The sequence below is a fragment of the Streptomyces sp. NPDC048436 genome (assembly GCF_043200355.1).
In the GTDB taxonomy this organism is placed as follows: domain Bacteria; phylum Actinomycetota; class Actinomycetes; order Streptomycetales; family Streptomycetaceae; genus Streptomyces.
Genome location: NZ_JBICXP010000001.1, coordinates 1,274,693 through 1,451,735, shown reverse-complemented (window position 1 = coordinate 1,451,735; position 177,043 = coordinate 1,274,693). Strand labels below are relative to the sequence as shown.

Here is a 177,043-nt window from a genome sequence, read left to right as displayed (position 1 = left end):
GTTGATAGGCCAGATCTGGAAGCCCGGTAACGGGTGGAGGTGACTGGTACTAATAGGCCGAGGGCTTGTCCTCAGTTGCTCGCGTCCACTGTGTTGGTTCTGAAACCACGAACAACCCCATCCTTGTTTGGTCACGGGATGGTGCGGTTGACAGTTTCATAGTGTTTCGGTGGTCATAGCGTGAGGGAAACGCCCGGTTACATTCCGAACCCGGAAGCTAAGCCTCACAGCGCCGATGGTACTGCAGGGGGGACCCTGTGGGAGAGTAGGACGCCGCCGAACTATTATTAACGGGAAACCCCCGCACCTTTGGTGCGGGGGTTTTCTGCGTTCAGGGGGCATTTCCGTAGTGGCCTTTCCGTAATCGCTTTTCCTCGTCAGAGGCGGCCGGCCGTCTTTAGGGACAGGTATGCGTCTGCAAGAGCGGGCGCCAGGTCAGTGGGTGTCGCGTCGACGACCGTGACTCCGTGGCGGATGAGTTTCTCTGCCGTGCGGTGCCGTTCCGCGTGGGCCTGGGCTGCGGCCGCTGCCTCGTAGACCGCTTCTGTTGTTCCTCGGGCTGTGGCCATTTGCTCGATGTGGGGGTCCGCCACCGACGCGAGCAGGACTGTGTGGCGCTGAGTGAGGCGGGAGAGCACGGGGAGCAGGCCCTCCTCGATGGGGGCAGCGTCGAGGCTGGTCAGCAGCACTATCAGCGAACTTCGGCCGGCCGTGCGGAGGGCTGTTGAGGTCAGGCCCCTGGCGTCCGTTTCGACTAGTTCCGGTTCCAGCGTGGCCAGGGCGTTGACGACGGAAGGGAGGACCTCGCCTGCTGCTTTGCCCCGCACCAGGGCGCGTACTCGGCGGTCGTATGCGAGGAGGTCCACTCGGTCGCCTGCTCGGGAGGCCAGGGCCGCGAGGAGCAGGGCCGCGTCCATCAAGGCGTCGAGGCGACGGGCGTCGCCGACCCGCCCCGCCGAGGTGCGGCCAGTGTCGAGGACCAGCAGGATGTGGCGGTCGCGTTCCGGGCGCCAGGTGCGGACGGCGACGGTGGACTGGCGGGCGGTGGCGCGCCAGTCGATGGAGCGGGTGTCGTCGCCGGGGACGTAGTCGCGGAGGCTGTCGAATTCTGTGCCCTGGCCGCGGGTGAGGACGCTGGTGCGGCCGTCGAGTTCGCGGAGGCGGGCCAGTTTGGAGGGCAGGTGCTTCCGGCTGGTGAAGGGCGGCAGGACCCGGAGTGTCCACGGGACCTTGTGGCTGCCCTGGCGGGCGAGGAGGCCCAGGGGGCCGTACGAGCGGATGGTGACGCGGTCCGCCTGATGGTCGCCGCGGCGGGTGGGGCGCAGGCGTGTGGTCAGGCGGCGGCGTTCGCCGGCGGGGATCGTCAACCGGTTGCGGGACGCGGTGATCTCGGTGCCGGGCTGCCAGCTGCTGGGGGGCCATGCGTCGCGGAGGTGGGCGCGCAAGGGGCGACCTGAGGGGTTGGTGACGGTCAGCTCGACCTCTGCGGGTTCTCCGAGGCGTACGGAGGTGTCGCCTGACCGGGTCAGGCCGAGGCGGCGTACGGGAGCGGCCAGGGCGAAGTCGCAGGCGCAGGCGAGGGCCAGCGGGGTGTTCACGGCGAGGATGCCTGTCCAGCTGGGGTCCCAGATGCCTACGGGGAGGCTGCCGAGGGCCGCCAGGAGGGCGGTGCGGCCGGTGAGGGCCATCAGCGGGGGACCGGGACGTGGGCGAGGAGCGCGTTGATGACGGAGTCGGCTGTCACGCCCTCCATCTCGGCCTCCGGGCGGAGTTGGACGCGGTGGCGGAGGGTGGGGAGGGCGAGGGCCTTCACGTCGTCGGGGATGACGTAGTCGCGGCCCGTCAGCCAGGCCCAGGCGCGGGCCGTCGAGAGGAGCGCTGTCGCGCCTCGGGGGGAGACGCCGAGGGTGAGGGAGGGGGATTCGCGGGTGGCGCGGCAGATGTCCACCACGTAGGCGGTGATCTCGGGGGAGATGGATGTTTTGGCGACAGCCGTGCGGGCCGCTTCCAGGTCGGCGGGGCCCGCTACGGGGCGGAGGCCGGCGGCGGCGAGGTCGCGGGGATTGAAGCCCTCCGCGTGGCGGGTGAGGACGTTGATCTCGTCCTGGCGGGAGGGGAGGGGGACGGTGAGCTTGAGGAGGAAACGGTCAAGCTGCGCTTCGGGGAGGGGGTACGTGCCCTCGTACTCGACCGGGTTCTGGGTGGCCGCCACCAGGAAGGGCTCGGGGAGCGGGCGTGGTGTGCCGTCGACCGTGACCTGGCGTTCCTCCATCGCTTCGAGGAGGGAGGACTGGGTCTTGGGAGGCGTGCGGTTGATCTCGTCGGCGAGGAGGAGGTTGGTGAAGACCGGGCCCGGCTGGAACGAGAACTCGGTGGTGCGGGCGTCGTAGATGAGGGAGCCGGTGATGTCGCTCGGCATCAGGTCCGGGGTGAACTGGACGCGCTTGGTGTCGAGTTCGAGGGATGCGGCGAGGGCGCGTACGAGGAGGGTCTTCGCCACTCCGGGGACGCCTTCGAGGAGGACGTGGCCGCGGCAGAGGAGGGCCACGACGAGGCCCGTGACCGCGGGGTCCTGGCCGACCACGGCCTTGGAGATCTCGGTGCGCAGGGACTCCAGGGAGGAGCGGGCGCCGTGGGAGCTCCCGGCGTTGTCAGTGGTCGGGTCCATCATGAAGTACGTACCTCTCTTTCGAGGGTGTCGAGTTGGTCGGCGAGGGTGATGAGGGCCGCGTCGTCGGCGGGGGGCGGGCCGAAGAGGAGGGGGTGCAGGTCCTGGCCGGGGGCGCGGAGCCTGGCGGACAGGGCGGGGAGCAGGGTCTCGGGCGCGTGCGCCTGGGCGGGGGATACGCCGAGGAGGGGGGCGATGCGGATGCGGGTGGCCGAGCGGAGGGCGTCGGATGCGCGGTCGCGGGCGTTCGCCTTGCGGTAGAGGCGGGCGCGGCCTTCGACGGTTTCGGAGGCGCGGATGGCCACGGGGAGGCGTTCGGGGACCAGCGGGCCTAGGCGGCGGGCGCGCCACAGGGCGGTGAGTGCGGCGGCGACGGTGAGTTGGAGGGTGCCCCAGAGCCAGCCGTCGGGGATCAGGTCGAAGAAGTCGCGGTCGGCGGTGTCGGTCGCGGCGTCGTCGGAGAGGGAGGGGAGGTACCAGACCACGTGCGGGCGGGAGCCGAGGAGTTGCAGGGCGAGTGAGGCGTTGCCCTGCTCGTCGAGGCGGTCGTTGTAGAGGATGTCGGGGGCGCCGAGTACGACGGTGTCGCCGGGGCCTTCGGCGGCCGGGAGTTGCAGCAGGCCGGGCAGGCCGTCGCTGAGGTAGCAGGCTTCGGCGTCCGGGGCGAGGGTGTCGTAGCGGAGGCCGCCCACGTCGGCGGAGCCCGCGCGTTCGGCGGCGGGCAGGGAGCAGCGGGGGGAGAGCGTCGAGTCGAGGCTGGGGGTGGCGTCCGCGGTGACCCCCGGGGCGAGGGTGCTGACGGAGGGGGTTCCGGGGGCGAGGAGGACGGTGCGGCCCCGGGAGTCCTCGGTGGCCTCGCGGAGGCGCGACTGCTGGTGCTCGGTGAGCCGGTCGGGGGTGGTCACCAGGAGCGTGGTGTCCGGTCCTGCCGCGGCCGTGGCCTCTTCGGTGGTGGTCACGACGCGGGTGGACACACCGCGGTCGGCGAGGAGTTCGGCGACGGCGCGGCTGCCGTGGCGGTCGGCGGAGCGCGGGTCGAGGCGGCCGTGCTGAGCGCCGGAGCGGACGGCTGCCATGACGATGGCGGCTGCCAGGAGTACGACCAGGGCGAGGAGGACGCCGCGGGAGCGGGTCCAGAGTTGGCGGGGGGTGGGGGCTGAGGAGGTGGTTGCTTCGGGGGGAGCGGGTGCGGGTGCGGGTGTGGTGGCCGTGGCTCCGGGGTGGGTCGGCGCGGTCGCGGTCGCAGCCTTGCCTGGGGTGTGGGAGTGGGAGTGGCCAGCGTTGGTGGGGTCCTGTGGGGTGCTCAGTTGGGGGCTCCCTGGGGGGTGTTGTCCAGGGTTGGCCTTGATCGGGTCAGGGCGGTGTCCAGGGTGGTCAGGCGGTCGTACATCGGCTCTGTGGCGGTGCGGCCGCCGTAGGTGATGGCGTCGAACGCCTGGGCCGCGGCGTGGAGTTCGGTGGCGTGGGCCGGGAGGGGGCGAGAGGCCTCCGCGGCTGCTTCGTCCGCGGTGCGGCCGGGGCGGGGGTCAAGGAGTGCGCGTTCCTCAAGGGCGCGGACCATGGCCCGCATGCGTTCCTGGACGGCTTGGTTCCAGTGGCCCTGGGCCGCGTGCGCCTCGGCTGCGGCGCGGTGTTCCGCGGCGGTGCGGGGGCGGTCGTCGAAGAGGGCGGGGGAGGAGGCGGGCGCGCGGTGCGGGGTGCCCAGGCGCCACCACAGGGCCGCTATCAGGGCCAGTACGGCGAGGACGATGACCAAGAGGCCAAGGGCGCCGCCCGGGGTTGCTCCCGAGGCGGCGGTGAACAGGTTGTCGACCCAGTCCCAGAAGCGGTTCAGGGCACGTTGCAGAAGGCCGGGGTCGTTCTCGTGGTACGTCGGCTTGGACAGTTCGCGCTCGGCTGCCTCCCGTGCGGGGTCGCGCGGGATCGTCACCGGTGGGTCGTCGTCGCCGGTGCGTGGCAGGAAGGGTGTTCTTCGTCCGAGGTCCCGCAGAGCTGTCCCCGTCACCGCATCAGCTCCCGGGGGTTCCGGGGGCGTTGGAGCCGCCTGCGCCCTGGAGGCCTGCCGCGCGGGCGAGTTCGAGGTCGAGGGCCTCGCGGCGGATCCGCTGGTCGATGTAGAGGAGGACGGTGACGCCTGCGGTGATCGGGAACGTCAGCATGGAGCCGATGACCGAGCCGACGCCGCTGACGATCAGGAACGTCCAGCCGAGGTCGCCGGTGCCGCTGTCGAGGAAGCCCGTGACGCCGTTGCCGCTCAGCGCGCCCGCGATGAGGGTGAAGGGGATCACGATGATCGACGCGACGACGTTGGCGATGATCGCGGCGAGCAGTTGGATGCCGAAGACGCGCCACCAGGAGCCGCGGACCAGCTTCACCGAGCGGGCCATCGACTTCTTCACGCCCTGCTTCTCCAGCATCAGCGCGGGTGAGGCGAGCGAGAAGCGGATCATCAGCCAGACGGCGACGATCAGGGCACCGAACCCGCCGAGCACGGCGAGGCTGACGCCCGCGTCGGACGATCCGGCCGCCGCGATCAGTACGCCGGGCACGGCGCCGGCGGTGACGACCGCGACGCCGATGAGCGGGAGCAGCAGCGTCAGGCCGACCAGCCTCGGCAGCTGCGGCTTGGCGTCCTGCCAGGCCTCCGCCGTGGTGACCGACTTACCGAGCACCGCGCGGCTGGTGACCATCGTGAGCAGGGCGGTCGCGATGATCGTGCCGAGCAGGGTGATCACCAGGACCACGCCGGAGCTCAGCAGGGTGTCGCCAAGGGCGCGGGTCAGTTCGCCGACGGTGGCGCTCGGGTCATCCAGGGCGTCGGTGTTCGCGCTGTCGTTGAGGACGAGCCCCTGCAGCAGGATGACGACGACCTCGGTGATCACGGCCACGGTCAGGGAGATGCCGAGCACCGTGCGCCAGTACGTACGCATCGTGGAGACCGCGCCGTCCAGGATCTCGCCGACGCCGAGCGGCCGCAGTGGGATGACGCCGGGCTTGGCGGCGGGCGGCGGGCCCTGCCACGCGCCCCAGCCGGGGTAGCCGCCCGGGCCGCCGGGACCGGGACCACCAGAGCCGGGGCCGCCGGGGCGTCCGCCGCCCCAGCCGCCGCCCGGAGGGGGCGGCGGAGGAGGCGGGGTCTGGCCGGCTGGCGGCGGGCTCGGAGCGGACCACTGGGCGGGCGGCGGCTGCTCCTTGGACCACTTCGAGGCCGGACCGTTCGGCTGGGCGGCGGGCTCGGTGGGCTCGGCGGGCTCCGGCTTACCGGAGTCAGGTCCGTCGGAGGGGGCAGATCCGGGCGAGGCCCAGCCCGGAGTGTCGTTCATCGTCGCTCCTTCACGGTGCCCGTCCGCGGTCGCGGCGGCAGCTTGGCTGCCATCGTGCCACGGCATGCCCTTGCGGTGACCGGGCAGCGTATGGGCTGCACACCTTCAATTGTCCTTCGGGTACGGGGCAGACTGGGCGGATGGCTGATCAGTACGCGCAATCCGGCGAGGACACACGGCCGACCGAGACCCCACCGAGCCCAGCGGCCCCCGCCGCACCGGTGGCCCCAGCAGCACCGGCGAACGCGGCGATGCCCGTGATCCGCTGGGCCGAGCCGCCGGAGGGCCCTGTACTGGTCCTCCTCGACCAGACCAGGCTGCCCGGCGAGGAGACCGAGCTGGTGTGCACGGACGCGCCCGCCCTGGTGCAGGCGATCCGCACGCTCGCCGTGCGCGGGGCGCCGCTGCTCGGCATCGCCGGTGCCTATGGCGTCGCGCTCGCAGCCGTACGCGGCTTCGACGTGGACGAGGCGGCGGACGCGATCGCGGGGGCCAGGCCCACCGCGGTCAATCTCGGCTACGGCGTGCGCAGGGCCCTGGCGGCGTACCGCTCGGCGGTCCTGGGCGGAGCCGACCAGGAGCGGGCGGGCGCGGCGGCGCTGGAAGCCGCGCGGGCCCTGCACCGGGAGGACGCCGAGGCCAGCGCGAGGATGGCGGTGCACGGTCTGGCGCTGCTCGACGAGATGCTGCCCGGCGGCGGCCACCGGATCCTGACCCACTGCAATACGGGCGCGCTGGTCTCGGGCGGCGAGGGCACGGCGTTCGCTGTAGCCCTTGCGGCGCACCGGAAGGGACGTCTTCGCAGGCTGTGGGTGGACGAGACGCGACCCTTGCTGCAGGGTTCGAGGCTGACCGCGTATGAGGCGGCGCGGAGCGGAATGGCGTACACCTTGCTTACGGACAACGCGGCGGGGTCGTTGTTCGCGGCGGGTGAGGTGGATGCCGTACTGATCGGTGCCGACCGCATCGCGGCCGACGGTTCGGTGGCCAACAAGGTGGGGAGCTATCCGCTCGCGGTGCTTGCCCGCTACCACCACGTGCCGTTCATCGTGGTGGCGCCGGTGACGACCGTGGACCCGGACACCCCGGACGGAGCGTCCATCGAGGTGGAGCAGCGGGCAAGTCAGGAAGTGACAGAGGTCACGGCACCCTATGTGCCGATGGCCGGGGCTGAAGCGGGAGGCGGGATCGTGGTGGCACCTCTGGGAACCCAGGCGTACAACCCCGCCTTCGATGTGACGCCGCCGGAATTGGTGACGGCGATCGTCACCGAGGAAGGCGTCGTGTCGCCCGTGACAGCAGGGGGCCTTGGCGAGCTGTGTGCCAGGTCACGCCAGGTAACGATGAGCTAATGGGATGATGTCAGGCATGAAGGGACGAGTCCTTGTCGTCGACGACGACACCGCACTGGCCGAGATGCTCGGGATTGTGCTGCGTGGTGAAGGGTTTGAGCCGTCGTTCGTAGCTGATGGCGACAAGGCGCTGGCCGCTTTCAGGGAGGCAAAGCCGGATCTTGTACTGCTGGATTTGATGTTGCCGGGCCGTGATGGCATCGAGGTGTGCCGCCTGATCAGGGCGGAGTCCGGGGTGCCGATCGTCATGCTCACGGCCAAGAGCGACACCGTAGACGTGGTGGTCGGCCTCGAGTCGGGCGCCGACGACTACATCGTGAAGCCCTTCAAGCCGAAGGAGCTCGTGGCCCGCATCAGGGCGCGGCTGCGGAGGTCGGAGGAGCCCGCGCCGGAGCAGCTGACCATCGGTGACCTGGTCATCGACGTGGCGGGGCACTCCGTGAAGCGGGAGGGGCAGTCGATCGCGCTCACCCCGCTGGAGTTCGACCTGCTGGTCGCGCTGGCCCGCAAGCCGTGGCAGGTGTTCACGCGTGAGGTGCTCCTCGAGCAGGTCTGGGGCTACCGCCACGCGGCGGACACCCGCCTGGTCAACGTGCACGTGCAGCGGCTGCGCTCGAAGGTCGAGAAGGACCCGGAGCGGCCGGAGATCGTGGTGACCGTCCGTGGTGTCGGTTACAAGGCCGGACCGAGCTGACATGTCCCGTGACAGTTCCCCCGCACCGCCCGGGGCTCCGGCTCCTGGCGGCCGCTCGGGGCGGACTGGGGGACGGCGCGGAACCACGTTCGGGCGGCTGCTCGACGGGGGTCTGCTGCTGCAGGACGGGGTGCAGGGCAGCCCCGTCCTGAGGCTTTTCGTGCGCTGGGTGCGGCGTCCGCTGCTGCCCGCGCTGCGGCTGTGGCGGCGCAACATCCAGCTCAAGGTCGTCGTCACGACGCTGCTCATGTCGCTCGGCGTGGTCCTGATGCTGGGTTTCGCCGTGATGAGCTCGGTGAACAACGGCCTGCTCAAGGCCAAGGTGAAGGCCTCGCAGAGCCAGGCCGACGGTGGATTCAGGGCCGCTCAGGACGAGGCCAACTCCGCGAGGCCGCGCGCCGGGCAGGACGGCGGCACGACCGACGGCCAGGCCATGCCGCCGGCCGCCGTGTGGATGTCCGACCTGGTGGAGCAGCTCTCCAGCGGCGGCCAGAGCGCGTTCAACGTGGTGACGCTGAGCCCGACGTCCACCGCCGACGGCGCCAGCGTGCGCGGGCCGCGTGCCTCCGGGGGCGTGGATCCGATCGTGAGTGTGCCCGAGGAACTGCGCAGCAGCGTCGACAAGGGCACCAGGGCCTACCAGAGCAATACGCGGATCGTCTTCAACGACGGCCGTGAGGCGCAGCCCGGCCTGGTCATCGGCAAGCGCCTGAACGACCTCAACGGCGAGCCCTACCAGCTTTACTACCTCTTCCCGCTGACGCAGGAGGAGGAGTCGCTCGGCGTCGTCAGAACGACCCTCGCGACCGCGGGTCTCTTCGTCGTGGTGCTGCTCGGCGCCATCGCCTGGCTGGTGGTGCGCCAGGTCGTCACGCCGGTACGGATGGCCGCGGGCATCGCCGAGCGGCTCTCCGCCGGGCGCCTTCAGGAACGTATGAAGGTCACCGGAGAGGACGACATCGCGCGCCTCGGTGAGGCCTTCAACAAGATGGCGCAGAACCTTCAGCTGAAGATCCAGCAGCTGGAGGAGCTTTCGCGGATGCAGCGGCGGTTCGTGTCGGACGTCTCGCACGAGCTGCGTACGCCGCTGACGACCGTGCGGATGGCCGCTGATGTCATCCATGACGCGCGCGTGGACTTCGATCCGGTCACCGCGCGGTCGGCCGAGCTGCTCGCCGATCAGCTTGACCGGTTCGAGACGCTGCTGGCCGATCTCCTGGAGATCAGCCGCTTCGACGCGGGCGCGGCGGCCCTTGAGGCCGAGCCGATAGACCTGCGTGAGGTCGTACGACGGGTCGTGGGCGGCGCGGAGCCGCTGGCCGAGCGCAAGGGGACGCACGTTCGGATAGTCGGGGACCAGCAGCCCGTGGTGGCCGAGGCCGACGCGCGGCGCGTGGAGCGGGTGCTGCGCAATCTCGTCGTCAACGCCGTGGAGCACGGTGAGGGCCGGGACGTCGTGGTGCGGCTCGCGGTGGCGGGCGGCGCGGTCGCGGTCGCGGTGCGGGACTACGGAGTGGGGCTCAAGCCCGGCGAGGCGACCCGGGTGTTCAGCCGCTTCTGGCGGGCCGACCCGGCACGCGCGCGTACCACCGGTGGTACGGGGCTCGGGCTCTCCATCGCGCTGGAGGACGCGCGGCTGCACGGCGGCTGGCTCCAGGCGTGGGGTGAGCCGGGCGGCGGTTCGCAGTTCCGGCTGACGCTGCCGCGTACGGCGGATGAGCCTCTACGGGGATCGCCGATACCGCTGGAGCCCGATGACTCGCGGCGCCACCGCGGCCTGAACGACGCCGGTCTCCCGCTCGGCGGCGCCAACAAGCTCGCCACGGTGCCGGCACAGCCGTCCGCGGAGAGGGTGGCGCCGCCCGTCCCGGCGAGGGCGCCCGTGGCGCCGAGGCACGCGCAGGGGGCCACTGGGGCGGACCCGACGGCGCTTCCGGGTAACGGCTCGCGGGTCGTCCCGCGGCGGCCGCTGGACGACGAGGTGGCGCGGGGCGAGGGGCCCGGCGACACCGAAGGCTCCGAGGGTGTCGTGTCCGATGCCTCGGAAGGCGCCGGTGCACCGGCGAACGAAGCGGATCCCGCCAGGGAAGGGGAGGCCTCACGTGGGCGCTGACCACGATCACCGCGGTCACCGGCGCCTCGTACGGGCCGGGCTGCTGTTCGGCTGCTGCGGGGTGCTGCTCGCGGGCTGCGCCTCGATGCCCGACAGCGGGAACCTGAAGGCGGTCGACGCGTCCCAGCGGCCCGACTCGCAGTCGCAGGTACGGGTCTACGCGATGCCGCCGGGCGATGACGCGGGCCCCGTGGAGATCGTCCAGGGTTTTCTTGAGGCGCTGACCAGCGATGATCCGCAGTTCGCGATGGCGCGCAAGTATCTGACCAAGGAAGCGTCCAAGGGCTGGCGGCCCGATGTGCAGACCACGGTGCTCGCGGACGGCCCCAACGCGGGCTCGGGCAGTGTCGGTGACCATGGGGAGAACGGCCGTTCGTTCCCGCTGACCGGGCGCAAGGTCGCGACGGTGGACAAGCAGCACGCCTACCAGCTCGACGACGACGCGTACAGCGAGACCGTCCATCTCGTCCAGCGGGACGGTCCTGGCGGCAAGGAGTGGCGGATCGACCGTGTGCCGCCGGGAGTGGTGCTCGGGCAGTCCGACTTCCAGCGGATCTACTGGTCCGTCAATAAGTACTACTTCGCGACGCGTTCGTCCGGTGCCGGTGGGGGCGCGGACGGTGGAGCGGGCGGCCAGGAAGGGCTCGTCGCCGACCCCGTCTACATACGTCAGCGCATCGACCCGGTGACGGAGACGGTCAAGGCGCTGCTCGACGGGCCCACCAACTGGCTCAACCCGGTCGTCGACACGCGTTTCCTGACCGGCATCCGGCTCAAGGCGGGCACCAAGACGCTGGCGCCCGACGACCAGGGCAAACTCACGGTCCCGCTGAACGAGAAGGCCGACCCCGTCGGCCAGGAGCGGTGCACCGAGATGGCCGCGCAACTGCTCTTCACGCTCCAGGACTTGACGTCGTCCGGCGTCAAGGAGGTCGAGTTGCAGCGCCGCAACGGATCGCAGCTGTGCGTCCTGAGCGAGGACCGCGCCGAGTCCGTCGCGCCGGCCCGCACCGCGGACCACCCCGGCTACCAGTACCTCATCGACGACAAGCAGCGCCTGGTACGGATGCCGGCGGGCGTCGGGAGCAAGGCCGATCCGGAGCCGGTGGAGGGCAAGTTGGGCAGTGGCGAGCAGCCGCTGCGGGCTGCCGCCGTGTCGCGTGACGAGGAGCGCGCCGCGGGCGTCTCGCTCGACGGGCGCTCGCTGTACATGGGGTCGCTGGTCTCCGCGGGCGCCCTCGGCAAACCCGAGGTGCGCAGCAAAGCCAAGTCGGAGGAGGACGGCCTCTCCACGCCCAGCTGGGACGGCCGCGGCGACCTCTGGGTGGCCGACCGGGACCCGAAGCGGCCGCGGCTGCTCTGGCTCGAGCAGGGCGCGGGTGAGCCGCTGCCGGTCAAGATCTCGGGTCTGGACGGGCGGATCGAGGCGGTGCGGGTTTCCGCCGACGGCGTGCGGATCGCGCTCCTCGTAAAGAAGGACGGCAAGACGACCCTGCGCATCGGCCGCGTCGAGCGGACGGGCGCCAAGGGCGAGCAGCCGGAGATCTCCGTGGTCGAACTGCGCCAGGCCGCACCGCAGATGGAGGAGGTCACCGCCATGTCGTGGGCGGGCGGCAGCCGTCTCGTGGTCGTCGGGCGCGAGTCCGGTGGTGTGCAGCAGATGCGGTACGTCCAGTGCGACGGCTCGGCGCTCGCGGGCGCGACGCTGCCCGGGCTCACCGGCGTGAAGGAGATCGCGGCGTCCGAGGACGAGCGGCAGCCGCTGGTGGCGCACTCGGACGACGGGATCGTGCGGCTGCCGACGGGGGCGCAGTGGCAGACCGTGGTCAAGGAAGGGTCGTCGCCGGTCTATCCGGGGTGACGGCCTTTCCCTGCCCTGGAGTTGCCGCGCGGAGTTGCCTCCGCGGAGTTATCCACAGGCGGTTGTCCACAGGGGTGGCCGGGCCGCTCGCGTCTTGGCACAGTGGTGGACATGCGGGGGTGGTGGCAGGACCTCACGGATCTGGTGCTGCCGGCCGAGTGCGGAGGCTGCGGGAGGCTTCGTACGGCGCTCTGCGGGGAGTGCCGCGACGCCCTGTGCGGTGCCGCGCCCTGCCGGGTGCGACCGGATCCCAGGCCGCCGGGGCTGCCGGTGGTCCATGCGGCGGCTCCGTACGGGGACGCGGTGCGTGCGGTGCTGCTCGCGCACAAGGAGCGGGGCGCTCTGGGGCTCGCGGGCCCGCTGGGCGTGGCGCTCGCCGGGGCGGTGCGGGCCGGACTGCCGGGTGGTGACGCTCCGGTACTGCTGGTGCCCGTGCCCTCGGCTCGCGGGGCGGTGCGGGCGCGTGGCCATGATCCTGTGCGGCGGCTGGCGCTCGCGGCCGCGGGCGAACTGCGCAGGGGCGGGACGCGGGCCCGGGTGCTCTGTGTGCTGCGCCAGCGGCGGGCGGTGGCCGACCAGGCGGGGCTCAACTCCCGTCAGCGGCAGGCCAATCTGCGAGGTGCTCTGGAGGTGACCGCGGGTGGTGGGCGGCTTCTCGGCGGCGGTGGCCGGGTAGTGGTCGTGGACGACCTGATGACCACGGGTGCTTCGCTGGCCGAAGCGGCCCGTGCAATACGTGACGTACACACGGAAAGTGAAAAGCGGCCGCCGGTGGTAACAGCCCGTGAAATAGCACGGCGGAACACGGTCGGCGCTGCTGTTGTCGCGTCGTCGCCGGATTCTTTCGGAATAAACCGGAACTGACAGGGAACTTGCATCGTTGCAGGTAGTGAGAGTGTCAATACACCTGAATGGAGGTATGCGGCGGTAGAGGGTGACGACATCCGTCCGAGCGAGATATGTTCGGTTGTGAGGAATGGCGGACGCCGTCCCTCGCATATCGGAATGCCGGCCGCAGGGTTTTCTGCAATCACCCGGGCCGGTCGGGGTGGAGATCTTGTTCGCGGGGGAGGAGGAGGTGGAAGTCACCGAGTCCGAGGCTCCGGGAGTCACCGGGGCCTGGTGCAAAAGGGAGATGCTCCGCCGCCGAAGCGGGGCGATCCGGGAACGGAGTTCTGCGTGGACATCGTCGTCAAGGGCCGCAAGACCGAGGTGCCCGAGCGGTTCCGCAAGCACGTGGCCGAGAAGCTGAAGCTGGAGAAGATCCAGAAGCTCGACGGCAAGGTGATCAGCCTCGACGTCGAGGTGTCCAAGGAAGCCAACCCGCGTCAGGCCGACCGTTCCGACCGAGTGGAGATCACCCTCCGCACGCGCGGGCCCGTGATCCGCGCGGAGGCCTCGGCGACCGATCCGTACGCGGCGCTCGACCTGGCCACGGCCAAGCTGGACGCACGACTGCGCAAGGAGCACGAGAAGCGCCACAACCGGCGCGGCACCGGCAGGCTCTCCGCCGCCGAAGTCGCCGAGCGGGTCCCGGACGCGGCGTACCTCCACGGGGACGGCAGCATCGCGCGTGAGGAAGAGCCGGACGGCGTACCCGTCAAGAGGATCGGCTCACTGGAGATTCAGGGCGAAGGCCCCCTCGTGGTCCGCGAGAAGAGCCACGTGGCGGCCCCGATGACGCTCGACCAGGCGCTCTACGAGATGGAGCTGGTCGGGCACGACTTCTACTTGTTCGTCGACTCGGAGTCGAAGGAACCGAGCGTCGTCTACCGGCGGCACGCCTACGACTACGGCGTCATCCGCCTCAACACCGACCCGATGGTCGCGCGGGCCGAGTCGGCCGGCGGCGGCGGTGCGCTCGGCGGCTGACCTCGGTCGGTCGGCGGGCTGAGCCGGTGCCCCTGGAGCGCGTGTGCGCCCCCAGGGGCACCATCATGCGACCCCTGCGCGCACCGCGCGGCCGTCCGGGCATGGAATCATGGGCGGAGTCGGCCAACCACTGTGCTGCTGCCTCCGGTTGGCGGCAGTCAACGCACAACAGGCCATGGCCTTCAGGGGGAGGGAACGATGGCGGACAGCTTCGGACCGATGCGGGATGAGGGTGCCCACGACGGCATCGGCATCGGCACGGACGCGGGTGCCCCGCGCAAGGAACCCATCAGGGTGCTCGTGGTGGACGATCACGCGCTCTTCCGCCGGGGCCTGGAGATCGTCCTCGCCGCCGAGGAGGACATCCAGGTGGTCGGGGAGGCGGGCGACGGCGCCGAGGCGGTGGACAAGGCAGCCGACCTGCTGCCGGACATCGTGCTGATGGACGTACGCATGCCCAAGCGCGGGGGCATCGAGGCGTGCACCTCCATCAAGGAGGTGGCCCCGAGCGCGAAGATCATCATGCTGACGATCAGTGACGAGGAGGCCGACCTCTACGACGCGATCAAAGCGGGCGCCACGGGCTATCTCCTCAAGGAGATCTCCACGGACGAGGTGGCCACGGCGATCCGCGCGGTGGCCGACGGGCAGTCGCAGATCAGTCCGTCCATGGCGTCGAAACTGCTCACCGAGTTCAAGTCGATGATCCAGCGCACCGACGAGCGCAGGTTGGTGCCCGCGCCGCGGCTGACCGAGCGTGAACTGGAAGTGCTGAAGCTGGTGGCCACGGGGATGAACAACCGCGATATCGCGAAGGAGTTGTTCATCTCCGAGAACACCGTGAAGAACCACGTGCGCAACATCCTGGAGAAGCTTCAGCTGCACTCCAGGATGGAGGCGGTGGTGTACGCGATGCGGGAGAAGATCCTCGAGATCAGATGAGTCGGACGGCTCCTCCGGCTCAGGTGGGTCAGAGGAGGGCGCGGACCAGTTCCGCGGTCAGCTCCGGCTTGTTCACCCGCTCCACCCGGACGGAATCGCAGTTGACCCAGGACGCCGCCTCACGGAGCGCCTGAGCGATGGCGGGCACGGACTTGGGGCTGTCCAGTGACACCTGCTTGGCGACCAGCGTGCTGCCCTCGCGGGCGGGATCCACGCGGCCGACCAGGCGGCCCCCGGCCAGGACCGGCATCGCGAAGTAGCCGTGGATCCGCTTGGGCTTGGGGACGTACGCCTCCAGGCGGTGGGTGAAGCCGAAGATCCGCTCCGTGCGCGCCCGCTCCCAGATCAGGGAGTCGAAGGGGGACAGGAGCGTCGTGCGGTGGCGGCCGCGCGGGGGCGTTCGAAGGGCCGCCGGGTCGGCCCAGGCGGGCTTGTCCCAGCCCTCCACCGTCACCGGGACAAGGCCGGAGTCCGCGACCACCGCGTCGAACTGCTCGCCCTTGAGCCGGTGATAATCCGCGATGTCCGCGCGCGTGCCGACGCCCAGCGACTGTCCGGCCAGGCGGACCAGACGGCGCAGGCACTCCGCGTCGTCCAGGTCGTCATGGAGCAGCGCGTCCGGGATCGCGCGCTCCGCGAGGTCGTACACCCGCTTCCAGCCGCGGCGCTCGGTGCAGACCACCTCGCCGTACATCAGCGCGCGCTCGACGGCGACCTTCGCGTCCGACCAGTCCCACCACTCGCCCTTGTTCTTCGCGCCGCCCAACTCCGTCGCCGTGAGGGGGCCTTCGGCGGTGAGCTGCTTGATGACCGTGTCGTACGCGCCGTCCGGCAGGTCGTGGTGCCAGTGCGGGCGGGTGCGGTACGCGCGGCGGCGGAAGGCGAAGTGCGGCCACTCCTCGATGGGCAGGATGCACGCGGCGTGCGACCAGTACTCGAAGGCGTGCGGCCGGGCGGGGCCGGTGCCCGATGCCCCGTCCCAGTACGCCGCCTCGACGCGGTCGCGGCCGACGGCGCCGAGACGGGCGTACGGAATGAGCTCGTGGGAACGGGCGAGGACCGAGATCGTGTCGAGCTGGACCGCGCCGAGGTGCCGCAGCACGCCCCGCACACCGGACCTGCGGTCCGGAGCGCCCAGGAACCCCTGGGCGCGCAGCGCGATACGGCGGGCCTCGTCGGCGGAGAGGCTGATGGCGGGGCGCGGCAGGCTCGTCATGTCCGAAACGATAGGGGGCGGCACTGACAACGCCTCCTGGCCTGCGGAAACCGGCCCGAACGCCTCCGTCGGCCCCGGGCGTCGGCCCCGGGCGCCCTCAGTCCTGGGCGTCCTGGGCGGGCAGATACGGCTGGGCGGGCGACAGGCCCAGATCGCTCGGGAGCAGGGCGCCCACCCAGCAGTCCCGGAGCGTGGCCTTGTTCAGGAGGGCGCCCCGCAGGGTGCCCTCGAAGACGAAGCCGGCCCTCTCCACCACCGCGCGGGAGCCCGTGTTGCCGACCTCGGCGCGCCACTCCAGGCGGGTGCAGCCCAGGTCGGTGAAGGCCCACCTGGCGAGGGCGAGGACGACCTCCGTCATGTAGCCGCGGCCCCGGTGCTCCTTGGCCGTCCAGAAGCCGACCTCCCAGGCGCCCGAGCGCGGGTGGTGCAGGCTGGCGGCGGCGACCAGCGGGCCGCCCTCCCGGGGACGTACGGCGAAGGTGTACTCCGTGTCGTGGCGCCAGCCGTCCGGGACCATGCGCGCCACGAATCCCTCGGCGTCCGCGCGGGCGTAGGGCGAGGGGATCGTGGTCCAGCGCTGGATGTCGGCGTCCTGGCAGGCTTCGTACGTCTCGTCGATCTCGGTGGGCGTGAAGGTGCGCAGGATCAGGCGTTCGGTGGTGAGGGTGACGGGCTCCATCCGGTGATTCTGCGGGGGCGGGTGACCTGAGGCCAGTGCTTTTCGCCGACCTTTCACCCGCATTTCGCCGAGCGCTGATCGTCACAACCCGGCACCTTCCAGGCCCCCCGCCCGTTGACGTATCGGCAGACCTCCCGGCGCGGCCCGCTCCTCGCTTACGATGGCCGTTGCCCTATGAGTAAACCGACCATGCCAGGCCCGACCGGCAAGGAGACCAACCCTCGTGTCCGTCCTCTCGAAGATCATGCGTGCAGGCGAAGGCAAGATCCTGCGCAAGCTGCACCGCATCGCGGACCAGGTCAAGTCCATCGAAGAGGACTTCGTCAGCCTCTCCGACGCCGAGCTGCGCGCGCTGACCGAGGAGTACAAGGAGCGTCACGCCGACGGCGAGACCCTTGACGACCTCCTCCCCGAAGCCTTTGCCACGGTGCGTGAGGCCGCCAAGCGCGTCCTCGGCCAGCGGCACTACGACGTCCAGATGATGGGCGGCGCCGCGCTGCACCTCGGCTATGTCGCCGAGATGAAGACGGGTGAGGGCAAGACCCTCGTCGGCACCCTCCCCGCGTACCTCAACGCCCTGTCGGGCAAGGGCGTGCACCTGATCACGGTCAACGACTACCTGGCCGAGCGCGACTCCGAGATGATGGGCCGCGTCCACAAGTTCCTGGGCCTGTCCGTCGGCTGCATCATCGCCAACATGACCCCGGCGCAGCGCCGCGAGCAGTACGCCTGCGACATCACGTACGGCACGAACAACGAATTCGGATTCGACTACCTGCGCGACAACATGGCGTGGTCGAAGGACGAACTGGTGCAGCGCGGCCACAACTTCGCGATCGTCGACGAGGTCGACTCGATCCTGGTGGACGAGGCCCGTACACCGCTGATCATCTCCGGCCCCGCCGACCAGGCCACCAAGTGGTACGGCGACTTCGCCAAGTTGGTCACCCGCCTCACCAAGGGCGAGGCGGGCAACACGCTCAAGGGCATCGAGGAGACCGGGGACTACGAGGTCGACGAGAAGAAGCGCACCGTCGCCATCCACGAGTCCGGTGTCTCCAAGGTCGAGGACTGGCTGGGTATCGACAACCTGTACGAGTCGGTGAACACGCCGCTCGTGGGTTACCTCAACAACGCCATCAAGGCCAAGGAACTCTTCAAGAACGACAAGGACTACGTCGTCATCGACGGCGAAGTCATGATCGTCGACGAGCACACCGGCCGTATCCTCGCCGGCCGCCGCTACAACGAGGGCATGCACCAGGCGATCGAGGCGAAGGAAGGGGTGGACATCAAGGACGAGAACCAGACCCTTGCCACCATCACCCTCCAGAACTTCTTCCGCCTCTACAAGCGTCACGATCACGAGGGCAAGGAAGTCTCCGGCCTCTGCGGCATGACCGGTACGGCCATGACCGAGGCCGCCGAGTTCCACCAGATCTACAAGCTGGGCGTCGTGCCGATCCCGACGAACCGGCCCATGGTCCGCGCCGACCAGTCGGACCTGATCTACCGCACCGAGGTCGCGAAGTTCGCCGCCGTCGTCGACGACATCGCCGAGAAGCACGAGCAGGGCCAGCCGATCCTGGTCGGCACGACCTCCGTGGAGAAGTCGGAGTACCTCTCCCAGCAGCTCTCCAAGCGCGGTGTGCAGCACGAGGTGCTGAACGCCAAGCAGCACGACCGTGAGGCGCCGATCATCGCCCAGGCCGGCCGCAAGGGCGCCGTCACCGTCGCCACGAACATGGCCGGACGAGGCACGGACATCAAGCTCGGCGGCAACCCCGACGACCTCGCCGAGGCGGAGCTGCGCCAGCGCGGCCTCGACCCCGTCGAGCACGTCGAGGAGTGGGCGGCCGCGCTGCCCGCCGCCATGGAGAAGGCCGAGCGGGCAGTGAAGGCGGAGTTCGAGGAGGTCGTGGACCTCGGCGGTCTGTACGTCCTTGGCACCGAGCGGCACGAGTCGCGCCGTATCGACAACCAGTTGCGCGGTCGTTCCGGCCGTCAGGGCGACCCGGGCGAGTCCCGCTTCTACCTCTCGCTCGGCGACGACCTGATGCGCCTCTTCAAGGCGCAGATGGTCGAGCGCGTGATGGCCATGGCCAACGTCCCTGACGACGTGCCGATCGAGAACAAGATGGTGACGCGCGCGATCGCGTCCGCCCAGTCGCAGGTCGAGCAGCAGAACTTCGAGACGCGTAAGAACGTCCTGAAGTACGACGAGGTCCTCAACCGGCAGCGCGAGGTCATCTACGGCGAGCGCCGCCGCGTCCTGGAGGGCGAGAACCTCCAGGAGCAGGTCACGCACTTCATGGACGACACGATCGACGCGTACATCGCGGCGGAGACCGCCGAGGGCTTCGCCGAGGAGTGGGACCTGGACCGGCTGTGGGGCGCCTTCAAGCAGCTCTACCCGGTGAAGGTCACCGTCGAGGAGCTGGAGGAGGACGCGGGCGACCGCGCCGGCCTGACCGCCGAGTTCATCTCCGAGTCCATCAAGGACGACATCCACCAGCAGTACGAGGCACGTGAGGAGCAGCTCGGCTCCGAGATCATGCGGGAGCTGGAGCGGCGGGTCGTCCTCTCGGTCCTCGACCGCAAGTGGCGCGAGCACCTCTACGAGATGGACTACCTCCAGGAGGGCATCGGCCTCCGTGCCATGGCGCAGAAGGACCCGCTGGTCGAGTACCAGCGCGAGGGCTTCGACATGTTCAACGCCATGATGGACGGCATCAAGGAAGAGTCCGTCGGCTACCTGTTCAACCTGGAGGTCCAGGTCGAGCAGCAGGTCGAGGAGGTTCCTGTGTCGGACTCGGCCGAGGCCGGGGCTCTGCTGGACAAGAAGGACGCTGTTCCCGCCGGTGGCGGCCGTCCCGAGATCCGCGCCAAGGGGCTCGACGCCCCGCAGCGCCCCGACCGTCTCCACTTCCAGGCGCCGAACGCCGAGGGCGGGGTCGACGAAGGAGACTTCGAGACCGAGGACGCGGGTGTGCGGTCGGAGTCGGACGGGATGACGCGTGCGGAGCGGCGTAAGGCCCAGAAGGGCGGGCGGCGGCGCAAGAAGTGACGTTGCGCTTGGCTTGGGCGGCGTTGCTTTTGCTTGGGCGGCGTTGCCTCGGCTCGGGTGGGGCTGCTTTGACGTGACGTTGCTTTGACGTGACCGCGGTGCTTTGTGAGGGGCCGGGTGCCTGTTGGCGCTCGGCCCCTCGCGTTGTCATGGGGCCGGGGCGCCGACCTCCACCGCCGTGCAGCGCCATTTCTGGTCCTCGCCCAGATGCAGGCGGAACGCCAGAGCCCTGAGGGCCGGGCCCGCGCCGATCCTCGCGAATACCTCGTACACGCCCGGGCGGGGTTCGTAGTGGCCGATCCGGTGGACCGTGGGGCGTAGGCCGTTCACGGTCAGGGGCGCGAGTTCGGCCAGGCGTGCGAGGTCGTCGAAGGTCGTGTGGGTGATGTGGGGGGCCGCCCAGTGGACCGGCTTCTGGCCGCTCAGGACCAGGAGCAGGCGCTCGGTGAAGAGTTCCGTGGGGTGCGGTGGGGGTTGGGGCGGGCGCGTCGTTGTGGAGGGGCGGGTTGCCATCGGGCGGCGGGGGTCCCTGCGGCCCGGGGGGCGGGTGGTCGCGGGGCGTGAGCGGGGCCTGGTCATTACCTTGTGCATCCGTGTCGCCTCCGGCTCTTCGGTGCCCCGGCGCCGGGTGGTACCTGGGGGTACCGGCGTATCGGCGTACCGGGGAGTAACTTCTGTCGGAGATCTTGTACGGGGACGGGGGCGGGGGACGCAAGGATGTGGGCGCCTCGTGGGCCGGGCCCGAAGAGTCACCTATCAGGGTGGTCGGGGGTGGCTGGAGCCGTGGGGTTGCTGGGGTGTGGAGGGTGAGGGGCGGGAGGTGGGGTGACGCGGGGGGTGGGGGTGGGGCGCAGCTCGAAGGGGGACTCCCGGACGTATTCTGGAGGCCTTCCTGTCCTGTCCCTCCGATCCCGTTGCCAGCTGGGGATCCGACCGTGAAAGCGGGCCGTCATGCGCGTCTACGTTCCCCTGACCCTGAGCCGTCTCGCTGAGGCGTACAAGGCGGGCGAGCTGGGGCCGGGGCCGCTGACCGCCTATGCCGTGACGCCCGCGCTGCGTGAGTGGTACGTCTCGGACGACATCGAGGAGCTGGAGTACGCCGCCCTGAACCGTGCCGCGCTCGCTTCGCTGCGGTTGGTCGCGGGGGACCCGGGGGCGGCTCGGCGGCGGGTGGTGCTGGCCGCGGATGTGCCCGACGGGGCTGCGGTCTCCGATCCTGACCGGGGGCTGGATGCGGGGGCGCTCGGTGAGGTGCGGGTCGCTGCGGCCTTGGGGCTGGGGAAGGTCGCGGCCGTGCATGTGGACTCGGAGGACGCCGAGGGGGATGTCGCTGCGGCGGCGGAGGTGTTGGGGGCCGCGGATCAGGGGGATGACGATGCGCGGTTCACTGTGGACGGGGTCGAGGATCATGAGCTGCTGTGGTTTGCGACGCAGGAGATTGCTGGGTTGATCGACTGAGGGTCGGGTGCCTCTGGGGCTGCCGCAGCGGGGTGGGGTGCTGTTCCGTCTTGGGGGCGGGGCGGTGGTGTTCTGGGCCGGGGGTGCGGTGCCTGTCCGTTTTGGCGGCGGGGCCTGTGGTGCGGGTGGCCGGGGTGCGGGGTCTGTTCGTCTGTGGGGCGGGGCCGCGCCGGTATGTCCGTCCTCGCTATCGTCCGGTGGCCGCGTGGGCTACTGCGGCACCGGAGCGCCGCGAACCGTGCTCCGGGCGGAAATACCGACACGTCCCCTCGCGAGCGTCGCCGACTGCGGGTGCGTGGGGGTGCGGCCCGCTGGCTCTGTCCAGGGGCGTCGCGCCGGCGGTTGTGAGTGGGTGGGGGTGCGGGCTGGCGTTCTGTCCAGGGGTGTCTCGCTGGCGGTTGTGGGGAAACTCGCGGTGGGGTGTCGGTGGGGGCGGGTACCTTTTTTGTATGGGGAAGCTGCAGCGCGGGGCGCACATCGTCTGGGACTGGAACGGGACTCTGCTGCATGACATTCATGCGGTGATCGAGTCCACCAACGCCTCGTTCGCGGAAATTGGGCTTGAGCCCATCACGTTTGAGCGGTATCGCGATCTCTACTGCGTGCCCATCCCCCTGTTCTACGAGCGGCTGATGGGGCGGTTGCCCACGGACGCCGAGTGGCAGGTCATGGATGCCGTGTTCCACAAGCACTACTGGACCCGGGCCGAGGCATGCGGGTTGGCCGACGGGGCGGCCGAGCTGCTCGCGGGGCGGCGGGCTGCCGGGCGTACGCAGTCGTTGCTCTCGCTCGCGCCGCACGAGCACCTGGTGCCGATCGTGCGGCGGCACGGGATCGAGGCGCACTTCGTGCGGATCGACGGGCGCACGGACACCTCGCACGCGGGCAAGGCCGAGCGGATGGTGCGGCACATGGCCGCGCTCGGCGGGGTCGACGCCGACCGGGTCGTCGTCATCGGCGATGCCCTTGACGATGCCGTCGCGGCGGCGCACGTCGGGGCGCGGGCCGTGCTGTACACCGGGGGGTCGCACAGCAGGACCAGTCTGGAGGCGGCCGGGATGGAGGTTCCGGTCGTCGACAGTCTCGCGGAGGCCGTCGAGGTGGCCGAGCGGCTGGCCGCCTAGTACACCGGCGCCTTCGCCCGCAGCACCGTGAGGAACTCCCTCATCCAGGCCGAGTGGTCCGGCCACGCGCGGGCCGAGACCAGGGTGCCGTCGACCACCACCTCCGCGTCCTGGAACGTCGCGCCCGCCGTCTGCATGTCCAGCTCAAGGGCCGGGTACGCCGTGACCCTGCGGCCGCTCAGGCCGCCGATCGCCGCCGTCAGGAGCGGGCCGTGGCAGATCTGCGCCACCGGCTTGTCCGCGTCGAAGAACGACTTGAGGATCTTGCGCAGCTCCGGGTCGTTGCGAAGATACTCCGGGGCCCGCCCGCCCGGGACCACCAGAGCCGCGTACTGGCCAGGGTCCACCTCGGAGAAGGCCAGGTCGGCGGGCCAGGTGTAGCCCGGCTTCTCCGTGTACGTGTCGAAGCCCGGTTCGAAGTCGTGCACCACGAACCGCAGCGTCTTGCGGGCCGGGGCGGCGATGTGGACCTCGTACCCCTCCTCGCGCAGCCGTTGGTAGGGGTACAGGACCTCCAGGGACTCCGCCGCGTCGCCGGTCACTATCAGGATCTTGGCTGCCATCGGTTGGTCGCCCTCCCAGTCGTGCGCTGTCCGTCCGCTCAACGTGCATCCGTCCGTCCGGTTTGCCAAGGGGGCGGGCTGCTGACAGGTGGCGCGAAAGTCTCTGTGCAGAGTGTCAAAGTTCCACCCCCGCTTTTGTACACATACGGCTCATGACGGCTCCCGGGTGGAGGGCGATAGCCTTGTCCCGTGATCAGCGCGATATCCCGCGGGGGCGTGTACGCCCCCGCCCTGCGCCCGGGGAACACGGAGGACATCCGTGCCCGGGGCGTCGCTGACGCTTCTTCGCGGTGCGGCCAGCTCATTCATCCCGGCCATCGGTCAGCGAAACCGCTGAAAATGGCGGATAACCGCCCGCTCATCTCTCACCGCGGCATAACGTCGACTTCGACCGGAGACCCCGCGTCGCGGCGTTACGTCGGATCACTTCCTTCAACGTCACGCAACGGCGCGCGACAGGAGTCAGAGGACAATGCAGACCAAGCTGGACGAAGCCAAAGCCGAGCTGCTCACACGGGCGGCCCGGGTAGCTGAGAACAGCCCGGTCGGTGGCCGCCTACCGAATGGGGCACCGACCGGGACGAAGGACGAGAAGGCCACGACCGACCAGGACACGGCTCTCGCGTTCCTCCAGCGCTACTACCTGCACACCGCCCCGGAGGACCTCGCGGACCGCGACCCGGTCGATGTCTTCGGAGCGGCCTTCTCCCACTACCGGCTTGCCGAGAACCGCCCGCAGGGCACGGCCAACGTCCGGGTGCACACCCCGACCGTCGAGGAGAACGGCTGGACGTGCAGCCACTCCGTCGTCGAGGTGGTCACCGACGACATGCCTTTCCTGGTCGATTCGGTCACCAATGAACTTTCCCGGCAGGGGCGCGGCATCCATGTCGTCATCCACCCCCAGGTCGTCGTACGACGTGATCTGACCGGCAAGCTCCTGGAGGTCCTCACCGACCCCGGGACCGACCGCCCGCACGACGCGGTCACCGAGTCCTGGATCCACGTCGAGATGGACCGCGAGACCGACCGAGCGGACCTGAAGCAGATCAGCGCCGATCTGCTCCGGATCCTCTCCGACGTACGCGAGACCGTCGAGGACTGGGAGAAGATGCGCGATGCCGCGCTGCGCATCGCCGATGAGCTGCCCACCGAGCCGACCGCCGACGACCTGCGCGACCAGGAGGTCGACGAGGCGCGCGAGCTGCTCCGCTGGCTCTCCGAGAACCACTTCACGTTCCTGGGATTTCGTGAGTACGACCTGACGGACGACGACTCGCTCGCCGCTGTCCCCGGCACCGGCCTCGGCATCCTGCGCGCCGACCCGAAGCACGACGGCGAGGAGGACCACCCGGTCAGCCCGTCCTTCAGCCGGCTTCCCGCGGACGCGCGCGCCAAGGCCCGTGAGCACAAGCTCCTTGTGCTCACCAAGGCGAACAGCCGTGCCACCGTGCACCGGCCCAGCTACCTCGACTACGTCGGCGTGAAGAAGTTCGACGCCGAGGGCAACGTCATCGGTGAGCGGCGCTTCCTCGGGCTCTTCTCGTCCGCTGCGTACACCGAGTCCGTGCGCCGCGTGCCGGTCATCCGGCGCAAGGTCCAGGAGGTCCTCAAGGGCGCGGGCTTCTCGCCCAACAGCCATGACGGCCGCGACCTGCTGCAGATCCTCGAGACGTACCCGCGTGACGAGCTCTTCCAGACGCCCGCCGACGAGCTGCGCTCGATCGTCACCTCCGTCCTGTACCTCCAGGAGCGCCGCAGGCTCCGGCTCTACCTGCGCAAGGACGAGTACGGCCGCTACTACTCGGCCCTCGTCTACCTGCCCCGCGACCGCTACACCACCGGCGTCCGGCTGCGGATCATCGACATCCTCAAGGAGGAGCTCGGCGGCGACAGCGTCGACTTCACCGCCTGGAACACCGAGTCGATCCTCTCCCGGCTGCACTTCGTGGTCCGCGTCGCGCCCGGCGGCGGCCTTCCGCAGCTCACCGACGCCGACACCGACCGCATCGAGGCGCGGCTCGTCGACGCCGCCCGCTCCTGGTCCGACGGCTTCGCCGAGGCGCTGACCGCCGAGTGCGGCGAGGAGCGCGCCGCCGAGCTGCTCCGCCGCTACTCCGGTTCCTTCCCCGAGGGCTACAAGGCGGACCACACGCCGCGGGCCGCCGTCGCCGACCTGGTGCACCTGGAGCAGCTGAAGCAGGGGGGCAAGGACTTCGCGCTCAGCCTGTACGAGCCGGTGGGCGCCGCTCCCGGCGAGCGCCGCTTCAAGATCTACCGAGCCGGTGAGCAGGTGTCGCTCTCCGCGGTCCTGCCGGTGCTCCAGCGCCTGGGCGTCGAAGTCACCGACGAGCGGCCCTACGAGCTGCGCTGCACGGACCGTACGAACGCCTGGATCTACGACTTCGGCCTGCGCCTGCCCAAGTCACAGAACGGCAACGGCGACTACTTGGGCGACGACGGCCGCGAGCGTTTCCAGGAGGCCTTCGCCGCCGCCTGGACGGGCGAGACCGAGGTCGACGGCTTCAACTCGCTCGTCCTGCGGGCCGGGCTCAACTGGCGCCAGGCGATGGTGCTCCGCGCCTACGCCAAGTACCTGCGCCAGGCGGGCTCCACCTTCAGCCAGGACTACATGGAGGACACCCTCCTCAACAACGTCCACACCACCCGGCTGCTCGTCTCGCTCTTCGAGGCGCGGATGTCCCCGGACCGCCAGCGCGCCGGCACCGAGCTGACCGACGGGCTCCTGGAGGAGCTGGACGGCGCGCTCGACCAGGTCGCGTCCCTCGACGAGGACCGGATCCTGCGGTCCTTCCTCACCGTCATCAAGGCGACGCTGCGGACCAACTTCTTCCAGGAGGCGGGCGGCGGCAGTCCGCACAACTACGTCTCCATGAAGTTCGACCCGCAGGCCATCCCCGACCTCCCCGCGCCCCGCCCGGCGTACGAGATCTGGGTGTACTCGCCGCGCGTCGAGGGCGTGCACCTGCGCTTCGGCAAGGTCGCACGCGGTGGCCTTCGCTGGTCCGACCGGCGTGAGGACTTCCGTACCGAGATCCTCGGCCTGGTCAAGGCGCAGATGGTGAAGAACACTGTCATCGTGCCCGTCGGCGCCAAGGGCGGCTTCGTCGCCAAGCAGCTGCCCGACCCGGCCGTGGACCGCGACGCGTGGCTCGCCGAGGGCGTCCGCTGCTACAAGACCTTCATCTCGGCGCTGCTCGACATCACCGACAACCTCGTCGCCGGTGAGGTCGTGCCGCCCGCCGACGTCGTGCGTCACGACGAGGACGACACCTACCTCGTCGTCGCCGCCGACAAGGGCACCGCGACGTTCTCGGACATCGCGAACGAGGTTGCCGAGTCGTACAACTTCTGGCTCGGTGACGCCTTCGCCTCCGGCGGCTCCGCCGGTTACGACCACAAGGGCATGGGCATCACCGCCCGCGGCGCCTGGGAGTCCGTCAAGCGGCACTTCCGGGAGCTCGGCACCGACACCCAGTCCGAGGACTTCACCGTCGTCGGCGTCGGCGACATGTCCGGTGACGTGTTCGGCAACGGCATGCTGCTCTCCGAGCACATCCGCCTGGTCGCCGCCTTCGACCACCGGCACATCGTCATCGACCCCCGGCCGAACGCCGAGACGTCGTACGCCGAGCGCCGCCGCCTCTTCGAGCTGCCGCGCAGCTCCTGGGCCGACTACAACAAGGAGCTGCTCTCCGCGGGCGGCGGGATCTTCCCGCGCAGCGCCAAGGCGATCCAGCTCAACGCGCACATCCGCGAGGCCCTCGGCATCGAGACGAACGTCGCCAAGATGACCCCGGCCGACCTGATGAAGGCCATCCTCCAGGCGCCGGTCGACCTGCTGTGGAACGGCGGCATCGGTACGTACGTGAAGTCGTCGGCCGAGTCGAACGCGGACGTCGGCGACAAGGCGAACGACGCGATCCGCGTCGACGGCTCCGAGCTGCGCGTCAAGGTCGTCGGCGAGGGCGGCAACCTCGGTCTGACCCAGCTGGGGCGCATCGAGTTCGCGCGTGCCGGTGGGCGCATCAACACCGACGCCATCGACAACAGCGCCGGCGTGGACACCTCCGACCACGAGGTGAACATCAAGATCCTGCTCAACGCGGTCGTCGCCAACGGCGACATGACCGTCAAGCAGCGCAACACGTTCCTCGCCGCGATGACCGACGAGGTCGGGCATCTGGTCCTGCGCAACAACTACGCGCAGAACACCGCCCTGTCGAACGCGGTCGCCCAGTCCCCGTCCCTCCTCCACGCCCACCAGCGCTTCATGCGCCGCCTGGGCCGCGACGGGCACCTGAACCGGGCCCTGGAGTTCCTGCCCACCGACCGGCAGATCCGTGAACTCCTCGGCTCCGGCCGCGGGCTCAGCCAGCCCGAGCTCGCCGTGCTCCTCGCGTACACGAAGATCACGGCCGCCGACGAGCTGATCCAGACGACGCTCCCGGACGACGACTACCTGCGCGGGCTGCTGCACGCGTACTTCCCGAAGGCCCTGCGGGAGAAGTTCCCCGAGCAGGTCGACGGCCACGCGCTGCGCCGCGAGATCATCACCACGGTCCTGGTCAACGACACGGTGAACACGGGCGGTTCGACGTTCCTGCACCGGCTGCGCGAGGAGACCGGTGCCTCCCTCGAGGAGATCGTGCGGGCGCAGCTCGCGGCGCGCGAGATCTTCGGCCTGAGCAAGGTCTGGGACGCCGTCGAGGCGCTCGACAACGTGGTGGCGGCCGACGTCCAGACCCGCGTACGGCTGCACTCGCGCCGCCTCGTCGAGCGCGGCACCCGGTGGCTGCTCAACAACCGGCCGCAGCCGCTCCAGCTCGCCGAGACCATCGACTTCTTCCGTACGGGTGTCGCCGAGGTCTGGACCGAGCTGCCGAAGCTGCTGCGCGGCTCCGACCAGGAGTGGTACCAGAGCATCCGCGACGAGCTGGTGGGCGCGGGCGTCCCCGACGAGCTCGCCCAGCGCGTCGCCGGGTTCTCCTCGGCGTTCCCCTCGCTCGACATCGTGGCGATCGCCGACCGCACGGGCAAGGAGCCGATGGCCGTCGCCGAGGTCTACTACGACCTCGCCGACCGGCTGCGGATCACCCAGCTCATGGACCGCATCATCGAGCTGCCGCGGGCCGACCGCTGGCAGTCGATGGCGCGGGCGTCGATCCGCGAGGACCTGTACGCGGCGCACGCCGCCCTGACGGCCGACGTGCTGGCCGCCGGGAACGGCGAGGACACTCCTGAGCAGCGCTTCAAGGCCTGGGAGGAGAAGAACGCGGCGATCCTGAGCCGGTCGCGCTCGACGCTCGACGAGATCCAGAGCTCGGACGCGTTCGACCTGGCGAACCTGTCCGTCGCGATGCGGACGATGCGGACGCTGCTGCGGACCCACTCGTAATCCGTCGTACGCCGATGGGGGCGCCCCGGGCCTGATGGCTCGGGGCGCCCCCTTTCGCGTATCAGGACTAGGCCGTTCACACCCCCCTGAAGAGCGCCAATCGGGCATTAGCGATAATTAGTGGGATGAGCCGGCATCTGACTGGAGGGACACATGGGAGCGATAGGTGAGCGGGGGACCCCGGGGGAGCGACCCGAGCGGCCCGATGTGTCCGTCGTGGTGATCGTCTACAACGACGCCCTACGGCTGCCGACCGCCGTCCGGTCCGTCCTCGACCAGACACTGCACGGCGTCGAGGTCGTCATCGTCGACGACTGCAGCACGGACGGCTCGTACGCGACGGCGCAGGAGCTGGCCGCCGAGCACCCCCAGCGCGTGCGGGCCTATCAGCTGCCGGAGAACAGCGGCGCGGGCGGCGAGCCCCGCAACGTAGGCATCGGCCACACCGTCGGCAGCCATGTCATGTTCCTCGACAGCGACGACGTCCTGGAGCGCAACGCCTGCCGCAACCTCCTGGAGGCCGCCGAGCGCGACGGCTCCGACATCGTCTCCGGGCTCTGCGTACGGCTGTCCATGGACACCCGCAACAAGAAGCGCGACCAGTGGTACCCCTGGCTCTACGCCACGACCCGCACCCTTGAGTCCGTCACCGAGCTGCCCGACCTGTTCGTCTGGGACACGCTCTCCACGAACAAGCTCTACCGCCGCGACTTCCTCGTCGAGAACAGTCTCCGCTTCCCCAAGGGCATGTTCTACGAGGACCTGATGTTCATCGCCGAGGCCTACCTCGCGGCCGAGCGCATCACCCTCATCCCCAATCAGGTCTACTTCTGGCACGTCCACGAGCGCGCCGCCGCGAAGTCCGTGACCAACCGGCGCCACGAGATGACCAACTTCGAGCACCGGCTTGAGATCCACCGCAGGATCGACGCGCTGCTCGCCGAGCGCGGACTCGACGAGCTGCGGCTCGCCAAGGACGTCAAGTTCCTCAAGCACGACCTGGTGCTCCACCTGCGCGACCTGCCGTTCCGCGACGCCGCCTACCGCCAGGAGTTCGCCGGACTCGCCCGCGACTACCTCACCGGGCTCGACCGCGCCGCGTACGACGAGGTGCAGCCCATTCAGGCCATCTGCGCCTACCTCCTGGAGAAGGGCGACTGGGAGAACCTGCTGCCCGCCGTCGACACCCTCACCAACCGCGACAAGATCTCCTCGCCGCTGGCCGAGCGGGACGGGCGCGTGTACTGGTGCGCCCAGCACCTCGACGACCCGGACGGGCGCCGGGCCCTTGACGTCACCGAGCTCGGCTACCACAGCAAGCGCCTCGACCAGATGTTCCTGCGCAATGTGCTTACCGGCTACGAGGAGTCCGGCGGCGTCGTGCGCATGACAGGCCGCATCACCAACCCGCTCGGCATCGTGCACCCCGACGCCGCGCTCACCGCCGAGCTGGAGTTCAGCGCGCGCCGCCGCAGCCTGCGGTCCTTCCGCTTCCCCGTCGCCGCCGTCCGCCGCGAGGGCGACGTCATCGCCTGGGAGGCATCGGCGGACCTCGCGCGGCGGCTGCGCCCGCTCGGGGTCGTCGACGCGGTGTGGGACGTACGGCTGCACCTCACCGCCGACGGCGTGCCCACCAGGACGCGGCTCACCGCGAGCACTCCGGGGCTCGCCGAAGGTCTGCTTCCGGTGCGGCCGTGGCTGACCCGCCTTGTCGCCGATCACCTGGAGCCGGAGGTCTCACAGCGCGGGCACCTCGCGTTCCGGCTCGTCACGCGGGACGCGGCGGGCGGCCGGATCCCGGAGCTCGTGGCGCGCGGCACGCACGGGATGCCGGGCAGGCTCGCCAAGTCCGGCTTCCGCAGGGCGAAGAAGCTGCGCAAGGACCTCACGTCGGGGCCGAGCAGGCTGCGCGTGTACGACGAGGTGTTCAGCCGCCTGCCGGTGAAGAAGGGCACGGTCGTCTTCGAGAGCCATCTCGGCAAGCAGTACAGCGACAGCCCCCGCGCCATCTACGAGGAGATGCGCCGCCAGGGGCTCGACTTCGAGGCCGTGTGGTCCTACTCCGGGCGGCCCGATGGCTTCCCGGAGGATGCCACGCTGGTGCGGCGCTGGTCGCTGCCCTATCTGCGGGCCCTGGCGCAGGCCGAGTTCTGGGTCGACAACCAGAGCTACCCGCTCAAGCTCACCAAGCGTCCCGAGACGACGTACATCCAGACCTGGCACGGCTCGGCGCTCAAGCGCATGGGCTTCGACGAGCCCTCCTGGAAGCTGCGCAGCAAGCCGCAGCAGGACGAACAGCAGCGGGTCCTGGACCGCTTCGACCGCTTCCTGGTCCGCTCCGAGCACGATGTGCGGACGCTGGCGAAGGCCCTGCGGCTCAAGGAGAAGGTGCTGCTGCGCGTCGGCTACCCCCGCAACGACGCACTCGTACGGACGAAGCGGCGCGAGGACGCGAGCGGGGTGCGCGAACGCGGGCCGCTGGCAGCGGAGTTCGGCATCCCCGAGGGCAAGCGGGTGCTGCTGTACGCGCCGACGTTCCGGCGCCACGGCGGCCGGCACGGACGCTTTGAACTGCCCTTCGACGTCGAGCGGTTCGCGGAGGAGTTCGGCGACCGCTACGTGCTGCTCGTGCGCTCGCACTACCTCAACCACGTGGTGCTTCCGCCGTCCGTGCGGGGCCGCGTCATCGACGTATCGGCGCATCACGACGTCACGCCGCTCTATGAGCTGGCCGACGCGATGATCACCGACTACTCCTCCGTGATGTTCGACTACGCGCTCCTCGACCGGCCGATGCTGTTCTTCACGTACGACTACGAGGAGTACGTCCACGAGGGGCGCGGCACCTACTTCGACCTGCGGGAACGGGCTCCCGGCCCGGTGGTCGACACCGAGGAGGAGCTGTTCGGGGCGCTGAAGGTCCTGGACGAGCAGGCCCTTGAGTACGGCCTCGCGCGGGCGCGGTTCGTGGCCGATTTCGGTGAGTACGACAGGGGCGATGCCGCCAAGAGCGTCGTCGAGCAGTTCTTCTCGCACTGGAGCGGCAAGTGAACCGGGACATCTTCTTCGTCTCCAACAGCGTCAACGAGCTTGGTGGGATCACCAGTTGGTCCCACCAGATGGCCCGCCTCTTCGCGGAGCGAGGCCACCGCGTGCACGTCATAGGCATCACCGAGCCGGGCGTCCCGCAGGACATCGGCTCGGACCTCCCCTACCCGACCACGACGCTGTACGACGAGCATCCGCCGCGTGTGGGCCCGGCGCGCGGCATCAAGGGGCGCCTCAACATCGCCGAGCGCCGGCTGCGCGCGCGACGCCAGGAGGGCATGCACGAGCAGGCCGCCAAGCTGACCGCGCTCTTCGCGAAGGCCGGGCCCGGCGCCGTCGTCATCGTCACGCAGGTGTGGGCGATGGAGTGGGTCGAACTCGCCGACACGCGTGGCCTGTTGGTCATCGGGATGAGCCATGAGTCGTTCGCCTACTCGCGGGCGTCCTCGCGCGGCCCGCGCGTGCGCAAGCACTACAAGGACGTCGACCGGATGCTCGCGCTGACCCGCGAGGACGCCGACCTGTGGATCAGGCAGGGCCTGGACAACGCGTCCTTCATGCCGAACCCGCTGCCCTTCATGCCCGAAGTGCCCTCGCGGCGCACGGAGAAGGTCGTCACCAGCATCGGCCGGCTGCACGACCAGAAGGGCATCGACATGCTCCTCGACACCTGGGCGGAGGTCGCGCCGCTGCACCCGGACTGGACGCTGCGGATCTACGGCTCCGGCGAGGACGAGGAGATGCTCAAGAAGCAGTGCACGGCCCTCGGTCTCGACGACTCCGTCCAGTGGATGGGGCGGACGAGCGATGTGCCGGGCGCGCTGCGGGGCGGATCGGTGTTCGTGCAGTCGTCGCGGGGCGAGGGGTTCCCGCTCGCGCTGATGGAGGCGATGGCGACAGCCGTCCCGTGCGCCGCCTTCGACTGCGCGCCGGGCGTGCACGAGATCGTCCAGGACGGCGTGGACGGGCTGCTCGCGCGGCTCGGCAACACGGCCGAACTCGCGCGCAGACTGGACACGTTGATGTCCGACAAGGAGCTGCGGGACCGGATGGGGGAGCTGGCCAGAGTGAACATCCAGCGCTACACGACGGGTGAGGTCGTGCGGCGCTGGGAGGAGTTGTTCCTCTTCCTTGAGCGCTGAGCCCCGGACGGCTGTGGGTTACTTCTTGCCGCCGGTGAACTGCTCGTACTCCTTGAGCACGTCCGCCGTCGGGCCGTCCATGCGCAGCTCGCCGTGTTCCAGCCAGAGCACGCGCTCGCAGGTGTCGCGGATCGACTTGTTGTTGTGGCTGACCAGGAAGACCGTGCCCGCGCGCTTGCGCAGCTCGCGGATGCGCGCCTCCGAGCGCTTCTGGAAGGAGCGGTCGCCGGTCGCAAGGGCCTCGTCGATGAGGAGTACGTCGTGGTCCTTGGCCGAGCCGATGGAGAAGCGGAGCCTGGCCGCCATGCCGGAGGAGTACGTACGCATGGGGAGCGTGATGAAGTCGCCCTTCTCGTTGATCCCCGAGAAGTCGACGATGTCCTGGTAGCGCTCCTGGACCTGCTCGCGGGACATGCCCATCGCCAGACCGCCGAGGCGGACGTTGCGCTCGCCGGTCAGGTCGTTCATCAGGGCCGCGTTCACGCCGAGGAGGGAGGGCTGGCCGTCGGTGAAGATGCGGCCGTTCTCCACGGGCAGCAGCCCGGCGACCGCCTTCAGGAGGGTCGACTTGCCCGAGCCGTTCGTGCCGATCAGGCCGATGGCCTCGCCCTTGTGGGCGGTGAAGGAGACCTGCCGGACGGCGTGCACCTTGCGTACGCCGGATTCCTCGCCGTCTCTCCTGCCACGCTTGAGGATGCGGCCGAGCGCGGCGGTCGCGCTGCCGCGCCCGGTGGCGGAGCCCGCGCCGTGGACGCGGTAGACGATGTCCACCTGGTCGACGATGACTGTGGGGGCGGGCCCCGGGTTCTGGGGTGCGGGCTCTGTCTTGGTGAGGGGTGCTGTCGTCGTCTCAGCCACGGCCGTACGTCTCCTCTGCCTTCCAGAAGTAGATGAAACCGCCTGCCCCGGCGAGCAGCGCCCAGCCGATGGCCCAGGCCCACACATGGTGCGGGAGTTGGCTCGCGTCGAAGGTGTCGATCAGCGCGAAGCGCATCAGGTCGATGTAGATCGCTGCCGGGTTGCACTCGAGGAGGGCCTTCAGGACGCCGGGCAGGTGCTGGTCCTTCAGGACCGCGTCGATGCTCCACATCACCCCGGACACATACATCCACGTACGCAGCACGAACGGCATGAGCTGCGCGATGTCCGGCGTCTTGCTGCCCAGGCGGGCCATCACCAGGGCGAGGCCGGTGTTGAACGTGAACTGCAGGGTCAGGGCCGGGATCACCAGGAGCCAGGACGGGCTCGGCGGCACGCCGAAGCAGAGCAGGATCACGACCAGCGCGCACATGGAGAACAGGAGCTGCTGGAGCTGTTGCAGGCAGTACGAGATCGGCAGCGCCGCGCGTGGGAAGTGCAGGGCGCGGACGAGCCCGAGGCTGCCCGCGATGGCGCGGGTGCCGGCCATCACCGAGCTCTGCGTGAACGTGAAGATGAAGACGCCGGTGACCAGGAACGGGACGTAGTCCGGTACGGCGTGCTTGGTGTTCATCAGCACGCCGAAGATGAAGTAGTACACCGCGGCGTTCAGGAGCGGCGTCATCACCTGCCAGACCTGGCCGAGCTTCGCCTGGCTGTACTGGGCGGTGAGCTTGGCGGTCGCGAAGGCGGTGATGAAGTGGCGGCGCTGCCAGAGCTGCCCGACGTACGCGGGGAGCGTGGGGCGGGCGCCGCTGACCGTCAGGCCGTACCGGGCGGCGAGCTCGGCGGGGTCGGGTGCGGCGACCGCGGGGCGGGATGGAGCGTCGAGGACCTGACTCACGTCCGCTGCTTTCACTCGGGAGTCATGGGAGGCGTACGTCGGGACGGTCCCGTATCGTCGCAACGTCGAGAGTAGGTCGTCGCTACGTCGGAACGCAACCGTATCGTCGTCACGATCTATGCTGTCCGCATGACGACGAGCAGGCCAGGAGATGAACAACCGCGCCGCAGGGCGCCCGCGGGGGCCGCGGTGCTCCGGGAGGACGTGACCGAGGCGATCAGGGCCGCCGTCTTCGAGGAGCTCGCGGCGGTCGGGTACGCGCGCATGTCCATCGAGGGCATCGCGCGCCGCGCGGGCGTCGGCAAGACCGCGGTCTACCGGCGCTGGCGCTCCAAACTGCACCTCGTGCTCGACCTGATGTCGGCCATAGCGGTCCAGGGCCTTCCGATGCCGGACAGCGGCTCACTTGAGGGAGATCTGCGGCTGCTGTACGAGGTGACGTCGCGCGCCCTGCGGCATCCCGTGGCCTCGCAGGTGATCCCGGATCTGCAGGCGGAGGCGGCTCGCAATCCGGAGATCGCCGAAGCCCTGCAGAAGGCGTTGCGGGAGGGGCAGCACGGCGTGGCGAGCGGCATCGTGCGGGCCGCCGTCGCGCGGGGGGAGGTGCGGGAGGGGGTCGACGAGGACCTCGCCCTCGACCTGGTGTCGGGGCCGCTCTACTGGCGGTCCGTGGTGGTGCGGGCCGAGCTGCCCAAGGGGTACCTGGGCAGCCTCGCGACGGCTACGGCGGGGGCGCTTCGGGCGTTGTGAGCCGCTCCGGGACGCCGGGCGGCAGGTCGCCCCAGGAGGTGCCTACCCCCGCCCCGCCCCCGGATGCGACCGCAGCCACCCCGCCCACGCCGACGTCACCATCTCGCGTACGTCCCTCTTGGCCACCCAGCCGAGCTCATCCGCGGCGCGGTCCGCCGAAGCCACCACCCGGGCCGGGTCGCCGGGGCGGCGGGGTGCCACTACGGGCGCGCGGTCGTACCCCGTGGTCTCGTTGATCAGGGTGGCCATCTCCAGGACCGAAACACCCTCCCCGCGGCCGATGTTGAGCGTCAGATCGGTCCCGCGCGCAGCCGCCGCCAGCTTGCGGGCCGTCGCCACGTGGGCCTCAGCGAGGTCGGAGACATGGATGTAGTCGCGTACGCAGGTGCCGTCCGGGGTGGGATAGTCCGCGCCGAAGACGCGCGGGGCCTCGCCGTCCGTGAGCTTCTCGAAGACCATCGGGACCAGGTTGTAGACGCCCGTGTCGGCCAGCTCGGGGCCCGCCGCGCCCGCCACGTTGAAGTAGCGCAGCGAAGCCGTCGCCAGGCCGTGCGCCCGGCCCGTCGCGCGGACCAGCCACTCGCCCGCCAGCTTCGTCTCGCCGTACGGGCTCATCGGGAGGCAGGGGGTCTCCTCCGTCACCAGGTTCACATCGGGCATGCCGTACACCGCCGCCGATGAGGAGAAGACGAACGACGTGACCTGAGCCTCCGTCACCGCCGACAGCAGGACCCGCAGGCCCTCCACGTTCTCGCGGTAGTAGCGCAGCGGCTGCTCCACCGACTCGCCCACCTGCTTCTTCCCCGCCAGGTGCACGACGCCGGTGACGGAGTGCTCGGCCAGCGTCCGCGCCAGCAGATCCGCGTCCAGCGTCGACCCTGTCACCAGCGGTACGCCCTCGGGGACGCGCTCGGCGATGCCCGTGGACAGGTCGTCGTAGACCACGGAGCGCTCGCCCGCATCCGCCATCGCGCGGACCACGTGGGCCCCGATGTATCCGGCACCGCCGGTGATCAGCCAGGTCATGGGATGTATGTCCCGTCTTGTCGCGAGTGTGCAGTGACGTGCAGTGACGTGCAGTGTCGCAGAGGCGGTGTACGAGACCCGTCAGCGGCCTCCGGAGGCGCCGGTGCCTCCAGAGGCTCGGGAGCCTCCGACGCCGACCAGCCGGGCAAGCCGCCGCTTGGCCACCCCCGCCACGCCCCGTATCCCCGGCGCGAGCCGCACCGCCAGGTTCCCCGCCTGCGTCGCGTACGGCTGGGCCAGCAGGATCCCGCGGCGGGACGGCAGCACCGTACGCCGCAGCAGGCCAGGACCCGCCACCGCACGCCCCGTCGTGTCCCGCGCCGTCCCGTCCGCGAAGTGCAGCCGCAGCCGCAGGTCCCACACGCCGCCGCCGAGCGCGCCCAGGTCCAGGACGGCCTCGGTCAGCCAGGTGCCCTCCCGGCCCCCCTCGGGCCCTTCAGGCTGGAATGCCGCCGTCCGGCGCAGCACCGGCCCATCGCCGCCGCGCGGTACCAGCTCCACGTCCGCCGTCGTCGGCCCCGCGTCCGCGACCCGCCCGTACAGCTCGTGCAGCCGCAGGGTGAGGCGGCTGCCGCCTGCCTGGGGCCGCAGTTCCGCGTCCACCGCGAGGGGCAGGAGGCGGATGGGACGGACCAGGAGGTGTTCGAGCTGCGCCTGGGGGAGGTCCTTGGACCAGACCGGGGTGCCGTCGGCCAGGCACGCGTAGGGCGGCGAAAGGCGTGCCGGGCGGGCCGCGACCTCCTGGAGGCGGCGCAGGTCGCGCGGCTCGGGGGAGGCGAGGAGTACGCGGGCGATGATCCTGCCCGGGGCGGGCGCCGCGTCCAGGTCGGCCGTGTCGAAGGTCGCCAGGTACGCGCGCGTGGCCGTCCACCACTCCCGCCGGTACGCGTCGCTGCGCGTGGTGAGCTCACGCGCGTACATCCGCAGGCTGTGGTCGATGAACTTGGCGCGGGCCGCCCGCACGAGCCGCTTGCCCGCCGTCCCCGCCGGGCTCCGCGCCTCCGCCAGGATCTCCACCGACTGGCGGTGCGCCTCAAGGCGGGCCCGCCAGTTGGCGATGCCCGAGCGGTCCAGGGAGATCGAAAGCCTGGTCGCGGAGCGGCGCACGTTCCATACGTAGACGGTGTCGGGGATCAGCGCGATCCGCGGGCCCGCGGCCAGGACACGGGCCGTGAAGACGAAGTCCTCGTACGTGAAGGGGCCCTCGGGGAAGCGGATCGCGTGCCGGCGCAGGAAGTCGGTGCGGTAGAGCTTGTTGACGCAGAGCGTGTCGTGGACCAGGCGGGTGCGCAGCTCGGGGCGGGCGATCAGGCGGCCCTTCTGGTAGAGCACGGGCTGCCAGGGGCTCTCGCGTCCGGAGGGCAGCTCGCGGCGTACGCAGAGCCCGGTGGCCACCTCGGCGTCGTGCCGCGCGGCGGCCGCCATGAGGGCGTCCACGGCGTTCGGCGGCAGGACGTCGTCGCTGTCGAGGAACATCACGTACGCGGAGGTCGTGGCCTCGATGCCGTCGTTGCGGGGAGTGCCGCAGCCGCCGCTGTTGGCGGCACGGCGGATGGGCTTGACGCGGGGGTCCTCGTCCGCGAGCGCCGCGAGCAGCTCGCCGCTGCCGTCCGTCGAGCAGTCGTCGACGGCGATCACCTCGCGGACGACGGGGCCCTGGGCGAGCGCCGAGCGCACCGCGTCCGTGATGTGCGCGGCATCGTTGTAGCCGATCACTACGACGCAGACCTGGGGCGACGGGGGCGAGAGTGACAGTGAGGCATCCACGGTAGAAATTTTAGAGGTTGCTCGCAATTATCCGATTAGGGGGTCTTCGGTCGGTTCGTAGTCGACTGCTTCGTATCCGGCCGGTTCGTGCTCCCGTCGCCGCTCCCGGCGCTCACTCGCGCCAGCACCTCCCCGGTCCGTGGCCCCCACGCCACCACGACCGCTTCGTCCGGCACCTTCTGGTCCGGCGAGAGCAGCAGCCAGCGCACCCCGTAGCGCCGGACGATCTCCGTGCGTTCGGCGCGGGTCGACTCGGGGGAGAGGTAGTCGCGTACCTCCTGGAGCCGGTGGTTGCGCGTGGCCTCGGCGAGCGAGGCGTCCGGCCAGGCGGGGGCGACGAGGTTGGCGCCGTACGCCGGGACGGAGCGGGTGGGGTAGTAGCCGTTGGTCAGGACGACGTCACCCTTGTGCATCCGGTTCACCGCCCAGCCGTAGCCCGGCCAGCGCGGCGGCTGGTCGAAGCCCACCGGGTCAAGGGCGCGCGGCACGACCGCTCCCGCCTGGAGCGTGAAGAAGCCGACGGCCGCCCCGGTGACCGCGACACCCCCGAGCGCCGTGCGCCACCGGCGCCAGGGCCGGGGCGCGGCCAGCTCGACGGCCAGGGCGAACTGGAGCGGGACGAGGGTCAGGCCCAGGATGCGCCCGTAGGTGTAGTGGCCGCTGAACCAGCCGTACGCGACGACCGCGCAGTCGAGCGCGAACATCAGGACCAGCGGATCGCGGCGATTCTTGCGGAACCTCAGGGCGAGCGCGGGCAGCCCGATCAGCGCGAGCCAGAACCGCTGCGGCATCTCCGTGTAGAGCTGCCGGTGGATCCAGTCGACGCTCTCGTCGCCGACGAGCGAGAAGACGGAGTAGTACGGCCAGCTCGCCGCGACCACCGCCGCCACCGCCGCGGTCACCGCCCACTTCCACAGCCCCGCGAAGGGGCGACGGGCCGAGGCCGCGAAGGCCACCACTCCGATCACCGCCGCCACGGACGAGATGGGGTGGACGAGCAGGATCACCCCGCACAGCGCGCCGAGACCCACGTACGCCCACGCGCTCCGGGGCGTCCGCGCGAGTGAGCCGGCCCATGCCCACGCCCAGAACGCCAGGCCGATCGCGAACGTCGACGGGTAGGCGAGGTTCCCCGTCATCGACATCAGCCCGAGGTAGCCGCTCCACCACGCCATCCGCGTGCCCCACAGCACGACCATCGCGAACAGGGCGAGCACAGGCGCCCATTGACGCGAGGTCAGGACTTTCACGAACCGGCCGAGACCCGTGAGAAGCACCAGCAGGTTCAGCGGCCCCGCCAGCTTCACGACCTCCCAGCCCGCGAGCCCCGTCACCCGCGCGAAGACGCCCTGCGCCACCGCGTACGGCGAGTAGTACGGGCTGCCCGCGCCCGGCAGGTCCGCCATCGGGTGCCGCGGGTGCAGCAGATCGGCCTTCAGCCGCTCGATCACCGCCGCGTGCTGCCCGAAGTCGCAGCACATCGGCACCCGCCAGAACGCGAGGGACATGACGATCCAGAACAGCCCGCCGAACACGACGTACGGGCTCGGCCGCCACCGTCCGCGCCTGTTGAGGGCCGTCGCGCCGTGGGCCTCGCGGCGGGTCCGCAGTGCGGCCGTGGTCATCGCATGAGCCTCTCCGCGACCCGGGCCGACGCCTGCCCGTCGTCCAGGTCGCAGTAGGCCTCGCGGAACGCCGCGTACGCCTCCGCGTGCCGCGTCGTGAGGGAGTCCAGGTCGCGCAGCGCCTCGACGACCTCGCCGGTGGAGGCGAGCAGCGGCCCCGGGGCGCTGGTCTCGAAGTCGAGGTAGAAGCCGCGGACCGTGTCGCGGTAGTGCTCAAGGTCGTAGGCGTGGAAGAGCATCGGACGGCCGGTGTGCGCGAAGTCGAACATCAGCGAGGAGTAGTCCGTCACCAACACGTCCGAGATCAGCAGGAGTTCGGCCGTCCGCGGGTGGGAGGACACATCGCGTACGAAGGGGGCGCGGGCGCCGGACAGCCGGCCCGCCGTGAGCGGATGCTTGCGTACGAGGAGGACATGGTCCTCGCCGAGCACGTCCTCGGCCGCGCGGAAGTCGAGCGCGGGTTCGTAGCGGAAGCGTCCGGGGGAGTACGCGAGGTGATCCCGGTAGGTCGGCGCGTACAGGACGATCCGTTTGTCCGGGTCGATGTCCAGCTCGCGGCGTACGCGTTCGGCGACCTTGCCGCGGTCCTCGTGGAAGAGGACGTCGTTGCGGGGGGAGCCCGCCTCCATGACCTCGCCCTCATAGGCGAGTGCCCGCCCCAGGTGGGGGGTCGAGAAGCGGTTGGGCGACACGAGCACGTCCCACTGGCGGGAGAGCTTCGGCAAGGCGTCGAGATGGCCGTGGTCGGCGTAGAGGGTGTCGATGAGGTCGGTGCCGATGCGCTTGAGGGGCGCGCCGTTCCAGGTCTGTACGACGGTCTGCCCCTCCCGCCGCTCGAAGAAGTCGGGCAGATGGCCCGCCGTGACGATGCGGCGGCAGCGGGCCAGCGCCTCGTACCAGGCGGCGCTGTGTTCCTCCACGCCCTTCGCCCCGGCAGGGACCCGCGTCTGCTGGTCCCGCGTCACCCACAGGTGCTCGACGCCCGCGCCGCGGCGCACCAGTTCCTCGTGGATGGCGCGCGGCGAGTCCCCGTCGAAGTAGAGGACCGCGTCACGCAGGGACCGGTCACGCTGGCGCGGATAGTGCGCCGTACGCAGCCGGTGGCGCCGGAAGGCTCCCCGCTCGCCGCGCGCGAGTACCGAGCCCGCTTCGAGCAGGAGCCGGTCACCGAACCGCCTGTCGACGGTGAACTCCCGCCCCTCGACGGCCTGGTGGAGGGGGAAGGCCGCGGAGACGGAGGCGAGCAGCCGTACGGGCATGCCGTCCTCGGCGGAGGCGACCGAAGCCCCCGTCTCGCGCAGGAACGCGTACCACCGCCCCTCCCGCAGCACCCCGCCGCCCGGTGCCACCACCGCCGAGAAGCGCCCGGCGGTCCGCTCCAGCGGGACCGTCAGCTCCTCGTCCCGGCCGCTGTGGCGCAGCACCAGCTCCGCCTCGCCCCAGCTCGCGTCGGCCACCGTGCCCTCGACCGTCAGCGTGCCGTCCGCGGACCACGCCACCCGGTCGGCGATCGGCTGCCGGGTGAGCTCGACGACCAGCTGGCCCTGGTCGTTGGCCGAAGCGCACAGCTCCCGGCCGCCCGTGCGCGACGCGTACCGCCCCGGCGGCAGGTCGAGCACCGCCGCCAGGGACTTCAGCTTGCCGTCCGGCAGGACCAGGTTGGCCTGCCAGCGGTCGCCGTGCGGGGGCTCGACCTCCTTGGGCGCGAGGTGCGGGGTCGGGGCGACGTCCTCCAGGTCCGCGAGGCGCACGCGGACGTCGAAGCGGTCGTCGCCCGAAAGCGCCACCGGGTAGTCGAACTCCGCCGATGAGTGCTTGTGCGTCAGGCGCAGGGCTGTCGGGCGCAGATGACTCGGCAGATGCCCGCTCAGGACCATCTCGTCGCCGTCCCTGCGGTGGGCGTCGACCCGCGCCACGTAGTCCTGGATCCGCAGCACCAGACGGTTCTTGCTGAAGCCGAGGACCAGCCGAAGCCCGTCGCCCAGTTCGCGTACGACGGACTGGGTCGACGACCCGTCCAGGGGGCGGACCGCGGCCCGCCGCACCGAGCCGTGGCCGGCGACGACCACGCCGAGCAGCCAGTTGCCCGGCCGCCACCGGCCGCCGGTCTTGAGCTGCTCGGGGTCGACGGTCAGCTCGAACCCGGAGAGGTCGTAACAGTGCAGCTGCTGCCGGGAGTTCTCGGTGGCCTGCGGGGCGGTGACCGTGCGGGTCGGGATCCGCCTCAACTGGGCTCTGCTGTGGGCGGACTTGAGGATGGCCGCCTTGAAGGAGTGGCCGGGGCGCGTCGCCTCCAGGTTGCGCACGTACGCGTAGCCGCTGATCCGCAGCAGCCCGTCGTCGCCCCAACTCGACTCCGTCACACGGGAGATGACGGGCAGCTCACCACGCGCGAGCCGCGCGAGCTCCTGCGGCACCCGGATCTGCCCGCCGGAGCCGCGGGGGTACACGGCGCTGCGCCGCACCTTGCCCCGGACCTTGAAGGCGTTGCGGTTGCGCTGCTCGAAGGTGAGCAGGTCGATCAGATCGGCGGTGCGCCCCTCACGTACGAGATGCCATTTGACGCGCAGCGACACCGGCAGCCCCGCGATGACCCCCGGGTCCGCGCGCCGCAGGAAGGCGGCGGCGCCCTTCACGAAGGTGGCGCGGTACTCGGGTCCGCCCATCGGCAGGCCCTCCAGGAAGTACACGAAGTCATCGCGCAGGCAGGAGGCGTCGTACGTCTTGCGCAGTTCGGGGGCGTGCTCGGCGAGAAACGCGCTGACGTGCGCGCATGCCGCGATCCGGTCGCGCACGCCCTTGACGTCGGTGCGCCGCCGGGTGATCGAACCCTCGCGCACCCGCCAGTAGTAGACGTGGTCGCTGAGCACGTCCACGGAGCCCGCGAGGAAGTGCGCGGGGATCATGACGGGCGTGTCCTCGTACAACTTCCCCTCGGGGAAGGTGAAGCCGTGCCGGTCCCAGAAGGCGCGGCGGAAGACCTTGTTCCACGCGACCCGGTCGGCGAGCAGCTCCAGGTCACGGCTGATGTGGGTGCGCGAGCGCGGCTCGGTGAGCCATTTGTACTGCCAGGCCTGCTGGCGCCCCCGTTCGTTCAGGCGCCAGACGTTGCCGCTCGCGAAATCGGAGCCGGTCGAATCCAGGCTCGTGGTCATCCGCGCGTACGCGTCGTGCGGCACGACGTCGTCGCTGTCGACGAAGGTCAGATACTCGGCGGTCGGGGTCGCGTGCCGCACCCCGGTGTTGCGGGCGGCGCTGAGGCCCGCGTTCGGCTGGCGCACATAGACGAACCGTGGATCTTTCGCCGCGAACTCACGTGCGATCCGCGGGCTGCCGTCCGTCGAGCCGTCGTCGACGAGCACGGCCTCCAGGTCGGCCATGGTCTGCCCGGCGATCGACTCCAGGCATTCCTCCAGAAACTCCTCGACGTTGTAGATGGGTACGACGACGCTGAGACGGGGCTGCACGGCGACCGGCCTTTCGTACGCTCCCACTCATGGGAGTACGAGTAATCGTGGGAGTGCGGGCGTATTCATCCCTTTTGCCCGCTCCGGTCAATTTCTTTGCCTTCCTTCACTCCAATGAGTGAGGAACGGTCTTCGACAGGCCGTGTCCGGCTGGCTACCGTCGGTTCCCATGACGCGTTTCTCGGTTGTCGTCCCCGCCCACCGCGTCCAGGGCTATCTGCGGGAGTGCCTGGACTCCGTGCTGGACCAGAGCCGCGGTGACCTGGAGCTGATCGTCGTGGACGACGCGTCGCCGGACGCGTCCGCCGCGATCGCCGCGGAGTGTGCGGAGCGCGACCCGCGCGTGCAACTCGTCCGCGTGCCCGCGCACTCGGGCCCAGGCCCTGCCCGCAACATCGGCGCCGACCGTGCCACCGGCGACTACCTGCTCTTCCTCGACGGTGACGATCTGCTGCTGCCCGGCGCCCTTGACGCGATCGACGAAGCCCTCGACACGGCGGACGACCCGGACGTGCTCGTCTTCGGCCACGACCGCGTCGACTGGTGGGAGAGCGTCCGCGCGGGCGGCGACGACCTGGCGGGCGACCCCCTGGCCGTCACCGTCGCCGCCTGGAACCGCGTCTTCCGGCGCGGGTTCTGGCAGGAGCGTCGCCTCGCGTTCAGCGACGGGCCGTACGAGGACGTGGTGCCGGTACGGCGCGCGACCCTGGCGCCCGGCGCCCGCACCGCCGTCCTCGACACGATCTGCGTCCGCTGGCGCGAGCGGCGCGGCGGCAGCTTCGCCACCTCGCCGGGCCGCGAGCACTTCGCGGTCATCGGCCGCTACGAGGAACTGCTCGCCGCCGCGGACCCGGCCGACCGAGCCCGCCTGACCCCGCACGCGGCCGCGCATCTGCTCGCCGTGCTCGACGACTCCGGGCGCGTCAAGCCGGGCGACCGGCGGGAGTTCTTCCGCGGGGCGGCACGCCTCTACCGGACGTACGCGGTGGCCGACGCGGCCCCCGGCGAACGGGGCGCCGACGTACGAGGCGTCGGCGAACAGGCCCTCGCCACCGCCTCGTACGCCGCCTACGAAGCGCAACGCAAGCGCGCGTCCCGCAGGAAGGGCGTGGCCCGCAGGCTCAAGGAGCAGAAGAAGAGACTCCGCGCCCGCGCCATGCGCGTCACCTACCGCACCGACCTGCGCCGCCCCCTCGACCCCACGCTCGCGGTCTACGGCGCCTACTGGAACCGCGGGATCTCCTGCAACCCGGCCGCCATCCACGCCAAGGCGCGCGAACTGGCCCCGCACATCAGGGGCGTATGGGTGGTCTCGTCGCGGAACAAGCACCGGGTGCCGGCCGGGGTCGAGTACGTCATCGAGGGCTCGCGGAGCTACTGGCAGACGATGGCCAGGGCGACGTACCTGATCAACAACTCCAGCTTCCCCGGCGGCTTCACCAAACGCCCCGGCCAGCTCTACCTCCAGACCCACCACGGCACACCGCTCAAGAAAATGGGCCTGGACCAGCGCCGCTACCCGGCGGGCACACACGGGATCAGCTTCGCCAAGGTCCTGGCCCACACGGACCAGTGGGACTTCAGCCTCTCCGCGAACCCGCACTCCACGGAGGTGTGGGAGAGGGTCTACCCGTCGACGGCGTACGAGGCTCTGGAGGCGGGCTACCCACGAAATGACGTGTACTTCACGGCGGGGGAGGCGGAGATCGCCGCTGTCCGGGAGGAGCTGGGGGTAGGTGAGGGCCGGAAGGTCCTGCTGTACGCCCCCACGCACCGCGACTACCAGAAGGGTTTCCTGCCGCGCCTGGACCTGGAGCGCTTCGTGCGCTCACTGGGCGAGGAGTACGTGGTCCTGGTGCGGGCCCACTACTTCTACGGCGCGGACGCGGGGCTGCGGGCCCACCCCCAGCTCATCGACGTCACGGCCCACGCGAGCGTGGAGAACCTCTGCCTGGCGGCCGACGCCCTCGTCACGGACTACTCGTCCCTGATGTTCGACTACGCGTGCCTGAACCGCCCGATCGTGACGTACGCCCCCGACTGGCAGGCGTACCGCCTGGCCCGGGGCACGTACTTCGACCTGCTGTCGGGCCGGCCGGGGGAGACACCGGGGGCGGTGGCGACGAGCGAGGAGGGGCTGGCGGAGGTTTTCCGGAGCGGGGCCTGGAAGTCGGGCGAGGCGACGAAGCTGCGGGCGGCTTTCCGGGCACGGTTCTGCCCGTACGACGACGGGGGCGCGGCGGAGAGAGTGGTGCGGCGGTTGTTCGCTCACACCTCGTAAGGCGACCGCACCGGGAAGTACGCCGCGAGGAATGACCGCATCGCCAGTGCCATTTCCTCGTCCATCAGCTCGCTCGCCGGGGATTCTCCGATGCAGAAAGCCGTCTTGCCGCGGCCCTGGAGCAGCTGGCCCAGGCGGGAGTGGTCGGAGCGGGTGCCGATGTCCACGAAGTCGTACGTGATCGTTCCCGGCACGGCGCGGCCCGTGAGGTACGCGTAGTGGTGGTGCAGGGACGACACCACGGCGTAGTCCCCGTTCGAGCGGAAGCGGCTGCGTGCCGTCGCTTCGAGTTCCTCCGGGAAGCGTTGGGCGAGCTCCGCGAGGACGCTTCGGTGCAGGGCGTAGGGGGCGTGGAAGAACGTGTGCGTCGCCGTCCGGCCGAACTCCCTGTGCAGTAGCCCCCGGTTGTTCTTCGCCGCCGCCAAGTAGCCCTCGTCGTCGGGCGAGACGGGCAGCGCCGGCACCGACGCCGATGACCAGAAGAAGCGGGACGTGCCCGAGCTGAGGAAGAAGGTCTCCGGGGTCGTGGGGCGGCCGAGGAACATGTCGTCGTTGAGGTAGAGGAAGTGCTCCGACAGGCCCTCGATGCGGTGCAGTTGGCTTTCGATCGCGTGGGAGTTGAACGTGGGGAGCGATCCGTCCGGGTCGGCGAAGAGGTCGCGGTGGTCGACGACCGTGATGCCGGGGTGCTCCTCGTTCAGCCACGGCGGCGTCTGGCCCGCCGTGACGAGGTAGATGTGCCGGATCCAGGGCGCGTACATCGCCAGGGAGCGCAGCGAGTAACGGAGTTCGTCGCGGTTGCGGAAGCGGACTGCGCCGTGGTCGGGCGACTCGTCGTCGGGTGAGGCGCCGGTATCGGAGGCGCCGAGAGCCTCCGCTCGGCGGGCGCGCCACTCGGCGTCGGAGTCGTCGACCCAGGTGTATACCGCGTCGATGGGGAAGTCGACGTCGCCGACGAGGAGTTCGGTGAAGACGTCGAGCGTGGGGTAGGTGCGGTCGGCCACCCGGAGGGTCGCCGTGGGGGAGAGGGAAGGGAGCTCCGAGCCGGCCAGAGTCGTGCCGAACGGCGCGTGGCGCGCTTCGCCCATCGCCCCCGCCCGCACTGCCGGCACTCCCTCACCCTCCTGCGCGACCCGCGGCCAGAACCCCACCGTGCACGCCTGCCCCACCCCATGCCGCAGGGAGAGAGTCGTCGTCGTCACCGGCTTGAAGATCTTGACGCCCGCCACCTCGCCGATCCCGTCGAGGCGTTCCGCGAGTACGACTCCGGGAGCCGCGTCCCGCGGTCTGACCAGTTCGGCGTAGACGGGCTGACCGTGCAGCGACTCGGCGAGGGCCTTGAGCGCGCCGTCCCGTTCGTCGTCGGGCACGGCGAGGGTGTGCGTGACCCCGGGCGTGCGGACCAGGACGTAGGGAATGTCCTCCGACTCCAGCGCGGTGGCGGCGAGTTCGAGGTTCCAGTTCGCCATGTCCGGCGCGAGGACATCGTCGCGCCGCTCGGCGAGCCGCCCCACCGAGCGGATGATGAGGCCGCTGGAGTCGGCCGCGGCGATCTCGTCCTCGCGGGCGCGCTCGTCGTCCTCGGCGGCGGCGTCCAGGGTGTACGGCGTGGTCGGACGGAAGGAGCTGCCCCCGGAAGCGACCCCCAGCGCCACCCGGTCCGCCCGGTCGCCGAGGCGTTCGGGAGCGTCGCGCCGGGCCACGAGCCGGGAGTACAGCTCCTGCCAGCGCGCGGTGACGTCGGCGGAGGAGAAGCGGGCGTAGACACCCTCGCGGGCGGCGTGCGCGTAGGTGCGGCGGGTCTCCGCGTCGCCCATCAACTCACTCATGGCGGCGGCCAGTTCGTGGACCTCGCCGGGAGGTACGAGGAGTCCGTCGACGCGGTGCCTGACGATCTCGGCGGGCCCGGTCAGGACGTCGTACGCGACGACGGGCACCCCGGCGGCCAGCGCTTCGAGCAGCACGAGCGGGAACGCCTCGTTGTGCCCCGCCGTCATGAGAGTGAGCCCCGCCTTCGCCCACTCGGCGGCCATGTCCTGGCAGGGGCCGAGGAGTTCGACGCGGTCCTGGAGCCCGAAACCGTCGACCAGGCGCCGCAGGCTCTGCTCGCGGTGGCCGCCGCCGAAGATCCGCAGCGTCCAGTCCGGGTAGGCGTCGGCGAGCTCGGCGAAGGCCCGCACCGCGTGGTCGACGCGCTTCTCGCCGGTCAGGCGCGCCGCCATGACGATGACCTTGCTCTCGCCGTCGGCGCGCGGCCGGAAGCCGTCGGGCACGGCGTTCGGGATGACCGCGAGCTCCGGCGCGGTGGCGCCGAGGGACTCCGCGATCCACTCGCGGGTGCGGTCGGTGAGGGTGACCAGGGCGTCCAGGCGCGGGGCGTGCAGGAGCAGGGGCTCGCCGGAGGGGCCTCGGCGCTGGGTAGGGCGATGCTCCTGGTGCACGGTGACGACCCTGGCCGGCGCGAGCTCCACGGCGGCGGCCATCAGGGCGGGCGTGGTGGTGACCAGGACGTCGGTGTCCAGGGTGGTCAGGGCGGCGGCCATCTCGATGTCGGAGAGCCGGTCGAAGGCGGACTCCCAGGAGGGCTTGATCAGTTCGCTGGGCAGCGCGGCGAGGGTGCGGCAGGCGGCCTCGTCAAGGCTTGAGCCGCGTACGGGGCGCTCGGGGGACACCGTGCGGTCGACGAGATAGCGGACGGGGAGGCTGCGGGCCTCGGGGAAGAAGGGCTCGGGCCGGGTCCGGAAGACGGAGATGACCTCGACGTCGTACCGGTCGGCGAGATGTTGTGCCTGGGTGTACGTGGCGAGCTCCGTGCCGCCCATCTCGTCGCCCCAGCCGAGGAGGTACGTGATCTTCATGAGGTCTCCTTCATGAGGTTTCGTTCATGAGGTCTGATCCGTGATGTCCCAGCAAGTGACCGCGAAATCGCCGGACTTGGTGAAGTGGGCGTGGGCGCGGACGAGCCCGCCGCCGGGCAGGGCGAAGACGCGGAAGGGGGTGGGGCAGGCGGCCGACGGGTCGCGTACGTCGGAGAGCCGGCGGCCCAGGGGGAGCGCGGGCTCGTCGGCCCCTGCCGTGACGTGGAAGTCCCACACCCACTGGCCGGGGCTCGCCCCCGCCATCTCCCGGAGGGGCAGCGGGAAGCTGAACTCGGCGCCCTCCCACACCGCGCCCACGGGCACGGTGACCCCGTCCCGCCGCCGCACGGCCTTCGCCTGCCAGCGCCGCCGGGTGCCTGCCATGACGAGCCGCCCGTGCACGGTGATGCCGTCGCCGCCGGGCACGAACCGCACGAGCTCGGCGCGTGGCCGGGACCGGGTCACCTGCAGCACCGCGCGCCCGCTGCGGCACCGGACGACGCGGATGAGCGTGCCGGTGCGGGGGTCGGGGGCGTGACGCAGGGTCGGCGTGGGCGGCAGCTCGGTCTCCCCGGCGAGGCGGAGCCCGCGCCGCCGGACGCGTCCGCGGGCGTCGGCGGTGACGAGCGTGAGCCGCCAGACGCCTTCACCGAGGCGAGGACGGACCCCCGCGCCCTTCCCCTCGATGCGTACGTCGCGTACATCACGCAACGTCGCAGTCCCGGCCAGCAGCAGCCCCCCGTGGGCGTGCTGCTCGAAGGCGAGGGGGATCCGGAACCGGCGGTGTCCGCGCGAGACGACCAGATGGGCGCGGTCGACCTGGTCCCCGGGGGCAGCGGCGACGGCGAGGTTGAGCGTGCGGCTGTCCCGGAGCGACAAGTGAACGGGCGCCACGAGCGCCTCCGCCCGCCTGCTCACCCGCCCCGCGGCAGCGCGTTCCGCGCGGAAGCGGGTGGCCCGTGCGGTGGTGAGGAGCCGTCGTGCGGCGGGCGGCAGTGGCGGGGTCATGGCGTGAACCCAATGTGGTGCATTGGGCCACTTTGCCCCGTGTTAGCTCCGATGCGTGGTGTGGCCGCGTACGGGTCACCCGCCTGGCCGAGGGGAGCGTGACCGGGCGCGGGGCGCCGGGGTTAGCACCTTAATGATCATTTCCCCAGCGCGGTTCCGGCGCCGCACGGAACCCCCCGTAACGCCACCCCTGCCCCCACCCGAAGCCCCCACTTCGACGCGCCCGCCCCGCCTCCTGTCCCCGCCCCGCCTCCTGTCCCCGCCCCGCCTTCTGTCCCCACTCCGCCGCTGGGCCGACCCCGCGGCCGTGGCCCTCGCGACGCTCCTCATCGCCTTGCGTGCGAGCGCGCTCGGCCAGTGGATCGTCGACGATGCCGCCATCACCTTCGCCTACGCCCGCAGCGTCGACGAGGGCCTCGGCCCCGTCCAGCAGCCGGGGGCCGACCCGGTGGAGGGGTACTCCAACCCCTCCTGGCTCGCCCTGCTCCTGGTCGGGCGCAGGCTCGGCCTCTTCGACCACGGCTCGCTCCTCGGCGTCAGCGACTTGGTGCTCTACCCCAAGGCCCTCGCGCTGCTCTGCACGGCGGGCGTGCTCGCCTGCGTGGCCGTGGCGGCGCGGGCCGTGCTGCCGGGGCGGGCCTGGGCGGTGACGCTGCTGACCGGCGGCGTACTCGCCCTGAACCTGTCGTACGTCGCGTGGTCCTTCTCGGGGCTCGAAAACCCCCTGTACGCGCTGACCGCCGCCGCGACCGGAGCCCTGCTCGTCCGGGCAGCCGTGCGCGGCACCTTGCTGCGGCCCGCCGTCGCCGCGTCCGCGGGGGCCCTGGCGCTGCTCGCCGCGCTGACCCGGCCGGACGGCGCGGTGTTCGCGGCGGCCTACCCGCTGACCGTCCTGTTGTTTCTGCGCGCGGACGGCATCGCGCGCGCCGCGCGCGCGGTGGCGCTGAGCTCCGCCACCTTCGCGCTGCCCTACGCCGCGTTCCTGCTGTGGCGCCGGGCGACCTTCGGCCTCTGGGTCCCGAACACGGCGGTGGCCAAGGCACAGCAGGCGCCGGGCCTGGCCCAACTGGCGGACGCGGGCGAGCTGTTGACCTACGGCGGCTGGGCGCTCGCCCTGATCGGCGCGGCCTGCGCAGGCCGCGCGCTGGCCCGCCCCGGAGCACCCCGCAGGGGCTTGGTGGCGCTGCTCGTCCCGCTGGCTCTGACCCTCCTCGCGTACGGCGTGCTCGGCCGCGACTGGATAGCGCTGTACCGCTTCGCGACCCCGGTGTGGGTGCTCGCCGCGACGGCCCTTGCCCTGGCCACCTGCACCGTCTGGCACGCGGAACACCCCCGCGCCCGTGCCCTCATCGGCTGCTCCCTCGCGGGCGCCCTGCTCCTCTCGGCCGCCGGACAGGCCGCGCAGAACCACAGGTTCGTGCACCGCCCGACCCTGTCCATGTGCTTCGTGGCCGAGCGCTACGGCCACACCTTCAACGCGTACGCCGCGTACCTCGGCCTGCGTGACGCCACCGTCGCCCTGCCCGACCTGGGAGGCACCTTGCTCACCTCGCGACTGCGTGTCGTGGACGTCGCGGGCCTGACCGACCGCCGCGTCGCCGACGCCTACGCGGCCGGGGACACGGCCGCCCTGCGCCACTACGTCCTGAACGAGGTACGCCCCGAACTCCTCCACGTCCACGCCGCCTGGACCAGGAAATCCGGCCTGACCATGCCCCGCCTGACGGCAGCCGGATACGTCCCCCTCTACCGCGAAGACACGGGCGGCGACTTCGTCCGGGCAGGCGCGGTACGGGATCCGGCCAGGATCACCGCACTCCGCGAGCGCGTGCGCCCCGCCCTGGACGACATGATCGCCCAGATGCGGCCCAGCGGCTGCGGCCCGACCCTGCGCGCGGGTCAGGGGGTGCCCCGATGACGACGGCTCTCCCGAGGCAGACCCACCCCCGGCCCGGACACCGCACCGCCGCCGAACCCGCGCCCCGGGTCGACTCCCTCACCGGGATGCGTTTCCTCGCCGCCCTCGCGGTGTTCGTGCACCACTTCACCGGTCTCAGCGCGCACGGCGGTGTCGCCCACGCGCCGCTGCTCTTCCCGTACTCGACGATGGGCGCGAACGGCGTCGGGTTCTTCTTCGTGCTCTCCGGCTTCCTGCTCACCTGGGGACACCGCCCCGGCACGTCCGCCCGCCTCTTCTACTGGCGGCGGTTCGGCCGCATCGGGCCCGCCCATCTGGTCGCGACCGTGCCCTGCGTCTGGGTCTTCTACCTCTGGGGCGGCGTACCGACGGACGTCTTCAGCTTCGTCGCCTCGCTCTTCCTCGTACAGACCTGGTTCCCCGGTGTCGTACCGACGCTCCCCGGCAACGGCGTCGCCTGGACCCTCAGCGTCGAGGTCTTCTTCTACCTCCTCTTCCCCTACGCCATCCGCGGCGCCCTGCGCCTGCGCACCCGCACCCTGGCCCTGCTCGCCGCCGGCGGACTCACCGGCATGTGGGCGCTCAACTGGTGGGCCGCCGCCCACTTCTCGCCCTTCGCCACCGAGTGGATCATGCGGCATCCGGTGGCCAGGCTGCCCGAGTTCGGCGTCGGGATGGCCTGCGCGCTCGCCCTGCGCCGCGGGCACAGGATCCGCCTCAGCCCACCGGCGCTGCTCGTCTGCTTCGCCGCGTACGCCTTCCTCTACTGCCACCGCGCCTGGTTCGGCCCGCACGTGGCCGCCCAACTCATCTGGAGCCTGCGGCCGTTGGCCGCCGTCTTCGCCGCTCTCTTCATCGTCGCCTACGTCCAGCGCGAGCTGGCCGGACGCCGCGGCTGGCTCTGCGCGCGCCCGATGGTGCTGCTCGGGCTCTGGTCGTACGCCTTCTATCTGCTGCACCAGACCGTCAACCGCCTGATCATCGACACCTGGGGCCGCCCGCAGCCGGAGAACTCGGCCGTGTTCACGCTCATCGGCGTCGCGGTCACCGTGGTCGGTCTTTCCTGGGCGATGTTCACGTACGTCGAGGAACCGGCGAGGAAGTGGTGCGCCACACACACTCCGCGTGGGTGGAGGGGTAAAAAGACCTATGTTGATGCTGTTTGACGGCATTGTGACCCGACGGCATCGTGGCCCCTTGGTATCGGAGGAGACGTGCATCAGTCCGCGTACGAACAGATGGAACTCTGTGTGGAGCAGTACATGCCCGCGGGGAAGCGCCATCGCGTCGTCGACCTCGGCGCCCGGGTCTCCGACGGGCAGACCCGCACCCACAAGGCGCTGCTCGAAGGGCGTGACACGGAGTACGTGGGCGTCGACGTGCTCGACGGGCGCAATGTCGACGCGGTGATGACGAAGCCGTACCGCATCCCGGTGAAGTCCCGCAGCGCCGACTTCGTCATCTCCGGGCAGGCGTTCGAGCACATCCCCTTCTTCTGGGCGACGATGCTGGAGATCGCCCGGGTCCTGAAGCCGGAGGGCATCGCCTTCGTGACCGCGCCCTCGCGCGGCCATGTGCACGACGCCCAGGACTGCTGGCGCTACTACCCGGACGGATATCGCGCCCTGGCCGCGTACACGCGCCTCGAACTCCGCGAGGCCTACACGGACTTCCCGCCCATGAAGGGCATCCGCCACGCCTACGGAAGCATCGACGCCAAGCACGCCTACTGGGGCGACTCCGTCGGCGTCTTCCAGCGGCCCAAGCGCTATCCGCGCCTCACCATGGCCTTCGTACGCGGCACGACCACATGGTGGGCGAACAAGGTCGGCGGGGTCGAAAGTGTCCCGCTGCCCGAGCCCGTCGAGGGGCGCGCGCTCTGCGGCAGGCCGAAGGTGGTCGCTCCGCGCGAGGTGGACGAGCAGTCCGTTTCCGCCTCAAGTGACGCCAGATGACCTCATGTTGACGAAATGTGACATCATGCGTGGCTTGCGCGTACTGTCCGATCCCATGGCATGGCGACGCGCTGTGAATGGCGCACTGAAGCAACTGACCGGATACCAGCTGACGCGCACCCCGGTGCCGGGCCAGCGCGCGGCGGCGGCCCCGGCGCCGAAGCCCGCCCCGGCCTCGAAGCCCGCCCCGAAGCCCAAGCCGAAGCCGCTGAATCTCCCGGCCGACTACGACGACGAGGCGAAGGACATCATCCGTGCGGTGAAGCCGTACACGATGACCTCTCCCGAACGGCTGAACGCCTTCATCCTGGCGACCCGGCACGTCGTCAAGCACGACATCCCCGGTGACATCGTCGAGTGCGGCGTGTGGCGCGGCGGTTCGATGCAGGCCTGCGCCAAGGCGCTGCTCGCCGCCGGTGACACCGAGCGCGACCTGTACCTCTTCGACACCTACGAGGGCATGACCCCGCCCACCGATGAGGACCTGCGCCTCGACGGCAAGTCCGCCGAGGAGCTGCTCAAGCTGCAGGGCAAGGACCGTCCGATCTGGGCCGTCGCCTCCCTCGACGACGTCAAGTCGGGCTTCGAGAAGGTGCCCTACCCCAAGGAGCGCGTGCACTTCGTCCAGGGACGGGTCGAGGACACCGTCCCGCGCCAGGCACCCGAGAAGATCTCCATCCTGCGCCTGGACACCGACTGGTACGCCTCGACCAAGCACGAACTGGACGAGCTGTACGGGCGCCTGGTCAGCGGCGGCGTTCTGCTGATCGACGACTACGGCTACTGGCAGGGCTCGCGTCAGGCGGTCGACGAGTTCCTGGAGAAGACCGGCGAGCGGCTGCTGCTCCTGCGCATGGACGAGGGGCGGATCGCCGTCAAGCCGTGAGGCGTCCCGTGTCCCGTGAGCGGGCCCCGCGCCCGGCAGCCCCCGCTGCCGGACACGGGGCCCGCCCCCGTGATCACCCGAATGGCTCTGTGCAAGTGACCCGGAAGGGCGGCCGTTGTTAACCGAGTGGCCCCCAGCAGGACGCGCAGCCGTGCCCGTCAGTACTCCGGAAGGAATGTGCGCAGCGCATGACACCCCGACTCTCCGTCGTCGTCCCCGTCTACAACGTCGAGGAGTTTCTCGGCCCCTGCCTACGGTCACTGGCCGAGCAGACCACGCAGGATCTTGAGGTCGTCATGGTCGACGACGGCTCCACCGACGAAAGCCCGCGCATCGCCCGGGAGTTCGCCGATGAGGACGGCAGATTCCGCCTGATCGAACAGGCGAACGCGGGACTCGGGGCGGCCCGCAACGCGGGGGTCCGCGCGGCGCGGGGCACGCATCTGGCATTCGCCGACAGCGATGACGTCGTCCCGACGCGTGCGTACGAGCGGATGCTGGCGGCCCTTGGGAAGTCGGGCTCCGACTTCGTCACCGGCAACGTCCACCGGCTGCGGACCGGCGGCCGAACGGAGCAGTCGCCGATGTTCCGCAAAGTGATGGGGTCCAACCGCAGCGCCACGCATGTCACCCGGGACTGGGACCTGCTCGGCGACCGCATCGCCTGCAACAAGGTCTTCCGCAGGGACTTCTGGGACCGGCACGCCCTCGCCTTCCCGGAGGGCGTGCTGTTCGAGGACACCCCCGTCATGGTCCCGGCCCACTTCCTGGCCCGTTCGGTCGACGTCCTGAAGGAGCCCGTCTACCTCTGGCGCGACCGCGACGGTTCCATCACCAAGCGCCGCGCCAAGCCGCGCGCCGTCCGCGACCGCACGGCCGCCGTCCTCGCCGCCGGTGCCTTCCTCACCGGGAAGGCAGCGGAGGCGGCCGGGACACCGCAGGCCGCGGTCTACGCCGATGCCAAGCGGCGCTATGACGCGACGGTGCTCTCCGGGGACCTGTGGCTGTTCATGGAGGCCCTGCCGCACGGCGACTCCGCCTATCACGACGTCTTCATCGAGCAGGCCAACCTCTTCGCCGACACCGTCGACCCCGCGGTCATCGCCGGACTGCCGCTTCCCCTGCGCGTGCGGTGGCAGCTCATCCGCCGGCGCCGCGTCACCGACCTGCTCGCCTTCATGGCGTACGAGAAGGCCAACCCCGGAGCCTTCCGGGTCCGCGGGCTCCGGGAGCGCCGGGCCGACTACCCCGGGATCGGCGGCCTGCCGCGCGAGACCGTCGCCCTGGAGCGCTCCGACCTGCCGCTCACCGCGCAGCTCACGCAGGTCGCGTGGGACGAACAGGGCAGGCTGCGGCTCAAGGGCTACGCCTACATCCCCAATCTGCCCGCCGGGCGGATCGGCGCGCGCGCCCGGGTCGCGTGGCTGCGGGCCGGGCGGCGGCGCGTGCTGCCGCTGAAGCTGCGCACCGTGCGGGCGCGCGAGGCGACGTACCGCTCCCAGCAGGGTCTGCACAGCTACGACCGGTCGGGGTTCGAGACGGTCGTCGACCCCCGCAGGACCGTCACAAGGCGGCGCACCACCACCTGGAAGCTGGAGATGGGCGTGGTCAGCGGGCTGCTTCCGCGCACCGGGCCGGTCAGGATGAGCGCCCCGCCGCGGCTTCCCGTGCGGTATCTGGAGGAGTTCCTCCGGGTGGCCGTCACGCTCAGCAAGGGGCGGCTGAGGCTGCGTACGGAGCGGGTGGCGGCGCGGCTCGTCGCGCACGAGGGATGCGGCGGCGTCGTGCGGCTGCACGGGCGGCTCGCGCCGGGGGAGTCCCAGGCCGTCGACGCCCTGTGCGTCGAGAACTGGAAGTCCAAGGAGGCGCACTACTTCCCTGCCGTGGTCAACGGCCGTGACTTCAGCGCGGACGTGCCGCTCGCCCTCTTCCACGCCGGTGAGGACAAGCGCACCGGCAAGCCCCGCAAGGCCGACCCGTGGGGTGTCGCGCTCGTCCGTGAGGGCGGCGACCGCACCCCGCTCGCCGCCTGCCCCGAGGTACCGCCGGGGCGGTACGGACTGCTCCCCGGGCGTGAACTCCTCGTCCTGGCCAACGTGTCGGGGAACCTGGAGCTGCGCGACCAGACCCTGCGGCCGCTCGTGGACAACGTGACCTGGGAGGACGAGCTGCTCATCGAAGGCAGCCACCCTGACGCGGCGGACCGTGCCGGGGAGCTGGTGCTCGTGCACGGCGGCCACGGCGACGAGGCCGCGCTGCCGGTGCGGATCGAGGGCGGACGGTTCTCCGTGTCCCTGCGGCCGGAAGCCCTGCCCGGCCCTGCCGGTACCCTGCCGCTCGCCGAAGGGCGCTGGAACCTCTTCCTGCGCGAGCCCGGCGAGAGCGACCCCGAGCAGTACACCCCCGTGTGCCTGGCACCCGGCAACGACCGCGCGCTCCCGCTCGCCCGCACCCGAGCCGGCCGCGAGATCAGCCTGAAACGCCACGCCCACGACGGCCTCCACCTGCGCTCAGGCTCCGCGCTGCCCGTCACCGACCGGGGCCGCCCGCGCCAGCGCGAGCTGCGCGAGACCTACGCGGCCCAGCGCGGCGGGCCGCTGCGCGACGCGGTCCTGTACTGCAGCTTCGACGGACGGCAGTACTCGGACTCGCCGCGCGCCGTGCACGAGGAACTGGTCGGCAGGGGCGCGGAGTTGGAGCACCTGTGGGTGGTCCGCGACCAGCAGGTGGCGCTGCCCGAGAGCGCCACGCCCGTCGCCCTGTGGAGCGCCGAGTGGCACGAGGCTCTCGCCCGCTGCCGCTACATCGTGACCAACACCCAGCTGCCCGACTGGTTCGAGCGCGCCGAAGGCCAGTACGTCGTGCAGACCTGGCACGGAACTCCGCTCAAGCGCATCGGCCGCGACCTCGCGGGCCACGCGTCCGGAGACCGCGCCTACATGGATACCCTGCCGCGCCGCGCCGACCAGTGGAGCGTGCTCGTCTCCCCGAACCGCTTCTCGACGCCCGTCCTGCGCGGCGCCTTCGGCTACACCGGCGAGGTCCTTGAGCGCGGCTATCCGCGCAACGACCTGCTGCACGCCACCGACCGCGCGAAGGTCGCCGCCTCCGTACGCGAACGGCTCGGCATCCCCGAGGGCAAGCGCGTCGTCCTCTACGCACCGACCTGGCGCGAGAACCAGCCCAAGCAGGGCGGCCGCTACGGCCTCGACCTCCAGCTGGACCTCGACGCCGCCGAGCGCGCCATCGGCGACGACCAGGTGCTCCTGATCCGCAGGCACTACCTCGTCGGCGGCACCATCCCCTGCTCGGACTTCGTACGCGATGTCAGCCGCTACCCCGACGTCCGCGAACTGCTCCTGATCAGCGACGTGCTGGTGACGGACTACTCGTCCCTGATGTTCGACTTCGCGCAGACCGGGCGCCCGATGCTCTTCCACACCTACGACCTCGACCACTACCGCGACACCCTGCGCGGCTTCTACTTCGACTTCGCGGCCCAGGCACCGGGACCGCTGCTCGCCACCGGCGACGACGTGATCGCCGCGCTGCGCGACCCGACGGCCGCCACCGCCGCGTACGCCGACGCGTACGACAGATTCCGCGAGGTCTTCTGCGACCTGGACGACGGGAACGCCGCCGCCGGTGTCGCCGACGCCATGCTTGAGGGAGGCCGCGCATGAGGGGGCCCGAGCTGCACGACGTCAGCTGTGTCGTGGTCGGCGGCACGGACGCGGAGGCCCTTGAGCGGTCCGTGCGGTCCGTGCTCGACCAGTCGATGGGCAATGTCGAGGCGGTCGTCGTCGCTCCCGGCGCGGCAGGCGAGGTCAGTGCGGCGGCGGACGCGCTCGCCGCCGACCGGCCGCTCCGGGTGCGCCGGGTCATGGCGGAGAAGGGGGCGCCCCTGGGGGCCTCGCGGAACCTCGGGCTCGACGCGGCACGCGGCCGGTACGTCATCGTGCTGGGCGAGGGTGAACTCCTGGAGCGCCACGCCTGCCGGAACCTCTTCGAAGCCGCGCGCTCCACCGGGGCCGACCTGGTGGCGGGGCGCTGGACGCGGCTCACGGGGAGTGGGACGAAGGAGCGTGGCCCCGGCTGGCAGGCCCAACTGCACGCAAGAACCAGGGACGTTCAGAACCTCGCCGACGCTCCCGAACTCGTCGTCAGGGACTCCCTGCTCACCGGGTTCTGCGTCCGCAGGGACTTCATCGACCGCGCACGACTGCGGTACGCCGACGACCTCGCCCACAGCGAGGTCCTCTTCGGCGTCGAGGCCGCCCTCGGCGTCCGGCGCATCACCCTCGTGCCGAACCTGATCACCACCCACCGCGCGGCCCCCGACCCCGCCCGCGAGACCCCCGCCATCGCCGAGGCCAACGCCCGCGTCGCCGCGCTCCTCGTGAGCCTCGGCCGACTCGACCTGTGCGACCGGCGCGAGCGCGCCTTCCTCGCCGACCATGTGCTGCCCTGCGCCCGTACGTTCCCGGGCCTCACCGCCGAGCAGCGCCGCCGGGCCACGGCCGCACTCGCCCCGCACCTCGCCGGCCGCGTTGACCTGCGCGCCCTGGACGCGCTCGGCCCCGTGGAGCGGGTGTGCGTACGGCTGCTCGCGGAGGGCGACACGGACGGCGTGCTCGGCGCGGCGTACGCGCTGGGGCAGCCGGAGACCGTCGTATCGGAGCTGACGGAGCGCGAGGGCAGGGTCTACTGGCGCGCGGAGGGGCTCGAAGACCCGCGCGTACGCGAAGTCCTCGACGTCACTGAACTCGGCCACCAGCACCGGGAGTTGAGTTCCGTGCGGCTCCTCAACCGCCTCACCCGGTGCCGCGTCGACGGCGGCAAGGCGGTCATCGAAGGACGGGTCGTACTGCCCGGCGGCCTGGTCCCCGAACGGCCGCCGCTCACCGCCCGGCTCGACGTACGGGCCCGCGGCACACGGCGACGCGGCTTCCGCGTACCCGTGGAGGAAGTGCGCTACGACGGCGGCGCGATCCACTGGCGGGCCACAGTGGACCTCACCGCGGGCCTGCGGGACCTCGGCATCCGTGACCGCGCCTGGGAGCCCAGGCTGGAAATTCGCGCCGGGGACAGCGACTTGGTGACGGTGCTCGTCGCCGAGGCGGAGACCGTCGGGGCGAGCCAGGGGTTCACCGTCACCGGCGCGAACAAGCTGGAGCTGCGCCTGGCACCGCGCCACCGCGCCGCCCGCCTGCTGCGGGGCGCGCTGCACTACGCCACCCACTTCCGCCCCGCGCGCAGGCTGAGACTGCGGCTTCGCGCCCTGCGCAAGAGGCTGGAGCGGCTCGGCGCCCAGCCGGTCAAGGTGCGCGCCTATCGGCGGGTGCTGCGGCGGCTGCCCGTCAGCAAGGGCTCGGTGATCTTCGAGAGCCACATGGGCAGGCACTACGGCGACAGCCCCCGCGCGGTCCACCAGGAAATCCTCGACCGGGGTCTCAGGCTGCGCTGCACCTGGTCGTACGCCACCACCGCCGACGGATTCCCCGACACCGCCCGTCTGGTGCGCCGCTGGTCCTGGCGCTACCTGTGGGCCCTCGGCCGCGCCGAGTTCTGGATCGACAACCAGGGCTTCCCGCACAGCCTGGACAAGCCCCGCCACACCACGTACCTCCAGACCTGGCACGGCTCCGCCTACAAGCGCATGGGGTTCGACGAGGCGCGCCTGAAGACGCAGAACGCCCCGCAGCGGACCCGGCTGCGACAGGCAGTCGACCGCTTCGACCACTTCCTGGTGCGCTCCGAGCACGACGTGAAGACCCTGGCCCGCGCCTACGGAATCACCGATGAGCGCCTGCTGCGCTGCGGCTACCCGCGCAACGACCGCCTGGTCGCCGCGCGGGCGAAGGACGAGGCATCGGGCCGCTTCCCGCGCCCGGCCGCCGCGGCCGTCCTCGGCATCCCCGACCACAAGACGGTGGTCCTCTACGCGCCCACCTTCCGCGGCCTGCCCAAGAACAACGCTCCCGCGCGGCTCCCCCTCGACGTGGTCAAGTTCGCGGACCGCTTCGGCGACACCCACGTACTCCTGGTGCGCGCCCACTACATGGAGGTGGCGAGCATTCCGCCGTGCCCGCCCGGCACCGTCGTGGACGTCTCCGCCCACCACGACGTGAGCGAGCTGCTCTGCCTCGCCGACATCCTGGTGACCGACTACTCGTCGATCATGTTCGACTTCGCCCTCCTGGACCGGCCGCTGGTGCACTTCACGCCCGACCTCGACGCGTACGCGGCCGAGCGGGGCAGCTACTTCTCGCTGCGGGACGACGCGGGCGGGCCGGTCGTGGAGACGGAGGCGGAGCTGCTGCGCGTCCTCGCCACGGTGAAGCAGACCGACGGCGCCTGGGCCGAGGCCCGGCGCGTCTTCGCCGAGCGCTTCGGGGCGTACGACAAGGGGCGGGCCTCGGCCGACGTGGTGGACGCGCTCTTCGGCGAGCGGTTCGGGAACAGGGAGAAGAGGGGCGGGGCATGACCAGCACGACCGTGAGGACCGGGGCCTCCAAGACGAAGAGCCGGGACCTCTTCCTCATCGCCAACACCGTCGACGAACTCGGCGGAGTCACCGCCTGGGCCCACCAGATGGCCCGGCTCTTCCAGGGCAGCGGCCACCGGGTGCACGTCATCGGCGTCCACGAGGCCGAGCTGAAGCTGGCGCTCCCCGACGACCGCGGCTACCCCGTGACCAGCCTCTACCGCGAGCATCCCGCGTCCCCGCGCCCGGTGCGTGGCATCGGCCGCCTCAACGTCGTCGCGTGGCGCCGCGAGTCGGCGCGGATCGCCGCCAAGCGCCGCACCGTCGAGCGTCTCTCGGAGCTCTTCCGCGCCGCACGCCCCGGCGCGGTCGCCATCGTCACGCAGGTCTGGCCGATGGAGTGGATCCGGGAAGCGGACACGGCGGGCCTGCGCATCATCGGCATGAGCCACGAGTCGTACGCCTACACCCGTGCCTGCCACCGCTACCGCGCGGTCAAGCGCAGCTACCCGTCCCTGGACCGCTGGCTCGCGCTCACCCAGGAGGACGCCGACGACTGGATCACCGACGGCATGCACAACGTCGGCGCGATGCCGAACGCCCTCGCCCACCTCCCCGCGGTGCCCTCGCCGCGCGAGGGGAAGGTGGTCTGCAGCATCGGCAGGCTCGCCGACCAGAAGGGCGTCGACATGCTCGTCGACACCTGGGCGCTCGTGGCCCCGCGGCGCCCGGACTGGACGCTGCGGATCTACGGCGCGGGCGCTGACGAGGCCGACCTCAAGCGGCAGTGCACGCGCCTCGGCCTCGACGGCTCGGTCCAGTGGCGTGGCCGCACCAGTGACGTGCCGGGGGTCCTCGCCCAGAGCTCCGTGTTCGTGCAGTCGTCGCGGGGCGAGGGCTTTCCGCTGGCCCTGATGGAGGCGATGGCCAGCGCGGTGCCGTGTGCCGCCTTCGACTGCGCACCCGGCGTACGCGAGATCGTGCGCCACGGCGAGGACGGCCTCCTCGCCCCCGTCGGCGACATCGAGGCCCTCGCCGACCGCCTCCTGCGCCTCACCGGCAACCCACGGCTGCGGGACGCCATGGGGGAGCGGGCCCGGCTGAACGTGCAGCGGTTCTCCGAGGCGCGGGTGTTGGAGCGCTGGGAGGAGCTGTTCGAGCTGCTTGAGCGGTAGCGGCGTACGAGCCTTACAAGGCGTACGTCAGGAACGTCCCGAGCGGCCGAACAGCGACGAAAGCAGGCCCTTGGCCGCCCGGCCCTGCTGCTCCGGGACTGCGGCGGCCTCGCCCGCGTGCCGCGACACCGGATGCCGCGGCGGCTTCGCCTTCTTGCCGCTGATGCGGATCATCGGGAAGCCCGCGACCTCCTCGGCGCCGTGCCACATGTCGTCGCGCCCCTTGAGGAACGCCGCGAGGTCGGTGTGGACCGCGTCGTAATCGCCCCACGTCCCGTAGAACTTCGTGGCCGTGATGCACAGCGGCTTGAGCCCCGTGTTCGCCACGGCGCCCCAGGTCGCCGCGGCCACGCCGGGGCAGTGCTCGGCCCGGAAGTCGTCGAGGACGACGATCCCGTCCCGGCCGAGGACCTTCTTGGCCGCGCTGATGTCCGCGTGGACGTGCTCGTACAGATGCGAGGCGTCGATGTGCGCGAAGCGGCAGCTGTCCGCCTCCACATGCGCGGTGATCCCGGCGGAGGGCTCCTGGACGATCCGCGGCAGACCGTCGTGGAAGGAGCGGTAGTTGGCCTCGAAGGCGCGGCGCGTCAGGGTGGCGTACGAGCGGCCCATCTCCGCGGAGTTGGCCTCGTCGGGGGCGGGCGAGTCGAAGAGGTCGCAGACGGTGAAGGCCTCGTCGGCGCGCAGGTAGGCGCCCATGAAGATGGCGCTCTTGCCGAGGTACGCGCCGAGCTCCAGCAGGTCACCGCGCTCTCCCCGGTCGCGCTGGCGGCCCAGGATCCAGTCGAAGAGCACCTGGTCGACCGGATGGAACCATCCCTTCACATCGGAGAGCCGGTGCGGCCGCGGCAGCTGACCGGTGTCCTGACCGATGGCCTTCGGGGTCGCGGAAGTGGTGGCCGAAGCGTTGTGCATATCTGGTCCCAAGAACGGGGCGGTCACGGGCGCGGAGTGGGCTCGGTGACGCCGGCCCGCGGCAGCGGCTCGTCGGCCGCCCCCATGGCCGGCGCGGGGCGCCGCTCCGCCAGTGGCGCCACCGACGGTAGACCGCCCGCCTCACCGAGCACCACATGCCTCACAACTCGTTCAGCGGCCCGCCCGTCGTCGTACACGCAGAAGCGGTCTCGGAACGCGCGGCGCAGCTGCGCCGCGCGCGAGCCCCGCCAGTGTCCGGTGGCGAAGATGTCGGTGAGCTCGTCCTGGCTGCGCGCGATCGCGCCCGGCGGGAACTCGCGCACGTCGAAATAGGTGCCGCGGGATGCCTCGTACGCCTCCCAGTCCTCGGCGTGCAGGACGACGGGGCGGTCGAGGTTGACGTAGTCGAACATCAGCGACGAGTAGTCCGTGACGAGGGCGTCCGACGCCAGGCAGAGGGACTCGGTGCTGGGGTGGTGCGACACGTCGATCAGGCGCCCCGAGGTGGCCGTCATGGGCGCCCCGTACGAGTGGTGGGCGCGGGTCAGGACGACGAAGCGGGGCCCGAGGTTGTGCAGCAGCCGCTCCAGGTCGAGGGTGTGCAGCTGCGTGTGGCGGTAGTCGCGGTGGGTGGGTGCGTAGAGGACGGCGACGGCGCCCGGGGGGATGCCGAGGGATTCGCGCAGGCGGGCCACGTCGGCGGAGGTCGCCCGCTGGTAGATGTCGTTGCGCGGGTAGCCGTACTCCAGCGTCCTGAAGGAGGCGGGGAACACGCGTTCCCAGACGAGTGTCGAGTGGCGGTTCGCCGAGAGGACGTAGTCCCATTTGTCGGCGTTGCGCAGGAGGGCGCCGAAGTCCATGCCCCGGGCGGCGGCAGGACGGTCCTGGAGGTCGAGGCCCATCAGCTTCAGGGGCGTGCCGTGCTGGGTCTGGATCATGACCTGGCCGGGGCGCTTGACGAGCCTGCGGTCGAAGTTGACGTTGTTGATGAGGTACTTGGAGCGCGCGAGGGCCGTCCAGTACGCCGCCGTACCGGGGCGGATCCTGCGGGTCGCCGTCGGCACCGAGTGGTGGTGGGCCGGGTCCGCGATCCACGCGGTGCGGATGTGCGGGGCGTGCTCGCGCAGCGCGGCCTCCAGGGCGCCCGGGTTGCAGCCATAGCCGCGCCCCCAGAACGAGGAGAAGACCGCGCGGTCGGCGCGCACCGGCAGCCGCAGCTGGATCCGGTAGTGCAGCTGCAGCGCGGCCCCCTTGACCCGGCGCCGCGCGGTGGCCGCGTACCGCCTGGCCCTGGCCCTCATCCGCAGGGCCGCCCACACGGTCCGGTAGGTGCGGTGCGTGCCGAGGCGCACCAGGGCGTGCCGGATCCGGGTGCTGGTCCGCGGGCAGGCGCCGGGGACGCGGTAGCGGCGGTAGTGGGAGCGGGCCTTGCGCAGGAAGTCGGCGCGGCTGCCGCGCGGGAGGCGGTCCCGCTTGGTGAAGACCGTCGAGAGGTGGTCGACCATCCGCCGGAAGATGATGGGCCGCCAGGCCGCGGAGAGCTCCGGGTGCTCGTCGAGGAACGCGAACACCCGGTCGTACTGGTCGAAGATGTCGAAGTGCCGCCGGGTCGTGGTGCGCAGGATGCTGCCCCTGCGCCGCTGCCGGTAGTGCACGCAGACCCGGTCGAGGGTGGCGATCGTGCGCGCCCTCATCATGATCGGGTACGTCCAGGGCGTGTCCTCGTAGAGGCCGGGCGGGAAGGTGAAGCCCTCGCGCTCGATGAAGTCGCGGCGGCAGGCCTTGTTCCAGGCGACCATCAGGAGCCTCAACAGCTGGGGACGGTCGAGCAGTTGGAAGGGCGCCTCGCCCTCCTGGCTGAGCACGGAGGCGAACTGGTTGCGGACCTCCTCGCCCGACCAGAACGTACGCGCGTAGTCATAGACCAGCACGTCCGGCTCGTCCGTCTCCTTGATGCGGTCGGACATCGCGTGCAGGGCGTCCTCTGCGAGGGTGTCGTCGCTGTCGACGAAGACGAGGTAGTCGCCCTCCGCGTGCTCCACACCGGCGTTGCGGGCCCGGCCGAGACCGACGTTCTCCTTGAGGTGGATGGCCCGTACGCGGGTGTCGCGGGCCGCGAACTCGTCGATGAGGGCGCCGCAGGCGTCCGGTGAGCAGTCGTCGACCACGATCAGTTCGAGATCCGTGAACGACTGACCCAGAACGGATTCAAGGCATGCCTGCAGATAGGCCTGCACCTTGTACACGGGCACGATGACACTGAACCGGGGCAAGGCACATCCATGGGTCGACGCGGGCATACTGCCCGAAAACGCCCAGGAGTCCGGTCGGGTCACGCCAGATGTGGCATACGAGGGATGGACGCGAGGGAGGCGGCCCGGACGCGGACCGCCTCACTCGTCGGGCTATTTGACCGCGCCCGCCATCACTCCGGAAACGAACTGGCGTTGGAACGCGAAGAACACGGCCAGCGGAATCACCATCGAGATGAACGCACCGGGCGCCAGGATCTGCACGTTGTCGCCGAACGACCGCACCTGCTGCTGGAGCGCGACCGTGATCGGCGGACTCTTGGAATCGGCGAAGATCAGCGCGATCAGCATGTCGTTCCAGACCCAGAGGAACTGGAAGATGCCGAGCGAGGCGATCGCGGGTGCGCCGAGCGGCATCACGACCCGGAAGAAGAGCCGCAGCTCACCGGCTCCGTCCAGGCGCGCCGCCTCCAGTAGTTCGCGGGGGATCTCCGCGAAGAAGTTGCGAAGCAGGAAGATCGCGAACGGCAGACCGAAGGCCACGTGGAAGGTGACCACACCGACCGTCGTCTCGAAGATCCCGATCGCGCCGAAGATCTTCGACACCGGAAGCAGCGCCACCTGCACCGGCACCACGAGCAGCCCCACGACCCCGAGGAACCACCAGTCGCGGCCCGGGAACTCCATCCACGCGAACGCGTATCCGGCGAGCGAGCCGATGATCACGACGAGCAGCGTCGCGGGGACGGTGATCATGATGCTGGACAGGATCGAGTCGGTGATCGTCTCGTCCTTGAGCAGGTTCGTGTAGTTGTCAAGCGTCATCTGCGACGGCGCGGTGAAGACCTTCCACCAGCCGCTCTCGGCCATGTCGGCGGAGGTGCGCAGCGAACCGAGCAGCAGACCGATCGTCGGCACCAGCCAGAACAGCCCGACGACGGCAAGGAAGACGCGTACGGCGCTGCCGCTCAGGACGGAGGCGATCCGCCCGCCGAGCGACTGCTTCGCCTTCACCGTTTCCACTTGGGCGGTCATCGCCGAGCCTCCCGCCGAAGTCGCCGTACATTGAACAGCATCACCGGGATCACGAGGAGGAAGAGGAGTACGGCGATGGCGCTCGCCACTCCCGAATCCTTGTCGAGGAACGCGGAGTTGTAGAGCTGGAGCGCCAGGACGTTCGCGTCGTCCTTCGAGGAGTTCGGCGGGATGATGAAGATCAGGTCGAAGATCTTCAGTACGTTGATCATGAGCGTGACGGCCACCACCGCGAGCACCGGCGCGAGGATCGGCACGGTGATCCGGCGGAACACCTGCCACTCGTTGGCGCCGTCCACGCGGGCGGCCTCCAGGAGTTCACGCGGCACGCTGGCGAGACCGGCCGCGATCAGGACCATCGCGAAGCCCACCCAGATCCACAGGTAGGAGCCGATGACCGCGGGCGTGATGAGGGAGGGGCCGAGCCAGTCCACTCCGTTGTACGGCTCCCGGAAGTTCGATGCGGGGAACCGGAGTTGGGCCCCGTCGGCCTCCTTGGGCAGTGCGAAGGTGCCGTCGGACGCGGCCTTGGCCGAAGCCACCACCTTGCCGTCCTTCACGGCCTCGACCTTGATCCCCGCGTAGCCGAACTCGGCCTTGTCCGGGGCGTTGACCTCGCCGCGGCCCTTGCCACGGGTGAAGTCCTGCCAGGCCGTGCCGGTGACCTGGTCCGGGTCGGACTTCGCGGCCGCGGCGGACTTGGCGTCGCCCGGCATGTTGTCCGGGGCGACACCGGTCAGCGGCAGGGCCACCGGGGTGCCCGCGCTGACCGGCTTACGCGTGATGAAGGCGCCCCCGTCAGCGGCCTTCAGCGGCGACCGCGTACTGGGATGCGCCTGCGGGAATGCGGACGACTCGGCGAAGGTGTCGTGCACGCCCACGAAGACGGCGTTGGCGACACCCCGGTCGGGATCCGACTCGTACACGAGCCGGAAGATGATGCCCGCCGCGAGCATCGAGATCGCCATCGGCATGAAGATGACCAGCTTGAACGCCGTGCCCCAGCGGATCCGTTCGGTGAGCACGGCGAAGATCAGGCCGAGCCCGGTCGCGAGCGTCGGGGCGACCACCACCCAGATCGCGTTGTTCTTGACCGCGGTCAGGATGGTGTCGTCCGTGAACAGGGTCTTGTAGTTGCCGAACGCCGTGAAGTCGCCCGACTTGTCGAAGAAGCTGCGGAAGACGGAGTACCCGATGGGGTACAGGACGAGCGCGCCGAGCAGCAGCAAGGCTGGCAGCAGGAAGAGCGCTGCCACGGACTTGCGGGTGCCGGTCACGCTCTTGCGCGGTTTCGGAGCCGGGGGCAGCGCCACGTTCGGCGTGCCCCCGGCGTTCGCGGATGACACCGCGTCAGTCCTTGTAGGCCTTGGCGGCGGCCGTCTCCAGCGCCTTCTGCGTGCCCGCGACGTCCTTCGGGCTCTTCAGGAAGTCCTGCAGCGCCTTCCACTCACCCTTGCCCGGCGTGCCGCCGAAGGCCTGCGGGGCCTGGTCGGACATGTCGAAGCGGATGTCGTCGCCCGCCGCGATGAGGGCCTTGGCGATTGCCCGCTGCACGTCGTTCGGGTACGCCGACAGATCCAGGCTCTTGTTCGGCGAGACGAAGCCGCCGGACTCCGCCCAGATCTTCGCCGCGTCCGGCGAGGCCAGGAACGTGAGCAGCGCCTGGGCGCCCTTGCTGTCCTTCAGCGCCACGGCCGCGTCACCGCCGACGACCGCCGGTGACTCGTCCCCGACCGCCGGGAACGGGAACACCTTGGCGTCCGAGCCGATCTTGGCCTTCGTCTCCGAGATCGGCAGCGAGACCATGTCGCCCTCGAAGACCATGCCCGCCTTGGGCTGGTCGCCGCCGGTGAACGTCTGCTTCACCGATGCCGGGAACTCCGTCTGCAGCGCGCCGTCGGCGCCGCCCGCGACGAAGCCCTTCTTGCCGAACAGCTCACCGAGTGTGGTCAGCGCGTCCTTGACGGTCGGGTCCGTCCACTTGATCTCGTGCTTGGCGAGCTGGTCGTACTTCTCGGGGCCCGCCTGCGAGAGGTAGATGTTCTCGAACCAGTCGGTGAGGGTCCACCCGTCGGCGCCGGCGATCGATATCGGCGGCACTCCGGAGTCGTACACGGTCTGGGCCGTCTTCATGAAGTCGTCCCAGGTCTTGGGCGCCTTGGCGCCCGCGTTGTCGTAGACCTTGGTGTTGTACCAGACCAGCGACTTGTTCGCGGCCTTGAAGTACACGCCGTACTGCTTGCCGTCGACGGCCCCGAGGTCCTTCCAGCCCTTGGCGTAGTTCTTGTCGAGCTGCTTCTGCGCCTCGGGGCCGACCGGCTTGGCCCACTTGTTCGCCACGGCCTGGTCGATCGCGCCGACCTGCGGAAGCATCGCGACGTCCGGCGGCTGGCCGCCCGCGACCTTCGACTCCAGGAAGCTGATGATGGGGTCCTGGGCGGGTACGAAGGTGACCTTGGCGCCCGTCCGCTTCTCGAACTCATCGAGAACCTTCAGGAAGACCTTGCGCTCCGAACCGCCCCAGACGGCGGCCACGGAGACGTTCTGGCCGTCCAGCTTGGGGAGTTGGACCGCGGAGCCGTTCTCCTTGCCGCCGCCCTTGCCGCCGTTCCCGTCGTCGTCCTTGTCACCGCCGCCGCACGCGGTGACGGTGAGCGCGAGTGTGCCCGCGACGACGGCCGCGGCGAATTTGGCTGTGGTACGCCGGTGGTGCGTTGCCCTGCGTGTACGAAGAGTGCTGCGCATCACTGCCCCGTTCTCTTCCCTGACGAGCGAGTCCCGTGCGGTCTGTCTACGCCTGGGCGGGGAGGGGCGGCAAGAGCGCCAACCATGTCAACCAGGTGATCGTGATGGCGTTGTGACGTGCCGTCACAGGGTGCGGGGGCTCCGCGCGGTGTCACAGCAAGGAGGGCACCTCATCCGCCGCGACGGAACGGGCGGCCCGCTCAAGGGCGCTGGCGAGCAACGCCAAGTCCGTCGGCCCGTTGCCCAGTTCGCGGACGGGGCGCCGCGTGGGCGGATCCCCCATCCGCTCCCACTCCAGCGGGACGACCGTGGGCCGCAGTGTCGACGTACGCGGAATACGCCCCGTAACGCGCCCCGCCTGAAAGGGACTTACCCGCTCATCGGCCGTACGCAGCTCGCCCCTGCCGGGGGCGGGCTCCTCAGGCCCCGGGGTGACCGCGTCGAGCACGACCCGCAGGGTCGCCCGCCGGCCGAGCTCCGTCTCAAGGGTGCGCTCGCTGCGGGCCGTGGTGGCGACCACGTGCACCCCAAGGCGCTCCCCGTCCCTGGCGACCGCCTCAAGGGCCCGCACGACCGACCCCGCGGCGGGCCGCCCCGGGGACCCGAGGGCGGGCGAGAGCAGTGCGTCGAAGTCGTCCACGAGCACGACGAGCCGGGGCAGCGGCGGCCCGGGATCGGCCGCCTTGCGTGCGGAGGCGGGCCGCAGCCGCAGCGTGGAACTGGTCGGCGGATCGAGGTCGCCGCCCCCGGCGGCCGGCGGCGAAGGCTGCGAGGCGGCAGAGCGCTGGGCCACCATCCGGCCCGAGATCTCCCGCTGCGTGTGCCAGTCGGCGAAGCCGAGCCGTCCGAGCAGCTCGGCCCGCCGCTTCAGCTCGGCGGTCAGTGACTGGGCGAACTCCCGCATCCTCACCGGGTCGTTGGCGGCCAGATGCGTGGTGACGTGCGGCAGGTCCATGCAGACCGCGAGGCCCTCGACGAGCTTCACGTTCCCGCCGTTCGTCCCGCTGCCCGCGCTGCCCGTGGTGTCCCGTCCGTCGATCAGGACCATGCCGAGCCGGTCGGGCCGCTCGGCCGCGGCCAGCGATGCGGCGATGGATCGCAGCAGCTCCGTGCGCCCGCTGCCCGCGGGGCCCTCGGCGAGCAGATGCGGGCCCTCGGCGGCGAGATCCACCACCACAGGGCCGCGGGGTCCAGCCCCGAGCACCGTCCAGGCCCGGCCGCCCAGCGCCTCCGGGTCGTCGGCCGCAGCGGCCCACCGGGCCATCAGGGACGCCGGGGTGGCCCTGGCGAGACCCAACTCGTCAAGCAGCCGCGCCATTTGGGGCAGCGGGGCGGACACGCGCGCGTGCCCGTCGCCGGTCGCGCCGTCCGTACGGAAGGGGGCGAGTGCCCGGGCGAACCGCTCGGCCCAGGCCTGTGACACCGCGTCCACCGCGGCGACCGTGCCGTGCCCCACGGGCTGCCCGTCCACGGTCCGCAGCAGCCGCAGCGCGGTCGCCACATCGCCGCTGAGCAGGGCGACCGCGCCGCAGGACCGGAAGGCGGGCGACACGGAACAGGCGGCTTCGTACGTGGCCGACACCGGGGAAGCGGGCGAGGCGGCGGGCGTCTCGGCCAGGCAGACGACATGGATCCCGGCCGCGCCGCCCTCCCGCGCGAGCCGAGCCACGGCCTCGCGCAGTCCGGCGGACCCGGGGTCGCCGTCCACCACGACGACGGCGCGGGGGCCCGGCTCCAGGGGCTCGTCCGCGGCGGACGCCGACGCGCGGTCCGCCAGGAAGTCCTCGAGGCGCCGCAGCAGTTCGCCCGTACGCGCGGCCGCTTGCTCGCGGTCGTAGGCGAGGAGGAGGCGGCAGTCCTGTCCGTGCGTGGGCCGCAGATGCGGGAGCCAGCCCAGCCACGACCACTCGGCGGCCCGCTCCGGCGTGGGCCGGGCGCGGTCCGTGCTGAGCAGCACGATCTCCAGGGCGTCGGGGGAGTGCAGCGCCGCGAGCTGGGCGACGACCGCGCGGGCGAGCCCCGTGAGCCGCTCGCGCGGACCCGCGAGGCCGAGCGCGCCCGCCTCCCGCAGGCTGACCGTGACGGGGACGGCGGGCAGCAGCCCCCGGTCGTCCGGGGTCGCGCGGTCGACCGTGCCGAGCCTGACCGCGAGCGCCTCGGGGTGGGCGGGCCCGCGCTCCCAGAGCCGGGGGCCCGGGCCGAGCGCGGTGAGCAGCAGGGCCGCGGGATCGGGCCAGGACTCCGGGGTCCGTGCGGCGGCGGCCACCGCGAGGTCCTCGGGGGTGGGGCTCGGCGCCGGGGGCGGGGCGTCGCCGTCCGTGTCGTACCCCTCGTCCTCGTGGTCGTCGCCGAACTCGTCGTCACGGGTGCCCGTGAGCCGCCGGGCCCAGGCCGAGAGGCCGCCGCGCTTGCGGAGGTTGCGCGGCACGGTGGTCCCGCGCGCGGGGGTGCCGGTGCGGGTGCTCTCCGCGTCCGGGGCGCCGCCCTGCTGGGGGACGAGCGGCGTGTCGGTGCCTGCGGGGCCGAACTGCTGGCCGTGGGCCTCGTGCGTTCCGTACCCCCCGGCCTGGCTGTTCTCGCCCGAGGCGCCCCAGCCCGCCGATCCGTACGCGTGGTGGGTGCCGCCGGAAGGAGTGGGTCCCGGCTCGGCATGAGTGCCCGGCGGCTGCTCGGCGCCCGGCGCGACCCGCACACGTACATGCCCCTCGCCATCCGGGGCCGTCGGCAGCGTCCCGCCCGTCCCGCCGGCCCCGTCGCCGGAGGTGAGCCGCAGCGCGGACTCGCCGAGCCGCAGCAGGGAGCCGGGGGCCAGGCGCACCGGCCGGTCGGTGATCTCGCGGCCGTCCACCGTCGTGCCGTTCGTGGAGCCCAGGTCCGTGACGGTCACCTGGCCGTCCGGTGTGAGCGTCACCGCGCAGTGCAGCCGCGAGACGTCCGGGTCGTCCAGCGGGACGTCCGCGTCCGCCGAGCGGCCGACGCGGATCTGGCCGCCGTGCAGGAGGTGCACACCACCCGCGTCGGGGCCCGCCACCACGTGCAACTGGGCGGTCGCGCCCGCGAGTTCGGGTCCCGGCTCGGCGGGGGAGCCGAGGGAGAGCACCGCCCCGTCGATCAGGGGCGGCTCCCCGAGGGTGCAGCGGTGGGCGTCGAGGCGCTCCGATTCCGCGTACAGGACGAGGGGGCCTTCGGCGCCCGCGACAGCCGCTGCCAGGCCCGAGGCGACCGTGGCGAGCGCGGTCCCTGCGGGGGCGGTGACCAGCACATCACAGGCGCCGCGCGCCGCGGCGGGGCGGCCATGGGGCTCGGCGGTCTGGCCGCTGCGCGGCCCGAGGACGGTCAGCCGGATCTGCATCGCCGTCAGCGGTCCCTTCTGCCCTTGCCGCCGGGCACGGGGACTCGCGCTGTGATTCCCCCCACCGCACACGGCCACGTCGGCCAGTATCAAGAAGGCATCCTCGCACCTGCCACTGACAACACGCCCGGCGGCCACCGGTAAGTGATCTTGATTGGTCGGCTCTGCTCGGAAAAGTGCCTGCTTGGACTGTTGCGATCAGCGGTGTCCGGGCAGTGTCCGGGGGTGACGAAGGTCGAATCGCCGCACTCCGGCAACCAACGACCTCCGTCGGGCGTCTTTCCACCGAACAACGATCCGGACTTCCACCGAACCACGATCCGGGCACTTGGAGGCCGGTACGGAATGTGACCGGCCGGTGCCCCGTTCGGCGGCATTACAGTGGGTCGGAACACCCTCCGGCGGGCAGCCGGGTCCGGACAGACCAGCCAGATCAGCAGGGAGCGCATGACGTGCGGCCGGTAGGCAGCAAGTACCTGCTCGAGGAGCCGCTCGGACGCGGCGCCACGGGCACCGTCTGGCGGGCCCGCCAGCGCGAGACCGCGGGTGCCGAGGCGGCCGTTCCCGGCCAGCCCGGCGAGACGGTCGCGATCAAGGTCCTCAAGGAAGAGCTCGCCAACGACGCGGACATCGTGATGCGGTTCCTCCGCGAGCGCTCCGTCCTGCTCAGGCTCACGCACCCGAACATCGTGCGGACCCGTGACCTGGTCGTCGAGGGGGAGCTCCTCGCCCTCGTCATGGACCTGGTGGAGGGCCCTGACCTGCACCACTACCTCCGTGACAACGGCCCGTTCACACCGGTCGGTGCGGCCCTTCTGACCGCCCAGATCGCCGACGCCCTCGCGGCGAGCCACGCGGACGGGGTCGTGCACCGCGACCTGAAGCCGGCGAACGTCCTGCTCAAGCAGGAGCCCGACGGTTCGATGCACCCGATGCTCACCGACTTCGGCATCGCGCGCCTGGCCGACTCCCCGGGTCTGACCCGCACCCACGAGTTCGTCGGTACGCCGGCGTACGTGGCGCCCGAGTCCGCCGAGGGCCGCCCGCAGACCAGCGCGGTCGACATCTACGGAGCGGGCATCCTTCTGTACGAGCTGGTGACCGGGCGTCCGCCGTTCGGCGGCGGCTCGGCCCTCGAAGTCCTGCACCAGCATCTGAGCGCCGAACCGCGCCGCCCCTCCACGGTCCCGGACCCGCTGTGGACGGTCATAGAGCGCTGCCTCAGCAAGAACCCCGACCACCGCCCCAGCGCCGAGAACCTCGCGCGGGGCCTGCGGGCCGTCGCGGACGGCGTGGGCGTGCACGCGTCCAGCGCGCAGATCGCCGCCGCGGAGGGCGTGGGCGCCCTCCTGATGCCCGATCCGTCGCCCGCCGCCGTGCCGGGCACGGCCGGCGCCGCCGACCCCACGCAGGCGCTCCCGCACAACGCCGGGTCGTACGACCCGAACGCGGCTACGAGCGTCATGCAGAACACCGGCGGCTCCGGGGACGCCGACCCGACGTCGGTCCTTCCGCACGGCAACCGTGGCGCGGCGGACCCGACGGCCGTCATGCCGCCCGTGCCGCCGAACCAGCCCGGTGCGGACCCCGACGACCCGCACCCCTGGCAGAACCAGATGCGGGCGGCACGCGACCGCAACGAACAGACGCAGGTCCAGTCCTACCTGGACCCCAACGAGGACCCGCTGCGCCGCCGCCCCCAGCGTCAGGTGGCCCGCCCGCAGCAGCAGCCGCAGCGTCCGCAGCAGTACGCGCCGCAGCAGCAGCGCCAGCAGCAGCCTCAGCGCCAGCAGTACGCACCGCAGCAGCAGCCGCAGCGTCAGCAGTACGCGCCGCCGCAGCAGCAGCCGCCCCAGCAGCCCCCGGCGGGACGGCCGCCGCGTGAGCCGCGCCAGCGCAGTGCGAACCGGATGAAGATCCCGGGTCTCGGCTGCCTCAAGGGATGCCTCTTCACGATCATCATCCTCTTCGTGGCGAGCTGGCTCGTCTGGGAGCTGAGCCCGCTCCAGGAGTGGATCGGCACCACGAAGGGCTACTGGGCCCAGCTCGGCGACTGGTACGACACGGTCTCCGGCTGGATAGGGAAAGTCAGCGGCAACTGAAGCCAGTACCGAGCGGGGCCACCGGGATCGAGCAGTCCCCGGTGGCCCCGCTCAATGCTGTGCGCGTGACTGTGCGCGTGCTGGACAAGTACGGGGTGGATTACCGCCCGAATTCGGCGAATCCCTCGCCGACTCTGGGGATTTGTCGACACCTGTGGGGTGATTTCTGCTCCTGGAGTGAAGGTTGGCGTCGAGGCCGCGTAGTTTTGTCGCCAACACGCATCCGTAGGAGCAGTCTTGGCACGCAAGATCGGCAGCCGGTACACCGCCCACCAGATCCTTGGTCGGGGCAGCGCCGGCACGGTGTGGCTCGGCGAGGGACCCGAGGGGCCCGTCGCCATCAAGCTGCTGCGCGAGGACCTGGCGTCCGACCAGGAGCTCGTCGGCCGCTTCGTCCAGGAGCGCACGGCCCTGCTCAGCCTCGACCACGCGCGCGTGGTCGGCGTCCACGACCTGGTGGTCGACGGCAACGACCTCGCCCTTGTCATGGACCTCGTCCGCGGCACGGACCTGCGCACCCGCCTGGACCGCGAGCGCCGCCTCGCTCCGGAGGCGGCGGTGGCGATCGTGGCGGACGTGGCGGACGGCCTCGCGGCGGCGCACGCGGCGGGGATCGTGCACCGTGACGTGAAGCCGGAGAACGTCCTGCTCGACATGCAGGGACCGCTGGGCCCCGGCGGCTCGCACCCGGCCCTGCTCACGGACTTCGGCGTCGCGAAACTGATCGACTCCCCGCGCAGAACCCGCGCGACGAAGATCATCGGTACGCCGGACTACCTCGCCCCGGAGCTCATCGAGGGCCTGCCGCCGCGCGCGGCGGTCGACATCTACGCGCTCGCCACGGTCCTGTACGAACTCCTCGCGGGGTTCACGCCGTTCGGTGGAGGTCACCCCGGAGCGGTCCTGCGCCGCCACGTGACGGAGACCGTCGTCCCCCTCCCCGGCATCCCGGACGAGCTCTGGCAGCTGATGGTCCAGTGCCTGGCGAAGGCCCCGGCGTCCCGCCTGCGTGCGTCGGAGCTCGCGGCACGGCTGCGGGAGCTGCAGCCGCTGGTGGCGGGGATGCCGCCGCTGGACGTGGACGAGCCGGATACGGAGCCGCAGGCAGAGGAGGCGGAGGAGGAGCCCGCGCCGGAGCCGTCCGCCGGTCGACCCCGGCGCGGGGCGGTCCCGCTCGTCCCGGGGTCGTCCCCCGACTCGAACCGCGATACGCACACGTCGATGCGGGTGCCGGGCCCCGACGAGCTGGCCGGCGGCGCCCGGGGCACGGCCCGCGCCCCCCGCGCTTCCGGCGCGGCCCGCCCCGGCTCGGCCCGCCACCGCGCGTCGGCCCGCCGCCGCAGGATCACGCTGGGCGTGGCCGGGGTGGTGCTGGTCGCTGCCGCGGGGTTCGGTACGTGGGCGGCGACGAGTGGCGACGACGCGGACGCGACGCCGCAGGACACGAAGAACTCGGCTCCATCGTCGCCGTAACTGGCCCCGGGGCCTCGTGCGGGCCTGCACCTACCCTCCCGGCGGGCGCCCCTCCCCGGCACCGCGGGACCTCTCCCACCCACCCGCCCGATCACCCCGCACCGGCCAGGAACCGCAGACCCATCTGCTGACCGTGGCACGCCCCGCCGGCCCGCATCGGCGGCACCGCGGGACCTCTCCCACCCACCCGCCCGATCACCCGGCACCGTCCAGGAACCGTAGGCCCATCTGCTGACCGTGGCATGCCCCGCTCCTCTCCCACCCACCCGCCCGATCACCCCGCATCGACCAGGGACCGACGGAGTGCGGGCGACCCTGCACCGCGGGGTAATCGGGTGGGTGGGCGGGAAAGATCCGGCGCGGAGCGCCGGGGCGAAGGCCGCACCGGCCCGTAGCCGGGTCGCGCCCCCTGGCCAGGGAAGGCCGACCCGCCCCGCGCCCTGGGAGCTGGGGCCTCCGGGGTAATCGGGTGGGTGGGCGGGAAACATCCGGCGCGGAGCGCCGGGGCGAACGCCCCACCCGCCCGCAGCCAGGTCACGCACCCTGCCCCGCACCCCGGGGAAGCCGAAGCCACGCCCCCCGGCCCCCAGGGTGCCCACGCACCCCTCCCCAAGGCCGCGAGGCCAGACCCCTTGCCCCCAGCCGTTAGGCTGGACCCGTGGCAGTCGTCGATGTATCCGAAGAGCTCAAGTCCCTCTCCTCGACCATGGAGTCGATCGAGGCCGTCCTGGACCTCGACAAGCTGAGGGCAGACATCGCCGTGCTCGAGGAGCAGGCGGCCGCGCCGTCCCTGTGGGACGACCCGGATGCGGCACAGAAGATCACCAGCAAGCTGAGCCACCTCCAGGCGGAGGTGCGGAAGGCCGAGGCCCTGCGCGGGCGCATCGACGACCTCAGCGTGCTCTTCCAGATGGCCGAGGAGGAGGACGACTCGGACACCCGCGCCGAGGCCGAGACCGAGCTCACGGCCGTCAAGAAGGCGCTGGACGAGCTCGAGGTCCGCACCCTCCTCTCCGGCGAGTACGACGCCCGTGAGGCGCTCGTCACCATCCGCGCGGAGGCCGGCGGCGTGGACGCCTCCGACTTCGCCGAGAAGCTCCAGCGCATGTACCTGCGCTGGGCCGAGCGGCACGGCTACAAGACGGAGCTCTACGAAACCTCGTACGCGGAAGAGGCCGGCATCAAGTCGACCACCTTCGCCGTCCAGGTCCCGTACGCGTACGGCACGCTCTCGGTCGAGCAGGGCACGCACCGTCTCGTCCGCATCTCGCCCTTCGACAATCAGGGGCGCCGCCAGACCTCCTTCGCGGGCGTCGAGATCCTCCCCGTGGTCGAGAAGACCGACCACATCGAGATCGACGAGTCCGAGCTGCGCATCGACGTCTACCGCTCGTCGGGCCCCGGCGGCCAGGGCGTGAACACGACCGACTCCGCGGTCCGCCTGACGCACCTCCCCACCGGCATCGTCGTCTCCTGCCAGAACGAGCGCTCGCAGATCCAGAACAAGGCGAGCGCGATGAACGTCCTCCAGGCAAAGCTCCTCGAGCGCCGCCGCCAGGAGGAGCAGGCGAAGATGAACGCCCTCAAGGGAGACGGCGGCAACTCCTGGGGCAACCAGATGCGTTCGTACGTCCTGCACCCGTACCAAATGGTCAAGGACCTGCGTACGGAGTGCGAGGTGGGCAACCCCGAGGCTGTTTTCAACGGCGAGATCGACGGTTTCCTCGAAGCCGGAATTCGCTGGCGCAAGCAGCAGGAGAAGTAAGCGCCGCTTTATCGACAAGGCAACTGCCGCCTTCCGGGCGGCAGTTGCCTTTTGTTGTGCCGCTCAGTGCCTCTTACGTCACAGTCACATCTCCGTACGCCGGTCAACTGATGTTATTTCAGACATCGCGCCCGCAACGACCTTGACGTTGCTGTGGAAACTGGAAAGGCTAGCGAGCGGCATGCGTATCTCTGGGGCGCGTGTGATCTGTGGGGGCCGATCCAGCGCTCCCGACGAACGCAGTCCCGGGCGCTGCCTCACTGACGATTCAGCTACTGGGGGTAGCAGCCAGATGACCAAGAAGACGCGGATCCGCGTAGCACGTATAGCCGCGGGCGCGGTGATCGCCGCAGGTGCTTCGCTGACCGCCGCCGGTGCCGCCTCGGCCCTCGACGTCGGCGTCGACCTCGGTGGTGCCAGCGTCAACGCCAGCGCCGACGACAACGGCATCGGTGTCGACGTCGGCATCGGCGATGACGCGACCGAGGAGCCCACCGAGGACCCCACGGTGATCCCGACGGAGCCCACCGCGGACCCGACGGAGCCCACCGAGGAGCCGACCGAGCCCACCGAGGAGCCCACGGAGCCCACCGAGGACCCGACCGAGCCCACCGCGGACCCGACGGACCCGACCCAGCCCACCGATGACCCGAGCGAGCCCGGCAACGGCAACGGCACGGGCGGCGGCAACGGAAACGGCAACGGCACCGGCGGCAACGACAACGACCCCGACGGTGGCGCCAACCCCGTCGAGCAGGGCAAGGGCAAGGACAGCCTGACCGACACGGGCAGCACCCCGGTCGAGCAGGGTGACAAGGCCGACAAGGGCGAGCTCGCCGAGACGGGCGCCGCCGAGACCACGTTCCTGCTGATCGGCGCCGCGACGATGATCGCCGGCGGCATCGGCTTCCGCGTTCTGCCGCGCTTCGTCGGCAACCGCGGCGCTGCCGCCTGATCCAGGGCGCCGCAGCGAACGTATAGAACGTATGTACGTGACGTGACCGACAGACAGAAGGGCCCGGAGCCTTATGCTCCGGGCCCTTCCGGTGTCCTGGCGAGCGCGCTCTCCGGCGCGCTAAGCGGTCTGGTGCGCCAGCAGTGCCACCGCGGCGATCAGCACGACGAGAAGCCCTATCAGGGCCGCAGGGCTGAGGCCGCCGAAGGGGCCCTCCTGCTCCATGCGCGCGCGATTGGCACGGCACACGGGGCAGCGGCCTTCGTTCACGGGCGCCGCGCAGTTCGCGCACACCAACCTGTCGTAGGTCATGCGCTCCTCCTCCCGCACAGTTACAGCCTGCCCAACGCTGTGGGGAACTCAACCGTTCCCCCTACCACTGTGCCAGCTTCCACGAGTTTCGGCGCGGCCCGCCCGTCCTCGTCGGTTTCCGACTGTTACGTTCCGTGGTATATCCGCGACAATTCGCGCAACTCAGGACGCTGACTGCGCTCGCGTACCGGGTTCGCGTATGGTCACGCTCACCTACCCCCGGCGACCCGTGGTGCATCCGTGATCCGATTCGACAACGTCTCCAAGGCCTACCCCAAGCAGACCCGGCCCGCCCTCCGGGATGTCTCCCTGGAGATCGAGAAGGGCGAGTTCGTCTTCCTGGTGGGCTCCTCAGGCTCCGGAAAGTCCACCTTCCTGCGGCTGGTCCTGCGCGAAGAGCGCACCAGCCACGGCCAGGTGCACGTCCTCGGCAAGGACCTCGCGCGCCTCTCCAACTTCAAGGTGCCGCACATGCGGCGCCAGTTGGGCACCGTCTTCCAGGACTTCCGCCTCCTCCCGAACAAGACCGTCGGCGAGAACGTCGCCTTCGCGCAGGAGGTCATCGGCAAGTCCCGCGGCGAGATCCGCAAGTCCGTGCCCCAGGTCCTCGACCTCGTCGGCCTCGGCGGCAAGGAGGACCGGATGCCCGGCGAACTCTCCGGTGGTGAGCAGCAGCGGGTGGCGATCGCACGCGCCTTCGTCAACCGCCCCAAGCTCCTGATCGCCGACGAGCCGACCGGCAACCTCGACCCGCAGACGTCGGTCGGCATCATGAAGCTGCTCGACCGGATCAACCGGACCGGCACGACCGTCGTCATGGCGACCCACGACCAGCAGATCGTGGACCAGATGCGCAAGCGGGTCATCGAGCTGGAGAAGGGCCGTCTCGTCCGCGACCAGTCGCGCGGCGTCTACGGCTACCAGCACTGACGACCCGTACTGATCCACTGCACTGATCCACTGAAAGGGAGCCATGCGCGCCCAGTTCGTCCTGTCGGAGATCGGCGTCGGTCTCCGCCGGAATCTCACGATGACCTTCGCGGTCATCGTCTCCGTCGCCCTCTCGCTCGCCCTGTTCGGCGGCTCGCTGCTCATGCGCGACCAGGTGAGCACGATGAAGGGCTACTGGTACGACAAGGTCAACGTCTCGATCTACCTGTGCAACAAGGGCGATGCCGAGCAGGACCCCAAGTGCGCCAAGGGCGCCGTCACGAACGAGCAGAAGCACGAGATCGTCGGCGATCTGAAGAAGATGCCCGTCGTGGACACGGTCCAGCACGAGTCGGCGGACGAGGCGTACAAGCACTACAAGGAGCAGTTCGGCGACTCCCCGCTGTCCAACTCCCTGACGCCGGACCAGATGCAGGAGTCGTACCGCGTCAAGCTGAAGGACCCGGAGAAGTACCAGGTCGTCGCGTCCGCCTTGTCCGGACGTGACGGCGTGCAGTCCGTGGAGGACCAGAAGGGCTATCTGGACAACCTCTTCGAGCTCCTGAACGGCCTGAACTGGGCGGCGCTCGCGGTGATGGCGCTGATGCTCGTCGTCGCGCTGATGCTGATCGTCAACACGGTGCGCGTTTCAGCGTTCAGCCGGAGACGTGAAACCGGCATCATGCGGCTCGTCGGCGCGTCCAGCTTCTACATCCAGATGCCGTTCATCATGGAGGCCGCCGTCGCCGGCCTCATCGGTGGCGGTTTCGCCTGCGCGATGCTGCTGCTGGGCCGGTACTTCCTCATCGACCACGGCCTCGCGCTCTCCGAGAAGATGAACCTCATCGACTTCATCGGATGGGACGCGGTGCTGACCAAGCTGCCCCTGGTGCTCGCCATCGGTCTGCTGATGCCCGCGCTCGCGGCGTTCTTCGCGTTGCGCAAGTACCTCAAGGTGTGACAAGTCCCGCGTGTTCCGAAGGGCGCTGTACGGTTCAACCGACCGTACGGCGCCCTTCGTTGTCCTAGACTCACCGGCATGTCAGGCCCCGACCGGTTCTGCGACCGGCTCTCCCGGACCCGCCGTATCCGCCGCGGGGCGACCCTGACATTGGTCTTCGCGAGTGTGCTCGCCACCGGAGCGGCCACCGGGTCCTGGAGCGAGGTCGCCGGACAAGACCGGAAGTCGCCCCCTCCGTCCACGCGTTCCGTCGTCTCGTCCAGTGACGCGGCGAGCGACACCGCCGACGAGGCCGCCGACGCCGCGGCCGAGGCCATGGCCGACGGCAAGTCCGGCAAGAAGGCCGCACAGGACGCCGTCAGCCGCAGCGGTGACCGCTGGGGGTCGGTGTACTCCCCGGGGGAGTACCAGGAGTTCGAGCAGGCCCTCGACGGCGCGTACACCGGCGTCGGCCTCTGGGCCAGGCGCGCCGCCGACGGCCGCATCGAGGTGTCCAGGGTGCAGCGCGGCGGCCCCGCCGACCGGGCCGGCATCCGCGAGGGCGATCAGCTCGTCAGCATCGACGGCAAGCGCGTCGCGGGGCTTCCCGTCACCGAGGTCGTGTCGCTGCTGCGGGGCGACCGCGCGGGCACGCCGGTCGAGCTCGGTCTGCGGCGGGCCACGCGCGCGTGGAGCGAGACGCTGCACCGGGCCCGCCTCTCCACGGACTCCGTCACGGTCACGCAGCTCGCGGGCGGCGCCGTCCTGATCAAGGTCGAGGCCTTCACCAAGGGCACGGGCGAGCGCGTACGGGCCGCGGTGCGCGAGGCCCCCAAGGGCGCAGGGATCCTGCTCGACCTGCGCGGGAACTCCGGTGGCCTGGTGTCCGAGGCGGTCACCGCGGCCTCAGGGCTCGTCGACGGCGGCCTGGTGGCGACGTATGACGTACGCGGCCAGCAGAAGGCCCTGCACGCCGAGCGGGGCGGCGACACCAGCAGACCCGTGGTCGCCCTTGTCGACGGCGGCACGATGAGCGCGGCCGAGCTGCTAACGGGCGCCTTGCAGGACCGCGGGCGCGCGGTAGTGGTGGGCTCGCGGACCTTCGGCAAGGGCGCGGTCCAGATGCCGAGCCGGCTGCCGGACGGTTCGGTCGCCGAGACGACGGTCGGGCACTACCGCACTCCTTCGGGGCGCGCGGTCGACGGCCGGGGCATCACTCCGGACCTGGAGGTCCAGGACGGGGCCGAGACCAGGGCCGAGACAGTATTGACTGGCCTCGGACCCCCCTCGTAGTGCGAAAATGGCGGGACTATGGCGAAGGAAAAAGTAAAACGCAAGGCCGCGAAGGCCGCTGAGAAGGCCCCGAGCAAGAAGATGGTCGCGCAGAACAAGAAGGCGCGGCACGACTACCACATCATCGACACGTACGAGTGTGGCCTCGTCCTGATGGGCACCGAGGTCAAGTCGCTGCGGATGGGCAGGGCCTCCCTGGTGGACGGCTTCGTGCAGATCGACGGCGGCGAGGCGTGGCTGCACAACATCCACGTCCCGGAGTACGTGCAGGGCACGTGGACCAACCACTCCGCCACGCGGAAGCGCAAGCTCCTGCTGCACCGGACGGAGATCGACAAGCTGGAGTCCAAGTCGCAGGAGACGGGTCACACGATCGTGCCCCTGGCCCTGTACTTCAAGGACAGCCGGGTCAAGGTCGAGATCGCGCTGGCCAAGGGCAAGAAGGAGTACGACAAGCGCCAGACGCTCAAGGAGAAGCAGGACCTGCGCGAGACGAACCGCGCGGTCGCGGACGTCAAGCGGCGCCAGCGCAGCGCGTAGCCGCGGGCCCGGACGGGTCCGCGGGAATTGGCTGGCCCCGTCGGGCGTTGGTCACGTACGATGGGCACTGCACCCCACAGTGGGTGCGCGCATCACGCAGTATCTAATTCAATAGTGGTCAACATGGGGATGATCGGTTTCGACAGCGGAAGTCGAAGCAGGGGAAGCGAGCCGAGGAAGCGACAATGATCTCGTAAACCACATGTCGCAACCAATAATCGCCAATTCCAAGAGCGATTCCCAGTCCTTCGCCCTCGCTGCCTAATAAGCAGTGAGTGAAGGACCCTTAATGGGTGTCAGCCCGGGAGTGTTCCCGACCCGGACCCTGGCATAATCTAGGGGACTAAACCATCGAGCCCGGTCACGGGGTTCGATGGGAAATCAAACAGTGACTGGGCCCGTCGAAGACTTGTTCGCGAGATCTTCGGGGCCGAGAAAATCGCAGCGAACTGCGCTCGGAGAAGCCCTCCTTTTGCTCCGTTGGACGCGGGTTCGATTCCCGCCATCTCCACAATTCCCATGTGAGGTTAAAGCCCTCTGGCCACTGGCCAGGGGGCTTTTTCCGTTGCCCGGAGTCCGCCCCGGAGTTCGCACGGAGCGTGACCGTCGGAGTGGGGTCTGTCGCCTGGCGCCCGAGTCGGGGATGCTCCTGGGTCATGAGTAGACCCGTGAGACGCGTCAACACCCGTATGCGCCACTGGATCTGGCCCGCCGTGCTCGGCATCGCGGCGGCCACCCTCTCCGCAGGATCGCCCGCCGGGGCGGACTCCGACCGCAGCGGCCTGCCCGAAGCCATCGACACCATCCTCGGAGACCCCCGGATGGAGGGTGGGGCGGCCAGTGTGGTCGTCGCCGACGCCGCGTCGGGGGACGTGCTCTACCAGCACCTGCCCAGCGGACGCCTGATGCCCGCGTCCAACACCAAGCTGCTGACCTCCACGGCGGCCATGGAGAAGCTGGGCCCCGACCACCGCTTCACCACCGATGTGCTCACCGACGGCAAGCAACACGGCCCCGTGCTTTCGGGCGATCTGTATCTGCGCGGCACCGGCGACCCGACGACGCTCGCCAAGGACTACGACCAACTCGCCGCGAAGATCGCCGATTCGGGCGTCCGGCGGGTCTCGGGGCGCCTGGTCGCGGACGACACCCGGTTCGACGACAAGCGCATCGGCGACACCTGGGCGGGCGACGACGAATTCGCGTACTACGCCGCCCAGATCTCCGCACTGAGCGTCGCCCCCGACACCGACTACGACACCGGGACCGTCATCGTCGAGGCCACCCCCGGCGCGAAGGCCGGGGACCGGCCGAAGGTGACGGTGAGCCCGAAGACGGACTACGTAGACGTCGACATCAGCGCGAAGACCGTCGCGGCGGGCGGCGAGGACACGCTCACCATCGAGCGGGAGCACGGCACCAACACCATCACGGTCACCGGCACCGTCCCCGTGGGGGGCTCCGCCACCAAGGAGTGGATCACGGTCTGGGAGCCGACCGGCTACGCCGCCGCGATCTTCCGTGACGCACTCAAGGCACACGGGGTGCGGGTGAGCGGGCCGACCAAGGCCGGGCTCGCCACTCCCAAGGGCGCGCGGCAGCTCGCCTCGCACGACTCCATGCCGCTCAAGGAGCTGATGATCCCCTTCATGAAGCTCTCCAACAACATGCACGCGGAGAACCTCACGAAGACCATGGGGTACGAGGCGACCGGGCGGGCCGGAAGCTGGCCGGACGGACTCGCCGCGATCAGCGCCTACTTGAAGACCGCCGGCGTCGACCCCGGCAAGCTGCGCCAGGTCGACGGCTCCGGTCTCTCGCGCAAGGACAACGTCCCCGCCGACCAGCTGATCAAGCTGCTCCTGGCGGCCAAGGGCGAGCCCTGGTACGCCGACTGGTACAAGTCCCTGCCGGTGGCCTGCGCCCCGGACAAGTTCGTCGGCGGCACGCTGCGCTCGCGGATGTGCGGGACGCCGGCGGCCCTCAACGTACGGGCGAAGACAGGGTCGTTGACCGGGGCGTCCGCCCTGTCCGGGTACGTGAAGGACGCGGGCGGGCGTGAGCTGGTGTTCAGCATCATCCTGAACAACTACCTGCCCTCTTCGGTGAAGGCCCTGGAGGACGCGATCGTGGTGACGCTCGCCAAGTCGACCGAGGACAAGGCCGTGCTCGTCAGGCCGCGTTCGGAGCGTGGGGCAGAGCCGAGCGGGGACCTGGAGTGTTCGTGGCGCAAGCCTGCGCGATGCTGAGCAGCAGGGCGCAGCACGCGGCGGTGACCGGGACCGCGTAGCCCCGGGTGGCGCTCAGGTGCTCCACCACCCAGCCACCGCCCGCGGCACCGCACGCGATGCCCCCGAGGAGACCGGTGACGGCGAGGGTCATGCCCTCGTTCAACCGGCCCTCGGGGGTGCGCTCCTGGACCAGGGTCAGGCCGGTGACCATCGTGGGGGCGGTCGCCATACCGGCGACAAGGAGAGCCCCGGCGAGCACAAGGAGTGAGCCGGTGAGCGTCGCGGCCAGGAGCGGCAGGGTCATCAGGGCGGCCATCGCGGTGACGCACAGGAGGTGGCGGCGGCGCAGGGGGCCGCTCGGCTTGAGCGCTCCGTAGAGGAGGCCCGCCGCACAGGAACCCGCTGCCTGGAGGGCGAGGATGGCGCCCGCTGCCGCCTTGTGCCCCTGGGCGTCGGCGTAGGCGATCGTCACGACCTCCATCGAGCCGAAGACGGCGCCGGTGGCGAGGAAGGCGGCGAGCAGCGTGGGCATCCCGCGCGCGTGGAGGGGCGATTCCTCCTTCGCGGCCGTACGTTTCCGGGGCGGCGGTTCCGTGGATCGCTGGGCGGCGAAGAGCAGGACGCCGGTCAGGAGCAGCACGACCCCGATGAGGGTGCCCGCCTCCGGGAAGAGCGATCCGCACAGGAAGGCCGCGAGTACGGGGCCGAGCATGAAGCACAGCTCGTCCGCGGCCTGCTCGAAGGAGTTGGCGGTGTGCACGGCCCGCTCGTCGCCCTTGAGGAGGTGGGCCCAGCGGGCGCGGGACATGCCGCCGGTGTTGGGGGTCGTGGCCGTCGCGGCGTAGGAGGCGAACAGGGTCCAGTCGGGCGCTCCGTAGCGCACGCAGAGCAGCAGCGAGAGCGAGCCGAGCGCGGCGGTCGCGGTGGCGGGGACGGCGATGCGGGCCTGGCCGTGCCGGTCCACGAGGCGCGCCGTCCAGGGCGCGACGACGGCGGTCGCCGCGAGGCCTGTCGCGGTGACGGCGCCGGCAAGGGCGTACGAACCGCGCGACCCGGCGATCATGATGACGGCGCTCACGCTGAACATGCCCATGGGGAGGCGGGCGATGAGGTTGCCGAGGGTGAAGGCGGTGGCGCCCGGTATCTCGAAGAGGCGGGCGTAGGGGTTGCGGCGGCGCGGCGTACGGGGGTCGGCAGGCGGCATGTGATCACCCTCACCGCGGCCGTGGTGAGCGGTCCAACACCTTTCGGGGGCCAATTCACGCACTGGCGTTGTAGGTTCCCGGGATGACCGGAGAGCCCCGCGCAGGAGTGCCCCGCGCACGAGAGTCCCGCGACCCGGCCCGTGCACGCGAGCCCCGCGTGCCGACCCGTGACGTGGAGCCCCGCCTCCTGCGCGCCTTCGTGGCCGTCTCCGAAGAGCTGCACTTCACGCGGGCCGCCGCCCGGATCTACGTCTCCCAGCAGGTCCTGAGCCGTGATGTGCGGCGCCTGGAACGGGAGTTGGGGGCCGAGCTGTTCGTGCGGACCACACGGCAGGTCACGCTGACGGCGGAGGGGGAGCGGCTGCTGCCGTACGCGCGGCGTGTCCTTGAGGCGCAGGACGACCTGACGGCGGCCTTCGCGCGAGGCGGCGGGGGCGGCGCGGCCCGGCCGCTGCTGGTGGACCTGAACAGTCCGGGGCTCGTCTGCGGGCGCATCCTTGAGCGGGCCCGCGAACTCGCCCCGGAGTGCGAGCTGATGGCCCGCTTCGAGAGCGGCCTGACCGGGGCGGCCGCCGAGATGCTCGCCGGCCGGCTCGACGTCTCCTTCGGGCGGTACGCCGGGCTCGAACCGGCGCTGCGGGCCCGGCTCGCGCAGCAGCCCGTGCGGTACGAGCCGATGGCGGTCCTGCTGCCGCTCGGTCACCACCTGGCCGAGCTCGAAGCGGTGCCGCTGGGCGCGCTCGCGGGGGAGAGCGTGTACGCGGGGGCGGGCAATCCGCGGACGCTGGAGTGGACGGACCTGGCGCACCGGCTCTTCGAGGGGCGGGGGATCGAGGTGGCACCGCCGGCGCCGCTCGCGGTGGGAACCGACGAGTTCGGAAGGATCATGGCCAAGAACCGGACCCCCGTACTCGTCGCTGTCGGCTTTCCGGCCATGCCGGAAGCGGTCCTGCGGCCCCTGATCGATCCCGTACCGCTGTCACCTGTGTCAATGGTGTGGAGAAAGGGGCTCGTGCATCCGGGTGTGGACGCGCTGCGCACCGCCGCTGCCGAACTCGCGGCCGACGAAGGATGGCTGCGTAGGCCCCGAAACGGGTGGGTTCCGGCCACAGATGCACTCATCATGATGAGACGCGACTGACGAATTAGTACGACTGTCACTGCCGTGCGCTACATTCATGGTCCGGGCGCGGTGTGATAGGGGGGCGCTCGGATCGGGTGGGGGCCCGGTCCGACGGCAAGTTGCCCGGAGTCGTGCGCGCCCGAATCAGGTTATGTGGGGGGTTGTGCGTACGCATGGAGAATTGGCGAGAAGATGCCCTACCGGAACATACCCATGATCCGAACGAGGTCACCGTTCAGATCGACGGGCTGGGGCGACAGCTGGCGGATCATCTGGCCGCCGGCAGTGACCAGGACGCGCCGGACGGGCCGGTATTCGTCGATGAGACGGGCCGCCGCAGCCGGAGGTACCGCCGAATCGGCGTGCTCGTCGGCATAGCCTGCGCCGTCTACGCGGTGATCATCGTGGGCACCCTGCTCTCGGGCAACTCCAGCGCTCCGTGGCTGCCGATAGGGCCCAAGGACGAGAAGCCGGCGAGCAAGGTGGACACACCGGACCGCCCGGCCGACTCCGCCGACCCCTCCGCATCGCCCGGCGCGACACCGTCGCCCGGCGCTTCGGAGAGCGGCTCGACCGCGCCCGCGACCGGCGGCAGCGACGCGTCGGACCGCTCCAAGCCGGACAAGGGCAAGGACAAGCCGGGCAGGACGACCGACCCCGACCCCACGAGCGGCGGCGACAAGCCCGACCCGGACCCGACCGGCGGCAGCGACCCCGACCCGACGGACGACCCCATCAAGCCGGACCCCGATCCGGACCCGACCGACAACCCCACGACGCCGGACCCGGACCCGTCCACCGAGACCCCGGGCGGCGCGAACGGCGGTGGCGGCGAAGTCCCCGTGGTGCAGCCCGCCGCCGACCAGCAGTCCCCGCAGAGCGCCCAGGCGGCCGGCTATCAGGCCCCGCGCAGCGCTGACAAGCAGCCCTCGGAGGGCGCACAGCGATGAACTCCCGCACCAACAGGGGCCGGTCCGCCGGCCCCCGCAACAGTCACGCCCAGCCCCGGAACCACCACGCCCAGTCCAAGGGCGGCCGCCGTCGCGCGCCGGCCCGAGGCGGCAAGAAGCGCAGACTTCCCCTGCGCTATCTCCTGCCCTCGCTCATCCTGGTCGCCCTGATGGCGATGCTCATGCTGCGCGGCTACACGCACAGCGAGATCCTCGCCGACCACCGCGTGCGCCCGCCCGCGGCCACCGACAAGGTCCCGCAGAAGATCCTCGAAGGCGGCGGCCCGGTCATCGACACCCGCGGCGACCACGAGGAGACACTGAGCGTCCCCCGCCACCGGCTCGTGCTGACCTTCGACGACGGCCCGGACCCGGAATGGACCCCCAAGGTCCTCGACGTACTGAAGAAGCACCACGCGCACGGCGTCTTCTTCGTCACCGGCACGATGGCCTCCCGCTACCCCGACCTCGTCGAGCGCATGGTGGACGAGGGCCACGAGGTCGGCCTGCACACGTTCAACCACCCCGACCTCTCGTACCAGTCCACGAGCCGCATCGACTGGGAGCTCTCACAGAACCAGCTGGCCCTCGCGGGCGCGGCCGGCATCCGCACGTCCCTCTTCCGTCCCCCGTACTCATCCTTCTCCGACGCCATGGACAACAAGTCCTGGCCGGTGACGCAGTACATAGGCAGCCGCGGCTACCTCACCGTCGTCAACAACACCGACAGCGAGGACTGGAAGCGCCCCGGCGTCGCCGAGATCATCCGCCGCGCCACCCCCAAGAACGGCAACGGAGCCGTCGTCCTGATGCACGACTCCGGAGGCGACCGCTCGCAGACGGTCGCCGCGCTCGACACCTTCCTGCCCGGTCTGCAGGACAAGGGCTACCGCTTCACCAACCTCACCGAAGCCCTTGACGCGCCCAGCGCGCACGCCCCGGTCAGCGGCATAGGGCTGTGGAAGGGCAAGGCCTGGGTCTTCCTGGTCGGAGCGTCGGAGAACATCACCGGCGTACTGGTGGTCGCCCTCGCGATCATCGGCTTCCTGGTCCTGACCCGCTTCGGCCTGATGCTGCTGCTCTCCGCGGTGCACGCGCGCAAGGTGCGCAAGCGCGGCTTCCGCTGGGGCCCGGACATCACCGAACCGGTATCGGTCCTCGTGCCCGCCTACAACGAGGCCAAGTGCATCGAGGCGACGGTCCGTTCGCTCATGTCGAGCGACCACCCCATCGAGATCATCGTCATCGACGACGGCTCATCGGACGGCACGGCGCTCATCGTCGAGGGTCTTCGCCTGCCGAACGTACGCGTGGTACGCCAGCAGAACGCGGGCAAACCGGCCGCTCTCAACAGGGGCATAGCCAACGCCCGGTTCGACCTCATCGTGATGATGGACGGCGACACGGTCTTCGAGCAGTCCACCGTGCGCGAGCTGGTGCAGCCGTTCGGCGACCCGCGCGTGGGCGCCGTGGCGGGCAACGCGAAGGTCGGCAACCGGGACTCGCTGATCGGCGCCTGGCAGCACATCGAGTACGTGATGGGCTTCAACCTCGACCGCCGGATGTACGACATGCTCGGCTGCATGCCGACCATCCCCGGCGCCGTGGGAGCCTTCCGGCGTTCGGCACTTGAGCGGGTCGGCGGCATGAGCGACGACACGCTCGCCGAGGACACCGACATCACGATGGCGATGCACCGGGACGGCTGGCGCGTCGTGTACGCGGAGAAGGCGCGCGCGTGGACCGAGGCGCCGGAGACGGTGCAGCAGCTGTGGTCGCAGCGCTACCGCTGGTCGTACGGCACGATGCAGGCGATCTGGAAGCACCGCCGCTCGGTGATCGAGTCGGGCCCCTCGGGCCGCTTCGGCCGGGTGGGGATGCCGCTGGTGTCGCTGTTCATGGTCCTGGCACCCCTGCTGGCCCCCCTGATCGACGTATTCCTGCTCTACGGCCTGGTCTTCGGTCCCACGCAGAAGACGATCATCGCGTGGCTCGGCGTGCTCGCCGTCCAGGCGGTGTGCGCGGCGTACGCCTTCCGGCTCGACCGCGAACGCATGACCCATCTGATCTCGCTGCCCCTGCAGCAGATCCTCTACCGGCAGCTGATGTACGTCGTGCTGCTGCAGTCCTGGATCACCGCCCTGACCGGAGGCCGCCTTCGGTGGCAGAAGCTCCGGCGTACGGGAGTGCTCGGGACACCGCCCTCGATTCCGCAGCAGCGGACGGGCAGCCCTGATCGGAGGCCCGTCGCATGAGTTACCCCACCCAGCCGCTGCCGCAGGTGCCGCCCCCTCCGGGGCTGAGGAATCATGGCCCGGCGGCTCCCGGCCTGGCGGTGACGCCGGTCGCCCCGGGGGCCCCGGCGGCTCCAGCAACTCCAGCAGCCCCTTCGGCGCCCAAGAAGCCGGGCCGGGACCGCTACTTCGACGTCCTGCGCTCGCTCGCCCTGGTCCGCGTCGTCATCTACCACCTGTTCGGCTGGGCCTGGCTGACGATCCTCTTCCCCTCCATGGGCGTGATGTTCGCCCTGGCGGGCGCGCTGATGGCACGCTCGCTGAAGCGCCCGGCATGGGGCGTCATCAGAGGCCGGATACGCCGCCTCCTGCCGCCCATGTGGGCATTCAGCGCGGTCGCGCTCTTCCTCCTCTTCTACGGCGGATGGAACGTGACCAAGGACCCGGACCACGGGGACACGTGGGGCCTGGTCAGCATGCTCAACTACGTCTTCCCGCTCGGCGCCCCGCCGTTCCCCTGGCACATCGGGGACAAGGCGGGCCTCCTGGAGGACACCTGGCCCGCGCAGGCGGCGGGCCCGCTCTGGTACATCCGCGCGTACTTGTGGTTCGTGATCGCGTCGCCGCTGCTGCTGTGGGCGTTCCGCAGGGTCCCGTGGGCGACGCTGTTCGCCCCCCTCGCCCTGACGGCGGTGCTCGCCACGGGTGTCGTGACGATCCCGGGCGAGACGGGCAACGCGGTGTCGGACTTCGCCGTGTACGGCAGCTGCTGGGTCCTGGGCATCGCCCACCAGGAGGGCGTACTGGCGCGCGTCCCGCGCTACTTGGCGGTCTCCGTCTCGGCCTTGATCATGGCCTTCGGCCTGTGGTGGGCCTCGGGCCATCTGGGCCCGGACGGCTGGGACCTGAACGACATTCCGCTGGCCCAGGCGGCGTGGTCCTTCGGCTTCGTCGTCATCCTGTTCCAGTACTCGCCGTCGTGGCAGGAGCTGCCGCGCCGCCTTGCGCGCTGGGACAAGCTGATCACGCTCTCCAACAACCGCGCGGTCACGATCTACCTGTGGCACAACCTCCTGATCATGGCGACGGTGCCGATCATCGACCTGGCGTACGACCTGCCGTTCATGGAGAACGAGCGCTGGAGCTCCGCGCTGGACTCGACGTACATGCTGTGGATGACGGTCCTGGTCTGGCCGCTGATCGGCCTGATGGTGGTGGCGGTGGGCTGGCTGGAGGACCTCGCGGCCAAGCGGAGGCCCCGGCTCTGGCCCAATGGGGCCAAGGCGGGGAAGGGGCGGAGGGCTCGGGCGGTTTGATTGTCCGCGAGCCTGGCGCTCGGCCGGGATGGCCCCGAGGGCGTGTCGAACTCCGGCCCCTACGTCCCCGCCCCATCCGACGAGCCGCCCAGTGGGTTCGAGGTCCCGGCGCCGCGTGTCGTGGCGGAGGACTCCGATGCGAGGGCTGCTGTGGTCAGGTGGGTCAGGGTTGCCCTCAGTACCGGGTCGTTCTCCGCGCCCGTGCGGACCGCCGCGAAGACGTGCCGTGTGGGGGGTTGGCCCTCGACCGGGCGTAGGGCCAGGCCCGGGCGGTGGAAGGGCTGGACCAGGCGGGGGATCAGGGCCACGCCCGCGCCCGCTTCGACCAGGGAAGCGAGTGACTGCCAGTCGTTCACCGCGTGGCGGATCTCCGGGGTGAAGCCACCCGCCGCGCAGACCGAGCGGGTCACCGCGCCGCAGCAGCTTCGGGGGTCTCCGACGATCCAGGGGTCGGCAGCCAGTTCGCGCAGGGGGACTTGGGGGCGGTGCGCCAGGCGGTGCGTGGCCGGTAGCGCGATGTCGAGGATGTCGGTGAGCAGGTCCGTCCGTACGTAGCGGCGGTCGGTGAATGGGGGCGCTTCCGCGAAGTCCACGGCCACCGCCACGTCGATCTCGCCCGCGTCGAGGCGGGTGAAGAGGTCCGGTGGCTCGGCCTCGATTACGGCGATGTCTATCGCGGGGTGCGTTTTGGCCAGCTCCGTCAACGCGGCCGGCAGCAAGCCGGAGATCGCGCTGGAGAAGGCGCCGATGGTGAGGGTGCCGCGGCGGCCCTGGCCCCAGGCCGCCAGCTCGGCACGTGCCCGTTCCAGCTGTGCGGCGATCACATCCGCGTGCTGGAGCACCACCCTTGCCTGGCCGGTCAGGCGGACGCCCCTTCCCTTGCGCTCCAGCAGGGGTACCCCCAACTCGCGGGACAGCGCCGCCAGTTGCTGAGAGACAGCTGACGGCGTCAGGTGCATGGCCTCCGCGGTCTTCGCCAGGCTGCCGCGGCGGTCCAGTTCGCGCAGTGCGGCCAGGCGGCGCAGATCTATCGTGAAGGTTCCGCTTACCTGTTCCATCCAGAGACATTAACTGGACCTGATGGGTCGGGGGGCCGACGATCGGTGGGTGACCTCGACCTCGGACGCAGACATCAGCTCCTCCTCCTTTCTGATCCTTCACGGGTGGGAGAACCATCGGCCCGAAGGCCACTGGCAGCGGTGGCTCGCGGGTGAACTCGCCGACCGTGGCGCCCGCGTCACCTATCCGCAGCTTCCGGAGCCCGACGACCCCGATCTGGAGACATGGCTCGGACAGTTGCATGCCCTTCTTGATCCCGGTGGTGGCGATGTCGTCGTCTGCCACAGCCTCGGTGTCCTGCTGTGGCTGCACGCCGTGGGACGCGGTGGAGTCCGGGCCGAGAGGGTTCTCCTCGTCGCGCCGCCGTCCGACGAAGTGCTCGCCGGGTACGAGGAGGTCGCCGGCTTCTGCGGTCCCGGCGCCACCGCCGCGCAGGTGGCCTCCGCCGCCGGTGCGACGCGGCTTGTGGCCGGTGACGACGATCCGTACTGCCCGGGCGGCGCCGCCGAGCAGTACGGGGTGCCACTGGGACTCGACACCGATGTCGTGCCCGGCGGTGGGCACCTTGACCTGGACGCGGGGTACGGGGCGTGGGAGTCGGTGCTCGCGTGGTGTCTTGATTCGTCGGTGCGGATCTCGGGGCGGATCTCCGGGCGGAATCGGGAGCCGTAGACCCCGTAGCCGGTGTGGCGGGCGGGGCTTGTGCGGGGGTGGCTCGTAGTGGATGTTGGGGAGTGGGCGGGGGCAGGGGGTCTCCGTCGGGCTCTGTGAAGAGCGGACAGCGAGGGGACCCGAACCGATATGACCCAGCCTCCCGGTCAGCCGCCGCAGGACGGATTCGGCCCTCCGCAGCAGCCCCAGCCGCCCGTGCCGGGGGTGCCGGCCGGCCCCTATGGGGCTCCGCCGCCTCCTCCCCCTCAGGCCGAGGGGCAGAACCCATACGCGGGGCAGGGGCCCGACGCCGGTCAGAATCCGTACGGCGGACCACCGGCCCAGCAGCCGCCCGCGTACGGCCAGCCGCCGGCCTATGGCCAACAGCCCGCGTACGGCCAACAGCCCGCCTACGGCCAGCCGCCCCAGCAGCCGCCCGCCTACGGACAGCCCCAACCCCCGTACGGCGGCGGTGCCCAACCGCCACCGCCCCCCGCGCCCGGAGAGCCCGGCAAGCGACGCCTAGCCCTGATCATCGGGTCCGTGGTCGTTGTCGCCGCCCTCGTCGGCGGTGGGATCTTCCTCGCCACCAGCGGTGACGGCGACGACGACAAGAAGCCGAAGGCCGACAAGAGCGTCTCTGCCGGGCCATCGGCCGACCACTCCGAGTCCGAGTCCCCGTCCGCGTCCGCGTCCGAGACCGAGGAACTGCCCTCGGACGATCCCGCCACCGAAGACCCCCTGGAAGAGGGCGAGAAGAGTCGGCCCGCCGGTGAGACCGGCTACCAAGGGCAGTGGCAGAACGACGAGAGCAAGACCCTCACCATCGGCGACAAGCTGTCATCGGGGCAGGGCAAGGGCAAGCACTCCGTGTCGTACATCGACGCGGGCGGCGACGGCCTCTGCATGGGGCTCGGCCAGGAGCAGAACGGCACCGGCTTCCGGATCGCCCTCAAGTGCGGCACCGGCGACGACGCCAAGTACATCTCGGCGAACCTCACCCAGGCCAACGACGAGGTCACCCTCAAGTGGGACAAGGGCGGCGGCAGCGATGTCCTGCCCTGGGTCGACTCGGTGTAGGGGCCGCCGCCTCAGTAACCGGCGGTGAAGCGGCCGCGCCTGTGCCTCGGGGTTTCCGCCTCGTCCACGAGCGCGATCGCCAAGTCCTCCATGGAGAGGGACGAGTTGCCTTCCGCGTCCACGAGCAGCTCGTCCGTACCCAGGCGGAATGTGCCGGTGCGGGTGCCCGGCTCCAGGACGGCGGACGGGCTCACGTAGGTCCAGTCGACGTCCGTGGCCGCCGTGCGGACCACCTCGTACTGGTCGTTGGACGCCTGGGCGATGTGCCGCCACGCCATGGGGACGTACCTCGGGTCGTCGATGGCGGCCACGGCCCCCTGAGTGCCGGGGACCGTCAGGCTGCCCGCGCCGCCGACTATCAGCAGCCGCACGCCGGTGCCCGCCAGGCCCTCCAGGAGTGACTTGGCGGTGGCGGCATGCTCGTGCTCGCGGCCCGGCGCCGGTCTCGTGGCGTTGATCACGAGGTCCTGGCCCGCGCTCAACTCCGTTACGTCGTACGGGATTCCGGCGTCGCCCGTGCGGTGGGTGGCGGCGGGGTGCAGTTCGCCGTAGCGGGCCGGGTCGCGGACCACCGCGGTCACCTCGTGGCCGCGGGTCAGGGCCTCCGCCACGACTCGGCTTCCTACGTTTCCTGCTGCTCCGAAGACGGTGATGCGCATGGGATTCAGCTCCTTGGGAACCGGGGGGGTGGGGATTGAGGCGTGGATCGTGGGGGGGCGTGGGGGAGGCGCGCTACCTCTGCTTCCGCACCCTTCCGCCCCCGCTCTGCCCCAGCAGCACGCTCCCCAGTACCAGCACCAGGCCGCCCACCTGCCACACGGTCAGCGTCTGGCCCAGGAGCAGAAGACCGGCCAGCGTGGCGACGACCGGGTTGGTCAGGCCGAGGAAGGAGACGGATGAGGCGGGGAGGCGTTCGATGCCGCGGAACCACAGGGCGTACGCGATCGCCGTGCCGATCAGGCCGAGGTAGACGTACCCGGCGATGTTGGCGCCGGTGAGGTGGCTCGGCAGGCCCTCCGCGGTGAGGGCGATGGGGGCCAGGACCAGGCCGCCCGCCGTCAGTTGCCACCCCGTCAGGGTGAGCAGCGAGACTCCCTCGGGGCGGCCCCAGCGCTTGCTGAGCACCACCGCGAGGGCCATCAGCGTCGTCGCCGCCAGCATCGCCGCGATCCCCAAGGGGTCCACCGCCGCGCTGCCGCGCAGGACCAGCAGCGCGACTCCCGCGACACCGACAAGCCCCGCAAGGAGCGTACGACCGGAAGGCCGCACCTTCAGTACGCCGATCCCGAACCCCGCCACCAGCAGCGGCATGACCGCGCTGACCGTCGAGGCGACACCTCCGGGCAGGTGGTACGCGCCGAAGAAGAGCAGCGGGAAGAACGCCCCGAAGTTCAGCAGCCCCAGCACGGCCGCCTTCCACCACCAGTCACCCCTCGGCAGCCGCCGGGTGAGCGCGAGGAGGATCAGCCCGGCGGGCAGCGCACGCAGCGCCGCGGCGAGCAACGGGCGGTCGGCGGGCAGGAGTTCCGTGGTCGTGACGTAGGTGGTGCCCCAGGTCGCCGGGCCGATGGCGGCTAGCGCGGCGATGCCTGCGGCGGCTTTGGCGGTGGTCGTGGTCGTGGTCGTGCGGGCGCCGACAGCGCCCGCTGCCCTGCGTGTGGTGACGGTGCTTGTGCTGGTGCTGGTGCTGGTGCTGGTGCTGGTGACCGACATGGCAGTTCCCCCTCGGAGTAGCTTCACTCAACGTTGTTATTCTCAACGTTGAGATAAATATGGACCCGAGGATCCGCGAACGTCAAGTATCTGAACGTTGAGATAACGGGATACCCTGACCCTGCTCACCCCGGGCCGGCAACAAGGAGTCACGCATGGCCGACAAGGCGAACACGCCGGCGGAACCCACCACCGACGCCATAGACCAGCTCCGCGCCCAGTGGCGCAGCGAGCGGCCCGACCTGGATCTCACCGCCCTGGACGCGATGGCCCTGGTGGGCCGCATCAAGCGCGCCGACCATCTGCTGAGCAAGGGCATGAAGCGGGTCTTCGTCGAGTACGACCTGGAGTTCGCGGAGTTCGACGTCCTCGCCACGCTGCGGCGGGTCGGCGCCCCGCACGAACTGACGGCGGGCGGACTCCTGAAGACCGCGATGGTGACGTCAGGCGCGATCACCAACCGCCTCGACAAACTGGAACGCAAGGGCTTGATCGAACGCCACCCCGACCCGTCCGACCGCCGGGCGATCCGCGTCCGCCTCACCGATGCGGGCCGAGAGCTGGTCGACCGCGCGGTGGTCGACCACGTCACGAACGAGGAACGGATGCTGGCGGCTCTGTCCGCTGATGACCGCAGGGCGCTGGATGGGGCGTTGCGGCGGTTGTTGGTTTCGCTGGGGGACACGCATCTGGGCTGAGCGCGGGGCCACATCGGAGCCGCCGGTACTCCGGGGCGCGAAGCTCGACGTGACGTCGCCCTTCCCTCATGGATAGCTTGGTTCGCTCCAGGGAACCCTCGTCTCATCAGGAGCTGACCGTGAATCGCCGACCCACCCTGCTCGCAGCGGCCACCCTCACTGCTGCCGCAGTCCTTTCGCTTGCCGCGTGCGGAGGGGGCGATGGCGGCTCCAAGGAGAACGACAAGATCGCCGGTGCCGACTCCGGTGCGAAGAGAGAGTCGCCGTCTCCGACAGCATCCGACGACGGGATCGACCGCCCGGAGATCAAGCTGCCGAAGGACGTGAAGTATGCGTTCGAGGGCGGGAGTACTGGGGACAAGACCAAGGACGCGGTGCTGGCGGACAACGAGCAGAACCTCAGGGCGATCGATTCCGCGATCACGGTGGGCGAAGACTCCGCGCAGGCGGCGCTGAAGTTCTACAACAAGGACAAAGCGCTTGTTTCTGCTGCCGGCTACATCAAGTCCTTCTACGACGATGGCAGGAGCTTCGTCGGAACCACCCGCTACTACCAGCGTGAGGTCAGTCTCCGTGCCGACGACACGGCAGCGTTGACGTATTGCGCCGACGCGACGAAGACGTACCCCATGGATCGCAAGACCAAGAAGGTAGACCGGTCGGCCCCGGCATCGGCTGACGACTACACCTTCTTCAGCGAGCAATTGAAGAAGAATCCCGAGGGTGTCTGGCAGTCGGTCAACGTCACTTCTGGTCCTGGAGCGAAGAAGTGCATGTGACCGGTGTGGCCGGGCTGAGGAAATTCATCAACTCGGCCGCTGCAGCTCTGGCTTTCGCCCTGGTCATCTTGCCCACCACTGCTCATGCAGGTGGCGGCAGGGGGAGCAGCAGTAATCAGCGAGGCAGTGCTCAGGGAGGCGCTGGGGAGGGGAAGATCAATGTCCGGACGAAGGTTCAGACGACCGTAAGCGGCGGGTCCGCGGTGGCCAAGACAGGGAATCTTTCGTCCGCTGACAGCAATTGGACACCCCCGGCCTGCTGGTACGAGCCTGCGTTCTCGCCCAAGGAAATTGAGTCCACCGTCAAGGCTTGGCGCAAGGTCAGCCTCATGGGGATCGGTGAACTGGTCGGCGGCGTTTACGACTCGTACTACAAGGAGGGGCATCCGTACAAGGACTACAACCTCGACAAGCAAGGCGAGGGGCAGTTCTGGGCGGCAGCCGTCAACCCCAACCGGAAGGACGATCCGGAGGCCGGCGCATGTGACCGACTGCCGTTCTGGGTTCCTGACGGTGATACTCCCAAGGAACCGCTCGCGGTGTCCCCCAAGGTCCTCGCCGAGTACGCCTATGACGAACTGCCCGTCCCCGGTACCGAGATCAAGATGACTCCCGAGGGAACGACGAAGGTCAATCTCCCGACCTGGGCCTGGCTGGACAAGGCGAAGTTCAAGAAGGTCTCCGTCACCGCGAGCATCCCGGGCTCGGGGCTTTCCGCGACCACGACAGCTGAACCCGTGTCCCTCTCGATTGATCCGGGGACGAAGGACGCCGAGACCTACCCGGCTTCAGGCACGTGCCCCATCGAGGACGGCAAGATCGGCGCGCCCCGCGCCAAGGGCACTCCCGCGGACACGTTGCCGCCGTGCGGTGTGAAGTACCTGCGCTCCTCCGGCGACGGCCCGTACAACCTCCAGGCGACCCTTACCTGGAAGATCAGCTGGACCAGCACCACCGGCGAGGGCGGTGAACTCCCCGAGGGCGAGTTCGGCGGGGATCAGCAAGTCGTGGTGGAGGAGATCCAGTCCGTCAACCGGTGAATTCGCCCTTCGCAGGGCAGTAGCGGTTGCAGAGAAATTCCGGTGGCGCACCGTATTGGTGGCGTGTCGCCGGAATTTTTCTGCAACCGGCTAGCGCGGAGTGGCTTTTAGGGTGCGTATCAGGGCGTGCAGGCGGTCAGGGGTTGTAGTGAGGCTGATGTCCGGGTCGTCGCTCTCACGGAGGTGGACCGTGCCGTCCGGGGAGGCGGCTATGTAGACGCAGTTGGACCCGTCGGGGCTGTAGGTCGACTTCTGCCAGTCGTGGGTGTGCAATGCGGTCCCTTCTCAGATGCTTCGCATGATGCGTTGTACGAAGTCGCGTGATTCCTGCGGCTTGAGTGCGCAGGCCTCCATGCGGTCCAGCACCGTGCGGTACTTGTCCAACTGAGCCTCCGCGTCCAGGAATTCGCAACCGTGGTGGGTGTCCAGCTGAACGGTGTCGAGCTGCGGGACGGGGCCGCGCACGTAGTCGAAGGACTGGCCGTTGCCAGGGAAGCTTGGCGTGGTGAAGGGGATCACGCGGACGGTGACGTTGTCCCGTTCGCTCAGTTCGAGGATGTGGGCGAGCTGGCTGCGTGCCGTGTCCGAGCCGCCGTACTGCATGCGCAGGGCTGCTTCGTGCACGAGCGCCGAGTATGCAATGGGGTCGGAGCGGTGCAGCACCGCCTGCCGCTTGATCCTGAACGACAGCCAGTGTTCGAGCTCGTACGGCCTGAAGGCCGGAACGGCCTCGCCGAGCATGGCGCGAGCGTGCTCTGGCGTCTGCAGGAGCGCCGGAATGTGCAGGGTCAGCGCCACTTGAAGCTGGCTGGCATGGTGCTCAAGTTCGGCCAGGTCGACGAGGTCGGGGCGTAGGTACTCGCGGTACTCCTCCCACCAGCCGCGAGTGCGCCGTCCTGTCATGGCGGCGAGGGCGTCCACCAGGGAGTCGTCGGTGCACGTGTAGGCACGTGCCGTTGCGCGGACGCGGTCGGCACCGACCGGGCTGCGGCCTGTCTCGATCATGCTGACGCGAGCTTGGTTGACGCCGAGTTGTGCGGCCGCCTGGGTGGCGGTTAGCCCTGCTCGTTCACGGAGCTTGCGCAGTTCGGCGCCCAGTCTCCGCTGGCGCAGTGTCGGCGTATTGGTGGGTGGCAAAGCGCCTCCTTTCGGGCCGTGTTGTGGCTTCCGCATCCCTCACACGAGTGAAGGGGTGATGCATCTCTAGCTATAGGTGAGAAGTATCTAACTATCTGCTCTACGGTAGTTCACGAACCGCTCAACTCGCGGCGCCACCGAAGCGGAAGAGCACCACGGCCTGTGGCACTGCCACCACTGAGTCGCGGCCGTCGAGTGAGTCAAGTCCCGCCCCTCCAGGAGGTACGCATGGTCACCGTAGCCCCACCCCAAGGCTGGTCCTACGCCCTTCATCTGCCCCATGACCCCCGAGCGCCCCGCGTCGCCCGTATGACCTTGCGGGCCGCTCTCGCCGGGCACGGCATGGGTGAACTTCTCGACGTGGCCGAGTTGTTGACGTCCGAGATGGTCACCAATTCCTACCGGCACACGAAAGGCCCCGCCTCGCTGCGGCTGCGCTCCGTGCGGGCCGGGCGGCTTCGGGTCGGGGTGTGGGACACCAGCCCCCACATCCCCGCCCCCTTCGACAAGCCCCCCGGGGCGTTCGGTGCGCCGCCCGTGCCGGCCGACTCCGACAGTGGGCGTGGGCTCTTCCTCGTACGGCATTGCGCGGACGCGTGGGGCGGGTGGCCGCTCGGGGATCAGCTCTTCGGCAGTGGGGGGAAGCTGTTGTGGTTCGAGGTGGGGGTGCCTGCGGGGTGCGCCGACCGAGTCGACCGAGCCGACCGAGGCGACCCGGGCCGCCGGTGACACCGGCTACCAGGGGCAGGGGCAGGGGCAGAGCCCGTCCTGCTCCTACGCCTCCCCCGCGAGGCCCCTCACCGCCCGCCCCACCGCCAGGTGAGAGCAAAGTTCCCCGCCGGTCACCGCGTGCCACGTGGCGGAAACCCGGTCTCCCTACCTTCGGAATCCATCAGCCGCCAGCTGTGGAGATGCGGAGGACTGTCATGTGGATCCAGCGGTGGGACCCGGAGGACGAGAAGTTCTGGAAGGAGGAGGGAGGCGAGCGGGTCGCCCGGCGGAACCTGGTGTTCTCGATTCTGTCCGAGCACATCGGGTTCTCCATCTGGACCCTGTGGTCCGTGATGGTGCTCTTCATGGGCCCCGAATACGGCATCGACCCCGCCGGAAAATTCTTCCTGGTGTCGATGGCCACCCTGGTGGGGGCCATCGTCCGCGTCCCCTACACCTTCGCCGTCGCCCGCTTCGGCGGACGTAACTGGACGATCATCTCGGCGAGCATGCTGCTCGTGCCGACCGTCGCGGCCTTCGCCGTGATGGAGCCCGGCACCTCGTACACCACCTTCATGCTGTGCGCCCTGCTCACCGGCGTCGGCGGCGGAAACTTCGCCTCCAGCATGACCAACATCAATTCGTTCTTCCCGCTGCGGAAGAAGGGCTGGGCGCTCGGGCTCAACGCCGGCGGCGGCAACATCGGCGTACCCGTCGTGCAGCTGGTCGGGCTCGGTGTCATCGGGGCGGGCGGCGGGCCCCGTGTGCTGCTCGGGGTCTACATTCCGTTGATCCTCGTCTCCGCCGTCTGCGCCTCGCTCTTCATGGACAACCTCGCGACCGTGAAGAACGACGCCGGCGCCGCCAAGGAGGCCGTCCGGGACCCGCACACCTGGATCATGGCGTGCCTCTACATCGGCACCTTCGGATCGTTCATCGGCTACAGCTTCGCCTTCGGGCTCGTGCTCCAGACCCAGTTCGGTCGTACGCCGCTGCAGGCCGCCTCCATCACCTTCATCGGGCCGCTGCTCGGCTCCCTGATCCGGCCCGTCGGCGGGCGGATGGCCGACCGGTTCGGCGGGGCCCGCATCACGCTGTGGAACTTCGTCGGGATGGGCGCGGCGACCGCCGTCGTCGTCATCGCCTCCATGCGGGAGTCGCTGCCGCTGTTCACCGCCGCGTTCATCGCCCTCTTCGTGCTCACCGGCTTCGGCAACGGGTCCACGTACAAGATGATCCCCGGCATCTTCCAGGCCAAGGCCCTGCAGCAGGGGCTGGAAGGGGAGGCCGCCGCTGCTTATGGGCGACGGCTGTCGGGGGCCTCGATGGGGCTCATCGGGGCCGTCGGCGCGCTCGGCGGGCTCGGGATCAACCTCGCCTTCCGGCAGTCCTTCCAGACCGTCGGATCGGGCACCGGAGCCTTCGTCGCCTTCCTCGTCTTCTATGCCGCGTGCTTCGTGCTCACCTGGGCCGTATACCTTCGCCGGCCCGCCGCCGCCGCGGCCTCCGAGCCGCACGCGGAGGAGAAGCCCCAGCTCACGTACGCGGAAGTCTGACGGATGGGTGGTCGTAGCCTGGTGTAACACGTACGACATCGAGATGATCCGGGGTTGTCACGGGCCGTTGACAGGCTCGTGCAACCCCGGATCACCCATCGCGCAATTAGCGGGACGAGAGCAGCTGCCATGCACGCGACCACTCAGAACGGCCACCAGAACGGTCCCCTCGCCGGATTCACCGTCGGCGTCACCGCCGCCCGGCGCGCCGACGAGCTCGGTGCGCTGCTTCAGCGGCGCGGCGCCACGGTCCTGCACGCACCCGCGCTCCGCATCGTTCCGCTCGCCGACGACAGTGAGCTCCTCTCCGCCACCAAGGAGCTGATCGACCACGCGCCCGACATCGTGGTCGCCACCACCGCCATCGGGTTCCGCGGCTGGGTCGAGGCCGCCGACGGGTGGGGGTTCGGGGACGCGCTGCTCCAGTGTCTGCGGGGCACCGAACTGCTCGCCCGCGGGCCGAAGGTGAAGGGCGCCATCCGTGCCGCCGGGCTCACCGAGAAGTGGTCGCCCTCATCCGAGTCCATGGCGGAGGTGCTCGACCGGCTGCTCGCCGAAGGGGTGGAGGGGCGGCGCGTCGCGCTCCAGCTGCACGGCGAACCGCTGCCCGGCTTCGTCGAGTCGCTGCGCGCCGCGGGGGCCGACGTCGTGGGCGTGCCCGTCTACCGGTGGATGCCGCCGGAGGACCTCGCGCCCGTCGACCGGCTCCTCGACGCCACCGTCTCGCGCGGCGTCGACGCCCTGACCTTCACCAGCGCGCCCGCCGCCGCGTCCTTCCTGGCCCGCGCCGAGGACCGCGGGATGGCGATCGAACTCTTCGCCGCCCTCCAGCACGACGTCCTGTCCGCCTGCGTGGGCCCCGTCACCGCGCTGCCGCTGCAGGCCCGCGGCATCGACACCGTCCAGCCCGAACGCTTCCGGCTCGGCCCTCTCGTACAGATCCTGTGCCAGGAACTGCCCTCCCGTGCCCGTACGTTGCCCATCGCGGGGCGCCGCGTGGAGATCCGTGGCCATGCCGTCCTGGTCGACGGCGAGCTGCGGCCCGTGCCGCCCGCGGGGATGTCGCTGCTGCGGGCCCTTTCGCGGCGCCCTGGATGGGTGGTCTCCCGCGCCGAACTGCTCCGGGCGCTGCCCGGCGCGGGGCGTGACGAGCACGCTGTGGAGACCGCGATGGCTCGGCTGCGTACGGCACTTGGGGCGCCGAAGCTCGTCCAGACCGTCGTCAAGCGCGGCTACCGGCTCGCGCTCGACCCGGCCGCCGAGTCCAAGTACGCGGACTGAGGCGCACCCTTGCCAAGGAGCACCAACGCCCGGGCGAGCAGAGCGAACGCCAGGGTGCACAGCACGGCGCGTACGACATTCCAGGCCACCCACGCGTCCTCGAACTTCTCGCGTACGGCGGCCGGATCGGCGATCTTCGCCGGGTCGCCCGCGTTCATGAGGTCGTCGTTCAACGGCACGTTCACGAACGACGTGAGCGCGAAGGCGACGACGTAGACGATCAGCGCCGCGACGACCCACCGGTGCGGGGCCGTCCCGCGCAGCTGCCACGCGGAGACGGCCGTGAAGAGCAGCGCCCCCATGAAACTCGCGAAGAACACCGGGTTCTGGATCACGTCGTTGATGTTCTGCATGACCTCGATGTAGACGCGGTCGCCGCTCCTCGCGAGGCCCGGCATGACCGCGCAGGCAAAGACGTAGAAGGCCCCGGCGATCAAACCCATGGCGACGGTGGCCACCCCCAGAACTGCCCCGGCGGTGTTCCGCCCCCGACTTTCCGTCCCACGTATGTCTGTCATGGGGATGAGTCAAGCGTGCGGGCGGGCTTTGGACCATGGTTCAGCGGCGCTTCGCCATAAGCGGGCGTCTCACCCGCTCCCGGTGGCAGGGGTTCCGCGTCCGCCCAAGGAGAGGCACTGTAGGGAGAGCACCACCGGTAACCCCACAAGGCGGTGACAGGCACATGGTGTTGGGCATGGACCCGGCCACGTACGAGCTGCGTTTCGACTCCGGGCGCAGCTGTCTCGACCTCGTGGCGACGACCCACCCCGTGGATCGGCTCGACTCCGTGGACCGGCTGCGTGCCTGGCTCGCGGGCGCCGGCCTCATCCCGGACCGCACGGCCCTGCCGGGAGCGACCCCGGCCTGGCTCGTCGCCTTCCGTGAACTGCGGGGAAGTGTCCGGCAGTTGGTCCTCGCCGAGCTCGAAGGGCGGCCCGCCGACACCGCCCTCGCCCAGGTCAACGCCCTCGCCGCACCCGCCCCGCCCGCCCCGCACGCCGTCCGCACCCCCGAGGGCAGACTCGTCCGCACCCTGCGCGGCGACCCCGGCTGCGCGGCCCTCCTGGCAGCCGTGGCCCGCGACGCCGTGGAGCTGCTCACCGACCCCGCGGCGCGCGCCCTGCTGCGCCAGTGCGAGGGCGACAACTGCCCCATCGTGTACCTCGACACGTCCCGCGGCCGGCGCCGCCGCTGGTGCTCCAGCGAGGTGTGCGGCAACCGCGAGCGGGTGGCGAGGCACCGGCGGCGGGCGGCGCTCGCGCGGGCCTGATCGACATTGTTCCGCGCGGGGCTGAACACAACTGTTCCGGCGTACGTACATCCCCGGTGAGCCAGCCAAGACGAAGAGCGGACACCGGAGGCAGACGTGCGCAAGGATTCCGCCGTGGCCGATGAGCGCCCGCAGGAACGCCCGCACCGACATCGCCTTGTCCCCCACCGGGGCGGACCCGACGAGGAGTTGATGCGCGCCCTCTACCGCGAGCACGCGGGTCCACTTCTCGCCTATGTGCTCCGCCTGGTGGCGGGAGACCGGCAGCGCGCCGAAGATGTCGTACAGGAAACGCTCATCCGTGCCTGGAAGAACGCCGGTCAGCTCAATCGTGCGACCGGTTCGGTACGCCCCTGGCTGGTGACGGTCGCCCGGCGCATCGTCATCGACGGTCACCGCAGCCGGCAGGCCCGGCCGCAGGAGGTCGATCCGTCGCCGCTGGAGGTCATCCCCGCGGAGGACGAGATCGATAAGGCGCTGTGGCTGATGACTCTCTCGGATGCGCTCGACGACCTGACTCCCGCCCACCGGGAGGTACTTGTCGAGACCTATTTCAAGGGGCGTACGGTCAATGAGGCGGCCGAGACACTGGGTATACCGAGTGGGACGGTGCGCTCGCGGGTCTTCTACGCGCTGCGTTCGATGAAGCTGGCGCTCGAGGAGCGGGGGGTGACGGCATGAACGAGTCCGACTACACAGGCCATGGCGCGCAGGGCGACGTACACGAGACCGTCGGCGCCTACGCCCTCGGCGTCCTGGACGACGCGGAGGCCACGGCCTTCGAGGCCCATCTCGCGGGCTGCGAGTACTGCGCGCACCAGCTGGAGGAGTTCTCCGGCATGGAGCCGATGCTGGCCGCGCTCGCGGACTTCCCCGGGGCGCGCGGCGTACCGGAGATCGGTGAACAGCTCGCCGCCCGTCCGAGCCCGCGCCTCGCGGACCGGCTCGTGGACGAGGTATCCGTCAGGCGGGCGCAGAAGCGCAGGCGCGGCATGTATCTGGTCGCGGCGGCGGCAGCGCTGATCGTCGGCGGCCCGCTCACGGTCCTCGCGGTGAGCGACGGCGACGGCACGAAGGACATGGCGGGCGAACCGCACCCCACAAGCCCCGCCGAGGACGCCTTCTTCAACCACATGGACGACAAGATCAAGGCCACCGACCCGACGACCAAGGTCAGCGCCACGGTCGGCACGGAGGAGAAGGCCTGGGGCACGCACACGGTCCTTGAGCTGAAGAACGTGAAGGGTCCGCTCAAGTGCTCCCTGGTCGCGGTCGGCAAGGACGGCGAGAAGGAGACGGTGACCACCTGGTCCGTCCCGGAGTGGGGTTACGGCATCAAGGACAGCCCGAACAAATGGGCGCGTAGCCCGCTGTACGTCCACGGGGGCGCCGCGATGGACCGCAACGACATCGACCACTTCGAGGTCACCACCCTGGACGGCAAGCGTCTGGTGGAGGTCGAGGCATAGTCGAGGCATAGGAGAAGTGCACATAGGGGCCCCCTTTCGCGTACGGTGGACGGCTGCTCGATTGGGCAGCTGCACGTCCGGAAAGGGGCCTCGGTGGCCGACGTACGCGACCGTGAGATCAGCGTCGAACAGGAACATCTCGACCGGGTCTACCGGCGTCTCGAGGAGAAGATCCACGAGGCCGAGTTCCTCATGACCGACGCGGCCAAACGCTCGCAGGTGGGCACGCCCGGCGCGCTCGCCGAGCGGGACGCCCAGGTGTTTCGCGCGGGAGTGCATCTCAACCGGCTCAACAGTGAGTTCGAGGACTTTCTCTTCGGACGGATCGACCTGCTGCTCGGCAAGGACGGCAAGAAGGGCCCGGACGGCGCCTACACGTCGGTGGAGCCCGCCGAGGACGCCGTGAGCCCGAACAACACCGCCGAGATCGCCGAGACCCTGCACATCGGCCGTATCGGCGTCCTGGACGCGGACTACTCCCCGCTCGTCATCGACTGGCGGGCCCCGGCCGCGGCGCCGTTCTACCGCTCGACGCCGGTCGACCCCGGCCGAGTCGTGCGCCGCCGGGTGATCCGCTCCAAGGGCCGCAAGGTCCTCGGCGTCGAGGACGACCTGATGCGCCCGGAGCTGACGGCCACCCTGGACGGCGAGGGCCTGCCCGTCATCGGTGACGGCGCCCTGATGGCGGCGCTCGGCCAGGCCCGCAGCCACACGATGCGCGACATCGTGGCGTCGATCCAGGCCGAGCAGGACATGGTGATCCGCGCCCCCGCCGCCTCGGTGACGTACGTGGAGGGCGGCCCCGGCACCGGCAAGACCGCCGTGGCCCTGCACCGCGCGGCCTACCTCCTCTACCAGGACCGCCGCCGGTACGCGGGCGGCATCCTCATCGTCTCGCCGACCCCGCTGCTCGTGGCCTACACCGAGGGCGTGCTGCCCTCGCTCGGCGAGGAGGGCCAAGTCGCGATCCGCGCGGTGGGCGCACTGGCGGATGACGCCTCGGGCACGGTGGAGGCGACCGTGTACGACTCCCCGGCGGTGGCCCGGGTCAAGGGCTCGTCGCGGATGCTGCACGTCCTGCGGAAGGCGGCTCGGGGCGCTCTGGAGGGCGGCACGGGCGCGGCGGTGAAGACCGCGGCGCAGGACGGCCAGCTGTCCTTCGGCGACGACGACGCTTTCGAGGATGCGCCCAAGGCCCCCGCCCAGAGCCCCACCCGCCTCCGTGTGGTCGCCTTCGGCCGCCGCCTGGAGCTGGAGGCCGACGCCCTCGACCGCATCCGGCGCAACGCGCTCAGCGGCACCGCTCCCGTCAACCTGCTGCGCCCGCGCGCCCGCAAGCTCCTCCTGGACGCCCTGTGGTCCCAGTCGGGCTCCGCGGGCCGGCACAGCGACCCGGAACTGGCCGCCGAGCTGCGCTCGTCCTTCGACGAGGACATCACGTCCGAGGACGACTTCATCCGCTTCCTCGACGCCTGGTGGCCCGAACTGACACCGCGCGCCGTGCTCGCCGCGATGGGCGACGAGCGGCGCCTGGGCCGCTGGGCACGCCGCGACCTGAACCCGGGCGAGGTCCGCAAGGTCGCCCGCTCCCTCAAGCGCGACGCCCTGTCCGTGCACGACGTGGCGCTCGTCGACGAGCTCCAGTCGATTCTCGGTACGCCGCCCAGGCCCCGCAAGAAGAAGGAACTCGACCCCCTGGACCTGCTGACAGGCCTCGAAGAACTGATGCCGCAGCGTGAGGAGTCCCAGCGTGAGCGCGCCGAGCGGCTCGCCGCGGAACGCACGGAGTACGCGCACGTCATCGTCGACGAGGCGCAGGACCTGACCCCCATGCAGTGGCGCATGGTGGGCCGCAGGGGCCGCCACGCCACGTGGACGATCGTCGGCGACCCCGCCCAGTCCTCCTGGTCCGACCCGGACGAGGCCGCAGCCGCCCGCGACGAGGCCCTCGGCAGCCGCCCGCGCCGCCGCTTCACGCTCACCGTCAACTACCGCAACCCCGCCGAGATCGCCGATCTCGCCGCCAAGGTGCTGGCGCTCGCGATGCCGGGTTCCGAGTCGCCGTCAGCCGTTCGGTCCACCGGGGTGAAGCCGCGCTTCGCGGTCGTACAGAGCAAGGATCTCGGCGCGTCGGTGCGTGAGGAGGCGGCGCTGCTGCTCGGCCAGGTGGACGGCACCGTGGGCGTCGTCGTGGCGATGAACCGCCGCGAGCAGGCGGCCCGCTGGCTCGCGGGGCTCGGCGAACGGGTGGTGGCGCTGGGCAGTCTGGAGGCCAAGGGCCTTGAGTACGACGCGACGGTCGTCGTCTCTCCTGCGGAGATCGCGGACGAGTCCCCGGCGGGCCTGCGCGTCCTGTACGTGGCGCTGACCAGGGCCACACAGCAGCTGACGGTGCTGTCCGGCGAGCGTGACGACCCCGACGCGGAGGGCGTGCCGGACCTGCTCCGCGAATGACTTTCCGGGACGGGAATTGCCTTGCGGGGATCCTTTGTTACCGTTGATGTGGCACCGGCCCGATCCAAGCCCCCGGGCCCAACCTTCGTCGCTACGAGCGACCACTTGCCGCGAGGCGAGCATGGCGGGTCGGTGTCACTAAGCGTCAGGGAGAGGCCCTCGTCACCACGTGACGGGGGCCTCTTCCGGTTTTCAACCACCGGTTTCCGTTCACCCCTACCGGCTTCCTTCAACTTCTCGTATGGTGGAAACTAGTTTCCGAAAAGCTGGTGAACGAAAAGTTCGCAATCCGAGGCGGCTACCACGTACTCAGTGGTAGGTGCGACGATCGGACGGCAAGAGCTACACGGTGAAAGCAGAGGAAGTCGGCCATGGCAACGGCGCCCAGCGTCTCCTACTCGAACACGGTCCGGTTGGAGGTGCCCGCGAGCGGCACCGCGGTCTCCCAGATCACCACGGCCGTCGAGTCCCACGGAGGCTCGGTGACCGGCCTCGACGTCACGGCCTCCGGTCATGAGGCGCTCCGGATCGACGTCACGATCGCGGCGACCTCCACCACGCACGGGGACGAGATCGTCGCGCAGCTGCGCACGATCGAGGGCGTCACTGTCGGCAAGGTCTCCGACCGTACGTTCCTGATGCACCTCGGCGGCAAGATCGAGATGCAGTCGAAGCACCCCATCCGTAACCGCGACGACCTCTCCATGATCTACACCCCGGGCGTGGCCCGCGTGTGCATGGCGATCGCCGAGAACCCCGAGGACGCGCGCCGCCTCACCATCAAGCGGAACTCCGTTGCGGTCGTAACGGATGGTTCGGCCGTTCTCGGGCTCGGGAACATCGGCCCGAAGGCCGCGCTGCCCGTCATGGAGGGCAAGGCGGCCCTCTTCAAGCGTTTCGCCGGCATCGACGCCTGGCCGCTCTGCCTCGACACCCAGGACACCGACGAAATCGTCTCGATCGTCAAAGCTATCGCCCCGGGCTTCGCGGGCATCAACCTGGAGGACATCTCGGCGCCCCGCTGCTTCGAGATCGAGGCCCGCCTCCGCGAGGCCCTTGACATCCCCGTCTTCCACGACGACCAGCACGGCACCGCGATCGTCGTACTCGCCGCGCTGACCAACGCACTTCGTGTGGTCGGCAAGGGCGTCGGTGATGTACGGGTCGTCATGTCCGGTGCGGGCGCGGCCGGTACGGCCATCCTCAAGCTGCTCATCGCCGCCGGCGTCAAGCACGCCGTCGTCGCCGACATCCACGGCGTCGTGCACGCGGACCGCGAGGACCTCGTGGACGCCGCGCCGGACTCGCCGCTGCGCTGGATCGCCGACAACACCAACCCCGAGGGCGCCCGCGGCACCCTGAAGGAAGCGGTCGTCGGCGCGGACGTCTTCATCGGCGTGTCGGCCCCGAACGTCCTGAACGCCGAGGACGTCGCGGCCATGGCCGAAGGCGCCATCGTATTCGCGCTCGCGAACCCGGACCCCGAGGTCGACCCGGCAATCGCCCGCCAGACGGCGGCAGTTGTGGCCACGGGCCGCTCGGACTTCCCGAACCAGATCAACAACGTCCTGGTCTTCCCCGGTGTCTTCCGCGGTCTGCTCGACGCCCAGTCGCGCACCGTCAACACGGAGATGATGCTGGCGGCGGCGGGCGCCCTCGCGGACGTCGTCGCCGAGGACGAGCTCAACCCGAACTACATCATCCCCAGCGTCTTCAACGACAAGGTCGCGGGCGCCGTCGCCGATGCCGTGCGCACCGCGGCGAAGGCGGCCGGGGTGGCTGTGACAGGCGCCACGGCCCAGTAGTACGGCGCGTCGCGGAACGCGGGGCCCTCAACGGCCCTCTAGTGTGGCGGAGAAGCACGCACGCAACTGCCCTTCTCCAAGGGTGGTGACGCTTTTCGTGTGACCTCCAAGGGCGCCGGATTGGCTTTCCCGCCGCAGGTGGGGGCAGGATGCCTTTCTGGGCGCGAGGGTCTGAGACGGACCCGGGTCCGGGGCCTGACCGAGGACCCTGGCAGCATCGGCTTCGCTGTGCCCATCATGCGGCTCCGCCGCGTGGCACGCCTCAACGGCAAGAAGAACACGGGAGTACAAACATGAACCGCAGTGAGCTGGTGGCCGCGCTGGCCGACCGCGCCGAGGTGACTCGCAAGGACGCCGACGCCGTGCTGGCCGCGTTCGCCGAGACCGTCGGCGAGATCGTTGCCAAGGGCGACGAGAAGGTCACCATCCCCGGCTTCCTGACTTTCGAGCGCACCCACCGTGCCGCTCGCACCGCCCGGAACCCGCAGACCGGCGAGCCGATCAACATCCCGGCCGGCTACAGCGTCAAGGTTTCCGCGGGCTCCAAGCTCAAGGAAGCCGCGAAGGGCAAGTAGCCTCAAGCAGCGAAAGGGGCGGCCACCCGGTTGGGTGGCCGCCCCTTTGGCGTGCCGTCTAGAAGATGGCCTCAAACGCCGGCCGGGCTGGATTTAGCCGGGCTGGATTTAGCCGAGCTGGGCCCTGCCCGGGAGCTCGACCTTCGCGCCGAGTTCCACGAGTTTGTCCATGAAGTTCTCGTAGCCGCGGTTGATCAGGTCGATGCCGTGGACGCGGGACGTGCCCTGCGCCGCCAGGGCGGCGATGAGGTACGAGAAGCCGCCGCGGAGGTCGGGAATGACCAGATCGGCGCCCTGGAGCTTCGTGGGGCCGCTCACGACCGCCGAGTGGAGGAAGTTGCGCTGCCCGAAGCGGCAGTGGGAGCCGCCGAGGCACTCGCGGTAGAGCTGGATGTGCGCGCCCATCTGGTTGAGCGCGGAGGTGAAGCCGAGCCGGGACTCGTAGACCGTCTCGTGGACGATGGAGAGGCCCGCGGCCTGGGTCAGCGCCACGACGAGCGGCTGCTGCCAGTCCGTCTGGAAGCCGGGGTGCACGTCCGTCTCCAGGGCGATCGCGTTGAGCGAGCCGCCGGGGTGCCAGAAGCGGATGCCCTCGTCGTCGATCTCGAAGGCACCGCCCACCTTCCGGTAGGTGTTCAGGAACGTCATCATCGAGCGCTGCTGGGCGCCGCGGACGTAGATGTTGCCTTCGGTCGCCAGGGCCGCGGAAGCCCAGGAGGCGGCCTCCAGGCGGTCCGAGAGGGCGTGGTGGTTGTAGCCGCCCAGGCTGTCGACACCGGTGACCCTTATGGTCCGGTCGGTGTCCATCGCGATGATCGCGCCCATCTTCTGCAGTACGCAGATGAGGTCTTCGATCTCGGGTTCGACGGCGGCGTTCGAGAGCTCGGTGACGCCCTCGGCGAGCACGGCCGTGAGCAGCACCTGCTCGGTGGCGCCGACGGAGGGGTACGGCAGCTTGATCTTCGTGCCGCGAAGCCGCTGCGGGGCCTCCAGGTACTGGCCGCCCTCGCGCTTCTCGATGGTCGCGCCGAACTGGCGGAGCACCTCGAAGTGGAAGTCGATCGGCCGGCCGCCGATGTCACATCCGCCGAGGCCGGGGATGAAGGCGTGGCCGAGCCGGTGCAGGAGAGGTCCGCAGAACAGGATCGGGATCCGCGAGGAGCCCGCGTGCGCGTCGATGTCGGCGACGTTGGCGCTCTCCACGTGCGAGGGGTCCATGACCAGCTCGCCCGGCTCCTCACCGGGGCGGACCGTAACGCCATGCAACTGCAGGAGACCGCGTACGACGCGGACGTCGCGGATGTCGGGGACATTGCGCAGCCTGCTCGGAGCGCTGCCGAGCAGCGCGGCGACCATGGCCTTGGGCACGAGGTTCTTCGCGCCGCGGACACGGATCTCGCCCTCCAGCGGGGTTCCGCCGTGGACAAGCAGTACATCGTCGGTGACGGTCATGAATCTCGCGTTCCGATTGGATGGACGGGTGGACCAAAGGGCAAGCGTAATGGGCGCGTACCCCCCTTCCGTAAGGCTAAGGACGCGTAAACCGCGTCAGGGGTTCGCGACAACACGAAACGTTCGGAACCGGACACTCCGGGTCACCGCCGAAAGTGTGCGCTCCGGCCGCTTCGGTGCGCCCTGAGCTGCATTCACTCCCGTACGGGCATTGACTCCCCCCGCGGGGCAAAGATGCGGGATCATGTCGTTCATGACCGAGGTGTCCTCGCTCACAGGGCGGCTGCTCGTGGCCACGCCTGCCCTGGCGGACCCGAACTTCGACCGCGCGGTGGTGCTGCTCCTCGACCACGACGAGGAGGGCTCGCTCGGCGTGGTCCTCAACCGGCCCACGCCGGTGGAGGTCGCGGACATCCTGGAGGGCTGGGGCGACCTGGCCGGCGCGCCCGGGGTCGTCTTCCAGGGCGGCCCGGTCTCGCTCGACTCGGCGCTCGGCGTGGCGGTGATCCCCGGCGAGGAGGTCCCCGCTCCCGGCGCCAGGACCCGCAGGCCGGAGCCCATCGGCTGGCGGCGCGTGCACGGCGCGATCGGCCTGATCGACCTGGACACACCCCCCGAACTCCTGGCCCCCGCGCTCGGCTCGCTGCGGATCTTCGCCGGGTACGCGGGGTGGGGCCCGGGCCAGCTGGAGGACGAGCTCGTCGAGGGGGCCTGGTACGTGGTCGAGTCCGAGCCCGGCGACGTCTCGTCCCCGGATCCGGAGCGGCTGTGGCGAGCGGTGCTGCGGCGCCAGCGCAGTGAGCTGGCGATGGTGGCGACGTATCCGGACGATCCGTCGCTCAACTGACAGGTCAGCGCCGCGAGGTGGTCGTCAGTGGCGCAACCACGAGTGACACGGATAGCGTCCTGAGGCGTACTTGACGTCTTTGCTACGGGAGTTGACCGTGAAGCGCCGCAATCCGCCCAAGTCGCCTGCCCTCGTGGCGGTTTCGTACGCGCGGGGGGTCTGATCCCGTGTCGGACAGAACCAGGTACGACCTCGACATGATCAAGGAATGCTCGGAGTCGCTCTACCGCATCCACCGTGAGTTCAAGGAGAACGGCGACCCCTCCGACGGCTACGAGAAGGACCTCGGCAGCGACAAACTGCGCGAGATCTTCGACGACTTCTCCAGCACCTGGAAGAAGACGCGCAAGAAGCTGAACAAGGACATCGAGAACCTCGCCAAGATCACCGCCGACGCGGCCAAGGCGTACGAGGACATCGACCACGAGCTCGCCAACGCGCTCCGGGACGCGAAGAAGAGCGACAAGAAGGGCAAGAAGTGAGCGGGCGGCCGACCGACTGGACTCCTCTCTACGACTCCGACCCCGTGCCCGGCGACCCGTACGAGGTCGCGCGCCTGGGCAAGAAGCTGCGCGGCATGGCGGAGGAGATCGACAAGCAGGCGCGGAACATCAAGGCGCTGGCGTCCGTCGAGAGCTGGGACAGCGACGCGGGGCGCGCCTTCCACGAGGTCGCGGGCGACACCGCGGGGCGCCTGAAGAAGGCGTACGACCGCTACGACGAGGCCTCCATCGCCCTGGGCACCAAGGTCAGGGAGGGCGAGTCGAAGGAGTACGCCAGCGAGTTGCACCGTGCGCAGCGGATGGCGGACAAGGCTCTGGAGGAGTTCCGCAAGGCGGAGGCGGAGCAGAAGTCCGCCCTCAAGGAGCTCGACAAGACCGAGGGGACGGTGCCCTCCTCCAAGGAGGACTCGGTCGACCGGACGAAGCAGCAGAAGAAGCGCGACGACGCCACCACGATCATGGCGCAGCACCGCGGCAAGATCATGGACGCGATCGAGATCCGGGACGACGCGGCGAGCGCGGCGGCCAAGAAGATCAAGAACGTCATCCACCACGACGGGGTGCGCGACCCCGGCGGCTTCATGAACTGGATCGCGGACCACGCGGACTGGTTCACGGCCGCGGCCACGGTCCTCGCGGTGGCGGCCCTGGTGGCGGCGATCGTCCTGTCGGGCGGCACCCTGGCGATCGTCCTGGTCGGCGTCGGGGCCGCGATGAGCGCGACAGCCCTGTCCGGGCGGTTGTACGACGTCTTCGCGCGAGGCGGGAAACTCGACCTGCTCGCGATCGGCGTCGACGTACTCGGCATCATCCCCGGACTGGGCGCCCTGAAGGGTCTCACCGCGGCCGCCAAGGGCGCGCGCCTCGCCGGGGCCGGCAAGGGCGTCTGGGGCGCCTTCACCAACGGCTTCGCCGTGAAGAACATCAACAAGGGCGTCGGCTTCGCCTCCAAGATGCTCGCCAAGCGGGGCATCACCACGCCCAAGCTGCCCGCCGGCGGCTGGAATCCCGAGGTCGTCACCCGCTACATCAAGGGCGCGGCCCTGGGGAACCTGTACGTGAAGTCGATCATGAGGCTGAAGGAAGCCGCGGGCGATCCCTCCAACGAGCCGCACACCGTCACCCCGCAGCCGGGGCCCGGCCCGAGGCCGCACCCCAGCTCGCCGCCGCCGAGCACGCCGTCGACCCCCGGCACGCCGACTCCGTCCCCGCGGCCGGGGCCGAGTCCCTCCTCGTCCTCGTTCCACTCCTCGCTGGCCCCGGCCGGGTAAGGAGCGGGACAGGTGAGCGACTACCACGCCCTGGGGCGCGGCACGTTCGTCGACGACAGCGGGACCGAGCACGACCTTGTCCCCTCGGCGGTCATCGCCGCCGTGCCCGCGGCGCGGGAGGCCGCCGAGTCCTACGGGCGGGAGGTGCGGTTCGACTTCCTCGACGACCGGGCCGTGCATTGGATGCTGTTCCAGCGGCGCAAGGACACGGAGAAGGGGAGCCTTGTCGGTTGCCTGCTCGCCGTCCCGCTCTTCATCTTCGGAGTGGGCGCCTGGCCGTTCTGGGATCTCGTCGCGTCGCAGAAAGGCAGACCCTTCCAGGCCGCCTTCATCTGCGTGGACGCGGCGATCGTCATCGCCTCGCTCGTGGTCGCCTATCGCCTGCGCCACCCGGATGTAGCTGATCCGGCCATGCGGAACATGCGCTGCAGGGCGCGGCTCTACCGGAAGATCGTCGGCATCGCCCGCGACGGCGGCGCAGACATCCCCCGCCTCTATCCGTACTACGGCATGTACGCGACCTCGCGAAAGTTCTTCCCCGAGGCGCCCGAACTCCCCATCCCTCCGCTCCCGGAAAGCAACGGCACCAAGTGATCACGGAGTCCCACACCGCCACGACGTCCCAAGTGGCACCTCCCTACGAGCCGTTGCGGTTCGAGGCGCAGAACGCCGGGCCCGGTTCCGGCACCCGCATCGACCGCGACGGCATCCACGTCCGCTGGGTGATGCCGGAGATATTCCACGACCTCCCCATCCATGAGGAGGACGAGGACGAAGGGGCCCGGCTCCTGGAGGAGCTCGCGGCGAAGGCGCTGCCCGGCGCCGAGGACGAGGACTTGCTCAAGCTCGCCGTCATCTGCGCGCTCGGCATCGACGATCTGCTGGAGGCCGGCGCCGAGTACGCGGCCATCGCCGTGGGCGCGATCGGCGAGGACCCGTGCAGCGCCACGGTCTACGCCTCCCTGGTCGACAGCCCCGAGGACGAGGACGCGGACCCCCTCGCGGCGATCGCGTCCAGCCTGCGCCGTGACGACGCGGGCGAGGTCACGGAGATCCTGCTGCCCTGCGGCCCCGCGGTGTCCCTCGTGGGCACGCGCGTCGACAAGGTCACCGGGGAGCTGACCGAGTCCCCTGACGGCATCAGGATCCCGACGTGGTTCATACGCGTCTACGTCCCGCTGCCCAACGGGACGACGCTGGTGATGGAGCTCGGCACGCCCACGCAGGTCGGCTGGGACGAGTTCTCCACCATGTTCGGCAACATCGTGAGCAGCATCCGCCTGTTCGAGCCGGACGGCGAACCGCTGATCGTCCCGGACCGGGACGCGGACGCGTGAGCGACATGATGGCGCCGCCATCGGACTACCGGATACTCGTCCCCCGCGACTGGTTCCGCGTCGACCTGACGCAGGAGCGGTGGCGCGGGCAGCTGAAGACGTTCGTGGACCGCGAGGCCGCGGGCGGCAGTGCTTCCGCGGAGACCCGGCGCTCCATCTGGACGACCCTGCGCAACACCGCCGAGGTCGGGGTGGCGCAAGGCGCCCTGGAGTTCTTCCTCAAGACCGAGTCGCCCCAGGACTCGGCCTACCCCGCCTCACTGCTGGTCTCTCTGCTGCCCACGCCGCCGGGGCTCGCGCCGGACGTCACCGAGCTGGCCGGGACGCTGGCCCGGCGCAGGGGCCCGGAGTCGCAGATCACGACCGGCGAGCTCCCGGCGGGGGACATGGTCCGCGCCGTCACGGACACGACGGCGGATTTCCACGTGCGGATGCCGGGCGGCGTGGGCTATTTGGTACTCGCGTTCTCCGTGCCGCTGAGTGGTACGGAGGGCCCCATGGGTGACCTGTGTGACGCGATCGCGTACTCGTTGAGATGGGTGTGAGGCATGGCTGAGGAAGAGAACGGGATGACCGGCGAGGGCAAGACCCCTGAGGCCGCGGAATCCGCGAAGTCCGCGAAGTCCGCGGGATCCGAGGGGTTCACCTTCACCGACTGGCTGGAGGGCGCGGTGATCCTCGTGATGGTCGGGGCGCTGGTGTACAAGTTCGTGGGCTGACTTCTTGTGGTCTTTCGCGTACGCCGGGCAGATGCCGCTCGGCGGGCGATGCCCGCAGGCGTCGCGCGTAGGTACCCTTGGATGCCATGAGCACTCTTGAGCCCGAGCCCGAGCGCGGGGCAGGTACGGGGACCCTCGTAGAGCCGACGCCGCAGGTGTCGCACGGTGACGGCGACCACGAGCGCTACGCGCACTATGTCCAGAAGGACAAGATCATGGCGAGCGCGCTCGACGGTACGCCCGTCGTCGCGCTCTGCGGCAAGGTGTGGGTGCCGGGTCGTGACCCGAAGAAGTACCCCGTATGCCCCATGTGCAAGGAGATCTACGAGTCCATGAGCGCCGGTGGCGACAAGGACAACGGAGGCAAGGACGGCAAGGGCGGCGGCAAGAAGTAGCCCCCGGGCACGGTCCAGGACCCCTCGCGAAGGGGCGTTGCGTGTACCGCAACGCCCCTTTTGTGTTGTGCAATCGCGTGGCAGCCTCAGCCGCATGACCTTTGAGCAACTCATCCCCGCGCCCGCACGCGCCGAGGGACCGCATTCCGAAGGCTTCATCCTCGACTCGTCGACCGCCCTCAGGGCCGGTCCGGGTACCGAATCCACCGAGCGCTGGCTGCGTGCCTCCCTCGGCGGCGCTCTGGGCCTGCCCCTGGCGCCGGGCGAAGGCCGCGGCATCTCGCTCGGCGTCGACGACTCCCTCGCGCCCGAGGCGTACCGCCTCACCGTGGGGGAGAGCGGCGTCGAGATCCTCGGCGGCTCGGCCCCCGGCGTCTTCTGGGGGGCGCAGAGCCTGCGTCAGCTCATCGGTCCTGAGGCCTTCCGGCGTGCCCCGCTGCGGGCGGCGGGGCGGTACGCAGTGCCGGGATGCCTCATCGAGGACGCCCCGCGCTTCGGCTGGCGCGGCATGATGCTCGACGTGGCCCGGCACTTCATGCCCAAGGACGGCGTCCTGCGCTACCTCGACCTCCTCGCCGCCCACAAGCTGAACGTCTTCCACTTCCACCTCACCGACGACCAGGGCTGGCGCATCGAGATCAAGCGCTACCCCAAGCTCACCGAGGTCGGATCGTGGCGACCGCGCACGAAGTGGGGGCACCGCGCCTCCGAACTGTGGAACGTAACCCCTCATGGGGGTTACTACACGCAGGACGACATCCGCGAGATCGTCGCGTACGCCGACGCCCTGCACATCGCCGTCGTGCCCGAGATCGACATCCCCGGGCACTCGCAGGCCGCCATCTCCGCCTATCCGGAACTCGGCAACACCGACGTCGTCGACACCGCCGCGCTCGGCGTCTGGGACACCTGGGGCGTCAATCCCAACGTCCTCGCCCCGACCGAGAACACCCTCCGCTTCTACGAGGGGGTGTTCGAAGAAGTCCTTGAGCTGTTTCCCTCCACCTTCATCCATGTCGGTGGCGACGAGTGCCCCAAGGACCAGTGGAAGGAGTCGCCCACCGCGCAGGCCCGCATCAAGGAGCTCGGTGTCGGCGACGAGGACGGGCTGCAGAGCTGGTTCATCCGCCACTTCGACCGGTGGCTGACCGAGCGCGGGCGCCGGCTCATCGGCTGGGACGAGATCCTGGAGGGCGGCCTCGCGGAGGGCGCCACGGTTTCGTCCTGGCGTGGGTACGGGGGTGGCATCGCGGCGGCCAAGGCAGGCCACGACGTCGTCATGTGTCCCGAGCAGCAGGTGTACCTCGACCACCGGCAGCACGGCGGCCCCGACGAGCCCGCGCCCATCGGCTTCGTCCGCACCCTGGAGGACGTCTACCGCTTTGAACCGCTGCCGCCGCAGCTCACCGCGGACGAGGCCCGGCACGTGCTCGGCACCCAGGCCAACGTCTGGACCGAGGTGATGGAGTACCACGCACGCGTGGACTACCAGGTGTTCCCGCGTCTCGCCGCCTTCGCCGAGGTCGCCTGGAGCGCGCTCCCGCCATCCGCCGAGCGTGACTTCGCCGACTTCGAGCGGCGAATGACCCCGCATTACGCGAGACTTGACGCCCTCGGCGTCGACTACCGCCCGCCCGGCGGCCCGTTGCCGTGGCAGAAGCGCCCGGGTGTACTCGGACGCCCGATCGACAAGGCGCCCCCGAACGTGTGAGGCACACCCGATAGTCCGCGTGTCGGGCCGCTCGCACTGGAAGCGTGTGCGGCCCGGCGAAAGTCGTACAAGGGTTACCGAAAGTGGCAATTCCCGCTGACCGACGAGGGCGTGTGAAACCGGCACATCCCCCTGGTCTGCGGACGAATTGCTCCTAGCGGACCCCCGCGCCGGGGGCCGGGGAAGATGTGCCAGAGTTGCCACGTCCGGGCTGTGAGCACGTACCGTACGGCGGAACAGGCGTAACGGTGAGAACGGCGAGAAAGCCGCCGGGCATCGGGAAGGGGCAGCCGGTTTTGACCACGCACGCACCGCAGGCGGCGCAGACCGCGCAGACGGCGAAGCTGCCTGGGACGCTAGACGAGGCCGTCGAGGCACTCGCCGCGATGCCTGCCGCCGTGCCCGTGGCCGGCGGCACCGACCTCATGGCCTCGGTCAACGCGGGCCTCCTGCGCCCCTCCGCGCTCGTCGGCCTCGGCCGCATCAGCGAGATCCGCGGCTGGCAGTACCAGGACGGCCACGCGCTGCTCGGCGCCGGACTCACCCACGCACGCATCGGGCGGCCCGACTTCGCCGCCCTGATCCCGGCGCTCGCCGCCGCCGCGCGCGCGGCCGGCCCCCCGCAGATCCGCAACGCGGGCACCCTCGGCGGCAACATCGCCACGGCGGGACCGACCGGCGACACCCTGCCCGTCCTCGCCGCCCTCGAAGCCGTCCTCGTCATCGCGGGACCCGGCGGCGCACGCCGCGAGGTCCCCGTCTCGCACCTGCTCGCGGGGATGGACATGCTCCGCCCCGGCGAGCTCATCGGCTTCGTACGGCTGCCGCTCCTGCACGCCCCGCAGGTCTTCCTCAAGGCCACCGGACGCACAGGGCCCGGCCGCGCCACCGCCTCCGTCGCGCTCGTCCTGGACCCCGCGCGGCGCGGAGTGCGCTGTGCGGTCGGCGCCGTCGCGCCGATGCCGCTGCGGCCCCTGGAGGCCGAGCAGTGGGTCGCCTCGCTGATCGACTGGGACGGTGCGCGGACGATCGTGCCGGAGGCGCTCACCGCCTTCGGTGAGTACGTCGCCACCGCCTGCATCCCCGACCAGCCTCCGGCCGAGGACGGCACGGCACAGCCGCTGCCGCCCGCCGTACTGCACCTGCGGCGCACCGTCGCCGCGCTGGCCCGACGAGCACTGGGGAGGGCGCTGTCGTGAGTGACGACCAGAACAACAATGGCGGCTGGCAGCCGCATCCGCAGGGCGAGTACGACTCGGACGCCACCGCCTTCGTGCAGCTGCCCGAAGGTGCGCTCGACTCCTTCGACCACTCTCCGCTGGCCGCGCCCGGCCACGGTTACGTGCCGCCGCAGATAACGGTCAACCCGACCACCGCAGAGGCCATGGACCCCGCCGCCACGGGCGTCTGGGTCATGCCGCCCGAAGTGACCGGGGCTGCTCCCGGCGCGCAGGACGTGCAGGACGTGCAGTGGCCCGCCGCGGCCACCGGGCAGTGGAACTTCCATGAGGGGCACGAGGCTCAGGGGCACGACGCTCGGGGGCACGAGGCTCATGGGTATGAGGCGCAGGGGCATGTCCCTGCTCCCGCGCCCGCCTCGGCCGATGTCACGGGGGAGTGGTCGATCCCGGTCGCCAATGGTGATCTTCCGGACGAATCGGGTGAGTTCACGGCCTCTTCGCTCGCCACTCAGTGGGGCGGTACGCCACCCGCGACCCTGCCGGGCGGCGCCGCAGCGCCGTGGGCGACGGGTGGCGCGGGGGCCGGTGCGCCGTGGTCGGAGCAGGTGCAGCCGCAGCAACAGCAGCAGCCGCCGTATGCCGAGCCGCAGCCTCACGAGTACCAGGTCCAGCACGAGGCCGTCCCGGCCCCGGAGGCGCATGTGGCGCCTGAGGTGCACGAGCCGCACGTGGCGCCCGAGGAGCCCGCTGAGGCCCACCCCGAACCCGAACCCGCGGTCGAGCCCGAGCCGGAACCCGAGCCCGCCTTCGAAGCCGAGCCCGCCGTCGAAGCCGAGCTCGAAACCGAGCCCGAAGCGGACGCCGAAGCCGAGCCTGAGCCGGACGCCGAAGTCGAGCCCGAAGCCGACCCCGAGCCCGAGGTCGTCACCACCTCGGCCCTCTCCGACGAACACCCCCTCTGCTCGTACGTCCTGCGCGTCAACGGCGCCGACCGCCCCGTCACCGACGCCTGGATCGGCGAGTCCCTCCTCTACGTCCTGCGCGAGCGCCTCGGCCTCGCGGGCGCCAAGGACGGCTGCTCCCAGGGCGAGTGCGGCGCCTGCAACGTCCAGGTGGACGGCAGGCTCGTCGCCTCCTGCCTGGTGCCCGCCGCCACCGCCGCCGGAAGCGAGGTGCGCACCGTCGAGGGTCTCGCCACCGACGGCAGACCCTCCGACGTGCAGCGGGCGCTCGCCAACTGCGGCGCCGTCCAGTGCGGTTTCTGCGTACCCGGCATGGCGATGACCGTCCACGACCTCCTTGAGGGCAACCCCGCCCCGACCGACCTGGAGGCCCGCCGCGCCCTGTGCGGCAACCTCTGCCGCTGCTCCGGCTACCGAGGTGTGCTCGACGCCGTGCAAGAAGTGGTCGCCGAGCGCGAGGCGTCCGCGGCAGCCGCCGAGCCGTCGGGCCACAGCGACGGCGAGGCGCGTATCCCGCACCAGGCAGGGCCCGGCGCCGGAGGGGTCAACCCGGCGGCGCAGGACGGAAGTTACGAAGGACCGTACGGCCAGGACGGAGGTCAGGCGTGAGCAACGAAGCCGCGGGGACGGCGAACACCGCGACCGCAGTGGAGCCGCGGCCCGGCCCCGAGCCGCTGCCGCACGGCATCGGCTCTTCGCTGCCGTCCGCGGAGTCCCGCGCCAAGACGGAGGGCACGTTCCCCTACGCGTCGGACCTGTGGGCGGAGGGCCTGCTGTGGGCCGCCGTCCTGCGCTCCCCGCACGCGCACGCGCGCATCGTCTCCATCGACACCTCCCAGGCGCGTGAGATGCCGGGCGTGCGTTCCGTCGTCACGCACGAGGACGTGCCGGGTGAGGCGCTGCACGGCCGCAAGACCCCGGACCGCCCGGTCTTCGCCTCCGATGTCGTACGCCACCACGGCGAGCCCATCGCGGCCGTGGCCGCCGATCACCCGGACACCGCGCGGATGGCCGCCGCGGCCATCTACGTCGAGTACGAGGTGATGGAGCCGGTCACCGACCCGGAGAAGGCCTTCGCGGCCGAACCCCTGCACCCCGACGGCAACTTGATCCGGCACATCCCGCTGCGGCACGGCGACCCGGAGGCGGCGGGCGAGCTCGTCGTCGAGGGTCTCTACCGCATCGGCCGCCAGGACCCGGCGCCGATCGGCGCGGAGGCGGGGCTCGCGGTGCCGCGTCCGGACGGGGGCGTGGAGCTGTACATCGCCTCCACCGACCCGCACACCGACCGCGACATGGCCGCGTCCTGTTTCGGCATCGACCCGGACATCGTGAAGGTCGTCGTGACCGGCGTGCCCGGCGCGACCGCCGACCGCGAGGACGCCAGCTTCCATCTCCCGCTCGGTCTCCTGGCGTTGACCACCGGCTGCCCGGTGAAGCTGACGGCGACCCGCGAGGAGTCCTTCCTGGGCCACGCGCACCGCCACCCGACGCTGCTCCGCTACCGCCATCACGCGGACGCCGAGGGCAAGTTGGTGAAGGTGGAGGCGCAGGTCCTGCTCGACGCGGGCGCCTACGCGGACACGTCCAGCGACGCGCTCGCGGCGGCCGTGTCCTTCGCCTGCGGTCCGTACGTCGTCCCGAACGCCTTCATCGAGGGCTGGGCGGTCCGCACGAACAACCCGCCGTCCGGGCATGTCCGGGGCGAGGGCGCCATGCAGGTGTGCGCGGCGTACGAAGCCCAGATGGACAAGATCGCGAAGAAGCTGTCCATCGACCCGGCGGAGCTGCGGCTGCGCAACGCGATGGCCACCGGCGACATCCTGCCCACAGGACAGACGGTGACCTGCCCGGCCCCGGTGGCCGAACTCCTCGCCGCCGTACGGGACTTCCCCCTCCCCGAGCTGCCCAAGGACACCCCCGAGGACGAGTGGCTGCTGCCCGGAGGACCCGAGGGCGCGGGCGAACCGGCCGCGGTGCGCCGCGGCGTCGGCTACGGCCTCGGCATGGTCCAGCTCCTGGGCGCCGAAGGCACGGACGAGGTCTCCACGGCCACGGTGAAGGTCCACGACGGCATCGCGACGGTGATCTGCGCGGCCGTCGAGACGGGCCAGGGCTTCTCGACGCTCGCCCGGCAGATCGTCCAGGAGACGCTGGGCATCGACGACGTCCGCGTGGCCCCCGTCGACACGGACCAGCCCCCGGCGGGACCGAGCTGCCACGGGCGTCATACGTGGGTGTCGGGCGGGGCGGTGGAGCGCGCGGCGAAGATGGTCCGCACGCAGCTGCTCCAGCCGCTCGCCCACAAGTTCGGGATGTCCACGGAGCTGCTCCAGATCACCGACGGCAAGATCACCTCGTACGACGGAGTGCTGAGCACGACCGTCACCGAGGCGATGGACGGCAAGGAGCTCTGGGCGACGGCACAGTGCCGCCCGCACCCCACCGAGCCCCTCGACGAGGCGGGCCAGGGCGATGCCTTCGTGGGGATGGCGTTCTGCGCGGTCCGCGCGGTGGTGGACGTGGACATCGAGATCGGTTCGGTGCGGGTCGTGGAGCTCGCGGTCGCCCAGGACGTGGGCCGCATCCTGAACCCGACCCAGCTGAGGGTGCGTATCGAGGCGGGTGTGACCCAGGGAGTCGGCGCGGCGCTGACGGAGAACCTCCGTACGCCACGCGGCCTGGTCCGCCACCCCGACCTGACGGGTTACGCCCTCCCCACCGCCCTGGACACCCCGGACATCCGCATCGTGAAGCTGGTCGAGGAGCGCGACGTGGTCGCCCCCTTCGGCGCGAAGGCGGCGAGCGCGGTACCGGTCGTGACGACTCCGGCGGCGGTGGCTTCGGCGGTCCGCGCGGCGACGGGCCGCCCGGTGAACCGGCTGCCGATCCGCCCGCAGGCGGCGGTCGCGACATGACGGAGCCCCTGACCGGGGTCGTCGTCATCACCGGCATCATGGCCGCGGGCAAGTCCACGGTGGCGCAGGCCCTCGCCGAGCGGCTGCCGCGCGCGGCACATGTGCGGGGTGACGTGTTCCGCCGGATGATCGTCTCGGGCGGCCAGGAGTACGAGCCCGGTGCGTCGGACGAGGCCGAGGCCCAGCTCCGGCTGCGCTACGGCCTGTCGGCGGCGACGGCCGACGCGTACGCGGCTGCGGGCTTCGTCGCGGTGGTCCAGGACGTCATCCTGGGCGAGGAGTTGAAGTCGTACGTGGATCTGCTGCGTACGCGACCCGTGTACGTCGTCGTGCTCGCCCCGAGGCCGGACGCGGTCGCGGCGCGGGAGGCGGGCCGCGGGAAGACGGGGTACGGGGCATGGACCGTGGAGGACCTGGACACGGGCATGCGGTCCACCACCCCGAGGATCGGGCTCTGGCTCGACAGCTCGGACCTGACGGTCGACGAGACGGTGGACGCGGTTCTCGCGGGGCTCGACGAGGCGCGGGTCTGAACCCCTCGGGCTTTTCCCGACCCCTCGGGCTGTTCTCTGGAGGCCGTGGCGGGAATCGAACCCGCGTAACTGGATTTGCAGTCCAGCCCCTAAGCCACTCGGGCACACGGCCGAGCTTGAACTCGACCCCTTGAAGCTAGCCGTGGCCGGCGGGATCGTTCAAGGAATCTTGGGCTGCTGCAACGGGACTGCCATACGGCGTTCATGATTCAGGGTGCCGGGCTCTCACACTGTTTTGCAGGGGGGCGAGCCCGGTCCCGTGCCCCAGCGGTCGGACAGGGCGGCGACCAGGAGCAGACCTCGGCCCGACTCGGCGTAGACGGGCGGCAGTTGGACCCCGCCTCGGTGAGTGTGAGCGCCAGACGGAAGCTTCTGCCGGGTACGTGGCCGTGCAGCGCGGCGTTGCTCGCCAGCTCGGTGGCGAGGACGGCGTAGAGATCGCCACCACCCCCGTCACCATTCACCTCCGCGACTCCAAGAACCCCCAGGGCCCCTGGCTTGCCGTCACCCCCGCCGCATGGGGCGACTTCGTGACGTACGCGTCCGGGAGCTGACCGACCTGGGGCGAGCCGGAGACGTACGACCAAGGGACCAGAGGGCCACCGACCCCGGACAGGGGTCAAAGCCCGCCACGCCCCTTACGCTGGCCAGCATGAGCGCCCTGGAACCACGCGACGCCGAAGTCGCCGCCGCCCCAATAGTCCCGCCGTCCGAGCTCCAGGGCGGAATTCTGCGCGCCCCCTACCGCGCGCTCAGCCTCGGCATCGTCTCCGTGGTTCTGCTCATCGCCTTCGAGGCGACGGCCGTAGGGACCGCGATGCCGGTCGCGGCCCGTGAGCTGGACGGCGTCTCGCTCTACGCCTTCGCCTTCTCCGCGTACTTCACCACCAGCCTCTTCGGCATGGTGCTCTCCGGGCAGTGGGCCGACCGGCGCGGGCCGCTGGGGCCGCTCGCCACCGGGATCGGGCTGTTCGCGGCGGGGCTGCTGCTCTCCGGGACCGCCCAGGCCATGTGGATGTTCATCCTCGGCCGTGCCGTGCAGGGGCTCGGCGGCGGGCTCGTCATCGTCGCGCTGTACGTCGTCGTCAGCCGCGCCTACCCGGAGCACCTGCGGCCGTCCATCCTGGCGGCGTTCGCGGCGAGCTGGGTGGTGCCGTCCGTGGTCGGGCCGCTGGTCTCCGGGACGGTCACCGAGCAGCTCGGCTGGCGTTGGGTCTTCCTCGGGATCCCGGTGCTCGTCGCGGCGCCGCTCGCGCTCGCCCTGCCGCAGATCCGGCGCAGGGCCGCCGGGCCCGTCGACTCCGATGCGGCGCCCGGACCCTTCGACCGCCGCCGCATCCGGCTCGCGCTCGGCATCTCGCTGGGGGCGGCCCTCCTCCAGTACGCGGGTCAGGAACTGCGCTGGCTCTCGCTGCTGCCCGCCGTGCTCGGCGCGGCCGTGCTCGTGCCCGCCGTCCTCGGGCTGCTGCCGCGCGGCACGTACCGGGCCGCCCGTGGCCTGCCCTCCGTCGTCCTGCTTCGCGGCATAGCCGCCGGGTCGTTCATCGCGGCCGAGTCCTTCGTGCCGCTGATGCTCGTCACCCAGCGCGGGCTCTCGCCGACCCTGGCAGGACTCTCGCTCGCCGTGGGCGGTGCGACCTGGGCGTTCGGGTCGTTCGTACAGTCGCGGCCTGCCATGGAGCCACACCGGACCCGGCTCATGGTCGTCGGGATGCTCCTGGTCGCCGCCGCCATCGCCGCCGCGCCCACGGTCCTGATCGACGCCGTGCCCGTCTGGATCGTGGCGGTGGCCTGGGCCTTCGGCTGCCTCGGCATGGGCACGGTGATCGGCTCGACGAGCGTGCTGCTCCTCCGCCTCTCGGCGCCGCAGGACGCGGGCGCGAACTCCGCCGCCCTCCAGATCTCCGACGGCCTCTCCAACGCTCTGCTGCTGGCCGCCGGAGGCGCCGCCTTCGCCGCGCTGGGCGGCGGCATGGTGGACGCGCACGGCTCCACCGGGGTGGGCGGCTCGCACCCCGGGGCCTTCGTCGCCGTGTTCCTGCCGATGGCGGCGGTCGCGCTGGTGGGGGCTTGGGTGGGGACGCGGTTGAGGGAGCGGTCGGCCTAAGTGGTACCACTTTGACCCCATCAGTAGTACCATCGCGGTATGGCTATGAACCTTCGTATGCGTGACGACCAGCAGGAGGCGCTCAAGCTGCGTGCCGAGGAGGAGGGGCGCAGTATGCACGCCATAGTGCTTCAGGCGATTGACCGGTATCTGGAGCAGGAGGCGGACCGGGCGACTGTCCGCCGATTGGGGGCCAAGTACGCGGCGGGCCACGCCGACCTGCTGCGGAGGCTGGGGGAGTAGATGAAGTACCTCACGGCCCAGGAAGTCCTGGACCTGGCGGAACTTGCCTGCGGGGAGCAGGAAGTCGCCGTACGTGACTTCGGGCTGCTCAGCTCGGCCGTCCACCGTCCCCAGTCACAGATGTTCGGCATCGAGGCGTACACGGACCTGTTCGAGAAGGCCGCCGCGCTGCTCCAGTCGCTTGCCGTGAACCACCCCTTGGTCGACGGCAACAAGCGCATGGCGTGGATGAGTACCGTCGTGTTCCTGGACTTCAACGGCACTGACATGATCGACGTCGACCAGGACGAGGCGTACAAGCTGGTCATCGAGGTGGCCAGCGGTGACCTGGACGACGTGGGGCTGATCTCCCGGCGGCTGCGAGGTCTGCACGAAGCCATGTGACCCCTGTCGCACCCGGGGTTGAAGCGATGACGTCACCCCCGGGAAGCGGCGGGGTCACCGGTAGGGTGGCCCGGTTGTCGTACGTACCCGAGCTGCCAAAATCCGGAGACCGTGACTACCACCGCCGCCAACTCCGCCTCCCACCACCTCTCTCCAGCCTTCCCCGGCCGCGCCCCCTGGGGCACCGCCAACAAGCTGCGCGCCTGGCAGCAGGGGGCGATGGAGCGGTACCTCCAGGAGCAGCCGCGTGACTTCCTGGCCGTCGCGACGCCCGGCGCCGGCAAGACGACGTTCGCGCTGACGCTCGCGTCCTGGCTACTGCACCACCATGTCGTGCAGCAGGTGACGGTGGTCGCGCCGACCGAGCACCTGAAGAAGCAGTGGGCGGAGGCCGCGGCCAAGATAGGGATCAAGCTGGACCCGGAGTACAGCGCGGGACCGCTCAGCAAGGAGTACCAGGGCATCGCCATCACGTACGCCGGTGTCGGCGTGCGGCCCATGCTCCACCGCAACCGCGTCGAGCAGCGCAAGACCCTCGTGATCCTGGACGAGATCCACCACGCCGGTGACTCGAAGTCGTGGGGCGAGGCCTGCCTGGAGGCCTTCGAGCCCGCCACCCGGCGGCTCGCCCTCACCGGCACGCCCTTCAGGTCCGACACCAACCCGATCCCCTTCGTCGCGTACGAGGAAGGCAACGACGGCATCCGGCGGTCGGCCGCCGACTACACGTACGGATACGGGAGCGCGCTCGGCGACGGCGTCGTCCGGCCCGTCATCTTCCTCTCCTACTCCGGCAACATGCGGTGGCGGACCAAGGCCGGCGACGAGATCGCCGCGCGGCTCGGCGAGCCCATGACCAAGGACGCGATCTCGCAGGCCTGGCGCACCGCCCTCGACGCGCGCGGCGAGTGGATGCCGAACGTGCTGAAGGCCGCCGACCAGCGCCTTACGGAGGTCAGGAAGGCCATCCCGGACGCCGGTGGGCTCGTCATCGCCTCCGACCAGGACTCCGCCCGCTCCTACGCCAAGCTGATCCGCGAGCTCACCGGGGAGAAGGCCACCGTCGTCCTCTCCGACGACACGGGCGCGTCCAAGCGGATCGACGACTTCACTGCGAGCAACGACCGGTGGATGGTCGCGGTCCGGATGGTGTCCGAGGGCGTCGACGTCCCGCGGCTCGCTGTGGGCGTGTACGCGACCACGATCTCGACGCCGCTCTTCTTCGCCCAGGCAGTGGGCCGTTTCGTGCGTTCACGGCGTCGCGGCGAGACCGCGTCCGTCTTCCTGCCCACCGTCCCCGACCTCCTCGGCCACGCCAACGAGATGGAGGTCGAGCGCGACCACGTACTCGACAAGCCGAAGAAGGAAGGCGAAGAGGACCCCTACGCCGAGTCCGAGAAGGAGATGGACGAGGCGAACAAGGAGGAGGACGAGGACACCGGCGAGCAGGAACAGTTCTCCTTCGAGGCCCTGGAATCCGATGCCGTCTTCGACCGCGTCCTCTTCGACGGCGCCGAATTCGGCATGCAGGCCCACCCGGGGAGCGAGGAGGAGCAGGACTATCTGGGCATCCCCGGTCTGCTCGAACCCGACCAGGTGCAGATGCTGCTCCAGAAGCGGCAGGCCCGGCAGATCGCGCACAGCAAGAAGCGGCCCGACGACGAGGCGGATCTTCTCGAACTGCCTGCCGAGCGGCGGCCCGTGGTCTCCCACAAGGAGATGCTCGAACTGAGGAAGCAGCTCAACACGATGGTCGGTGCGTACGTCCATCAGAGCGGGAAGCCGCACGGCGTGATCCACACCGAGCTGCGCCGCACCTGCGGCGGGCCGCCCAGCGCGGAGGCCACCGCCGGGCAGCTGCGGCAGCGCATCGCGAAGGTGGGGGAGTGGGCCACCCGCATGAAGTAGGCGCCTTCAGGTGAAGCGCTTCCCCTTCAGGTGAAGCGCTTCCCGGCGGCGGGGAGGAGGGGTGCGTTCCGTGTGCGGGAGTGGTGCACGCTGCCGCCGGAGCGCCCCGCGTATGGGGCATTGCGCCCCTAATCTCTTCTCCTGTGCCCGGATTCTGGACGGAGTCTTCCGCTGAGCGGGACGGCCTCGCTACTGTCCCCGCAACGTACACGCCCCGTGGCAGCGCCGCCGCGGAGCGCAGCCGGAGTTCCGACCGGCGGCCTCTGACGCGCGTCGCCCACGGGACCGGCGACGCAACCGCCGCGTAAAGGGGCCGTCGACCCTCACCTAAGGAGTGGGCGTCGTGACCGCGGAGACTTCCCAGACGCTCGACCGAGGACTGCGTGTCCTCAAGCTGTTGGCCGACACCGATCACGGGCTCACCGTCACCGAGCTGTCGAACAAGCTCGGTGTGAACCGCACCGTTGTGTACCGCCTCCTCGCCACCCTTGAGCAGCACGCGCTGGTCCGCCGTGACCTGGGCGGTCGCGCCCGGGTCGGCCTCGGGGTGCTGAGGCTCGGCCGCCAGGTGCATCCGCTGGTGCGGGAGGCCGCGCTGCCGGCGCTGCGTTCCCTCGCCGAGGACATAGGGGCCACGGCGCATCTGACGCTGGTCGACGGCTCCGAGGCCCTCGCCGTAGCCGTCGTGGAGCCGACCTGGACGGATTACCACGTGGCGTACCGCACGGGCTTCCGCCATCCCCTGGACCGGGGCGCCGCGGGGCGCGCCATCCTCGCCGCCCGACAGGGCCTGGCCACCGACCCCGGCTACGCGCTGACGCACGGCGAGCTGGAGGCGGGCGCGAGCGGGGCCGCCGCCGCGCTGGTGGGCGTCACCGGCATTGAGGGGAGCGTGGGGGTCGTCATGCTGGCGGACGCCGTGCCGGAGCGGGTGGGGGCGCGGGTGGTGGATGCGGCTCGGGAGGTTGCCGATGCGTTGCGCTGAGACCGCGGGGGCGGGCGGTGTTCTCTTGGGCGCCGCCCCTGTCACCGGCTGCGCCGAGCTCGTCCTCAAACGCCGGACGGGCTGAGAACTGCATCACCGGCTTCGCCGTGTTCGTCCTCAAGCGCCGGACGGGCTGAAATGTCATCCGACGCCGGACAGAAGGCTCGGCGCTTCTTTCGCACGTTAGATTGATCCCGTGTTCTCCCTCTCTCGTCTCACGCGCCCCAAGGCCCTCGCCGTCTGTGCCGTCCCCGTGATCGCGCTGCTCGCCGTCGCGGGGTTCGTGCCGTTGCCCTTTTCTGTGGCTCAGCCGGGGTCTACGGCGAACGTGCTCGGGGAGTACAAGGGCAAGCCGGTCATCACGGTCACCGGTGCGCCCACCCGGGAGACGAGCGGGCAGCTGCGGATGACGACGATCGTCGCGACAGGGCCGGACATGGACGTGAGCCTGGGCGATGTCGTGGACGGGTGGTTCCGTACGGACCGTTCCGTGATGCCAAGGGACTCGGTGTACCCCACCGGCAACGACGTCAAGGAAGTCGAGAAGCACAACCTCGGCGACATGAAGAAGTCCCAGGACACGGCCACGCAGTCCGCGCTCGCCTACCTCAAGGCGGAGGGTGTGGACGGCACGGACAAGGCGAAGGTCGAGGTCGATCTCGGCAACATCGGGGGGCCCAGCGCGGGCCTCTTCCTCTCCCTCGGCATCATCGACCTCCTCGACGGCAACGGCAGCGGCAAGGACCTGACGGGCGGCCGGAACATCGCCGGCACCGGCACGATCTCCGCCGACGGCAAGGTCGGCCCGGTCGGCGGTGTCTCGATGAAGACGCAGGCGGCGAAGCGGGACGGGGCGAGTGTCTTCCTCGTCCCGGAGGCCGAGTGCGAGGACGCTCAGGCGGAGAAGCCGAAGGGGCTGCGGCTGATCCCGGTCACGACACTGAAGGACACGGTTGACGCGCTGCGTTCCCTGGACCGGGGCGGGAAGGTTCCGAGCTGCTGACGAGGCGAAGCCCTAACTCGACCAGGGTCCAGCCGAGTTGAGTACGAAGGTGGGGGCGGTTCGGGCGCGGGGGCGCCGCCGCGTGCAGGTCGGCGGCCCGGGCGTGGTGCAGCGTCAGGTATATGTCGGGGTGCATGGCTGAGGCCTTTCACTCGGTGGGGCGCGTCGGGAAGACGTGGGTGTGCAGGCGCACCCTGGCGGAGCCGGGAGCGTCCTCGTCGACCGCCAACGGGCGGTAGCTCTCGATGAGTTCGTTGATCTTGCCGCCGAGTTCGGCGGTGAGCTCGGGCGTCAGACGCAGGGTGTAGTCGCTGATGTCGGAGCTCTCCGTCCACGCCGTGGACCAGTCGTGCTGTGTGCCGATCCAGGTGGAGACTTCCGTGGCGTGGAACGTCGCGACCTCGTGGAGGTAGACGGCGACCGCGCCGCGCACCGTCGGGTCGGGGTCGGTCATGAGCGACTCGTCGAGGCGCGTCCCCTGGTGCGCCGACTGCCACCACCGCTCGCGGCCCTTGCCCCGGCCCGGCGCGTCCTCGACGAAGCCGTGCGCGGCGAGCTGGCGCAGGTGGTAACTCGTCGCGCCGCTGGACTCGCCCAGGCGGGCCGCCAGTTGGGAGGCGGTCGCCGGTCCTTCGCGCCGCAGGGAGATGAGCAGCTGCATGCGCAGGGGGTGCGCGAGTCCACGCAGGGAGCGCGGGGTGAGCGTATGGACCTTCCGGTCCTCGGGATTCTCGGGGTTCTCTGGGTCCTCGGGATTTTCTGGGTTCTCGGGGTCCGCCGTGCCGTCCGTCATGCCTGTCAGAGTAGACATGCAAAGACTCCGTTGCAACGCTTTCTCTGCAACGGAGTCTTTGTAACTTCTGGAGGTCCCCCGCCAGAGCTACTCCTTGACGAACCCCTCCTTGATCAACCAGTCCTTCGCCACCTCATGCGCATCCTGCCCCTCCACATCCACCTTGGAGTTCAGTTCCTGGGCGATCTTGTTGTTCAGCTTCTTCGTGATGGGGGCCAGGACCTCCGCGATCTCCGGGTGCTTCTTCAGCGCGTCGGTGTTGATCTCCGGAGCGGCGTTGTAATTGGGGAAGAAGTGCTTGTCGTCCTCCATCACCGCCAGGTTCATCGCCTTGATGCGGCCGTCGGTGGTGAAGACCTCGCCGAACGTGCACGACCCCTTGGAGACCTGGGTGTAGATGATCCCGGTGTCCATCTTGGTGATGTTGGAGTTGGGGATCTTCATCCCGTACTCCTTCTGCATGCCCGGCAGACCGTCCTCACGCGAGGAGAACTCGCTCTCCACGCACAGCGTGACCGCCTTCGGGTCCTTCTTCGACAGGGCCGCCACATCGGACAGGGTCTTCGTCTTGTACTTGGCCTCGTTCTTCCGGTTGGTCGCGAGCGCGTAGGTGTTGTTGAGCGAGGCGGGCGGCAGCCAGGTGACGCCGTTCTTCAGGTCCGCGTCACGCACCGCCTGCCACTGCTTCTGCGGGTCGTCGATGGGGTCGGAGTTGCCGAGGTACGTGATCCAGGCGGTGCCCGTGTACTCGTACATGGCGTCCGCGTCGCCGCTCTTGATGGCCTCGCGGGCGCCGATCGAGCCCTGGATGCCCGTCCGGTCAAGGACGTCCGCGCCCGCGGCCTCGAAGGCGATGCCCATGATCGCGCCGAGGACCAGCTGCTCGGTGAACTCCTTGGAGGCGACGGTCAGGTCGGCGCCCTTCAGGGGCAGCCCCTTGCCGATCGTGCCCGGTTTGACGTCGTCGACCATCGGGCTGCCGCTGGTGAGCCCGCAGCTCACAAGCAGGGCGCCGCCCAGCACACCGACGGCCGCCGTACGCAACGTAAGCCTCATGACCCTGCCTCCAACCCGCGCGGACGCAGGACAAGTTCGGCCAGGGACGCCAGCCAGTCCACCAGGAGCGCGAGGGCGATCGTCAGGATCGAGCCGAGCATGAGCACCGGCATACGCTGATTGGTGATCCCGGTGGTGATCAGGTCGCCCAGGCCGCCGCCACCGCCGAACGTGGCGAGCGTCGCCGTGCCCACGTTCAGTACGAGCGCGGTGCGCACGCCCGCGAGGATCAGCGGTACGGCCAGCGGGAGTTCGACCTTTCCGAGGACTCCCCACGCCGACATGCCGATGCCGCGCGCGGCCTCCAGGAGGGTCGGGTCGTTGGCGTTCAGGCCCGCGATCGTGTTGGAGAGGACCGGCAGGACGGCGTAGATGATGATGCCGATCAGGGCCGCCTTCTCGCCGATGCCGATCCAGATCACCAGGAGGGCGAGCAGGCCGATCGCCGGGGTCGCCTGGCCGATGTTGGCCACGGTCATCGCGGCGGGCGCCGCCTTGCGCAGCCTCTTTCGGGTCAGCAGGATGCCCAGCGGGATCGCGATGATCAGCACGAAGAAGGTGGAGATCACCGTGAGCTGGATGTGCTGGCGCAGTCTGAGCCACACGTTGCCGCCCGCGAGGGCGTTCTTGCTGATCGCGTCCAGGTCGGCCTGTTCGAACCACCACCAGGTGATCAGGAGGACAAGCGCGAGCACCGCGGGCAGGAACGTGAGCTTCTGCCAGCTGATGCGCCGCGTCCTCGGCGTGTCCGGCGGGGGACCCGCGGGGCGGATCTCGGGTCCGTCACCGGGTCCGTCACCGACGGTGTCACTGGGGGTGTCACTGGGGGTGTCACCGGGGGTGACGCCGAGGGACGGCTTGTGGTCGGGGGGCCGGGGGTTGCTCCCGGGGATGCCGTTCACGCCTTCGACTCCCCTCCGACGCCCTCCTGCTCGTGGTGGGTCAGCTCGGCGCGCTGCGCCTCCAGGTCATGCTGGTGCTCCATGGCGTCGAGCCGGTCGGCCTCCAGCATTTCGTGCACGGAGTTCATCAGGGTCTCCATGTCCACGACGCCGGTGTACTCCCCGCGCCGCCCGGTGACCGCGACCCGCCCCGCGTTGTCCGTGAGGACCGCTTCGAGCGCGTCGCGCAGCGTGGCGTCGCGGGTGACCGTGTCGTGGACGAGGGTCCCGGCGCGGGCGAGCGACCCCTTGGCGCGCATCAGGTCACCGCGCCGGAGCCACTTGTAGGGGCGGCCGCGCTTGTCGAGGAGGAGCAGTTCGTTCGTGCCGCTCTCCCGCAGTTTGTCGAAGATGTCCTGGAGCGGGTCGTCGACGGTCACCGTCGCGAAGTCGGCGATCTCCACATCACGTACGCGGGTGAGGTTGAGCCGCTTGAGAGCCGCCCCCGCGCCCACGAACCCCGACACGAAGTCGTCGGCGGGGTTGGTGAGAATGGCTTCCGGGGTGTCGAACTGCGCGATGTGCGAGCGCTCCCGCAGGACCGCGATGCGGTCGCCGAGCTTGATGGCCTCGTCGAAGTCGTGCGTGACGAAGACGATCGTCTTGTGCAGCTCGTGCTGGAGCCGGATCAGCTCGTCCTGGAGATGGTCGCGGGTGATCGGGTCGACCGCGCCGAACGGCTCGTCCATCAGGAGCACGGGCGGATCGGCCGCCAACGCCCGTGCCACACCCACGCGTTGCTGCTGGCCGCCGGAGAGCTGGCGCGGATAGCGTCCGTGGAACTCGCCCGGGTCGAGCCCGACGAGGTCGAGCATCTCCTCGACCCGGGACTTGATCCGCGACTTCCCCCAGCCGACCATCTTCGGTACGAGGGCGATGTTCTGGGCGACGGTCATGTGCGGGAAGAGCCCGGACGACTGGATCGCGTAGCCCACCTTGCGGCGCAGCTTCACCGGGTCCATGTCGGTGACGTCCTCGCCGCCGATGCGGATGCGTCCCCCTGTCGGCTCGATGAGCCGGTTGATCATCTTGAGCGTGGTCGACTTACCGCAGCCGGACGGGCCGACGAGGATGACGATCTCGCCCGCCTTGATCTCCATGTTGACGCTGTCCACCGCGGGTTCGTTGCTGCCCGGATAGCGCTTGGTGAGGTTCTCCAGCTCGATCGTCGCCCCGGTGGTGGCGTTCGCGGCCGGGCCCGCCGCGGCCTCGGTCGTCGCGCCGTCGCCGGACGTCGCGGTGGTCTCAGACACGGATACCCCTCGGGATCGTCAGCCGGCCGATCAGGACGTACGCGGCGTCGAAGAGCAGCGCCAGGATGATGATCCCGAGCGTGCCCGCGAGCACCTGGTTGAGCGCGTTCTTGCTGCCGAGCGAGCCGATGCCGCGGAAGATCTCGTTGCCGAGGCCGGGGCCCGACGCGTACGCGGCGATGGCCGCGATGCCCATCAGCATCTGCGTGGAGACACGGATGCCGGTCAGGATCGGCGGCCAGGCGAGCGGCAGCTCCACCCTCATCAGCCGGGCGGCGCGCGACATCCCGATGCCCTTCGCCGCGTCGACCAGGGAGGGGTCGACCCCGCGCAGGCCGACGATGGCGTTGCGCACGATGGGGAGCAGGCCGTAGAGGGTCAGCGCGATGACCGTCGGCGCGACACCGAGGCCGACGACGGGGATCAGCAGGCCGATCATGGCGAGCGAGGGGATGGTGAGGATGGTGGAGGTCGCCGTCGTCGCCAGGTTGCCCGCCCACTCGCTGCGGTAGGTGACGACGCCGATCAGTACTCCGATGACGGTCGCCACGACCATGCACTGGAAGACTGCGCTGGCGTGCTGGTAGGCATCCGCCAGCAACTGCTGGTGGCGGTTGCCGAGGTAGTCCCAGAAGTTCACTGAACTGCTCACCTCGCCCAGGCGCGGTTCAGATGGCGCCGGGAGTCTCCAGGCGCCCGCGTGCTGCGTACGTCGTGTTCGTTTCCCTACCTACCCGCATCAGGTGTCTTCTGACGCCTGTTCGACCAGCGGGATGATCCGCAGCGGAACAGGGTTCTCCATGACGATCGCCGTGGAGGCCCGGACGATGCCATCAAAACCCACTACCCGGTCGATCACACGTTGGAGATCCGCGTTCGAACGGGCGACGAGACGGCAGAGCATGTCGCCGTGGCCGGTGATGGTGTGCAGTTCGAGGACTTCGGCGACGGTCGCCAAATGCGCCCGTACGTCGGCGCCCTGGCCCTGTTTGATCTCCAGGGTGGCGAAGGCGGTGACGGGGTAGCCGAGGGCGGCCGGGTCTACCTCCGGGCCGAAGCCGCGGATGACTCCGTTCGACTGAAGCCGGTCCATCCGGGCCTGCACGGTCCCGCGCGCGACACCGAGGCGTCGGGACGCCTCCAGGACGCCGATACGGGGCTCCCGGGCGAGCAGCACGATGAGCCTGCCGTCCAGCTGATCGATCGCCATGGTGCGCTCTTCTCCGCTTCCGGGGTGGTCATCATGTACAGATAGCCCGCTCATACTGGCCGTCTACTGGTCAGTTTGCCCACCAAATTCGCGAACTATTGCGCACCTTGCGATACGGCGGGAGCCTGCGGACATGGCAGCTACCGCGAACACCCAGCCCATCGCCACCACCCCCCACACCGCGCGCGAGGCCGATCCCTTCCCGGTCAAGGGAATGGACGCGGTCGTCTTCGCCGTGGGCAACGCCAAACAGGCGGCCCACTACTACTCGACGGCCTTCGGCATGAAGCTCGTCGCGTACGCCGGTCCGGAGACGGGCAGCCGTGAGACCGCCTCGTACGTCCTGACCAACGGCGGGGCCCGCTTCGTCCTCACCTCCGTCATCAAGGCCTCCACGGAGTGGGGCCAGTTCATAGAGGGGCATGTCGCCGAGCACGGCGACGGCGTCGTCGACCTCGCCATCGAGGTGCCGGACGCGCGGGCCGCGTACGCGTACGCCGTCGAGCACGGCGCCCGCGGTCTCACCGAGCCGTACGAGGTCAAGGACGAGAACGGCACGGTGGTGCTCGCCGCCATCGCGACGTACGGCAAGACCCGCCACACGCTGGTCGAGCGCACCGGCTACGACGGCCCCTACCTGCCCGGCTTCAAGACCGCGTCGCCGATCGTCGAGCCGCCCGCCAAGCGGACCTTCCAGGCGATCGACCACTGCGTGGGCAACGTCGAGCTCGGCAAGATGAACGAGTGGGTCGCCTTCTACAACAAGGTCATGGGCTTCACGAACATGAAGGAGTTCGTGGGCGACGACATCGCGACGGAGTACAGCGCGCTGATGTCGAAGGTGGTGGCGGACGGCACCCTGAAGGTGAAGTTCCCCATCAACGAGCCGGCCATCGCCAAGAAGAAGTCCCAGATCGACGAGTACCTGGAGTTCTACGGCGGCGCGGGCGTCCAGCACATCGCGCTCGCCACGAACGACATCGTGGAGTCCGTACGCACCATGCGCGCGGCCGGCGTCCAGTTCCTCGACACCCCGGACTCGTACTACGACACGCTGGGGGAGTGGGCGGGCGAGACGCGTGTCCCCGTCGAGACCCTGCGCGAGCTGAAGATCCTCGTGGACCGCGACGAGGACGGCTACCTGCTGCAGATCTTCACCAAGCCGGTCCAGGACCGGCCGACGGTCTTCTTCGAGATGATCGAGCGGCACGGGTCGATGGGCTTCGGGAAGGGCAACTTCAAGGCGCTGTTCGAGGCGATCGAGCGGGAGCAGGAAAAGCGGGGCAATCTGTAGGGGCGAACCACCGGGTTGCTGGTTAAAGTGCGGGAATGGCCAGGATCAATGACGTCGGCGGGATGACGGGCTTCGGGCCCATCGACACCACCGACGACGCGGAGCCCTTCCACGCGGACTGGGAGGCGCGGGTGTTCGCGCTCAACAGTGCGCTGGTGCGGGAGGGCGTCTACAACCTGGACGAGTTCAGGGACGCCGTGGAGACGATGCCGCCGGGTGAGTACCTGGCGGCTTCGTACTACGAGCGGTGGTTCCACGCGATCCGGGTGCTGCTTGAGCGCAAGGGCGTGTTGGCGGTGGGTGAGCCGGATGAGTGACCGGTTCGTTTCCGGAGCCCGAGTCCGCACCGTCCACCACGACCCGACCCACCACACCCGCCTGCCGCGTTACGCCCGGGGCAAGCGGGGCGTGGTGGTCGAGCCCGAGGGCCGGCACGCGCTGGCGGACGTCCGCTCGCGGGGGCGGTCGGACGCGCCGGTGGAGCAGGTGTACGCGGTGCGGTTCGCCGCGCGGGAACTGTGGGGCGAGGGCGACCACGGGGTGGTGCTCGACCTGTGGGAGAGCTACTTGGAACCGGAGGACGACTGATGTCCGGCACACATTCCGACGCCGTGATCTCTCGCCGAGTGCGGGCCCTGGAAACCCTGTTGGAGGAACGCGGGGTGATCGGTCCGACGGTTCTGGACGAGGCCCTGGACGCGTTCCTGGCGGGGGCGACCCCGCTGAACGGGGCGCGGGTGGTGGCACGGGCGTGGACGGACCCGGAGTTCAAGGAGCGCCTCCTGGCGGACGGTACGTCGGCGGTGGCGGAACTCGGCTACTCCGCGGGCGGCGTCCAGCCCCAACGCCTCCGGGTGGTGGAGAACACCGAGGACACCCACAACGTCGTGGTCTGCACGCTCTGCTCCTGCTACCCGGTGCGGCTGCTCGGGCCCTCTCCCGGCTGGTACAAGAGCGAGGCCTATCGCTCCCGCGTGGTGCGTGAACCGCGGGCGGTGCTCGCGGAGTTCGGCTTCACCTTGCCGCCGGACACGGAGATCACGGTGTGGGACTCCAGCGCGGAGACCCGCTACATGGTGCTGCCCCGCCGCCCCACCACGGGGTCCCTCCGGGAGGAAGACCTGACGGCGATGGTCACCCGCAACGCGCTGATCGGCACGGCACCGCTTTAGCCCTGCCCGCCGGGTGCCCGTCCTTACCGTCGCTGTCGCTTCCGGCTCTGGCGGGTCGGGGTTTCGCCGGATGGGGACTCGGCGTACATCTGGGCCGGGCCTCCCTCCGGGGGGTCGCCCAGGGACTTCATGGCCTTGCGCGCCGCCGGTGCCAGCAGGGGGGAGAAGTACGGGTTGATGCGGAGCGCCTCACCGATGTGCCGGCGTGCGGCCCCGTACCTGCCGAGCTTCCGTTCGATCTCACCCCGGTGGTACGCGAACACCGCACTCCGCGGCCCCTTGTCCATCGCCCGTCTCGCGTACTTCAGGCCCTCCTTCCCCTTCCCGGAACGGTGCAGCGCCCACCCCAGCGTGTCCGCCACCTCCGGGCTCGGGTGGCGCTTGAACTCCGCCCGCAGGCGGTCCACCGCCTCCTCCGGGTCCCCGTGGTCCGCCTCGTACAGGCCCAGGATCCGTTCGTCGTTGACGCCGTTGACCCCCTCCTGTTTCACCCTGGCCCGCAGCACGTCGTACTGAGCCTGCGCGGCGGGAGCCAGCCGCAGCGACGCGTACAACTCGCCGAGCGCCAGCGCGTACTCCGGCGCCGGCTGCCTCACCATCGCGCTCTGATAGGCACGCAACGACTCCGACGTACGGCCGAGGGCGGCCAGCGCGCGGCCCTTTCCCGCGAGCGAGGGGTGGTGGTCAGGGTCCGCGTCCAGCGCCGCCTCGTAGTAGCGAAGGGCCTCCGCCGGCTCGCCCCGCTCCCACGAAAGCTCCCCCACCCGGTGCAGACAGGCCGCCTTCTCCGCGGGCCGCTCCGCGAGCGCCGCCGAGTCCATCAGCGCCGCCGCCGCGTTCTCGCGCCAGCCGCGGTCCCGGTAGACCTGCCCGGACCGCGCCATCACGGACGCGCCCGAGCGCAGGTCCTGGAGGGTCTCCAGGGCCTTCGTCACGCCCTTCTCGTTGCCCAGACCGCTGTACGCGTCGATCAGGGCGGGATACGTCGACCACCGCTTCGGCGACAGGCCGACCGCCTGCTCCGCCCACTTCCGCGCCCCGCGGAAGTCGTGCCGTGCGTTCGCGAGCACCGCCATGCCCGTCAGCGCCTCCACGTTCCCCCGCGGATGCGTCTTCAGGGACGTACGCAGCGCCCGCTCGGCCCTGGGGTAGTACGCGGAGTCCGCGGTCCGCATTCCCCGCTCGACGTAGGCGGCCCCGAGCACCGCCCACGACTGGTCGTCACCGGGATGCTTTTGCACGTGCGCCTCCCGCTCACCGATCAGCACGGAGAGGTCCGGCAACGACGCGGGCGCCCCGGCGCCCGCCGCCGCCATCGCCCGCCCGGCAGGACCGAGCGCGGGCGGCGCCGCGTCGCCGTCCGTGTCGGGCAGCAGCAACACCGCCACGCCGCCGAGCACCACGCACCCGGCGACGGAGGCGATCAGCGCGCGCCGCACGGCGGGGGCCTTCTTCGCCACGGGCACGGGCACGGACGCGGTCTCGGTATCCATGGGATTACTGTGCGTCAATACGACGAGCACATCCCGGCACGCGGATGGGCGTCGCACACGGGTTCACACCGATGGCCCCGGGTGCGAGGCTGTGATCATGAGCCGCACACTCATCGAACTCCTCCGCGAGGGCAGCGAGGGCAGCGAAGGCAGCGACGGCCTCCCCGCCGACGCCATCCTCACGGACCCCGACATCACGTCCTCGTACGCGAACGACATGGCCAGCTTCTGCGACGCGGGCACTCCGGCCGTCGTCGTCCTGCCGCGCACCGTCGAACAGGTCCAGCACGTCATGCGCACGGCGACCGAGCTACGGATCCCCGTGGTGCCCCAGGGCGCCCGCACGGGCCTCTCCGGCGGCGCGAACGCCAGCGAGGGCTGCATCGTGCTGTCCCTGGTCAAGATGGACCGCATCCTGGAGATCAACCCCGTCGACCGGATCGCGGTCGTCGAGCCGGGCGTCGTCAACGCCACGCTCTCCCGCGCCGTGAACGAACAGGGGCTCTACTACCCGCCGGACCCGTCGAGTTGGGAGACCTGCACGATCGGCGGCAACATCGGCACCGCGTCGGGCGGCCTGTGCTGTGTGAAGTACGGCGTGACGGCGGAGTACGTGCTCGGCCTCGACGTCGTCCTCGCCGACGGACGGCTCATGAGCACCGGCAGGCGCACGGCCAAGGGCGTCGCGGGCTACGACCTCACGCGCCTCTTCGTCGGCTCCGAGGGCAGCCTCGGCATCGTCGTCCGCGCGATCCTCGCCCTGAAGCCGCAGCCTCCCCAACAGCTCGTCCTGGCAGCCGAGTTCGGCTCGGCCAAGGACGCCTGCGACGCCGTATGCAAGATCATGGAAGGGGGGCACGTCCCCTCACTCCTTGAACTGATGGACCGTACGACCATCAAGGCCGTCAACGCCCTCGCCCACATGGGACTCCCGGAGACCACCGAAGCGCTGCTCCTCGCCGCCTTCGACACCCCGGACCCCGCCGCCGACCTCGCCGCCGTCGGCGCGCTCTGCGAGGCCGCGGGCGCCACCCAGGTGGTCCCTGCCGAGGACGCGGCGGAGTCCGAACTGCTGCTCCAGGCACGGCGGTTGTCGCTCACCGCGCTCGAAGCCGTCAAGGGCACGACGATGATCGACGACGTGTGCGTGCCGCGCTCGAAGCTCGCCGACATGCTCGACGGCGTCGACCGCATCGCCGATAAGTACGGCCTCACGATCGGGGTCTGCGCGCACGCGGGCGACGGCAACACGCACCCCACCGTCTGCTTCGACGCGGCGGACCCCGACGAGGGCCGACGCGCCCACGAGTCCTTCGACGAGATCATGGCCCTCGGCCTGGAACTCGGCGGCACGATCACCGGCGAGCACGGCGTGGGCGTCCTGAAGAAGGAGTGGCTGGCACGCGAGATCGGCCCGGTGGGAGTGGAGATGCAGCGCGCCGTCAAGGCGGCGTTCGACCCGCTCTCCCTCCTCAATCCGGGCAAGCTGTTCTGACGCCGGTAGTCTCCGTACGGCTCCGCGTTCGCCCCCGTGGCGGCGGAGTTCACTCACCGTCCTTGGACTCGTCCGAAGGCCACGGGTCGCGCAGCCAGAGGTCGTCGGCCGGAGTCGGTGTCAGCAGCTCGGCCAGGCCGTCGTCGATGCCGAGCTGCTCCGCCTCAGAGCCCGGAGGTACCACCCGCAGGGTCCGTTCCAGCCAGGCCGATACGGCGGGCGCGGGCGCCTCCAGGAGGGCGTCGCCGTCGGGTGAAGTCAGCGCCATCAGGACGACACTGCGCCCCTCGACCTTGGTCGGCCAGACCCGTACGTCGCCGTGCCCGCAGGGCCTGAACACCCCCTCGACGAGGAGCTCACGGGCGAACGTCCAGTTCACCGGGTGCTCGGAGCCGATGTGGAAGGCGATGTGTACGGCGTAGGGGTCGTCGGTGCGATAGGAGAGGCGGGCCGGGACGGGGATGGCGCGTTCCGGCGACAGGACGAGTTTGAGCTCGAGCTCGCGTTCCACCACGGTGTGCATGTCGGTACGGTTCCTTCCTTGTTCCGGGGTCCTGGAGCGGACCCGTGCAAGGAGAGAGCGCGGTGCGGGCGGAGCGTTACGCGGGTTCCGGAGACTTTTTCCGTACGTGGTTGAACTGTGCCCGGATAGTGGTCTGTAGGGCGGGAGCCGCACAGGCACAGGCGGAGGTCTGATAGATGTGGAGCCCTCAAAAGACCCCCGAGCAGATACGGGACGACGGACATGAGCGCCCCAACTCCGGCCCCAGGCGACGACAGGCCCCGCGAAGGCTACTACCCCGATCCGTCCATTCCCGGATATGTCCGGTACTGGAACGGCTCGGCCTGGGTGCCCGGTACGAGCCGTCCGGCTCCGACCGACGGCGAATCGCTGCCGGTGCCCCCCGGAGCGGGGTCCGCGCCCGCGCCCGCGCCCGCTCCTGGTCCCGCGGCGGCACCGCCGGTGGAGGAGACCGGGCCGGTCTTCTTCGACGAGGAGCCGATGCCGCAGCCCGATGCCGCATCGGATGCCGACGCCGCGCAGCACGGGGCCAGGCCCGAGCCCGCCTCCGCGTGGCAGGCGGACGCGGCTCGGCAGACGGGGCTCGGCGGCGAGCAGGAGCGCCGGGTCTCGTGGGGCGGCTCCGGCGCTCCCGAGCAGCGGAGTGCGCCGGGCGTGCGCGATCCGCGGGACCCCCGGATGCCGAGCGGGCCGAGTGAGCCGGCCGCCGCGGACGTCCCGGCCTCGCCTTCCCCGGAGACGGGCGGCCCCGGCACGGTGCAGATCCGCGCGATCAAGCCGGGCGCGTCACGCGCGGCGGGCGCGGCAGCCGCACCGACCGGATCCGGTACGCCGCCCGAGCCGCAGCCCCCGACCGACGGCACGGTGACGTTCCGCAGGCCTTCGGGGCCGGTGAGCCCCACCGCCGCGTCGCCCGCCACCGAGGGCACCATGGCGATCCGGGCGCTCCGCCCGAAGCCGTCCGGCGCCGCGGCACAGAGCCCGGCGCCCCCGCAGACCTCCGTACCTCCCCAGGCGGCCGCCCCTGCCCCCTCGCCCGCGCCGGCTCAGCCAACCGTCCCGCAGCAGGGCGGCGTTGCCTCGCCGGTGACGTCGGGGCCCGGTGGCGGTTCGCCCTCGTGGGCACAGCAGGTCCACCAGCTCGCCGAGGGTGACGGTGGCCAACAGCAGCCGGTCGTGCCGTGGAAGCCGGTGGCCAGCGACCCGTTCCTCGCGATGGCGCAGAGCCAGGCGGCGGGGCGGCCCGCGGGGCTCGGCAGGCGGTTCGCCGCGCGGTTCATCGACTCGGTGATCCTCGCGGTCGTGACCGGAGCCGTGGCGCTGCCGCTGGGCACGAAGGCCGCCGATCACGTCGACAGCAAGATCGACGCGGCGAAGATGTCCGGCGAGAAGGTCACCGTGTGGCTGCTGGACGGCACGACGGCGGGCTACCTGGGGATGGTCCTGGGTGTGCTGCTGCTCTTCGGCGTTCTCTACGAGGTGCTTCCCACGGCCAAGTGGGGTCGCACGCTGGGGAAGAAGGTGCTGGGGCTTCAGGTACGCGACATGGGCGAGCATGAGGCGCCGTCGTTCGGGGCGGCGTTGAAGCGGTGGCTGGTCTATGTGGTGCCGGGTGTGTTGCTGATCGGGGTCGTGGGCGTGCTGTGGGGTCTGTTCGACCGGCCATGGCGCCAGTGCTGGCATGACAAGGCGGCGCGCACGTTCGTCGCGGGCTAGCCGGAGCGGCCTGCCTCCGCGCCTTGCCCTGTCCCGCCACTCCGCAGCGGCGGCACCGCAGGATCTCTCCCGCCCACCCACCCGAGCACCGTTGGGGGCAGCTACAGCCTGCCCCTGGTATGTCCCGCCTCCCGCATCAGCCGCACCCCAGGACCTCTCCCGCCCACCCGCCCGAGCACCCGGCATCGGTCAGGCGCCGTTGGGGGCAGTTACAGCCTGCCCCTGGTATGTCCCGCTTCCCGCGTCAGCCGCACCGCAGGACCTCTCCCGCCCACCCGCCCGATTACCCCGCATCGGCCGGGAACTGTAGGCGCGGCGACTGCCCGCGGGTGCTCCTGCCCGATGACCCGCATCGGCCAGGAACCCGCGGGACCAGGGGTGCCCCTGTACCGCGGGGTGATCGGGTGGGTGGGTGGGAAACATCCGGCGCGGAGCGCCGGGCCAAACGGCCCCCACCGGCCCGCAGCCGGGCCACGCCCGTTGTGAGGGTCCCCCCGCGGAAAGCGGAACCGGCTTAACCCGGACAGCCGCTCGCCGGATGCGAACCCCACCCCCACGCGGTCGACTCACCCCATGAGTACCGAACCGCCGCAATACCCGCCGCCCCCCGACGACAACGACCCCTTCAAGAAACAGCAGCCCCCGCCGGGCAGCGGCGGCACCGGCTCCCCCTACGACCCGCCCCCGCCGGGCAGCGGCGGCACCGGCTCCCCGTACGGCACGCCCCCGCCACCCCCTCCGTACGGCGGTGGAGGAGGCGGAGGAGACCCCTACGGAGGCGGGGGATTCGGGGGGCAGGACCCCCTCGCCGGGATGCCGCCCCTGGCGGAGAGCGGGAAACGCGTCCTCGCCCGCATCCTCGACATGATCATCGTCGGCGTCATCGTCTGGCTGCTCTCCTGGGCCTTCGGCACGAGCGAGCTCGACGTCGACCCGGACAAGGTCGAGTACGGCAAGAGCTTCGGGCAGTCCCTGCTCGCCGCCGTGCTCTACATCGCGTACGACAGCTTCATGATCTCAAGGACGGGTCAGACCCTCGGCAAGAAGTGGCTGGGGCTGCGGGTCGCCAACCTCAACGACGGGGCGACCCCCACCCTGCAGACCGCGCTCGTCCGCGCGGCCGTCCTCTGGCTGCCGTTCGCGTTCTGCTGCGCCTGTATCTGGACGGCGATCTGCGGCGGCTGGAGCTTCTTCGACAAGCCCTACAAGCAGGGCCTGCACGACAAGGCGGCCAAGACCGTGGTGGTCAGCACCGGCTGACGGCGAAGGACGGCAGCCGCGGCGGCGGCGACAGCGGCGTAACCAGCGGGCTCGTGAACCTCACGGGCCCGCTGGTTCGCGTACCGAATCGGCGAGTACGGGAGTGGCGGCGCGCTGGTGCGGGACGCGCCCCGCATCGGCGCGGGCGGCGGGGGCGACGCGTGCGGCGGGCGAGGCCGCGGGTTTCGGCTGGGGCACCGTCATCGCCACCAGTAAGCCGAGGCCGAGCGCGGCGGCCGTTATCACCGCGACCCCGGGCCCCGAGCTCGTCTGGGACAGCAGCAGCATGGCGAGCGTCGAGAAGACCACGGTCAGGGAGCCGTAGGCGAGCTGGGCGGGGGTGGGACGAGGCAGCGGCATGGGACGAGGCATGGCGTATTCCGTCCTCGGGACAGCGGATGCGGGGGTGGTCGTACCCAATGTGAAGCTGTAGTACGAATCAAAGGGCGCCCGGCTGCGGCGACTTGAGAAGTATCGCCTCGCGCTGCAGCGCACCGTCGATTGACTCTATTCCGCTGCATGCCCGACGGGAACGGGCGGTAAGCGTGACCTAACCCACGGTGCCGCAGCACAGGGGGCGCACGGGTTCATGACGTCCACTAAGTGGACGGTGCGGCGCGCCTGTTGACCATGCCCGCGGGCGGGCGCGCGTGTCCGGATAGCGGACCTCCGCGTCTGCATAGTGCACTTGGCCTGTTCAAGTCAAGGTCTGTCTTTTCTCCCGTATCTCCGGTCGAATGTCGTCACTTGTGACGCGTATCGCGCGCGGACCTCCTCCGACCGGGTCTTCGGTCCGCCCGCGCGGACGCCGGGGAGGACAGCATCAAGTGACAGTCAAAAGACGGACGTTCAGAGCCACCGCGGCTGCCGTGGCGATGGCCGCGGCAGCCGCCACGTTCTCGGCAGCCACCGCATCGGCCGAGGACAGCGGGCCCACCGGAGCTCCCGCCATCGACCGGCAGGACCCCAGCCGGGCCAAGGCGCAGGTCGACCACGACCTCGACGGGCCCTTCAGCAAGCAGCAGGCCCAGCAGCGCAAGGCGGCCCTGCAGCAGGTCATCGAGGGCGACGCCAAGATCCAGAAGCGCGGCGGCTCGCAGGTCGTGAAGCTCGACGACAAGAAGTACGTCGAGCTGGGCCGCGAGAAGACCGACAAGATCTTCACGATCCTGGTCGAGTTCGGGGACAAGGTGGACGACACCACCATGTACGACCCCGACGGCCCGGAAGGGCCCGAGGCGCCGGTCAAGAAGTACGGCGGCAAGGCAGGCCCTGCGCACAACACGATAGCCAAGCCGGACCGTGCGAAGGACAACAGCACGGCCTGGCAGAAGGACTACAACCAGAAGCATTTCCAGGACCTCTACTTCGGTGAGGGCAAGGACGCCAAGGGCAAGGCCAAGCACTCCCTGAAGACCTACTACGAGAAGACCTCGTCCGGCCGTTACTCGGTCGACGGCGAGGTCTCCGACTGGGTCAAGGTCGACTACAACGAGGCGCGGTACGGCTCCAACTACTGCGGCGACACCAACTGCCCCAACGTCTGGGACGCGGTGAAGGACGGCGTCACCGCCTGGACCAAGGACCAGCAGGCCCAGGGCAGGACCGACGCCCAGATCAAGGCCGACCTCGCCAAGTACGACCTCTGGGACCGCTACGACTTCGACGGCGACGGCGACTTCAACGAGCCGGACGGCTACATCGACCACTTCCAGCTCGTGCACGCGGGCGAGGACGAGTCGGCCGGCGGCGGCGCCGAGGGCACCAACGCCCTGTGGGCGCACCGCTGGTACGCGTACGGCAACGACGCGGGCAACACGGGCCCCGGCGAGAACAAGGCCGGCGGCACGCAGATCGGCGACTCGGGCATCTGGGTCGGCGACTACACGATGCAGCCGGAGAACGGCGGCCTCGGCGTCTTCGCCCACGAGTACGGCCACGACCTGGGCCTGCCCGACCTGTACGACACCTCGGGCAAGGGCGAGAACTCGGTCGGCTTCTGGTCGCTGATGTCGGCGGGCTCCTGGCTCGGCACCGGCAAGGACGCCATCGGTGACCTGCCGGGCGACATGACCGCCTGGGACAAGTTCCAGCTGGGCTGGCTCGACTACGCCAAGGCCAAGGCGGCGACGACCTCGGAGCACAAGCTGGGGGTCTCGGAGTACAACACCCGGCACCGTCAGGCGCTCGTCGTCGACCTGCCGAAGAAGGCCGTCACCACCACGGTCACCAAGCCCACCGAGGGCTCCAAGCAGTGGTGGAGCGACCAGGGCGACGACCTCAAGAACACCCTGACGCGCTCGGTCGACCTGACCGGCAAGTCCAAGGCCGCGCTCACGCTCGACGGCTGGTGGGACATCGAGGCCAACTACGACTACCTCTACACCGAGGTCTCCACGGACGGCGGCGCCAACTGGACGCCCGTGGACGGCACCGCGGACGGCAAGCCCATCCCGCGCGACGCCGGTGACAAGCCCGCGTTGACCGGTGCGTCGGGCGCGTACAAGAAGCTCGCGTTCCCGCTCGACGCGTACGCGGGCAAGAAGATCGACCTCCGCTTCCGCTACTCGACGGACGGCGGTGCGGGCGGCAAGGGCTTCACGGCCGACGCGCTCGCGGTCACCGCGGACGGTGCCAAGGTCTTCGAGGACGGCGCCGAGGGCGGCGACAACGGCTGGACGGCGAAGGGCTTCTCGCGCATCGGCGAGTCCTTCACCAAGAACTACGACCAGTACTACCTCGCCGAGAACCGTCAGTACGTGTCGTACGACAAGACCCTTGAGGTCGGCCCGTACAACTTCGGCTTCTCCCAGTCCCGTCCGGACTGGGTGGAGCACTACGCGTACCAGACCGGCCTGATGGTCTGGCAGTGGGACACCTCGCAGAAGGACAACAACACCAGCGCGCACCCCGGCAAGGGCCTGATCCTGCCGGTGGACGCGCACGCCACGCCGCTGAAGTGGAAGGACGGCACGATCCTGCGCAACAAGATCCAGCCGTTCGACGCACCGTTCAGCAAGTTCGCGACCGACGCCTTCACGCTCCACAACGCGGACGTCGCGCTGAAGATCAAGTCCCAGAAGGGTGTCCCGGTCTTCGACGACCACAAGGGCACCTACTGGTACGAGACGAACCCCACGGGAAGTGTCAAGGTCGCTGACACCAACACTCAGATCAAGATCGTCAAGCAGCCCAAGGATGGCTCGACGATCACGGTCCAGGTGGGTCCGTCGGTGAAGTAATTCGCGTTTTCGCAGGTCAAGCCATGATCGGCCGTTGCCCCCTAGCGGGCGGCGGCCGATCGTGTTTAGGTGCGTCCAGTGGATTTCTTATTGACACGGGGCCCGGCCCGTTTCGGGTCGAGGGCCTCGTACGACGTCTCACGGGGGTGTGACCAACCATGTCCGCAGGAGGTTTCTGCAAGCTGCCGAACGGCACTGTGGTGGTGGCGATGACGCTGCCGAGCCCCACAGCCGGCGGCGGCGACGTCCGCATGATCGTCCACGCGGTGAACCGCGCCAGGGCGCTGACACGCCTGCGGAACCTCGGCCTGCGGGCGGTGTATCTGCGGGGCAACGCGGAGCCTCCGACGCCGGACGAGGTCACGGCGGTGCTGCACCACCCGGACGGCCTCATATGGCGCACGGCGCCGGACCGCGCGGCGGAGCTGTGGCACCCGATCAGAGCCCTGAAGCGTCAGGGGAGCTTCCTCGCGTCCAGTGTCTGAGGGGGTCCCAGGGCCGCTCTGAGTCCTACCGCAGGCTCAGAGGACCGGCTTCCCGGTGAGTTCCACCCCGGCGGCCCGCAGCTCCTCGACGGCCCGCTCGGTCGTCTCCTTGGAGACACCCGCGGTCAGGTCGAGCAGGACCACCGCGCCGAAGCCTTCCCGCACCGCGTCGAGCGCGGTGGCGCGGACGCAGTGGTCCGTGGCGATGCCCACCACGTCCACCTCGGTGATCTTGCGCTCCCGCAGCCAGTCCGCCAGCATGACGCCGTTCTCGTCGGCCCCCTCGAAGCCGCTGTACGCGGCGGAGTAGGCCCCCTTGTCGAAGACGGCGTCGATGGCCCCGGAGGCGACCACGGGCGCGAAGTTCGGGTGGAACCCGATCCCCTCCGTCCCGGCCACGCAGTGCGGGGGCCAGGAGCGGGCGTAGTCGGGCCGGTCCGAGAAGTGGTCGCCCGGCTCGACGTGGTGATCGCGGGTGGCCACCACGTGGCGGTAGCCCGCCGGAGCCTGGCCGATCAGCTCGGTGATCGCGGCGGCCACGTCGGAGCCCCCCGCGACCGCGAGGCTGCCGCCCTCGCAGAAGTCGTTCTGCACATCGACGACGATCAGAGCGCGGCGCATCGGGTGTCCTTCGGCTCGGCAAGACTCGTAGGCGTACAGGCATGGGGGGACTCGGCCGGATGGACCGAGCGTAGAGACTTCAACCGAGTTGCGGGAGAGGGCGTTCGAACCCCGGCCCTCCGCTCCGGCGCATCAGCAGTCGTATTCGGCCGTATTCAGCCGTATTCAGATATATTCCGTCGGGATGACGGCCTCGCCCTTCGACAGCTGCGCGGCCGACAGCGGAAGCCGCGCCCGTGCCGCCGCGTGCCGGTCGCGCACGGCGTCCAGCGGCTCGCGCGCCACCACCTCGCCGCCCTTGACCAGCTCGACGAGGAGCTGGTGGTCGGCGAGCTCCACCGGCACCGGGCCCGTGCCGATCACCTCGGCCTCGGCGACGCCGTGCTCGTCGGGGCGCCGCGCGGCCCACTTGCGGCCACCGACGGACGATTTGGCGCCCAGCGACTTCTTGGCCACCGGGTGCAGCGCGGCCTTGGGGTCCGCCGAATGGGCGCGGGCCACCAGCTTGTAGACCATCGAGCAGGTGGGGTGCCCGGAGCCGGTGACGAGCTGCGTGCCCACGCCGTACGCGTCGACGGGAGCCGCCGCCAGCGAGGCGATGGCGTACTCGTCGAGGTCGGAGGTGACGACGATCTTCGTCTTGGTGGCACCGAGCTCGTCCAGCTGCTGACGCACCCGGTGCGCGACCAGGAGCAGGTCCCCGGAATCGATGCGCACGGCGCCGAGCTCGGGCCCCGCCACCTCGACGGCCGTACGGACGGCTTCGGTCACGTCGTATGTGTCGACGAGCAGCGTCGTGCCGGGGCCGAGGGAGTCGACCTGGGCCTGGAACGCGTCGCGCTCGTTGTCGTGCAGCAGGGTGAAGGCGTGGGCGCTGGTGCCGACGGTCGGGATGTCGTAGCGGAAGCCCGCCGCCAGGTCGGAGGTGGTGGTGAAGCCGCCCACGTACGCGGCGCGCGAGGCGGCGACGGCCGCCAGCTCGTGCGTACGCCGTGCGCCCATCTCGATCAGCGGGCGCTCACCGGCGGCCGAGGCCATCCGGGAGGCGGCGGCCGCGATCGCCGAGTCGTGGTTGAGGATGGAGAGGATCACCGTCTCCAGGAGCACGCACTCGGCGAAGGAGCCCTCGACGCGCAGGATCGGCGAGCCGGGGAAGTAGGCCTCGCCCTCCGGATAGCCCCAGATGTCGCCGCTGAAGCGGTACGAGGAGAGCCACTCCAGAGTCGCCTCGTCGACCACGCGGCGCTCGCGCAGGAATCCGATGACGTCGGCGTCGAAGCGGAAGTTCTCGACGGCGTCCAGGACCCGGCCCGTTCCGGCCACCACTCCGTAGCGGCGGCCCTCGGGCAGTCTGCGCGTGAAGACCTCGAAGACGGAGCGCCGGTCGGCGGTGCCGGCCTTCAGCGCGGCCTGCAGCATCGTGAGCTCGTAGTGATCCGTGAAGAGCGCTGTCGACGGAACATCCACCGGCAGCCCAAGGTCCGCTGTGTTCATGTGAAGGATGCTACCCCGCATCTCGTCACTCTGACGATTTCCTGGGTCCATTTGTGCGAGGCCGCCCTTCAGGTGGCAGCATGGGGCGAGTGAGTACGGCTCCCTCAGAGATCACCCGCCCGGAATCGGCCGAAGAGACCTTCGCCGTCCCGGAGCCGGACGTCCCATGGATCACGCTCGTCCACAACGACCCGGTCAACTTGATGAGTTACGTGACCTATGTGTTCCAGTCCTACTTCGGATACTCCAAGGAAAAGGCCACGAAGCTGATGAAGGACGTGCACCACAAGGGCCGGGCCGTGGTCTCCACCGGGTCGCGCGAGGAGATGGAGCGCGACGTACAGGCCATGCACGGGTACGGCCTTTGGGCCACCCTCCAGCAGGACCGGAAGTAGCGACGCATCTGATGCCAGGACAATTCGAAGCGATTCCCGGGGGCGGCGCGGCCGTCGCGCTCGACGAGGTCGAGATCTCGATCATCCGTTCCCTCGCCGTGCAGCTCCTGGAGCTGATCGGTCCGGGTCCGGCCGAGGACGCGTCCGACGACCCGCTCGCGGAGCTGTTCGCGGAGGGCCCGAGCGAGCCGCCCACCGACCCGGTCCTCCAGCGACTGCTGCCGGACGCCTACGGCGGCCCCGGCAGCGAGAAGGCCGATGGGGACGAACTTCGGGCGTACTCCTCGGAGTTCAGACGTTTCACCGAGAACGACCTGCGGGCCAAGAAGCGCGACGACGCCGTGGTGGTGATCCGCTGCCTGGACGCCATGACGTCGAAGGACGAGGGCGGCGCCGTCCTGAAGCTGTCCGCCGACGAGTCGCGGCACTGGCTCGGCGCGCTCAACGACCTTCGCCTGGCGATCGGCGCCCGCCTCGAAGTGACCGACGAGGACGACACGGACCTGCTCTACCGGCTGCCGGACTCCGATCCGCGCAAGCCGATGGTGATGGCCTACCTCTGGCTCGGCGGGCTCCAGGAGACATTGGTCGGCACGCTCATCGCGTAGACGTGACGCACCTGACGCGTCTGACGTACGAAGTCGATGTACGGGGCACTTGTTACCGTACGTTCGCTCAGCGGACGCTCAAATCCGGATAACGATCGTGTCACTTCATTGCCCGCATTTGATGCGGCGAGGGACTTTTGTCCGCTTCTTCTCGTGGTGTGGGCCACACGTGGCTGATTCGCGCACTGTTGCGGCCGTGATAAATCTTCACGACCACTCGGTGACGCCACCCATGTCACCGATGGCGCTCGGGCCGGCAGACCGCCGGCAGCACTCCATCCATATCCGGGGGGATCAGGACCTGATCCGCGGCCATCACGCAGACTGCGGGCGCGGATCAGCATGGAGAAAGGCGTCACCATGACCTCAGTGCAGGTCGAAGAGCATCACGACGGCAATGAGGCCGGTCAGGCCAACTCGTCCGGCGCGTCCGGCGAGGGATATCAGCGCGGGCTCGGAGCCCGGCAGATCCAGATGATCGCGATCGGCGGTGCCATCGGCACCGGCCTGTTCCTCGGCGCGGGCAAGGCCATCCACAAGGCCGGTCCCAGCCTCATCCTGGCGTACGCCATCGCGGGCCTCGTCATCTTCTTCATCATGCGGGCCCTGGGCGAACTGCTCATGTACCGCGCCGTGTCGGGCTCCTTCTCGGAGTACGCGCGTGAATTCATCGGCCCCTTCTTCGGGTACGTGACCGGCTGGACGTACTGGCTCTTCTGGGTCGTCACCGGCATCACGGAAGTCACGGCCGCCGCCCAGTACATGCAGTTCTGGACGCACGACTCCATTCCACAATGGGCGTACGCACTGATCTTCACGGTCGTCCTGTACGGCGCCAACCTGATCTCCGTGAAGCTCTTCGGCGAGCTCGAGTTCTGGTTCTCGATGGTCAAGGTCACCGCGATCATCGGCATGATCCTCATCTGCGCCGGCATCCTCACCATCGGCTTCTCCGACGCCGGTGACACCGCCTCCGTGACCCACCTCTGGGACCAGGGCGGCTTCTTCCCGAACGGCATCGGCTCCACGCTGATGACGCTGCAGATCGTGATGTTCGCCTTCCTCGCCGTCGAGCTGGTCGGCGTGACCGCGGGCGAGTCCAAGGACCCGAAGACCGTCCTGCCCAAGGCGATCAACACCGTGCCGTGGCGCATCGCCGTCTTCTACGTCGGCGCGCTCATCATGATCCTCTCGGTCGTGCCGTGGACGCAGTTCGTGCCGGGCGTCTCGCCGTTCGTCGCCGCCTTCGACAAGATGGGCCTCGGCGTCGGCGCAGCGATCGTCAACTTCGTCGTCCTGACGGCCGCGCTCTCCTCCTGCAACTCCGGCATGTACTCCACCGGCCGCATGCTGCGCGACCTGGCGCTGAACGGCCAGGGCCCCAAGTTCTTCACCAAGCTGACGAAGAACGGCCTGCCCCTGGTCGGCACCACCTTCTCCGCGGCCCTGATGCTGGTCGGCGTCTGGATCAACTACCAGTGGCCGGGCGAGGCGTTCAACTACGTCGTCTCCTTCGCCACCATCTCCGGCATGTGGGCCTGGATCATGATCCTGGTCTGCCAGATCAAGTACCGCCGCAAGGCCGACCGCGGCGAGCTGCCGCAGTCCACCTTCCGGGCGCCGGGAGCCCCGTACACGAGCTGGTTCGCGCTCGCCTTCATCGCGATGGTCATCGTGATGATGGGCATCGACAAGGACGCGCGGATCTCCCTCTACGCGGCCCCCGTCTGGGCGCTGATCCTGGGCGTCGGCTACCTCGTCATGCAGCGCCGGGCCCCGCAGTCCGGCGTTGGCAAGGGCGGCGACAAGGCCGAGCCGCAGGACGCGGCGAAGTAGTGCCGTAACACTCCGTCCCAGCATGTGGGCCGGCCCGTACCGCTCCTCGGTACGGGCCGGCCCTTCTGCTTATCCTGGCTCCCATGCTGACCCTGACCCAGGCCCTCCACGACCAGATCGTCGCGCACGCGCGCCAGGACCACCCCGACGAGGCCTGCGGCGTGGTCGCGGGGCCCGCGGGCACCGGCCGCCCCGAGCGGTTCATCCCGATGCTGAACGCGGCCCGCTCACCCACGTTCTACGAGTTCGACTCGGCCGACCTCCTCAAGCTCTACCGCGACATGGACGACCGCGACGAGGACCCGGTGATCGTCTACCACTCGCACACGGCGACCGAGGCCTACCCCTCGCGGACGGACATCACGTACGCGAACGAGCCGGGCGCGCACTACGTCCTGGTATCCACGGCCGACACCGACGACGCGGGCGAGTTCCAGTTCCGCTCCTACCGGATCGTGGACGGCGAGGTCACCGAGGAAGAGGTGCGGGTCGTCCCGGCGTACTGAGCGGCGTACTGGGCCCGGAGGGCGGCGCGCATCCCCGGCATAAGGGCCTCATCCACGTACTGGACGCGAATCATCCACCATGTGAGATCACATTCCAGTACCCGGACCGGGAATCGATACGATGACCGCATGGTTCCCCTCGACGTGAGCGACAAGATGCCGGGCATGCTGCTCGTTGCGCGTCTGCACGTCGATTTGTGCAGGCTTTCCAGCGCGATCTGTTCGCGCTGACCGCCGCCGCCGTACGGCCGTGAGCCGCGGCGCCACCCCCGCGTACATCCACGCACCCGCACCACCGGGCCGCCGCGCGCCCACCCACGTGACTTTTCCCGAAGGAGCCCAAGCCATGGCCATCGAGGTCCGCATCCCGACCATCCTCCGCACCTACACCGACGGCGAGAAGGCCGTCCAGGGCAGTGGAGACACTCTCGCCGAGCTCTTCACCGACCTCGACTCACGGCACACGGGCATCGCCGAGCGCATCGTGGACGGCGACAAGCTGCGCCGCTTCGTGAACGTGTACCTGAACGACGAGGACGTCCGCTTCCTGGACGGCATCTCCACCAAGCTCACGGACGGCGACAACGTCACGATCCTCCCGGCCGTGGCCGGCGGCATGGTCTGATCGCGGATGCCTCGCTACGACTCCCCGCTGGCGGCCGTGGGCAACACGCCCCTCGTCCGCCTGCCGCGCCTGTCCCCTTCCGATGACGTCCGCATCTGGGCGAAGCTGGAGGACCGCAACCCGACCGGTTCCATCAAGGACCGCCCGGCGCTGCACATGGTCGAACAGGCGGAGAAGGACGGGCGGTTGACGCCCGGCTGCACGATCCTGGAGCCCACGTCCGGTAACACGGGCATCTCGCTGGCCATGGCGGCCAAGCTCAAGGGCTACCGCATCGTGTGCGTCATGCCGGAGAACACCTCGCAGGAGCGGCGTGACCTCCTCGCCATGTGGGGCGCGGAGATCATCTCGTCCCCGGCGGCCGGCGGCTCCAACACGGCGGTACGCGTCGCCAAGGAGATCGCCGCCGAGCACCCGGACTGGGTCATGCTCTACCAGTACGGGAACCCGGACAACGCCGGGGCGCACTACGCGACGACAGGCCCGGAGATCTTCGCCGACCTGCCGTCCATCACCCACTTCGTGGCCGGACTCGGCACCACCGGGACGCTGATGGGCGTAGGCCGTTTCCTGCGCGAGCAGAAGCCCGACATCAAGATCGTCGCTGCGGAGCCCCGCTACGACGACCTCGTGTACGGCCTGCGCAACCTCGACGAGGGCTTCGTCCCCGAGCTGTACGACGCCTCGGTCCTGACGACCCGCTTCTCGGTCGGCTCGGCGGACGCGGTGACCCGCACACGTGAGCTCCTCCAGCAGGAGGGCATCTTCGCCGGCGTCTCCACCGGGGCCGCGCTGCACGCGGCCATCGGCGTGGGCAAGAAGGCGGTGGCGGCGGGGGAGTCCGCCGACATCGTCTTCGTGGTGGCCGACGGAGGCTGGAAGTACCTGTCGACCGGCGTCTACACGGCGACGACGACCGAGGCGGCGATCGAGACGCTGCAGGGCCAGCTCTGGGCTTAGGTACAGACGCGGGTCCAACGCCGGACGGGCTGGATATCTCCAGCCCGTCCGGCGTTTCTGCTGCCCTACCCCGCCAAGTACCTCACCTGATCCCACAGCGCCGGATCCACCGCCCCGGCCCTGCGACGGAACTCCCGCACCGGTACGTCCCTGAGCTCATCGGTCTCCAGGAAGCTGGGCCGGCCCCGCGCGTCGCCCACGGAGCCGGGCGGCAGCGGAATCACCCCGGGACGCTCGCCGTGGTGCTTGCTGGTGATCTTCGCGACGACAGCGCTCTCGCCCCGCACGGACAGCACCAGACAGGGCCGGTCCTTCTCGCCGCGACGGTCCTCGTAGGGCACCCTCGCCCACCAGATCTCCGCCGCTTTCGGCGTCGGCAGCCGGCGCCGCGGTCCGCGCGGCCGGGCCGGCGGCCGGGTGGTCCGCCCACGGGGGCCGCGGTTGCCGCGCCCCCAGCCGTCCACCAACGCGGCGACCACGGCGAGCACCACCACAGCGGCCAGCGCGAGCCACCATGACGTATCCATACCGCAGACGGTACCGGCGCACGCCCTGCCCCGCGCGCCCCCCGAACCGGTGACAGCGCAGGTGAGTTCTCCCACAACGGCCCACGACGGAGGAGCGACCGGCCCTTTTGCGCCTTACGCTCGACGGATCGCAGCACTCCACGAAGAGCCTCTCGCAGGCCTTTCGCGGGCCCCCGCACGGCCCCCGCACAACCCCCGTTCCGCCTCCGGAGGTCACCGCTCCATGAAGCTCACCGTCGTCGGCTGCTCGGGGTCGTTTCCGTCCGCGGACTCGGCCTGCTCGAGCTACCTCATCGAGGCCGACGGCTTCCGGCTGCTTCTCGACATGGGCAACGGCGCCCTGGGCGAGCTGCAGCGCCACGTCGGTCTCTACGACCTGGACGCGATCTTCCTCAGCCATCTGCACGCCGACCACTGCATCGATATGTGCGCTTATTTCGTGGCACGCTACTACCGGCACGAGGGTGGTCGCTGCGCCCCCATCCCGGTCTACGGCCCCGAGGGCACGGAACAGCGCCTCACCACCGCGTACGCCGACACGCCTTCGGCGTCCTCGATGAGCGAGGTATTCGACTTCCACACGGTCAAGCCGGCCTCGTTCGACATCGGCCCGTTCTCGGTGCGTACGGAGAAGGTGTGCCACCCCGTCGAGGCGTACGGCATCCGTGTCGAGCACGGCGGCAAGTCCCTCACGTACTCGGGAGACACCGGTGTGTGCGAGGCGCTCGACGAACTCGCCGCCGACACCGACCTGTTCCTCTGCGAAGCGGCCTTCACGCACGGCAAGGAGAACATCCCGGACCTGCACCTGAACGGCCGCGAGGCAGGCGAGTCGGCCCGCCGCGCGAACGCCGGGCGCCTTGTCCTCACCCACATCCCGCCGTGGACGGACCCCCAGGTGAACCTGGCGGACGCGCGCTCGGCGTACGAAGGACCCGCCGAGGTCGCGGCGCCGGGCAGGACGTACGAGATCTAGCGGGCATCGGCGGCCACGACGAACGACAAAGCCCCTCACCGTTGGCAGCAACGGCGAGGGGCTTACGTCATTCAGCGCGCGGAGGAGCGCGGCGGAGGTTACTTCGCCTCGGCCTTGAGGATCTCGGCGAGCTCCTCGTCGGACTCGCGGCCCGGCGTCGGGAGGTTCCACTTGGTGATCGCGAAGCGGAAGATCACGTAGTAGACCACCGCGAAGCAGAGGCCGACCAGGGCCAGGCCCCATGGGTTGTGCGCGATGCCGAGGTTGAGGAAGAAGTCGACCGCTCCCGCCGAGAAGCCGAAGCCGTCCTTCATGCCGAGCGACCAGGTCAGCGCCATGGAGACACCGGTGAGCACCGCGTGGATCGCGTACAGGACCGGCGCGATGAACATGAAGGTGAACTCGATGGGCTCGGTCACACCGGTGACGAACGCGGTGGCCGCGAGGGAGAACATCATGCCGCCGACGACCTTGCGGCGCTCGGGACGGGCACAGTGGACGATCGCGAGGCAGGCCGCGGGGAGCGCGAACATCATGATCGGGAAGAAGCCGGTCATGAACTGTCCTGCGGTGGGGTCCCCGGCGAGGAAGCGGTTGATGTCGCCGCTCTTGCCCTCGTACGAACCGGCCTGGAACCACGGGAAGGAGTTCAGCAGGTGGTGCATGCCGACCGGGATCAGCGCGCGGTTGGCGACACCGAAGATGCCCGCGCCCACGGCGCCGGAACCGACGAGCCACTCACCGAAGTTGTGCAGACCCGTGCCGAGGATCGGCCAGATGTAGCCGAAGACGATGCCGAGGATCAGGCCCGCGAAGGCCGAGAGGATCGGGACCAGACGGCGGCCGCCGAAGAAGCCGGCCCAGTCGGGCAGCTTGGTCCGGTAGAACTTCTGGTAGAGCAGGGCGACGACGATGCCCATCACGACACCGCCGAGGACCTTGGCGTCCACAGGGGCCTCGGTCATGACTATCTTGCCGTCGACGACCTTGGCTATCTTGTCGAGGTTCGGGTCGGTGAACGTGGCCAGGACGTTCTTGAAGACCAGGTAGCCGGTGACGGCCGCGAGAGCGGTCGAGCCGTCGGACTTCTTGGCGAAGCCGATCGCGATACCGACGGCGAACAGCAGCGCCATGTTGTCGAGGATGGCGTTGCCACCCGCGGCCATGAAGCCGGCGATCTTCGTGACGAAGGCCGGGAACGACGGGCGCCCGAGCATGTCGGGGTTGCCGAGGCGGACGAGCAGCGCTCCTGCGGGCAGCACCGCGACCGGCAGCATGAGGCTGCGGCCGATGCGCTGCATGACAGCCATCACGCCGGAGCCCTTTTTCTTGTCGGCCGCGGGGGCGGCACTGACCGTGGACACAACTTCCTCCAGTGGGCAAGGCGCCGCCTGGGACAGGGAAGTGGGTGACGGCGGCGTCTCCGGGGGCCGCGGCTCGACGGCCGCGTGGTCTACACCAATTAGTGGTGTAGACCTGTTGTAGCACGGTGAAGGTGACGTAAGGAACCCACGAGTTTTGTGGGGTCCGCCATAACGCGAAATTAACGCCGAAAAACCCCCGGACCTGAAGTCCGAGGGCCTTGCGGGTACGTCTTCCAAGTATGACCGATACAGGGCCCCGGCGTGCGCCCTGCCAGCGGCTACGCCTTCGTCTGCTCGGCGTCCTGCGCTTCCGCTTCCTCCTCGGGCTCGCGCCCCGGCGTATGGAGGTCGAACTTGCGGATGACGAAGCTGAACAGGGCGTAGTAGACGACCGCGAACACGAGCCCGATGGGAATGATCAGCCAGGGTTTCGTCGCCAGACTCCAGTTGATGACGTAGTCGATCAAGCCTGCCGAGAAGCTGAAGCCGTCCTTGACCCCCAGCGCCCACGTCACGGCCATCGAGACACCCGTCAGGACCGCGTGGATCGCGTACAGCAGAGGCGCGATGAAGAGGAACGAGTACTCGATCGGTTCGGTGATGCCCGTGACGAACGACGTCAGGCCGACCGAGAGCATCAGGCCCCCGACCACCTTCCGGCGCTCCGGGCGGGCTGCGTGCGTGATCGCAAGGGCCGCCGCGGGGAGCGCGAACATCATGATCGGGAAGAAGCCCGACGTGAACTGACCCGCCGTCGGATCGCCCGCGAGGAAGCGGTTGATGTCACCGTGCACGATCGTGCCGTCCGGCTTGGTGAAGTCGCCGAACTGGAACCAGACGAACGTGTTCAGGAACTGGTGCAGGCCGATCGTGAGCAGCGCACGGTTGGCCACACCGAAGATTCCGGAGCCCAACCACCCAAGGTCCACAAGCCACTTGGAGAAGCTGGTCAGCGCGTCACCGATCGGCGGCCAGATCCAGACGCAGATACCGGCGAAGACCAGACCGACGAAAGCCATGATGATCGGCACCAGGCGGCGGCCGTTGAAGAAGCCGAGCCAGTCGACCAGCTTCACGCGGTGGTAGCGCTGCCAGAACCAGGCGGAGAGCAGGCCCATCACGATGCCGCCGAAGACACCTGGGTTCTGGTACGGGGCTTGCGCGACCGTCCCGTCCTCCGCCACGCACACGCCGCCCCACATCCCCGCACCGCTGAATGTGGTGTCCGCGGGGCAGTTGTCGGGGAAGGCCCGCAGCACCGCGTAGTAGACGAGGAAGCCCGCGACCGCCGCGAGCGCCGTGGAGCCGTCGGACTTCTTGGCCATGCCGATCGCGACGCCGATGCAGAACAGCAGGGGCAGACCGAGCGTGGAGTCCAGGAGGGAACCGCCGGCCGCCGCGAAGACCTTGGCCACGTTGTCCCAGCCGAGGCCGTCGGCGCCGAAGACGTCCGGCTGGCCAAGGCGGTTGAGGATGCCGGCCGCGGGCAGGACGGCGATGGGAAGCTGGAGGCTGCGTCCCATCTTCTGGAGGCCTTGGAACAGACCGCTCCACCACTTCTTCTGCGGCACCGCCGCGGCGTCGGAACTCATGGGCGTCCCCTCCGGAACAGGCAGGTTTGGCGGTCGTCGTAAACTGGTGTAGACCAGTTGCGGAAACGGGTGCGGTGCCGTCCCCACAGGGGTGACACCTTGATCGTCATCATTGGGCACCAGTGCCGTAACCGCCCGCGAAGATGCTCCAACCGTGCGTTACCGTGACAAAGCGGGCCTACGGTGTGGTGAGGCCGCGTCCTTTAAGAACAGGGAGAACACCATGGCCAGCAAGGCTGAGAAGATCGTCGCCGGGCTCGGCGGCATCGAGAACATCGAAGAGGTCGAGGGCTGCATCACCCGCCTCCGCACCGAGGTCAAGGACGCGGCTCTGGTCGACGACGCCGCCCTCAAGGCCGCCGGCGCCCACGGCGTCGTCAAGATGGGCACCGCGATCCAGGTCGTCATCGGCACCGACGCGGACCCGATCGCCGCGGACATCGAAGACATGATGTGAGTTCCTGAACTCGCCGGGTACTCACCGAGGACCCACGGACGAGGGGCTCTCTCCCGACCGGGAAGGGCCCCTCACCCATGTCCCGATAGGCTCGACCCCATGTCCTCAACGCCCCGCATCGACGGCCGCACCCCCGAACAGCTCCGCCCCATCACCATCGAACGCGGCTGGAGCAAGCACGCCGAGGGCTCGGTCCTCATCTCCTTCGGCGACACCAAAGTCTTCTGCACCGCCTCCGTCACCGAAGGCGTACCGCGCTGGCGCAAGGGCAGCGGCGAAGGCTGGGTCACCGCTGAGTACTCGATGCTGCCGCGCTCCACCAACACCCGCGGCGACCGCGAATCCGTACGCGGCAAGATCGGCGGCCGCACCCACGAGATCTCCCGGCTCATCGGCCGCTCCCTGCGCGCCGTCATCGACTACAAGGCACTCGGCGAGAACACCATCGTCCTGGACTGCGACGTCCTCCAGGCCGACGGCGGCACCCGCACGGCAGCGATCACCGGCGCGTATGTTGCGTTGGCCGACGCCGTCGCCTGGGCCCAGGGCAAGAAGCTCATCAAGGCCGGCCGCAAGCCCCTCACCGACACCGTCTCCGCGGTCTCCGTCGGCATCGTCGGCGGCGTCCCGCTCCTCGACCTCCGCTACGAAGAGGACGTCAAGGCCGACACCGACATGAACGTCGTCTGCACCGGCGACGGCCGCTTCGTCGAGGTCCAGGGCACCGCCGAGGCCGAGCCGTTCGACCGCAAGGAACTGAACGCACTGCTCGACCTCGCGGTCGGCGGCTGCGAGGACCTGGCCAAGTTCCAGCGCGAGGCGCTCGAAGCGACCAAGTAGGCGGGGGCAGGCCGGCAGCCAACTCGGCAGCCGGACAAGCAACCATCGGGCCCCTCAAGGGCGTTCTAACGGATACGGGCGCGCGGGCAAAGCCGCGCGCCCGTACCAGCACTCGGGGAGGACCCACGCATGGCCGCGCGCCACCGCCGTATCGCCATCGCCATCACGTCAGTTCTGATCGCCGTACCGGCGGGCGTCGGACTTGTCGGCTGCGGCGCCGTCGAGAAGGCACTCGACTGCGTCCAGACCGCCGACGCCATAGCCGAGAGCGTCACCGACCTCCAGCAGGCCATAGAGAAGGCGGGCGACGACCCCACACAGGCGGACGAGGCGCTCGACGACATCGACAAGAACATCGACAAGATCGGCGACAAGACCGACAACGCCGATGTGACCAAGGCCGTCGACCACCTCGAAAAGACCGTCGACAACGTCCGCGAGTCCATCGACAAGGGCGACTCGACACCCGACCTCAGCCCGGTCGTCGACGCGGCGGGCGAGCTCACCAAGGTCTGTACGCCGTAACGCCCGCGGGCCCGGATACTGGTGGGCATGACCCGCCTCATCCTCGCCACCCGCAACGCAGGCAAGATCACCGAGCTCAGGGCGATCCTCGCCGACGCAGGCCTCACCCATGACCTCGTCGGCGCGGACGCCTACCCCGAGATCCCCGACGTCAAGGAAACCGGCGTCACCTTCGCCGAGAACGCCCTCCTCAAGGCCCACGCCCTGGCCCAGGCCACGGGCCTGCCCGCGGTAGCCGACGACTCCGGCCTCTGCGTCGACGTCCTCGGCGGAGCCCCCGGCATCTTCTCCGCCCGCTGGGCCGGCCGCCACGGCGACGACGCGGCCAACCTGAACCTGCTCCTGGCCCAGCTGGGCGACATCGCCGAAGACACCCACCGCACCGCCCACTTCGCCTGCGCGGCAGCGCTCGCCCTGCCGGACGGCACGGAGCGAGTGGTGGAGGGCCGGCTACGGGGAGTACTGCGGCACACCCCATCGGGCTCGGGCGGCTTCGGCTACGACCCGATCCTCCAGCCGGAGGGCGAGACACGGACGTGCGCGGAGCTGACTCCTGCGGAGAAGAACGCGATCAGCCACCGGGGGAAGGCGTTCCGGGGGCTGGTGCCGGTGGTTCGGGAGTTGTTGGGCTGAGGAGCGCCGTATGTCAGATACGAAGGCCCGGCTCGCGCACTGCGCGAGCCGGGCCTTCGTATCTAAGGCTGGTGCGGCCGATGGGATTCGAACCCACATGGGCTTGCGCCCAGAGGCACCTAAAACCTCCGCTTATACCATTCAGCAACGGCCGCCGGCTGGCAGCATCGTATCCGGCTGGCAGCCGCAGTGGAACGCGCACCGGCCTACGCCCCCACTCCGGAAAGCCTCAGAACCGCGGCGTAGGTGCCTGTGCCTCCACCAGTTCTGCTGCCTCCTCCTTCGTCTCCACCGACGGCGGCGAGCCGCTCAGCGGCTTCTGGGCCGTTTCCTTCATGCACGCCACCGCCACGATGCCCACCAGCGCCGCCGCCATCGAGTAGTACGCGGGGATCATGTCCGTGCCCGTGATGCTGATCAGGGACGTGATGACCAGGGGGGCCGTGCCGCCGAAGAGGGAGGCGGAGAGGTTGTAGCCGACGGAGAGGGAGCCGTAGCGGACCGAGGTGGGGAAGAGGGCCGGGAGCGTGGCCGACATCGTGCCGAGCAGGCAGACCAGGGAGAGGCCCAGGAGGAGCATGCCGCCGGAGACCGCGATCAGGCTGCCCTGCTTGATCAGGAGGAATGCCGGGATGGACAGGACCAGGAAGCCGACCATGCCCGTCATCAGGAGCGGCTTGCGGCCGAAGCGGTCGGAGAGCTTGCCGATCTGGCTGATGATCAGCATCAGGATCACCATGGTGCCGATCAGGATCAGCAGGCCGTGCGAGTCGTCGTAGCCGAGCTCGTCCGAGAGGTACGTCGGCATGTACGACAGGAGCATGTAGTCGGTGATGTTGTACGCGCCGACCAGGGCGATGCAGAGGATCAGCGTGGGCCAGTAGTTGGTGAAGATCTTCGCCAGGTCGCCCTTGGCCGTGGTCTCCACGGCGGACGCGCCCTCGGTGGCCGAGTGGAAGGTGGCGTCCTCCATCTTCTGGAACGCGGGCGTCTCGTCGAGCTTGAGTCGCAGGTAGAGGCCGACGAGGCCGAGCGGGCCCGCGACGAGGAACGGCAGGCGCCAGCCCCACGACTCCATGGCGTCCGAGCCGAGGGCGGTGTTGAGGATGAGGACGAGGCCCGCCGCGCCGACGTAGCCGGCGAGGGTACCGAGCTCCAGGAAGCTGCCGAAGTAGCCGCGGCGCTTGTCGGGGGCGTACTCGGCGATGAAGGTGGACGCGCCGCCGTACTCACCGCCCGTCGAGAAGCCCTGGACCAGGCGGAAGAAGATCAGCAGGACCGGGGCCCAGAAGCCGATCACGGAGTACGAGGGGATCAGGCCGATGGCCAGGGTGCCGATCGCCATCATGATCATCGTGAGGGCGAGGACCTTCTTGCGGCCGATCTTGTCGCCCATCGGGCCGAACACCATGCCGCCGATGGGGCGGACCAGGAAGGACACCGCGAAGGTCGCGAACGACGAGATCAGCTGGACCGTGTCGTTCCCGGAAGGGAAGAAGACATGGCCGATGGTGACAGCCAGGTAGCTGTAGATGCCGAAGTCGAACCATTCCATGGCGTTGCCGAGCGAGGCCGCTTTGACCGCCCGCTTGACCGCGGCGTCGTCCGTGACCGTGATGTCCGTACGGCGCAGCGGTGGGTTCGTGCGCCGTTTGACGGCCCGGAAGAGGGTGCGGTGGCGCTTGACCGCCTCGGTATCCGCCGCTGGCCCGTCGCTGGCCGCCATCACATTGGTCCTTCCGTTCCGTGAACAATCTTCCTGGCATCATTTGCTCGAAGATGGCCGACGCAAACGGAAGCCCCCTTGAAGGGGGCCTTCGTCACAGTTGCAGCTCTATCAGGTGCCCAGGTCAGGTGCCCAGGTCAGATGCCGAGGTCCTTGATGATCTTGGCTACGTGTCCGGTGGCCTTGACGTTGTAGAACGCGTGCTCCACCTTGCCCGCCTCGTCGACCACGACCGTCGAGCGGATGACGCCGGTGACCGTCTTGCCGTACAGCTTCTTCTCGCCGAAGGCGCCGTACGCCTCAAGGGTCTCCTTGGACGGGTCGCCGACCAGCGTGACCTTGAGGTTCTCCTGCTCGCGGAACTTCGCGAGCTTCTCCGGCTTGTCCGGGGACACGCCGATGACGTCGTAGCCCGCGGAGGCGAGCACGTCGAGGTTGTCCGTGAAGTCGCAGGCCTGCTTGGTGCAGCCGGGGGTAAGGGCGGCCGGGTAGAAGTAGACGATGACCTTGCGGCCCTTGTGGGCGGCGAGGGAGACGTCGTTGCCGTCCGCGTCCGGCAGGGTGAAGGCCGGGGCCGTGTCGCCGGGGGTGAGTCGCTCGCTCATCTTCGGTCTCCTCGCAAAGGATCTCGTGAAACATGTGGTGACGGAGTCGAGCGTAATAGGGGTGCCGTGGGGTGCGGTGCGCCTGGAGCTGACAGACTGTCGGCGGTACGGACAGAAGGAAACAGACAGCCGGACACGACCACGGAGGCAGCGCGGTGTCGGACACGTCGGATATCAGGACCCCGGCGCAGATCGAGGCGGACATCAAGCGCCGCCGCGAGACGCTCGCCGAGACACTCGACGAGATCGGGGTGCGGGTCCACCCGAAGACGATCGTGGGCGACGCGAAGGCCAAGGTCGTCGCGAGCGTGGACAACTCCCTCGGGCGGGCGTACGTCGGTGCCAACCGCGTCGTCTCCGATGTGAGGGCCCAGCTGGTCACGGAGGACGGGGTGCCGCGCCTGGAGCGCGTCGTGCCGGTGGCTCTGGTGGTCGTGGGCCTCGTGGGGCTGCTCGCGGTGAGCGCGCGGCGCCGCAAGGACTGACCCGGGAGCGTACGGGCGCGGCGGTGGCAGGTAGGTTCGGGGCGTGAGCGCCAAGAGCCGGGGACACAGCCCCCACGACGACAAGCTGCCCATCCGGATGCTGCACGACCGTGTGCTCGTGCGGCAGGACACCGCCGAGGGCGAGCGCAAGTCGGGCGGCGGCATCCTGATCCCCGCGACCGCCGCCGTCGGCAGGCGTCTGGCCTGGGCCGAGGTGGTGGCTGTCGGGCAGAACGTGCGGGCGGTGGAGCCGGGCGACCGGGTTCTGTACGACCCTGAGGACCGGGCCGAGGTGGAGGTGCGGGGTGTGGCGTACGTGCTGATGCGCGAGCGCGATCTGCATGCGGTGGCCGCCGACCGGTTCGAGGGGTCCGAGGATTCGACGGGGCTCTATCTGTAGCCGTCAAGGAGTGGCGAGAGGGGCTGGTGACCATGGTCACCAGCCCCTCTCGCGTGTTGTTTGCTACCTTTCAAGGACCCCGACGAGACGCGCCGTACCGGGTTTCCGCAAAGACGACGCACCCCCATTGAAGTAACGCGATCCCGCGTTTCTACGTGTCGGAGGTGCCGTCGTGGCCTGGGTTCTGTTGATCGTCGCCGGTCTGCTCGAAGTGGGCTGGTCGATCGGGATGAAGTTCACCGAGGGGTTCACGCGGCTGTGGCCGAGCGTGTTCACCGGGCTCGGGATCGTCGCCAGCATGATGCTGCTCTCGCACGCCGCCAAGACACTGCCCATCGGTACGGCGTACGGCGTGTGGGTCGGTATCGGTGCGGCCGGCGCGGCGGTGGTCGGGATGATGGTGCTCGGTGAGCCCGCCACCGCCGCCAGGATCTTCTTCGTCGTGCTGCTGCTCGTGGCCGTCGTGGGTCTGAAGGCGACCTCGGGGCACTAGGTCGGCCGCTGCCGCCCGCTGTCCCTGATCGTCACTCCAGGTCAGCGGGCGGACCGCACCCGGTTCAAGCTGGTCCTTGAGAAGATCCGAGTGCCGGCTTCGAACATGAACTCCTAAGCGACCCAGCAGTAGACGCCCTGGTCCTGGCGCCGGGCACCGCTGACGAGGCCGGCCAGATCACCCACGATCGCCGCGGCGATCTCCGTGTCGATGACCTCACCGTCCTCCGCACGCAGCTGAGCCCACGAGGCAGCGACGTCACGCAACCGGCGGGGCCCGGCGTCCGCGAGTGCAGTGGACAGGCGAGGCGAGATCGCGAAGACGACGCACCCGTCGTTGTCCTGGCCGGCGACGATGCGAGGCTCACCGGCATCGACGAGTTCCTCGAAGCTGCCGCCGGCCAGGAGGCACTCCCACTCGATCACCGCCTCTTCGGGATCGAAGTTGCCGAAGGAGAGCGACTCGCATGCCTGTCCCGGCCCAGCCTGGAGGGCCAGACCCGCTGACGTGTCGTCCGGCGCCACGAAGAACTTCACGATGATGCTCACCTGGGCATCATGCCGGACTGCCCACAGCCATGATCGGCCGGTCTCGGGGGAGGTCCGTCAGGAAAATCGGTCGACATGCGAGCGCGCGACACACTGTGATGTCTCCGACTGCCCGCCGAACGGAGCGGGCCGACCGCAGGAGCAGTTCTTGGCAACCGGGAGAACATCGGACGCCCGCCCCGCGATGGATGCCGCTCTGGTCCGGCGCCTGGTCGATACGCAGTTCCCGCAGTGGGCAGGGCTTCCTTTGCGACTGCTCGACCCCGCCGGCTCGGACCATACGATCTACCGGCTGGGCGAAGAGCTGTCCGTTCGGCTGCCCTGCCATGCCGGGGCCATCGGGCAGGCCACCAAGGAGTCCCGGTGGCTGCCCCGGCTCGCCTCGCACCTACCACTGGCCATCCCCGCCCCGGTGGGGGTGGGGGAACCCGATTTCGGCTATCCGTGGCCATGGGCGTTGTCCCGCTGGCTCGACGGTGAGGTGGCGACCGTCGAGGCACTGGGCGACTCGTACGAGACCGCCGTCGAACTGGCCGACTTCCTGACCGCGCTTCAGGGGTTCGCGCCCAAGGAGATCCCGGCCGAGGACGCCCGCGAGGGCCTGACCGTCGGAACGCTGGCCGCGCGGGACGGGGATACGCGGGCCGCCATCACTGAGTTCGGCGGCGCGTTCGACACCGCGGCCATGACTGACCTGTGGGAAGCGGCGCTCAGGGCGCCCGAATGGGATCGCCCCGCGGTCTGGTCCCACGGCGACTTCCACACCGGCAACCTGCTGACCGTCGACGGCCGCCTCAGCGCGGTCATCGACTTCGGCGAGCTCGGCGTCGGCGACCCGGCCCGCGATCTGACCATCGCCTTCACTCTCATGTCGGCCGGGTCCCGTGCCGCCTTCCGCGCCGCGCTCGACGTGGACGACGCCACCTGGGCCCGAGGCCGCGGCTGGGCCCTGGCCACCGGCCTGAACGCCCACTCCCACTACGCCGCCACCAACCCCCGCGTTGCCGCCCAGACCACCCGTCAGATCACCCAGGCCCTCATCGGCTAGTAGTACCCGGGGTATCCGGCGCCCTCGGCCTTCCGTCTGGTGGTCGCGCCGTCCGTGAGCCCGCTCACGGTGCCGCCGTCGTCGCCCGTTCCGCCGTCGACGGTGGCGCCGTCGGTCTGGCCGCCCTGGGCGGCGCCCCCGTCGGCGGTGGTGCCTCCGTCGGTCGTCGTTCCGCCGTCGGTGGTGGCACCGCCGTCCGTCTGGCCCTGCGTCTGGCCTTGGTCCTGCCCCTGCGTCTGGCCCTCGTCCTGGCCCTGGGTCTGGCCTTGGTCCTGGCCCTGCGTCTGGCCCTCGTCCTGGCCTTGCGTCTGGCCCTGGTCCTGGCCCGGAGTGCCGCCGTCATCGCCGCCGGTGACCGCGCCGCCCGTCGTCGGGTCCTCCCCGGTGTCCGAGGGGTCCGGGACCACCGGCACGTCGGCGCCCTCCTCCACCTCCAGGTCGAAGTCCCGTACGGGCTCGCCCGCGAGGGCGTCCTTGGTGAACTGGGCCCAGATCTGCGCCGGGTAGGCGCCGCCGTTGATGCGGGGCTGTCCGAGCGCCCCGTACAGCGGGGTGTGCGCGCCCGTGTCCGGGTTCTGGCCCATCACGGAGACCACCGTGGCCAGCTCGGGGGTGTAGCCCGCGAACCAGGCGGCCTTGTCCTCCTCGGCGGTGCCGGTCTTGCCCGCCGCGGGGCGGCCCGCGGCCTGCGCGGCCGTGCCGGTGCCGCCGTCGACGACGCTCTGCAGGATCGACGTGGTGGTGTCGGCGGCCTCACGGCTGACGGCCTGCGAGGTCTTCTGCTCGGGCAGTTCGACCTCCTGGCCGTCCTTGGTGACCTTGTCGACCATCGTGTACGTGCCGTGCTTGCCGTGGTTGGCGAGCGTCGCGTACGCCTCGGTCATGTCCAGGACGCTGGCCGTGGACGGGCCGAGCGCGATGGACGGTGACGCCGTCAGGTCGGGGGTGGACTCCGGGACGCCGAGGGCGACCGCGGTGTCCTTCACCTTGTCCGAGCCGACGTCCACGGCCATCTGCGCGTAGACCGAGTTGACGGACTTGTCGGTGGCCGTACTGACGGTGATGTTGCCGTAGTCGACGTCGTCCTCGTTCTCGGGGGCGTAGGTGCCGCCGTCCCAGCCCTGCACCGGGCGCTTGTTGGTGCCGTCGTAGATCGTGTTCGGGGTGATCGCGCGGCCGTCCTGGGTGACCGAGCCGTTCTGCACGGCCGAGGTGAAGACGAACGGCTTGAAGGTGGAGCCCACTTGGTAGTCGCGGCGCGTGGCGTTGTTGACGTACTGCTTCGTGTAGTCGATGCCGCCGTACATCGCGACGACCTTGCCGGTGGCCGGGTCGATGGAGGCGCCGCCCGCGCGGACGTTGCGGTCGACCTTGCGGGCGTCCTTGTCGACCTTGGACATCACCTGGTCGTCGACCGCCTCCTGGAAGGCGTCCTGCCGGTCCCTCTGGAGCGTGGTGGTGATGCGGTAGCCGCCCTTGGCGAGCATGTCCTCCTCGACGATGTCGTTGGACGTCAGATAGTCCTCGACGGCCTGTACGAGATAGCCGCGCTGCCCGGAGAGACCGGAAGCCCCCTTGGCCTCCTTGGGCGCGGGAAACTTGGTCTTGGCCCGGTCGGCCGCGCTGAGCCAGCCCTCCTTGACCATGCCGTCCAGGACGTAGTTCCAGCGGCCCACGGCACGGGACTTGTTCTCCGGGTGGGTCGCCACGTCGTACGCGTTGGGGGAGTTGAGGAGCGTCGCGAGATAGGCGCCCTGCGCGGTGGTCAGCTTCTTGACGTCCTTGCCGAAGTACGCCTGGGCCGCGGCCTGTACGCCGTACGCGTTGCGCCCGAAGTAGCTGGTGTTCAGATACCCGGCGAGGATGTCGTCCTTGCTCACCTCGCGGTCCAGCTTGATCGAGATGAAGAACTCCTTGGCCTTGCGGGTGACCGTCTGCTCCTGGCCCAGGTAGTAGTTCTTCACGAACTGCTGGGTGATCGTCGAACCCGACTGCTTGCCCTTGCCGGTGACGGTGTTGTAGGCGGCGCGGATCATGGCCTTGGGGTCGACCGCGGACTCGCCGTAGAAGTCGCGGTCCTCGGCGGCCAGCGCGGCGTGCTGGACGTCCTTGGGGATGTGGCTCAGCGGCACGCTCTCGCGGTTGACCTCGCCGTCGCGGGCGAGCTGGGTGCCGTCGGCGTAGAGGTAGACGTTGCTCTGTGCGGTGGCCGCCGCGTTGGCCGGGGGGATGTCCACGATCATGTAGCCCGCGGCGAAGCCGCCGACGCAGAGCAGGATCAGCAGGATGAAGCCGCCGAGCACCATGCGCCAGGTCGGGAAGATCCGCCGCCAGCCCTTGCGCTTGGGGCGTTTCTTCTTGCCCTTCTTGCCCGTCTTGGCCTGCGCGTCTGGCTCGGGGGCCTGCTCGGAGGTCTCGTCAGGGGATGGGGGACCTGCCGGGGTGTCCACGGGGTCGCGGGGCGCCCAGCCCTCGGGTTCTTCGCCACCCCGCTGCTGCGGCTCGTCGCTGCTCATGTCTCGTGGAACTCCCGGTTCGCGTCGTACGTCACGTACGCCTCGTACGACCCATTGCACACTGTCGCTTCCTGCGTTCCGCGCCAGGCACGCTTCATGCCCGTAAATTGCCTGGCACGGGTGCCCTGGTCAGCACTAGGCTCCGTCCCTTTGGCCCGGAACGGGCAGGGCTTTCGTCAAGGCTCTCGTCAAGCTCTCGCTAAAGGGGATGCGTGTGCGTACAGGACGGTTCCGCTTGTACGCGGCTGTCGCGCGCGGAGGGTTCAGGCGGTACGCGACCTATCGGACGGCGACCCTCGCGGGGGTGTTCACCAACACCGTCTTCGGGCTGATCCTCGCGTACACCTACATCGCGCTCTGGGACGAGCGGCCCGGGCTCGGCGGCTACGACCAGGCGCAGGCGTTGACGTACGTCTGGCTCGGCCAGGGCCTTCTCACGGTGATGGCGCTGATGGGCGGCGGCTTCGAGGGCGAGCTGATCGAGCGGATCCGCACCGGGGACATCGCCGTCGACCTCTACCGGCCCGCCGACCTCCAGGCCTGGTGGCTGGCGACCGACCTGGGCCGGGCGCTCTTCCAGCTGCTCGGGCGCGGTGTCATACCGATGGTGGTCGGCGCCCTCGTCTTCGACCTGGCGGTGCCCACCGAACCGTGGCGCTGGCCGGCGTTCCTGGTGGCCGTCCTGCTGGGCGTGGTGGTCAGCTTCGCGATCCGCTTCCTGGTGGCGCTCTCCGCGTTCTGGACGATGGACGGTGCGGGCGTGACACAGATGGCGATGCTCGCGGGCACCTTCTTCTCCGGGATGCTGCTCCCGCTGAACGTCTTCCCCGGCGCGCTCGGCGAGATCGCCCGCGCACTGCCCTGGTCGGCGCTGCTCCAGGTGCCCGTCGACGTGTTCCTGGGCAAGCACACCGGCGTCGATCTGCTGTGGACGTACGCCTTCCAGGCCGGCTGGGCGGCGGTGCTGTTCTCGGCCGGGCGGCTGTTGCAGGCCGTGGCCACCCGCCGGGTGGTGGTCCAGGGTGGCTGACCTGGCACAGGTGCGGGAGGGACTGCGCGCCTACCGGCTGATCTCCGCCATGTGGATCCGCTCCCTCATGGCCTACCGCCTCTCCTTCGCGATGACCGCGCTCGGCAACTTCGCCGTGACCGCCTTCGACTTCGCGGCGATCCTGCTGATGTTCTCCCAGGTGGACCGGCTCGGCGGCTACTCGCTGGCCGAGATCGCCTTCCTGTACGGCGCCGCGTGCACCTCCTTCGGGTTCGCGGACCTCGCCCTGGGGTCCATGGACCGGCTCGGCAAGCGGGTGCGGGACGGCACGCTCGACACCCTCCTGGTGCGGCCCGCCCCGGTCATCGCACAGGTCGCCGCCGACCGGTTCGGGCTGCACCGGCTCGGACGCCTGGCCCAGGGGGTGCTGGTCCTCGTATACGCGCTGGTGGTCCTGGACATCGCCTGGACGCCGGTGAAGGTCCTGATGATCCCGCTGATGGTGCTCTGCGGCGCGGGCATCTTCGCCGCCGTGTTCGTGGCGGGCGCGGCCTTCCAGTTCCTTGCGCAGGACGCGGCCGAGGTGCAGAACGCCTTCACGTACGGCGGCACCACGCTGCTGCAGTACCCGCCGACCGTCTTCGCCAAGGACCTGGTGCGCGGCGTGACGTTCGTCCTGCCGCTCGCCTTCGTGAACTGGCTGCCCGCCCTGTACGTCCTGGGGCGGCCCTACCCGCTCGACCTGCCGGTGTGGACGGCCTTCACGCCGCCGCTGGTGGCCGTCGCCTGCCTTGCCCTTGCCGGGGTCGCCTGGCGCGCGGGCCTTCGTTCGTACCGCAGCACAGGGAGCTGAACTGCCGTGGAAAGAGACCTCATTGAGCTGGAGGGCGTCGAGAAGGTCTTCGACGTACGCAAGAAGACCGGCTTCCTGCGGCGCGAGAAGCACGAGGTGCGGGCCGTCGACGGCATCAGCTTCACCGTGCCGCGCGGCGAGATGGTCGGCTACATCGGGCCCAACGGCGCGGGCAAGTCGACGACGATCAAGATGCTGACAGGGATTCTCACCCCCAGCGGCGGCCGACTACGCGTGGCGGGCATCGACCCCTCGCGGGAACGCACCCGCCTCGCGCGCCGCATCGGCGTGGTCTTCGGCCAGCGCACGACCCTGTGGTGGGACCTGCCGCTGATCGACTCGTACCGCCTGATGCACCGCATGTACCGGATCCCGGACGCGCGCTTCAAGGAGAACCTCGACCGCTGCGTCGAACTCCTGGAGCTGGCCGCCCTGTTGGACGTGCCGGTGCGCCAGCTCTCGCTCGGGCAGCGGATGCGCGGAGACATCGCGGCGGCGCTGCTCCATGATCCGGAGGTGCTCTACCTGGACGAGCCGACGATCGGCCTCGACGTGATCAGCAAGGCCAAAGTCCGGGAGTTCCTGCGGGACTTGAACCGGGAGTCGGGTACGACGGTCCTGCTCACCACGCACGACCTGACCGACATCGAGCAGCTCTGCAAGCGCGTGATGGTCATCGACCACGGGCGCCTGATGTACGACGGTGCGCTCGCCGGACTGCACGAGGTGGGGGAGAGCGAGCGGACCCTGATCGTCGACCTGGAGCGCGAACTGCCGCCCATCGAGGTCGAGTCGGCGCGCGTGGTGAAAGTGGAGGGGCCGCGGCAGTGGCTCGCCTTCCCGGCGGCGGATTCGGCGGCTCCGCTTGTCGCGCGGATCGCGGCGGCGTACCCGATGGTCGATCTCTCGGTCAGGGAACCCGACATCGAGGCGGTCATCGCCAAGATGTACGCGGAGAAGGCGACCTCGTAGGCTGCTCGCATGACCGACGAGCAGCCGCACCTCCCCGACCTCCGGGCCGCCGACGCCGACCGCGAGCGGGTCGCCGAACGACTCCGCGACGCGGTGGCCGAGGGCCGCCTGGACATGGAGGAGTTCGAGGAGCGCCTTGACGCGACGTACAAGGCGCGTACGTACGGCGAGTTGGAGCCGATCACGCGGGATCTGCCGAGCCACGGCGCCAAGGTGTCCATGGTGAAGGGCCCGGTGAGCGACGACCCCGCTGCCATCGACTGGGCGGCACGGATGGGCGGTGAGCCCACGTCGACGGGGGCCTTCGCCTTCTGGAGCGGGTTCAGCCGCAAGGGCGCCTGGACGATCGGGCGGCAGTTCACCGCGTTCGCGATGTGGGGCGGCGGCGAGATCGACCTGCGCGAGGCGCGGTTCGCCGACCGTGACGTCGAGATCCGCTGCTTCACCATCATGGGAGGTCTGCAGGTCATCGTGCCGCCGGAGATGAACGTCCTGGTCAAGGGCTTCGGCATCATGGGCGGCTTCGACGACAAGGCGACGGGCGAGGGCACGCCCGGCTCGCCCCGCGTGGTCGTCAACGGCTTCGCCCTGATGGGCGGCGTCGGCGTGGACCGCAAGCTCCGCAAGGCGGAGAAGCTGCGGATCAAGGAGGAGCGCCGCCGCGACCGTCTGGAGCGGGGCGATCGAGGCGAGCGAGGAGAGCGAGGCGAGCGGCACCGTCGGCGGTGAAACAGTTGCCGACGGTGGCGCCGGGGGCTACAGCTCGGCGGCCGCGGAGCCCCTGAGGTGGGAGAGGTTGAACGTCTCGGCCATCTTGCGGTAGCCCATGTCGCTGGGGTGCAGGTGGTCGCCCGAGTCGTACTGGCTCCGCAGCTTGCGGGGGTCGTACGGGTCGCGCAGGGCACGGTCGAAGTCGACGAAGTCGTCGAAGACCTTGCCGTCACGGATCTGCTCGTTCACCGCCTGGCGCACGTTCTCGAGGCCGGGCTCGTACCCGCGGTGGCCGCCGAACGGCATCAGCGTCGCGCCGACGACCCGAAGGCCGCGCGTGTGCGCCTGCCGGGTCAGTTCGCGCAGGCCCTCGACGATGCGGTCCGGGTCGTTCTGGTGCGGGTTGCGCAGGATGTCGTTGACGCCGAGCGCGATGACCACGGCCTTGACGCCCGAGCGGTCCAGGACGTCGCGGTCGAAGCGGGAGAGACCGCTCGGGTTGTCCGCGGGTGTTCCGTTGCCGTCGGAGAGGATGCGGTTGCCGCTGATGCCCTCGTTCACGACGCCGTAGCGCGGGCCGCCGGACTCCTCGCGCAGCCGGTCGGCGAGGGAGTCCGTCCAGCGGGCGTTGGCGCCCATGGTGGAGGAGATGCCGTCGGTGAGCGAGTCGCCGAAGACGACGACGCTGCCGTTCGACTCGTTGCTGAGCACGTCAACGGCCGAGAGGTAGCGCCAGGAGGTGCTCTGCTGGTTGTACGCCTCGCCGTTCGGGTCCTCCGTACGGTCGCCCTCGGCGACGTAGCTGACCTGGCGGGCGTGCGGGTGGAAGGTGACCGGGCCCGAGGGGGTCGGCGAGTACGTCGAGACCAGGAGGTCCACGTCGTGCGGCACCTGGAGCCGGACCGCGTCGCTCATCACCTGCTGGCCCGCGGGGATCACCACGGACGTGTTGCCGTTGAAGTTCAGGCGGCGCAGGGTGCCCGGCGCGGCGGCCGGGTTGTTCTCGCCGGCGGCGACGGCGATGGAGGCGTGGGTGATGCTCAGCGGCTGGCGGCCGTAGAGGTTCGACAGGGTGATGCGGGCGCTCTCGCCGCCGACGCTGGTGTGCACGACGTTGCGGATCGAGCGGCCCGCGAAGCCGTTGCGGTGCGTGTTTGGTTCGGCCGCGGCGGGGGATGCCGCCCAGGAGCCGACCCAGGTGCCCGCGGAGGCGGGCGCCGCGGAATTGCGCGGGCCGCGGGGGCCTGCGCTGATGGTGTCCTGAGATCCGTCGTCGGTGCCCGAGACACCGAGGTATATGGCGGCGGAAATCACCACTATCACCGCGAGGACCGCGGCTAGCAGGGCATAACCGTGACGCTTGGTCATGCGGGCTGTGTCTCCTCGAGCAGGGGGAGCCCGAGGCTCCGATGTGATCACCCCATGATGCGTCATGGGCCGTGAGGTGGCCGACACTGCCCCCCTCCCACTATTCAGACGCCGGGAACTTGTCGTCCGTTCCAGGAGTCGGTCAGGAAGAGGCCTACGAAGACGGGGAACAATGCGATTCAGGACGACGCGAACGGGCCAGGTGAAGTGAGTGGAGCGTACAAACGCGGAGGAATCGGCTGAAGCGGACCCCGGGCCGGAGCCCGGGCGGCCTGCCCGCGGCCTCCGCCCTCCGGGCGACGTGTCCAGTGTCACGGCCGGCGGGGCGCGGGCCGGGGGCCTGTCCGGAAGCCTGCCAGGGGGCGGCTTCACGTACAGCCCGGCGGACGAGGAGAAGCGGCGCGGCGTCCGCCGGATGAAGATCACCGCGACGGGCCTGCTCGTCTTCGTCGCCGTCGTCTACGTACTCGCCAAATGGGCCCAGAACTCCGGCGCCGGATCCTGGGCGGGCTATGTCGCCGCGGCGGCCGAGGCCGGCATGGTCGGCGCGCTCGCCGACTGGTTCGCTGTGACCGCGCTCTTCCGCCACCCACTGGGTCTGCCCATTCCGCATACGGCCATCATCCCCAACAAGAAGGACCAATTGGGTGCCTCGCTCGGCGACTTCGTAGGAGAGAATTTCCTGTCCTCCGATGTCGTACGAGGACGTCTGCGCGCGGTGGGCATCGGTAGCCGCCTCGGCACCTGGCTGGCGGAGCCCGAACATGCCGACCGGGTGACGGCCGAGCTCGCCACGGCCCTGCGCGGCGCGCTGACGGTCCTGCGCGACTCCGACGTGCAGGCGGTCGTCGGCGAGGCCATCACGCGCCGTGCGGACGCCCAGGAGATCGCGCCGGGCATCGGGAAGATGCTGGAGAAGGTCGTCGCGGACGGCGGCCACAGGCGGGTCGTCGACCTGGTCTGCGTACGCGCCCACGACTGGCTGGTCGAGCACGACGAGTCGGTCATGGACGCGGTGCAGGGCGGCGCTCCGGGCTGGACCCCGCGGTTCGTGGACAAGAAGGTCGGCGAGCGCGTCTACAAGGAGCTGATGCGCTTCCTCACCGAGATGCGGGACATGCCCGAGCACCCCGCGCGGGGCGCCGTCGACCGCTTCCTCGCCGACTTCGCCGCCGACCTCCAGTCCGACTCCGACACCCGCGAGCGCGTGGAGCGCCTGAAGCGGGAGGTCCTTGGCCGCGGTGAGGTGCAGGACCTGATCGCTTCGGCCTGGTCGGCGGTGCGCCAGATGATCGTGGCCGCGGCCGAGGACGAGCGCAGCGAACTGCGCCTGCGCGTGCGGGCGGCGCTGCTCTCGCTCGGCAGCCGGATGGCGACGGACGCGCGGCTCCAGCAGAAGGTGGACGGCTGGGTCGAGGGCGCAGCGGTGTACGTGGTCACGACGTACCGCGACGAGATCACCTCCCTCATCACGGACACGGTGGCGGGCTGGGACGCGGAGCAGACCTCGAAGAAGATCGAGGC

150 protein-coding genes, 2 tRNA genes, 1 rRNA gene, 1 other RNA gene and 1 riboswitch (1 of these 155 only partly in view) are annotated in these 177,043 nt (G+C 70.2%); of the genes, 101 read left to right on the top strand and 53 right to left on the bottom strand.

Going from position 1 to position 177,043, the window contains the following annotated elements:
• The first annotated feature begins 165 nt into the window (after positions 1 to 165).
• Positions 166 to 282: ribosomal RNA gene (rrf, locus tag ACGFX9_RS06555) — 5S ribosomal RNA — on the top strand.
• A gap of 95 nt (positions 283 to 377) precedes the next feature.
• On the opposite strand, the gene ACGFX9_RS06550 is transcribed toward rrf, so the two are convergent.
• The 5 genes from ACGFX9_RS06550 to ACGFX9_RS06530 all read right to left on the bottom strand — a co-directional run bounded on the left by ACGFX9_RS06550 (position 378) and on the right by ACGFX9_RS06530 (position 5,991).
• Positions 378 to 1,688, bottom strand: a complete 1,311-nt coding sequence (locus ACGFX9_RS06550; protein WP_393465462.1) for a DUF58 domain-containing protein — start codon at positions 1,686 to 1,688, stop codon at positions 378 to 380.
• Positions 1,688 to 2,668, bottom strand: a complete 981-nt coding sequence (locus ACGFX9_RS06545; RefSeq protein ID WP_393465705.1) for an AAA family ATPase — start codon at positions 2,666 to 2,668, stop codon at positions 1,688 to 1,690. Before ACGFX9_RS06545 ends, ACGFX9_RS06550 begins: the two co-directional genes overlap by 1 nt.
• Positions 2,668 to 3,744, bottom strand: coding sequence for a DUF4350 domain-containing protein (locus tag ACGFX9_RS06540; RefSeq protein WP_393465460.1), 1,077 nt, complete (start codon positions 3,742 to 3,744; stop codon positions 2,668 to 2,670). Before ACGFX9_RS06540 ends, ACGFX9_RS06545 begins: the two co-directional genes overlap by 1 nt.
• A 227-nt stretch (positions 3,745 to 3,971) precedes the next feature.
• Complete coding sequence (locus tag ACGFX9_RS06535; RefSeq protein ID WP_393465457.1) at positions 3,972 to 4,673, bottom strand: DUF4129 domain-containing protein; 702 nt, start codon at positions 4,671 to 4,673, stop codon at positions 3,972 to 3,974.
• A gap of 4 nt (positions 4,674 to 4,677) precedes the next feature.
• A complete protein-coding gene (locus tag ACGFX9_RS06530; RefSeq protein WP_393465454.1) occupies positions 4,678 to 5,991 on the bottom strand; it encodes a glycerophosphoryl diester phosphodiesterase membrane domain-containing protein in 1,314 nt (437 codons plus the stop codon).
• Between the two features lie 140 nt (positions 5,992 to 6,131).
• Between ACGFX9_RS06530 and mtnA the strand changes: the two genes are divergently transcribed.
• The 7 genes from mtnA (at position 6,132) to ACGFX9_RS06495 (ending at position 14,825) form a co-directional block, all read left to right on the top strand.
• On the top strand, positions 6,132 to 7,343 hold the full coding sequence (mtnA, locus tag ACGFX9_RS06525) for an S-methyl-5-thioribose-1-phosphate isomerase (protein WP_393465451.1): 1,212 nt from the start codon (positions 6,132 to 6,134) through the stop codon (positions 7,341 to 7,343).
• A 4-nt stretch (positions 7,344 to 7,347) separates the two neighbouring features.
• Positions 7,348 to 8,037 (top strand): two-component system response regulator MtrA, encoded by a 690-nt coding sequence (gene mtrA / locus ACGFX9_RS06520; protein ID WP_361836743.1) that lies wholly within the window; start codon positions 7,348 to 7,350, stop codon positions 8,035 to 8,037.
• 1 nt (position 8,038) lies between these two features.
• Positions 8,039 to 10,150, top strand: a complete 2,112-nt coding sequence (gene mtrB, locus ACGFX9_RS06515) for an MtrAB system histidine kinase MtrB (protein WP_393465448.1) — start codon at positions 8,039 to 8,041, stop codon at positions 10,148 to 10,150.
• Positions 10,140 to 12,011: an LpqB family beta-propeller domain-containing protein gene (locus ACGFX9_RS06510; RefSeq protein ID WP_393465445.1), complete on the top strand. Its 1,872-nt coding sequence runs from the start codon at positions 10,140 to 10,142 to the stop codon at positions 12,009 to 12,011. Before mtrB ends, ACGFX9_RS06510 begins: the two co-directional genes overlap by 11 nt.
• Positions 12,012 to 12,122: 111 nt before the next feature.
• Positions 12,123 to 12,875: a ComF family protein gene (locus ACGFX9_RS06505; protein WP_393465442.1), complete on the top strand. Its 753-nt coding sequence runs from the start codon at positions 12,123 to 12,125 to the stop codon at positions 12,873 to 12,875.
• Between the two features lie 315 nt (positions 12,876 to 13,190).
• Positions 13,191 to 13,883 (top strand): ribosome hibernation-promoting factor, HPF/YfiA family, encoded by a 693-nt coding sequence (gene hpf, locus ACGFX9_RS06500; protein WP_393465438.1) that lies wholly within the window; start codon positions 13,191 to 13,193, stop codon positions 13,881 to 13,883.
• Positions 13,884 to 14,081: 198 nt separating this feature from the next.
• On the top strand, positions 14,082 to 14,825 hold the full coding sequence (locus ACGFX9_RS06495; RefSeq protein ID WP_393465435.1) for a response regulator: 744 nt from the start codon (positions 14,082 to 14,084) through the stop codon (positions 14,823 to 14,825).
• Positions 14,826 to 14,853: 28 nt separating this feature from the next.
• Here ACGFX9_RS06495 and ACGFX9_RS06490 read toward each other — a convergent pair whose 3' ends face one another.
• Positions 14,854 to 16,041, bottom strand: coding sequence for a winged helix-turn-helix domain-containing protein (locus tag ACGFX9_RS06490; protein WP_393465432.1), 1,188 nt, complete (start codon positions 16,039 to 16,041; stop codon positions 14,854 to 14,856).
• Between the two features lie 97 nt (positions 16,042 to 16,138).
• The gene (locus ACGFX9_RS06485; RefSeq protein WP_393465429.1) at positions 16,139 to 16,720 is read right to left on the bottom strand and encodes a GNAT family N-acetyltransferase; all 582 of its coding nucleotides are present in this window, start codon (positions 16,718 to 16,720) and stop codon (positions 16,139 to 16,141) included.
• Positions 16,721 to 16,943: 223 nt separating this feature from the next.
• Between ACGFX9_RS06485 and secA the strand changes: the two genes are divergently transcribed.
• Complete coding sequence (secA, locus tag ACGFX9_RS06480) at positions 16,944 to 19,787, top strand: preprotein translocase subunit SecA (RefSeq protein ID WP_393465426.1); 2,844 nt, start codon at positions 16,944 to 16,946, stop codon at positions 19,785 to 19,787.
• Positions 19,788 to 19,934: 147 nt separating this feature from the next.
• Here secA and ACGFX9_RS06475 read toward each other — a convergent pair whose 3' ends face one another.
• Positions 19,935 to 20,300, bottom strand: coding sequence for an Rv3235 family protein (locus ACGFX9_RS06475; protein ID WP_393465422.1), 366 nt, complete (start codon positions 20,298 to 20,300; stop codon positions 19,935 to 19,937).
• 438 nt (positions 20,301 to 20,738) lie between these two features.
• Between ACGFX9_RS06475 and ACGFX9_RS06470 the strand changes: the two genes are divergently transcribed.
• Together ACGFX9_RS06470 and ACGFX9_RS06465 are read left to right on the top strand one after the other, a co-directional pair.
• Complete coding sequence (locus ACGFX9_RS06470; RefSeq protein ID WP_393465419.1) at positions 20,739 to 21,245, top strand: DUF6912 family protein; 507 nt, start codon at positions 20,739 to 20,741, stop codon at positions 21,243 to 21,245.
• A 449-nt stretch (positions 21,246 to 21,694) separates the two neighbouring features.
• A complete protein-coding gene (locus tag ACGFX9_RS06465; RefSeq protein ID WP_393465416.1) occupies positions 21,695 to 22,369 on the top strand; it encodes an HAD family hydrolase in 675 nt (224 codons plus the stop codon).
• Here ACGFX9_RS06465 and ACGFX9_RS06460 read toward each other — a convergent pair.
• Positions 22,366 to 22,932 carry a DJ-1/PfpI family protein gene (locus tag ACGFX9_RS06460; protein ID WP_393465413.1) on the bottom strand — a complete coding sequence of 189 codons (567 nt, stop codon included), beginning with the start codon at positions 22,930 to 22,932 and terminating at the stop codon, positions 22,366 to 22,368. The two genes, ACGFX9_RS06465 and ACGFX9_RS06460, sit on opposite strands and share 4 nt — an antisense overlap.
• Positions 22,933 to 23,404: 472 nt before the next feature.
• Between ACGFX9_RS06460 and ACGFX9_RS06455 the strand changes: the two genes are divergently transcribed.
• The 3 genes from ACGFX9_RS06455 (at position 23,405) to ACGFX9_RS06445 (ending at position 32,541) form a co-directional block, all read left to right on the top strand.
• Positions 23,405 to 28,351, top strand: a complete 4,947-nt coding sequence (locus ACGFX9_RS06455) for an NAD-glutamate dehydrogenase (RefSeq protein WP_393465410.1) — start codon at positions 23,405 to 23,407, stop codon at positions 28,349 to 28,351.
• 153 nt (positions 28,352 to 28,504) lie between these two features.
• Positions 28,505 to 31,402 (top strand): CDP-glycerol glycerophosphotransferase family protein, encoded by a 2,898-nt coding sequence (locus tag ACGFX9_RS06450; RefSeq protein WP_393465407.1) that lies wholly within the window; start codon positions 28,505 to 28,507, stop codon positions 31,400 to 31,402.
• Positions 31,399 to 32,541, top strand: coding sequence for a glycosyltransferase (locus ACGFX9_RS06445; protein ID WP_393465404.1), 1,143 nt, complete (start codon positions 31,399 to 31,401; stop codon positions 32,539 to 32,541). Before ACGFX9_RS06450 ends, ACGFX9_RS06445 begins: the two co-directional genes overlap by 4 nt.
• A gap of 18 nt (positions 32,542 to 32,559) precedes the next feature.
• On the opposite strand, the gene ACGFX9_RS06440 is transcribed toward ACGFX9_RS06445, so the two are convergent.
• Both ACGFX9_RS06440 and ACGFX9_RS06435 read right to left on the bottom strand, forming a co-directional pair.
• The gene (locus ACGFX9_RS06440; RefSeq protein ID WP_393465401.1) at positions 32,560 to 33,399 is read right to left on the bottom strand and encodes an ABC transporter ATP-binding protein; all 840 of its coding nucleotides are present in this window, start codon (positions 33,397 to 33,399) and stop codon (positions 32,560 to 32,562) included.
• A complete protein-coding gene (locus ACGFX9_RS06435) occupies positions 33,392 to 34,303 on the bottom strand; it encodes an ABC transporter permease (RefSeq protein ID WP_393465397.1) in 912 nt (303 codons plus the stop codon). Before ACGFX9_RS06435 ends, ACGFX9_RS06440 begins: the two co-directional genes overlap by 8 nt.
• Before the next feature lie 129 nt (positions 34,304 to 34,432).
• On the opposite strand from ACGFX9_RS06435, the gene ACGFX9_RS06430 reads away from it, so the two are divergent.
• The gene (locus tag ACGFX9_RS06430) at positions 34,433 to 35,053 is read left to right on the top strand and encodes a TetR/AcrR family transcriptional regulator (RefSeq protein WP_393465394.1); all 621 of its coding nucleotides are present in this window, start codon (positions 34,433 to 34,435) and stop codon (positions 35,051 to 35,053) included.
• Positions 35,054 to 35,095: 42 nt separating this feature from the next.
• Here the strand turns inward: ACGFX9_RS06430 and galE are convergent, their stop codons facing one another.
• The 4 genes from galE to ACGFX9_RS06410 all read right to left on the bottom strand — a co-directional run bounded on the left by galE (position 35,096) and on the right by ACGFX9_RS06410 (position 42,938).
• Positions 35,096 to 36,079, bottom strand: coding sequence for a UDP-glucose 4-epimerase GalE (galE, locus tag ACGFX9_RS06425; protein WP_393465391.1), 984 nt, complete (start codon positions 36,077 to 36,079; stop codon positions 35,096 to 35,098).
• Positions 36,080 to 36,160: 81 nt separating this feature from the next.
• On the bottom strand, positions 36,161 to 37,846 hold the full coding sequence (locus ACGFX9_RS06420) for a glycosyltransferase family 2 protein (RefSeq protein WP_393465387.1): 1,686 nt from the start codon (positions 37,844 to 37,846) through the stop codon (positions 36,161 to 36,163).
• A 35-nt stretch (positions 37,847 to 37,881) separates the two neighbouring features.
• Positions 37,882 to 39,471, bottom strand: coding sequence for a hypothetical protein (locus tag ACGFX9_RS06415; protein ID WP_393465383.1), 1,590 nt, complete (start codon positions 39,469 to 39,471; stop codon positions 37,882 to 37,884).
• A complete protein-coding gene (locus ACGFX9_RS06410; protein ID WP_393465379.1) occupies positions 39,468 to 42,938 on the bottom strand; it encodes a CDP-glycerol glycerophosphotransferase family protein in 3,471 nt (1,156 codons plus the stop codon). The genes ACGFX9_RS06415 and ACGFX9_RS06410 overlap by 4 nt, the downstream gene beginning before the upstream one ends.
• A gap of 169 nt (positions 42,939 to 43,107) precedes the next feature.
• Between ACGFX9_RS06410 and ACGFX9_RS06405 the strand changes: the two genes are divergently transcribed.
• Positions 43,108 to 45,219, top strand: coding sequence for a CDP-glycerol glycerophosphotransferase family protein (locus ACGFX9_RS06405; protein WP_393465376.1), 2,112 nt, complete (start codon positions 43,108 to 43,110; stop codon positions 45,217 to 45,219).
• Here ACGFX9_RS06405 and ACGFX9_RS06400 read toward each other — a convergent pair.
• On the bottom strand, positions 45,207 to 48,077 hold the full coding sequence (locus tag ACGFX9_RS06400) for a stealth conserved region 3 domain-containing protein (RefSeq protein ID WP_393465372.1): 2,871 nt from the start codon (positions 48,075 to 48,077) through the stop codon (positions 45,207 to 45,209). The genes ACGFX9_RS06405 and ACGFX9_RS06400 overlap by 13 nt on opposite strands.
• 24 nt (positions 48,078 to 48,101) lie before the next feature.
• Positions 48,102 to 49,085, bottom strand: coding sequence for a hypothetical protein (locus ACGFX9_RS06395; protein ID WP_393465369.1), 984 nt, complete (start codon positions 49,083 to 49,085; stop codon positions 48,102 to 48,104).
• A gap of 307 nt (positions 49,086 to 49,392) precedes the next feature.
• Here ACGFX9_RS06395 and ACGFX9_RS06390 point away from each other — a divergent pair, with 307 nt between their 5' ends.
• The 7 genes from ACGFX9_RS06390 (at position 49,393) to ACGFX9_RS06360 (ending at position 61,506) form a co-directional block, all read left to right on the top strand.
• Positions 49,393 to 51,003, top strand: coding sequence for a hypothetical protein (locus tag ACGFX9_RS06390; protein WP_393465366.1), 1,611 nt, complete (start codon positions 49,393 to 49,395; stop codon positions 51,001 to 51,003).
• Positions 51,000 to 52,169 carry an acyltransferase family protein gene (locus ACGFX9_RS06385; RefSeq protein WP_393465363.1) on the top strand — a complete coding sequence of 390 codons (1,170 nt, stop codon included), beginning with the start codon at positions 51,000 to 51,002 and terminating at the stop codon, positions 52,167 to 52,169. The genes ACGFX9_RS06390 and ACGFX9_RS06385 overlap by 4 nt, the downstream gene beginning before the upstream one ends.
• Positions 52,170 to 52,217: 48 nt before the next feature.
• On the top strand, positions 52,218 to 52,958 hold the full coding sequence (locus ACGFX9_RS06380; RefSeq protein WP_393465359.1) for a class I SAM-dependent methyltransferase: 741 nt from the start codon (positions 52,218 to 52,220) through the stop codon (positions 52,956 to 52,958).
• A 55-nt stretch (positions 52,959 to 53,013) separates the two neighbouring features.
• Positions 53,014 to 53,844, top strand: coding sequence for a TylF/MycF/NovP-related O-methyltransferase (locus tag ACGFX9_RS06375; protein WP_393465356.1), 831 nt, complete (start codon positions 53,014 to 53,016; stop codon positions 53,842 to 53,844).
• A 188-nt stretch (positions 53,845 to 54,032) separates the two neighbouring features.
• Complete coding sequence (locus ACGFX9_RS06370; protein WP_393465352.1) at positions 54,033 to 57,527, top strand: CDP-glycerol glycerophosphotransferase family protein; 3,495 nt, start codon at positions 54,033 to 54,035, stop codon at positions 57,525 to 57,527.
• On the top strand, positions 57,524 to 60,331 hold the full coding sequence (locus ACGFX9_RS06365; protein WP_393465348.1) for a CDP-glycerol glycerophosphotransferase family protein: 2,808 nt from the start codon (positions 57,524 to 57,526) through the stop codon (positions 60,329 to 60,331). The genes ACGFX9_RS06370 and ACGFX9_RS06365 overlap by 4 nt, the downstream gene beginning before the upstream one ends.
• Positions 60,328 to 61,506 carry a glycosyltransferase gene (locus ACGFX9_RS06360; RefSeq protein ID WP_393465344.1) on the top strand — a complete coding sequence of 393 codons (1,179 nt, stop codon included), beginning with the start codon at positions 60,328 to 60,330 and terminating at the stop codon, positions 61,504 to 61,506. The genes ACGFX9_RS06365 and ACGFX9_RS06360 overlap by 4 nt, the downstream gene beginning before the upstream one ends.
• Before the next feature lie 27 nt (positions 61,507 to 61,533).
• Here ACGFX9_RS06360 and ACGFX9_RS06355 read toward each other — a convergent pair whose 3' ends face one another.
• The 6 genes from ACGFX9_RS06355 to ACGFX9_RS06330 all read right to left on the bottom strand — a co-directional run bounded on the left by ACGFX9_RS06355 (position 61,534) and on the right by ACGFX9_RS06330 (position 71,805).
• Positions 61,534 to 62,421: a class I SAM-dependent methyltransferase gene (locus ACGFX9_RS06355; protein WP_393465340.1), complete on the bottom strand. Its 888-nt coding sequence runs from the start codon at positions 62,419 to 62,421 to the stop codon at positions 61,534 to 61,536.
• A 23-nt stretch (positions 62,422 to 62,444) separates the two neighbouring features.
• Entirely contained in the window at positions 62,445 to 64,694 is a 2,250-nt protein-coding gene (locus tag ACGFX9_RS06350; protein WP_393465337.1) for a CDP-glycerol glycerophosphotransferase family protein, read from the bottom strand.
• Positions 64,695 to 64,826: 132 nt separating this feature from the next.
• Entirely contained in the window at positions 64,827 to 65,708 is an 882-nt protein-coding gene (locus ACGFX9_RS06345) for a carbohydrate ABC transporter permease (RefSeq protein WP_393465335.1), read from the bottom strand.
• Complete coding sequence (locus tag ACGFX9_RS06340) at positions 65,705 to 66,985, bottom strand: carbohydrate ABC transporter permease (protein ID WP_393465702.1); 1,281 nt, start codon at positions 66,983 to 66,985, stop codon at positions 65,705 to 65,707. Before ACGFX9_RS06340 ends, ACGFX9_RS06345 begins: the two co-directional genes overlap by 4 nt.
• A gap of 73 nt (positions 66,986 to 67,058) precedes the next feature.
• On the bottom strand, positions 67,059 to 68,453 hold the full coding sequence (locus ACGFX9_RS06335; RefSeq protein WP_393465332.1) for an ABC transporter substrate-binding protein: 1,395 nt from the start codon (positions 68,451 to 68,453) through the stop codon (positions 67,059 to 67,061).
• 151 nt (positions 68,454 to 68,604) lie between these two features.
• Positions 68,605 to 71,805 (bottom strand): FHA domain-containing protein, encoded by a 3,201-nt coding sequence (locus ACGFX9_RS06330; RefSeq protein WP_393465330.1) that lies wholly within the window; start codon positions 71,803 to 71,805, stop codon positions 68,605 to 68,607.
• Positions 71,806 to 72,257: 452 nt separating this feature from the next.
• On the opposite strand from ACGFX9_RS06330, the gene ACGFX9_RS06325 reads away from it, so the two are divergent.
• From ACGFX9_RS06325 to ACGFX9_RS06310, 4 genes are all read left to right on the top strand, one after another.
• Positions 72,258 to 73,907: a serine/threonine-protein kinase gene (locus ACGFX9_RS06325; protein ID WP_393465328.1), complete on the top strand. Its 1,650-nt coding sequence runs from the start codon at positions 72,258 to 72,260 to the stop codon at positions 73,905 to 73,907.
• Positions 73,908 to 74,144: 237 nt separating this feature from the next.
• Positions 74,145 to 75,380: a serine/threonine-protein kinase gene (locus ACGFX9_RS06320; RefSeq protein ID WP_393465325.1), complete on the top strand. Its 1,236-nt coding sequence runs from the start codon at positions 74,145 to 74,147 to the stop codon at positions 75,378 to 75,380.
• A gap of 658 nt (positions 75,381 to 76,038) precedes the next feature.
• On the top strand, positions 76,039 to 77,145 hold the full coding sequence (prfB, locus tag ACGFX9_RS06315; protein ID WP_393465322.1) for a peptide chain release factor 2: 1,107 nt from the start codon (positions 76,039 to 76,041) through the stop codon (positions 77,143 to 77,145).
• 292 nt (positions 77,146 to 77,437) lie between these two features.
• Positions 77,438 to 78,100 carry an LPXTG cell wall anchor domain-containing protein gene (locus ACGFX9_RS06310; RefSeq protein WP_393465319.1) on the top strand — a complete coding sequence of 221 codons (663 nt, stop codon included), beginning with the start codon at positions 77,438 to 77,440 and terminating at the stop codon, positions 78,098 to 78,100.
• 120 nt (positions 78,101 to 78,220) lie between these two features.
• Here ACGFX9_RS06310 and ACGFX9_RS06305 read toward each other — a convergent pair whose 3' ends face one another.
• On the bottom strand, positions 78,221 to 78,412 hold the full coding sequence (locus tag ACGFX9_RS06305) for a hypothetical protein (RefSeq protein WP_393465316.1): 192 nt from the start codon (positions 78,410 to 78,412) through the stop codon (positions 78,221 to 78,223).
• A gap of 240 nt (positions 78,413 to 78,652) precedes the next feature.
• On the opposite strand from ACGFX9_RS06305, the gene ftsE reads away from it, so the two are divergent.
• The 6 genes from ftsE to dacB all read left to right on the top strand — a co-directional run bounded on the left by ftsE (position 78,653) and on the right by dacB (position 84,364).
• Entirely contained in the window at positions 78,653 to 79,342 is a 690-nt protein-coding gene (gene ftsE / locus ACGFX9_RS06300) for a cell division ATP-binding protein FtsE (RefSeq protein ID WP_030788113.1), read from the top strand.
• A 43-nt stretch (positions 79,343 to 79,385) separates the two neighbouring features.
• Positions 79,386 to 80,303 carry a permease-like cell division protein FtsX gene (ftsX, locus tag ACGFX9_RS06295; RefSeq protein ID WP_393465312.1) on the top strand — a complete coding sequence of 306 codons (918 nt, stop codon included), beginning with the start codon at positions 79,386 to 79,388 and terminating at the stop codon, positions 80,301 to 80,303.
• Between the two features lie 78 nt (positions 80,304 to 80,381).
• Entirely contained in the window at positions 80,382 to 81,575 is a 1,194-nt protein-coding gene (locus tag ACGFX9_RS06290; protein ID WP_393465309.1) for a S41 family peptidase, read from the top strand.
• 18 nt (positions 81,576 to 81,593) lie between these two features.
• Positions 81,594 to 82,115: an SsrA-binding protein SmpB gene (smpB, locus tag ACGFX9_RS06285; protein ID WP_393465306.1), complete on the top strand. Its 522-nt coding sequence runs from the start codon at positions 81,594 to 81,596 to the stop codon at positions 82,113 to 82,115.
• A 125-nt stretch (positions 82,116 to 82,240) separates the two neighbouring features.
• Positions 82,241 to 82,629, top strand: a transfer-messenger RNA (tmRNA) gene (gene ssrA / locus ACGFX9_RS06280).
• A gap of 142 nt (positions 82,630 to 82,771) precedes the next feature.
• Positions 82,772 to 84,364 carry a D-alanyl-D-alanine carboxypeptidase/D-alanyl-D-alanine-endopeptidase gene (gene dacB / locus ACGFX9_RS06275; RefSeq protein WP_393465302.1) on the top strand — a complete coding sequence of 531 codons (1,593 nt, stop codon included), beginning with the start codon at positions 82,772 to 82,774 and terminating at the stop codon, positions 84,362 to 84,364.
• Here the strand turns inward: dacB and ACGFX9_RS06270 are convergent.
• Positions 84,288 to 85,550 carry an MFS transporter gene (locus ACGFX9_RS06270; RefSeq protein ID WP_393465299.1) on the bottom strand — a complete coding sequence of 421 codons (1,263 nt, stop codon included), beginning with the start codon at positions 85,548 to 85,550 and terminating at the stop codon, positions 84,288 to 84,290. The genes dacB and ACGFX9_RS06270 overlap by 77 nt on opposite strands.
• An 83-nt stretch (positions 85,551 to 85,633) precedes the next feature.
• On the opposite strand from ACGFX9_RS06270, the gene ACGFX9_RS06265 reads away from it, so the two are divergent.
• The 4 genes from ACGFX9_RS06265 to ACGFX9_RS06250 all read left to right on the top strand — a co-directional run bounded on the left by ACGFX9_RS06265 (position 85,634) and on the right by ACGFX9_RS06250 (position 91,174).
• Positions 85,634 to 86,692, top strand: a complete 1,059-nt coding sequence (locus ACGFX9_RS06265; protein ID WP_393465296.1) for a LysR family transcriptional regulator — start codon at positions 85,634 to 85,636, stop codon at positions 86,690 to 86,692.
• Positions 86,693 to 87,036: 344 nt separating this feature from the next.
• Positions 87,037 to 87,624, top strand: a complete 588-nt coding sequence (locus ACGFX9_RS06260; RefSeq protein ID WP_393465293.1) for a hypothetical protein — start codon at positions 87,037 to 87,039, stop codon at positions 87,622 to 87,624.
• A gap of 170 nt (positions 87,625 to 87,794) precedes the next feature.
• Positions 87,795 to 89,879: a glycosyltransferase gene (locus ACGFX9_RS06255; RefSeq protein WP_393465698.1), complete on the top strand. Its 2,085-nt coding sequence runs from the start codon at positions 87,795 to 87,797 to the stop codon at positions 89,877 to 89,879.
• Positions 89,876 to 91,174 carry an acyltransferase gene (locus ACGFX9_RS06250; RefSeq protein WP_393465290.1) on the top strand — a complete coding sequence of 433 codons (1,299 nt, stop codon included), beginning with the start codon at positions 89,876 to 89,878 and terminating at the stop codon, positions 91,172 to 91,174. The genes ACGFX9_RS06255 and ACGFX9_RS06250 overlap by 4 nt, the downstream gene beginning before the upstream one ends.
• Positions 91,175 to 91,233: 59 nt before the next feature.
• Here ACGFX9_RS06250 and ACGFX9_RS06245 read toward each other — a convergent pair whose 3' ends face one another.
• Positions 91,234 to 92,232: a LysR family transcriptional regulator gene (locus ACGFX9_RS06245; RefSeq protein ID WP_393465287.1), complete on the bottom strand. Its 999-nt coding sequence runs from the start codon at positions 92,230 to 92,232 to the stop codon at positions 91,234 to 91,236.
• A gap of 49 nt (positions 92,233 to 92,281) precedes the next feature.
• Between ACGFX9_RS06245 and ACGFX9_RS06240 the strand changes: the two genes are divergently transcribed.
• The gene (locus tag ACGFX9_RS06240; RefSeq protein WP_393465284.1) at positions 92,282 to 92,905 is read left to right on the top strand and encodes an RBBP9/YdeN family alpha/beta hydrolase; all 624 of its coding nucleotides are present in this window, start codon (positions 92,282 to 92,284) and stop codon (positions 92,903 to 92,905) included.
• A 129-nt stretch (positions 92,906 to 93,034) separates the two neighbouring features.
• Positions 93,035 to 93,964 carry a hypothetical protein gene (locus ACGFX9_RS06235; RefSeq protein WP_393465280.1) on the top strand — a complete coding sequence of 310 codons (930 nt, stop codon included), beginning with the start codon at positions 93,035 to 93,037 and terminating at the stop codon, positions 93,962 to 93,964.
• An 11-nt stretch (positions 93,965 to 93,975) separates the two neighbouring features.
• On the opposite strand, the gene ACGFX9_RS06230 is transcribed toward ACGFX9_RS06235, so the two are convergent.
• Entirely contained in the window at positions 93,976 to 94,623 is a 648-nt protein-coding gene (locus ACGFX9_RS06230) for an NAD(P)-dependent oxidoreductase (RefSeq protein WP_393465277.1), read from the bottom strand.
• 73 nt (positions 94,624 to 94,696) lie between these two features.
• Entirely contained in the window at positions 94,697 to 95,677 is a 981-nt protein-coding gene (locus ACGFX9_RS06225; RefSeq protein WP_393465273.1) for an EamA family transporter, read from the bottom strand.
• Positions 95,678 to 95,832: 155 nt separating this feature from the next.
• Here ACGFX9_RS06225 and ACGFX9_RS06220 point away from each other — a divergent pair, with 155 nt between their 5' ends.
• The 3 genes from ACGFX9_RS06220 to ACGFX9_RS06210 all read left to right on the top strand — a co-directional run bounded on the left by ACGFX9_RS06220 (position 95,833) and on the right by ACGFX9_RS06210 (position 98,194).
• Entirely contained in the window at positions 95,833 to 96,375 is a 543-nt protein-coding gene (locus ACGFX9_RS06220; protein WP_393465269.1) for a MarR family winged helix-turn-helix transcriptional regulator, read from the top strand.
• A 119-nt stretch (positions 96,376 to 96,494) separates the two neighbouring features.
• Positions 96,495 to 97,154: a hypothetical protein gene (locus tag ACGFX9_RS06215; RefSeq protein ID WP_393465266.1), complete on the top strand. Its 660-nt coding sequence runs from the start codon at positions 96,495 to 96,497 to the stop codon at positions 97,152 to 97,154.
• Between the two features lie 329 nt (positions 97,155 to 97,483).
• Entirely contained in the window at positions 97,484 to 98,194 is a 711-nt protein-coding gene (locus ACGFX9_RS06210; RefSeq protein WP_393465263.1) for a hypothetical protein, read from the top strand.
• 90 nt (positions 98,195 to 98,284) lie between these two features.
• Here ACGFX9_RS06210 and ACGFX9_RS06205 read toward each other — a convergent pair whose 3' ends face one another.
• Together ACGFX9_RS06205 and ACGFX9_RS06200 are read right to left on the bottom strand one after the other, a co-directional pair.
• Positions 98,285 to 98,467: a DUF397 domain-containing protein gene (locus ACGFX9_RS06205; RefSeq protein ID WP_393465260.1), complete on the bottom strand. Its 183-nt coding sequence runs from the start codon at positions 98,465 to 98,467 to the stop codon at positions 98,285 to 98,287.
• A gap of 12 nt (positions 98,468 to 98,479) precedes the next feature.
• A complete protein-coding gene (locus ACGFX9_RS06200) occupies positions 98,480 to 99,331 on the bottom strand; it encodes a helix-turn-helix domain-containing protein (protein WP_393465257.1) in 852 nt (283 codons plus the stop codon).
• A 228-nt stretch (positions 99,332 to 99,559) separates the two neighbouring features.
• On the opposite strand from ACGFX9_RS06200, the gene ACGFX9_RS06195 reads away from it, so the two are divergent.
• From ACGFX9_RS06195 to ACGFX9_RS06185, 3 genes are all read left to right on the top strand, one after another.
• Positions 99,560 to 100,060, top strand: coding sequence for an ATP-binding protein (locus ACGFX9_RS06195; protein WP_393465254.1), 501 nt, complete (start codon positions 99,560 to 99,562; stop codon positions 100,058 to 100,060).
• Positions 100,061 to 100,257: 197 nt separating this feature from the next.
• Entirely contained in the window at positions 100,258 to 101,598 is a 1,341-nt protein-coding gene (locus ACGFX9_RS06190; protein WP_393465252.1) for a nitrate/nitrite transporter, read from the top strand.
• Between the two features lie 129 nt (positions 101,599 to 101,727).
• A complete protein-coding gene (locus ACGFX9_RS06185; RefSeq protein WP_393465249.1) occupies positions 101,728 to 102,879 on the top strand; it encodes a uroporphyrinogen-III synthase in 1,152 nt (383 codons plus the stop codon).
• Here the strand turns inward: ACGFX9_RS06185 and ACGFX9_RS06180 are convergent.
• The gene (locus ACGFX9_RS06180) at positions 102,831 to 103,397 is read right to left on the bottom strand and encodes a DUF1772 domain-containing protein (RefSeq protein WP_393465246.1); all 567 of its coding nucleotides are present in this window, start codon (positions 103,395 to 103,397) and stop codon (positions 102,831 to 102,833) included. The genes ACGFX9_RS06185 and ACGFX9_RS06180 overlap by 49 nt on opposite strands.
• Positions 103,398 to 103,561: 164 nt before the next feature.
• On the opposite strand from ACGFX9_RS06180, the gene ACGFX9_RS06175 reads away from it, so the two are divergent.
• The 6 genes from ACGFX9_RS06175 (at position 103,562) to ACGFX9_RS06150 (ending at position 110,452) form a co-directional block, all read left to right on the top strand.
• Positions 103,562 to 104,149: a CGNR zinc finger domain-containing protein gene (locus ACGFX9_RS06175; protein ID WP_393465243.1), complete on the top strand. Its 588-nt coding sequence runs from the start codon at positions 103,562 to 103,564 to the stop codon at positions 104,147 to 104,149.
• Positions 104,150 to 104,245: 96 nt separating this feature from the next.
• Positions 104,246 to 104,830, top strand: coding sequence for a sigma-70 family RNA polymerase sigma factor (locus ACGFX9_RS06170; RefSeq protein WP_393465241.1), 585 nt, complete (start codon positions 104,246 to 104,248; stop codon positions 104,828 to 104,830).
• Complete coding sequence (locus ACGFX9_RS06165) at positions 104,827 to 105,618, top strand: zf-HC2 domain-containing protein (protein WP_393465238.1); 792 nt, start codon at positions 104,827 to 104,829, stop codon at positions 105,616 to 105,618. Before ACGFX9_RS06170 ends, ACGFX9_RS06165 begins: the two co-directional genes overlap by 4 nt.
• 93 nt (positions 105,619 to 105,711) lie before the next feature.
• Entirely contained in the window at positions 105,712 to 108,072 is a 2,361-nt protein-coding gene (locus ACGFX9_RS06160; RefSeq protein WP_393465235.1) for a HelD family protein, read from the top strand.
• Between the two features lie 371 nt (positions 108,073 to 108,443).
• On the top strand, positions 108,444 to 109,877 hold the full coding sequence (locus ACGFX9_RS06155; RefSeq protein ID WP_393465232.1) for an NAD-dependent malic enzyme: 1,434 nt from the start codon (positions 108,444 to 108,446) through the stop codon (positions 109,875 to 109,877).
• A 293-nt stretch (positions 109,878 to 110,170) separates the two neighbouring features.
• On the top strand, positions 110,171 to 110,452 hold the full coding sequence (locus ACGFX9_RS06150) for an HU family DNA-binding protein (protein WP_016645140.1): 282 nt from the start codon (positions 110,171 to 110,173) through the stop codon (positions 110,450 to 110,452).
• Between the two features lie 108 nt (positions 110,453 to 110,560).
• Here the strand turns inward: ACGFX9_RS06150 and murA are convergent, their stop codons facing one another.
• Complete coding sequence (gene murA, locus ACGFX9_RS06145; RefSeq protein WP_393465229.1) at positions 110,561 to 111,904, bottom strand: UDP-N-acetylglucosamine 1-carboxyvinyltransferase; 1,344 nt, start codon at positions 111,902 to 111,904, stop codon at positions 110,561 to 110,563.
• Between the two features lie 244 nt (positions 111,905 to 112,148).
• On the opposite strand from murA, the gene ACGFX9_RS06140 reads away from it, so the two are divergent.
• The 13 genes from ACGFX9_RS06140 (at position 112,149) to ACGFX9_RS06080 (ending at position 124,281) form a co-directional block, all read left to right on the top strand.
• Complete coding sequence (locus ACGFX9_RS06140) at positions 112,149 to 112,751, top strand: YqgE/AlgH family protein (protein WP_393465227.1); 603 nt, start codon at positions 112,149 to 112,151, stop codon at positions 112,749 to 112,751.
• A gap of 167 nt (positions 112,752 to 112,918) precedes the next feature.
• Complete coding sequence (locus ACGFX9_RS06135; protein ID WP_393465224.1) at positions 112,919 to 113,233, top strand: hypothetical protein; 315 nt, start codon at positions 112,919 to 112,921, stop codon at positions 113,231 to 113,233.
• Positions 113,230 to 114,525: a putative T7SS-secreted protein gene (locus ACGFX9_RS06130; RefSeq protein WP_393465221.1), complete on the top strand. Its 1,296-nt coding sequence runs from the start codon at positions 113,230 to 113,232 to the stop codon at positions 114,523 to 114,525. Before ACGFX9_RS06135 ends, ACGFX9_RS06130 begins: the two co-directional genes overlap by 4 nt.
• A gap of 12 nt (positions 114,526 to 114,537) precedes the next feature.
• Positions 114,538 to 115,119 carry a hypothetical protein gene (locus ACGFX9_RS06125; protein WP_393465218.1) on the top strand — a complete coding sequence of 194 codons (582 nt, stop codon included), beginning with the start codon at positions 114,538 to 114,540 and terminating at the stop codon, positions 115,117 to 115,119.
• 32 nt (positions 115,120 to 115,151) lie between these two features.
• Positions 115,152 to 115,862 (top strand): hypothetical protein, encoded by a 711-nt coding sequence (locus tag ACGFX9_RS06120; protein WP_393465215.1) that lies wholly within the window; start codon positions 115,152 to 115,154, stop codon positions 115,860 to 115,862.
• A gap of 5 nt (positions 115,863 to 115,867) precedes the next feature.
• Positions 115,868 to 116,407, top strand: a complete 540-nt coding sequence (locus ACGFX9_RS06115; RefSeq protein WP_393465695.1) for a hypothetical protein — start codon at positions 115,868 to 115,870, stop codon at positions 116,405 to 116,407.
• A gap of 3 nt (positions 116,408 to 116,410) precedes the next feature.
• The gene (locus ACGFX9_RS06110) at positions 116,411 to 116,581 is read left to right on the top strand and encodes a hypothetical protein (RefSeq protein WP_393465212.1); all 171 of its coding nucleotides are present in this window, start codon (positions 116,411 to 116,413) and stop codon (positions 116,579 to 116,581) included.
• Between the two features lie 86 nt (positions 116,582 to 116,667).
• Positions 116,668 to 116,976 carry a DUF3039 domain-containing protein gene (locus ACGFX9_RS06105; protein ID WP_393465210.1) on the top strand — a complete coding sequence of 103 codons (309 nt, stop codon included), beginning with the start codon at positions 116,668 to 116,670 and terminating at the stop codon, positions 116,974 to 116,976.
• Positions 116,977 to 117,070: 94 nt separating this feature from the next.
• On the top strand, positions 117,071 to 118,687 hold the full coding sequence (locus ACGFX9_RS06100; RefSeq protein ID WP_393465207.1) for a beta-N-acetylhexosaminidase: 1,617 nt from the start codon (positions 117,071 to 117,073) through the stop codon (positions 118,685 to 118,687).
• A 296-nt stretch (positions 118,688 to 118,983) separates the two neighbouring features.
• A complete protein-coding gene (locus tag ACGFX9_RS06095) occupies positions 118,984 to 119,886 on the top strand; it encodes an FAD binding domain-containing protein (protein WP_393465204.1) in 903 nt (300 codons plus the stop codon).
• The gene (locus ACGFX9_RS06090) at positions 119,883 to 121,439 is read left to right on the top strand and encodes a 2Fe-2S iron-sulfur cluster-binding protein (protein WP_393465201.1); all 1,557 of its coding nucleotides are present in this window, start codon (positions 119,883 to 119,885) and stop codon (positions 121,437 to 121,439) included. The genes ACGFX9_RS06095 and ACGFX9_RS06090 overlap by 4 nt, the downstream gene beginning before the upstream one ends.
• Positions 121,436 to 123,748 carry a xanthine dehydrogenase family protein molybdopterin-binding subunit gene (locus ACGFX9_RS06085; RefSeq protein WP_393465198.1) on the top strand — a complete coding sequence of 771 codons (2,313 nt, stop codon included), beginning with the start codon at positions 121,436 to 121,438 and terminating at the stop codon, positions 123,746 to 123,748. Before ACGFX9_RS06090 ends, ACGFX9_RS06085 begins: the two co-directional genes overlap by 4 nt.
• Positions 123,745 to 124,281 (top strand): AAA family ATPase, encoded by a 537-nt coding sequence (locus ACGFX9_RS06080; RefSeq protein ID WP_393465196.1) that lies wholly within the window; start codon positions 123,745 to 123,747, stop codon positions 124,279 to 124,281. The genes ACGFX9_RS06085 and ACGFX9_RS06080 overlap by 4 nt, the downstream gene beginning before the upstream one ends.
• A gap of 37 nt (positions 124,282 to 124,318) precedes the next feature.
• Here the strand turns inward: ACGFX9_RS06080 and ACGFX9_RS06075 are convergent.
• A tRNA-Cys gene (locus ACGFX9_RS06075) sits at positions 124,319 to 124,393 on the bottom strand.
• 271 nt (positions 124,394 to 124,664) lie between these two features.
• Between ACGFX9_RS06075 and ACGFX9_RS06070 the strand changes: the two genes are divergently transcribed.
• From ACGFX9_RS06070 to ACGFX9_RS06040, 7 genes are all read left to right on the top strand, one after another.
• The gene (locus tag ACGFX9_RS06070) at positions 124,665 to 124,835 is read left to right on the top strand and encodes a DUF397 domain-containing protein (protein WP_393465193.1); all 171 of its coding nucleotides are present in this window, start codon (positions 124,665 to 124,667) and stop codon (positions 124,833 to 124,835) included.
• A gap of 98 nt (positions 124,836 to 124,933) precedes the next feature.
• On the top strand, positions 124,934 to 126,388 hold the full coding sequence (locus tag ACGFX9_RS06065; protein WP_393465191.1) for an MFS transporter: 1,455 nt from the start codon (positions 124,934 to 124,936) through the stop codon (positions 126,386 to 126,388).
• Positions 126,389 to 126,433: 45 nt separating this feature from the next.
• Complete coding sequence (locus tag ACGFX9_RS06060; protein ID WP_365484387.1) at positions 126,434 to 126,631, top strand: Arc family DNA-binding protein; 198 nt, start codon at positions 126,434 to 126,436, stop codon at positions 126,629 to 126,631.
• Positions 126,632 to 127,015, top strand: a complete 384-nt coding sequence (locus ACGFX9_RS06055; RefSeq protein WP_393465188.1) for a type II toxin-antitoxin system death-on-curing family toxin — start codon at positions 126,632 to 126,634, stop codon at positions 127,013 to 127,015.
• 111 nt (positions 127,016 to 127,126) lie between these two features.
• Positions 127,127 to 128,923, top strand: coding sequence for a DEAD/DEAH box helicase (locus ACGFX9_RS06050; RefSeq protein WP_393465184.1), 1,797 nt, complete (start codon positions 127,127 to 127,129; stop codon positions 128,921 to 128,923).
• A 343-nt stretch (positions 128,924 to 129,266) separates the two neighbouring features.
• Entirely contained in the window at positions 129,267 to 129,908 is a 642-nt protein-coding gene (locus ACGFX9_RS06045) for an IclR family transcriptional regulator (RefSeq protein WP_393465182.1), read from the top strand.
• A 196-nt stretch (positions 129,909 to 130,104) separates the two neighbouring features.
• Positions 130,105 to 130,911, top strand: a complete 807-nt coding sequence (locus ACGFX9_RS06040) for a S16 family serine protease (protein WP_393465180.1) — start codon at positions 130,105 to 130,107, stop codon at positions 130,909 to 130,911.
• Between the two features lie 148 nt (positions 130,912 to 131,059).
• On the opposite strand, the gene ACGFX9_RS06035 is transcribed toward ACGFX9_RS06040, so the two are convergent.
• The 6 genes from ACGFX9_RS06035 to ACGFX9_RS06010 form a co-directional block, all read right to left on the bottom strand.
• Complete coding sequence (locus tag ACGFX9_RS06035) at positions 131,060 to 131,722, bottom strand: ArsR/SmtB family transcription factor (RefSeq protein ID WP_393465177.1); 663 nt, start codon at positions 131,720 to 131,722, stop codon at positions 131,060 to 131,062.
• Positions 131,723 to 131,791: 69 nt separating this feature from the next.
• Positions 131,792 to 132,760 (bottom strand): glycine betaine ABC transporter substrate-binding protein, encoded by a 969-nt coding sequence (locus ACGFX9_RS06030; protein ID WP_393465175.1) that lies wholly within the window; start codon positions 132,758 to 132,760, stop codon positions 131,792 to 131,794.
• Positions 132,757 to 133,533, bottom strand: a complete 777-nt coding sequence (locus ACGFX9_RS06025; RefSeq protein WP_393465692.1) for an ABC transporter permease — start codon at positions 133,531 to 133,533, stop codon at positions 132,757 to 132,759. Before ACGFX9_RS06025 ends, ACGFX9_RS06030 begins: the two co-directional genes overlap by 4 nt.
• Positions 133,534 to 133,658: 125 nt before the next feature.
• The gene (locus tag ACGFX9_RS06020; RefSeq protein WP_393465172.1) at positions 133,659 to 134,954 is read right to left on the bottom strand and encodes a betaine/proline/choline family ABC transporter ATP-binding protein; all 1,296 of its coding nucleotides are present in this window, start codon (positions 134,952 to 134,954) and stop codon (positions 133,659 to 133,661) included.
• On the bottom strand, positions 134,947 to 135,594 hold the full coding sequence (locus ACGFX9_RS06015) for an ABC transporter permease (protein WP_393465688.1): 648 nt from the start codon (positions 135,592 to 135,594) through the stop codon (positions 134,947 to 134,949). The genes ACGFX9_RS06020 and ACGFX9_RS06015 overlap by 8 nt, the downstream gene beginning before the upstream one ends.
• Before the next feature lie 99 nt (positions 135,595 to 135,693).
• The gene (locus ACGFX9_RS06010; RefSeq protein ID WP_393465170.1) at positions 135,694 to 136,164 is read right to left on the bottom strand and encodes an Lrp/AsnC family transcriptional regulator; all 471 of its coding nucleotides are present in this window, start codon (positions 136,162 to 136,164) and stop codon (positions 135,694 to 135,696) included.
• A 133-nt stretch (positions 136,165 to 136,297) separates the two neighbouring features.
• Between ACGFX9_RS06010 and hppD the strand changes: the two genes are divergently transcribed.
• From hppD to nthA, 4 genes are read left to right on the top strand one after another with little or no spacing between them, the layout of a single operon-like run.
• On the top strand, positions 136,298 to 137,458 hold the full coding sequence (hppD, locus tag ACGFX9_RS06005; RefSeq protein WP_393465168.1) for a 4-hydroxyphenylpyruvate dioxygenase: 1,161 nt from the start codon (positions 136,298 to 136,300) through the stop codon (positions 137,456 to 137,458).
• Between the two features lie 35 nt (positions 137,459 to 137,493).
• Entirely contained in the window at positions 137,494 to 137,775 is a 282-nt protein-coding gene (locus tag ACGFX9_RS06000; protein ID WP_393465165.1) for a hypothetical protein, read from the top strand.
• Entirely contained in the window at positions 137,768 to 138,046 is a 279-nt protein-coding gene (locus tag ACGFX9_RS05995; protein WP_393465162.1) for an SH3-like domain-containing protein, read from the top strand. Before ACGFX9_RS06000 ends, ACGFX9_RS05995 begins: the two co-directional genes overlap by 8 nt.
• Positions 138,046 to 138,630 (top strand): nitrile hydratase subunit alpha, encoded by a 585-nt coding sequence (nthA, locus tag ACGFX9_RS05990; RefSeq protein WP_393465159.1) that lies wholly within the window; start codon positions 138,046 to 138,048, stop codon positions 138,628 to 138,630. Before ACGFX9_RS05995 ends, nthA begins: the two co-directional genes overlap by 1 nt.
• Positions 138,631 to 138,653: 23 nt before the next feature.
• On the opposite strand, the gene ACGFX9_RS05985 is transcribed toward nthA, so the two are convergent.
• Positions 138,654 to 140,123 (bottom strand): tetratricopeptide repeat protein, encoded by a 1,470-nt coding sequence (locus tag ACGFX9_RS05985; RefSeq protein ID WP_393465156.1) that lies wholly within the window; start codon positions 140,121 to 140,123, stop codon positions 138,654 to 138,656.
• Positions 140,124 to 140,220: 97 nt separating this feature from the next.
• On the opposite strand from ACGFX9_RS05985, the gene ACGFX9_RS05980 reads away from it, so the two are divergent.
• The gene (locus ACGFX9_RS05980; RefSeq protein ID WP_393465154.1) at positions 140,221 to 141,618 is read left to right on the top strand and encodes an FAD-binding oxidoreductase; all 1,398 of its coding nucleotides are present in this window, start codon (positions 140,221 to 140,223) and stop codon (positions 141,616 to 141,618) included.
• Between the two features lie 49 nt (positions 141,619 to 141,667).
• Here ACGFX9_RS05980 and ACGFX9_RS05975 read toward each other — a convergent pair whose 3' ends face one another.
• Positions 141,668 to 142,141 (bottom strand): SsgA family sporulation/cell division regulator, encoded by a 474-nt coding sequence (locus ACGFX9_RS05975; RefSeq protein WP_393465151.1) that lies wholly within the window; start codon positions 142,139 to 142,141, stop codon positions 141,668 to 141,670.
• A gap of 222 nt (positions 142,142 to 142,363) precedes the next feature.
• Between ACGFX9_RS05975 and ACGFX9_RS05970 the strand changes: the two genes are divergently transcribed.
• Both ACGFX9_RS05970 and ACGFX9_RS05965 read left to right on the top strand, forming a co-directional pair.
• Entirely contained in the window at positions 142,364 to 143,857 is a 1,494-nt protein-coding gene (locus tag ACGFX9_RS05970) for an RDD family protein (protein WP_393465148.1), read from the top strand.
• A gap of 573 nt (positions 143,858 to 144,430) precedes the next feature.
• Positions 144,431 to 145,117, top strand: a complete 687-nt coding sequence (locus ACGFX9_RS05965) for an RDD family protein (RefSeq protein ID WP_393465146.1) — start codon at positions 144,431 to 144,433, stop codon at positions 145,115 to 145,117.
• Between the two features lie 60 nt (positions 145,118 to 145,177).
• Here the strand turns inward: ACGFX9_RS05965 and ACGFX9_RS05960 are convergent, their stop codons facing one another.
• Complete coding sequence (locus ACGFX9_RS05960; RefSeq protein ID WP_393465685.1) at positions 145,178 to 145,471, bottom strand: hypothetical protein; 294 nt, start codon at positions 145,469 to 145,471, stop codon at positions 145,178 to 145,180.
• Between the two features lie 473 nt (positions 145,472 to 145,944).
• On the opposite strand from ACGFX9_RS05960, the gene ACGFX9_RS05955 reads away from it, so the two are divergent.
• Positions 145,945 to 148,359 carry an immune inhibitor A domain-containing protein gene (locus ACGFX9_RS05955; RefSeq protein ID WP_393465143.1) on the top strand — a complete coding sequence of 805 codons (2,415 nt, stop codon included), beginning with the start codon at positions 145,945 to 145,947 and terminating at the stop codon, positions 148,357 to 148,359.
• A 158-nt stretch (positions 148,360 to 148,517) separates the two neighbouring features.
• Complete coding sequence (locus ACGFX9_RS05950) at positions 148,518 to 148,844, top strand: hypothetical protein (protein ID WP_393465140.1); 327 nt, start codon at positions 148,518 to 148,520, stop codon at positions 148,842 to 148,844.
• A gap of 36 nt (positions 148,845 to 148,880) precedes the next feature.
• On the opposite strand, the gene ACGFX9_RS05945 is transcribed toward ACGFX9_RS05950, so the two are convergent.
• Together ACGFX9_RS05945 and ACGFX9_RS05940 are read right to left on the bottom strand one after the other, a co-directional pair.
• Entirely contained in the window at positions 148,881 to 149,465 is a 585-nt protein-coding gene (locus ACGFX9_RS05945) for a nicotinamidase (RefSeq protein ID WP_393465138.1), read from the bottom strand.
• 165 nt (positions 149,466 to 149,630) lie between these two features.
• Positions 149,631 to 150,959, bottom strand: coding sequence for a nicotinate phosphoribosyltransferase (locus tag ACGFX9_RS05940; protein ID WP_393465135.1), 1,329 nt, complete (start codon positions 150,957 to 150,959; stop codon positions 149,631 to 149,633).
• Positions 150,960 to 151,039: 80 nt separating this feature from the next.
• Between ACGFX9_RS05940 and clpS the strand changes: the two genes are divergently transcribed.
• From clpS to ACGFX9_RS05905, 7 genes are all read left to right on the top strand, one after another.
• Entirely contained in the window at positions 151,040 to 151,354 is a 315-nt protein-coding gene (gene clpS / locus ACGFX9_RS05935; protein ID WP_393465133.1) for an ATP-dependent Clp protease adapter ClpS, read from the top strand.
• 11 nt (positions 151,355 to 151,365) lie between these two features.
• On the top strand, positions 151,366 to 151,962 hold the full coding sequence (locus tag ACGFX9_RS05930; RefSeq protein WP_393465130.1) for a DUF2017 domain-containing protein: 597 nt from the start codon (positions 151,366 to 151,368) through the stop codon (positions 151,960 to 151,962).
• 360 nt (positions 151,963 to 152,322) lie between these two features.
• Positions 152,323 to 153,798 (top strand): amino acid permease, encoded by a 1,476-nt coding sequence (locus ACGFX9_RS05925; protein WP_393465127.1) that lies wholly within the window; start codon positions 152,323 to 152,325, stop codon positions 153,796 to 153,798.
• 83 nt (positions 153,799 to 153,881) lie between these two features.
• On the top strand, positions 153,882 to 154,304 hold the full coding sequence (locus tag ACGFX9_RS05920) for a Mov34/MPN/PAD-1 family protein (RefSeq protein WP_393465124.1): 423 nt from the start codon (positions 153,882 to 153,884) through the stop codon (positions 154,302 to 154,304).
• A gap of 129 nt (positions 154,305 to 154,433) precedes the next feature.
• The gene (locus tag ACGFX9_RS05915; protein WP_393465121.1) at positions 154,434 to 154,535 is read left to right on the top strand and encodes a putative leader peptide; all 102 of its coding nucleotides are present in this window, start codon (positions 154,434 to 154,436) and stop codon (positions 154,533 to 154,535) included.
• Positions 154,536 to 154,650: 115 nt separating this feature from the next.
• A complete protein-coding gene (locus tag ACGFX9_RS05910; protein WP_393465119.1) occupies positions 154,651 to 154,929 on the top strand; it encodes a MoaD/ThiS family protein in 279 nt (92 codons plus the stop codon).
• Between the two features lie 6 nt (positions 154,930 to 154,935).
• A complete protein-coding gene (locus tag ACGFX9_RS05905) occupies positions 154,936 to 155,889 on the top strand; it encodes a PLP-dependent cysteine synthase family protein (protein ID WP_393465117.1) in 954 nt (317 codons plus the stop codon).
• A 65-nt stretch (positions 155,890 to 155,954) separates the two neighbouring features.
• Here ACGFX9_RS05905 and ACGFX9_RS05900 read toward each other — a convergent pair whose 3' ends face one another.
• The gene (locus ACGFX9_RS05900; protein WP_393465114.1) at positions 155,955 to 156,416 is read right to left on the bottom strand and encodes a type II toxin-antitoxin system PemK/MazF family toxin; all 462 of its coding nucleotides are present in this window, start codon (positions 156,414 to 156,416) and stop codon (positions 155,955 to 155,957) included.
• Positions 156,417 to 156,639: 223 nt separating this feature from the next.
• Between ACGFX9_RS05900 and ACGFX9_RS05895 the strand changes: the two genes are divergently transcribed.
• Complete coding sequence (locus tag ACGFX9_RS05895) at positions 156,640 to 157,392, top strand: MBL fold metallo-hydrolase (RefSeq protein ID WP_393465112.1); 753 nt, start codon at positions 156,640 to 156,642, stop codon at positions 157,390 to 157,392.
• Positions 157,393 to 157,490: 98 nt separating this feature from the next.
• On the opposite strand, the gene ACGFX9_RS05890 is transcribed toward ACGFX9_RS05895, so the two are convergent.
• Entirely contained in the window at positions 157,491 to 158,702 is a 1,212-nt protein-coding gene (locus ACGFX9_RS05890) for a PTS transporter subunit EIIC (RefSeq protein WP_393465682.1), read from the bottom strand.
• A gap of 332 nt (positions 158,703 to 159,034) precedes the next feature.
• Positions 159,035 to 160,348: a PTS transporter subunit EIIC gene (locus ACGFX9_RS05885; RefSeq protein WP_393465109.1), complete on the bottom strand. Its 1,314-nt coding sequence runs from the start codon at positions 160,346 to 160,348 to the stop codon at positions 159,035 to 159,037.
• Between the two features lie 223 nt (positions 160,349 to 160,571).
• Here ACGFX9_RS05885 and ACGFX9_RS05880 point away from each other — a divergent pair, with 223 nt between their 5' ends.
• From ACGFX9_RS05880 to rdgB, 4 genes are all read left to right on the top strand, one after another.
• Complete coding sequence (locus ACGFX9_RS05880) at positions 160,572 to 160,805, top strand: glucose PTS transporter subunit EIIB (protein ID WP_393465106.1); 234 nt, start codon at positions 160,572 to 160,574, stop codon at positions 160,803 to 160,805.
• A gap of 99 nt (positions 160,806 to 160,904) precedes the next feature.
• Entirely contained in the window at positions 160,905 to 161,645 is a 741-nt protein-coding gene (gene rph, locus ACGFX9_RS05875) for a ribonuclease PH (protein ID WP_393465103.1), read from the top strand.
• Between the two features lie 129 nt (positions 161,646 to 161,774).
• Positions 161,775 to 162,170, top strand: a complete 396-nt coding sequence (locus tag ACGFX9_RS05870; protein ID WP_393465101.1) for a hypothetical protein — start codon at positions 161,775 to 161,777, stop codon at positions 162,168 to 162,170.
• A 27-nt stretch (positions 162,171 to 162,197) separates the two neighbouring features.
• On the top strand, positions 162,198 to 162,803 hold the full coding sequence (gene rdgB / locus ACGFX9_RS05865) for an RdgB/HAM1 family non-canonical purine NTP pyrophosphatase (RefSeq protein WP_393465098.1): 606 nt from the start codon (positions 162,198 to 162,200) through the stop codon (positions 162,801 to 162,803).
• A 69-nt stretch (positions 162,804 to 162,872) separates the two neighbouring features.
• On the opposite strand, the gene ACGFX9_RS05860 is transcribed toward rdgB, so the two are convergent.
• The 3 genes from ACGFX9_RS05860 to bcp form a co-directional block, all read right to left on the bottom strand.
• Positions 162,873 to 162,958: transfer RNA gene (locus ACGFX9_RS05860), tRNA-Leu, on the bottom strand.
• 74 nt (positions 162,959 to 163,032) lie between these two features.
• Positions 163,033 to 164,529: a glycine betaine/L-proline transporter ProP gene (proP, locus tag ACGFX9_RS05855; protein WP_393465095.1), complete on the bottom strand. Its 1,497-nt coding sequence runs from the start codon at positions 164,527 to 164,529 to the stop codon at positions 163,033 to 163,035.
• Between the two features lie 137 nt (positions 164,530 to 164,666).
• Complete coding sequence (gene bcp, locus ACGFX9_RS05850) at positions 164,667 to 165,134, bottom strand: thioredoxin-dependent thiol peroxidase (RefSeq protein WP_393465092.1); 468 nt, start codon at positions 165,132 to 165,134, stop codon at positions 164,667 to 164,669.
• Between the two features lie 155 nt (positions 165,135 to 165,289).
• Between bcp and ACGFX9_RS05845 the strand changes: the two genes are divergently transcribed.
• The 3 genes from ACGFX9_RS05845 (at position 165,290) to ACGFX9_RS05835 (ending at position 166,512) form a co-directional block, all read left to right on the top strand.
• Entirely contained in the window at positions 165,290 to 165,619 is a 330-nt protein-coding gene (locus ACGFX9_RS05845) for a DUF3618 domain-containing protein (protein ID WP_393465089.1), read from the top strand.
• Positions 165,620 to 165,662: 43 nt separating this feature from the next.
• A complete protein-coding gene (locus tag ACGFX9_RS05840; RefSeq protein WP_363309366.1) occupies positions 165,663 to 166,019 on the top strand; it encodes a co-chaperone GroES in 357 nt (118 codons plus the stop codon).
• A 61-nt stretch (positions 166,020 to 166,080) separates the two neighbouring features.
• Positions 166,081 to 166,142: riboswitch (guanidine-III (ykkC-III) riboswitch) on the top strand.
• Between the two features lie 49 nt (positions 166,143 to 166,191).
• Positions 166,192 to 166,512 carry a multidrug efflux SMR transporter gene (locus tag ACGFX9_RS05835; RefSeq protein WP_160505255.1) on the top strand — a complete coding sequence of 107 codons (321 nt, stop codon included), beginning with the start codon at positions 166,192 to 166,194 and terminating at the stop codon, positions 166,510 to 166,512.
• A gap of 113 nt (positions 166,513 to 166,625) precedes the next feature.
• Here ACGFX9_RS05835 and ACGFX9_RS05830 read toward each other — a convergent pair whose 3' ends face one another.
• Positions 166,626 to 167,060 carry a hypothetical protein gene (locus ACGFX9_RS05830; protein ID WP_393465086.1) on the bottom strand — a complete coding sequence of 145 codons (435 nt, stop codon included), beginning with the start codon at positions 167,058 to 167,060 and terminating at the stop codon, positions 166,626 to 166,628.
• A gap of 148 nt (positions 167,061 to 167,208) precedes the next feature.
• On the opposite strand from ACGFX9_RS05830, the gene ACGFX9_RS05825 reads away from it, so the two are divergent.
• On the top strand, positions 167,209 to 168,108 hold the full coding sequence (locus ACGFX9_RS05825; RefSeq protein ID WP_393465082.1) for an aminoglycoside phosphotransferase family protein: 900 nt from the start codon (positions 167,209 to 167,211) through the stop codon (positions 168,106 to 168,108).
• Here the strand turns inward: ACGFX9_RS05825 and ACGFX9_RS05820 are convergent.
• Positions 168,105 to 170,624 (bottom strand): transglycosylase domain-containing protein, encoded by a 2,520-nt coding sequence (locus tag ACGFX9_RS05820; RefSeq protein WP_393465079.1) that lies wholly within the window; start codon positions 170,622 to 170,624, stop codon positions 168,105 to 168,107. The genes ACGFX9_RS05825 and ACGFX9_RS05820 overlap by 4 nt on opposite strands.
• Before the next feature lie 208 nt (positions 170,625 to 170,832).
• On the opposite strand from ACGFX9_RS05820, the gene ACGFX9_RS05815 reads away from it, so the two are divergent.
• From ACGFX9_RS05815 to ACGFX9_RS05800, 4 genes are read left to right on the top strand one after another with little or no spacing between them, the layout of a single operon-like run.
• The gene (locus ACGFX9_RS05815; protein WP_393465076.1) at positions 170,833 to 171,654 is read left to right on the top strand and encodes an ABC transporter permease; all 822 of its coding nucleotides are present in this window, start codon (positions 170,833 to 170,835) and stop codon (positions 171,652 to 171,654) included.
• The gene (locus tag ACGFX9_RS05810; protein ID WP_393465074.1) at positions 171,647 to 172,468 is read left to right on the top strand and encodes an ABC transporter permease; all 822 of its coding nucleotides are present in this window, start codon (positions 171,647 to 171,649) and stop codon (positions 172,466 to 172,468) included. The genes ACGFX9_RS05815 and ACGFX9_RS05810 overlap by 8 nt, the downstream gene beginning before the upstream one ends.
• A 6-nt stretch (positions 172,469 to 172,474) precedes the next feature.
• Positions 172,475 to 173,440: an ATP-binding cassette domain-containing protein gene (locus tag ACGFX9_RS05805; protein WP_393465070.1), complete on the top strand. Its 966-nt coding sequence runs from the start codon at positions 172,475 to 172,477 to the stop codon at positions 173,438 to 173,440.
• A gap of 9 nt (positions 173,441 to 173,449) precedes the next feature.
• Positions 173,450 to 174,169, top strand: coding sequence for a DUF1707 domain-containing protein (locus ACGFX9_RS05800; RefSeq protein WP_393465067.1), 720 nt, complete (start codon positions 173,450 to 173,452; stop codon positions 174,167 to 174,169).
• A gap of 27 nt (positions 174,170 to 174,196) precedes the next feature.
• Here ACGFX9_RS05800 and ACGFX9_RS05795 read toward each other — a convergent pair whose 3' ends face one another.
• Positions 174,197 to 175,519: an SGNH/GDSL hydrolase family protein gene (locus tag ACGFX9_RS05795; RefSeq protein WP_393465064.1), complete on the bottom strand. Its 1,323-nt coding sequence runs from the start codon at positions 175,517 to 175,519 to the stop codon at positions 174,197 to 174,199.
• A gap of 211 nt (positions 175,520 to 175,730) precedes the next feature.
• On the opposite strand from ACGFX9_RS05795, the gene ACGFX9_RS05790 reads away from it, so the two are divergent.
• On the top strand, positions 175,731 to 177,043 hold the 5' portion of the coding sequence (locus tag ACGFX9_RS05790; protein ID WP_393465061.1) for a DUF445 domain-containing protein. It continues 103 nt past the right edge of the window; only the first 1,313 of its 1,416 coding nucleotides appear in the window; it begins with the start codon at positions 175,731 to 175,733; the stop codon falls past the right edge of the window.

Excerpts from the sequence above, each read along its gene's own strand:
- ACGFX9_RS06485 (WP_393465429.1), bottom strand. The coding sequence starts at position 16,720 with ATGGAGCCCGTCACCCTCACCACCGAACGCCTGATCCTGCGCACCTTC.
- ACGFX9_RS05820 (WP_393465079.1), bottom strand. The coding sequence starts at position 170,624 with ATGAGCAGCGACGAGCCGCAGCAGCGGGGTGGCGAAGAACCCGAGGGC.
- ACGFX9_RS06195 (WP_393465254.1), top strand. The coding sequence starts at position 99,560 with ATGGTCACCGTAGCCCCACCCCAAGGCTGGTCCTACGCCCTTCATCTG.
- ACGFX9_RS06475 (WP_393465422.1), bottom strand. The coding sequence starts at position 20,300 with ATGGCAACCCGCCCCTCCACAACGACGCGCCCGCCCCAACCCCCACCG.
- ACGFX9_RS06185 (WP_393465249.1), top strand. The coding sequence starts at position 101,728 with ATGCACGCGACCACTCAGAACGGCCACCAGAACGGTCCCCTCGCCGGA.
- ACGFX9_RS06290 (WP_393465309.1), top strand. The coding sequence starts at position 80,382 with ATGTCAGGCCCCGACCGGTTCTGCGACCGGCTCTCCCGGACCCGCCGT.
- ftsX (WP_393465312.1), top strand. The coding sequence starts at position 79,386 with ATGCGCGCCCAGTTCGTCCTGTCGGAGATCGGCGTCGGTCTCCGCCGG.
- ACGFX9_RS06345 (WP_393465335.1), bottom strand. The coding sequence starts at position 65,708 with ATGACCGCCCAAGTGGAAACGGTGAAGGCGAAGCAGTCGCTCGGCGGG.
- hppD (WP_393465168.1), top strand. The coding sequence starts at position 136,298 with ATGGCAGCTACCGCGAACACCCAGCCCATCGCCACCACCCCCCACACC.
- ACGFX9_RS06355 (WP_393465340.1), bottom strand. The coding sequence starts at position 62,421 with ATGCACAACGCTTCGGCCACCACTTCCGCGACCCCGAAGGCCATCGGT.
- mtrB (WP_393465448.1), top strand. The coding sequence starts at position 8,039 with ATGTCCCGTGACAGTTCCCCCGCACCGCCCGGGGCTCCGGCTCCTGGC.
- ACGFX9_RS06150 (WP_016645140.1), top strand. The coding sequence starts at position 110,171 with ATGAACCGCAGTGAGCTGGTGGCCGCGCTGGCCGACCGCGCCGAGGTG.
- ACGFX9_RS05920 (WP_393465124.1), top strand. The coding sequence starts at position 153,882 with ATGCTGACCCTGACCCAGGCCCTCCACGACCAGATCGTCGCGCACGCG.
- rph (WP_393465103.1), top strand. The coding sequence starts at position 160,905 with ATGTCCTCAACGCCCCGCATCGACGGCCGCACCCCCGAACAGCTCCGC.
- ACGFX9_RS05895 (WP_393465112.1), top strand. The coding sequence starts at position 156,640 with ATGAAGCTCACCGTCGTCGGCTGCTCGGGGTCGTTTCCGTCCGCGGAC.
- ACGFX9_RS06335 (WP_393465332.1), bottom strand. The coding sequence starts at position 68,453 with ATGCGCAGCACTCTTCGTACACGCAGGGCAACGCACCACCGGCGTACC.
- ACGFX9_RS06230 (WP_393465277.1), bottom strand. The coding sequence starts at position 94,623 with ATGCGCATCACCGTCTTCGGAGCAGCAGGAAACGTAGGAAGCCGAGTC.
- ACGFX9_RS05900 (WP_393465114.1), bottom strand. The coding sequence starts at position 156,416 with ATGGATACGTCATGGTGGCTCGCGCTGGCCGCTGTGGTGGTGCTCGCC.
- ACGFX9_RS06415 (WP_393465383.1), bottom strand. The coding sequence starts at position 39,471 with ATGACCACGGCCGCACTGCGGACCCGCCGCGAGGCCCACGGCGCGACG.
- ACGFX9_RS05795 (WP_393465064.1), bottom strand. The coding sequence starts at position 175,519 with ATGACCAAGCGTCACGGTTATGCCCTGCTAGCCGCGGTCCTCGCGGTG.
- ACGFX9_RS05970 (WP_393465148.1), top strand. The coding sequence starts at position 142,364 with ATGAGCGCCCCAACTCCGGCCCCAGGCGACGACAGGCCCCGCGAAGGC.
- ACGFX9_RS06010 (WP_393465170.1), bottom strand. The coding sequence starts at position 136,164 with ATGGCGATCGATCAGCTGGACGGCAGGCTCATCGTGCTGCTCGCCCGG.
- ACGFX9_RS05925 (WP_393465127.1), top strand. The coding sequence starts at position 152,323 with ATGACCTCAGTGCAGGTCGAAGAGCATCACGACGGCAATGAGGCCGGT.
- ACGFX9_RS06065 (WP_393465191.1), top strand. The coding sequence starts at position 124,934 with ATGAGCGCCCTGGAACCACGCGACGCCGAAGTCGCCGCCGCCCCAATA.
- ACGFX9_RS06180 (WP_393465246.1), bottom strand. The coding sequence starts at position 103,397 with ATGACAGACATACGTGGGACGGAAAGTCGGGGGCGGAACACCGCCGGG.
- ACGFX9_RS06210 (WP_393465263.1), top strand. The coding sequence starts at position 97,484 with ATGGGGATCGGTGAACTGGTCGGCGGCGTTTACGACTCGTACTACAAG.
- bcp (WP_393465092.1), bottom strand. The coding sequence starts at position 165,134 with ATGAGCGAGCGACTCACCCCCGGCGACACGGCCCCGGCCTTCACCCTG.
- ACGFX9_RS06455 (WP_393465410.1), top strand. The coding sequence starts at position 23,405 with ATGCAGACCAAGCTGGACGAAGCCAAAGCCGAGCTGCTCACACGGGCG.
- ACGFX9_RS05915 (WP_393465121.1), top strand. The coding sequence starts at position 154,434 with ATGGTTCCCCTCGACGTGAGCGACAAGATGCCGGGCATGCTGCTCGTT.
- ACGFX9_RS05905 (WP_393465117.1), top strand. The coding sequence starts at position 154,936 with ATGCCTCGCTACGACTCCCCGCTGGCGGCCGTGGGCAACACGCCCCTC.
- ACGFX9_RS06310 (WP_393465319.1), top strand. The coding sequence starts at position 77,438 with ATGACCAAGAAGACGCGGATCCGCGTAGCACGTATAGCCGCGGGCGCG.
- ACGFX9_RS06110 (WP_393465212.1), top strand. The coding sequence starts at position 116,411 with ATGGCTGAGGAAGAGAACGGGATGACCGGCGAGGGCAAGACCCCTGAG.
- ACGFX9_RS05980 (WP_393465154.1), top strand. The coding sequence starts at position 140,221 with ATGAGCCGCACACTCATCGAACTCCTCCGCGAGGGCAGCGAGGGCAGC.
- ACGFX9_RS06360 (WP_393465344.1), top strand. The coding sequence starts at position 60,328 with ATGACCAGCACGACCGTGAGGACCGGGGCCTCCAAGACGAAGAGCCGG.
- nthA (WP_393465159.1), top strand. The coding sequence starts at position 138,046 with ATGTCCGGCACACATTCCGACGCCGTGATCTCTCGCCGAGTGCGGGCC.
- ACGFX9_RS06115 (WP_393465695.1), top strand. The coding sequence starts at position 115,868 with ATGATGGCGCCGCCATCGGACTACCGGATACTCGTCCCCCGCGACTGG.
- ACGFX9_RS05815 (WP_393465076.1), top strand. The coding sequence starts at position 170,833 with ATGCGTGTGCGTACAGGACGGTTCCGCTTGTACGCGGCTGTCGCGCGC.
- ACGFX9_RS05995 (WP_393465162.1), top strand. The coding sequence starts at position 137,768 with ATGAGTGACCGGTTCGTTTCCGGAGCCCGAGTCCGCACCGTCCACCAC.
- ACGFX9_RS05885 (WP_393465109.1), bottom strand. The coding sequence starts at position 160,348 with ATGAGTTCCGACGCCGCGGCGGTGCCGCAGAAGAAGTGGTGGAGCGGT.
- proP (WP_393465095.1), bottom strand. The coding sequence starts at position 164,529 with ATGGCGGCCAGCGACGGGCCAGCGGCGGATACCGAGGCGGTCAAGCGC.
- ACGFX9_RS06245 (WP_393465287.1), bottom strand. The coding sequence starts at position 92,232 with ATGGAACAGGTAAGCGGAACCTTCACGATAGATCTGCGCCGCCTGGCC.
- ACGFX9_RS06080 (WP_393465196.1), top strand. The coding sequence starts at position 123,745 with ATGACGGAGCCCCTGACCGGGGTCGTCGTCATCACCGGCATCATGGCC.
- ACGFX9_RS05940 (WP_393465135.1), bottom strand. The coding sequence starts at position 150,959 with ATGAACACAGCGGACCTTGGGCTGCCGGTGGATGTTCCGTCGACAGCG.
- ACGFX9_RS06175 (WP_393465243.1), top strand. The coding sequence starts at position 103,562 with ATGGTGTTGGGCATGGACCCGGCCACGTACGAGCTGCGTTTCGACTCC.
- mtnA (WP_393465451.1), top strand. The coding sequence starts at position 6,132 with ATGGCTGATCAGTACGCGCAATCCGGCGAGGACACACGGCCGACCGAG.
- ACGFX9_RS06105 (WP_393465210.1), top strand. The coding sequence starts at position 116,668 with ATGAGCACTCTTGAGCCCGAGCCCGAGCGCGGGGCAGGTACGGGGACC.
- ACGFX9_RS06405 (WP_393465376.1), top strand. The coding sequence starts at position 43,108 with ATGACGCGTTTCTCGGTTGTCGTCCCCGCCCACCGCGTCCAGGGCTAT.
- ACGFX9_RS06370 (WP_393465352.1), top strand. The coding sequence starts at position 54,033 with ATGACACCCCGACTCTCCGTCGTCGTCCCCGTCTACAACGTCGAGGAG.
- ACGFX9_RS06430 (WP_393465394.1), top strand. The coding sequence starts at position 34,433 with ATGACGACGAGCAGGCCAGGAGATGAACAACCGCGCCGCAGGGCGCCC.
- ACGFX9_RS05910 (WP_393465119.1), top strand. The coding sequence starts at position 154,651 with ATGGCCATCGAGGTCCGCATCCCGACCATCCTCCGCACCTACACCGAC.
- ACGFX9_RS06140 (WP_393465227.1), top strand. The coding sequence starts at position 112,149 with ATGTCGTTCATGACCGAGGTGTCCTCGCTCACAGGGCGGCTGCTCGTG.
- ACGFX9_RS06255 (WP_393465698.1), top strand. The coding sequence starts at position 87,795 with ATGGCGATGCTCATGCTGCGCGGCTACACGCACAGCGAGATCCTCGCC.
- ACGFX9_RS06460 (WP_393465413.1), bottom strand. The coding sequence starts at position 22,932 with ATGGCAGCCAAGATCCTGATAGTGACCGGCGACGCGGCGGAGTCCCTG.
- murA (WP_393465229.1), bottom strand. The coding sequence starts at position 111,904 with ATGACCGTCACCGACGATGTACTGCTTGTCCACGGCGGAACCCCGCTG.
- ACGFX9_RS05965 (WP_393465146.1), top strand. The coding sequence starts at position 144,431 with ATGAGTACCGAACCGCCGCAATACCCGCCGCCCCCCGACGACAACGAC.
- ACGFX9_RS06305 (WP_393465316.1), bottom strand. The coding sequence starts at position 78,412 with ATGACCTACGACAGGTTGGTGTGCGCGAACTGCGCGGCGCCCGTGAAC.
- ACGFX9_RS06400 (WP_393465372.1), bottom strand. The coding sequence starts at position 48,077 with ATGAAGATCACGTACCTCCTCGGCTGGGGCGACGAGATGGGCGGCACG.
- ACGFX9_RS05870 (WP_393465101.1), top strand. The coding sequence starts at position 161,775 with ATGGCCGCGCGCCACCGCCGTATCGCCATCGCCATCACGTCAGTTCTG.
- ACGFX9_RS06100 (WP_393465207.1), top strand. The coding sequence starts at position 117,071 with ATGACCTTTGAGCAACTCATCCCCGCGCCCGCACGCGCCGAGGGACCG.
- ACGFX9_RS06265 (WP_393465296.1), top strand. The coding sequence starts at position 85,634 with ATGACCGGAGAGCCCCGCGCAGGAGTGCCCCGCGCACGAGAGTCCCGC.
- ACGFX9_RS06465 (WP_393465416.1), top strand. The coding sequence starts at position 21,695 with ATGGGGAAGCTGCAGCGCGGGGCGCACATCGTCTGGGACTGGAACGGG.
- ACGFX9_RS06550 (WP_393465462.1), bottom strand. The coding sequence starts at position 1,688 with ATGGCCCTCACCGGCCGCACCGCCCTCCTGGCGGCCCTCGGCAGCCTC.
- ACGFX9_RS06225 (WP_393465273.1), bottom strand. The coding sequence starts at position 95,677 with ATGTCGGTCACCAGCACCAGCACCAGCACCAGCACCAGCACAAGCACC.
- galE (WP_393465391.1), bottom strand. The coding sequence starts at position 36,079 with ATGACCTGGCTGATCACCGGCGGTGCCGGATACATCGGGGCCCACGTG.
- ACGFX9_RS05890 (WP_393465682.1), bottom strand. The coding sequence starts at position 158,702 with ATGGCTGTCATGCAGCGCATCGGCCGCAGCCTCATGCTGCCGGTCGCG.
- ACGFX9_RS06000 (WP_393465165.1), top strand. The coding sequence starts at position 137,494 with ATGGCCAGGATCAATGACGTCGGCGGGATGACGGGCTTCGGGCCCATC.
- ACGFX9_RS05985 (WP_393465156.1), bottom strand. The coding sequence starts at position 140,123 with ATGGATACCGAGACCGCGTCCGTGCCCGTGCCCGTGGCGAAGAAGGCC.
- ACGFX9_RS06495 (WP_393465435.1), top strand. The coding sequence starts at position 14,082 with ATGGCGGACAGCTTCGGACCGATGCGGGATGAGGGTGCCCACGACGGC.
- ACGFX9_RS06395 (WP_393465369.1), bottom strand. The coding sequence starts at position 49,085 with ATGACCCCGCCACTGCCGCCCGCCGCACGACGGCTCCTCACCACCGCA.
- ACGFX9_RS06375 (WP_393465356.1), top strand. The coding sequence starts at position 53,014 with ATGGCATGGCGACGCGCTGTGAATGGCGCACTGAAGCAACTGACCGGA.
- ACGFX9_RS05800 (WP_393465067.1), top strand. The coding sequence starts at position 173,450 with ATGACCGACGAGCAGCCGCACCTCCCCGACCTCCGGGCCGCCGACGCC.
- ACGFX9_RS06470 (WP_393465419.1), top strand. The coding sequence starts at position 20,739 with ATGCGCGTCTACGTTCCCCTGACCCTGAGCCGTCTCGCTGAGGCGTAC.
- ACGFX9_RS06490 (WP_393465432.1), bottom strand. The coding sequence starts at position 16,041 with ATGACGAGCCTGCCGCGCCCCGCCATCAGCCTCTCCGCCGACGAGGCC.
- ACGFX9_RS06220 (WP_393465269.1), top strand. The coding sequence starts at position 95,833 with ATGGCCGACAAGGCGAACACGCCGGCGGAACCCACCACCGACGCCATA.
- dacB (WP_393465302.1), top strand. The coding sequence starts at position 82,772 with ATGAGTAGACCCGTGAGACGCGTCAACACCCGTATGCGCCACTGGATC.
- ACGFX9_RS06540 (WP_393465460.1), bottom strand. The coding sequence starts at position 3,744 with ATGGCAGCCGTCCGCTCCGGCGCTCAGCACGGCCGCCTCGACCCGCGC.
- ACGFX9_RS05950 (WP_393465140.1), top strand. The coding sequence starts at position 148,518 with ATGTCCGCAGGAGGTTTCTGCAAGCTGCCGAACGGCACTGTGGTGGTG.
- ACGFX9_RS06250 (WP_393465290.1), top strand. The coding sequence starts at position 89,876 with ATGAGTTACCCCACCCAGCCGCTGCCGCAGGTGCCGCCCCCTCCGGGG.
- ACGFX9_RS06545 (WP_393465705.1), bottom strand. The coding sequence starts at position 2,668 with ATGGACCCGACCACTGACAACGCCGGGAGCTCCCACGGCGCCCGCTCC.
- ACGFX9_RS05880 (WP_393465106.1), top strand. The coding sequence starts at position 160,572 with ATGGCCAGCAAGGCTGAGAAGATCGTCGCCGGGCTCGGCGGCATCGAG.
- ACGFX9_RS06055 (WP_393465188.1), top strand. The coding sequence starts at position 126,632 with ATGAAGTACCTCACGGCCCAGGAAGTCCTGGACCTGGCGGAACTTGCC.
- ACGFX9_RS06190 (WP_393465252.1), top strand. The coding sequence starts at position 100,258 with ATGTGGATCCAGCGGTGGGACCCGGAGGACGAGAAGTTCTGGAAGGAG.
- mtrA (WP_361836743.1), top strand. The coding sequence starts at position 7,348 with ATGATGTCAGGCATGAAGGGACGAGTCCTTGTCGTCGACGACGACACC.
- ACGFX9_RS06235 (WP_393465280.1), top strand. The coding sequence starts at position 93,035 with ATGACCCAGCCTCCCGGTCAGCCGCCGCAGGACGGATTCGGCCCTCCG.
- ACGFX9_RS06270 (WP_393465299.1), bottom strand. The coding sequence starts at position 85,550 with ATGCCGCCTGCCGACCCCCGTACGCCGCGCCGCCGCAACCCCTACGCC.
- ACGFX9_RS05930 (WP_393465130.1), top strand. The coding sequence starts at position 151,366 with ATGCCAGGACAATTCGAAGCGATTCCCGGGGGCGGCGCGGCCGTCGCG.
- ACGFX9_RS06450 (WP_393465407.1), top strand. The coding sequence starts at position 28,505 with ATGGGAGCGATAGGTGAGCGGGGGACCCCGGGGGAGCGACCCGAGCGG.
- ACGFX9_RS06530 (WP_393465454.1), bottom strand. The coding sequence starts at position 5,991 with ATGAACGACACTCCGGGCTGGGCCTCGCCCGGATCTGCCCCCTCCGAC.
- ACGFX9_RS06330 (WP_393465330.1), bottom strand. The coding sequence starts at position 71,805 with ATGCAGATCCGGCTGACCGTCCTCGGGCCGCGCAGCGGCCAGACCGCC.
- ACGFX9_RS06060 (WP_365484387.1), top strand. The coding sequence starts at position 126,434 with ATGAACCTTCGTATGCGTGACGACCAGCAGGAGGCGCTCAAGCTGCGT.
- ACGFX9_RS06165 (WP_393465238.1), top strand. The coding sequence starts at position 104,827 with ATGAACGAGTCCGACTACACAGGCCATGGCGCGCAGGGCGACGTACAC.
- ACGFX9_RS06030 (WP_393465175.1), bottom strand. The coding sequence starts at position 132,760 with ATGAGGCTTACGTTGCGTACGGCGGCCGTCGGTGTGCTGGGCGGCGCC.
- rdgB (WP_393465098.1), top strand. The coding sequence starts at position 162,198 with ATGACCCGCCTCATCCTCGCCACCCGCAACGCAGGCAAGATCACCGAG.
- ACGFX9_RS06385 (WP_393465363.1), top strand. The coding sequence starts at position 51,000 with ATGACGACGGCTCTCCCGAGGCAGACCCACCCCCGGCCCGGACACCGC.
- smpB (WP_393465306.1), top strand. The coding sequence starts at position 81,594 with ATGGCGAAGGAAAAAGTAAAACGCAAGGCCGCGAAGGCCGCTGAGAAG.
- ACGFX9_RS06365 (WP_393465348.1), top strand. The coding sequence starts at position 57,524 with ATGAGGGGGCCCGAGCTGCACGACGTCAGCTGTGTCGTGGTCGGCGGC.
- ACGFX9_RS05975 (WP_393465151.1), bottom strand. The coding sequence starts at position 142,141 with ATGCACACCGTGGTGGAACGCGAGCTCGAGCTCAAACTCGTCCTGTCG.
- clpS (WP_393465133.1), top strand. The coding sequence starts at position 151,040 with ATGGGGCGAGTGAGTACGGCTCCCTCAGAGATCACCCGCCCGGAATCG.
- ACGFX9_RS05945 (WP_393465138.1), bottom strand. The coding sequence starts at position 149,465 with ATGCGCCGCGCTCTGATCGTCGTCGATGTGCAGAACGACTTCTGCGAG.
- ACGFX9_RS06155 (WP_393465232.1), top strand. The coding sequence starts at position 108,444 with ATGGCAACGGCGCCCAGCGTCTCCTACTCGAACACGGTCCGGTTGGAG.
- ACGFX9_RS06035 (WP_393465177.1), bottom strand. The coding sequence starts at position 131,722 with ATGTCTACTCTGACAGGCATGACGGACGGCACGGCGGACCCCGAGAAC.
- ACGFX9_RS06505 (WP_393465442.1), top strand. The coding sequence starts at position 12,123 with ATGCGGGGGTGGTGGCAGGACCTCACGGATCTGGTGCTGCCGGCCGAG.